220 protein-coding genes, 1 tRNA gene, 1 other RNA gene and 3 pseudogenes are annotated in these 219554 nt (G+C 42.6%); 125 read left to right on the top strand and 100 right to left on the bottom strand.

What is annotated here, in order from left to right; genetic code table 11:
* Positions 1–57: 57 nt before the first annotated feature.
* The 3 genes from PR808_RS11000 to PR808_RS10990 all read right to left on the bottom strand — a co-directional run bounded on the left by PR808_RS11000 (position 58) and on the right by PR808_RS10990 (position 3417).
* Entirely contained in the window at positions 58–1521 is a 1464-nt protein-coding gene (locus PR808_RS11000; RefSeq protein WP_272539295.1) for an MFS transporter, read from the bottom strand.
* Between the two features lie 165 nt (positions 1522–1686).
* The gene (locus PR808_RS10995) at positions 1687–2085 is read right to left on the bottom strand and encodes a hypothetical protein (protein WP_272539294.1); all 399 of its coding nucleotides are present in this window, start codon (positions 2083–2085) and stop codon (positions 1687–1689) included.
* A complete protein-coding gene (locus tag PR808_RS10990) occupies positions 2086–3417 on the bottom strand; it encodes an MFS transporter (RefSeq protein WP_272539293.1) in 1332 nt (443 codons plus the stop codon).
* Between the two features lie 100 nt (positions 3418–3517).
* On the opposite strand from PR808_RS10990, the gene PR808_RS10985 reads away from it, so the two are divergent.
* The gene (locus PR808_RS10985; protein WP_272539292.1) at positions 3518–4417 is read left to right on the top strand and encodes a LysR family transcriptional regulator; all 900 of its coding nucleotides are present in this window, start codon (positions 3518–3520) and stop codon (positions 4415–4417) included.
* Positions 4418–4467: 50 nt separating this feature from the next.
* Here the strand turns inward: PR808_RS10985 and PR808_RS10980 are convergent, their stop codons facing one another.
* From PR808_RS10980 to PR808_RS10945, 8 genes are all read right to left on the bottom strand, one after another.
* The gene (locus PR808_RS10980) at positions 4468–5763 is read right to left on the bottom strand and encodes an MFS transporter (protein ID WP_206083674.1); all 1296 of its coding nucleotides are present in this window, start codon (positions 5761–5763) and stop codon (positions 4468–4470) included.
* A 93-nt stretch (positions 5764–5856) separates the two neighbouring features.
* A complete protein-coding gene (locus tag PR808_RS10975; protein ID WP_206083673.1) occupies positions 5857–6318 on the bottom strand; it encodes a RidA family protein in 462 nt (153 codons plus the stop codon).
* Between the two features lie 9 nt (positions 6319–6327).
* Positions 6328–7488, bottom strand: coding sequence for a M20 family metallopeptidase (locus tag PR808_RS10970; RefSeq protein WP_206083672.1), 1161 nt, complete (start codon positions 7486–7488; stop codon positions 6328–6330).
* A gap of 15 nt (positions 7489–7503) precedes the next feature.
* Positions 7504–8571: an alanine racemase gene (locus tag PR808_RS10965; protein WP_206083671.1), complete on the bottom strand. Its 1068-nt coding sequence runs from the start codon at positions 8569–8571 to the stop codon at positions 7504–7506.
* Between the two features lie 11 nt (positions 8572–8582).
* On the bottom strand, positions 8583–9242 hold the full coding sequence (locus PR808_RS10960) for a helix-turn-helix transcriptional regulator (protein WP_206083670.1): 660 nt from the start codon (positions 9240–9242) through the stop codon (positions 8583–8585).
* 265 nt (positions 9243–9507) lie between these two features.
* On the bottom strand, positions 9508–10617 hold the full coding sequence (locus PR808_RS10955; protein ID WP_154633311.1) for an ABC transporter substrate-binding protein: 1110 nt from the start codon (positions 10615–10617) through the stop codon (positions 9508–9510).
* 84 nt (positions 10618–10701) lie between these two features.
* Positions 10702–12903 (bottom strand): TonB-dependent siderophore receptor, encoded by a 2202-nt coding sequence (locus PR808_RS10950; protein ID WP_272539291.1) that lies wholly within the window; start codon positions 12901–12903, stop codon positions 10702–10704.
* A gap of 233 nt (positions 12904–13136) precedes the next feature.
* The gene (locus PR808_RS10945) at positions 13137–13310 is read right to left on the bottom strand and encodes a hypothetical protein (protein WP_375083682.1); all 174 of its coding nucleotides are present in this window, start codon (positions 13308–13310) and stop codon (positions 13137–13139) included.
* A gap of 379 nt (positions 13311–13689) precedes the next feature.
* Between PR808_RS10945 and PR808_RS10940 the strand changes: the two genes are divergently transcribed.
* Positions 13690–15249: a S8 family serine peptidase gene (locus tag PR808_RS10940; RefSeq protein WP_272539290.1), complete on the top strand. Its 1560-nt coding sequence runs from the start codon at positions 13690–13692 to the stop codon at positions 15247–15249.
* 26 nt (positions 15250–15275) lie between these two features.
* Here PR808_RS10940 and PR808_RS10935 read toward each other — a convergent pair whose 3' ends face one another.
* The 6 genes from PR808_RS10935 to PR808_RS10910 form a co-directional block, all read right to left on the bottom strand.
* Positions 15276–15884: an ATP-binding cassette domain-containing protein gene (locus PR808_RS10935; RefSeq protein WP_206083806.1), complete on the bottom strand. Its 609-nt coding sequence runs from the start codon at positions 15882–15884 to the stop codon at positions 15276–15278.
* 14 nt (positions 15885–15898) lie between these two features.
* Positions 15899–16675, bottom strand: coding sequence for an ATP-binding cassette domain-containing protein (locus PR808_RS10930; protein WP_206083667.1), 777 nt, complete (start codon positions 16673–16675; stop codon positions 15899–15901).
* Complete coding sequence (locus PR808_RS10925; protein WP_206083666.1) at positions 16669–17481, bottom strand: ABC transporter permease; 813 nt, start codon at positions 17479–17481, stop codon at positions 16669–16671. The genes PR808_RS10930 and PR808_RS10925 overlap by 7 nt, the downstream gene beginning before the upstream one ends.
* A complete protein-coding gene (locus PR808_RS10920) occupies positions 17478–18461 on the bottom strand; it encodes an ABC transporter permease (RefSeq protein WP_442960060.1) in 984 nt (327 codons plus the stop codon). Before PR808_RS10920 ends, PR808_RS10925 begins: the two co-directional genes overlap by 4 nt.
* Positions 18446–20023: an ABC transporter substrate-binding protein gene (locus PR808_RS10915; protein ID WP_272539288.1), complete on the bottom strand. Its 1578-nt coding sequence runs from the start codon at positions 20021–20023 to the stop codon at positions 18446–18448. The genes PR808_RS10920 and PR808_RS10915 overlap by 16 nt, the downstream gene beginning before the upstream one ends.
* 254 nt (positions 20024–20277) lie before the next feature.
* On the bottom strand, positions 20278–21165 hold the full coding sequence (locus tag PR808_RS10910) for an AraC family transcriptional regulator (protein WP_272539287.1): 888 nt from the start codon (positions 21163–21165) through the stop codon (positions 20278–20280).
* A 694-nt stretch (positions 21166–21859) separates the two neighbouring features.
* On the opposite strand from PR808_RS10910, the gene PR808_RS10905 reads away from it, so the two are divergent.
* The 8 genes and pseudogenes from PR808_RS10905 to PR808_RS10870 all read left to right on the top strand — a co-directional run.
* Positions 21860–22696: an urease accessory protein UreD gene (locus PR808_RS10905; protein ID WP_206083662.1), complete on the top strand. Its 837-nt coding sequence runs from the start codon at positions 21860–21862 to the stop codon at positions 22694–22696.
* A gap of 22 nt (positions 22697–22718) precedes the next feature.
* Entirely contained in the window at positions 22719–23021 is a 303-nt protein-coding gene (locus PR808_RS10900) for an urease subunit gamma (protein WP_206083661.1), read from the top strand.
* 8 nt (positions 23022–23029) lie between these two features.
* Entirely contained in the window at positions 23030–23353 is a 324-nt protein-coding gene (locus tag PR808_RS10895; RefSeq protein ID WP_219244484.1) for an urease subunit beta, read from the top strand.
* Positions 23354–23355: 2 nt separating this feature from the next.
* A complete protein-coding gene (gene ureC / locus PR808_RS10890; protein WP_272539286.1) occupies positions 23356–25059 on the top strand; it encodes an urease subunit alpha in 1704 nt (567 codons plus the stop codon).
* Between the two features lie 21 nt (positions 25060–25080).
* A complete protein-coding gene (gene ureE, locus PR808_RS10885; protein ID WP_272539285.1) occupies positions 25081–25566 on the top strand; it encodes an urease accessory protein UreE in 486 nt (161 codons plus the stop codon).
* 21 nt (positions 25567–25587) lie between these two features.
* Positions 25588–26253, top strand: coding sequence for an urease accessory protein UreF (locus tag PR808_RS10880; RefSeq protein ID WP_206083657.1), 666 nt, complete (start codon positions 25588–25590; stop codon positions 26251–26253).
* Between the two features lie 11 nt (positions 26254–26264).
* Positions 26265–26882 (top strand): urease accessory protein UreG, encoded by a 618-nt coding sequence (gene ureG, locus PR808_RS10875; protein WP_125890373.1) that lies wholly within the window; start codon positions 26265–26267, stop codon positions 26880–26882.
* 164 nt (positions 26883–27046) lie between these two features.
* Positions 27047–27187, top strand: a pseudogene (locus PR808_RS10870) (IS3 family transposase); the annotation flags it as partial.
* A 43-nt stretch (positions 27188–27230) separates the two neighbouring features.
* Here PR808_RS10870 and PR808_RS10865 read toward each other — a convergent pair.
* Positions 27231–28595, bottom strand: a complete 1365-nt coding sequence (locus PR808_RS10865; RefSeq protein WP_272539284.1) for an MFS transporter — start codon at positions 28593–28595, stop codon at positions 27231–27233.
* 515 nt (positions 28596–29110) lie between these two features.
* Between PR808_RS10865 and PR808_RS10860 the strand changes: the two genes are divergently transcribed.
* Genes PR808_RS10860 through PR808_RS10850 form a run of 3 tightly spaced genes read left to right on the top strand, consistent with a single transcriptional unit; the run spans position 29111 to position 32536 of the window.
* Positions 29111–30766 (top strand): signal transduction protein, encoded by a 1656-nt coding sequence (locus PR808_RS10860; protein WP_206083655.1) that lies wholly within the window; start codon positions 29111–29113, stop codon positions 30764–30766.
* A 22-nt stretch (positions 30767–30788) separates the two neighbouring features.
* Positions 30789–31616 carry an SDR family oxidoreductase gene (locus tag PR808_RS10855; RefSeq protein ID WP_272539283.1) on the top strand — a complete coding sequence of 276 codons (828 nt, stop codon included), beginning with the start codon at positions 30789–30791 and terminating at the stop codon, positions 31614–31616.
* Positions 31610–32536, top strand: a complete 927-nt coding sequence (locus PR808_RS10850; RefSeq protein WP_272539282.1) for a dihydrodipicolinate synthase family protein — start codon at positions 31610–31612, stop codon at positions 32534–32536. Before PR808_RS10855 ends, PR808_RS10850 begins: the two co-directional genes overlap by 7 nt.
* 38 nt (positions 32537–32574) lie before the next feature.
* Here the strand turns inward: PR808_RS10850 and PR808_RS10845 are convergent, their stop codons facing one another.
* The 5 genes from PR808_RS10845 to PR808_RS10825 form a co-directional block, all read right to left on the bottom strand.
* Positions 32575–33582 carry a substrate-binding domain-containing protein gene (locus PR808_RS10845; protein WP_206083652.1) on the bottom strand — a complete coding sequence of 336 codons (1008 nt, stop codon included), beginning with the start codon at positions 33580–33582 and terminating at the stop codon, positions 32575–32577.
* A gap of 148 nt (positions 33583–33730) precedes the next feature.
* On the bottom strand, positions 33731–35407 hold the full coding sequence (locus PR808_RS10840) for a dipeptide ABC transporter ATP-binding protein (protein ID WP_272539281.1): 1677 nt from the start codon (positions 35405–35407) through the stop codon (positions 33731–33733).
* On the bottom strand, positions 35407–36210 hold the full coding sequence (locus tag PR808_RS10835; protein ID WP_241016817.1) for an ABC transporter permease: 804 nt from the start codon (positions 36208–36210) through the stop codon (positions 35407–35409). Before PR808_RS10835 ends, PR808_RS10840 begins: the two co-directional genes overlap by 1 nt.
* 59 nt (positions 36211–36269) lie before the next feature.
* Positions 36270–37223 (bottom strand): ABC transporter permease, encoded by a 954-nt coding sequence (locus PR808_RS10830; RefSeq protein ID WP_206083805.1) that lies wholly within the window; start codon positions 37221–37223, stop codon positions 36270–36272.
* Positions 37201–38823: an ABC transporter substrate-binding protein gene (locus PR808_RS10825; RefSeq protein WP_206083649.1), complete on the bottom strand. Its 1623-nt coding sequence runs from the start codon at positions 38821–38823 to the stop codon at positions 37201–37203. The genes PR808_RS10830 and PR808_RS10825 overlap by 23 nt, the downstream gene beginning before the upstream one ends.
* A gap of 509 nt (positions 38824–39332) precedes the next feature.
* Here PR808_RS10825 and purB point away from each other — a divergent pair.
* From purB to PR808_RS10790, 7 genes are all read left to right on the top strand, one after another.
* Entirely contained in the window at positions 39333–40697 is a 1365-nt protein-coding gene (gene purB, locus PR808_RS10820) for an adenylosuccinate lyase (RefSeq protein WP_272539280.1), read from the top strand.
* A gap of 13 nt (positions 40698–40710) precedes the next feature.
* Positions 40711–41250 carry a GNAT family N-acetyltransferase gene (locus tag PR808_RS10815; protein WP_272539279.1) on the top strand — a complete coding sequence of 180 codons (540 nt, stop codon included), beginning with the start codon at positions 40711–40713 and terminating at the stop codon, positions 41248–41250.
* The gene (locus PR808_RS10810; RefSeq protein WP_272539278.1) at positions 41247–42047 is read left to right on the top strand and encodes an amino acid ABC transporter substrate-binding protein; all 801 of its coding nucleotides are present in this window, start codon (positions 41247–41249) and stop codon (positions 42045–42047) included. Before PR808_RS10815 ends, PR808_RS10810 begins: the two co-directional genes overlap by 4 nt.
* A 62-nt stretch (positions 42048–42109) precedes the next feature.
* The gene (locus PR808_RS10805) at positions 42110–42781 is read left to right on the top strand and encodes an amino acid ABC transporter permease (protein ID WP_272539300.1); all 672 of its coding nucleotides are present in this window, start codon (positions 42110–42112) and stop codon (positions 42779–42781) included.
* Between the two features lie 9 nt (positions 42782–42790).
* Entirely contained in the window at positions 42791–43552 is a 762-nt protein-coding gene (locus tag PR808_RS10800) for an amino acid ABC transporter ATP-binding protein (RefSeq protein ID WP_206083644.1), read from the top strand.
* 45 nt (positions 43553–43597) lie between these two features.
* Positions 43598–44761 carry an amidohydrolase gene (locus PR808_RS10795; RefSeq protein ID WP_206083643.1) on the top strand — a complete coding sequence of 388 codons (1164 nt, stop codon included), beginning with the start codon at positions 43598–43600 and terminating at the stop codon, positions 44759–44761.
* Positions 44758–46092, top strand: coding sequence for an MmgE/PrpD family protein (locus PR808_RS10790; protein WP_272539277.1), 1335 nt, complete (start codon positions 44758–44760; stop codon positions 46090–46092). The genes PR808_RS10795 and PR808_RS10790 overlap by 4 nt, the downstream gene beginning before the upstream one ends.
* A gap of 50 nt (positions 46093–46142) precedes the next feature.
* Here the strand turns inward: PR808_RS10790 and hypE are convergent, their stop codons facing one another.
* The 12 genes from hypE to hypF all read right to left on the bottom strand — a co-directional run bounded on the left by hypE (position 46143) and on the right by hypF (position 58894).
* Positions 46143–47168 carry a hydrogenase expression/formation protein HypE gene (gene hypE, locus PR808_RS10785; protein WP_272539276.1) on the bottom strand — a complete coding sequence of 342 codons (1026 nt, stop codon included), beginning with the start codon at positions 47166–47168 and terminating at the stop codon, positions 46143–46145.
* Positions 47169–48281: a hydrogenase formation protein HypD gene (gene hypD, locus PR808_RS10780; protein WP_206083640.1), complete on the bottom strand. Its 1113-nt coding sequence runs from the start codon at positions 48279–48281 to the stop codon at positions 47169–47171. It abuts the gene before it with no gap.
* Complete coding sequence (gene hybG / locus PR808_RS10775; protein WP_206083804.1) at positions 48265–48561, bottom strand: hydrogenase maturation factor HybG; 297 nt, start codon at positions 48559–48561, stop codon at positions 48265–48267. Before hybG ends, hypD begins: the two co-directional genes overlap by 17 nt.
* A complete protein-coding gene (hypB, locus tag PR808_RS10770) occupies positions 48552–49631 on the bottom strand; it encodes a hydrogenase nickel incorporation protein HypB (protein WP_206083639.1) in 1080 nt (359 codons plus the stop codon). The genes hybG and hypB overlap by 10 nt, the downstream gene beginning before the upstream one ends.
* A gap of 89 nt (positions 49632–49720) precedes the next feature.
* Positions 49721–50062: a hydrogenase maturation nickel metallochaperone HypA gene (gene hypA, locus PR808_RS10765; protein WP_272539275.1), complete on the bottom strand. Its 342-nt coding sequence runs from the start codon at positions 50060–50062 to the stop codon at positions 49721–49723.
* Positions 50062–50547 carry a hydrogenase-2 assembly chaperone gene (gene hybE / locus PR808_RS10760; RefSeq protein WP_272539274.1) on the bottom strand — a complete coding sequence of 162 codons (486 nt, stop codon included), beginning with the start codon at positions 50545–50547 and terminating at the stop codon, positions 50062–50064. The genes hypA and hybE overlap by 1 nt, the downstream gene beginning before the upstream one ends.
* On the bottom strand, positions 50540–51034 hold the full coding sequence (locus PR808_RS10755) for a HyaD/HybD family hydrogenase maturation endopeptidase (RefSeq protein ID WP_206083636.1): 495 nt from the start codon (positions 51032–51034) through the stop codon (positions 50540–50542). Before PR808_RS10755 ends, hybE begins: the two co-directional genes overlap by 8 nt.
* Positions 51034–52737 (bottom strand): hydrogenase 2 large subunit, encoded by a 1704-nt coding sequence (gene hybC, locus PR808_RS10750; protein WP_206083635.1) that lies wholly within the window; start codon positions 52735–52737, stop codon positions 51034–51036. The genes PR808_RS10755 and hybC overlap by 1 nt, the downstream gene beginning before the upstream one ends.
* Entirely contained in the window at positions 52734–53921 is a 1188-nt protein-coding gene (hybB, locus tag PR808_RS10745; RefSeq protein ID WP_272539273.1) for a Ni/Fe-hydrogenase cytochrome b subunit, read from the bottom strand. The genes hybC and hybB overlap by 4 nt, the downstream gene beginning before the upstream one ends.
* Positions 53905–54891, bottom strand: a complete 987-nt coding sequence (hybA, locus tag PR808_RS10740; protein WP_206083633.1) for a hydrogenase 2 operon protein HybA — start codon at positions 54889–54891, stop codon at positions 53905–53907. Before hybA ends, hybB begins: the two co-directional genes overlap by 17 nt.
* Positions 54892–54893: 2 nt before the next feature.
* Positions 54894–56012 carry a hydrogenase 2 small subunit gene (hybO, locus tag PR808_RS10735; protein WP_206083631.1) on the bottom strand — a complete coding sequence of 373 codons (1119 nt, stop codon included), beginning with the start codon at positions 56010–56012 and terminating at the stop codon, positions 54894–54896.
* Positions 56013–56617: 605 nt separating this feature from the next.
* Entirely contained in the window at positions 56618–58894 is a 2277-nt protein-coding gene (gene hypF, locus PR808_RS10730) for a carbamoyltransferase HypF (protein ID WP_272539272.1), read from the bottom strand.
* A 460-nt stretch (positions 58895–59354) separates the two neighbouring features.
* On the opposite strand from hypF, the gene PR808_RS10725 reads away from it, so the two are divergent.
* From PR808_RS10725 to PR808_RS10655, 15 genes are all read left to right on the top strand, one after another.
* A complete protein-coding gene (locus tag PR808_RS10725; protein ID WP_206083627.1) occupies positions 59355–60284 on the top strand; it encodes an MBL fold metallo-hydrolase in 930 nt (309 codons plus the stop codon).
* Between the two features lie 266 nt (positions 60285–60550).
* A complete protein-coding gene (locus tag PR808_RS10720; protein WP_206083626.1) occupies positions 60551–60865 on the top strand; it encodes a non-heme iron oxygenase ferredoxin subunit in 315 nt (104 codons plus the stop codon).
* 2 nt (positions 60866–60867) lie between these two features.
* Positions 60868–61176 (top strand): recombinase-like helix-turn-helix domain-containing protein, encoded by a 309-nt coding sequence (locus PR808_RS10715; RefSeq protein ID WP_206083625.1) that lies wholly within the window; start codon positions 60868–60870, stop codon positions 61174–61176.
* Between the two features lie 54 nt (positions 61177–61230).
* On the top strand, positions 61231–62271 hold the full coding sequence (locus PR808_RS10710) for an aromatic ring-hydroxylating oxygenase subunit alpha (RefSeq protein ID WP_206083624.1): 1041 nt from the start codon (positions 61231–61233) through the stop codon (positions 62269–62271).
* On the top strand, positions 62264–63019 hold the full coding sequence (locus PR808_RS10705) for an SDR family oxidoreductase (RefSeq protein WP_206083623.1): 756 nt from the start codon (positions 62264–62266) through the stop codon (positions 63017–63019). The genes PR808_RS10710 and PR808_RS10705 overlap by 8 nt, the downstream gene beginning before the upstream one ends.
* Positions 63020–63051: 32 nt before the next feature.
* Entirely contained in the window at positions 63052–63828 is a 777-nt protein-coding gene (locus PR808_RS10700) for an IclR family transcriptional regulator (protein WP_206083622.1), read from the top strand.
* 107 nt (positions 63829–63935) lie between these two features.
* Positions 63936–64865 carry a VOC family protein gene (locus PR808_RS10695; protein WP_272539271.1) on the top strand — a complete coding sequence of 310 codons (930 nt, stop codon included), beginning with the start codon at positions 63936–63938 and terminating at the stop codon, positions 64863–64865.
* Position 64866: 1 nt separating this feature from the next.
* Complete coding sequence (locus PR808_RS10690) at positions 64867–66081, top strand: NAD(P)/FAD-dependent oxidoreductase (RefSeq protein WP_272539270.1); 1215 nt, start codon at positions 64867–64869, stop codon at positions 66079–66081.
* Positions 66082–66099: 18 nt separating this feature from the next.
* On the top strand, positions 66100–67380 hold the full coding sequence (locus PR808_RS10685) for an MFS transporter (protein ID WP_272539269.1): 1281 nt from the start codon (positions 66100–66102) through the stop codon (positions 67378–67380).
* A 26-nt stretch (positions 67381–67406) separates the two neighbouring features.
* Positions 67407–67919: a cupin domain-containing protein gene (locus PR808_RS10680; protein ID WP_206083618.1), complete on the top strand. Its 513-nt coding sequence runs from the start codon at positions 67407–67409 to the stop codon at positions 67917–67919.
* 15 nt (positions 67920–67934) lie between these two features.
* Positions 67935–68777, top strand: a complete 843-nt coding sequence (locus PR808_RS10675) for an alpha/beta fold hydrolase (protein WP_272539299.1) — start codon at positions 67935–67937, stop codon at positions 68775–68777.
* Entirely contained in the window at positions 68774–69568 is a 795-nt protein-coding gene (locus PR808_RS10670) for an SDR family oxidoreductase (protein WP_272539268.1), read from the top strand. Before PR808_RS10675 ends, PR808_RS10670 begins: the two co-directional genes overlap by 4 nt.
* An 11-nt stretch (positions 69569–69579) precedes the next feature.
* Positions 69580–70371, top strand: coding sequence for an aspartate dehydrogenase (locus PR808_RS10665; protein WP_272539267.1), 792 nt, complete (start codon positions 69580–69582; stop codon positions 70369–70371).
* Positions 70372–70382: 11 nt separating this feature from the next.
* Positions 70383–71852, top strand: coding sequence for an aldehyde dehydrogenase (locus PR808_RS10660; protein ID WP_206083612.1), 1470 nt, complete (start codon positions 70383–70385; stop codon positions 71850–71852).
* Between the two features lie 41 nt (positions 71853–71893).
* Complete coding sequence (locus PR808_RS10655) at positions 71894–73537, top strand: thiamine pyrophosphate-binding protein (protein WP_272539266.1); 1644 nt, start codon at positions 71894–71896, stop codon at positions 73535–73537.
* Between the two features lie 279 nt (positions 73538–73816).
* Here the strand turns inward: PR808_RS10655 and PR808_RS10650 are convergent, their stop codons facing one another.
* Genes PR808_RS10650 through PR808_RS10640 form a run of 3 tightly spaced genes read right to left on the bottom strand, consistent with a single transcriptional unit; the run spans position 73817 to position 75866 of the window.
* Entirely contained in the window at positions 73817–74833 is a 1017-nt protein-coding gene (locus PR808_RS10650; RefSeq protein WP_272539265.1) for a phage integrase, read from the bottom strand.
* Entirely contained in the window at positions 74823–75269 is a 447-nt protein-coding gene (locus PR808_RS10645) for a hypothetical protein (RefSeq protein ID WP_272539264.1), read from the bottom strand. Before PR808_RS10645 ends, PR808_RS10650 begins: the two co-directional genes overlap by 11 nt.
* A gap of 9 nt (positions 75270–75278) precedes the next feature.
* Positions 75279–75866: a phage repressor protein CI gene (locus PR808_RS10640; RefSeq protein ID WP_272539263.1), complete on the bottom strand. Its 588-nt coding sequence runs from the start codon at positions 75864–75866 to the stop codon at positions 75279–75281.
* Between the two features lie 140 nt (positions 75867–76006).
* Here PR808_RS10640 and PR808_RS10635 point away from each other — a divergent pair, with 140 nt between their 5' ends.
* The 10 genes from PR808_RS10635 to PR808_RS10590 all read left to right on the top strand — a co-directional run bounded on the left by PR808_RS10635 (position 76007) and on the right by PR808_RS10590 (position 80913).
* On the top strand, positions 76007–76231 hold the full coding sequence (locus PR808_RS10635; protein WP_109911726.1) for a helix-turn-helix transcriptional regulator: 225 nt from the start codon (positions 76007–76009) through the stop codon (positions 76229–76231).
* Between the two features lie 30 nt (positions 76232–76261).
* A complete protein-coding gene (locus PR808_RS10630; protein ID WP_272539262.1) occupies positions 76262–76771 on the top strand; it encodes a phage regulatory CII family protein in 510 nt (169 codons plus the stop codon).
* Between the two features lie 7 nt (positions 76772–76778).
* On the top strand, positions 76779–77039 hold the full coding sequence (locus tag PR808_RS10625) for a hypothetical protein (RefSeq protein WP_272539261.1): 261 nt from the start codon (positions 76779–76781) through the stop codon (positions 77037–77039).
* Between the two features lie 10 nt (positions 77040–77049).
* Positions 77050–77205: a hypothetical protein gene (locus PR808_RS10620; RefSeq protein WP_176489318.1), complete on the top strand. Its 156-nt coding sequence runs from the start codon at positions 77050–77052 to the stop codon at positions 77203–77205.
* 9 nt (positions 77206–77214) lie between these two features.
* The gene (locus tag PR808_RS10615) at positions 77215–77565 is read left to right on the top strand and encodes a DUF5347 family protein (protein ID WP_255254537.1); all 351 of its coding nucleotides are present in this window, start codon (positions 77215–77217) and stop codon (positions 77563–77565) included.
* A 71-nt stretch (positions 77566–77636) separates the two neighbouring features.
* The gene (locus PR808_RS10610; protein WP_272539260.1) at positions 77637–77879 is read left to right on the top strand and encodes a DUF2732 family protein; all 243 of its coding nucleotides are present in this window, start codon (positions 77637–77639) and stop codon (positions 77877–77879) included.
* Positions 77876–78085, top strand: coding sequence for a hypothetical protein (locus PR808_RS10605; protein ID WP_272539259.1), 210 nt, complete (start codon positions 77876–77878; stop codon positions 78083–78085). Before PR808_RS10610 ends, PR808_RS10605 begins: the two co-directional genes overlap by 4 nt.
* Complete coding sequence (locus tag PR808_RS10600; protein WP_272539258.1) at positions 78082–80241, top strand: replication endonuclease; 2160 nt, start codon at positions 78082–78084, stop codon at positions 80239–80241. The genes PR808_RS10605 and PR808_RS10600 overlap by 4 nt, the downstream gene beginning before the upstream one ends.
* Entirely contained in the window at positions 80201–80569 is a 369-nt protein-coding gene (locus tag PR808_RS10595) for a hypothetical protein (protein WP_272539257.1), read from the top strand. The genes PR808_RS10600 and PR808_RS10595 overlap by 41 nt, the downstream gene beginning before the upstream one ends.
* A 125-nt stretch (positions 80570–80694) precedes the next feature.
* A complete protein-coding gene (locus PR808_RS10590; RefSeq protein ID WP_215954173.1) occupies positions 80695–80913 on the top strand; it encodes a hypothetical protein in 219 nt (72 codons plus the stop codon).
* On the opposite strand, the gene PR808_RS10585 is transcribed toward PR808_RS10590, so the two are convergent.
* Genes PR808_RS10585 through PR808_RS10575 form a run of 3 tightly spaced genes read right to left on the bottom strand, consistent with a single transcriptional unit; the run spans position 80903 to position 84038 of the window.
* Positions 80903–81220, bottom strand: coding sequence for an ogr/Delta-like zinc finger family protein (locus PR808_RS10585; RefSeq protein ID WP_420794217.1), 318 nt, complete (start codon positions 81218–81220; stop codon positions 80903–80905). The two genes, PR808_RS10590 and PR808_RS10585, sit on opposite strands and share 11 nt — an antisense overlap.
* Entirely contained in the window at positions 81220–82251 is a 1032-nt protein-coding gene (locus PR808_RS10580; protein ID WP_215954174.1) for a phage portal protein, read from the bottom strand. Before PR808_RS10580 ends, PR808_RS10585 begins: the two co-directional genes overlap by 1 nt.
* Positions 82251–84038, bottom strand: a complete 1788-nt coding sequence (locus PR808_RS10575) for a terminase large subunit domain-containing protein (RefSeq protein WP_215954175.1) — start codon at positions 84036–84038, stop codon at positions 82251–82253. Before PR808_RS10575 ends, PR808_RS10580 begins: the two co-directional genes overlap by 1 nt.
* A gap of 161 nt (positions 84039–84199) precedes the next feature.
* Between PR808_RS10575 and PR808_RS10570 the strand changes: the two genes are divergently transcribed.
* The 24 genes from PR808_RS10570 (at position 84200) to PR808_RS10450 (ending at position 102100) form a co-directional block, all read left to right on the top strand.
* Positions 84200–84979 (top strand): GPO family capsid scaffolding protein, encoded by a 780-nt coding sequence (locus tag PR808_RS10570; protein WP_215954176.1) that lies wholly within the window; start codon positions 84200–84202, stop codon positions 84977–84979.
* 51 nt (positions 84980–85030) lie between these two features.
* A complete protein-coding gene (locus PR808_RS10565) occupies positions 85031–86059 on the top strand; it encodes a phage major capsid protein, P2 family (RefSeq protein WP_272539256.1) in 1029 nt (342 codons plus the stop codon).
* Between the two features lie 3 nt (positions 86060–86062).
* Positions 86063–86770, top strand: coding sequence for a phage terminase small subunit (gpM, locus tag PR808_RS10560; protein ID WP_272539255.1), 708 nt, complete (start codon positions 86063–86065; stop codon positions 86768–86770).
* 98 nt (positions 86771–86868) lie between these two features.
* Positions 86869–87279 (top strand): hypothetical protein, encoded by a 411-nt coding sequence (locus tag PR808_RS10555; RefSeq protein WP_272539254.1) that lies wholly within the window; start codon positions 86869–86871, stop codon positions 87277–87279.
* A complete protein-coding gene (locus PR808_RS10550) occupies positions 87258–87710 on the top strand; it encodes a head completion/stabilization protein (protein ID WP_272539253.1) in 453 nt (150 codons plus the stop codon). The genes PR808_RS10555 and PR808_RS10550 overlap by 22 nt, the downstream gene beginning before the upstream one ends.
* Positions 87707–88186, top strand: a complete 480-nt coding sequence (locus tag PR808_RS10545; protein WP_272539252.1) for a phage tail protein — start codon at positions 87707–87709, stop codon at positions 88184–88186. Before PR808_RS10550 ends, PR808_RS10545 begins: the two co-directional genes overlap by 4 nt.
* A complete protein-coding gene (locus tag PR808_RS10540) occupies positions 88176–88880 on the top strand; it encodes a hypothetical protein (RefSeq protein ID WP_272539251.1) in 705 nt (234 codons plus the stop codon). Before PR808_RS10545 ends, PR808_RS10540 begins: the two co-directional genes overlap by 11 nt.
* A gap of 12 nt (positions 88881–88892) precedes the next feature.
* Positions 88893–90011 carry a DUF2586 domain-containing protein gene (locus tag PR808_RS10535; protein WP_272539250.1) on the top strand — a complete coding sequence of 373 codons (1119 nt, stop codon included), beginning with the start codon at positions 88893–88895 and terminating at the stop codon, positions 90009–90011.
* The gene (locus PR808_RS10530) at positions 90011–90466 is read left to right on the top strand and encodes a phage protein (RefSeq protein ID WP_215954184.1); all 456 of its coding nucleotides are present in this window, start codon (positions 90011–90013) and stop codon (positions 90464–90466) included. The genes PR808_RS10535 and PR808_RS10530 overlap by 1 nt, the downstream gene beginning before the upstream one ends.
* A 12-nt stretch (positions 90467–90478) precedes the next feature.
* On the top strand, positions 90479–90772 hold the full coding sequence (locus tag PR808_RS10525) for a holin (RefSeq protein WP_272539249.1): 294 nt from the start codon (positions 90479–90481) through the stop codon (positions 90770–90772).
* Positions 90769–91179, top strand: coding sequence for a structural protein (locus PR808_RS10520; RefSeq protein WP_272539248.1), 411 nt, complete (start codon positions 90769–90771; stop codon positions 91177–91179). The genes PR808_RS10525 and PR808_RS10520 overlap by 4 nt, the downstream gene beginning before the upstream one ends.
* Entirely contained in the window at positions 91176–91553 is a 378-nt protein-coding gene (locus PR808_RS10515) for a hypothetical protein (RefSeq protein ID WP_272539247.1), read from the top strand. Before PR808_RS10520 ends, PR808_RS10515 begins: the two co-directional genes overlap by 4 nt.
* A 101-nt stretch (positions 91554–91654) precedes the next feature.
* Complete coding sequence (locus PR808_RS10505) at positions 91655–91918, top strand: putative phage tail assembly chaperone (RefSeq protein ID WP_215954188.1); 264 nt, start codon at positions 91655–91657, stop codon at positions 91916–91918.
* Positions 91919–91950: 32 nt separating this feature from the next.
* Positions 91951–92109, top strand: a complete 159-nt coding sequence (locus PR808_RS10500) for a DUF6890 family protein (protein WP_215954443.1) — start codon at positions 91951–91953, stop codon at positions 92107–92109.
* On the top strand, positions 92106–94205 hold the full coding sequence (locus tag PR808_RS10495; protein ID WP_272539245.1) for a phage tail tape measure protein: 2100 nt from the start codon (positions 92106–92108) through the stop codon (positions 94203–94205). The genes PR808_RS10500 and PR808_RS10495 overlap by 4 nt, the downstream gene beginning before the upstream one ends.
* Positions 94198–94533 (top strand): DUF2590 family protein, encoded by a 336-nt coding sequence (locus tag PR808_RS10490; RefSeq protein WP_215954190.1) that lies wholly within the window; start codon positions 94198–94200, stop codon positions 94531–94533. The genes PR808_RS10495 and PR808_RS10490 overlap by 8 nt, the downstream gene beginning before the upstream one ends.
* Positions 94523–95713, top strand: a complete 1191-nt coding sequence (locus tag PR808_RS10485) for a baseplate J/gp47 family protein (protein ID WP_272539244.1) — start codon at positions 94523–94525, stop codon at positions 95711–95713. The genes PR808_RS10490 and PR808_RS10485 overlap by 11 nt, the downstream gene beginning before the upstream one ends.
* A complete protein-coding gene (locus PR808_RS10480; RefSeq protein ID WP_272539243.1) occupies positions 95700–96317 on the top strand; it encodes a phage tail protein in 618 nt (205 codons plus the stop codon). The genes PR808_RS10485 and PR808_RS10480 overlap by 14 nt, the downstream gene beginning before the upstream one ends.
* An 11-nt stretch (positions 96318–96328) precedes the next feature.
* Positions 96329–98224 (top strand): phage tail-collar fiber domain-containing protein, encoded by a 1896-nt coding sequence (locus tag PR808_RS10475; RefSeq protein ID WP_272539242.1) that lies wholly within the window; start codon positions 96329–96331, stop codon positions 98222–98224.
* Complete coding sequence (locus PR808_RS10470; protein ID WP_442960059.1) at positions 98206–98859, top strand: tail fiber assembly protein; 654 nt, start codon at positions 98206–98208, stop codon at positions 98857–98859. Before PR808_RS10475 ends, PR808_RS10470 begins: the two co-directional genes overlap by 19 nt.
* Positions 98841–99617, top strand: coding sequence for a hypothetical protein (locus PR808_RS10465; protein WP_272539240.1), 777 nt, complete (start codon positions 98841–98843; stop codon positions 99615–99617). Before PR808_RS10470 ends, PR808_RS10465 begins: the two co-directional genes overlap by 19 nt.
* Positions 99562–100128, top strand: coding sequence for a baseplate complex protein (locus tag PR808_RS10460; protein ID WP_272539239.1), 567 nt, complete (start codon positions 99562–99564; stop codon positions 100126–100128). Before PR808_RS10465 ends, PR808_RS10460 begins: the two co-directional genes overlap by 56 nt.
* Positions 100129–100130: 2 nt before the next feature.
* Positions 100131–101783 carry a hypothetical protein gene (locus PR808_RS10455; protein WP_272539238.1) on the top strand — a complete coding sequence of 551 codons (1653 nt, stop codon included), beginning with the start codon at positions 100131–100133 and terminating at the stop codon, positions 101781–101783.
* A 50-nt stretch (positions 101784–101833) separates the two neighbouring features.
* Positions 101834–102100 (top strand): hypothetical protein, encoded by a 267-nt coding sequence (locus PR808_RS10450; protein ID WP_272539237.1) that lies wholly within the window; start codon positions 101834–101836, stop codon positions 102098–102100.
* A gap of 691 nt (positions 102101–102791) precedes the next feature.
* Here PR808_RS10450 and PR808_RS10445 read toward each other — a convergent pair.
* Positions 102792–102868: transfer RNA gene (locus tag PR808_RS10445), tRNA-Ile, on the bottom strand.
* A 359-nt stretch (positions 102869–103227) separates the two neighbouring features.
* Here PR808_RS10445 and PR808_RS10440 point away from each other — a divergent pair.
* Positions 103228–104301, top strand: a complete 1074-nt coding sequence (locus tag PR808_RS10440) for an NAD(P)H-dependent amine dehydrogenase family protein (protein WP_206083610.1) — start codon at positions 103228–103230, stop codon at positions 104299–104301.
* Between the two features lie 61 nt (positions 104302–104362).
* On the opposite strand, the gene PR808_RS10435 is transcribed toward PR808_RS10440, so the two are convergent.
* A complete protein-coding gene (locus PR808_RS10435; RefSeq protein ID WP_206083803.1) occupies positions 104363–104959 on the bottom strand; it encodes a GNAT family N-acetyltransferase in 597 nt (198 codons plus the stop codon).
* Positions 104960–105182: 223 nt separating this feature from the next.
* Between PR808_RS10435 and PR808_RS10430 the strand changes: the two genes are divergently transcribed.
* The 3 genes from PR808_RS10430 to PR808_RS10420 all read left to right on the top strand — a co-directional run bounded on the left by PR808_RS10430 (position 105183) and on the right by PR808_RS10420 (position 108833).
* Positions 105183–107204, top strand: a complete 2022-nt coding sequence (locus PR808_RS10430; RefSeq protein WP_206083609.1) for an NADPH-dependent 2,4-dienoyl-CoA reductase — start codon at positions 105183–105185, stop codon at positions 107202–107204.
* A 161-nt stretch (positions 107205–107365) separates the two neighbouring features.
* Positions 107366–108283 carry a GTP cyclohydrolase FolE2 gene (folE2, locus tag PR808_RS10425; RefSeq protein ID WP_206083608.1) on the top strand — a complete coding sequence of 306 codons (918 nt, stop codon included), beginning with the start codon at positions 107366–107368 and terminating at the stop codon, positions 108281–108283.
* Complete coding sequence (locus tag PR808_RS10420; protein ID WP_272539298.1) at positions 108273–108833, top strand: carbonate dehydratase; 561 nt, start codon at positions 108273–108275, stop codon at positions 108831–108833. Before folE2 ends, PR808_RS10420 begins: the two co-directional genes overlap by 11 nt.
* Positions 108834–108891: 58 nt before the next feature.
* Here the strand turns inward: PR808_RS10420 and sstT are convergent, their stop codons facing one another.
* The gene (gene sstT, locus PR808_RS10415; RefSeq protein ID WP_206083607.1) at positions 108892–110145 is read right to left on the bottom strand and encodes a serine/threonine transporter SstT; all 1254 of its coding nucleotides are present in this window, start codon (positions 110143–110145) and stop codon (positions 108892–108894) included.
* Positions 110146–110408: 263 nt separating this feature from the next.
* Positions 110409–111371, bottom strand: coding sequence for a TerC family protein (locus tag PR808_RS10410; RefSeq protein ID WP_206083590.1), 963 nt, complete (start codon positions 111369–111371; stop codon positions 110409–110411).
* A 615-nt stretch (positions 111372–111986) separates the two neighbouring features.
* Between PR808_RS10410 and PR808_RS10405 the strand changes: the two genes are divergently transcribed.
* The 5 genes from PR808_RS10405 to PR808_RS10385 all read left to right on the top strand — a co-directional run bounded on the left by PR808_RS10405 (position 111987) and on the right by PR808_RS10385 (position 114555).
* Positions 111987–112655: a DedA family protein gene (locus PR808_RS10405; RefSeq protein ID WP_206083589.1), complete on the top strand. Its 669-nt coding sequence runs from the start codon at positions 111987–111989 to the stop codon at positions 112653–112655.
* A gap of 240 nt (positions 112656–112895) precedes the next feature.
* Positions 112896–113201, top strand: coding sequence for a DUF883 family protein (locus PR808_RS10400; protein ID WP_206083588.1), 306 nt, complete (start codon positions 112896–112898; stop codon positions 113199–113201).
* A 6-nt stretch (positions 113202–113207) separates the two neighbouring features.
* Positions 113208–113615 (top strand): phage holin family protein, encoded by a 408-nt coding sequence (locus PR808_RS10395; protein ID WP_206083587.1) that lies wholly within the window; start codon positions 113208–113210, stop codon positions 113613–113615.
* Positions 113599–113901, top strand: coding sequence for a YqjK-like family protein (locus PR808_RS10390; protein ID WP_272539236.1), 303 nt, complete (start codon positions 113599–113601; stop codon positions 113899–113901). Before PR808_RS10395 ends, PR808_RS10390 begins: the two co-directional genes overlap by 17 nt.
* A 258-nt stretch (positions 113902–114159) precedes the next feature.
* The gene (locus tag PR808_RS10385) at positions 114160–114555 is read left to right on the top strand and encodes a DoxX family protein (protein WP_206083585.1); all 396 of its coding nucleotides are present in this window, start codon (positions 114160–114162) and stop codon (positions 114553–114555) included.
* A 326-nt stretch (positions 114556–114881) separates the two neighbouring features.
* Here the strand turns inward: PR808_RS10385 and PR808_RS10380 are convergent, their stop codons facing one another.
* On the bottom strand, positions 114882–115775 hold the full coding sequence (locus PR808_RS10380; protein WP_206083584.1) for a LysR family transcriptional regulator: 894 nt from the start codon (positions 115773–115775) through the stop codon (positions 114882–114884).
* Positions 115776–115896: 121 nt separating this feature from the next.
* Between PR808_RS10380 and PR808_RS10375 the strand changes: the two genes are divergently transcribed.
* The 10 genes and pseudogenes from PR808_RS10375 (at position 115897) to dagF (ending at position 125063) form a co-directional block, all read left to right on the top strand.
* The gene (locus PR808_RS10375) at positions 115897–116604 is read left to right on the top strand and encodes a pirin family protein (RefSeq protein ID WP_272539235.1); all 708 of its coding nucleotides are present in this window, start codon (positions 115897–115899) and stop codon (positions 116602–116604) included.
* A 197-nt stretch (positions 116605–116801) separates the two neighbouring features.
* Positions 116802–118751 (top strand): annotated as a pseudogene (locus tag PR808_RS10365) (BglG family transcription antiterminator); the annotation flags it as partial.
* Between the two features lie 483 nt (positions 118752–119234).
* Positions 119235–119573: a transcriptional antiterminator gene (locus tag PR808_RS10360; RefSeq protein WP_272539234.1), complete on the top strand. Its 339-nt coding sequence runs from the start codon at positions 119235–119237 to the stop codon at positions 119571–119573.
* Positions 119574–119604: 31 nt separating this feature from the next.
* A complete protein-coding gene (locus PR808_RS10355) occupies positions 119605–119970 on the top strand; it encodes an SFCGS family glycine-rich protein (protein WP_206083580.1) in 366 nt (121 codons plus the stop codon).
* Complete coding sequence (locus PR808_RS10350; protein ID WP_047756106.1) at positions 119970–120266, top strand: DUF4312 family protein; 297 nt, start codon at positions 119970–119972, stop codon at positions 120264–120266. Before PR808_RS10355 ends, PR808_RS10350 begins: the two co-directional genes overlap by 1 nt.
* 26 nt (positions 120267–120292) lie before the next feature.
* Positions 120293–121084, top strand: a complete 792-nt coding sequence (locus PR808_RS10345; protein ID WP_206083579.1) for a DUF4311 domain-containing protein — start codon at positions 120293–120295, stop codon at positions 121082–121084.
* A gap of 2 nt (positions 121085–121086) precedes the next feature.
* A complete protein-coding gene (locus tag PR808_RS10340) occupies positions 121087–121737 on the top strand; it encodes a DUF4310 family protein (RefSeq protein ID WP_206083578.1) in 651 nt (216 codons plus the stop codon).
* Between the two features lie 348 nt (positions 121738–122085).
* On the top strand, positions 122086–123225 hold the full coding sequence (locus PR808_RS10335; RefSeq protein ID WP_206083577.1) for an amidohydrolase/deacetylase family metallohydrolase: 1140 nt from the start codon (positions 122086–122088) through the stop codon (positions 123223–123225).
* Positions 123209–124321 carry a DgaE family pyridoxal phosphate-dependent ammonia lyase gene (locus PR808_RS10330; RefSeq protein WP_206083576.1) on the top strand — a complete coding sequence of 371 codons (1113 nt, stop codon included), beginning with the start codon at positions 123209–123211 and terminating at the stop codon, positions 124319–124321. Before PR808_RS10335 ends, PR808_RS10330 begins: the two co-directional genes overlap by 17 nt.
* A gap of 1 nt (position 124322) precedes the next feature.
* A complete protein-coding gene (gene dagF, locus PR808_RS10325) occupies positions 124323–125063 on the top strand; it encodes a 2-dehydro-3-deoxy-phosphogluconate aldolase (protein ID WP_272539233.1) in 741 nt (246 codons plus the stop codon).
* Positions 125064–125197: 134 nt separating this feature from the next.
* On the opposite strand, the gene PR808_RS10320 is transcribed toward dagF, so the two are convergent.
* The 3 genes from PR808_RS10320 to rsmI all read right to left on the bottom strand — a co-directional run bounded on the left by PR808_RS10320 (position 125198) and on the right by rsmI (position 128056).
* On the bottom strand, positions 125198–126274 hold the full coding sequence (locus PR808_RS10320; protein ID WP_272539232.1) for a 4Fe-4S binding protein: 1077 nt from the start codon (positions 126272–126274) through the stop codon (positions 125198–125200).
* A 442-nt stretch (positions 126275–126716) separates the two neighbouring features.
* Positions 126717–127090: RNase P RNA component class A (gene rnpB / locus PR808_RS10315), an RNA gene on the bottom strand.
* Between the two features lie 93 nt (positions 127091–127183).
* The gene (gene rsmI / locus PR808_RS10310) at positions 127184–128056 is read right to left on the bottom strand and encodes a 16S rRNA (cytidine(1402)-2'-O)-methyltransferase (protein ID WP_206083573.1); all 873 of its coding nucleotides are present in this window, start codon (positions 128054–128056) and stop codon (positions 127184–127186) included.
* A gap of 61 nt (positions 128057–128117) precedes the next feature.
* Here rsmI and PR808_RS10305 point away from each other — a divergent pair, with 61 nt between their 5' ends.
* The 4 genes from PR808_RS10305 to dolP all read left to right on the top strand — a co-directional run bounded on the left by PR808_RS10305 (position 128118) and on the right by dolP (position 131773).
* Positions 128118–129794 carry a penicillin-binding protein activator gene (locus PR808_RS10305; protein ID WP_206083572.1) on the top strand — a complete coding sequence of 559 codons (1677 nt, stop codon included), beginning with the start codon at positions 128118–128120 and terminating at the stop codon, positions 129792–129794.
* Positions 129795–130001: 207 nt separating this feature from the next.
* On the top strand, positions 130002–130376 hold the full coding sequence (locus PR808_RS10300; protein ID WP_206083571.1) for a YraN family protein: 375 nt from the start codon (positions 130002–130004) through the stop codon (positions 130374–130376).
* A gap of 221 nt (positions 130377–130597) precedes the next feature.
* The gene (gene diaA, locus PR808_RS10295) at positions 130598–131188 is read left to right on the top strand and encodes a DnaA initiator-associating protein DiaA (protein ID WP_004925390.1); all 591 of its coding nucleotides are present in this window, start codon (positions 130598–130600) and stop codon (positions 131186–131188) included.
* A gap of 9 nt (positions 131189–131197) precedes the next feature.
* Positions 131198–131773 carry a division/outer membrane stress-associated lipid-binding lipoprotein gene (gene dolP, locus PR808_RS10290; protein WP_272539231.1) on the top strand — a complete coding sequence of 192 codons (576 nt, stop codon included), beginning with the start codon at positions 131198–131200 and terminating at the stop codon, positions 131771–131773.
* Between the two features lie 63 nt (positions 131774–131836).
* Here the strand turns inward: dolP and mtgA are convergent, their stop codons facing one another.
* The 3 genes from mtgA to arcB form a co-directional block, all read right to left on the bottom strand.
* Positions 131837–132559, bottom strand: coding sequence for a monofunctional biosynthetic peptidoglycan transglycosylase (mtgA, locus tag PR808_RS10285; protein ID WP_206083569.1), 723 nt, complete (start codon positions 132557–132559; stop codon positions 131837–131839).
* 8 nt (positions 132560–132567) lie between these two features.
* Positions 132568–133218: an isoprenoid biosynthesis glyoxalase ElbB gene (gene elbB, locus PR808_RS10280; RefSeq protein WP_206083568.1), complete on the bottom strand. Its 651-nt coding sequence runs from the start codon at positions 133216–133218 to the stop codon at positions 132568–132570.
* 232 nt (positions 133219–133450) lie between these two features.
* A complete protein-coding gene (gene arcB / locus PR808_RS10275) occupies positions 133451–135799 on the bottom strand; it encodes an aerobic respiration two-component sensor histidine kinase ArcB (RefSeq protein ID WP_206083567.1) in 2349 nt (782 codons plus the stop codon).
* A gap of 301 nt (positions 135800–136100) precedes the next feature.
* On the opposite strand from arcB, the gene PR808_RS10270 reads away from it, so the two are divergent.
* Positions 136101–137507: an FAD-dependent oxidoreductase gene (locus tag PR808_RS10270; RefSeq protein WP_206083566.1), complete on the top strand. Its 1407-nt coding sequence runs from the start codon at positions 136101–136103 to the stop codon at positions 137505–137507.
* 60 nt (positions 137508–137567) lie between these two features.
* Here the strand turns inward: PR808_RS10270 and sspB are convergent, their stop codons facing one another.
* The 5 genes from sspB to zapE all read right to left on the bottom strand — a co-directional run bounded on the left by sspB (position 137568) and on the right by zapE (position 141501).
* Positions 137568–138047: a ClpXP protease specificity-enhancing factor gene (sspB, locus tag PR808_RS10265; protein WP_375084322.1), complete on the bottom strand. Its 480-nt coding sequence runs from the start codon at positions 138045–138047 to the stop codon at positions 137568–137570.
* A gap of 22 nt (positions 138048–138069) precedes the next feature.
* Positions 138070–138711, bottom strand: a complete 642-nt coding sequence (gene sspA / locus PR808_RS10260; RefSeq protein WP_206083565.1) for a stringent starvation protein SspA — start codon at positions 138709–138711, stop codon at positions 138070–138072.
* 522 nt (positions 138712–139233) lie between these two features.
* Positions 139234–139626, bottom strand: coding sequence for a 30S ribosomal protein S9 (gene rpsI, locus PR808_RS10255; protein WP_004258235.1), 393 nt, complete (start codon positions 139624–139626; stop codon positions 139234–139236).
* 14 nt (positions 139627–139640) lie between these two features.
* A complete protein-coding gene (gene rplM, locus PR808_RS10250) occupies positions 139641–140069 on the bottom strand; it encodes a 50S ribosomal protein L13 (RefSeq protein ID WP_006814213.1) in 429 nt (142 codons plus the stop codon).
* A gap of 307 nt (positions 140070–140376) precedes the next feature.
* A complete protein-coding gene (gene zapE, locus PR808_RS10245) occupies positions 140377–141501 on the bottom strand; it encodes a cell division protein ZapE (protein WP_206083564.1) in 1125 nt (374 codons plus the stop codon).
* A gap of 333 nt (positions 141502–141834) precedes the next feature.
* Between zapE and zapG the strand changes: the two genes are divergently transcribed.
* The 3 genes from zapG to degS all read left to right on the top strand — a co-directional run bounded on the left by zapG (position 141835) and on the right by degS (position 145188).
* Positions 141835–142239 carry a Z-ring associated protein ZapG gene (gene zapG / locus PR808_RS10240; RefSeq protein ID WP_206083563.1) on the top strand — a complete coding sequence of 135 codons (405 nt, stop codon included), beginning with the start codon at positions 141835–141837 and terminating at the stop codon, positions 142237–142239.
* Positions 142240–142613: 374 nt separating this feature from the next.
* Positions 142614–144008 carry a Do family serine endopeptidase gene (locus PR808_RS10235; protein ID WP_206083562.1) on the top strand — a complete coding sequence of 465 codons (1395 nt, stop codon included), beginning with the start codon at positions 142614–142616 and terminating at the stop codon, positions 144006–144008.
* Between the two features lie 115 nt (positions 144009–144123).
* Positions 144124–145188 (top strand): outer membrane-stress sensor serine endopeptidase DegS, encoded by a 1065-nt coding sequence (degS, locus tag PR808_RS10230; protein ID WP_206083561.1) that lies wholly within the window; start codon positions 144124–144126, stop codon positions 145186–145188.
* An 83-nt stretch (positions 145189–145271) separates the two neighbouring features.
* On the opposite strand, the gene murA is transcribed toward degS, so the two are convergent.
* The 7 genes from murA to mlaF all read right to left on the bottom strand — a co-directional run bounded on the left by murA (position 145272) and on the right by mlaF (position 150108).
* On the bottom strand, positions 145272–146534 hold the full coding sequence (gene murA / locus PR808_RS10225) for a UDP-N-acetylglucosamine 1-carboxyvinyltransferase (protein ID WP_206083560.1): 1263 nt from the start codon (positions 146532–146534) through the stop codon (positions 145272–145274).
* Between the two features lie 52 nt (positions 146535–146586).
* Positions 146587–146841 (bottom strand): BolA family protein, encoded by a 255-nt coding sequence (ibaG, locus tag PR808_RS10220; RefSeq protein ID WP_206083559.1) that lies wholly within the window; start codon positions 146839–146841, stop codon positions 146587–146589.
* Positions 146842–147056: 215 nt separating this feature from the next.
* Complete coding sequence (mlaB, locus tag PR808_RS10215) at positions 147057–147347, bottom strand: lipid asymmetry maintenance protein MlaB (protein ID WP_206083558.1); 291 nt, start codon at positions 147345–147347, stop codon at positions 147057–147059.
* Position 147348: 1 nt separating this feature from the next.
* Complete coding sequence (gene mlaC / locus PR808_RS10210) at positions 147349–147978, bottom strand: phospholipid-binding protein MlaC (RefSeq protein WP_272539230.1); 630 nt, start codon at positions 147976–147978, stop codon at positions 147349–147351.
* A 36-nt stretch (positions 147979–148014) separates the two neighbouring features.
* Positions 148015–148512, bottom strand: coding sequence for an outer membrane lipid asymmetry maintenance protein MlaD (mlaD, locus tag PR808_RS10205; RefSeq protein ID WP_206083556.1), 498 nt, complete (start codon positions 148510–148512; stop codon positions 148015–148017).
* Positions 148513–148515: 3 nt separating this feature from the next.
* On the bottom strand, positions 148516–149298 hold the full coding sequence (mlaE, locus tag PR808_RS10200; RefSeq protein ID WP_047756206.1) for a lipid asymmetry maintenance ABC transporter permease subunit MlaE: 783 nt from the start codon (positions 149296–149298) through the stop codon (positions 148516–148518).
* 6 nt (positions 149299–149304) lie between these two features.
* Positions 149305–150108 (bottom strand): phospholipid ABC transporter ATP-binding protein MlaF, encoded by an 804-nt coding sequence (gene mlaF / locus PR808_RS10195; protein ID WP_206083555.1) that lies wholly within the window; start codon positions 150106–150108, stop codon positions 149305–149307.
* Positions 150109–150576: 468 nt separating this feature from the next.
* On the opposite strand from mlaF, the gene kdsD reads away from it, so the two are divergent.
* The 11 genes from kdsD to rnk all read left to right on the top strand — a co-directional run bounded on the left by kdsD (position 150577) and on the right by rnk (position 158215).
* Positions 150577–151545, top strand: a complete 969-nt coding sequence (kdsD, locus tag PR808_RS10190; protein ID WP_206083554.1) for an arabinose-5-phosphate isomerase KdsD — start codon at positions 150577–150579, stop codon at positions 151543–151545.
* 14 nt (positions 151546–151559) lie between these two features.
* Positions 151560–152120 carry a 3-deoxy-manno-octulosonate-8-phosphatase KdsC gene (gene kdsC / locus PR808_RS10185; RefSeq protein WP_206083553.1) on the top strand — a complete coding sequence of 187 codons (561 nt, stop codon included), beginning with the start codon at positions 151560–151562 and terminating at the stop codon, positions 152118–152120.
* A gap of 16 nt (positions 152121–152136) precedes the next feature.
* Positions 152137–152730, top strand: a complete 594-nt coding sequence (gene lptC, locus PR808_RS10180) for an LPS export ABC transporter periplasmic protein LptC (RefSeq protein ID WP_206083552.1) — start codon at positions 152137–152139, stop codon at positions 152728–152730.
* Positions 152714–153277: a lipopolysaccharide ABC transporter substrate-binding protein LptA gene (gene lptA, locus PR808_RS10175; RefSeq protein ID WP_206083551.1), complete on the top strand. Its 564-nt coding sequence runs from the start codon at positions 152714–152716 to the stop codon at positions 153275–153277. Before lptC ends, lptA begins: the two co-directional genes overlap by 17 nt.
* Before the next feature lie 5 nt (positions 153278–153282).
* The gene (lptB, locus tag PR808_RS10170; protein WP_206083550.1) at positions 153283–154008 is read left to right on the top strand and encodes an LPS export ABC transporter ATP-binding protein; all 726 of its coding nucleotides are present in this window, start codon (positions 153283–153285) and stop codon (positions 154006–154008) included.
* 43 nt (positions 154009–154051) lie between these two features.
* Entirely contained in the window at positions 154052–155494 is a 1443-nt protein-coding gene (rpoN, locus tag PR808_RS10165) for an RNA polymerase factor sigma-54 (protein WP_206083549.1), read from the top strand.
* A gap of 22 nt (positions 155495–155516) precedes the next feature.
* Positions 155517–155804 carry a ribosome hibernation promoting factor gene (gene hpf, locus PR808_RS10160; RefSeq protein WP_206083548.1) on the top strand — a complete coding sequence of 96 codons (288 nt, stop codon included), beginning with the start codon at positions 155517–155519 and terminating at the stop codon, positions 155802–155804.
* Between the two features lie 93 nt (positions 155805–155897).
* Entirely contained in the window at positions 155898–156365 is a 468-nt protein-coding gene (gene ptsN / locus PR808_RS10155; RefSeq protein ID WP_206083547.1) for a PTS IIA-like nitrogen regulatory protein PtsN, read from the top strand.
* 119 nt (positions 156366–156484) lie between these two features.
* Positions 156485–157336, top strand: a complete 852-nt coding sequence (gene rapZ / locus PR808_RS10150) for an RNase adapter RapZ (RefSeq protein WP_206083546.1) — start codon at positions 156485–156487, stop codon at positions 157334–157336.
* Positions 157337–157341: 5 nt separating this feature from the next.
* Entirely contained in the window at positions 157342–157614 is a 273-nt protein-coding gene (gene npr / locus PR808_RS10145) for a PTS phosphocarrier protein NPr (protein WP_206083545.1), read from the top strand.
* A gap of 190 nt (positions 157615–157804) precedes the next feature.
* Positions 157805–158215 (top strand): nucleoside diphosphate kinase regulator, encoded by a 411-nt coding sequence (gene rnk / locus PR808_RS10140; RefSeq protein WP_225818527.1) that lies wholly within the window; start codon positions 157805–157807, stop codon positions 158213–158215.
* A gap of 127 nt (positions 158216–158342) precedes the next feature.
* Here the strand turns inward: rnk and PR808_RS10135 are convergent, their stop codons facing one another.
* Both PR808_RS10135 and pmbA read right to left on the bottom strand, forming a co-directional pair.
* Positions 158343–158810: a helix-turn-helix domain-containing protein gene (locus tag PR808_RS10135; RefSeq protein ID WP_272539229.1), complete on the bottom strand. Its 468-nt coding sequence runs from the start codon at positions 158808–158810 to the stop codon at positions 158343–158345.
* Between the two features lie 200 nt (positions 158811–159010).
* Positions 159011–160351: a metalloprotease PmbA gene (gene pmbA, locus PR808_RS10130; protein ID WP_206083542.1), complete on the bottom strand. Its 1341-nt coding sequence runs from the start codon at positions 160349–160351 to the stop codon at positions 159011–159013.
* Positions 160352–160530: 179 nt separating this feature from the next.
* On the opposite strand from pmbA, the gene yjgA reads away from it, so the two are divergent.
* From yjgA to PR808_RS10115, 3 genes are all read left to right on the top strand, one after another.
* Entirely contained in the window at positions 160531–161076 is a 546-nt protein-coding gene (yjgA, locus tag PR808_RS10125; RefSeq protein WP_206083541.1) for a ribosome biogenesis factor YjgA, read from the top strand.
* A 155-nt stretch (positions 161077–161231) separates the two neighbouring features.
* A complete protein-coding gene (locus tag PR808_RS10120; protein WP_206083540.1) occupies positions 161232–161462 on the top strand; it encodes a hypothetical protein in 231 nt (76 codons plus the stop codon).
* Complete coding sequence (locus tag PR808_RS10115) at positions 161462–161794, top strand: low molecular weight protein tyrosine phosphatase family protein (protein ID WP_206083539.1); 333 nt, start codon at positions 161462–161464, stop codon at positions 161792–161794. Before PR808_RS10120 ends, PR808_RS10115 begins: the two co-directional genes overlap by 1 nt.
* Here PR808_RS10115 and PR808_RS10110 read toward each other — a convergent pair.
* The 11 genes from PR808_RS10110 to PR808_RS10060 form a co-directional block, all read right to left on the bottom strand.
* Positions 161775–162362, bottom strand: coding sequence for an RBBP9/YdeN family alpha/beta hydrolase (locus PR808_RS10110; protein WP_272539228.1), 588 nt, complete (start codon positions 162360–162362; stop codon positions 161775–161777). The genes PR808_RS10115 and PR808_RS10110 overlap by 20 nt on opposite strands.
* A 59-nt stretch (positions 162363–162421) precedes the next feature.
* Positions 162422–162709: a barstar family protein gene (locus PR808_RS10105; protein WP_047757384.1), complete on the bottom strand. Its 288-nt coding sequence runs from the start codon at positions 162707–162709 to the stop codon at positions 162422–162424.
* A 13-nt stretch (positions 162710–162722) separates the two neighbouring features.
* On the bottom strand, positions 162723–163208 hold the full coding sequence (locus PR808_RS10100; RefSeq protein WP_206083537.1) for a ribonuclease domain-containing protein: 486 nt from the start codon (positions 163206–163208) through the stop codon (positions 162723–162725).
* A gap of 86 nt (positions 163209–163294) precedes the next feature.
* A complete protein-coding gene (gene tldD, locus PR808_RS10095) occupies positions 163295–164740 on the bottom strand; it encodes a metalloprotease TldD (RefSeq protein ID WP_206083536.1) in 1446 nt (481 codons plus the stop codon).
* Positions 164741–164745: 5 nt separating this feature from the next.
* Positions 164746–165600 carry a deaminated glutathione amidase gene (nit1, locus tag PR808_RS10090; protein WP_206083535.1) on the bottom strand — a complete coding sequence of 285 codons (855 nt, stop codon included), beginning with the start codon at positions 165598–165600 and terminating at the stop codon, positions 164746–164748.
* On the bottom strand, positions 165600–169382 hold the full coding sequence (yhdP, locus tag PR808_RS10085) for an AsmA2 domain-containing protein YhdP (protein ID WP_272539227.1): 3783 nt from the start codon (positions 169380–169382) through the stop codon (positions 165600–165602). Before yhdP ends, nit1 begins: the two co-directional genes overlap by 1 nt.
* 24 nt (positions 169383–169406) lie before the next feature.
* Entirely contained in the window at positions 169407–170876 is a 1470-nt protein-coding gene (rng, locus tag PR808_RS10080; RefSeq protein ID WP_206083533.1) for a ribonuclease G, read from the bottom strand.
* Positions 170873–171460, bottom strand: a complete 588-nt coding sequence (locus tag PR808_RS10075) for a Maf family protein (RefSeq protein WP_206083532.1) — start codon at positions 171458–171460, stop codon at positions 170873–170875. The genes rng and PR808_RS10075 overlap by 4 nt, the downstream gene beginning before the upstream one ends.
* A gap of 37 nt (positions 171461–171497) precedes the next feature.
* Positions 171498–171986 (bottom strand): rod shape-determining protein MreD, encoded by a 489-nt coding sequence (mreD, locus tag PR808_RS10070; RefSeq protein ID WP_206083531.1) that lies wholly within the window; start codon positions 171984–171986, stop codon positions 171498–171500.
* 45 nt (positions 171987–172031) lie between these two features.
* Positions 172032–172994 carry a rod shape-determining protein MreC gene (gene mreC / locus PR808_RS10065; RefSeq protein ID WP_206083530.1) on the bottom strand — a complete coding sequence of 321 codons (963 nt, stop codon included), beginning with the start codon at positions 172992–172994 and terminating at the stop codon, positions 172032–172034.
* 83 nt (positions 172995–173077) lie between these two features.
* Positions 173078–174121, bottom strand: coding sequence for a rod shape-determining protein (locus tag PR808_RS10060; protein WP_047756254.1), 1044 nt, complete (start codon positions 174119–174121; stop codon positions 173078–173080).
* Positions 174122–174728: 607 nt separating this feature from the next.
* On the opposite strand from PR808_RS10060, the gene acuI reads away from it, so the two are divergent.
* The 9 genes from acuI to fis all read left to right on the top strand — a co-directional run bounded on the left by acuI (position 174729) and on the right by fis (position 182707).
* Positions 174729–175712 (top strand): acrylyl-CoA reductase (NADPH), encoded by a 984-nt coding sequence (gene acuI, locus PR808_RS10055; protein WP_272539226.1) that lies wholly within the window; start codon positions 174729–174731, stop codon positions 175710–175712.
* A gap of 231 nt (positions 175713–175943) precedes the next feature.
* Positions 175944–176408 (top strand): type II 3-dehydroquinate dehydratase, encoded by a 465-nt coding sequence (gene aroQ / locus PR808_RS10050; protein WP_272539225.1) that lies wholly within the window; start codon positions 175944–175946, stop codon positions 176406–176408.
* Between the two features lie 18 nt (positions 176409–176426).
* Positions 176427–176897, top strand: coding sequence for an acetyl-CoA carboxylase biotin carboxyl carrier protein (gene accB, locus PR808_RS10045; protein ID WP_206083527.1), 471 nt, complete (start codon positions 176427–176429; stop codon positions 176895–176897).
* A gap of 12 nt (positions 176898–176909) precedes the next feature.
* Positions 176910–178256 carry an acetyl-CoA carboxylase biotin carboxylase subunit gene (accC, locus tag PR808_RS10040; protein ID WP_206083526.1) on the top strand — a complete coding sequence of 449 codons (1347 nt, stop codon included), beginning with the start codon at positions 176910–176912 and terminating at the stop codon, positions 178254–178256.
* A gap of 174 nt (positions 178257–178430) precedes the next feature.
* Complete coding sequence (locus PR808_RS10035; RefSeq protein WP_206083525.1) at positions 178431–178673, top strand: YhdT family protein; 243 nt, start codon at positions 178431–178433, stop codon at positions 178671–178673.
* Complete coding sequence (gene panF / locus PR808_RS10030; RefSeq protein ID WP_206083524.1) at positions 178663–180102, top strand: sodium/pantothenate symporter; 1440 nt, start codon at positions 178663–178665, stop codon at positions 180100–180102. Before PR808_RS10035 ends, panF begins: the two co-directional genes overlap by 11 nt.
* A gap of 116 nt (positions 180103–180218) precedes the next feature.
* Positions 180219–181103, top strand: coding sequence for a 50S ribosomal protein L11 methyltransferase (gene prmA, locus PR808_RS10025; protein ID WP_272539224.1), 885 nt, complete (start codon positions 180219–180221; stop codon positions 181101–181103).
* 316 nt (positions 181104–181419) lie between these two features.
* Complete coding sequence (gene dusB / locus PR808_RS10020; RefSeq protein ID WP_206083522.1) at positions 181420–182403, top strand: tRNA dihydrouridine synthase DusB; 984 nt, start codon at positions 181420–181422, stop codon at positions 182401–182403.
* 7 nt (positions 182404–182410) lie between these two features.
* A complete protein-coding gene (gene fis / locus PR808_RS10015) occupies positions 182411–182707 on the top strand; it encodes a DNA-binding transcriptional regulator Fis (RefSeq protein WP_004258438.1) in 297 nt (98 codons plus the stop codon).
* Positions 182708–183065: 358 nt separating this feature from the next.
* On the opposite strand, the gene PR808_RS10010 is transcribed toward fis, so the two are convergent.
* Positions 183066–184616, bottom strand: coding sequence for a methyl-accepting chemotaxis protein (locus PR808_RS10010; protein ID WP_272539223.1), 1551 nt, complete (start codon positions 184614–184616; stop codon positions 183066–183068).
* Between the two features lie 464 nt (positions 184617–185080).
* Here PR808_RS10010 and PR808_RS10005 point away from each other — a divergent pair, with 464 nt between their 5' ends.
* Complete coding sequence (locus PR808_RS10005; protein WP_272539222.1) at positions 185081–187246, top strand: TonB-dependent receptor; 2166 nt, start codon at positions 185081–185083, stop codon at positions 187244–187246.
* A 20-nt stretch (positions 187247–187266) separates the two neighbouring features.
* Positions 187267–188217 carry an energy transducer TonB gene (locus PR808_RS10000; protein WP_272539221.1) on the top strand — a complete coding sequence of 317 codons (951 nt, stop codon included), beginning with the start codon at positions 187267–187269 and terminating at the stop codon, positions 188215–188217.
* 76 nt (positions 188218–188293) lie between these two features.
* Here the strand turns inward: PR808_RS10000 and PR808_RS09995 are convergent, their stop codons facing one another.
* The 3 genes and pseudogenes from PR808_RS09995 to PR808_RS09985 all read right to left on the bottom strand — a co-directional run.
* The gene (locus PR808_RS09995; RefSeq protein ID WP_272539220.1) at positions 188294–189541 is read right to left on the bottom strand and encodes an aromatic amino acid transporter; all 1248 of its coding nucleotides are present in this window, start codon (positions 189539–189541) and stop codon (positions 188294–188296) included.
* Between the two features lie 67 nt (positions 189542–189608).
* Positions 189609–191012 carry a tryptophanase gene (locus tag PR808_RS09990; RefSeq protein ID WP_206083519.1) on the bottom strand — a complete coding sequence of 468 codons (1404 nt, stop codon included), beginning with the start codon at positions 191010–191012 and terminating at the stop codon, positions 189609–189611.
* A 535-nt stretch (positions 191013–191547) separates the two neighbouring features.
* A pseudogene (locus PR808_RS09985) lies at positions 191548–191733 on the bottom strand (GNA1162 family protein); the annotation flags it as partial.
* 259 nt (positions 191734–191992) lie between these two features.
* On the opposite strand from PR808_RS09985, the gene PR808_RS09980 reads away from it, so the two are divergent.
* A complete protein-coding gene (locus PR808_RS09980) occupies positions 191993–193288 on the top strand; it encodes an MFS transporter (RefSeq protein WP_272539219.1) in 1296 nt (431 codons plus the stop codon).
* A gap of 90 nt (positions 193289–193378) precedes the next feature.
* Here the strand turns inward: PR808_RS09980 and PR808_RS09975 are convergent, their stop codons facing one another.
* The 3 genes from PR808_RS09975 to PR808_RS09965 form a co-directional block, all read right to left on the bottom strand.
* Positions 193379–195688, bottom strand: a complete 2310-nt coding sequence (locus PR808_RS09975; protein ID WP_272539218.1) for a M66 family metalloprotease — start codon at positions 195686–195688, stop codon at positions 193379–193381.
* 323 nt (positions 195689–196011) lie between these two features.
* A complete protein-coding gene (locus tag PR808_RS09970; RefSeq protein WP_272539217.1) occupies positions 196012–197142 on the bottom strand; it encodes a hypothetical protein in 1131 nt (376 codons plus the stop codon).
* Positions 197139–198392 (bottom strand): hypothetical protein, encoded by a 1254-nt coding sequence (locus tag PR808_RS09965; protein ID WP_272539216.1) that lies wholly within the window; start codon positions 198390–198392, stop codon positions 197139–197141. The genes PR808_RS09970 and PR808_RS09965 overlap by 4 nt, the downstream gene beginning before the upstream one ends.
* 276 nt (positions 198393–198668) lie before the next feature.
* Between PR808_RS09965 and PR808_RS09960 the strand changes: the two genes are divergently transcribed.
* Positions 198669–199382, top strand: coding sequence for a UTRA domain-containing protein (locus PR808_RS09960; RefSeq protein WP_206083515.1), 714 nt, complete (start codon positions 198669–198671; stop codon positions 199380–199382).
* A gap of 93 nt (positions 199383–199475) precedes the next feature.
* Here PR808_RS09960 and PR808_RS09955 read toward each other — a convergent pair whose 3' ends face one another.
* The 12 genes from PR808_RS09955 to PR808_RS09900 all read right to left on the bottom strand — a co-directional run bounded on the left by PR808_RS09955 (position 199476) and on the right by PR808_RS09900 (position 214472).
* Positions 199476–201158 carry an electron transfer flavoprotein-ubiquinone oxidoreductase gene (locus PR808_RS09955; protein ID WP_272539215.1) on the bottom strand — a complete coding sequence of 561 codons (1683 nt, stop codon included), beginning with the start codon at positions 201156–201158 and terminating at the stop codon, positions 199476–199478.
* Between the two features lie 9 nt (positions 201159–201167).
* Positions 201168–202118 (bottom strand): electron transfer flavoprotein subunit alpha/FixB family protein, encoded by a 951-nt coding sequence (locus PR808_RS09950; protein WP_206083513.1) that lies wholly within the window; start codon positions 202116–202118, stop codon positions 201168–201170.
* Between the two features lie 15 nt (positions 202119–202133).
* A complete protein-coding gene (locus PR808_RS09945) occupies positions 202134–202889 on the bottom strand; it encodes an electron transfer flavoprotein subunit beta/FixA family protein (RefSeq protein WP_272539214.1) in 756 nt (251 codons plus the stop codon).
* A 152-nt stretch (positions 202890–203041) separates the two neighbouring features.
* Complete coding sequence (locus PR808_RS09940) at positions 203042–204481, bottom strand: purine-cytosine permease family protein (protein ID WP_272539213.1); 1440 nt, start codon at positions 204479–204481, stop codon at positions 203042–203044.
* Between the two features lie 283 nt (positions 204482–204764).
* Complete coding sequence (locus PR808_RS09935; protein WP_272539212.1) at positions 204765–205904, bottom strand: acyl-CoA dehydrogenase family protein; 1140 nt, start codon at positions 205902–205904, stop codon at positions 204765–204767.
* Positions 205901–207085 (bottom strand): CaiB/BaiF CoA transferase family protein, encoded by a 1185-nt coding sequence (locus PR808_RS09930; protein ID WP_272539211.1) that lies wholly within the window; start codon positions 207083–207085, stop codon positions 205901–205903. The genes PR808_RS09935 and PR808_RS09930 overlap by 4 nt, the downstream gene beginning before the upstream one ends.
* Before the next feature lie 51 nt (positions 207086–207136).
* The gene (gene hutU / locus PR808_RS09925) at positions 207137–208804 is read right to left on the bottom strand and encodes a urocanate hydratase (protein WP_272539210.1); all 1668 of its coding nucleotides are present in this window, start codon (positions 208802–208804) and stop codon (positions 207137–207139) included.
* 783 nt (positions 208805–209587) lie between these two features.
* Positions 209588–210289, bottom strand: a complete 702-nt coding sequence (livF, locus tag PR808_RS09920; RefSeq protein WP_206083507.1) for a high-affinity branched-chain amino acid ABC transporter ATP-binding protein LivF — start codon at positions 210287–210289, stop codon at positions 209588–209590.
* The gene (livG, locus tag PR808_RS09915) at positions 210289–211068 is read right to left on the bottom strand and encodes a high-affinity branched-chain amino acid ABC transporter ATP-binding protein LivG (protein WP_206083506.1); all 780 of its coding nucleotides are present in this window, start codon (positions 211066–211068) and stop codon (positions 210289–210291) included. The genes livF and livG overlap by 1 nt, the downstream gene beginning before the upstream one ends.
* The gene (locus PR808_RS09910) at positions 211065–212336 is read right to left on the bottom strand and encodes a high-affinity branched-chain amino acid ABC transporter permease LivM (RefSeq protein ID WP_206083505.1); all 1272 of its coding nucleotides are present in this window, start codon (positions 212334–212336) and stop codon (positions 211065–211067) included. The genes livG and PR808_RS09910 overlap by 4 nt, the downstream gene beginning before the upstream one ends.
* Positions 212333–213259 (bottom strand): high-affinity branched-chain amino acid ABC transporter permease LivH, encoded by a 927-nt coding sequence (gene livH / locus PR808_RS09905; protein ID WP_206083504.1) that lies wholly within the window; start codon positions 213257–213259, stop codon positions 212333–212335. Before livH ends, PR808_RS09910 begins: the two co-directional genes overlap by 4 nt.
* 103 nt (positions 213260–213362) lie before the next feature.
* A complete protein-coding gene (locus tag PR808_RS09900) occupies positions 213363–214472 on the bottom strand; it encodes a branched-chain amino acid ABC transporter substrate-binding protein (RefSeq protein ID WP_272539209.1) in 1110 nt (369 codons plus the stop codon).
* A 379-nt stretch (positions 214473–214851) separates the two neighbouring features.
* Between PR808_RS09900 and panM the strand changes: the two genes are divergently transcribed.
* Both panM and PR808_RS09890 read left to right on the top strand, forming a co-directional pair.
* On the top strand, positions 214852–215277 hold the full coding sequence (gene panM, locus PR808_RS09895) for an aspartate 1-decarboxylase autocleavage activator PanM (protein ID WP_272539208.1): 426 nt from the start codon (positions 214852–214854) through the stop codon (positions 215275–215277).
* Positions 215264–215653, top strand: a complete 390-nt coding sequence (locus PR808_RS09890) for a VOC family protein (protein ID WP_206083501.1) — start codon at positions 215264–215266, stop codon at positions 215651–215653. Before panM ends, PR808_RS09890 begins: the two co-directional genes overlap by 14 nt.
* A 102-nt stretch (positions 215654–215755) precedes the next feature.
* On the opposite strand, the gene rpoH is transcribed toward PR808_RS09890, so the two are convergent.
* The 4 genes from rpoH to ftsY form a co-directional block, all read right to left on the bottom strand.
* Positions 215756–216631, bottom strand: a complete 876-nt coding sequence (gene rpoH, locus PR808_RS09885; protein ID WP_206083500.1) for an RNA polymerase sigma factor RpoH — start codon at positions 216629–216631, stop codon at positions 215756–215758.
* A 275-nt stretch (positions 216632–216906) separates the two neighbouring features.
* Positions 216907–217884: a permease-like cell division protein FtsX gene (gene ftsX / locus PR808_RS09880; RefSeq protein WP_272539207.1), complete on the bottom strand. Its 978-nt coding sequence runs from the start codon at positions 217882–217884 to the stop codon at positions 216907–216909.
* Positions 217877–218542 carry a cell division ATP-binding protein FtsE gene (gene ftsE / locus PR808_RS09875; protein ID WP_206083498.1) on the bottom strand — a complete coding sequence of 222 codons (666 nt, stop codon included), beginning with the start codon at positions 218540–218542 and terminating at the stop codon, positions 217877–217879. Before ftsE ends, ftsX begins: the two co-directional genes overlap by 8 nt.
* A 6-nt stretch (positions 218543–218548) precedes the next feature.
* Positions 218549–219554 (bottom strand): signal recognition particle-docking protein FtsY (gene ftsY, locus PR808_RS09870; protein ID WP_272539206.1); only part of this gene is annotated, 1006 nt, incomplete at its 5' end.

The following is a 219554-nucleotide window of genomic DNA, read 5'->3' as shown; positions in this document are numbered from 1 at the left end:
CGGTTTGTCAGCAGTCTGAAACACCTGCCAAGGCAGGTGTTTTTTTTCAGTGCAATTTTATTTCATCACTTTATTTTTCATCATTAAGCATAACGTTGCCATAATCGCGATTGCACCACCAAACATTGCCACATTGAATCCTGAAACAAAAGCAGAACGCGTCAGTTGTTCAACCAGCAACGATGGCATCGAACCAGAAGAACTATGAATCAAACGTTCGATTTCTTGAGAAGACATCGCGCTATTTAACCTATCATCATGGAGTAATTGGTTCACCGCACGGTGAGTCATTAATGTGCCTAATAGCGCTATCCCTAATGTCATCCCTGTCTGTCTTAATGCATTCATTATCGCTGATGCAATGCCTGAATACGCTTTTTCAACACTCGCCATCACTAAAGCACCAATTGCAGGTGTCGACATCCCCATTCCAGCACCCAAAACGAATAATATCAATGCAATGGGCAGATAATCCGTTTCAGAATTTACCTGCGTAAATAACAATGATGCACTCGCGATTAAAATAAATCCAACAACCATTAAATTACGTACACTTAAAAAACGGGATAATTTGCCAAATGAAAATGAAAATATCGCCATCGCAATAAATTCTGGCGCCATACGGAGCCCCGCATCAAAAGCACCCCACCCCTGGCCTTTTTGTAAGAATAGCGCGATAAAAAACACATTGCTGTAGGTGGCAAAACCCAGAGCAAAAGAGGCCATATTATATTGAAAGAAAAAAGGGTTTGTTTTAAAAAGGAAAAAAGGGAGTAATGGTTTCTCCACCCGTTTCTCTACCCAAATAAAGGCTAAAGCCGCTACTGTAAAAATAGCTAATCCACTTTGCGTGAAATAATTTCCCCAGCCTTTATCCCCCGCTTCAATTAAAGCAAAAGTAACACTACCTAACGCCACAATACTCAATAGTTGCCCTAAAGGATCAAAAGCGGCTTTCTCGGGATCGGCACTTTCATTGATCCCAATCCACCCTAACAATAGGGTCAGTAAACCAATTGGAATGTTGATTAAAAAAATCGTCATCCAATTAAAGGTATCAACCAAAAACCCCCCTAATATTGGGCCAATAATTAATGAAAGCGCGCTAACTGCTGACCAAATTCCAATAATTTTAATCCGTTCAATATCGTTGCTAAAGGCTTGAGTGATAATTGAAAGCGCACCAGGGATCAATGCTGCAGCTGCTATCCCTTGGATAACTCGGCCAATAATTAGCATCTGAGAAGATACTGAAAATGCACAAATTGCAGAGCCTAAAGTAAAGATCACAATTCCTATTAACCACACTTTTTTGCGTCCATAGCGGTCACTGATAGGGCCAACAGAAAGGATCAATGCAGATAGACATAGCGCATATGCATCAATAATCCATTGTAACATCGACAGACTCGCCCCAAGATCTTCCCCAATTGTAGGGAGTGCCACATTCACGATGCTGATATCCAATGTTGCCATAAATGTGCCTAAACACACGGCAACGATCAAAAATAATCGTCTCATTTCATCTACCTCATCTTCGTTATGACTACATCATAGAATATGACCGACCGACGGTCAATTGGAATGAGAATGAATATCATTACTTATAAAATCAGCGAGTAAATTATTTTCTACTAAACATAAAAAACGGCCTAATCAGCCGTTGTTTATTAATAAAGGGAAAAACTAGCTATTTAAAACGGGGGTTTCATGCAGATATTCCCAATAACATTGGTTATCGACAACTCGAATACAGACTGTCGATGTCCTTAATGTTGTGAGCCCTTCATTTTCTTGTCGTTCCTGATATTGAATCCAACACCTTTCGCCAGCTTCAAATAACGGAATAACCTCAAATGGTACTGTCAGAAATGAGGGTTTTGCACCGACATTTTCGCTAAATAGCCCTGCCACCTCAGTTAAGCCAATTCGATGCCCACCGATGGTGACCATTTTAAAGTTTTCAGTAAAACTAGCTAATAATGGAGCAATACTTTTATCACTATTGCGCCCCGTGAAAACATCTTCAATTAACACATGTATATCGACAACGCTTTGCAGTGCCTTTTGCATTGAATCACGCATTTATTTTTCCTTACTGACTGAAATTAATGAAAATAGCCCAAGAATAGAAGCAATTAAAAAAGTATATTGGTAGTTAGATAGCTGATCCGAAGATGGCATTAGACTAAATATTGAAATTAAAACGACAGCACCTACGCTGAAAGCGACTTGGCGATTAATATTCCACAGCACACTTCCTTGCAATAAATCTTTATCTTTGAAATCCATCAGTGAACTGATTTGGGCTATATTTGCACTTAATCCGCCCCCCATACCCATCAATAAATACGCCATCACCAACAAACTTAATTGTGCTGAACTGGATACCCAATAAAGCAAAAATATTCCCAAGCTATGCAATACAATACCGAGAACAAATAAACATTTTTTCCCTATACGAAAATAAAGGCGCCCGCCAGAAACCATCGAAACAACAGCTCCTGCCGCATACAAAATCATAAATAATCCTGTTTGCCCTGCATTAAAGCCCAAATTAATTTGTAAGTTAAAAATATTGAGCAAATTTACCCCAGTAAAAATACCAGGCACTGCGTAATAAACAATAAAGGCATTACGCAAGTTACTATTTTTTAATAACTGAAAATTTAAAATAGGTTCGCGGCATTTTTTGGCATAGCTAAGGTAAAAAATAAATACCACAACTGAGGTAAAAAAACTGGTAAGAGCCAATGCAACACTGTGATAATCGTTATACAGCGAAAAAGACAATAACAAACAAAGTAAACTGATACTGACCATTATCAGGCCGAAAATATCTGGTTTTTCTCGTGATGCTTGCCCATCATTTTTTATCCAACCCCAAGCAAGCACTGCCGTTAATAAAGAAAATGGGATATTAGAATAAAAAATCCAATGCCAAGATAACGAATCAATAATTACGCCACCAATCGCTGGCGAAAAAGCAGGAGCAATAAGTGCCACTGTCATAATTAATGTCGATATACGTTGGCGATCGTTATTGGGAAATAACGCAAAAACGAGCGCTTGCCCTACAGGAATTAATAATCCACCAGCCATTCCCTGGACAAAACGCCAAAAAATCAAACTATAAATAGACTGGCTTGAACCACTTAGCCACACTGCAAGCGTGAAAAGTAACATTGAATAACACAGTAGTTTTTGATTACCAAACCGCCCCGCTAGCCACAAGCTGATCGGCATCACTAGCACTAGCCCTAAAATATACGCATTCGCAACCCATGCCACCTGTGATTGGCTAGCCGAAAATGATGATGCGATATCAGGCAATGCAATTGCTGACATAAAAATATTAATACAATCAATAAAGAAACCGAGTAAAAACACGGTCGCAATTTTATAACGATAAGACATACCCCCCCCTATAGCGGCAAAGAGTAAGGATTACTCCTTTCTTTGTCGATACAAGAGAAGTAAAATCATTGTTTAATAAAACAGAACAATAAATACCATTATGCAAAGGAATTTAAAAAAAATTATCAGTTTTCTTCAGGTCGTAGATTCAGGCTCTTTCACCAAGGCTGCGGATATTTTAGGGCTAAGTCGCTCAATGGTCAGTGTTGACATAAAGCAATTAGAAACTGAGTTAAATGTGAGTTTACTAACGCGAAATACCCGTAATATTGCCCTAACCGAGGTTGGGAAACATTTTTACGAAGACTTTAAACATATTCAAAGTCAAATTAATGAGGCCTTTGAAAAGAGCCAGAATTTAGGTACTAATATTTCAGGCTTATTACGCTTTTCATCAACAAGTGAATTTGGTCAACGCTTTATTCTTCCCTTGCTTCCTGAATTTTGCCGCCTTTATCCTAGGTTAAAATTACAATATTCCGTCAATTCATCTCTAGATGATTTAATTACAGAAAAACTTGATGTCTCTATTCGACTTGGTAATTTAAAAAGCTCATCACTCAAAATGAAAAAATTAGGTGACTACAATATTTATTTGGTTGCTAGCCCTGAATTTGTTCAAAAATACCAAATTAATCAGGTTTCTGACCTTGCACTCGTACCTTGGGTGAATCATTCGCTGTTAAATTGGCAAGATACCCAATATGTTATGCAAAATAACTGTGGAGAAAACTTCAGTATTCCCTCAATAACAAGTCAATATGAGTCCAACTCCGCTGCAGTTATCCACCAAATGGTATTAGCCTCTTTAGGCATCGCTATTTGCCCTGCTTGGCTGGTGAATGAGGATTTAAACGCTAAACGTTTAGTCCGCGTTCTTCCTGAATACCATTTATCCAAGCAAAACATTCAACTACTTTACCCGAGCACTTCTGTTTTACCCGCTAAGACACGGACTTTTATTGATTATTTGGTATCCAACATTCGAATTGAATCGTAAAAAAACCACCGATATTGGTGGTTTTTCAATTTATAACTACCCCTTAAAACTTAAGCATTCTGTAACTGCATCTCAGCTGGATCTTTAATAGGTTCATTCACAAAGAAGAAATAAACCAACGATGCTAAAAATGCCACTGTTGCACATACAACTAATGCCAGCGTAAATGAGTGTGTTTGGTCAACAATAATACCTGTGACAATCGGTGCAAATGAACCACCAATAAAGCCACCGAAATTCTGAATCCCACTAACAGAAGTAATTAGACGTGAAGGAACCGAAACTAAAATGAGTCCCCACGCAGATGTCCCAGCAAAGTGAATAGAAAACAGCGCCATACTAATGCATGCAACTGCTGAGAAAGTGCTGTCTGTATATGCTGCGGGTAATGTAAATATTGCTGCAGATAATAGCCCTAAACAAATCATCCATTTACGGCTTTTCATTTTATCTGCGCCACGTTTAACAACATAGTCTGCAACAACACCATTCACTAACATACCTAATGCACCAAATAAAAACGGTATAGCAGCAACCCAACCTGTTTTTTCTAGGCTTAAACCACGTGAACTCTCTAAATATGCAGGCAACCAAGTTAAATATAACCAAACCATGTAACCCACACCATTAAAACCGATAATCATTCCCCATAATGAGCGTTGTTTAAATAAAGATGCCCATTCTTTAAAAGAAACTTTATTGGATGATGAAGGCGGAGCACCATCATTTAAATAACTTAATTCTTCTTCAGTTAAATCTAATTGCTCACGGTTACGATAGAAAATGAACCATAGGATTGAAAGAATGATACCGCTGATACCAATAATAATAAACATGGTACGCCACCCAAACGCTAGCATTAACGCAATTAATAATGGTGGAGCTAATGCTTGTGCGAGTGTAGAGGACATATTAACAATCCCCATTGGTAAACCACGCTCACGAATATTATACCAGTCATTAACAACTTTAACGCCTGTTGGTAGATGAGGTGCTTCACCAATACCTAAGAAAACACGCGCAATGATTAAGTGAGTAAATGATGATAATAAGCCTGTAACAGTCTGAGCTAACGACCATAAAAATAAGCCAAAACCATAGATTTTTTTAACACCAAAACGTTCCATGACCATGCCTATTGGCAACTGGCATAATGCATAACCAAACGAGAAGACTGACAATAGCAGCCCCATTTGTGTTGCACTAAATCCTAATTCTTTACTTATTGTAGAGTTTGCAATAGAAAGAGATGCTCTATCTAAAAAGTTAATGATACCTGCTATCAGCAAGAATGTGAGCGCAATAAATTGCCAGCGCTTTAGTCTTTTACTCGCATGTAGTGACATAATTAAGTACCTTTAAGACGTAACAGGACCCTGCGGAATAATATTTACTCCGCAGATTTATTTTATTAATAATCTTTATTTTTTATCTATTATTTACGACTTTAATTTTAATATCAGTTCTATTTCCACTGGCGTATCAAAAGGTAATGTATTTGTACCTATTGCTGAACGCGCATGTTTTCCATTATCTCCAAGTATTTCAATTAAAAAATCTGAAGCCCCATTCATGACTTGAGGTTGGTTTTTAAAATCATTGGTACTCTGTACAAAACCTAATAATTTTATACACTCGTCAATTTTATCTAAATCACCTAAATAGGCTTTTAATGATGAAAATATGTTAATAATGCACTGTTTAGCTGCTTCCTGACCTTGTTCGACAGTTAATTCTTTTCCTAATGTTCCTGTATGAATTAATACACCGTCTTTTTGGCAATCATGCCCTGAGGTATATAATAAGTCCCCGTATTGCTTAATTGAGACATATGAAAACTTAGGAGCCCCTGGTGTGGCTAATGTAATTCCTTTTTCTTCTAGTTTCTTTTCAATATTCATTAATTATTCCTATTTATTTAGCAATATATTTGCCATGTCATAATAAATTTCTGCTGCAAGGTACAATTCGCTTATTTCAACAAACTCATCCTTAACATGTGCTTGAGCTAAGCCCCCAGGCCCCATAATTAGTGTTGGAATTTTGCTCGTCACAGAGAAAAAAGGTGCTTCACATGTTGCTTCAAATATCTGTGGCTGTACTGTTTTTTCTGCAAAACGACTGACTGTTTCTAAGGCTACCTGAGTGAGTTCATGGTCAACGGGAATATCTGATGCAGGAATAAACAAGTAATTATCTAAATGATATTCAACTTCTTCACCTTGGTTATATTCCGCAATTGCTTGGTGAATTTTTTGTTCAACCTTATGTTTATCTTCTCCTGGAACTAAACGCCTATCAATTTCAATATCACAATGTTGAGGTACAATATTTGGTGCTGTTCCCCCATTGATCGTGGTAATAATCATGGAAGCCTTACCTAACAATTGATGCTCTATTTCTTCAACAGAAGCACGATGTTGTTCTAATGCTGGTAGTATCTTTGCCATTTTAGAAATTGCACTATCTGGATACCGTGTTTTTGCTGCATGCCCCGCAGTTCCTTTTGTGCTCAGGTTATAACGACTGACTCCTTTATGCGCAATACAAACATCAAGTGAGGTTGGCTCGCCAATGATGGCGTAATCAGCACTAACTCCATCTTTAATATAGTGCAACATACCCAGATTAATTCTTTCTTCGTCAACATTAAAAACTAACGTTAAATCCCCTGAAAATACATCTTGGTTGCGCTTTAATAAAGTCGCAGCATACATCATAGCGGCAACCCCTGATTTCATATCAGCGGCACCACGACCGAATACTTTGCCATCTTTAATTACGGGTTCAAAAGGTTCAGTACTCCAACCACAGCCACAAGGAACCACATCAATATGTCCGTTAAATAAAAGATGTTTCCCTTTTCCTGTTCCCTTCAAATGGGCAATAACATTTGGCCTACCAGGAGCAACTTCTTGCATCTCAACATCAATATTTTCTTGCTTAAAATAATGATATATAAATTCAGCAACCTGCTGTTCTTCTCCTGGTGGATTTTCAGACTTATGCTTAATTAAGGCGCAAAGAAGCTCAAGCAACTCATTTTGTTGCTGACTATTTAATTTATACATTTTATTCTCCGATAATTAATATCGTGCGTCTGGTGTAATAATATGGTCTATTTCATTATTATTTAATGCGTATATTTTATTTGTTAAGTTTGGAATAACACAGCTATGGTTTGGAATAATATTTAATATATCTCCGATATTTAATTTTACTATCTCTGGATCATAACGAAGATAACCATGCTCTTCATTGAGTTTAACTAATTTAATATTTGGGTCTTCTACAATATACCCAAACCCAGCTTCTGCAGATTGATCTGAAGTTAATGTTTTCGTTCCTGCATCAACTGTTGCATAACCAGGAACAGGAATACTAACTATTGTTGTTCGGATGGTTAATGCACAATCTTTCGGTGTATAAATCCCCCCATAAATCGCATTCATATCACCGAAAATAAAATTACCCGCCCTCGATTCTGTAATCCCTTTTAATTCATCCGCATAAAAAGATGAGAGCGTTGAACCACCAGATGTACGTTGAATATCAATACCAATCGCTTCTAGCCTTTTTTGACATAATAACAGAAGCTCAGCCTCCGCTTTTGCGGCTTTGCGAATTTCAGGTTCTGTGCGATATTGGTAAATAGTACCCGCATAAGTAAACACACCTATTATTTTTAAATTGGATAGTTTTTGTATTTCTAATGCAAATGGCTCTAAATCTTCAAGTTGGATACCTTCACGATGTGCACCATAATCTACCGCAATATAAACTTCGACAATTTCATTTCCTTGAGTCGCCGCGGATGATAATTGCTTCGCACCTTTTACACTATCAACAATAGTCCTTAAATTAACGTACTTTGCTAACTCAACAAACTGTTGGCATTTTTCTTCTCCAACCATGGGGTAAGCTAAAAGAATATTTTCTATCCCACCTTTTGCCATGATGGTTGCTTCATGCAATGTGGCACAAGTTATCCCTTTAGCGCCACATTGTATTTCAAACTTAGCCAACTCTACTGATTTGTGTGTTTTGATATGTGGCCAATGTTCGATTCCCTGCTGTGTTAACTTGCCTGTCATGCCCCTGACATTTTTTTCAAGTTGCTGTAAATCCAACGCAACATAAGGCGTAATTGGCATAAAAACCTCTCTTATTCTTCATTATTGTCTTCCCCTTTTAATTCGCCCAAATAGGTATAAAGGGTATATTTGGAAATATTTAAAAACTCACAAATTTTCTCGCCTGCTTTTTTAATTAAAAAAGCACCTCTATCATCAAAGAATTTAATGGCATCCATTTTTTCTTTTTTCGTCATGTTGATAACAGGCACTTTTATGACTTGCATGCATTCCTGAATTAGATGATCCAAAATTTCATTTACGTCTGTCACAAACACTTCTTTGATTGGATCTTGCTCAACACTGTTTCTCTGGGTGATCCCCTGAATGGCTTTTTCCGCAGCAATAAACTCTGATATATCTTGGTTAATACAAAGAGCCCCAGACACTTTGCCATTTTCGTCACGTAAATAGATGGATGTTGAACGTAACATTTTCCCGTCTTTTGTTTGGGTGAAATAATTGTACTTATCACCATCCACATCTGTTCCACGTAACACTTCAAGCCCTAAATTACTACTTGGGTCGCCCACTTTTCGCTTAGTGACATGCCCATTGATAATCGCAACGATACTGCTTTCAAGACCTTTACTATGGTCATGCAATACCACCTCACAATTCTCACCAAACTGGCCTGCAATACCTTTCATCACAGCCAATAACATTTCAAAGTTGTCTTGGATTATTTTCATTTTCTACCAAACTTATTTTAAGCCTAACTAAATATTAGTTAGATCATTATGGAGACTCAATCGAGATTTGAGTAATTTGTGATCTATATCTTGATTTTAGCTAACAAAAATTCTGCTATTTTTTCTAACAGAAATAATAGCATTTTAAGAAAAATTACGGGAGGCTTGATACTACAAGGATTTTAAAGGAAAAATAACCTAGAGATAATAAAGTTCTGAATCTAACTTTTTGTTAGCTAACTGCGCCAACAAAAAGTTAGGATATTTATTTTAACGGCAATGTCACCCAAAACACGCCATCTGTGCGCAACTGGGTAAATTGTTGTTGGAAATCAGTTAAGTTTTGTTCAGGGTTTAATGTACTGAACCTTTCGGGGTGCATAAATTTTGCCATAGCTTCAATGGCAAATATGTTCATTGGGTTATTATAAAAATTGTGGTAAATCGCCATTACACGTTTTTCTTTTACCGACGTTAATGAAGATATCCCTTGTCTATCTAATAATACCGCCAGTTGCTTCTGTGCATCTGATTTGTTTGCACGGTATCCTAACCTGACAGCAATTGAACGGCGGTTAAAATTATGCCAATCAGCTCCAGTTAAAAAATAAAACTCAGGGTTTAATGTAATAATATTCTCAATCGAACTATCAGCCCCTTTTGCAGGGAAACTGTCTGCTACAAGGTTATTTCCCCCCGCTAAAGACGCTAAAACACCATAACCTGAACGCCCATATAATTGGCAACAGTTATCTGCAAATAAGCCTGCATTGGCTTCAATGAGTACAGAAGGAAATGGCTCTGTCAGTTGGGATTCTATCGCTGACAATTTTTCTTGGTATAGCGCCGCAAACTGTGCGGAACGTTCTTGTGTACCTAATAGCTCTCCCAATAACAAAATACTTTTTGGGGTGTTTTTGACAATATCCATTCGAAAATCGATAAATATCACCTGAATTCCTGCCGCCTCAAGCTGCGGTAGAATTTGGCTATCACGCATCGCACCGTAATTGGCTTTATGCATAATAATCACTTCAGGAGCAAGCTCAATCAGCTTTTCAACTTGCAGCCCCGCTTCACGGGTTTTCTTCAAGGTTGGAATTTTTTCTAATTCAGGCAGCACACTAAAATAGGCTTCTTTTAAATCAGGGGCATACTGCGTTAATGAATCACTCCATCCCGTAATACGAGAAATCCCCGATTTGCCCGCAGCGATATCTACTGGCAAAATATCACGACTATCCACTAAAAATAATTTTTCAACGGGAAGATTAACCGTCACTTTACGGTCTTGTAAGTCAGTGATCACTGTTGGCGTTTTTGCCTGCCCCCAGAAGCTCAGTAAGCACAATAACCCTGTGAGAAATAATTTCATGGGGTACCTTTTACTTTAAATTTAATTAATTCTGAATAAATAAAGCCACCATTAAGTGGCTTTGTCATCAACTAAAACGTCAGATTAGAACGTCACGCTGTAGTTAAGTGCAAAGGTTCTGCCACGACCTTTATAGTCATAAAGGTTAGCGGCACCGTATTTCGGACTATACAGCCCTTGTGCACGCTGCCCCCAAATCGTGGAGTAGTTTTTATCCAGTAAGTTTTCAACCGCAAAGCTCACTTTCCCCACTGGAAGCATATAACTACCTAATAAATCAACGGTATTATAGCCATCCAGTTTTTTACCTGCGGCATCCGTTAAGTTAAATGTTTGCTGGCTTTGTAAGCGCAATGACCAATCATTCGGTTCCCAACCCACGTAAGCGTTAACTTTAGACGGGCTTGCGAAGTCAACACTCCATTTTTCCCAGCTACCGTTCACTTTGGTTTCTGATTTTTGCAGGTTGAAGTTACTACCAATACTCCAGTCTGAGTCGTCAAAGAAGTAATCAACGGCACCTTCTACCCCATAGATACGGCGTTTATCGGTTTTCATATAGATGGTCATGTCATCTTTATTAATGCCGTAACTTCTATCAGATAAAGAATAATAGGTTGCAACTTGCGTGCGCAGGTTTTCACCGGTGTAACGCCAACCTAACTCAAAGGAATTCACTTTAACCCCTTTAACTTTGGTATCATTGATGTTAACGCTTTTATTTAGGTGATAGTGTCCATTGGCATCTGGGGTCTTCACATAATCACCGGTTCCGTAATATTTCGCAATATCAGGGATTTCAAAACCTTGGGAGAAATTAAACCACGTTTGTTGCTCTTCAGTTAGGTTAACCAGCAACCCTGCGTTAAACAGTAAATTGTTATAATCGGTTTTCCCACCAGGTACGGCATCTGCGGATTTACCATTGCCATTCGCAATAGCTTCTTGCTGTGCATAACCAACAAAATCATCCACTTTGTTTTCAGTATATTGGTAACGCACACCACCGCTTAAGGTAAACATAGGCGTGATGTCATAGCTGCTTTGTAAAAATGTCGCCATGTTTGTGGTGGTATAGCTTGGGTAGCGGCCAATTTGGAACGCTTTGGTGAGATCCATTCCCCCTGATTCTTTTGCACGCTCCAAATCAAAAAACATTTGGTTTGCACGAAATTGCTCGTGCTCCGCATCGACACCATAAGTTAGCGTCAATTCATCAAGGGGCTGACTATTAAATGTCAGCTTAGTGCCATAGAAATTGGTTTGTTGATCAGAGGAACTGATACTCGAAACCTCTTTTCCTGTTAACGTTGGGAACGGGTAAAATTTTTGTGATTCATCACGGTAGTAGACCTGAGCAACAAAATCTTGCCCAAACATATCTGCATTTGAATAATGTAAATTAAGCAAGTTACGCTCAGTGCCTGGTAAGCGGTCTGAACTTAATTTACCACTGTTATAGGCCTTACCATCCCCCTTCACTGCAGAAAAATCTTTGCCTAAATATAAGCCATGCTTACCATCAGACTCGCTTTTATAGTGCTGATAGGTCGCTTGAATCTGTTGTGTTTCATTTATTTTTACGGAGCCTGATGCCATCACATCGAGACGATCGGAAAACTGTAACCCTGTTTGGGTATTATCAATATTAATCGCGTCGCCTTTACCATCATACCAGCCACCATAGCGTTGATAGGCGACAGAAATACGACCATACGCATTTTCATTACCACCGCTCACTGCTGCCGCGACATTTTCATCATGATCTTTCCCGTTATTAAAACCTGTTTTCCCACCTAATTGCAGGGAAACTTGTTTTTCTTCTTGGCCTTTTTTTGTCACGATATTAATTAAACCACCGCTACTGCCGCCACCGTACATCGCAGTCGCACCAGAAATGACTTCAATATGATTGATATTAAAAGGATCAATCGAATCTAACTGGCGACTGTCACTACGTGAGGAGTTAAGGCGTACCCCGTCCACCATCACTATCATTGAGCGACCACGCATATTCATCCCGTAGTTTGTACGGCCTTGGCCGCTCACGCTCATTCCTGGAATTAACTGCGATAAAATATCCTTTAACTCTTTCCCACCCTCTGCTTGCTGCTCAATTTCGGCGTTATCAATGACCCAAGTGGTTTGTGCCATTTCTGAAACTGATTTGTAGCCACGAGTTGCAGAGACAGTAATTTTCTCTTCTTTGTTATCAGCGGCCAATACCGAGGGGGATATAAAAGGTAGCAAGCAAGGGGAGAGAATAAAAAGATGTTTTATTTTCATTGAGTTAAAACCTTTAAATATAATTATTGATACCATCGTTATCAGCGCCAGAACCAATAACGACACATGATTAAATCGCCGCTAACTATATTGCGGAAAAACTATTCGCAATAGTAACTGATAATCACGTTCAATATAAGAATTATTATCATTACAGTAATGAATTAAAAGGTTATTTGTGTTAGGTAACGTTTTCAGCGCATCCTTGAGCATATGAGTGCGCATTCCTTATTTCATTTCACACTGACCACGGCAATGTAATTTAGCTTTCCACGGTTTTGTCGAAAATGGCGGAACATACGTAAAAATTGCGGGCGATTTTCTTTTTTTAATGCATTACGAATAATTTTCATTGCCCCCAATAGACCTTCATCATAAATCAACCCTTTTGGGGATAATAAGGTCATCGGCCCTGTGCTGGACATCACAGCAGTGGATAATGTCAGGTAAATGAAATAGCGATTTCCCGTTGTGGGACTACATCGCACAATGCAGTGAGGTAATTTAATTTATAAGACATATATTCACCTTAGTATTAACAATGTTTATCATTTTTATTTGAAGATAAAAAATAAGTGGAAGAAAACCGTTTCCCTATGATATTTGTCAAAACTGAAAATAAATTCAGCCTTATTAAAAATATAAATATTAATTTATATTAAATTCAAGCCAATTATTAACATTGTCATAAATACCTTTTTTATTTTAAATAATCACTCGTATTTAAATGCATTTTTATTTTCAAAATAATTCATTCCATATACTAATTTAATTAAAAGAGAAACTATGAATATTAAAATTTTCAAATTCATTGATATTTATACCAATGGGATTTTTGTTGAATTCAATAATAAAGAAAATAAATTATTATCAATTCATTTGCTTTTAAATGATGAAATTATAGAAAAAACCGAAACCACAGGTGAAAGTCATTTATTTTCTATCGATAAATCAGGTCACTATCGTGTAGAGATTAGCCTGGAGGCTGAAAACACAGCAAACATCCAATCAAAGGAAATTTATTTTCATATCAGCGAAGGTGAAAGAAAAAACAAAATTAAAACCACCACTAAAGAAAAAACAATCAATCAAAAAATAGCTGGTGTTTCTAATTATTATTTAGATATAAAAGCAAAAAAGAAAAATTATGATAAAATAAAACAAGATTTAACTTTTTACTCAAAGCTCCCGACTTTAGAATTAAAAAGGTCATTAATTTATGACACATTAAATGAATATGATTATTTTACGTTCCATGGAGACGGTAAATTTGAAATCTTAGTTGAGCTAGCGGAACAAATAGAGAGTTTAGATTATGTCGAGTATTGTTCCGTCACTCCAGATACCACAGGGTATCTGGCCCCAGAACTGCCCGTAAACCCTGAGCAACTTGACGATATTAAAAGCGAAAGTGACGATTTTATTACCCCTGATTTTACGCCAAGACAAACTTACCTTGATGCGCCCAAAGGGATGAACATCCGCGATGCATGGGCAAAAAATATTAATGGTTCATCCGCAGTCGTACGTCACTTAGACTTTGGAGTCTACCGAAACCATGAGGATTTAATCGACTCAAATATCGTTGTGGTGAATAGCCGCCCAGAAAGTGAAGACTGTAATCATGGCACTGCATCAACAGGCTGTATCGTAGCAACGCTCAATAAATTTGGTGTTACAGGTATTGCCCATCACTGCCAATTTTACTTCTATGACACAGGTGACCTAGATTTAATCGTCAATCATGTGCAGCCTGGTGATATTGTCAGCCTAGATATACAGTTTAGTGTTGGAGGAAAACTGCTCCCTGCCACTGCAATACGTAGCTGGTGGGAACGTATGAAAATTATCGTGGATAAAGGTGCAACAGTTATCCTTGCGGCGGGCAATGGCGGATTGGATTTAAGTGAACCTGGCGTGATGCAGGATTTCGGTGATAGTGGCAGTATTTTAGTGGGTGCTTGTAACCACCAAAACGGAACACGGGCTTATTTCTCGAACTATAACCCAGAAGTTGCCTTTGTGAATTCTTGGGGAGACTGGAGTGTCACCACAACAGGTTATGGCTCATTACAAAAATTACCAGGGAACAACCGCAATTATTCAAATAATTATTCGGGTACATCCAGCGCTACACCATTATGCTCAGGTGCATTAGCGTTAATTCAAGATTACGCGAAAAAACAAGGGGCAATATTATCTCCGTGGCAAATGCGTACCGTTATTGCTGCATCAAATTATACTGAAGGTGTATCACACGGTATTGGTTGTCGACCCAATGTAGATTACTTGTTTGGTATCGTTGATAGCATCATCCGCAAGTCAGACTTACCCGAAAGCGCGTAGTTTGCATATATTCAAGCCGCCGTCTATCACGTGGCGGCATTTCCCCCTTCAAGGGTTAAGACAGATGTACAAACTTTTTCAAGTAACGCTTTGTTATGACTAAAAATAATCATTCCTAAGGGGCGTGCTTCTGAAAGCTGAATTAAAAACTGCCAAATCTCTTTTTGTAAGTGCGCATCTAACTGCGCAGTAATTTCATCCGCAATTAAAATTTGTGTTCGTGGGTCAAGAGCCCGTAACAATGCAATCCGCGCCAGCTCCCCTCCAGATAACTCAGTAGGCCGTCTCTCCAACCATTGTGGTTTGATAGAAAAGCGTTCAAGCCAGTCTGAGTCAGGTTGCCAAGCATCACGTAAACTCGCCCCTACCGTGCGATAGGGATTAAAACTTTTTTCAGGGTGCTGGGGAACAAGTTGAATGGGGCAATAACCTTGCTTAGAAAGTGGCTTTCCCGTGAATAGAATCGAACCATTAGAAGGTGCTTGCCACTGTGCTAAAACGCGACCAAGCGTTGTTTTACCAAAACCGCTGGGTGCAGAGATACCGAGGCGTTCATTCGGCGCAAGGGAAAAACTAAAGTCCCGCCAAAGGGCTTTCCCACCTTGATCAATATTCAGGTTTTTAACCGCTAAAATGGGTTCGATATCCTTCATTTCATTGCCATAAATTGATGTTCTGGTAGTGCATTCCACAAGGATTGCAGCCATTTTCCACCACCGCCTTGTTTTAAGGTTTGGCTACTTAACACATCCTCTAGCGCCCCATTACGCAGTAATGCAACACGGTCAGCAAAACGCACCGCCATGGATAAATCATGAGTAACCCATAAAATACCTCGCCCATCACGGCACAAGGATTTCATATTTTCAAGCAGTTGCAGCGCATGTTCATCATCCAACCAAGACGAAATCTCATCCGCGAGGATATATTGTGCACGGGATAATGTTGCACTGCTTGCCAGTACTCGCTTTGCCATTCCTCCAGATAACTGGCTTGGGTAGCTATTCACCAAATTTTCTTGCAAGTTATATTGCTGAAGATGGCGCGCCACATCGTGCATTTTAATGTGTTGGCCGCTGAGTACTGCAGCCCTTTCAAGCTGAGGACCAATTTGGATCAAGGGATTTAGAGCACTAACCCCTTGAGGTATATAACATAACGAGTTGCCGCGATGCTGTGCCTTGTTTTCTTCCGTCAATGCATTGCCATTCAGACTGATATTTCCTTGGCTGCGCATATTATCTGGCAATAAGCCTAGAACACTTTGTAATAAAAGGCTTTTTCCTTCTCCGCTTCCACCAATCAAAGCGACCATTTCCCCTGGCTGAATATCGAGTGAAATGTCTTGCAGTAATGGTGACCACTGTTTACGCCCTAACCAACGAAATTTTGCGACATCAATAGTCAGCTTATCTAAGCTCAACATGTTGCCCCCTTTAGCCATAGCTGCGCCGCGGCTTTTGCAAATTGGTCAAATAACAACACTAACCCCATCAAAGCGACACCGGGAAACACCACCAGCCACCACGCCCCTGTACTGAGATAACGTAGTGCATCTGACAATAAAATACCCAATGAAGGTTCATGTGGCGATAGCCCAAAGCCAAGGAAACTCAGTGCCGCACTGTGAAGTACCGCGTGTGGGAACATCAACAACGTACCGACCATCCACTGCGGTAAAATCATGGGTAAATAATGGTAACGCCAACGGTAAACGGCACTATTGCCAATACGCTGGGATAGCATGATGTAATCCGCCTGCTTCACTCGCAGTAACTCGGAACGCAAAATCAGGGTAAGCTTAGGCCAGTGAGTGAGCGCGACCGCCCAGATTACCCCCATTTTTCCGCCGCCCAAAGTAAAGCAAATTAGTACGAGTAACAAAAGATGTGGCAATGCTAATAGTGCATCAATGACGCCGCGTACCGCGTAATCCATCACTTTGCTCACGGAAGACAACCCGGCCATCACTAAAGCGATAAACCCACTGGATACAGCCGCAATCAAACCAATTTGTAAGCTAGTCGCGACGCCTTGGAATGTTCTTTCGAAGAGGTCTCGGCCTAAATTATCCGTACCAAATAAATGAGCCCAAGAAGGGGCAAGCCGCCTATCCAATAGGTTCATTTCAATGTCGGCAGATGACAACCACACGGCATAGCTCGCTAAAATAACCAATAACGTTAGTGAGATAATTAATTTAAATAGCGCTCGATTTGGGTTGTAGGTCATGCGTCTCTCATCACTCCCTTATTCACTTTTTTCAATAAGACATCGGCAACCGTATTACTGAAAAAAATCAGAGTGGCACACAACATCACAATCCCCATCAATAAGGGGATATCGCCTCGTAAACCCGCATCGATGGTCGCTTGCCCCAGCCCTGGGTACGCAAACACTTTCTCAGCAAGAAGCGCCCCACTGAGCAATTCGCCCACAGACGCGAACTGCAAACAAATGGCTGGGGTGATAGCATGTTTAAGTACATGAAAACCTATCATTGACCAACCTTTATCCCCTTGCGCTTGGGCGTAATGAATAAACTCGCTGTTCATTACTTCCATTACTTTTGCTCGGGTGTGTAAGGCAATATTCCCTACGCCCAACATCCCTAACGCAATCACAGGTAAAACAAGGTGATGAAGTTTTTGGGAAAATGTCGCCGTTTCTTCATCTAAACCAATCGGCCATGCACAGCAAATCGGCGCCCACTGCAATGACACCGCAAACAGCGAAAGCAGTAATAATCCGACCCAAAATACAGGAATAGATGCTAATAGGTAACTAAGGGTTGAAATCAGCTTATCTGGCCAGCGGTTGAGATAACGCCCTGCGACTAAGCCCAACACAAATCCAACGATACCCGAAAAAAGCCAAGCGCAAACAAGCAGTGCTAACGAGGGAACAAGGCGATCCGCTATCACTTGCACAACGGGGGTGTTGTACAACATGGAATAGCCCATATCCCCTTGTAACATTTGTGAAAACCAGCGCCAAAATTGCAGCCATAGCGGCTGGTCAAGCCCCCAGCGAGCCGCAATTAAGGCGTATTGCTCGGGGGGGACATGCAATAAATCATTACCGATATAGGCTTTTATTGGGTCGATAGGCGAATAGCTTAACAGGATAAAGATCCCTGCCGCTGTCACAGTCAACAAACAGATAAAACGCAATAAAAGCCCAAGAGTCGTTCGCATTACTGGCAAGTCCATGCCCATTCATCAACGTTATTTAACACTGACCAAGAGCCGTGAATTTCAGGCGCACTGGTGCCTAAATCCACACAATTATTCAGCAAATAAATATGTTGTAAGTTCATCAACCAAGCCCATGCGGCATCCCCTTTAATGCCCACGCCCGTTGTGCCATTCCAATCCACTTTTTGCCATAACGGGATAGCCGCATTTTGGTCTGGTTGGCGCAGTGCTTCTTCAATTAACTCATCAACCGCTACATTTTTATAATAACCTGGATTATAGAAACCAACGCCTGCGGCTTTACTACTGTAGTTATGGACAATTTCCATTGGGTCTAAGCTGCCCCAACCAAACAAGGTTGGGTTGGCGTGCATATTGCGCTCAACGGTTTCCCAACTTCCCGATTTTAAATCCATTTCGATGCCGATAGGTTTTAAGCTTGAGCGGATAGCCTGGGCTAAATCACGGCGTGTGGTATCACCGCTGGCATACCAGAGTGTCAGTTTTGCCACTTTGCCGTCTTTTTCACGCAGGCCATCTTTATTCAGCTTCCAGCCCGCCTCTTCTAAAATAGATTTGGCTTTTTCGGTGTCGCCATCTTTAAAGGCGGAATCAGGGCTATTCCACGGTAGCCCTGCCACACCTGTATAAGCGGGAACAGCAAAACCTTCGAGGACAGATGCGGCTAATAATTTACGGTCAAAAGCGTAATTAATCGCCTTACGCACCGCAACATCAGAGGTAATATCATTCCCCACAGGGTTACCCTGTGCATCTTTTCCACCTGCTGGTGGAATTGGGAAGGAAATACCACGGTTTTCCACACTATAGCGCTCCACTAACTTCATGTTTTTAACGTTATTAGCATTGGCAGCCACCGCTGCGGGAATACGGACAATTTCCAGCTGGTTACTTTGTGCCGCAGCAAAGGCCGCATCTTCATCAAGGAAGACGAAAACCATTTTATTGAAATCATTTTTTGGCCCAGCGTAGTACGGGTTTTGCTCAACAATTAATTGCTGCCCTGGCTGGAACGCCACTAAACGGTATGGTCCTGCGCCAATTGGGTTATGCGCATAGGTTTTTGCATCGTATTTATCAGCACAAACAATCCCAAGGGAGCCTAATACATTGATAAAAGTACTTTGTGGAGAAGATAAGGTGATTTTGACGGTTAATGGGTCAATTTCCTCAGCTTTTGCAAAGTTACCCATATCCACTTTGCCGCCGCTCGCAGCGGCATTATTGTAGGTAAATACTACATCTTTTGCAGTTAATGGCGAACCATCTGAAAATTTCAATCCTTTTTTTAGCGTTAATGTCCACTCTTTCCCATCGGCATTGTGTTGGTAGTTTTCCAGCATATAGCTGTGCCATGAAAGGTCGGCTTTTTGTTTGAGTAATGGGCTGTGTAACAGAAGGTAGCTGCCGTGGCTCCACCCGAGCATTGGGTCAAAACCTTCAGTCGGTTCTGCGCCAATCGCTAAACGTAATGTTTGTGAATGAGCTGGTTCTGCGGCCTGTGATGGCAGCGTCAGCCCCATTAAACACATAGCCGCAACGATATTTTTAATCATACATCCCTCGATAGTTTGGTTTTATTTTTATCACTAAATAAAAATAAAACATCATCAGGCAGTTAATGATATTGGTAACCATTAATTGCCGCTATTGGTGAGATATTCACTGTGCGTAGAGTAACAATGTTTAGTTATATTAAATTTTAAACCACGCTTTCTACGTTCTATATCAATAGAACTTCGAATTTAATGAATAATTCGTAAAAACTCAGCCCCTTTTTGATTTACCTTAATAAATCAAAAAGTAAAATTTACGCTTCCACGTCTTTATCAAATTCAATAGGCGTGGAGTTTAACGATAAATCAGTTATAAAAGACCGGTCATTAGACTGCCTTGATTGCAACCGAAATTGCGATGGCGTCATGGCGTATTTTTTCTTAAATACATCACAAAAATAGGCATTGCTACCAAACCCACATCGATGGCTAATTTGAAATACCGAATAATTTGAGAAGGTTAAATAATTTAATGCCATTCCCATTCGCACATCCAATAATAATTGGCGGAATGATACCCCTTCTCGATTAAGGTGCCTACGCAACGTCGATGGTGTGGTAAATAAGACCTTAGCCACATCCTCTAAGTGCCATTTTTTCTGCGGTTCTTGGGTAATTAAATGGGTAATGGCTTGGTTTTTCGGCTCATCATAATTAAAGCGGAAAATGTTGAGAATATCGACGCCCGCTTGGTATATCGCCAGTAAAATAAAGTACAGGCTTTGCTTCATTAACAACGCTTCTTGAGATTGGCTTTGTTGTTTTAATGGTAAACATTGCTTGAGCAAACTGAAATTATCACTGACCGTTTCAGGGGTTAATACCTGAAACGTGGGAACGTGGCTCGTTAGCGGCGCGCCTGACTTCATTAAGGTCTTTAATAATAAAAAGACCGATTCTAACTCTGAGTCCGCAATCGACAGTGTGTGCAGCTCAATCGATTGATTAGATGCGCACTCCATATTGCAGGAGACTTGGCTGTATTTTGGAATAATGAGCGTCAAATTAGACTGAACATCAATAGATTGACCATTAATCACCACATTCCCTTTCGCTCCTTGCAGCATGGCTATCATCGCGCTTTCAATATAAAACGCTTTTAACACCATTTGGCTTGATGAAAGAAAATATTTATATTCCATAATCTCAATAAACTTTGGTCAAAGTCAGAAATCATCTGCTAGAAAAAGCAGCTTGATGGGCAGACAGAAATACAGCCATTCAGATAAATAGCAAATAATTACGCTAGTTAATGGCTTCCGCTACCTTGCTAGAATGCGGCTCAGAATATAGTCCTGTTAAGTAAAAATCGCAATATAGAGATCCGCTCATTTTTTACTGTTATTTTATGCATTGTGCATTTTTCTAAATAAATTGCTATTTAATTGAAAGGCAATTTTCGATAGAAGGTGTAAAATCGCGCGTCAGATGAATACGAGCCTATAACGCATCATTATAGATAATTATTTTTCGTGTTCATTCACATCCTACCCTACTTGCATTGGCTTATACCACTTAGGGGCTGTTTATCTTTGCTGCTGATTTTTACAGCTAAAAAAGGTCAAAAAAAACAATTCAAAAAATAGATAAAAGTGTGTCAATCAAGCTGACTTATTATTTGAGTTAAGTATTGTGCATAAATACTGCCCTACGGGTTCGATTAAAGCACGTTTCACTCATTTGATGCGACGTTGAGAGACTCTTGCCTAAAATGGCTTTAATTCGAATAAAAATTGACCATCAAAGATAAACAGCCCCTAAAGCCCAAACCATTCGGTGAGGGGTATAACTAAACATGTTCGCGTATTGTTCATTACCTGATTTGCAGGAGAAAGTATGTCTGAGTTTTCAGGATCAGGTTGGTTAGCTGAGATTTTTTTACGCTATGAACTCAAACGGGGTACAACACGCCTGACCGATAAACAACATATCGGCCCTTTAATGGTGCAAAGGCCATTTTACCCCGAACCAAGGGTTGCCCACACCTATTTACTTCATCCCCCTGGTGGTGTGGTGGGTGGAGATAAACTCCTGATTAATATTGACGTGCAGCCGTATGCCCATTCACTGCTGACCACCCCAGGTGCGACCAAATTTTATCGCAGCGCAGGCGGTATTGCCCGACAAGTACAGAATTTAACGGTTGCCGCTGAGGGCTTTTTAGAGTGGCTACCGCAGGAAAATATTTTTTTCCCTGATGCACAGGTTAGGCTAGAAACCCATATACACGTCGCTGCATCATCAAAATTTATCGGCTGGGAAATTCAATGTTTAGGCCGCCCTGTTTTGGGGGAATGGTTTGAAAATGGCGATGTGCGTGGGCGCTTTAATTTTTACATTGATGACACCCTTACGCTGACTGAATCCCTGTTTATCGATGGCACACAAAAACAGTCTGCTGTCATGCGTGAGTTTCCCATGATGGGGTCGATGTACATTTACCCTGCCAGTGATGAATTAAAAGAAAAAATCCAACAACATTTAGGTGATTTTTTATCCCCAACGGATAGCCCCATTGAGTATGGGCTAACGGATGTGGATGGCATTTTAGTTTTACGATTATTAGGCACGCAAACTGAGCCGATGATGGCGTGTTTTGCCCATATTTGGCAAACCACGCGGCAGTATTGGCTAGGTTATTGCCCTGAACCTCCCCGTATTTGGGCAACATAAATTTTTCGTTTTAGGAGCAAAAATGGAACTCACCCCAAGAGAAAAAGATAAGTTATTGCTTTTTACCGCAGGCCTTGTCGCTGAAAGGCGCTTAGCCCGTGGGTTAAAACTGAATTACCCAGAAGCCGTTGCCCTAATAAGCTGCGCCATTATGGAAGGCGCACGTGACGGAAAAACGGTCGCCCAACTAATGAGCGAAGGCAGAACGGTGCTCAGTGCGGAGCAAGTCATGGAAGGCGTGCCTGAAATGATCAAAGACATTCAAGTGGAATGCACATTCCCTGACGGCACAAAACTTGTGTCCATTCACGACCCAATTGTATAGGCGGCAATATGATCCCCGGTGAAATTAAAGTGAATCAGGCTTTAGGCGACATCGAACTGAATGCGGGTCGTGAAACCAAAACCATTCAAGTGGCAAATCATGGTGATAGACCGATTCAAGTCGGCTCTCATTACCACTTTTATGAAGTGAATGATTTTTTGAAATTTGAACGAGACGGCACGCTCGGTTTTCGTTTAAACATCCCTGCGGGTATGGCGGTGCGTTTTGAACCAGGCCAAAGCCGCACGGTGGAATTGGTGGCATTTAGCGGTAAACGAGAAATTTACGGCTTCCATGGCAAAGTCATGGGTAAATTAGAGAGTGAGAAATAACCATGAAAACCATCTCACGGCAAGCGTATGCGGATATGTTTGGGCCAACCCAAGGCGACCGTGTACGCTTAGCAGATACAGAACTGTTTTTAGAAATTGAAAAAGACTTCACCACCTATGGGGAAGAAGTCAAATTTGGTGGCGGTAAAGTCATTCGTGATGGTATGGGGCAAAGCCAAGTCACTAGCGATAAATGTGTCGATGTGCTGATCACCAACGCCATTATTTTAGACCATTGGGGCATCGTTAAAGCCGATATCGGCATCAAAAATGGCCGTATTGCAGGTATTGGTAAAGCGGGTAACCCTGATGTACAGCCGAATGTGGATATCGTGGTTGGCCCTGGTACAGAAGTGGTCGCGGGTGAAGGCAAAATTGTCACCGCAGGCGGCGTCGATACCCACATTCACTTTATTTGCCCGCAGCAAGCCGAAGAAGGCTTAGTTTCTGGTGTCACCACCTTTATTGGTGGTGGAACAGGCCCTGTCGCAGGCACTAACGCCACAACGGTCACACCGGGCATTTGGAATATGTACCGCATGTTAGAGGCCGTAGATGAGCTGCCAATTAACGTGGGGCTATTTGGTAAAGGCTGCGTAAGTCAACCCGAAGCCATTCGTGAGCAAGTGACCGCAGGCGCAATTGGCCTGAAAATTCACGAAGACTGGGGCGCAACCCCGATGGCAATCCACAACTGCTTGAATGTCGCCGATGAAATGGACGTGCAAGTGGCAATTCACTCCGACACCTTAAACGAAGGCGGCTTCTACGAAGAAACAGTAAAAGCCATCGGTGGGCGCGTGATCCACGTGTTCCATACAGAAGGCGCAGGGGGCGGTCATGCCCCTGACGTGATCAAATCCGTTGGGGAGCCAAATATTTTGCCCGCCTCGACCAACCCAACCATGCCGTACACCATCAATACAGTGGACGAACATCTGGATATGTTGATGGTGTGCCATCACCTTGACCCGTCAATTCCTGAAGATGTGGCCTTTGCTGAGTCACGTATTCGCCGTGAAACCATTGCCGCCGAAGATATTTTGCATGATATGGGGGCGATTTCCGTGATGTCTTCGGACTCCCAAGCTATGGGGCGTGTTGGGGAAGTGATTATGCGCACGTGGCAATGTGCCCACAAAATGAAATTGCAACGCGGCACGATGGAAGGCGATACCCCAGACAGCGATAACAACCGTATTAAGCGCTACGTGGCGAAATACACCATCAACCCTGCGTTAGCCCATGGTATTGCTCATGAAGTCGGATCGATAGAGAAAGGCAAATTAGCCGATATCATCCTGTGGGACCCCGCATTTTTTGGCGTCAAACCTGCGCTTATCATGAAAGGTGGCCTTGTGGCGTATGCGCCAATGGGGGATATCAACGCCGCCATTCCAACGCCGCAACCTGTGCATTACCGCCCAATGTATGGCGCTCTCGGTAAAGCGAAGTACCAAACCTCGATGATTTTTATGTCAAAAGCGGGGATTGAGGCGAGCGTCCCCGAAAAGCTTGGCTTACAAAGCTTAATCGGCCGTGTTGAGGGTTGCCGCAATATCAGCAAGGCCTCCATGGTGCACAACAGCTATGTGCCGCATATTGAGCTAGACCCTCAAACCTATATTGTTAAAGCCGATGGCGTACCGCTGGTGTGTGAGCCAGCCACTGAGTTGCCAATGGCACAACGTTACTTTTTATTCTGACCCCTGATTAAGAGCCAGAAAATGAAAAAATTTATTAAAGTCGTTCCACCAGAACAACAGACAGACACTGAATTGTCCCTATGCTTAACCATGGATGAACGCACCAAAAGCCGCTTAAAAGTCACCTTAAGTGATGGGCAAGATGCGGGGTTATTTTTACCCCGTGGCACCATTTTAAAAGAAGGGGATATTTTAGCGACAGAAGACGATGAACAGGTCGCCATTATCGCAGCAAAAGAGCAAGTTTCCACCGTTTACAGCGATGACCCTCTGTTACTGGCACGGGTTTGCTACCACTTAGGTAACCGCCATGTTCCTCTGCAAATTGAAGCAGGCTGGTGCCGTTATTTTCACGACCATGTTTTAGACGATATGGCGCGTGGATTAGGTGCAACGGTCAGTGTGGGTCTGGAAAAATACCAACCAGAACCAGGGGCTTATGGCGGTTCATCGGGTGGTCATCATCACCATCATCATGACCACGATGATCACCATCACCACCACTAATCAGATTCAGGGAGTGTATCGATGCTAGCGGATTTGCGTTTATACCAATTAGTCAGCCCGTCCTTACCTGTGGGGTCATTTACCTATTCCCAAGGGTTAGAATGGGCGATAGAAAAAGGCTGGGTGACAACGCCAGATACCCTCGCCAATTGGCTAACGGCACAAATGACTCACGCAATCGCGACATTGGAACTCCCTGTTCTGCGGCAAATTCACGCCAATCTTTCACGCTCTGACTGGCAGCAGGTGACTTATTGGTGTGACTTTATTATTGCCAGCCGTGAAACCAAAGAGCTTCGCCAAGAAGAGCGCCAGCGAGGCATTGCCTTTGCCCGCTTGCTCCCCCAACTGGCGATTGAGCTTGATGCCACGGCATTAGCGTGCGTGAAAAAAACACAATTAATGGCCTTTGCCCTTGCCGCCACGCATTGGAACATTGACGTTGAAAAGCTGTGCACCGCCTACACGTGGGGCTGGCTGGAAAACACCGTGATGTCTGGCGTGAAATTAATTCCACTGGGTCAAAGCGCGGGGCAACATATTTTGTTTACCCTTGCCGAACGTATCCCTGAAATTGTGGCGCAATCTGCCACATGGACGGTTGATGATATCGGCAGTTTTACCCCTGCACAAATCATTGCCAGCAGTCGGCATGAAACCCAATACACTCGACTTTTTCGTTCATGAGAAAACACACAATGCAAGAATATAACCAACCCCTGCGAATTGGTGTCGGTGGCCCTGTTGGTTCAGGGAAAACCGCCCTATTAGAAGTTTTATGTAAAGCGATGCGCGATACTTACCAAATTGCCGTCGTGACCAATGATATCTATACCCAAGAAGATGCCAAGATCCTTACCCGTGCCGAAGCATTAGACGCCGACCGCATTATTGGTGTGGAAACAGGCGGCTGCCCTCATACCGCCATTCGTGAAGATGCGTCGATGAACTTAGCCGCGGTTGAAGAATTAGCCATGCGCCATAAAAATCTGGATATTGTATTTGTGGAAAGTGGCGGCGATAATCTGAGCGCCACATTCAGCCCAGAGCTGGCGGACTTAACCATTTATGTTATCGACGTCGCAGAAGGCGAAAAAATCCCACGTAAAGGCGGCCCAGGGATCACCCATTCCGACTTATTAGTGATCAATAAGATTGACCTCGCTCCCTATGTTGGCGCGTCATTGGAAGTGATGGAAGCCGATACCGCCAGAATGCGCCCAGTGAAACCGTATGTTTTCACGAATTTAAAGAAACAAGTCGGCTTAGAAACCATTATCGAGTTTATTATCGATAAAGGCATGTTAAGGCGTTAATCGCTTTCGCCACAGAGAATAGGCTTATCTAGCCTGATTTTCTGTGGTTTTTATCCATATTCACTTCATGCTATACCTGATTCAGTAAAACAGAATGGGTACTGGTGAGAGGTTTACCAAACACACCGTAAAGCCCTGTCGTTCAGGCTGGGGAGGATGTCAATGAAGCTCAGAAGCTAATAACCGGATATATGATCGCATATTACAACCGAGTCAGGCCTCATCAATAGAGTAATGGATTCACGCCCAATAAATCTGAACGACTATTTTGGAAAAACTCGAAAACAGTGGCCAAATTTTATTGACCACTGCACGTTTATTTTATGGGAGATCAACTTATTGCTGATATTAATTTTTAACTTTTTCTGTTAAATCATCACTATAGGTTTCTTTCGTAGCACAGACGCAAGCTATTGTCACTAAAGCCATGCACGCTAAAAATGCAGAGATAGGCCATGAATTCCCCCCCGACCATACCAGTAAAAGCGTTGCAATCATTGGAGTAAGTCCACCCACAACATTTGCGAGTTGGAAACCTAAAGACACACCGGTATACCTGACTTTTGTATCAAACAACTCAGAGAAAAATGCGGGTTGTACACTAAACATCATTCCTAATCCGACTGAATAACAGAATGAGGTGGCGAACATAAACATTTTAACGGAGCCGCTATCAATCATCCAAAATAAAGGAAAAGCAAAGATAAAAGTAATTGTGGCACCCGCTAAATAAACAGGCCGACGCCCGATTTTATCCGATAACCAACCAAAGAATGGGAAGGTAAAAATGCCACAAAAACTCGCTAGCAATAAACCGTTTAATGCTGTTTCACGAGTGAAATCTAACTCACGAGTCACATACGACATGAAAAATGCCACAGTTAGCCACCCTAACACAATTTCCCCCATGCGCATGCCCATGGCTAGAAATACAGATTTACGGTAATGCTTTAATACTGTTAATACTGGGTATTTTTGTTCTTTCGTTTGGGTTGTTTCTTGTTGGCGTTGGTTTTCTTTAAACACTGGGGTTTCTTCAATATTTGATCGGATATATAACCCAATAAATAATAACAAAATACTCACTAAGAAAGGCATTCTCCAACCCCAGGACATTAAATCATCCTCTGGCAACATGACAACTAAAGCAAAAACTCCCGTTGCAATAAACAGCCCTAATACATTCCCTAATTGAACAAAGGTACCAAAAAAACCTCGACGATGACGTGGCGCATATTCCGTAATTAGTGTTGTCGCACCTCCCCACTCACCTCCGATGGCAAAACCTTGGCAAAGACGTAGAAAGATTAAGAGTAACGGAGCCGCATTTCCTATCGATTCATAAGAAGGGATTAATCCAATGCAAAAAGTGGATATTCCCATAATCATCAACGAAATCACCAACGATTTTTTACGGCCTATTTTGTCTCCATAGTGACCAAAAACGATGGCACCAATAGGACGACTCACAAACGTGATAGACAACGTTAAAAACGAAACGATCAATGCCATTAACGGCGATAAATTTGGGAAAAATAGTGTTGGAAAAACTAATGCCGCTGCTGTGCCATAAATAAAAAAGTCATAAAACTCAATGGTTGTTCCTGCTAGTCCTGAGCCAAGAACGGTAACAAGCTTACGTTGCTGCTTTTTTTCTTGTTCACTTTCTTCATGTACCTGAGCTGTACTTGTCGTGGGTGTTAGTAGTGTCATTTTCAAATCCTCTACACGGTGATTATCGGTGTGCTTGCATTCGTTATATTATGTAAATATTTTGTTGTTTGCTAACTCGAGTTAGCTGATAATAGCAAAGGATATGATTGCTCAAAGTTATTATTTATAATTTTGTGATGACGATCTTTTAATCTCTTATATTGCTTTGATTTATAAATCAAAAATATTTTATTCATTAATATAACATTATATTTTCACTGATTTCATACAAAAAATTGAAGGTGAGCAAACTCAGCACAACAACTCAAACGAACACAACAGAAGAAAATTAAACAAATCATTAACATTCGAAAGATGTCAAAATAAAACCAAGCTCTTCGCAAAATAATAGATATAAAAATAAATACTTGAATTACAATGAATTAAAAAACCAACCATGATATTCATCACATATTTAGTTTAAACAAATTGTGTTACACAACCAATAATAATATTTTGCTAACTCGAATTAGCACACTTGGCACACTCAGCATTTATCATCAGGAGAGCTTCCTATGTTGACTTTTACTCCCCCTAACCGTCCAAAATTAATAACAACTCAACCCAATGAAGTATTATTGGTGACAAATGCTGACTTACGCGAACCTGCGAATGTGACCTGTTGGCCCACGCAGTCTCTGTATGAACAGCGCTTAGCCGATGCGCTAAACACCCTTGGCTACCAAGTCAAACGGGCGCACCCCGTGGATAAAGAAAGAGGACATGGGTTCATCAGTAACCAGCGAGAAGGAAGTGATATTTTTGCGCAAATAGCACCTGATGCCCCCGTTATTGTGTTATTAACGGCATGGCAATATTCACACCATATTGCCCCTTCATTAGTCCATCATCGCGGCCCAATTTTATTGTTAGCCAACTTTGATGGCACATGGCCAGGGCTAGTTGGTATGCTGTGTATGGCGGGTTGTTTAACAAGTTTAGGCTGCCATTATTCACGGTTGTGGTCTGAAACATTCACTGATGAATTCTTTATGAAAGGATTACAGACGTGGCTTGATGATGGTTTTCTCAATCATAAATTGGATTATTTATACCCGCTAAAAGCAACTGATGCCGTTATGGGAACCCCTGAGGGCAAAATTGGCCGTGAAATGGGCCAAGCCATGTTGCGTGATAAAGCTATTATTGGTTTATTTGATAGTTTTTGCATGGGGATGATTAATGGTGTTTTCCCACAAAAATCAATGATTGATATTGGAATGCCGATTGAATCCTTATCTCAATCCGCCTTGCTAGTAGAAATGCAAAAAGTACCACAATCCCTACGAGAAGCCTGCTTGGCATGGTATCAATCCCAAGGAATGACATTTAAATTTGGCACAAACCACAGCAACGAATTAACCCGTGATCAAGTATTAGAACAGTGTGCCATGATGATTGCGATGGCTCGGTTCACAAAAAGATTTGGTTTAAGCGCTGTTGGGGTGCAATACCAACAAGGCTTGAAGGATAGTTGTGCTGCCTCTGACTTTGCAGAAGGCGCTATCGGTAACTCTGCACGCTTCCCTATTCCCGATGAAAACGGTGAAATCATTGCTCCAAACTTGCCTATCACCTGTATTAATGAAGTGGATATGGGTAGCGCTATTCCGCAAGTCATTATGGCTAAGCTATTGCAATCATTAAATATTGCTAGTGAAACAACATTACATGACATTCGTTGGGGAAGCGAGTATGAAGGCACTTTCTATTGGGATTTTGAAATTTCAGGCGCAGTTCCATTTGCACACCTAAAAGGCGGTATTGCTGGGGCAACAGGTTATCGTCAGCCGCCAATGTTCTTCCCTTTTGGCGGTTCCACAATCGCAGGGCAAGGGAAAAAAGGCCGCTTTATCTGGGCTCGTGCCCACTATGAAGGGCTCCAAGTGGTTATGCATATTGGGACTGGTACCGCCGTTGAACTTCCAGATGCCGAATTTGAACGCCGCCGCTTAGCAACAAACTATGAATGGCCATTATTAAATGCTGTACTTGATGGTGTTTCCCGTGATTCATTAATGGCGGGGCATCAAAGTAACCACCTGTCGATTGCCTATGTTGATGAGGACGTTTTAGGTAACGTAGTCCAAGCCTTTGCAGCACAAGCGATGACGCAAAATATTCATGTGTTGATTGCTGGGGATGCCCGTAGATATTTTATCCATCAATAAATAAAAAAATAAGGAACATGTTATGACTGACCCTCTTTTCTCACTACAAGATAGAATAATTATTGTCACCGGTGGATTAGGGCAACTTGGCGTACAGTACGTCAAAGCCCTGCATGAGCGTGGGGCCAAGGTTGCTGTATTAGCAACCCACGTTACACAAGTGCGTCTGACTCAGGTATTAGGCTCATTGAAAGACTCTCCTCGCATCGCATGCTATGAAGTTAATATTACAGATAAATCAAGTATTAATGGCGTATTAGATCGCATTGAATCTTCATGGGGAACACCTGATGGTTTAGTGAATAATGCAGGTATCGATACCCAACCAAGCGCGCCACCTGAAGTATCAGGCCCATTTGAAGATTTTCCGGAAGAGGTTTTCCGTGAAGTGGTTGATGTAAATCTCGTCGGAACCTTTTTGATGACCCAGCAAGTCGGAAAACGCATGAGAAAGGCACAAAAAACTGGGTCCATCGTCAATATTGGTTCGATTTATGGTGTTGTGTCACCTGTTCAAGATATCTATAGCTATAAAAAGGAGGATACGGGTATTCCTTTTATTAAGCCTGTTGCCTATGCAGCCGCAAAATCAGGTATCTATAATTTTACCCGTTATTGTGCAACTTATTGGGGAAAAGAAGGTATTCGAGTGAATACATTAACGCTTTCTGGCGTTGCTCGGCAGGATCAAGATCCACGATTCCAAAAAAATTACACTGACCGCATTCCAATTGGTCGCATGGCTAATCCCGATGAATTTAATGGTGCTATTGTCTTTATGCTTTCTAACGCATCTTGCTATATGACTGGCGCAAACCTTGTTATTGATGGAGGCTGGACAGCATGGTAAATCAACAGCAAGACAAATGGGCTAAATTTCGCGGGATTATGTCTGCCATTGTGACCCCAATGCATGACAACGAAGATATAAATACGACAGCATTAGCCATGCTTGTGGAGCACCAAATCGCCCGTGGTGTTGAAGGGTTTTATTGCTGCGGGTCATCTGGTGAAGGTCCACTGTTACATTTAGATGAACGAAAACAAGTCCTTGAAACCATTATCACTAGTAGTAAGGGAAAAGTGCCTGTCATTAGCCACATTGGAGCCCCGAGAACTCAAGATGCCGTCGAATTAGCAAAACATGCGCAAAGTGTGGGGGCGAGTGCCGTTTCTTTAGTCCCTCCTTACTATTATAAATACAGTAATGAAGCGATCATTCGGTATTACCAACGTATTTTAGATGAAACATCGCTGCCAGTTATTTTGTATAACATTCCTCAGTTTACAGGGGTCGAGCTAGACCTTGAAATGGCAAAGACGTTATTTAGCAATGAACAAACATTGGGGGTGAAGCATACCTCTCACAACCTTTACGCCTTAGAACGTATGGTGGATAAGCACCCTGAAAAAGTTTTCTTTAATGGTTTTGATGAAATTTTTCTTTCCAGTTTGGCAGCAGGGACCACGGCAACAGTGGGGACAACCGTGAATATTCAGCCTGAACTTTTTCTCGCGGTTCGCCACTGTTTTGCTAAAGGGGATTTTTTCACTGCACAAAAACTGCAGCATCAAATCAACGATGTCGTTGAAACCATGGTCAATAACGGTATTTTTCAATCAACAAAATACTTGGCAGGACTAGAGCTCGACTATTTAGGCCCTGTAAGAGAACCGTTTATCCCTCTGAATGTACAACAAAAACAAGCACTCGATAGCTTGAATTCCCGTTTACAAGAATATATCCACGCAGCACGTGCCTTAATCTAGTGAATCAATGAGCCCTTATTCTCGGGGCTCAGTCTCCCTTAGATATCCCTAGCGACCGATAAAGGCCGATAAATTAACGTCATTGGCACTGTTATTTTCACATTGCTCTTATCACCTTGAAGCTTATTTTGCATTAGATGAAAGGCATGTTGTGCCCATGCATCTTCATTCTGCCCCATGGACCAAACCGCATTTGGTAAAAAACCGAGCATGTCGCTTTCATCAAAAGTACCTATCGGAATTTCCTGAGGAATAAACCCATAAACCTGACGGAGTGCGCTCAATGTCCCTTCTAAGATAGGCAATGACGAAGTAATGAAAGCGGAGGGGGGTTGCTTATTTTTCTTTAAGAATTCATGCATTAAATGTTGCCCATCTTCTTTACGATTATGGCGCGCAGTTAAAACCCAGCTCTGCCGCTCTGGCATTTCATTTAAATAACCTTGTAAACGGCTCTGAATTGACGGTTGTTGGGTATCACCCGCAATAAAAAATAAAGGCTCAACGTTGACGGCCTTTTTAATGGACTGAACTAATGTTTTACTACCGCTATAGTTGTCACTTAGCACCAAAGGAACGTCCATTTCGCCGAAGTCTCGGTCTAAAAATATAATAGGCCGCTTACGGGCTAATTTTCGATGATGTAGCTGAGTTTCTAAAGAAGAAGGGACAATAAATAACCCATCAACATTGCGTTCTAACAAGCTCCGAACGACTTCTTTTTCGTGTTTAGGGTCACTATAAGAACAAGCAATAATCAGCTGATATCCTGCTTTTTGACAACAGGTTTCAAGTTTTTCAGCTAAAGTTGAGAAAAATAAATTCGATAACCGAGGAACAACAAGAGCAAGCGTGTCAGTTTTGTTTAGTTTCAAACTGCGAGCCGCGTAATTAACCACCAGTCCATGGGTTTCAACATAAGACTGAATCCGTTCTTGGGTCGCTTTGCTAATACGGTATTGCTCCGCTTTTTGACTTAAAACTAACCGAACCGTCGTCACTGATAGGTTTAAATCGTTCGCAATTTGCTCAACAGTTTTTGCCATAAGTTCGCTATAATCATTTATAAATAAATTTAAGTATAAACTAATTCGAGTTAGCAATATAGACTAGGCATACAACTGTTAAACTGAGTGCACGAAAAAACACATAAATGACCACGCACGCTGACACCTTCCTTTTGAGCAAAACAAGTCAATATACTGACGATAACAGCAATTGAGTATAAGGGTGCTTTGGTTGCGTAAAAATCGCATCAACGCTGCCCATTTCCACAATTTTTCCTGACTTCAGTATCACAATGCGGTGGCTAATATGCTGTACCACCCCCAAGTCATGGGAGATAAACACCATCGCCAACCCCAGCTTTTGCTGTAACGAAGACAACAAGTCCAACACTTGAGCTTGCGTCGTCACATCAAGGGCCGAGACAGGCTCATCACAAACGAGGATATCGGGTTCACAGGCCAATGCTTGGGCAATTGAGATACGTTGCCTTTGCCCGCCAGACAATGAGGCGGGCCTACGTTTCAATAGCTGACTATCGAGCGAAACTAAAGATAACAGTTCATTTATTCGCTGTTGTTTCTGCACAGCGGTGAGTGTCGAATGCAGTTCAAGCGGCTGCAACAGCACTTGCTCCACCGTATGTTGCGGATCAAAAGAACTTAATGGGTCTTGCACAATCGTTTGAATTCGCGGACGAAGCGCTCTACGCTGACGCTCTTTTAGCGTACTCCACGGCTGGTTAAGTAACTCAATACGGCCATTACTCGGTGTTTGCAATGCTAAAATCAGTTTGCCTAATGTCGTTTTGCCTGAACCTGATTCGCCAACAATACCGAGTGTTTCCCCCCTTTTAAGGGTCAAGGAAATATTATCAACCGCCTGTAATTTTTGCCCATTTGGTAATCGAAAAGCACGAGAGACCTGATCAACGGATAACACCGTATCAGGTTCTGCACCTACTGATGATGAGGTCGCGGGTTCTGACCAATTTGCTAGAGGATCACGCCCTGTCAGCCAAGTTCCTCGTGAATGCCGGGTAGGCACAGATGACAATAATTTTATTGTGTAAGGGTCCTGGGGAGATTTAAGCACCTGGTGAACATCCCCACTTTCTCGCGGGCGCCCATGCTGCATCACTATCACTCGGTCGGCGATATCGGCGACGACCGATAAATCGTGAGTGATTAATAAAATGCCAATCCCTAACTGCGCTAATGATTTAAACTCTTCCAATATTTGCTTTTGAATAGTGGCATCCAACGCAGTCGTCGGTTCATCCGCAATTAATACCCGCGGTTGTCCCGCCAATGCAGATGCGATTAGCGCCCTTTGACGCAACCCACCCGATAATTCATGGGGGTACATTTGTGACCGATTAAGGGGGTCAGGTATTCCAACCATCTCGAGTAAGGCGTTAACTTTTTGGGGGATTTCGCTACGTGACGCTAATCGATGAGCCAGTAGTGGCTCTGCAATTTCTTGACCTATTTTGCGTAAGGGATCTAAAGACGTCAGAGCATCTTGTAACACAAAACCAATTTCTCGTCCGCGTATCTTTCGCCAATTAGATTGGCTTTGATGGCGTAAATCAATTTCGTGGCTTGCCCCTTGAGGGTCAGTGTGAAGCAGTGCTAAGCGTTTAGCAGAGACCTCTGCGTTATCCCCCGTAAGGCCGACTAACGTGCGAGCTGTTACGGATTTTCCTGAGCCCGATTCCCCAACTAATGCAATAATTTCACCCGCATGTAATGTAAAAGAGACCCCAGAAACTGCGTGAAAATTTTCATTTTGCGATAAAAAACGCACATGCAAGTCTTCAACCTGCAAAACCGCTCGGCCTTGTTCCGTGATGTTAGGATTCATTAAAATTCACCTCGCGCAATCAATCGCTGTATGCGTCTTCCCATCAATGTAATGGTGATCACTGATAATGCAATCACCGTTGCTGGCATTAAACTTATCCATGGCGCACTGTCTAAATAGTTTCGGCCATCCGCAAGTAAAGCCCCCCATTCTGCGGTTGGCGGAGTAACTCCCAACCCTAAGAAACTCAATGCCGAAGCGGCTAACACCGCATGACCAACACCAATGGTGGCTAATATGAGTAACGGGCGCAGTGTATTGGGAATAATATGTCGAAAAATAATACGGTTTGCTGGCATTCCGAGTGCAACAGCATGCTCAACATAACCAGAGGATTTCACCAGTAAGACTTGCGAACGGACTAGGCGCGCATAACCTGCAATTGCCGCAATCCCAACCGCCAGCAATGTATTTTCGGGCCCACGCCCTAATACCGCTATCACTAATAACGCCAGCAATAAATCTGGAAAAGCCAACATGATATCGAGTAAACGCACCAGTGGTGTACGGATAAACCTCGGGGTCAATACAGCCGCATTGCCTAGTAAGATGCCGCCTAAACATGCAATTAATGTGGCACCTAAACCAATACTGAGTGATAGCGAAGTACCATAAACCACCCGTGTATAAACATCTCGGCCTAATTGGTCTGTGCCAAACCAGTGTTCAGTACTCGGAGGTTGCAAAATAGCCGTTAAATCTACCTCATCCGGTGCATAATGAGTAAACCAAGCTGGGAAAAACATCGCGAGCAACAATATCGTCAACACCATACTTGGTAACAATAGGCCACGATATTTCATGACAAATTGGGAGAGCACCCGCGGCCGCGCCACATTGATTCCATATACATCACTACTCATCAGATAGCCTCCTGTTTACGTAAGCGAGGGTCGATTAACAAATAAAGGCCATCAATCAATAAATTAATCACAACAAATAAAAAAGCAGAAAACATCACGAGCCCAAGTACCAACGGCATATCCCGGTTTTCGATGGCGCCTAACATAATTTGACCAATGCCCGCTCGCCCAAAAACCGTCTCCGTTAATACAGAACCTCCCAGTACCGACGCTAGCAATGTGCCGGTTAAGGTTGATATAGCCAATGCCGCATGGCGCAAGACATGACGAGCCCGTAGCATAAGTTCACTGACTCCCCGCATCCTAACCGTCGTGGCAAAAGGCTGAGCTAATGCCTCTTCCATACCATCACGCAGTACCTGACTTAACACGGCAATTAACGGTAGACTCAACGTAATCACTGGTAATACCAGTGATATCACCCCTTGATTGCCAGTGACAGGAAACCACTGCAATGAAAAACTAAAAATACTGAGCAGTAAAATACCAATCCAATACACTGGGGTACTCAGTAAAATGAGTTCTAAACCAACAATCAGGTCTTTCGCTTGATGCCGACGTCCTGCGGTTAAAACGGCATTAATAATCGAAACCAATAACGCAAAACCTAATCCGCCCAATGCTAAAGGCAAGGTCTCTTTTAACCCATTACCAATCACTGAAATAACAGGTTGACGGTATAAATAACTCTGACCTAAATCCCCTATCAATGCATGCCCTGAATAACTTATGTATTGCTGCCACAAGGGCTTGTCTAAACCAAATTGATGAATAATCTCCGCTCTGACGGTTTCATCAACTACCCCTTCGCTACCCGTTATGACACTAACTGGGTCACCCGGTATAAATTTAACCACCGCAAAAGAGAGTGTTGCCGCGCCCCAAAGCACGGCAATAATCATCAATAAGCGATAGCTAACTAACCGGAACTTACGGTTTAATCCATGCATCATAGAAATTCGGCTTCGCATTAGTCGCCCAGTTAATACCCTGAACTTGTTTAGAGACACCAAGCTGATAAGCTGGGATATAAAGTGGTACAACATAAGCTTGGTCAATAATTTCACGTTGGATTTCATGATATAGACGCTCCCGCTCTGCATCATTCGTTCCTACCGCCTCAGATAATTGCTTATCCAATGTATTCACACGAGCGTGGTTGTTACCTTGTGGTGGCGTAAATGCAGAATGGAATGCGGTACGCAAAATATCGGGTTCAGGGCGAACAAAGAAGTTTGATGCAATATCATAATTACTCGTCGCCGTTCGCTCATTGAATACCCCCGCATCAACAGGGTCAAATTGCAGGTTAAAACCCGCTTTTTTGGCCTGCTGCTGAACCGCTTGGAACAAGGTGACGTCTGCGGCTTCTACGTTCGTGGGTACATAGGTAAAGCGCACAAGCAGCTGCTGGCCATCTTTCGTGCGATAGCCCTCTTTATCTCGCTGGCTCCAACCCGCTTCATCTAATAAGCGCCCTGCTTTTTCAGGGTCATAACCCCATAAATTACGTACGGATGGGTCGTAATACAGCGTTGCTGGCCCTAACACATTATCGGCGGCACGTAATGAACCAAAAAAGGCCGCATTCACCGCGACAGAAGGGTCAATCGCACTTTGGAATGCCTTACGTAATTTCACATCTGAAAATACACCCTTACCTGTATTCAAATACAATACGCGGTTAACACCAGGATTTTCATAAGTGATCACATTCAGCTTGGGGTTATTTTTAACTTGTTTAAAATTCACTGGAGGAACTGCATCAATGGCTTGAATCTGACCGCTGTTTAGTGCTCCCAAACGAACCGAGGCTTCTGGCAAATATTTAAATTCAATGTGATCTAAATACGCGGGGCCTTGATGAGTCGCATAACCAGGCCCCCAATTATAGTCAGCACGCTTGGTTAACTTGCTGCCACTTCCCTTCACAAATGAATCTAAGAGGAATGGCCCCGAGCCCACCAAAGTGAAACTGGTATTTGGGGTATTCTTCAAATATGTCGGCGATTGAATGCCAAGGTACGGTAAGCTTAAGCCTTGTAGTAAGGGTGCAAATGGTTCGTCATAGCGAATCACCACCGTATACTCATCGGGGGTAGTAATGGAAGTAATGGGACCTAATAATGATTTTGAATAATGGGAAATTGTTTTAGGGTCTAAAATACGCTCAAAATTGTACTTAACCGCCTCTGCATTAAACGGCGTGCCATCACTAAACGTGACATCTTTGCGTAAATGGAATACATATTCTTTATTGTTATCGTTGATTTCCCAGCTATCCGCTAGCCACGGTGTAAAGCGGTTGTCCTCTGCTTGGCCCACTAATGAATCTAGCACATTTCGTGACACCACAGCGGCAACTGAATACGCTGTCAATGATGGATCAATAATTGGAGTATCACTGCCTAAGCCCACGGTTAGCGTTCCACCACTGACGGGGGTTTCTGCTGCGGCAAAACTTAAAGGTGCTGCCAATAGACTCAGTGCAACGGTGGCCGTTGTTAAAATATTGGCATTGTTTTTTTCAAAATAGGTATGTCGTTTACTCATCCTTTATTCCTTTTCAAATGGTCGCCGCATAAATTGCGTTAGCTCTACTCTATGAATAGGAATTTAAAGAGAGAAAGAATAAAAAAAACTGAGTTATTTATTTTAATTATAAGGCAATTAAAAAACCGAACTAATTAATCACAATCAAAAACTCATTTAATACAATAAAATCATGTAAACTCAACTTATATCCATTAATTATAGTTAACTAAAAATAGTTATATATCATTTTCATCATTGATTAAATTTGTATTTTCTATTTTAAACGTCTATTTCCCCATAACCAGAAGAAATTATCAATCAACGATAAAACCAAAACAACAAATTGATAAGTAAACATTTTTATATTTTATAAAGATTCAACAACCCTCAATGAATTATATTACCTCAATTAACATTCACACTTTCAATATAACTTATATTTTTTAATTCTTATCGTTTTATAACCACGGTGATATTTTATGAAAAAATCATCTTGTTAAATAAATTTAGTTATAAGGCAGAACAAAATGGCCTCACATCTTATCGACTTTATATTAATTGGTAATAACTTTGGCACTGAAGAAATGCGTCATGTTTGGTCGGAACATAATCGATTAAAAAGCCAAGTAGCGGTTGAAGTGGCACTGGCGAAAGCCGAAGGCGAACTCGGTTTGATCCCTACAGAGGCGGCGCAATATATCGAACAACACGCAGATGCAGATAAACTAAATATTGAAGAAATTGCGAGCCAAGGCGCGCAAATGAAGCATTCCTTAATGCCAACATTGATCGCGCTGCAAAAACAATGTGGTGAGGCGGGTGAGTACATTCATTATGGTGCAACCACGCAAGATATTGTGGATACCGCCACCATGCTACAGCTAAAGGGCGCATTTAATATCATCGAACGTGATGCAAAAGCACTCGTTACCGCTCTAGCCAATAGCGCCAAACGCTACCAAAACACACCGATGGTTGGCAGAACCCATGGTATGCAAGCACTTCCAACAACCTTTGGTTTTAAAGTTGCCGTTTGGTTAGATGAATTTTTACGCCATCACCAACGCCTAAATGAAATTAAATCACGCGTATTAACCGGAAATATTAGCGGCGCTATTTGTACTTATGCCGCATTTGGCGAAACAGGCCCCGCTGTCGAAAAACGCACATTGGATATTTTAGGGCTAAGCACCCCGACTATCGGGTGGCAATCTGCGCGGGATAGGTTCAGTGAATTCGCCTCCGTTTGTGCCTTAATCAGCGGCACTTTAGGGAAAATCGGGAACGAACTATACAACCTAATGCGTACTGAAATTAATGAAATTGAAGAGCCATTCTCTGCGGGGAAAATTGGTTCTACTACCATGCCTCATAAGCGTAATCCAGCAGCATTGGAAGGCTTGGCGAGCTTGACGCATCCGCTATTAAAGAGCGTCTCTCTCATTTATGAATCCATGCATGTTGAACATGAAAGAGATGCCATGAGCTGGCGCGCTGAGTGGATAGCCTTACCTGAAATTTGTATCTACCTCTCCGCTCAGTTGAAAAATGCCCTTACGGTTATTGAAGGTGTCACCGTCAACGAAAAGCAAATGCGCCGTAACCTTGACCTACAAGGTGGCTTATTACTGTCGGAAAAAGTGATGTTCGAATTAGGCACCAAAATTGGTAAACAAACCGCACACCACATTGTGTATGAGTGCGCGATGCAAGCCTATGAAGAGCAACGTACATTTAAAGACGTATTACAGGCCAATGAGCAGCTAGCTGGATTCATTTCTGAGCAAGAACTCGATGCATGGTTAGACCCGATTAACTATTTGGGTTCAGCACCTCAAAAGGTTGACCAAGTGATTGCCCACGCGAAAACACTCGGTTTATTAGCGGATTAAGAACGAGGTCGTTATGTACCAATACCGTCAATTACTGGCTACCGATGCAACTGCGTTTTACCAATTACTTCATCATGCTTACGCAGAAATTAAGCATTTGGGTATTCGTTTTGATGCGGCGACCGCTGATTTAGCCGCGATGACTCAACACCTCAATAACCACGCCGTTTATGGGATGTTTGAAGACGGTATTTTAATTGCCTCCGTCACCTTGCGTTACCCATGGAGCAAGCAACCCGGCCCATTTGGTTTACCTCATATTGGCTGGTTTGCAACCGCACCAACACATCGAGGCCAACAACTGGGTAAAAAAATATTGACTTGGTTTGAAGATAACATTTTATCACAACAACTGCGTGCGCCAGCTTATTCACTGGGTACGGCACAAAGCCACCCGTGGTTAGTGGATTACTACCAATCTTTGGGCTTTCAGACTGTTGAAAAAAGGGACTTAGGCAAAGGCCACATCACTATTTTTATGCGAAAAATCATTGATCAACAACGTTATACACAATGGTTAGCAATTTCTAATCAACCGGAGAAAACACGATGAAAAAATATATTACGCTGATCGCAGGTCTCGTCACGGCAACGACTTTGCTGACCGCTTGTGATAACAAAACAGAAAAAACGTCTGAAACACAATCCAGCCAAGAACTGCGTATTGGTGCCACGGGGCTCAGCTTCCCCAGTGCCTATAAAAAGGATGGTAAGCTCACGGGTTTTGACGTTGAACTGGCAGAAACCATTGCGAAAGATCTCAATTATAACATTGTCTGGGTTACCTCTGACTTTAGCGGCTTAATGGGTCAACTTGAGGCGAAAAAGCTCGATACTGTCGCGAATGTAGTGTCAATTACACCTGCTCGCCAAGAAAAATACGACTTCACCGCACCTTATAGTTATTACGGCAGCCAGCTCGTGACCAATAAATCAAATGAAGACATTAACACTGTCGATGATTTAAAGGGGAAAACGATCGCTGGGGTTTTAGGTTCTAACCACCTTGTGAACTTGAAAAAAACCTTTGGTGACAATGGTGTCACGATCCGCACCTATGAAAGCCGTGACGCAGCTATGAATGATGCGATTAACAACCGCGTTCAAGCTTACGTCAACTCGCGCCCTATCTTATTAGCCGAAATCAAAGAGAACAACCTGCCATTAAAACTGGTCGGGGAGCCTTTAGTGATTGAAGCCGTCGGTTTCCCTTTCCAAAAAGATGAAAAAGGGAAAGAACTGAAGGCGGCATTTGATAAAGAGCTAGAGGTATTACGCCAAGATGGCCGTTTAAAAGCACTGTCAGAAAAATACTTTGGTGAAGATATCACCGCTAAAGCAGCCAACTAATTAGTCTAGGCGCTGACCGGCCTTTGGGAACTCAGGCCGGCCAATATTGTAAGGCATGAATGATGAATTTAGATTTCGACTATATTGTGCGGATCTTTCCGCAAATTTTAAGCTACCTACCTGTCACGCTATTTCTTGCTATTGTTTCAATGGTTTGTGCGATGACATTAGGGTTGGCGCTTGCACTACTGCGGATTACGGGTATCAAGGCGGTTGTTAAAATCGTCGATTTATACGTCTCCATATTTCGTGGAATTCCAACGCTGGTACAGCTGTTTATTATTTATTTCGGCTTACCTCAAGCCTTTCCCATTTTTAATGGGATGGATGCGTTTACAGCGGCAATTATTGGCTTTAGCCTGAAGAACTCAGCCTATATGGCCGAAATTTATCGTGCTGGATTGACCTCCGTCGACTTTGGGCAGATGGAAGCAGGCTTATCGATTGGTATGCAAAAGCGCCAAATTTACCGTCGCATTATTTTGCCTCAAGCAATGCTGAACACACTGCCTGCAACGGGTAATACCTTTATTTCATTGATTAAAGATACCTCTGTGGCCTTTGCGCTTGGTGTCACAGAACTGTTCGCAGAAGGCAAAATGATCGCCGCTGAATCATTACGTTACTTCGAAACATTCATTGTTGTTGGGCTCATTTACTGGCTCACCGTGCTTATCTATAGCCGTTTACAAACGGTGCTAGAAAAACGCTTAAGCCAATCATTACAACGGTAAGGAATGATGATGATCCGTGTATCGCAACTGAATAAAAGCTTCGGCACCAATACGGTTTTAAATAATATTTCCCTCGATATCCAAGAAGGGGAAGTGGTCGCCATTATCGGCCCTTCTGGCTCCGGGAAGTCCACCTTATTACGCTGCCTAAACCTGTTAGAACACCCTGAATCCGGCATTATACAAATCGGCGATGTCACCTTAGATACGCATAAACATAGCGTAAATGATGCCTATGCATTACGCCGTCAAACCGCCATGGTGTTTCAAAATTACAACCTGTTTAAAAATAAAACAGCACTTGAAAATGTGACGGAAGGATTAATCACCGTTAAAAAAATGGCGAAAAGCGAAGCCGATAAAATCGGTTTAGCGCTGTTGGATACTGTCGGCCTAGCTGAACATAGCCACAAATACCCAGTCACGTTATCGGGCGGGCAACAACAGCGAGTGAGTATCGCCCGAGCCCTTGCCGTCAACCCTTTAGCCATTTTATTTGATGAGCCAACCTCGGCTCTCGACCCAGAAAGAGTATTTGAGGTGCTTCAGGTGATTAAATCCCTTGCTCAGCAAAAAACCACCATGGTGATAGTGACCCATGAAATGGAATTTGCCAAAGAAGTGGCTGACCGCGTGATTTTTATGGCGGATGGACAGATTGTTGAACAAGGCCCCGCAGAGCAAGTTATTCGCTTCTCTGAAAACCCACAAACACGCCGTTTTTTACGTCAATTGACTAATATCGAGCCAATCGACGAATTCAATATATAACCAAAAAAATCCGTAGGCACCTGCGCCTCAATGGGGAGAAACTTAATGAACATTAGCAGCCATGAGCAAGCACTTGCAGATAAAATTCAAGCATTTCGCCACGAAATGCACCGTTTTCCTGAATTATCGAATCAAGAACACCAAACAACGCAGCGTATTCGCGATGCGTTAACGGAAGCTGGGATTACTATTTTACCCCTTCCGTTAGCAACTGGGTTAGTCGCAGAGATTAAAGGCCAACAAGACGGCCCCTTAATCGTGTTACGTTCCGATATTGATGCGCTACCTATTGAAGAGGAGTCTGGTGTTGATTTTGTCTCTGAAAACAAAGGGGTAATGCACGCTTGTGGTCATGATTTTCATGCTTCCGCCGCACTGGGTGCCGCGATTTTGCTGCAACAAAATAGCGCCAATTTAAAAGGTACCGTGCGAGTTCTCTTCCAAGCCGCAGAAGAAACTGGCCAAGGTGCACCAGATCTACTTGCTACTGGGGCATTAGATGGTGCTCTGGCGATATTTGGTATTCATAATGACCCTACTTTGCCAGTCGGTGTAATAGGCAGTAAAGAAGGCGCGCTTACCGCTGGGGTTGATCGCTTCGAAATTAAAATTGCCGCGAAAGGGGCTCATGCTGCGAAGCCACATGAAGGCAATGACCCACTAATTATCATTGCTCAGATTATCAATGCGACGCAATCCATTATCAGTAGAAATGTTTCTTCTGATCAAAACGCCGTGGTGTCGATTACACAAGTTCACAGTGGCAGTACATGGAATGTGATCCCTGATACCGCTTATTTAGAAGGCACGGTGCGTACCTTCAAACAAGCCACCCGAGAGCAAATTGAACAGCGATTACGCCAAATTATCGCTGGGATCGCCGCCACATTTAATGCACAAATCGAATTAATATGGCATCCTGGCCCACCTTCGGTGGTTAACACTGGGGAATGGGTCGATTTAGCCCTGATCCAAGCTGAAAAATCTGGTTTTGAGGCTATCAGAGTCGAAGCAAGCCCGATTGGTGAAGACTTTGCTTTCTACCAACAAAAAATACCAGGCGCATTTATGATGATTGGCTCAGGTGGCCCCTATGCTTTACATCATCCAAAATTCCGTGTCGATGATAAAGCCTTATACCCAACCGCACGTTACCTCGCTCAATTAGCGGAAACAGTACTCAATGAATATCATGGTAAGGCGCAATGATTAGCGAACTAACCACGAGTTTGGCGGAGAAAATCCTTGGGGCCTCTCCGCCTCCTTCAGCCCAGCTCGCCGCAAAAAACGGCATTAAGGATTACCTCGCCGTCACACTCTCCGTGACGGAAGGTCATATTAATGATGCGGGGTGGCAACAACTGAGCGCTCTTTGGCCTGAGCGCGATCCCCGCAGTGTCGCGCTATTACTCGGGTATGCAGGGCATGCTCTCGACTTTGACGATTTTCACGCTAATTTTCGCGGCCACCCATCAACGGTTATTTTACCCGCACTATTCGCTTTAACACCGCAGCAAAATGAGCTTGATAACATACGGTTCTTAAATGCTTACTGTGTTGGTGTCGAAGTTGCGGGTCGATTAGGGCTAGCCATCACGAATCAGCATTACCAACTTGGTTTTCACTCAACAGGAAGTTTAGGTGCCATCGCCGCCACCGCGGCGCTATGTTATTTATTTGCTGCCGATTTAGAAACCACTACCTGCGCACTCGGCCTTGCCGCGACACAATCAACCGCATTGCGTGCCCAATTTGGTTCTGCGGTAAAGCCACTTCATGCGGGGCTGGCTGCACAATCCGCGGTCATCTCATTTCAATTAGCGTCGAGCGGTTTTTCTTCCCGCCCACATGGTGTGATTGATGCTTTTTTAGAAGCAATGAGCCAGCGACAAGCCATGCCTGAACTGCTTATCAAAGATTGGGGAAACCCTTGGCGTATTGAGTCACCGGGGCTTGAATTTAAGCCTTATCCAACGTGTGCAGGTACGCACTCAGCTGTCGCAGTGACTCAGGTGTTACGTGAACGCTGGTTAAGTAGCGGAAAGCCATTAACCGCTCTTCTCGATAACCTTCAACGTATCGATATCGCTTTCCCATTGGGGGGAGATATTGCAGCCAATATCAGGGTGCCAGAAAATGGTATCGAAGCACGTTTTTGCCTTGAATACATTATTGCCGCCATGCTGATTAAAGGGGAGCTGAATTTATGTGATTTTACCGAGCCTGAGCTAGACCCACACATTATGGCGTTAGCTCAACGTGTTAACCGTAACCCTGATAGAAGTGTTCCCCCTGATGTGCTTGCCCCTGAAAAACGTTTTCATCAAGTCACACTGTTTCTTGCGGGTTCAACCCAGTTAAGCCACCGCTTAGACCGCCAGCAGTTTCTCAAATTACCCGTTGATTTAAGGCAAAAATGGCAAAACTGCCTGACAAATGCCACTTACCAAGAAATCGAAGCATGGCTAGAGCTCTGCCTTTTTAATACCCCGCAAAGTACGTCATCGATTAGAAATAAACTCATTGCAAGTTTGAATTAACTTTTTATATCAGGAATACGGCTTAGCATTCCTGATATTAAAGCAAATGATTAGCAAATGCGTGGTAAAGGCTCGCTGTGAGGTAAATCTAATAGCCTTGATGTCCCGAAGATCCCAACTAATTTGACTTGTTTTTGCTCTGTCACACAGCCAATGGTTGCGGCATTTTGGCCTAGAGGATGGCTGTGCAATGCGGCTAACACTGCGCTTTCCGCTTCAGGTTTTACCACAATCACTAGTTTACCTTCATTGGCAAAATTCAGTGGTTCAAGGCCGAGCAATTCACATACGCCCCTAACCGCTGAGGCAACGGGTAAGTCAGCCTCGTTAATCGCCATTCCGCAGCCGCTTGCCTGCGCAAACTCATGCAAAATCGCCGTCACACCGCCCCGAGTGGCATCCCGTAATGCACGTACGCCCTCAATATTACGCAGTGGCTCAATTAATGGCGTCAATACCGCGCAATCGCTACTGAGTTGCGCCTCTAAACCAAGCTGCTCGCGCAGGTTTAAGATGGTCGCACCGTGATCACCTAACGTACCACTGACGATCACTTTGTCACCTGCTTGAATTTGCTGAGCTCCCCACTGAATTTCGCTTGGGATAACCCCGATACCTGCTGTGTTGATAAACACTTTGTCCGCAGCACCACGCTGCACCACTTTGGTGTCCCCCGTGACAATCTGCACCCCAGCCGCTGCAGCCGTTGCTGCCATTGATTCGATGATGGTGGCGAGCTCGGCTAACGGAAAGCCTTCCTCTAAAATAAACCCGCAAGACAGATATTTAGGGACTGCACCACTAACGGCAACGTCATTCACCGTACCGCAAACCGCTAATTTACCGATATTTCCACCGGGGAAAAAAATCGGGTCAATCACATAACTGTCGGTGCTGAACGCAAGGCGATCCCCTAGTGTGGTAAGTTCCGCCAGCGAAAGTCGCGCTTGGTCTTCGCGCTCATTCAACGCTTGGTTAGCGAATGCTTTTAAAAATAGTTGTTCAATTAACTGTTGCATGGCCTGCCCACCGCTGCCGTGGGCCATCAATACCACATTGTTCGCATCATTGCTCATCTATGCCTCCCGACGATATTGATAATAAGCCGCACAAGCCCCTTCCGAAGACACCATTAAGGCACCAAAAGCGGTTTGTGGTGTACAGCGAGTGCCAAATAGTGGGCATTCATTGGGTTTACAGCGCCCCGTCAACACATCGCCACACCGTGCTTGCGGGTCATCCGCCACTTGGTGTGGTTGTACGTGAAAACGGCGTTCGGCGTCAAAGGATTGATAAGCGGCGCTAAGCTGCACACCTGAGCCTGCAATCTCCCCTAAACCGCGCCATTCGCTGGTTTCTTTTAACTCAAACACTTCATCTAATGCCTTGAGTGCTAACGTGTTGCCTTGGTCAGCGACAATACGCTTATATTGGTTTTCCACCTCACAACGTCCATCCGCTATCTGATTCACTAGCATAGATATAGACTGCAAAATATCCAACGGTTCGAACCCCGTTACCACCAGCGGTTTATGGAAGTCGTCAGTAATAAACTGGTAAGGGTGTGCCCCAATCACCATACTGACATGCCCTGGAGCTAAAAAGCCGTCGATGCGAACATCTGGCTGTTCTAATAGGCTTTTTAAGGTTGGGATGATGGTGATGTGCTGGCAAAATACCGTGAAATTGTTCAGTTGACGGCGTTTAGCTTGTTGCAAGGTAATCGCCGTGCTTGGCATCGTAGTTTCAAACCCCAAACCAAAGAAAACGATTTGTTTATCAGGATGTTGCTCTGCTATCCCGAGGGCATCCAAAGGAGAGTAGACAATCCGCACATCTGCCCCACGGCGTTTTGCATCAAGTAAAGAGCCATTTTTACCAGGGACACGCATCGCATCCCCATAGGTACAAAAAATCACATTTGGCTGCTCAGCAATTTCGATACAACCGTCGATTCGCCCCATTGGTAAGACACAAACGGGGCAACCTGGGCCATGAACAAATTCGATTTCTGGCGGTAAAAGTTGGTCGATACCAAATTTAAAAATCGCATGAGTGTGCCCGCCGCACACTTCCATTAACTGCAATGGGCGCTGCTTAGCCCGTGGAATGTCATTCACACGTTGGCGGATATTCGCCAATAATACTTTTGCTAAAGCAGGGTCACGAAATTCATCGACGTACTGCATCTGTAGCCCCTGCATTTAAACCACTAAAATCGCCAACCTCATGGTCAAGCTGGCTCATCGCCGCTAAGGCATCTAATGTCGACTGCGCTTCTTCTTCGTTGATGATACTCATGGCGAAGCCCACGTGAACCAGCACCCATTGGCCTAATAACTCACTGGTTTCCCCTTCACAAATCAGGCCAATGTTAACGTCTCGCTTCACGCCACAGACATCCACTTGTGCCAGTTGGTGAATATCTTCACCCACCGCCACGATTTTTCCTGGAATGCCTAAGCACATAGCTGAGTCTCCAGCCATGCGAGCCATGCATCCATACCGTCTCCTTGTGTCGCTGAGACTTTAATCACTTGGATGTTTGGATTGACTTGTTTGGCATTAGCAATGCAGGCGTCCACGTCAAAATGCAGGTACGGCAGTAAGTCGATTTTATTGAGCAACATAATGTCTGCCGCGGCAAACATATGCGGGTATTTTAAGGGTTTGTCTTCCCCTTCGGTCACGGACAAAACAGCCACTTTATGGCGCTCGCCTAAATCAAAGCTTGCAGGGCACACTAAGTTCCCCACATTTTCGATGAATAACAAGCTATTATCATCCAAACCTAAGCGTGAGACCGCATCGTGTATCATCTGTGCATCCAAGTGGCAGCCTTTACCTGTGTTCACTTGGATAGCAGGCACCCCCGTTTCGCGAATACGCTGGGCATCGTTGGTGGTTTGCTGGTCGCCTTCCACCACCGCACAGTTAATTTTATCGCGCAGACGTAGCAAGGTTTCCGTTAATAGCGTGGTTTTCCCAGAGCCTGGGCTGGAAACCAGGTTTAACGCTAAAATATTCTTTTCTGCAAACGCTTCACGGTTATGTTCTGCTAAGTGATTGTTTTTATCTAAAACGTCCATCTCAATTTGCAGCATACGCTTTTGGCTGATCCCCGGTGCGTGTGTGCCAGCTTCACCCTGCCCGTAATCCAAATCATGGTGTTCGCCCGCAGGTTTAAAGCTATTTTCCGCCATGGCGTAAACGTGCTTATGCTTATGCTTGTGTTTCTGTTTTTTGGTTTTACCCTCAACAAGCGCAGGATCATATTGGTGATAATGGTTATGCACATCGCCTTGGTGGTAATAATGGTGATGAATAATGACGGTTTGGCCTTGGTTTTCATGGTCATGATGGTCATGATCGTGCTGGTGATCGTGCCCATGATGATGGTCATGCGCATTTTCATGATCGTGATGATGATCATGGCCGTGATGGTGGTCATGGTCGTGATGATGGTCATGGTGATGATGACTGTGCTCATCACCCTCGATTCTGCGCTCTCCCGATGCGCATCCACATGTACTACACATAAGTTTCACTCCCAACCGCTAAATAGTTAAATTAGATTAATACATAATCAAAATCGCAAGGTTGATGCACCTCAAAGTCACTTTGAAAACTATTCGACCTCTAATTCTTTGATGCGCAAGCTATCGCCACTTTCCACTTTTAAATTCAAACTTTGGCATTGTGGGCAAACGGATTGGTGGATATCAATTTCCACCATTTCACTGCAATCCCAGCACCAAGCTTGTGCGGGACGATGCACCATATGCAATTGGCAACCTTGCGCGACAGTACCGCGACAAGCGATATCAAAACAAAAGCGAAATGCGCTTTCTTCAACACAGGAAAGCGCACCTATTTCTAACCAAACTGCCGTGACTTTTTTCACGGCGTTTTGCTTGACTTGCTGTTCAATTATTTCGAGTGTGCTTTGGCACAATGAAACTTCATGCATTATGCTTCCTTCAAGTGGCGTGCAAATAACGCGCGGCGTGCTGGCGATTGAGGTACATTTGGGTCACTTACTGGCAGCGACAGCAAAATACGGCGGCAATCATCCGCAAGGTGAATACCTTGCTCAGGACTCAAACTTTTATCTAATGGCGACATTAACGAACAGGCTAAATATTGTGTTAGTCCGTTAAGTTCCCCAACGGTATAGGTCATTTCCCCATACGGTAAAATCAAGCCAATTTTGTCGCCGACAGTACGCTGCTCCCAATACTGGTCAGGCCCAGGTAAAATGAGGGCGCTGAGCATCCACGGGGTGATAACCGCACCAACCCATTGATTTTCAAATAAAGCGAACTCACTGGCGTAGACGGGCATCGAGGGGTGGAGAAAAGACAAATCGTGCATCGATTGCTCCGCCACCCGTTGAAATGCGGCCTCAACGAGAGGCCGTGGGTTACTTTGATAACCGTTAATGTCATCAGGCATGTAAACTCTCTTCTTTTGCCGTAATTTCCAAACCTTCACTTCGCAGCACGTCTACCACTTTTTGCAATGCAGGCTCTAACGCAGCTTGCCCTGTTGCGGTTAAACCAATGTGTGGCTCTAAGGACTCAGGTACGACGCCCACTAAGGTCAAACGTTGTGGAAATTCATCCGTTAAATGCAGAGCAGATAACACATCAGATAATCCTAGCTGGTGAGGGGAGATTTTACGGGTAAACAACGCAGGCACCTCGCCATCACGTAACACTAATAACGAGCCAGGTTGCTGGCTCGATAACACCACATCTGCAATGATTAAGTGGTCACGGGAGGCCATTGGGCCGATCAATTCCATTCCCGCAGTACCGCCATCAAGCACTTCCACACATTCAGGCAAGTGATAACGTTCTTCCAATGCTTCAACAATGCGCACGCCAATCCCTTCGTCGCTCAGCAAAATATTGCCAACGCCTAAGACTAAAATTCGCATTACAGCACCTTAACCTTAGTGACTTCCCCACCCTCAGGATCCACAATGTGCACCGCACAAGACATACATGGGTCAAATGAGTGGATGGTTCTCACTACCTCAAGTGGTTTAGTTGGGTCAGCAACAGGCGTTCCTACCAACGCTTGCTCATAAGGACCTGGTTCGTCATTGAAATTACGTGGGCCAGAGTTCCATGTAGATGGCACAACAGCCTGATAGTTTTCAATTTTACCGTCTTTGATAACTACCCAGTGTGAAAGCAGTCCGCGAGGTACTTCCCCAAATCCAACCCCTTTAATCGTTGCGTTTTCTGGGAAATTTGGTTTTACAAAGGTAGTAAAGTCGCCTTTGCCAATGTTATCCACCAGTGCTTGCCACTGAATTGACAGTGTTTCATTCAGCACACAGCAACGCACGCTACGACCAATAATACGGCCTAGGGTGGAGTGCAGCTGATCGATACCAATGCTGTTACCCGTCAGTGTTTGATACAGGTTCACCACATCGTTAAAATGTTTTTCCGTTGGCTCGTGTTTTGCCGCCAGCTTGCACAGTAAGTCCGCTAATGGCCCCACTTCGACGGTTTTGTCATAGAAGGTCGGCGCTTTCACCCATGAATATTTACCGTCATCGTCCCAACCTGTGTAGTCAGGGTTTGTAGTGCCTTCCCACGGTGCTTGTGGCTCGTTTTCTTTGTACCACGCATGCTTGCTACTTTCTTTGATACCGTTGATCAAATACTCGTCCATGTGGCTGGTAATTGGGCGATAGGTACTGAAATCGCTATTTTCGAGGTAGCCACCCGGTAATAAGAAACTGCCATTTTTGCCGTCCATCGGCATTTCAGGCATACACATGTAATGCTTCGCCCCTTGGCCGACTTCTAACCATTCTGGGTAACCCGCTGCAATCACTGCTGCATCGATTTTATAGACTTGCTCGATAAAATCCCCTAAACGGTCGATAAAGGATTTCACATACATTAAACGCTCAAGGTTAAGAACACCCACGCCATCAAGGTTAATCGGGTTCGCGACACCGCCCACGGCGAGGTTTTGGATGTGTGGTGTTTTCCCCCCAAGCAATGCCACAATGCGGTTTGCATCCCGTTGGCATTCAAGGGCTTGCAAATAGTGCGCAACCGCAATCAAGTTCACTTCAGGCGACAATTTCATCGCTGGGTGACCCCAGTAACCATTCGCAAAAATCCCTAATTGCCCGCTCGCCACCAGTTTTTTGATTTTGTCTTGTACGCGAGTAAATTCTTCTGCGCTATTGAGTGGCCATGTGGAAACCCCTTTGAGGATTTCTGCTGCTTTATTTGGGTCTGCATTTAACGCGGAGGTGATATCTACCCAATCTAGCGCCGATAATTGATAAAAATGGACAATATGGTCTTGAATGGTATGCGCCGCTAAAATCATATTACGGATGTATTGCGCATTAACGGGCACATCAATATTCAAAGCGCTTTCAATGGTACGTACAGATACAATGCCGTGAACAGTGGTACAAACCCCACAAATACGCTGCATAATCATCCATGCATCACGAGGGTCTTTCCCTTTGACAATTTCTTCCATACCGCGCCACATGGTGCCTGAAGCCCAAGCCTTGGTGACCTTTCCATCTTCAATTTCACAATCAATGCGTAAGTGACCTTCGATACGAGTGACTGGATCTATTGTTATACGTTGGCTCATGCTTTACCTCGGGCCTCTGAATGGCTCATCGTTGTTTTTTTCAATGCTGGAATAACGGGTAGTAGGCGGATCAGCAAGATATACGCGCAGACCTCAATTGCCACAAAACCCATTGAAATTAAAAGTTCTTCTGATGTTGGGAAGTAGTCGTAACCGCCCCCAGGATTAAACGCGACAAGGGAATAGCTCATTCGCCACATTGCCGCCCCGATTAACATGCTTAATCCGCTGATATATAACCAACGCGAATCATTTCGTAGCGATGGCATGCGGAAAATAATTAATGGGATCACCATTAACACGGTTTCTATCCAGAACATCATGGCGTAGAAGTCGCCATTAAAGATGTGATGCAGTTTTTCGCGATAAATCAACTCGCCAAATCGACACACTAAGAACAACACTAAAAGCACTTGCAGAATTTGCGTTAGCCGCACAAACAGTGGCCGTTCATCTGTCCCCTGCCCTTTTAAGGCAGCTTGCAACAATGAGCCTTCGAAAATGACAATCGAGAAACCCATAATAAACGCGGTCAACAGCGAGAGCAGCGGCAACATTTCATAACTTTGCCAAATTGGATGTACTTTGTATCCCGCTGAAATCATTAATGATCCCATTGAGGATTGGTGCATCATTGGTAACAATGCCCCTAATGCGATGATAAAAAACATCGCTTTATTCAAGCGTTTTAATGAGACTTTCCAGCCAAAACGTTCACACAAGGCTGGGGCAAATTCTAACGCCATCACACCAATGTAAATCGTCATACACACGGCGGTTTCGAACAGCACCGAATTGGTATTGAAGAAGCCTGGAATATAAAAATACGGCAAATTCCAGTAACGCCCCACGTCGATAGTGATGGATAAACCACCTAGGGAGTAACCAAATAAACTGGCCAGTAATGCAGGGCGAACCAGTGGGTGATATTCCCCGCGGTTAAACACATACACCGCCCAAGCCAGTGCCCAACCACCACAGGCAAAACCTGTCCCTATCAGCAAGTCAAAGGCGATCCAAATCCCCCACGGGTAACCGCCGTTAAGATCAGAAACCGAACCTAAGCCGAAAACTAAACGTTTGATAATCAGAATGACGCAAAGCAACACCAATGGCCCAAAGACCATAATTGGCCAACTGACTAAACGCCCGCCTAGCGGCTTTTCTTTATGATGCGTCGTCATTTGAGTCATCTCCTTCGTGTTTGTCATTCTTGGTATTGCGATACACCAAGAAGCTCAGCCCTGCTAGCGCCGCTAACGGCAACACCATGCCTTTGTATAGCGTGTGTTGAACATATTCAGAGCGCGCACCTGTCGAAAGCTGCTCTAATTCAGGCAAGCCAAGATGTTGATATGGCACGCCAGAGAGCACAATGACCTGCGTTCCGCCGCCTTCAAGCTCGCCATACACATGGTTTTCATACTTCGGCACTTTGATGACATTTGGATCATTACTATGCAGGGTTTGACGTGGGAAGCCATATTCATCCCCCACTTTGAGTGTTAAGCGTTTTTTTGCTTCGGCGAGCAACTCTTCCCGCGTACCGAAAATCACCGCCCCAGTTGGGCACACTTCCACACAGCCAGGTAAACCGCCTTTATCTAAACGCTCAACGCCTTTTTGATTACATAGCTCGCACTTATGGATAGCACCAAACTTATCATCGTAAGCATATTTTGGAATGTTGAACGGACACGCCACCATGCAGTAACGGCACCCCGTACACACACTTGCATCGTAATGAACAATGCCCGTTTTCGGGTCTTTTTTCAGTGCTTGAACAGGGCAAACAGAGACGCAATTTGGGTCAACGCAATGCATACACTGCTTTTTAATGTAGGCGTAGCCGTCTTTTTCCTGATCTTTATTCACCCCCGTGCCGCTACTCCAGACCTGAATAATGTTGTTGGTGTATGGGGTAAGCTTGTCGTTGTTCGACCATGTTTGCTCCCCGACAGGATTACGCTCTGGGTGGTTGATATCTTGGCATTTTGTCACGCAGGCCTGGCACCCAACACACAAAGTTGAGTCGTACAGCATGCCAAGGGAGTTTGGAATTGGCGGTCGGTTTTCCGCTCCCGCCAAGCTTGGTGAGCTGCCCGCAAGGAGCGCTCCCCCTGCGGAGAGTTTAAGAAAATTTCGTCTATTCACGGTTATTCTCCCCGTGAGTCATGGTCTTGCTGGCGTTTTTGGCGACCTAATTCACGTACCGCCATCACACTCACCCCAGCGACTAACCCCACAACACCACCAATTAAGCCAACGGCGGTTGATGATATTTGCCCGCCTTCACGGTTATTTAAATCAGGTTTATCCGCCCGTGGCGTTGGATTTTCCACACTCGCAAGTTGGTGAATCGCTTTGTGGAAGCCGACGTTTTCTTCGTTACAGCCATAACAAGGGTGGCCAATCGCCACAGGCCATACACCGCCAACATCGCAGAACTGCAATGTTGAACAGTTGCCGTAAGTTTCAGGGCCCTTACAGCCTAAGTGATATAAACACCAACCTTCACGGTGACCATCATCGCCAAACTCTTTGGCAAAACGGCCTGCGTCAAAATGAGGGCGGCGCTCGCAGTGCTCGTGAATTAATCGACCATAAGCAAACATTGGACGGTTTTTGCTGTCCAGTGCTGGCGGGCGATTAAACGTAATTAAGTGTGCAACGGTCGCAAGGAAGTTATGTGGATTTGGCGGGCAACCTGGGATATTAATCACCGGCTTATCTTTGATAACTTGGTTTAGCCCAACAGCGCCCGTTGGGTTATCACCCGCCGCTGCAACACCGCCCCAAGAGGCACAAGAACCGATTGCAATCACGGCGGCGGCATGTTCAGCCACTTCACGGATATGCTCAACAATCGGTTTCCCTGCAACCATGCAGTAAATACCGTTGTCTTTCAGCGGGATAGAACCATCAACGACAAGAACATATTTTCCTTTGTATTTTTCTATCGCATTATGCTTATTCTGTTCAACTTGTTCACCAAAAGCGGCAGATAACACCTCATGGTATTCCAGTGAAATTGTATCCAGAATTAAGTTTTCGAGGGTTGGATGGGTAGAACACAGCAGGGACTCGGTACAACCCGTACACTCTTGTGCGCCAATCCAGATGACAGGCGGACGAGCTGGGTCGCTAATAGATTCAGCAATTTGGGCCGCTGCTTTCCCGCTTAGCCCCATCGTTGCTGCCAACGCTGTACATAACTTCATAAAATCACGGCGGTTAATACCGTGAGGAGAATTAATAGAGTTATCTCCTATCATTCTTTTTTCCTATTATTATGGGTGGCTTAGAACCTATTCATTAAACAAATTTCGTTGATTATCCTTGCGTTAGAGATGCCACAAAACCCGACGTGCTAAATACGCTTACGCCTTACGCTTGTATCATTGCAATTCAAATTGACAACAAAACTGAGCTTAATGAAATAAATTCTTATTTAAGTAACCTGGTGCATATATATAAAATAGGATCCTATTCCTACCGATTTTTAATCACTTGATCTTCATCAAGAGGAAATAAGAAATTTCATCTTTTTTATATATTTGTTAGAAAAATCGATTCAGTTACTGGGAGGTAAAAGTGATACCTGAAATAAAACTCCATCGTTTATTATTCAATAATGCGCTATATATCACATTAATTTAAATATAAATTTCATTAATTATCATTGATATATAGGAATTCATTATTTGTTTATCATTTAATTAAACGAAATTAGAGTATTATTAATAACCAATCCATTAATATAATTATTAATTATCTAAATAAGAATCAATATCAAAAAAAGAATATTTTAATTAAAAATTAAAATATACAAAAATCAGCCTAATATACACTCTAAAGGCCTTGCAATATTCCTCATTGGCTAACGCTTTAATTTTGCTGAGGCTATCGCCACTTGCCCTAATGCCAATCCACCATCCCCCATCGGGAACTGCCTTGCCGTTAATACCTCAAATTCATTTAAATTATTCATTAATAAATTTCGTAATAATTTATTGTGCATCACGCCCCCCGATAGCACGATTGTCTTAATGCCATATTGCTGGGCAGATATTTTCGCAAGCTGCGCAAACCCATTTGCTAATGCGACATGAAACGCATGGGCGCGTTGCGCTTTAGGCGCTTGATAAGCACACCATTCACGCCAAAACGTTGCTAAGTCAAGGCGTTGATTAATTAATGGCATCGTCACTGGGTGTGTCATAACCTCAGAGTTCATCGCCAGCGCTTCAAGCTGACACGCGGCCTCACCTTCCCAACTCGTTTGTACCGTACAAATACCCAGGGCAGCAGCAACAGCATCAAATAACCGCCCCGCGGAAGACGCCGTTGGGCAGTTGAGCCCGCGTTCGATAGCCTTTTCCAGTCCTTGCCAAGGGAACTCAAGAAGTTGAATTGCATCTGATTGCTGTTGCCAGTTGGGAACAAACTGTAACCAATGAGCCAATAAATTACGCCAAGGTTGCCTTGCCGCCATTTCGCCTCCAGGTAAAGCGACCGCGGGCAACCCACCTAAATATTGGCTGGATGTATAATCTACGAGTAAACATTCCCCACCCCAGAGACGTTGGTCATCACCAAAACCTAACCCATCAAGTGCTAAACCAATCACCTTATCTGTATTTCTTGGCAAACCGTGTTCCACCATAACGGCCGCAATATGGGCGTGATGGTGCTGAACTTGCACAAAGGGAATATCTAACTGTGCAGATAGTTGATTAGCAAAGCGATGGCTGACATAGTTTGGGTGCATATCCCCAACCAATGCAGTTGGTGTAAAACGGTAAATTGACTCAAACAAATCAATCGAACTTTGGTATTGCTCAAAAATATCTAAGTCGTCCAAATCCCCAAGGTGCTGGCTTAATACCGCGCTTTTATCGCGCAGTAAACAAAACGTATTTTTCAGGTCAGCCCCTAACCCTAATATAGAGGGGGAGTTTTCAAACCCTTCAGGTAAATCTACAGAATCAGGTACATACCCACGAGCACGGCGTAACATTTCAGCCTCGCCTTGGTGATAACGAACTAAAGAATCATCAGCACGTTGCACAATATCGCGGTTATGCGTCAGGTAAAAATCGGCAATATTAGCTAAATCCTTAAACGCATTTTGCTCTGTAAGAACAGGGGGCTTCCCAGATGCATTCCCTGACGTCATGATTAACGGTTTTTTTACTTCCGCCATTAATAAATGCTGTAAGGGATTTGAAGGCAGCATCACCCCTAACTCAGTCAAATGGGGGGCGACAAACTGGCTTAGACCGCTGTTTTTCCACTGCTTGATTAAAACGATCGGCGCTGCGGGGCTTTTTAGCAATGAGGCTAGCCCATCACTCACTCTCACCCCTTGGTTTTTTAACCAATCTAAAGACGGGATCATCACCGCAAATGGTTTTGTTGGGCGATGTTTACGCATGCGTAGCGCTTGCACTGCATGGTCATCCGTTGCGTCGCAAGCAAGATGAAAACCACCTAACCCCTTAATGGCAATAATTTTACCCATGAGTAAATATTGCGATGCCGATATTAGCGCCCCTTCCTTCTCCGCCACCGTCAGCCCGAAAGCATCACTGAGCTTAATTTCAGGTCCACATACAGCACACGCATTGGGCTGCGCATGAAAACGCCTATCCGCGGGGGATTGATATTCCACCAAACACTCAGGACATAACGGGAAATCAGCCATCGCGGTATTTGGGCGATCATAAGGCATATGGCGAATAATCGTAAAGCGCGGCCCGCAATGAGTACAATTGGCAAATGGATAATGAAAACGGCGATTAGTAGGGTCAAAAATCTCTTGCTGACAAGCATCACAAGTTGCCGCATCGGGGATCACTTGCGTATCCATCTTCCCTTCGCCACTACGGCGAATGGTAAATTCATCGGGAAAAACATCCCACTGAAAAGACTGTGATTGAATACTCTCTATATGCGCTAAAGGAGGGCAGTGTTGTTGTAATAATTGGCTAAATTTAGTGATATCTGCATTTGCGAGTAGGCGGATTAATACCCCTTCACCATCATTACAGACATCCCCATACAGCTGCTGCTGATGTGCCAACTGCCAAACATAGGGACGAAAACCCACCCCTTGTACTTTACCTTTAACCCGAAGCTGTATTCCGTTGCTCACTTGCACACCCTCTTATTTCAATAGAAGCTATTTTCCCGCTAACAGCCTCAAAAAACTTCACGTGAGATCAAAAAAAGGTGGGATACACATAAGAAAATATGGGGAATTACATCGCTAAATTCGTTGATTCATTATATTTCCAATAACTCTAATTAATAAAACTTAATAAACTCATTCCTATTAGTTTTTAAATCTAATTTAAATTGCATTATTAAATAAACTCTCTTTCTTAATTAAATAATAAAGTCAGTTTATATAACCGTAGAATTCCAATGTCATTTAACTCACTGTTATTAATAGGTTAAATAAAAAACCTTATAATTAATCCTAAAGAACGATAGTCACATCACCCAAACAAAAGTAAGCTCATTCATATGTTAACAATTTAGCAACATATAGATTTTAATTATAATTATTCAATACCAGTGTAAATTCATTAATAATAAAAAGAGGTACTATTTTGAAAATCAAACCACTGTTTATCTCTCTATCTCTCGCGGCGGCATTATTCGGTTCAAGTTCTTTAGCTAATGCCGATGAAATTATTACCCTTGGAACAAAAGGTGGGCCATCCATATTAAGTGAAGCTCGCTTACCGCAATCGACAGCATTTATTAAAGGGGATAAAACCTATCTTTTTGATGCAGGATACGGCGCAACTTTGCGCTTAGTTCAATCCAAAGCCCCGCTAAAAAATATCGACTCAATTTTTATTACTCACCTGCACAGTGACCACGTTGCCGATTACCCTGCGTTATTATTAAATGCATGGAACAGTGGGCTAAACCACCCTGTTACGGTGTATGGTCCAGTGGGTACAGAGAGCATGACCAAAGGTGTTTGGGACACCTTTAAGCGCGATATTGATTTACGTATTAAAGATGAAGGCAAACCTGATTTACGTAATATGGTCACCGCCAAAGATATTTCTGAAGGTGTTGTTGTTGATAAAGACGGTGTGAAAATCAGTGCGTTGTTTGTGCCCCATCCCCCTTTTAATTCCGATGAAGCCCTGGCCTATAAAATCCAATCAGAGGGGAAAACCGTCGTTATCACGGGTGATATGATTGATAATAAACAAATTACTGAATTTGCCAAAGATGCCGACCTTTTAGTCAGTGAAGTCGTGCTGGTTTCTGGCGTTGAAAACTTAGCAAACCGAATTGGCAATGGCTCGACCCTTGCAAAAGCGATTATTTCCCATCACACCACCGCAGAAGAGGTCGGTAGAATCGCGAAGGAAGCCAATGTAAAACATTTGGTGCTCACCCACCTTGTTCCCGCAGATGACCCATCGATTACTGATGAAGTTTGGATCAAGGAGGTTAGAAAGCAATACTCTGGTCCAGTCACCGTAAGTAAAGACTTACAACGGTTTGAATTAAAATAATGTAACCAAAATAGCCACAGGCTACCTTGTGGCTATGATTGGCTCTGATATTAACTCACACAATCGCTGATAAATCCCCTTCTGTTTCTTATATGAAACTAAACAACGCAATAAGCTCGACACACTCCACATTTCGAAACGAATATTTTACATATAGTCAACATTCGATTGACTATTAATCACCCCTACATTTAATCTGGTTTTAAATAATAAACAACGTTTCGTATATGAAACAAAATGTTACTGCGTATTAAGAGGAGAAAAAAATGAGCTGGATTGCTGTGTGCGATGTTTCACAAGTTCAAGAAGAATTTCCCTTTTCAGCCAAAGTTAATAACAACGAAATCGGTATTTTTTTGGTTGAAGACCAATATTACGCTTTAGAAGATGTATGTCCTCACGCTTATGCCCTACTCAGCCAAGGGTTTGTTGAAGATGGAAAAGTTGAGTGTCCCCTACATGAAGCCATCTTTGATATCAAAACAGGAAAATGTCTGCGAGAACCTGGTGGTCGAGATTTAAAAACCTATCAAACTCGCATTCATGAAAACCAAATCGAAATTAGCTTAATTGAGGAGTAAACATGGAACCGATTCAAAATATTAATCCTTACCTCCCCGCAAATAACCAAATTATTCCTGCACGAGAAGGTGGAAAAGGGAGTATTCAAGCACCTGGAAGTGCGCCAAATATTGTCTGGCAAACACGATCGCGACTTCCAGATGAATACGAAACAGCGTTGATCGCCGCATTAGAAAATTTATTTGCATCAGGAACGGAAACTCTCGAAGCCCTCGTTGAAGCTTTAAACCAACAACAATTATTTGACCGGCAAGGTCACGCATGGACATCCAGCAGTTTCCGCGAATTTTTGCTCGTTAATGGATATTAATACTTTGTAATTTATACAAAAATAAAAATAACCTTTGATAATCGGAAGCAAATTATGACAACGAATACACAACCTCAAAACTATCAAGCGTATTTAGATGTGGGGCTACGAGGACAGTGGTACCCCGTATTATCAAGCTGGGAAGTCAGCAGTAATCCCATCGGCATCACTCGCCTTGAAGAGCAAATTGTCTTATGGCGCGATGATAAAGGCCAAATTCATGCCTTAGAAGATAGATGCCCTCACCGCGGTGCACGTTTATCCATGGGCTGGAACCTTGGTGAGCGCATTGCCTGTTGGTACCACGGCGTTGAAGTAGGCGGAGATGGTATTGTCAAGGACGTTCCAGCGGTTAGCCAATGCCCTCTTGAAGGCCAAAAATGCTTAAAAACCTACCCGGTTCAGGAAGTTCACGGTGCGATTTTCCTCTATTTTGCTGTGATTGAAGGGGAAACGCCGCCAGCGCTTGAATTCCCTGAAGAATTAGCCGATAACGAAAACCACAGCCACTTCCTCTGCACTGCATCTTGGAAATGCAACTATCAGTATGCCCTTGAAAACGTGATGGATCCGATGCATGGCACCTATTTACACTCTTCGTCACACTCCATGGCTGAAGGGGATAAACAGTCTGAGATGATCCTTGAAGCCACTCAAACGGGTTTTATTTTTCGTAAGAATGATCAAATTGGTGTCAACTTCGACTGGGTGGAGTTTGCCAGCACAGGTGCAAACTGGCTTCGTTTATCCATCCCATATCAAAAACGTTTTGGACCAGGTGGGCACTTTTGGATCATCGGCATGGTCGTTCCAGAAGATAAAGATCACTGCCGCGTATTCTTCTGGCGAATTCGTAAAGTCAAAGACTGGCAACGCGATCTCTGGCGCTTTATGTACCGTAACCGCTTAGAGGGGCTGCATTGGGATGTGTTAGAGCAAGACCGCATTATTTTAGAAAACCTTGCACCAAATGCGCGTAACCATGAGTTTCTCTATCAACACGATGTCGGTTTATCCCGTCTTCGTCGCATCATGCAGCGTGAAGCCAAAAAACAGTTTGAACTGATTTACAGTAAGGAAACTGAAAATGCATAACCTATTGGCGGGAAAACGTATTGTGGTCACTGGCGCGGCAAGGGGGCTGGGTTTTAGCTTTGCCCAAGCCGTCGCAGAACAAGGCGCTAAGGTCATTCTGTGCGACATTCTTGAAGAACGTTTGCAAGAAAGTACCGAAACATTGCGCCGCCAAGGGTTTGATGCACAAAGTTACTGTATCGATCTTGCTGATCCCGCCTCTATTCGCCGAGCCTTTGAACACATCTCCCAACAAGGTGCCATTGATGGGTTGATCAACAATGCGGCTCTTGCGACTGGCGTGGGGGGTAAAGCCTTAGATGAATACGATCTTGAGCTTTGGGATCGCGTCATGACTGTAAATGTCAAAGGAACATGGCTGGTAACAAAAGCGGCGTTACCGCTATTAAAGCAAAGCCAACATGGAAAAATAGTCAATATTGCGTCTGATACTGCCCTTTGGGGGGCGCCAAGGCTAATGGCCTATGTCGCCAGTAAAGGGGCAATTATCAGTATGACTCGCTCAATGGCCCGTGAGTTAGGCCAACACCGCATTTGCGTTAATGCGATCGCGCCAGGGCTGACAAAAGTTGAAGCCACTGAATATGTCCCTGAAGAACGCCACCAGCTTTATGAAAATGGTCGCGCCTTACAAGGGGAGCAATTACCTGAAGATGTCACTGGTACTGCATTGTACTTGCTTTCTGATATGGCTAATTTTGTGACGGGGCAGCTCATCCCCGTCAACGGCGGCTTTGTATTTAACTAATTGACGACCGCGTGGGCGGCGAGGTTAAGGCATTGAATTCAACATGTAAGTACTTGATACCTGGTCTGGAAAAAGGATTGCAACTTCTTCTCTTGCTCGCACAGCAGCACCGCGAGCTCACGTTTGCCGAAATCCTACGCTTAGTCGATATGCCTAAAGCCACGGCTTATCGCGCGATACAAACCTTGGTACATTTGGATTTCCTTGTCCAACACCCGAGAACAGGGGCATTTTCACTTGGTCGCAAAGTGCTTAGCCTTGGTCTCGGTTATATCGCCTCTCTTGATTTAACCCAATTAGGCCAACCGATTATTGAACATTTGCGAGACCGAAGCCAGTGCAATAGCCATCTTGTGATCCGCGATGGCCGAGACATTATTTACATCGCTCGCGTCAGCGGTGCGGAATCAAAAATTAACCATGTCAGCGTCGGCACACGCTTATTAGCTCATCGAACATCTTTAGGGCGAATGCTATTAAGCGGGCTTTCTTCTACAGAATTTGATGCTCTTTACCCTGATGAAGAGCTACCTGATAACGCGGGCAGCAAACACGAATTCTGGAACATGATCCAAGCTGACAAACTGCGGGGTTATGTTATCGGTGAATCATTTTATCGCCGTGGCATCTCCTCCATTGTTTATCCTGTTTACAACCAAGACAACGGGGTCGAAGCGGCAATCAGTATCATGGTTCCCATGGACAGCATCCCTGTGCAGGAGCGCCAATATTTGCAAAATGAAGTGCGCAGTGCAGCACAAAAGCTAACTGAATTTATTGGCGGCATCATCCCAGCCAAAGTGATTTAGCGTTAGCGAAAAACTTACCCATTTTTCGGTTTATTGCCATAAGCCTCGGCTTTCCTTTGCCCAAAAAACGTATCAGGCAATAACACCAACCTACAGAGGATTAAGCTATGTCAGTGATTGGAATAGAAAAATTAGAATTTGGCGTTGAAGACCTTAAAGCCTGCCAAAAATTTTTACATGACTTTGGCTTACACGTTTCTAACAATAATCCAAACGTGTTTACCACTCTATCAGGCGCCGAGCTGGCATTATTCCCCCTTGATGATGCTTCCCTTCCTGCACCTTTTGAAACGGGATCAACCTTAAGGCGCATTACATGGGGCGTTGAGAACCTCACTAACCTAAATCAAATTATTGATAATATTCAGGAATGTGATGGATTTGAGCGAACATCTTCTGGCGCACAATGCCGCGATCCTAATGGCATGACTGTCGCTTTTTGCCTTTCACAACAAAAAGACGTCCAACTCGACGTCACAGGTATCAATCAATGGGGAGACATTCGCCGCATTGATGAACCTAGCCCAATTTATGAAAAAGCTACACCTATTAACGTGGGTCATGTTGTTTTCTTTGTTGATAACCTCCTTGAAACAGAAGCATTTTATTGCCAAAAGCTGGGTTTCCAAGTTTCGGATCGCTACATCGATCGCGCCGTTTTCCTACGCGCTCAAATTAATGGCTGCCACCATAATTTGTTCTTACTCAAGTTACCGCATCGCGGCAGTGGCTTGAACCACGTTGCCTTTACTGTTCGGGATATTCACGAGGTGATTGGTGGGGGCTTAGCTATGAACCGCCATCATTGGAGTACCTTTATTGGTCCAGGTCGCCACCCGATTTCGTCCGCTTATTTTTGGTACGTCAATAGCCCAACGGGCGGCGCATTCGAATACTACACCAACGACGACTACCTCACGGAAAAATGGCAGCCAAGGGAACTGGAACACTCACTGGTTTCATTTACCGAATGGGCGGTTGAAGGTGGCTTAGATTATGAAACACGCCGCCAAGTTAAACCCGCCAAGGAGTCATAAGATGAGCACTCTAATTCAAGGCGGTATTGTCATTATTGGCGGTGGCCAAGCTGGTGGCTGGGCTGCAAAAACGCTCAGAGAACAAGGCTATCAAGGCACTATTTCGGTGATTAGTGATGAAAACCACGATTTTTACGAACGTCCTCCACTGTCAAAAGCAGTTCTCACGCAAGAAGACGCTGTTTTATCGCGTTTATTTAGTGAAGATGATACCCGAGCATTGAACCTGCAGTGGTTTCGACCCATTCGAGCCGAGCGAATTGATGCGCAAGCTAAGTGTGTTTATCTCAATGATGGGCGGTTAGTTAGCTTTGATAAACTGCTTATTGCAACAGGTGGCCGTCCTCGTTATTTATCAAAAGCATGGCAACAACACCCTAACGTATTTGCCCTACGCTCATGGGATGATGCCCAAGCACTACGCTCCAGCCTCTTATCCGCAAAAAAAATTGCCATCATTGGCGGTGGATGGATTGGCTTAGAAGTCGCAGCTTCTGCACGGGAAATGGGTCTTGATGTGACGATTTTTGAACGCCAAAACCGTCTGTGTGAGCGCAGTGTTCCGCAAAGTGTCTCCGACGCATTAGCGCAGCGCCATCATGAGGCTGGCGTACAGGTCATTACAGATTGTGGCGATATTCAATTGGTTGATGACAACGACGCTTTACAAATCGGTTGTCAAAAACACCCAACTCAGTCCTTTGACCTTGCCGTTATGGGGATTGGTGTTGAGCTCAACCTTGAGCTCGCAAAAGATGCGGGGTTAACGGTCACTCATGGCATCGTGATCGACGCTCAAGGGCAAACCTCGCACCCTGACATCTATGCCGCGGGGGATGTTGCATGCCACCCAACACTTTCTTTATGTTTGCAATCTTGGGCTTATGCGCAAAACCAAGCCATCACCACAGCAAAAGCGATGCTTAACCCGCAATCCGTAGGGTTTAATGAACCCGCTTGGCTTTGGTCTGATCAATACCAAGACAACATACAAATTTTAGGAGTCCCGAGCACACAGACTCTGCAACACATCCAACGCCACAGCGAAAATTCAGAGGTTCACTTTGCATTAAATGAAGCTAACGAATTGGTTCAAATGGTGGCGTTTAATGATGCTCGCGCGATCAAACTGGGTAAACGTTGGTTGCAAAGCCAGCGTAAATTGGTTCCCTCAGAGCTTGCCGACCCCACATTTTCACTAATGTCACTTAAATAGTGCCAGCGAGGAAAAAACATGGCAAATCAAAGTATCACGATACCCGCCAATGAAAATGCACAAAGTACGCAGGATACACCAGAAAAAGTGAACTGGCTGATCCCAATCGGCCTATTTTCCTGCGTTTTACTGGCATTTTTCGACAAAATTAGCATCGCTGCACTGTTTTCAGACGAAAAGTTCCAACAAGCGCTGGGGATCGATTTTGATCCCACTCGTTTAGGCTTATTGATGAGCGCTTTCTTATTCGCGTATGGCATTTCATCCATGTTACTGAGTGGGATTGGTGACCGCTTTCACCCCACAAAAATGTTGTTATTTATGATCAGCAGTTGGTGCTTCTTAATGATCTTTATGGGATTTACCCACCATTATGGCACCATGGTTTTCCTACGCGTATTACTCGGCATAGCCGAAGGGCCATTGTTAGCCATCGCCTATGCCATTATCCGCCGCACCTTCCCGCCCAAAATGCAGGCTCGAGCCACGATGCTCTGGTTGCTGGGCACTCCGCTAGGTGCAGCACTAGGCTTCCCTATTTCGTTGTATCTATTAAATAATTTTGGCTGGCAAAGCACCTTCTTCGTCATGGCAGCCTTTACCGTGCCCGTGTGGTGGTTGGTGGTCTTCGGAATTCGCCACCCAAATTTGGTCAATCGGAGTGCTCAGTTAAAAACAGCATCAGGGGAAAAACGACCCGAAGAACAAATTGCAGAAATGAAAGCTCATAAAAAACGCCTATTTCAAAATAGCCATTTTTGGATTATCTGCATATTCAACATTGCGTTTTTAGTCTATCTCTGGGGCATGAATGGCTGGTTACCAAGCTACTTAATTAAAGGGAAATCCATTCACTTGGAACACGCAGGGATCCTCTCTTCCCTCCCATTCATTGCCATGCTGTTTGGTGAAGCAATTGGCGCGTGGCTTTCTGACCGCTACGACCGCAGAGCCTTAGTGTGTTTTATCTCGTTGTTGGGTGCCGTGCTTGGTTTGGCGGGCGTGCTGTTCCTCACTGAGACCTACAGCATCATTTTAATGATGGCATTCAGCATGTTTATGTGGGGAGCTGGTGCTCCTAACATTTTCGCATTACTCGCTAAAGCAACACAAAAACAAGTCAGTGCCCTTGCTGGTGGGATATTCAATGGCCTTGGAAACCTTGCTGGCGCTGCCGCACCGCTATTAATGGGTGTGTTGATTACCGTTACCCACACTATGGATAGTGGGCTGTTATTTATCGTCATTATTGGTTTAGTGGGTAGCTTGTTATTGCTCCCCTTACTGAAAAAATACTAAACACTGCCTTTTTAGGAGATAACGCCATGTCACAACCTCAAATCAAACCACAAGGGATCCCAATGGCACAGTGGATTGAATCCCGAGTAGCCCGCCTTGAAGGGCGCAAATACGATTGGAACGCATTGAAATTCCAAGCCGATTACGACCCGAAATATCGCCGCGCACAAATGCGTTATATCGGCACTGGCGCAACAGGAGTCGCAAGCGATGTAAATACTGTTCCTGCAGAAAACTTCACCTTTTCCACCATGGTCTTACCCGCTAAGTGTGAAGGGCCGCTGCACTTGCACCCTGACGTTGAAGAAGTTTTTTTCATGCTAAAAGGCACCATCACGCTGTTTATCAAAGACGGTGATGAAGAATATGAAACGGTATTAAAAGAACGTGATTTGATTTCTGTCCCTGCGGGAATTTACCGCGGCTTATTCAATCACGGGGAAGAGGAGGCCTTAATGTGTGTGATGATTGGGACACAAAAACCCGCTATCCCAACATACCCAGAAGACCACCCACTATCAAAAGTGAAACGCGGATAACAGGAGTAATCAGTGATGAATCTGCCAATTGAAAATTTACCCGAGTTACAGCTTGCCAACTTTGGTCAATATCGCCTTAATTGGCGGGAGGCAGGCCAAGGTGAGCCAGTGATCCTCCTCCATGGTATCAGTTCAGGATCGGCATCATGGATTTCTCAACTGACGGCGTCATCACTGACTCATCACTATCATCTCTATTGTTGGGATGCGCCTGGCTATATGAATAGCCTTGAATTGGCGACAAAAACACCTGTAGCGCTGGATTACGCCGATGCGTTAGAAGCCTTTCTTGATGGACTGGATTTACAGCAAGTGACCCTCGTTGGCCACTCGCTGGGGGCTTTAATGGCCTGTGCTTTTGCCTCTTTGCATCCTCAGCGCGTCAATGGCTTATTTCTCGCTAACCCCGCACAAGGTTATGGAACAAAAAGCCTTGAAGAACGCAACCGCGTGTATGACCAAAGGCACGATATTGTGTTTAGCTCAGGCATCGAGGCTTATGCACAAAACCGCGCGGCAGCCTTACTTTCACCCACTGCTTCACAAGAAAAAATCGAGTGGGTGCAGCAAAATATGAGAAAACTCAACCCACCAGGTTTTTTATCCGCCGCTTGGATGCTGGCTCATGACGATATCAGCCTGTATTTAAAGGCCTATACTGGTGCGCTCGAAATGCTAGTTGGAGAAGAGGACACCATCACTCCGCCTTCGCAAGTCAGCCGATTAGCGCAGCAGAAGCAGTGTCCGCTGTTTTATGTTCCACAAGCGGGTCATGCGAGCTACCTTGACCAACCCGCTGAATTTAACCAGCACCTAACTCACTTTCTATCGGCCGCTTTGCAAAGGAAAAACGCATGAATTTACAATTAGATAACCGAGTGGCTGTCGTGACTGGCGGAAGCTCTGGCATTGGCTTTGCGACCGTCAAATTATTACTCGACGAAGGGTGCAAAGTGGCCTTTTGTGGTCGAAATAAAGATAAATTACAGGCTGCAACAACAAAATTAATGGCCTTATACCCACAAGGAAATTTTACCGCTGTAATCTGCGATGTATTAGATAAAACCCAAACAGAGGCCTTTGCTGAACAAGTTCACCAGCAATATGGGCACGTTGATTTACTAATTAACAATGCAGGTCAAGGTTATGTCGCCAGCTTTTCAGATACCCCTGAAGAAGCTTGGCTACATGAAGCCCAACTGAAATTATTTGGGGTGATAAACCCAGTGAATGCATTCTTACCACTCTTAGAACAGTCCAATATCGCATCAATTACCTGCGTGAATTCATTGCTAGCATTGCAACCTGAGCCACACATGGTCGCAACCTCCGCTGCAAGAGCCGCATTATTAAACATGACACTGAATTTATCTAAGACATTGTTACCTAAAGGTATCCGTGTCAATTCCATCTTACTTGGCATGGTGGAATCAGACCAATGGCGACGCCGTTTCGAAAATCGCAGCGATACAGACCTCACATGGGAACAATGGATAGGCAACATCGCCAAAAACCGCGGCATTCCCATGCAGCGCTTGGGTAAACCTGAAGAACCTGCTCGTGCACTGGTTTTCTTAGCATCCCCGATGGCGTCGTTTACCTCAGGTGCCGCTTTGGATGTCTCTGGTGGCTTTGCCCATCAAATTTAAAGGATTGAAATATGAAAACGTTAATGCTAATTGGCTATGGCGCGATGGTAGAAGAGGTGATTACTCGCTTACCTCGTGGAATAACGCTGCGCTGGATTGTGGCACGCGCGCATCACCACGAAGCTATTCTTAAGCGCTTTCATGGGGAAGTCACCCCGATTGAGGATATCAACCAAGTTAATGAAAAACCCTCTCTTGTGTTGGAATGTGCTAGCCATCAAGCCGTTAAACAGTACGCCCCCCTCGTTTTACAAAAGGGCTGGCGACTAGCAATTATTTCAACGGGTGCACTCGCTGACACCACAACGGCACAACATTTAACCGCGTTAGCCAAACAACATCATGGGCAATTAATTCCGCTAACCGGAGCAATTGCAGGGCTTGATGGGCTGCGTGCAGCGAAAGAGGCCAATATTACGCAGGTAACTTATCAATCACGCAAAAGCCCAGCGAGTTGGCGTAATGGCCCCGCCGAACAATTTATCGACTTATCCCAAGTAACTGAAGCGACTGTATTTTTTACGGGTAGTGCTCGGGAGGCCGCACTTAACTTCCCAGCGAATGCCAATGTTGCTGCAACCGTTGCCCTTTACGGAATCGGTATGGATGACACACAAGTACAGTTAATTGTTGACCCAAACACGAGAAAAAATACCCATCGCATTGAAGTACAAGGTGATTTTGGGCAATTTTGCATCGAACTCAATGGCAACCCACTTCCCTCTAACCCTAAAACATCCATGTTGTCAGCACTGAGTGCGGTGGCGATTTGCCGCCATGTTGCTGAACAGGATGCCATTTGACGGAGTACATCATGAATAAAATGGATATTTTTGTCGGCGGAAAATGGCAATTGGGCCGTGGCAAAGAGATGCAATCGCGTTTTCCTGGCGACAACCATATTGTCGCAACCCTAAATAGCGCTAGCCTTGAAGATGTCGAGGATGCGGTTGTAGCCGCAGAAGCCGCATGGCGAGAGCCTTCATGGCGAAATATGCCCGCCCACCAGCGTGCGGCTATTTTATATAAAGTCAGCACCTTAATTGACGAACAGCGCGAAGAATTAACCCACTTACAAACATTAGATAACGGAAAACCCTGGGCTGAAGCCCGTGGCCTTGTGATAAGTGCAGCGGCTACCGCACGTTATTTTGCTGCGGTTTGTGAAGTGTTGGGTGGAGAGCTTCCCCCTCGCCGCCAGACGGATATCATGACAATAAGTACTTACCAACCTATTGGCGTTATTGCAGCGATCACGCCGTGGAACTCACCGATTGCCAGTGATATGCAAAAAATTGCCCCTGCAATTGCCGCAGGAAACGCCGTTATTTTGAAACCTGCGGAGGCAACGCCACTAATTTCGTTAAAACTCGCTGAAATCTTTGAGCAAGCGGGCTTACCTAGCGGCTTGTTAAGCGTACTGCCTGGAAAAGGCTCAATTATCGGGGATGCCCTCGTACGCCACCCTTTAGTACGAAAAATATCCTTCACAGGGGGCACCAATACAGGGCGACAACTGGCGCATATTGCGGCAGATAAACTGATCACCACCTCGTTAGAATTAGGCGGAAAATCCCCGACGATCGTGTTATCCGATGCCGACCTTGACCTTGCTGCTCACGGTGTTTGCTACGGCATTTTTAGTTCGATGGGGCAAGCGTGCATTGCAGGTTCACGTTTATTTGTCGCCCGTGATATCTACGATAAATTTATGGAAAAACTCACCGTATTAACCCAAAACCTAATTATCGGTGACCCTCGCCAAGAACGAGTACACATTGGCCCATTAATTTCCCCTGCTCACCGCGATAGCGTTCAGGCGTACGTTGATCTGGCCATTCAAGAAGGTGGAGAAATTCGTCTTGGCGGGAAAATCCCTTCAGACCCAGCCCTGCAATCGGGGAACTATTATTGCCCCACCATTATTGAAGGCTTAAATAACCAAACACGTGTTTGCCAAGAAGAAATCTTTGGCCCTGTTTTGGTTGTTATCCCCTTTGATAACGAAGATGAACTCATTCAAGAAGCCAATGACTCCGTGTATGGTCTCGCGGCAGGGATTTGGACGCGTGATTATACCCGCGCCTTTAAACTTGCTGATGCTCTTGAAACAGGCACCGTTTGGATCAACACCTACAAAGTTTTTTCTATTTCAACCCCATTTGGTGGCTTCAAGGAAAGTGGTCTTGGTCGCGAAAAAGGTATCGAAAGCCTCAAGGCCTATATGCAACAAAAAAGTCTGTTTCTGGCACTTAACCCACAACCAAACCGTTGGTGTGAATAACCAATCCGTTAAAGGATTATTCAAGCATTTAGGAGAATATAATGTCTGACATGATTACGGTTGGCGAAGCCGTCGCCAGAACATTAGAGCAATACCAAGTCACCACGGTTTACGGTGTCATTTCGATTCATAATTTACCCATTGCTGATGCAATTGGCCGCCGCGGGATCATCGACTTTACCCCAAGCCGTGGCGAAGCGGGCGCAGTGACAATGGCTGATGCCCATAGCCGTTTTCGCGGGTTAGGTGTGGCATTAACCAGTACAGGAGCGGGCGCAGGGAATGCCGTTGGTTCAATGATTGAAGCGATGAATGCGTGTTCACCGATGATCCATATTACGGGTCAGGTGGAAAAAGCCTATTTAGATATGGATGCAGGGTTTATCCATGAAACCCCAGATCAACTCAGCTTCCTGCGAGCAAGTTCCAAGCAAGCTTTTCGCGTACACAGTGCAGAGCAAGCGATCTCCGTCTTACACAAAGCTATCCAAGTCGCTCAAACTGTGCCTTGCGGCCCCGTATCTATTGAAATCCCAATCGATATTCAAAGTGCTCAAGTGCCTATTTCCGTATTAAGCCCCCCCGTTGTTCCCTCGGTATTACCTGCATGCAACGCATCTCACGTCGACACTATTTGGGAGAAACTTCAACAAGCCAAACAGCCATTATTGTGGATTGGCACAGGGGCATTACAAGCCACTGATGCCGTAAAACGTTTAGCAAATCAAGGTATTGCCGTGATTAGTAGTACCCACGGACGCGGGATTCTGCCCGATGACCACCCTTTTAGCTTACGCGCCTTTCATAATGCAGATTCCATCGATGCCTTAATGCGCAACTGTGATTTGTCCTTAGTAGTTGGTTCCCGTTTGCGCAGCAATGAAACCAAAACATGGTCATTGCCCTTACCGCGCCCGCTGATCCAACTTGATATTGATCCTCAAGCTGCCAATCGAAATTATATTGCTGATATCAATATTACTGGCGATGCTAAAGCCTTACTGGAAGCACTGGCAGACAAAATGGAGCTCGCCAAGCGCCCTGTATCTGATTCTTGGAAAAAACAGGTACAAGACGCCGTTCAGCAAGCTGAGCAACAACTACGTGAACAATGCGGTGCTTATAGTGGCCTCAGTGATGCTGTCGAACAAATTCTACCAAAAGACGGTATTTTTGTGCGCGATATTACGGTCTCAGGGAGCTTATGGGGCAGTCGGTTATTAAAAGCCACTGAGCCAATGCACAATATTCACTCCCTTGCTGGCGCAATTGGCTTGGGTCTCGCAATGTCGATTGGCAGCGCAAAAGCCAACCCAGATACCTCGGTTATTGGCCTTGTCGGTGATGGCGGTTTGATGTTAGGGATTGGCGAACTGGCCACCATGGCACAAGAACAACTTCCTATCGTATTGATTATTATGAATGATAATGGATATGGCGTGATGCGAGGCATTCAGGAAAAATATTTCTCAGGTAGGCAATATTACAATGAATTACTGACGCCTTCATTCAATCAATTAGCTCAATCTATGGGTATTACTGCATTTACCATCGACAAAGCCACTGATTTTAAACCCACCCTCCAGCAAGCTATTGATTTAAAAAAACCTGTCGTGGTCGAGGTTCTCATGGATAAAATCGGCAAAATGAATTTCTCAGGCCCACCACAGAAAAAGTTGTTTTAATTGATTTAGACCCAACCAGAGCAGCTAAAGGCTGCTCTTTTTGTTTGTATGCCAACCCATCAGATACAAAAAAGCCACTTGCTAAGAAGTGGCTTAATGCGCTGATTTAACAGCTAAAATTTGGTGGCCCCTACTGGACTTGAACCAGTGACCAATCGATTATGAGTCCTTTAAATCATCTATCAAAAACAATGATTTACTTTATTTTCAATTAGTTAATTAACGAATAAAATCGAATAAATACGATGATTGGGTTTCTGTGCTGCCATTTTGCTGCCATTATTTTATTTTTTGCAGCGGGTTAAACTCTATAGCTTCTGAAAGGTGATTAGGTGAAAAGTGCGAATACCGCATTGTCATTTTTATATCGGTGTGTCCTAGTATTCTTTGTAAAACTAATATATTTCCACCGGACATCATAAAGTGAGAAGCGAAGGTGTGACGTAAAACATGGGAAGATTGCCTTTCTGGTAGTTCAATTTCTGTTCGACCAAGAGCCGAACGGAATGCAGAATAACAGGATTTAAATAACCGAGCATTTCCCTTACCTCTGGGTAATTCGTTTGCTAATTCATCACTAATTGGAATAGAACGATTCCGCTTACCTTTTGTCTTCGTATATGTAATTGTATTATTTCGAATCTGTGCTGCTGTCAGACTTTCAGCTTCTGACCATCTAGCACCTGTTGCAAGACAAATTTTAACGACGTGAATTAAATCCTTGGATGTGCTTTTCTCACATTCTGAAAGTAATAACCTGATTTCATCATCATTAAGAAAAGCCATTTCTTGTTCATCGGTTTTATATGAACGAACTTTTGCCAGCGGGTGTTCTTTTGTCCATTCATCCAATCGAATCAATTCATTGAACATTGCCCTAAAGTAAGCCAGTTCTAAATTAACAGTGCGTGGAGTGACAGTTTTTAATCTATCTGTTCGTGTAATTTCACCACTCAAACGCTTTTCACGATATAAGGAAAAAATCTTGGCATTAAATTCAGTGGCGAAAGGATCTCCCATAGCTTCGCAGGCAAACATCATTAAAGATTTACGCTTTTCACCATCACCAAGCGTCACTCCATGGGCGCGAAACCAAGTTTCAACTAATTCGGTAAGCTTGCGTTTATCTTGTTTTTCGCCAAGCCAAGGCTTATCTTGTGATTCATCAAGAATATGACGTTCAAATGCAATGGCCTCCCCTTTGGTTGTGAAAATCTTACGGACTCTTTTTCCGTCACGACCATTAGGAAAACATTGGACTAACCACCGTCCATCAGGCTGTTTTTTAACGGTCATATCTTTTGCCGCAGTCCTCTACTAGCTTATAGTATGATTTAGCTAGCCTTTCTTTTGACTCCATCATCAGTTCTTTTCCTGCATCATCTTTTGATTGCATATAAATATCCAATGATTTAACAAAATTATTAGCTTCCAATATTGAAGTCATACCTAAATAAATTGGGTTATCGCTAGAAACTGTTTTATATTGGTTATACTTTTTAGCAACTTTCGATATTTTTTTGGGATAAACGTGTTTATACCAAGCTGAAAACTCATTATGAGTTACCGTTGTATTTTTTAAAGTCTCACCGTCATTAACAGCCATTTCCATTCCTTCGGCCATTATACTTCCAGCATCATCAAAGATATCGGTAGCAATACTACAATCCTCACTCATTGAGAATGCAGTTGATGAAATAGCGAATACACCTAAGAATAAAATAGTTTTCATTTTATATCCCTACAAGTTCTCAATGACAGTAGTAACTCGACCAATAATAGAAATATCCTTTAAATCACAATCAAAAGCCATGCCGACACCCGATACCCGAACTCTCTGCATTGGCATTCTAGTGAGTTCTCTAATGCTTATTTTATCATCAATGCGAACTAACCATTTACCGTCGTATACCTCGCCAAATTTGCGGTCAACAATAAAATAATTCTGTCCATCTTGAACCATAATTGGTTCGCTAGGAAAAGGTGCACCTTGTTTGAATAAAACTTTATCAAACATAGCTATACCAGCATCGAATTCCTCACCATCAATAATTTTGTATTTTTTAAAACGAAGTATATCTAGCTCTTCATCATCAAATTTTTTACCTTGCCCTGTAGCAAGCCATTCAAGACTTACGCCAGTTTCAGCAACGCACCTTACTACTAAGTCCGCCGGAAAATTATCTCTTTTATATCTCCCCGCAAGACTGCTAGAAGCCATTTCAAAATGCTGAGCCAACATTAGTTTGGAGCCAAACCCATAAGCTTCAATAATACGGTCGAGAACTGGCGCGCTCTCGCCAAACATTTCTAAATGAAATTTTCCCATAGTCATACCGTCCATATTCGCAAAAAGCTACAATAAACTTGACTTGTAGTTAAATACGAAATAGACTCGCCTCATGTTGTAGTTTTATACGAATAGAATCGAATAAAAACGGATAAAACCTAAATAGGAGATTTTGCACTATGCGCCCTAATATTACAATCACCATTACTGAGCCTTACCTCACTATAGAAGCCTACTGTGAAAGGTTTGGCATGGCTAAAAGTACAGTTACTGACATGATTAAAGATGGTCGCTTACCTGTACGCAAAAAACATAAAGATATGAAAAATGGTCGTGTTTTTATAAATATGGCAAAGCTAACCGTTGAAGCATTATCAGACTGTGATATTTCGCTTAATGCGTAATTAATTATTCGCTTTAGGAGAATAAAAGCCATGTTTGATTATCAAGCTTCCAAACAATCACACTTTGACAATGCATGCCGTACTTTTGCGATTACGCACAAAGGTGACCTTGTTCAGATAGCGGAAGCAATCGGCATGAATGCGCAAATGTTGCGTAACAAGTTAAACCCTGAACAGCCGCACCAATTTACATGGGGCGATTTAGTTAAAGTTACTGATGCAACAGAAGACGCAACTTTAATTGATGGTTTATTAGAGCAGCTTCAATGCCAGCCGTCTGTACCTTTGAATAATGCGACTGAGGGTAATTTTCCAGCGTATATTTTAAATGCAACGGCAGAGGTCGGAAAGTTAGCAAGCCAAGCGGTTTTAGGTGGTCATATTAATAATGCCCGTTCCGCTGAAATTAAACAGAGCGTAAATAATGCGATCCGTTGTTTAGCATTAGTTGGTGTGACAATTTCAGCCCGTTTACATTCATCCCCTGCGTTTGTATCAGCGATTGATACCGTTGTGGGATTCAGTCAAGCAATGGTGTGAGGTAATTATGTGCAATAAAAAAAGTGATTTAGAAAAGTTAGCTGAAATGACAGGAAAAAACATTGTAATAACACCATCACAAGAAAAGCTTAAGGGTGATGTTTTTAAAAGAGTATCAGAAAAAGCAACATTGAAAAAAGAACTTTTAAATCAAATTTTTTATTCAATGAATATATGTTCATTAGATATTGGTGCAGTTTATGAAGTACTTAATGATGTTCGTAACGAGTTTGATTACGGACTAGGTAATGATGAAATTCCATTCTGAGGAATAAGAAATGACTCAAGCACATAAACAGCAGTACAAATATAAAGTCACTGGTGACTCATTTAAACGTTTAGAAGAAATCAGCTCAAACAAAAAAGATGGTTCATTGAAATATATTGTTCCCGTTATTTTGTTTGCAACTGTTTATTTAATTTCTAGAATATAGGTAATTACTATGAGACAGAACCCAGCAATACTTGAACAGCGTTACATGCCAATGTCTATAGGTCAGCGTGTACACGGTATCAATAAAGTATGTGAAGTTAAATCTAAAACCTCGGGATTAGAGAACAAAGAATTAAAGTCATTTATAAAAGAAATGCGTGACCGCTTTAATGAAGACCATAAAAATAATAAAAAACTTTTAGCTGTTATATTTTTCATGGCTGAAATTGATAAGTCTAGACATGGTTGTCAATTTGAAGATTTCACTTCAAAAGAAATATTTAATATTGTTAAAGCCATTAATTATATTAAAGGCTCAAGCGCCTTATTACCTAAAAATTTAACCTTACCACTCAACTAAATAATACCCAATTAAGTAAGTGACGTTATCGCGTCAGGGATTTTTACATTCTAAATTTAGGAATTAAATAAATGAATATACCAGAACCAACATTTACACCTGTAGTTGATATGGGGAACGGTGAAGATGTCACAATGATTGCTGTTATTCAAGCTAACCGTGAAGATGAAAAAAATGCACGCTCAATTATTTTTGCTTCTCGTTTACGTCGTCTTTCATTGCAGGTTATTCGCGACAAGCTCGACTATGGACAGATAGCGCAGTTATTGGAGAGTGAAGCTAATCACATCGAAAATCAGGCGGTGGCGCAATGAAATTATTTTGCCTTGCTGGTTTACATAAATGGACTTTATATAAAAAAAATCTTCATCAGTTTCAATCATTGAATGGATTACAACCATATATCGATTTTCATTATGGCTGTAACCGTTGTGGAAAAACAAAGGTTGAGTCACGTAATGAAGGCTATTGGGCAACATTCAAAGCCGAACATTTAAACCATGATTTAGGTGACAAATGACGGAACATAATAGCGACGTATATATTTCAATACGTCGCAACCAAGAAGCAAATAAGCCAGGGTTGCCGAAATCAGCGACTCTGGCTGAACGCATTATGTGGGATGCAAATAAAGATGATGCTGAGTGGCGTCATGAAATTATTTCGCATGTTCCCGATTTCCTATCAATTTACTTTGCCACTAAATACGCACGCCTTTTTAATCAAAAAGGTCGTCGTCGTGCCAATGAATTTTTACGCAAAACAGCTAAGAATGTATTGCCACGATTCGAACGTGTCATGAAACAGTATGAATTTAAACATCATGTTTCAGGTGACAGGCCATTCCCTTTTATTGAACAACTCGAAAATATCGCGCAGTTAGATAGAACGGTTATCAAAACCTTGGCAAATGAAATTGCCAGTTTTATGAGCGATAACTATGAGGCTGCAACAAAGCAATACGCCAACAGCGACCCAAAAGATGAATGTGAAGCCCGTCAGCGTCTTGATAAAACTTACGCTTTCCTTGCTAAATTAACATTGCAGTCGGGCACTCAGCCGCCATATTGGCAACAATTTAACAAAGGTAGGATTAGGCCAAGTGAAGATAAACTTTGCGCGGCATTGCTTCGCATGTTTGATGTTGTTTGGTGGTATCGTCGTTTAAAACGTTTATGTGACCTGAAACGTGAGCACCTTGCTATCGCGATTGGTCAAGTTCAAAAGTCCGCATCCCCTTATGTTTCAAAAACAACCTTGCATCGTTGGGTAGAACAAAAGCGTTCCAACTGGCAATTTCTTAAAGACTTTGAATTGCAAGACGAAGACGGCAACCGAACCGAACTTACAAAAATGGTTTTAGGTAGTGTGGCAAACCCTGCCGTTCGTCGTTGTGAGTTAATGGCACGCATGCGCGGGTTTGAAGACCTCGCAAATGAAATGGGCTGTGATGGTGAGTTCTACACAATGACCGCTCCATCAAAATACCATTCCGCTTATCAAGCAGGTGGTTTTGTTGATAATTGGAACGGATGTGATCCAAGAGCAACCCAAAAATATCTGTGTAAAACGTGGGCGAAAATACGTGCGGCTTATAGCCGTGCGGGTATCCGTGTTTTTGGTTTTCGTGTTACTGAGCCACACCATGATGGTACGCCACACTGGCATATGTTGTTGTTTGTTATGCCTGAGCAGAAAAAACAATTACGTTCTATTTTTAGCCACTATGCACGTTTAGAAGATAGAGACGAACTTACCACACCTAAAGCATTAAGAGCCCGTTTCCACGTTGAACCTATCGACGAAAGAAAAGGTAGTGCAACTGGCTATATCGCTAAATACATTTCAAAAAATATCGACGGTTACGCGATGGACGATGAAGTCGATAAGGAATCAGGCCAGAAGTGCAAAGACATGGCGCGTGCAGTTTCCGCTTGGGCTTCTCATTGGAAGATTCGCCAATTTCAACAAATAGGCGGTGCGCCTGTGTCTGTATGGCGTGAATTACGCCGTATGGGTGATGATACAGAAGCATCAACAGGTTTGGATGTTGAGTTTGCCGAAGTCCATAAGGCCGCAGACACAAGCAATTGGAGCGAATACACCAAATTGCAAGGTGGTGCCTTTGTACGTCGTGCCGACCTTATCGCCCGTCTATGGTATGAGCGTGAAGAAAAGACCAACGCCTATGGTGAGCCTGTCGATTGTATCAAGGGTGTTTATTGTACTTTGGTAGGTAATGACTCCCCATTAATTACCCGTATTAAGAGCTGGCAGATTGTGCCGAAGTTAGCCGAAGCGACAGCGGAGGCTGGTTTTGATGGCGCGATTAGCGCCCCTTGGAGTTCTGTCAATAACTGTACGCAGGCACGGAGGACGATTAAAGACAAAGAAACGGTTATTCCCGATATTGTGAGAAAAGCCAAAGAAATTGGCATCACATTAGACCCCGAAAAAGACCCTTTCATGATCCATTCGATAGCAAAAGGGGCAATTTATACAGAGAACGGTCAAAGCGTGAGGTTTCATGCGAATGGCCATATTCAAAAAATCATCACTAAAGCAGATAAAAAACAAAAATTACTGGCTCGGTGTGAGTCGGCTATATCTCGAATTCAACAAAGGATAAAAGAAAATGGCAAAAACAGCAGCAGAGCGCAAAGCGGAACAGCGTAAAAGACAAAAAGACAGTGGCGAAACTAAATTTGAGTTGATTGTTGATAACCAAGAACTAGAAATGTTACGCCAAAATTGTGTATTACGGCGACCAGGGCGAGAGCCTTACGATATGAATGAATACATTCAATTACTGATTATTAAAGACAACCAAGAGCTGACAGAAAAATATAAACAGCTTTCTAATGAGTGTTGCGGTAAATGTGGAGAGAGTTTGCCTGTTGCTGAGTGTTGTTTGTCGGGAGCAGCAGACTGTTGGAACACCAAAGGTTGGCATGAATTATCATTAAGTAAAATTGGCGTGACATGTCACGAAATTAAAAGTTAGACATACATTTAATGTAACTCTTTAATAAAAAAGATTTTTTTATTTTTTTGACTTATACAGTGTTCCCCTGTGGTTTAATTTATGTATACTGTATAAATATCCAGTATACAAATGGGAATTTGAATATGAGCGATTTGTTACAAGAATCAATGACGTTTGAACGTATTAGTGTTATTGCTAAATTAGGGAGTTTAGAGGGGTGTAATCACAATGAGCGCCAGGTTGTATTAGGGCTGATTACTGAACTTGCAGATAATGCAATAGAAGCGATATCAAAGAAAGATGATAAAAAAATCAGGCTGCTCAATAGCAGCCACCACGATTCAAAAGCAATTACACAGTAGATGAATTTAAAAGACCAAGCGCCAATTGGCGCTGATGGGGATTGAAATTTTCAATCATAGTTTGAATGTGTTCATCACTTTTCGCACTCGGGCTTATGGTATGACTAAAAGTGATATTTAAAACGTAAGTGTGACCGCATTCAACATCATTACAGGCGCAGTAAACGTCTGAAATTTCACGATGTTTGCGATTCGATTTGCGAATTGTCGCGCGGTGTCCACAGACAGGACAGAATATTTTTAACACTTGCATGTTCCGACGCTCCGATTGTTGATAACGTCTTAATTTTACCCTATTTTTAGGCATTATTCATTTTCCTTGGCGATATTTTGACGAAAATTTAATTTTAATAATGCGTTATTGCCGATTTCTCTATTTATCGCATTCATAAATAGATTTTGCACGGGGATAACTTCATCTTGTCGGTACGCTTCCCTTGCTTTTAAGGGGTCACCTAAGCCGCCAGAGCCTAAACCAGGAATGATACCAGCAAGGCCAGCAGGGAAACGGTGAGCATTCAGAATGTCTTGCGCACTAATACTTTTCACATTACTAAATTCATCGTTTGCAGAAATGTCCCCCACAGGAATAAACTTGATGCCGTCAGGGTCGCCATTCGGCACACTCACAAACATAGTTTCAAAATTACCAATCCCCTTGCTTTGGCTGAGTTTTTGGATAATTTGTTCTTCTACTTCGTCGGTCATATTCGGGTCATTACAGTAAATCATCCCGCCCGTATGTGCCCCATTGTGGTAATAACGGCGACGGAATATGGTAGCTTCACTGTTCAATAATGCTGCGTGAATGCCCCCGATATAATCGGGTAGGCCATAGACTTGCTGTTGCGGGTCATACATTTTGATATAAATGATTTCATCAGGGCTATAAACTAACGGTTCCCCCTCTTGTAAAATGACAAAATCCCCATCTTTCCGCCTGCGTAAATAAAGTGAGGGTAAAACTTCCAATTCGATGGTTTCCCCCCAACCGTTACGCACTTTTAAAATAGCCACATCGCCAAATAAAAAGTAATTAAAGACAGCCGCTTTTAATTGCTCATGGGTTAGGCCACCGCCAATATAATCACTGGTGACCATATTATGACGGGCGTAAAGAACGCCGCCATGTTGCCCATTTAAATTCACCAATTGTGCCAGGGCTTCACGGTCTATTGGGGGTGTCCAATGGTCAAAATCATTGTCATACCAGATATTTTTATAATCGGTATGCGTCGTTAGAATAGGTGTTGGCTTGCCTAGTGTGATGCTAAAGCCTTTAGAGGGGGCTTTAGTCGGTTGCACCATTTGTTTGCGTGAATTCCGTTTCTTTTTCATTATGCGGCCTTTGGTAATATATATTTGGATTTGCGCTTTTTATCCGTATTAAGCGGCTCTTTAATCACAGCATGAGATGTCGCCCAGAAAACATCGGCGTGGCCTGTTTCTTGTGTTCTGTCAGCAACAAATGTCATTGCGCCCCCTTTTCCCGTGGTTGTGTGGCGAATGCATAAAAATGACGCGGGGATTTCTTTCTGATCCATATCCCATTCAATGCGTTCCTCGTCGATAATATCTATCATTTTCATCACAAGCTGCGTTTTCATTTGCAGACTATAAAGAATGGGTTGTGTGATACGTGGTGCAAAATCCTGCACCATCTCATATACGGATTGACCTATCCCTGTAGTATCAATGCCAATGTGTGTAAAGCGATATTTTTTGGTTAAGTCTTCAATCAATTTGGCTTGATGTCGCCAGCTAAAGCCCTGCCAGTAAAATGTCGCTAAAACCCTAAACACTTCGGGTACCATCATAGGCGGGGCAACAATAACAAACGTTGATGTGTCACCAGAACGCGCTGGGTCATAACCGCCCCATACTTCACGGTTACCAAATGGTCGCGGGTCGTTGGGTTTATGGTCTTCCCATAAATTCACATCAACGCCACATTTTTCTAGCTGGTCATATTTAAAGACGGATGCGCCACTGTCGATAAATACGCACATATACAACATGTTGAATGTATCAAGGTTGTAGCGTTGTCGTAGCTTATCAATAGACGCTAAGTTAAAGCCGCCCTTAATAGCATCTTCAAGGGTAATAACGTAGCGCCATTGTCCATCGGGGCAATCACGCCCCCCGTCACGCATTTCTTTTTCGCTGGGAAACTCAATTTTTTTACGCTTGGGGTCATTGCCGCGCCATTCGTCACCAATCCAAAATTTATAGCCTGCATGCGTTTTAGAGCTAGGTGTTGATAAATAGGTAGTGCGCCATTTGTCGTGTGTCGCCATAGCTGACGCCACGTCATTTAAGCGTTTAAAATCAGGTACCCACAAATATTCATCGCAATACAAGTGACCGCTGTAAGATTGGGCGGTGTTTTTATTCGTAGAAAGAAAGCGTAATTCTGCCCCATTACTTAATTTGATAGGGTTACCCGTTAATGTCACTCCGAAAAATTTTTCGGCAATATTGACAATATAAGACCGAAAAACTTCGGCTTGTGGGCGTGATGCTGATAGAAAAATCTGCGGGTCACCCGTTAAACAGGCATTTTCAAAAGCTTCAAAAGCAAAGTACCATGTTGCCCCGATTTGACGGCTTTTTAAAATATTACGAATGGATTTTGTAATATTAATGCGTAAATGTTTTTGGTAGCCGAACAGCATTTCATCGGCGAATCGTTGGAAATCTTCTGGGGTGAGGCTGGAAATGTCATTTTTGCGATAGCGTTTCTTTTTCTTCGGCTCACCAGTGTCGTCAGAGACATAATCGCCCCGACCTTGCATGTCCGATATTTGTGATTTTAACGCCGCCATTTTTTCAGCGTGCTTATTCGCTTGCGCCATTAATTTAACGTGGCTAGCAATTAATCGGTCTAATTCATCTAATTCAAGCTCCGTTTTTTTATTTCGCTCGCTCAATAAAGCAATGCGGCGGTTAATTGCTTCAATCACACTTTCATGACTGAGCATATCAGCCCAATTCCATTTTTCTGCCCAATAGTAAACAATCCGACGATTAGGCAGGCTTAATTCCTCCGCGATTTCCGCTGGAGTGTAGCGTCGCAAATATAACGATTTTGCGACCTGTATTTTTGCATCCGTGTATTTAGCCATAGTAGATGCATTGTGCCCCGACCTTTGAGCGCTGGCATTAAGCAGCTTTCGGCAAAGGATTTATAACCGAATCGAACTTGTCGCCAGTGAAAAAAATGTGGGCAATACTGAGCACCTAACGAAATGGAAGCAATAAACCCAAGGACGGGAGCAACATGTAAATGTCGCAATTGAGAACAACATGGTTATGTATCGCGACTGAGGGCGAAACAGCAGACGGGAGAGAAATCCTTCGTGATGAACTTCTGGATATAGCAGAAACCTACGACCCAGAACTGTATACAGCTTTGATTTGGGAAGGACATAGAACACAGGGACAGAAACGCGGCGATCCTCTTGGTGAAGTTTTAGCGCTTCGCGCTGAATATGACGACGCAAAAGTATTACATTTATATGCAATTTTACGCCCTTACATTCGCTTACTTGAAGCTAATAGCCAAAATAGATTGCTTTTTACTTCCATTGAAATGCAGTTGAATTGGCGAGGTACGGGCAAAACTTACATGGATGGCCTAGCGGTAACGGATGAGCCAGCTAGTGTGGGAACAACGCGGCTACAATTTAGCCGTCAGGACAATCAAAGGACAGAAGATATGAGTAAATGGCGTAAAAAATTTGGGATTGAAGAACCGCAACCAGCCCCTCAACCTACCAGTATCGCTGATGACGAGACCTTAGCGGAAATGGCGAAAGAGCTAGATGCCGCATTACGCGAAATTGAATCATTAAAACAACAGCTTGCCGAAACGAAAGTAGAAGTGAGTGACGCGCAAGACGATATTGACAAAGTCAAAGAGGTTGTTGATACGGAAGATTTTGCAAAATTACGTGATAACTTGCCTAACATTGTGAAAAACTTTAGCAAATTAGATAAGGCTGTTACAACAAAGCCAAATCTGAACCCTAACGGAAACAAAAACGCACGTTTTAATTTCCTGTAATAGAAAATAAAACAAAAGTTAGGTTTCATTAGGAAAAAAGGAAAGGAATCCATGCAATTAAATCCAAGAGCTAGACAGTTTTTAAAATCATATGAAGCTGGGCTAGCAGAAGCTTATGGAGTCGATGATACTTCAAAATATTTTGCTCTGACTGATCCAAAAGAAACGTCATTGCGTGATGCGCTGATGGATCAATCTACATTCTTAAACATGATTACGTGTGCTGATGTTGACCAACTTCAAGGCCAAGTCGTATCTGTTGGGAATCCAGGTATTTTTACGGGGCGTAAGCAAGGTGGGCGTTTTATTCGTCAAACTGCGAACGATGGTAATGAATACAAATTAGTTGAAACTGATTCAGGCGCTGCACTTGATTGGGCTCTTTTATCTGTTTGGGCGAACTCAGGTTCTGAAAATGAGTTTTTCCAACGTATGCAAGCATTTACTAATGAGACGTTTGCATTAGATATGATCCGAATCGGTTGGAATGGTACGCATGTAGCAAAATCAACCGATTTTGAAGCCAATCCGAACGGTGAAGACGTTAATATCGGTTGGCATCAAATCGCTAAAAATTGGGACGGTGGTAAGCAGGTTATTACTGACCCTGTCAAACTGGATGATAAAGGGGATTATCGGTCATTAGATGCAATGGCATCAGACCTGATTAATACCTGTATCCCAGTGCAATATCGTAGTGACCCACGATTGGTTGTATTAGTTGGGCCTGATTTGGTTGCAGCTGAACAGTACCGACTTTATCAAGCGGCTGATAAGCCAACCGAAAAAATCGCGGCTCAAATGCTGGGAACCACAATTGCGGGTCGTCCTGCGATTATTCCACCATTTATGCCAGGTAAACGTATGGTCGTGACATATCTGTCAAACCTGCATATTTACACCCAACGCAATACTCGCCAGCGTAAAGCAGAGTTTGTCGAAGACCGTAAGCAGTATGAAAACAAATACCTGCGTAATGAGGGATATGCGTTGGAATATCCAGAGTTATATGCCGCATATGATGAAAGTGCGGTCACTATTGGTGAAATTACCGAACCTGCTGAAAAGGTAGGTGAATAAGCCATGCTGTCACCTGCTCAACGTCATCGAGCTAGTGTTGAACTACGCCAAAAGCTAGAGCAACAACAGGCCGTCACTATCGCTGATGGTGCCAGTATGCACTTGCAAGCGAGAGCGATTGAGCGGGATGTCAAAAGATTGCGTGAGCAACCGACAACAGCTGACCGTGTGGAAATGAAAAAGCGGGAGTTATTACCCGCTTATCTTCCCACAGCTGAACGCTACTTGTCCGAAGGGGAAGTTTACCGAAACCCAATTTTTGCTTATTGCGTCATTTGGCTATTTGATATTGGGGATTTCGACAGGGGGTTGGATTGGGCAGATATTGCCATTGAGCAAGGACAGCTCACCCCAGACAATTTCCGCAGTAATTTTCCAGCCTTTGTCGCTGACACGATATTAGCCTGGGCAACATTGGAAAATGAAGCGGGACACTGTATTGAGCCTTATTTTTCAAGAACGTTTAAAAATGTCACTGAAACGTGGAAAGTTCATGAAAAAATCAGGGCGAAATACTACAAATTTGCTGCATTGAATTTGCTAAGAAGCAATATCAATGAAGATGCGAAAGCCAGCGCCATTGACTGTGTTGATACATTGGAGCAGGCCGCATCATACATGGAAAAAGCACGACAGCTTAATCCTAAAGTGGGTGTTGATACGCACTTAAAACGGATCGCAATGCGTATTCGCGCGTTAACAGCCGAATAAAAACGACTACCGCAAGCCAATCGGGCGTGGTGGAGATGATGCAATTTATTGCTTTTAGTCTTGGAAGCCAGTCAGCCCGATTTTTTAAAGGATAAAAAATGAAAACATGGATGATAGGCGTATTTTTTGCGCTGGTATTTTCAATGAGTTTAATTGTCGGTAATAAATTTGATATTGAAATATTAACGGATATTGGTGTTTCAATGGCGTGGGTATCTATTATTTTTTATTACATTATTTCCGCGTCGATTTCATTAGCTCTATTTTGCTTTTCATTTGGTGATGCAAAGCAAAAGGGAATTTGTAGAGAGTTTATTTTAATATTTAATGAAACTAACTCAAAGCCAAGGGCACTTTTCTATTTAATAAATAACGTTTTCGCAATTGTGTTCTTGTTTTTATCGGGGTTTATTACAACAGGTGTTAGCCTCGCAGTAATGTGTGTTGCATCGCGATATTTAACTAAAGTTGCTGCAAGGAAAATCCTATGCTCAATGGCAACGATTTAAATTATCAATCCGTTGAAATAACTAATGATAGTTTCTGGCCTGATATTAATTTAGCGGATTTTCAAAAACAGCGGAAAATACCGATTGATTTAGACAGTGAGTTATTAACCGATGCACTATTAGCCAGTATTGCTGAAATTAATTTATCGCTAGAGTCGTTAAAAAGTCGATATATTTCGAAAGGCTATAGTACCGCAAATGATGTGCCAGGGGCAAAGGCCAACGGACAAAACGCATTATGTGCGCAATATAAAAAAGCGCTCTATGCAAGAGCAAAAGCGGACTTAATTGGTGAATTTAATTCAGTATCAAGCCGCGCACCAAATCCAAAGCAAGAAAACCCAGAAACTAAAAATAGTTTACTTGCGGAAGCCGCATTTGTTATTCGAAATATGAAAGGCTTAAAACGTGTCACGGTGGCAATGATATGAGCAAATTACAGAGTCTAACCAAATTTTTAAAAGCGAATTTACCTGAGCGAGTTTGCCAGGTCGAATTCACTAGCGAAACGGACGAAATTCAATTTATCCGTGCGCATCGGGATTTAGGCTTAGACCAATATCAAATGATGATACGTCAATGTGATGCGCTGATATCTTGGGGGCGATTTCCTTATCGTCAAATTCACCCTGATTATATTCCCCTGCTTATTGATGCATGGGCGAGTGAACAAGATAACGAGCTAGGTAATAGCAATATTGAACAAGAACCCCCATCAATGACAGTTGATGTTGATGATGAAACCGCTGTTATTGTTGTTTCTATTTCTTTTGCTGAGCCCGTTGTCATGAAAGAAGACCCAAACGGCATCGTTCCGTTTGATGGTAAACGTTGGTCACTGGCAAATACCGAATTTGGTTATGCCGAACACGCTGAAATTTATAGCGATGTGAAAAATGATAATTAACGGTCAGCTCAATAAAAGCCAGTTTGCGGAAATGCAAAAAGCCTTAAAAGGCTTGGAGTTACCCCCAAAAAAACGACAACGGTTTTTATGGCGCATGGCGAAACATGGTGTGATTGCCGCCGCCAAGCGAAATGTTAAAAATCAACAATCGCCAGACGGAAAAAGCTGGCAGGCGAGAAAAAGCCCTTGGCGTAAAAAAATGCTGCGTAACATGCCTAAGTTACTGCATATCAAAGAAATGCCGCAAGTTGAAGCTGTTCGCATTTATTTACAAGGCGGCAAGTACCGTAATGGGGCTAAAAATGTGCCCGCAGGCGTTGTCGGATATGTCCAACAACATGGGATGAATCTCACTATCAGTCGAAAGCAAGTGCAAAGTCAGCAAAATAGTGACCCTAATCGATTAGCGACCCGAAAACAAGCAAAGAAACTGCGCGATTTGGGGTACCAAGTCAAAACAGGAAAACGGCTTAAAAAGCCAACCGTAAAACAGATAACGGAAACCATGTCTTTTAATCAAGCGGGTTTACTTATCAAAAAGTTAAGAGGGAAAACAGCGAAAACAAGCTGGACAATTGACGTTCCCGCCCGTGTTTTCCTCGGCATGAGTGACAGTGATTTTAAAAAGGCACTCGCAAGGCAGTTACAAGGGATTGGATTTGGCGCTGATGTTAAAGCGCAGGATATTAAATAAAAGGACTTAACTATGTGGCCTAATGTACAAGTTAATCAAGTCAATCAGTTACAAGGCGAAACAAAAGAAATTGAGCGTGTTTTGCTGTTTGTGGGCAAAGGGAAAAGCCATGTTGGTGAAACCTTACCCATTAATACCCAAACTGATTTAGATACGTTATTGGGGGCAGAAAATAGCCCTTTAAAGTCGAATATCAAGGCAGCAATGGCGAATGCTGGGCAGAACTGGTTTGGCTATGTTCACGTCTTGCCAGAGAGCGCAGCCGAAACCGCTTTTGTTGATGCGGTAATGAAAGCGCAATCTGTTGCCAGTGTTGAGGGCTACGTCTATATCGGTGACACCACCAAAGCCACCATTAAGGCCGCGCAAACACTCCGTGCCAATTTAATGGCGAAGTTTGGGCGTTGGACATGGGCAATTCTTTCTGTCGCAGGCCTAAAGGATAAGGAAACGTGGCAATTAGCCTTAACGCGCCTTGGTGAGCTTCAAAAAGGCGAAGCGGTTGAATCTATTCAATTGGTGCCTACGTTTTGGGGAAATGAAGCGGGCGTATTGGCAGGACGTTTATGTAGCCGTGCGGTTACCATTGCGGATAGTCCAGCTCGTGTACAAACAGGCGCTTTACTTGATTTAGGCAGCGTTGATAAGCCAAAAGATGGTAGCGGTGTGGAAATTGATTTAGCCACCTTGCAAGCGTTGGAAAAACTGCGATTTAGTGTACCTATGTGGTACCCCGACTATGACGGCATGTACTGGTCAGATGGTCGCACATTAGACGTTGAGGGCGGCGATTTTCAGGCTATTGAAAACCTGCGCATCGTTGATAAAGTTGCGCGCCGTGTCCGTTTGCAAGCAGTTGCTAAAATCGGTAACCGTAGCTTAAACAGTACGCCAAATAGCATCGAAACCCATAAATCCTATTTTGCTAGCACTATGCGTGAAATGTCACGTAGCGCAGAAATCAACGGTGTCACGTTCCCTGGTGAATGTAAGCCGCCGCAAGATGGTGACGTCGTAATTGTGTGGAAAACCAAAAATACCGTTGAAATTTACATCACCGTAAGAACGTATGAATGCCCGAAAGGAATTACGGTCAGTATCTTACTGGATGCTAGCTTGGAGAGCGCATAATGAGCCAACGTTTATCAGGTCAATCCTTTGACTTCAATATCGACGGTGACTTAATTCACGTCGAAAAAGTGAGCCTATCCATTACCGATAACACCGCAGCCGCGCAAACGCGCGGTATGCCAGACGGTTTTGTCGCGGGTGATGTAAGCGCAGAGGGTGAAATCGAAATTAGCACAAAATATTTTGAGATTATCGTCGCAAAAGCACGCGCGGCAGGCTCTTGGCGCGGCATTAAACCAATGGATTTCTTGTGGTACGCCAAGGCAGGCAATGAAGAAATGAAAGTCGAATCATTCGGTAATAAATTGATTCTGAGCGACATTTTAGATGTTGACCCGAAAGGCGGTGCAGTGACAACCCACAAAATTAAATACCTAGTTACCAGCCCTGATTTTGTGCGTATTAAAGGCATTCCGTATTTAGAGTCGGAATTAACTCAAACCCTTATCGGATAGGTAATTTTGTTCATGGAAGAACACGAAAAAACATTTATTACAATGGTTGTTATAGGGGCGCTAATTAGCATCGGTCAAATGTTAACAGGGGCAGAGCCTATCACCATCAAGTTATTTGTTAGTCGGGTAATTTTAGGGGCGGCAACATCCGTCGCTGCCGCTGCTCTTTTAATTTGGATCCCTGACCTTTCACCGCTTGCCCTTGTGGGATGTGCATCCGCACTAGGGATTGCAGGGTATCAAGCTGTTGAGATGTGGATTAAAAAACGTGGAAATGCACTGTTAAAAGGGAAATTTAAGCAATGAGCAAATTACCACCAAGAGGTATTCGTAACAATAACCCTGGCAATATTCGCCACGGTGATAAATGGCGGGGCTTACACCTTGAGCAAACGGATAAATCATTTTGTCGATTTATCGCACCTGAATGGGGGTATCGGGCGTTATTTATTTTAATGCGCACTTATGAGCGAAAATACAAAATTTGCTCCATTCGTGAAATCATTAATCGTTATGCGCCGCCAGTGGAAAATAACACCGAGGGCTATATCCAGCGTGTTGCAAAAGAGCTAAACGTTAGTCCTGATGATTGCTTATCAGTCATGCAAAAAGACGTTTTATTTGCTTTGGCTGATGCCATTACCCGTGTCGAAAATGCGGGGCAGCAACCTTGGGGCATTGTCGAATTCGAAAAAGGATATGCATTGATATGACAAAACAACTCGCGCTAATAATTGCTTTATTGGCCTGTGCCTTTGGCGCGGGTTGGAAAGTCAACAGCCTCTATCACGATAGCATTGAGCTAACCGCACATAAAACAGCGGTTAAAATCAAAGGGGATATTGAAAAAATATCCAGTGAGTCAGGTCAAAAACTGGAAGAACAATTGGAGGGGATTGCCAATGCTGCCCCCAGAGAAATACGCACTGAAATTATTAAGCCTGTGTTTACTAACGTTTGTGTTAGTGATGAGTTTGTCAGCCTGTACAACCAAACCGCCGACAATATCGAGCGTGAACTATCAGGAAAACCTGTTAAAAAAATGCTCGACGGACATTCCGAGACTCGCGGGAACAACAGGCCGTGATATCTCAGAGCCATTAGAAAGAATGGCTATTTTATATGGTCAATGTGCCGCACGGCACAACCAATTAACGGACGAAATCAGAAAGAGAAAGGAACCATCTCATGACTAAAAAAATTATTACGTTAACTATCAATGAAAAAGACGTTAGCTTTGAGCCCAATATCACGGCGTACAACGGCATGATTAACGAAATGTCGATGGACAACAAAGTCGCACCGCTCACCACCTATTTAAAACGTATTGTTACCGATGAAAGCAAAGCGGATTTGGACGAATTACTCAGCTTCCCAGGCGCCGCCGCACAGCTTGCCGAAGCAGTAAACAAAGAATACGCGCCAAAGTTGGAAATTAGCGTAAAAAACTAAAAAGCCGTGTTCGTGCAATTGAGCGTAATGAGTTGGAGCAATTCATTGCGCTCAGAAAACACTATTTACCGCATGAGCCCGACACGGAAGAAAATATCGCAGCTGCAATCTGGTTAGATAACCGTCATTGGACAAACTCGCAAATTGCAGTCGCAAACGGAATTGCGTTGGCATTTAAAGGTGACTCATGAGCGAGTTAGATTTTACTCTCAGTCTTATCGACAATATCACAAAACCCATTCGGCAAGTACAGTCGGCTGTCTCTAACTTTGCTAGGGACAGCCAAGTCGCCTTTGGCAAAATTGCGATTGGCGGTGCGGGTCTTGCGGGGGCATTTTGGTCTATCAAAAGCATTCTTGACCCTGCCATTGAAATGAATGACGCCATGATGACCGCATCATTGCAGGGCATTGATGATGGAATAATGTCAACCGTGTCTAAAGATGCCCTGAAATTCGCATCCCAATACGGGAAATCATCCATTGATTTTGTGAATTCAACCACGGCAATCAGCAAGGCCATTAACAATGTCACGCAGCAAGATTTGCCACAATTAACCCGCATTACCAACACTACCGCCGCCGCATTAAAAGCGACATCAACCGAAGCCACCGAATACATGGGGCAAATGTTTAACCAGTTTGAAAGCCAAGCGAATGCCGTTGGGCATGTTAAATTTGCCGAAGATTTGGCAGGTAAGGCCGTGTATATGTCAAAAGCCTTTGGCGTATCTATGGCTGAAGTGACGGGCTTAATGGAGGGCGCAAAAAATGCGGGGACGCAATTTGGCGTCGGCATTGATGAACAGCTCGCGGTGTTGGGTGAATTACAAAGAACGCTGGGCGGTGAGTCGTCAGGGGCATATGAAGCCTTTCTCAAAACCGCCACTGATAGTGGTAAAAAGCTCGGTCTGTCATTCGTCAATGCGTCAGGCCAGATGTTATCCATGCCTGAAATGCTGGATAAATTACAGGCTAAATATGGCGCAAGCATTGAGGGCAACTTAAAAGCCCAAAAGGAAATTGAAGCCGCCTTTGGTGACTCTGCCGTCGTTGTCAAACAGCTTTATGGCAATGTTGATATTTTGCGCAAAAACATTGGTTTCTTGGGCGCAAGTGATGGAATGAAGCGCACCACGGAGCAAGCCGCAAAATTAGCCAATCCGTGGGAACGGCTTATGTCCATTTGGCAATCTATCCGCATTGCCATTGGTATGACGCTATTACCTGTTATTACGCCATTAATCGACAAATTAGCAGAGGGTGGTCAAACCCTTGTACGTTGGTTTACGTTATTTCCTAACATTGCACGCTGGGTCGGCTATATCACGATGGGAACGCTTGGTTTTGCTGCCGCAGGTGCTGCCGCTAATATCGTGATGGGTATTTCCAAATTTATCATTGCTGGGTTAAGTATCATCATGGGGGTATTTAGTGGAGCGCTGAAAATTGGCACTGCTGCTATTTGGTTATATAGCGTTGCAGTAAAGGCGTGGAGTGCATCACTGAAATATCTGCGTGGGGTATTATTGGCCGTATCGCTACAATCAAAAATTGCGGGCGTAAGCTTTTCATTTATGAGCTGGCCTATTTTGCTAATTATTGGCGCTATCGCACTTTTAGCTTATGGCATCTATAAACTTATTCAACATTGGGATGATGTTAAAGCCGCAGTGATGAATACAACAGCGTTTAAAGTAGTGGCTATCGCAGTACGTGCCGTCGGTCTTGTTGCTATGCAAGCTTGGGAATGGATGTCACAAAAATGGCAAGAGTTTACCGCCTACTTTGCTGATACGTGGGCATTCAAGGCAATCATGATTGTGATTAACACCTTGAAATCTGCGTTTATTCAAACATGGCAAGCCATTACAGATGGATGGGACGCGGTTTGCAATTTTTTTAGTGACTCACCTATTGATAAAACATTTGAAGCAATGGGAAATAGTATTAAAGCCATTTTTTCAAAGGTTTGGCAATCAATAACGGATTCATTTCGTAGTGTCTATAACACTATTGTGGAAACGCTAAATTATTTGCCTGGTGTCAATATTGAAACCAAAACCACAGGAACCGTCGACGGCTCACCCGCTCCAGCAGGTGCGGCGGGTTTATTGGTCGGCGGGCAACTTAGTGGCGTAGAAAAAGGTGGCATTAGTCGGCAAATCAGCAATAACCGAACTCAATCGATTGATAACAGCAAGCATTTTGATAACGTAACATTCAATGTGACAAACGGAATGTCACCAACGGATTTAGCGGAATGGACTGCGCTGGAAAATGGATAATTTACTCTACATTGATTTATTAATTACAAATCGAAACTTTACATTGAACTCGGGTAATGAACCCGAGTTATGTAATAACCGCCAATCAATCACCCAAGATGTGGCGCACCGCATTATTGAAAGTGGCCTTGCCACCCAATTGGTTGCAGAGCGCAGCCCAACATTGCGTGCGGACATCCGCACACAAATGGAAATCTTGGTTGAAAGTGATGAACGATTAGTGCCAGGCACAGTTGTGATTGATGAAGAAAGCACCAAGCGCCTTTGGGTGACAGCTGACACCTATGATTTTGGTCGTATCAATTTAGGGGTGAATTATGAACAGTAAAAACATTCCTGAAATTGATTATGAACAGGTCTTGCGTGATAGCGGAATGCCCGTCTCAGAGGATGAAATCAGCGATAAATTCGCAGAGATTGTCCATGACGAGGGTTTTGTTACTAACACATCGGATATGTCCCCGTTTTGGCGGTTGATTAACACCATCGTAACAAAGCCTGTTCGCTGGCTCACAGAAGCGTTAATCAATATCACTTTGAAGAATATGTATTTAGCCACCGCATCAGGGCAGTGGCTAGATTTATTCGCTTGGGGTGTCAATTTAACGCGCAAGCCTGCCACCGAAGCTAAGGGCGTCATTCGCTTTTATCGTGTGATAGGTGCAGGAACGGTTACCATTCCAGCAGGAACTATTGTACAAACAGAGCGTATCAACGGGATTATTTACAGCGTGAAAACCGTTGAAACCCAAGCGTTAAATACCGATAGCGCATTAGTGCCGGTTATCGCTGAAAATGCGGGAGGGGCTTACAACCTTGCGCCAGGTTATTTCCGTATTTTACCTGTAGCGATTGCAGGGATTGAGCGCGTTCAAAACGAAGATAACTGGTTATTGGTACCAGGTGCGAATGCCGAAAGTGACAATGATTTGCGTGACCGCTGCCGCAATCAATACAACTTAGTCGGTCAATATCACACTGACGCCGTATATCGCGGCATGATTGCAAATGTTATCGGATTAAGCATTGACCGTATTTTCTTTTTGCATGATGCCCCTCGCGGGGCGGGAACCGCTAACGCCTATTTATTATTAGACAGCGGCGTCGCAAGTCAGCCCTTTATCGACAAAGTGAATGACTATATTAATGCGCAAGGCCACCACGGACACGGTGATGATATGCAGTGCTTTTTCATGCCAGAAACACAGCACACATTAAAGGTCACATTATTTGTACAAAGCGTGGAAAACCTCACCGCTGAAGAACTGCAAAAACTTAAACAAGATACGGGCGATTTGGTGCGTTGTGCATTTCGTGAGAACACAAATTATGACGTTAAAAAAACATGGCCATATTCGCGGTTTTCATTCTCAAATTTAGGCCGTGAGTTACATAAACAGTTTTCTGTCTTGGATTCTATTGTGTTTAGCATTCCCGACATTGTCAGTGATTTAAGCGTGCCACGCCTAAAATCGCTCACGATAGAGGTGAAAAATGCCCGAGTTTAAAGAACGATTAAAACGGTTGCAGCTGCCGTCATGGATGAACCAAGGTGAACCCGCCACACTATTGCGAGCCGCAAAGCGGTTTTGGGACATCATTTACGGTTGGCTCACATGGCCTTTGGCGCAGTTAGACCCCGACACCTGCACTGAACCATTATTAAACTTGTTGGCGTATCAACGGGATATCCAGCGTTTTAATAATGAACCCTTGGATTTATACCGTAAGCGCGTTAAATACGCGTTTATTAATGCCAAGGAATCAGGCAGCGTCGCGGGATTTATTGATATCTTTAAACGCCTTGGCGTTGGCTATGTCGAAATTAATGAGCGACAACCTGATATTGATTGGGATGTCATTATTTTACGCGTCAGTGACGGTCAAATTGCGAACAACCCAGATTTGTTGCTACAAATTATCCGTCAGTACGGGCGAACTTGTCGCCGCTATCGCTTTGAAGTCATGGCAGTGCATGAGTTAGGAATGCGAGTGGGATTTGTTGAAGCGGAATATATTTGCTATTACGCCACACTGCCAAATCAACCACTGTTTATTCGAATTGGACAAATTTCAGCGTCGAGTGAAACATACGGCGCGTCATTAATGTAAAGGACTACATTATGTCATCATCAGTTATCACAATTGCTTTCGAAAATTGGAAAGCCCAAGAAGCGGCAAGCGGTAAGGCTGTATTATTGGATGAATTTGTATTCGCCAATGTGCCGAATTTAGACCCGACACAACCGATTGACCGCAATGAAAAATTACCCCCTGCAAATCAAATTGTTCACCGTCAGGCCGTCAATAAAGCAGGTTTAGCCAGCGAAAATGCTGTGGCTTATAGTGTCACGATGGGTGCAGACGTTGGTAACTTTGATTTCAACTGGATAGGCTTATTAAATAAAGCATCTGGTACCATTGCGATGATTACGCATGCGCCAACCCAAAGGAAATTAAAAAATCAAAATGGACAGCAAGGGAATGTGCTAACTCGTTCATTCTTACTTGAGTTCAATGGCGCGGCTACGGAAACCCAAATCAAAACCACGGCAGAAACATGGCAGATTGATTTTACTGCCCGTTTGTCAGGTATTGATGAAATGCAGCGCCTGATTAACGTTGATAGCTATGGAGAAGCCGCCTTTTTTGGTGATGGTTTCGAAGTTACCCGCAGTGGCGAACAGTTTACCGTAAAAAAAGGCTTAGGCTATGTGGGCGGATTGCGTGGTGAGTTAGCGCAAAATCAGATTTTAAATGGCCTGCGCAATACCAAAATCTATGCAGATTTTAGCTACCAAGGCAATATTGTAAGTCAGTGGAATACAGCAATAAAAATTACCGCTGCCGCTGCCCTCAATAATTACATTGATACGGCTGGATTCACTCACCAAGTATTTGCCATTGCAAGTATTGATGCATCGGGGAACATTAAGGATTTGCGCCCGATTGGGGGATTATCTGACCAAAGTATTGATTCACTGAGAAAGCAAATTAAAAGTGACTTAAACGGAAAGGTGGATAAAGCCAATATCACCCATCAAAAAGGGAATAGCACTGAACTGGTTGCCAGTCAGCAGCTAGTGACGACGGAAGTTAACAAGCTCGCGTCTAAAGACGAGTTAAAAAATACAACCGCTCAAACTATTTTTGCTAGAGCTGAAGCTATTCCACAAAATGCTGATTTAAATGATTACATTAAGCCAGGTTTATACTTTCAGGCAGCAAGTAATCCAGGTACAAATGCCCAAAATTACCCAGCAATGACGGCAGGGGCGCTTGAGGTTGTGCCTACGGGAAACACCAGTGTTAAGCAGGTGTTTACTGATTGGTATAATAATAAAACATATACCAGACGCTACAACGGTGGGAATAAAACATGGGTGGATAAGTGGGATGAAGATTACACAAAGCTAAATCCCCCAACCGCTGCCGAATTGGGCGTATATAGTATCCAGCAATCTGATGATAAATTTCAACCTAAAGGCAATTATCAACCCGCAGGGAGTTATCAGCCGAAAGGTGATTATGTCGATAAGACGGCAACTTATGAACAAGTAGTTAAAGGCCCATTGACCGCAAATAGTGCTATGTACATAACCAGTGATGGTGTAGGCAGTGATTTACTGTCACTTGTTACATGGGGCGGCAGGTTTGGACTAAGAAAGCGTGTGAATGGTAACTACGGTGGCACTGTTGAAGTACCTATGACTGGGGGAACAATAGCATTAATTGAGCAGTCATTGGGTTTTGGGCAAACATGGAAGAATTTAGTAGGCAGTCGAAGTGTGGGGGTAACCTATACAAATGCTAGCGCAAAGCCCATTCTTGTCGCTGTAACGGGACAAGCTATTAATGATAGTACTGACAATATTACGGTAGATGGCGTTATTGTTGCCAAAATTGGTGGAATGAAAAATTATAATATCTATCGGGGTATTTCCTTTATCGTGCCTCCAGGAAGTAAATATGTTGTCGGTAAAGATATAGAAGTCACTGCATGGAGCGAATTATCATGAATTATTATAAAAATAAAAAATCAAATGCCGTCTATGCCTATGACGATGAACAACTGGCAATGGTTGCCAGAGTTAACGAACTGGAATTACTTGTTCAAGAAAAAGAACCTGAATATTTAGTGGCACTGGAAAAACTTAATTTATCTGAATTTGAGCTAAAAAAAGCCAATGAAGATTTAAATAGCGCTATCAATTTGGGGGATAATAAAAAAATTCAATTAGTTGCTGATATTGTTGAAGTCAAAGGCGAGCAGTATGTGATTGCTCAAACAGAATTCGATAATATTGAATCTGAATATCAACCCTTGAAATTGGAATACAGCGAAACGTTGCCCGTTGTTTTTGAAATCCGCGAAAATATCAATGTAATGAAAAAAATGACGGCAAATGAAGTGAATGCATATATCAACCCGCCAGTATCAAAAGAGCAATTGATACAAGAAGCTGAACAACGAAAACAGTCATTATTAACGGAAGCGGCGGAAGTTATTGCACCGTTACAATATGCGGTTGACCTCAACATGGCAACCGAGGAAGAGAAAGTTAGCTTAACAGCATGGAAAAAATACAGTGTCTTACTCAATCGTGTTGATACATCTACCGCTCCGGATATCGAATGGCCAGTGAAACCATAGTTCATCCAAAGTGGCGTAAATCACTTATGAAAATGTCCCCGACTATGTCGGGGCTAACTTGTTCAATAGTACCTGCTCACCCATTTGTTTATGGTCTTGGGCAAAAAACGGATGCAGGTTGCTATTTAAGCCCAACCAATGCCATTAACCATATTGCAAAAAAACTGGTAGGTGCGGGTGAAACTGACATTGTTGTCATGATGGTATGCGCTAAATCACAGGTCGAATTTATGTCATTGCTGCAAGTGTTTTCGTCTGTGTTTCCACTGCCAGTTTTTTCACAAGTGGAACGCATGGCAAAAACAGCGGCTAATTTGCAAGTCACTAAAATGCAATTGCCAGGTAAACAGCTTGGCGGCTTGCCGAACCCGCAGACACTATCAACATCAACAAGTCGGGCAACAATTAATGCCCAACTGATTGAACAGGCCAAAAACAGTGCGGGCAGTGCAAGCGGTATCGATACCATGAAATCAGCGATGTCAGGATTTAAATCAGCGAGAGAGACTGCGCTTAAAGAAATTGGTAATAAACTGACTGATTTACTGGGAAAATCGGTGGTTATTTGGAGTTTTACGGGTAAAGGCACAGGTGATTATTTAGCGGAACGGTTACAAAAGGATATCCCTGAACCAGACGCCATTTTTACATTAGCTACATTGTTCGCAGGAAGCGAACTTGCACCACTAAAGGGAATGCTTCATGATCCAATCAAACCAATCAACAACACAGAATCCGACAATCACGCTCGCCCTTGATGGTGAAGCTATTCCGCTGAAAAACATCAAAATTAATTCGTCTATTCAATTTCAAGACAAAGACCAATCAGGTCAAACGTCCAGCACATCCGTAGCCGAGCAAGGCATTAAGCCCCAAGAGTTGCGTGTTACAGGTGTGGTTAATTTTATTGATGAAAAAATACTCACGCGCCTGTTTACGTTAGCAAGAGCCACCGAAAACGGTAAGCTAAAACGTTATCGGGTGGCAAATCACACCGCTAAAGCGATTAATTTTCGCATTGGTACCTTTACAAACAATATTGATGCCAGCGAAATCGACGGGCAAATGGCGTGGCAAGTCACATTCACATTAAGAGAGCATTTATCTGTCTCTGAGAAAAAAGACGCCAGAGCCGCCGCACAAGTCAAAGCGAAAAAACAGACGGGCAACCCAAAGGCACCGACAGCTGCGTCAAAAGAAGAAAAAGATGAATTAACATGGTTTGAAAGTACAGTTTTGAAACCAATTGATGATTTTGGGAATAAATAATCATGAAACCAATTAGCCGCTGCTATTTATCCAATGATGAAATCCACATTGTGGATGCTAAAATCATGCTTGAACTATCAGCATGTGGTCGTGGGTTTCTGACGGTTGAGACCGAAAATGATTACACGGGTAAATTAGTTCGCTTTGATACGGGTTACACGGATTCATTATATCGGTATTTCACAGGGTACGTTGAGCGGTCACAACCTGCCGATAATGGCTTTCAAAAATTATTTGTTCGTGAGCTGGTTGGCCTGTTTGATAAAATGTGGCCATGTTCATTCCAGCACCCAACATTAAAAACCATCACCGACTATCTACAAGAAAATAGCGGCATAACCTTTATTTTGCCTGATACAAACTATATCAATACACCTATTCCCCATTTCACACACAACGGGACGGGATATCAGCTATTAACCAATTTAGGCGAAGTTTTTAGTATCAACGATTATGTTTGGTACCAGATGCCCGATGGTAAAGTCTTTGTCGGTAGTTGGGCAGATTCGATGTTTAAAGCCGATAATCACGAAATACCCGCCGAATTTTCAAAGAATCAATCCGCTGGAAATAGCGCCACTTACCCATTAATCCCCGCCTTACGCGCAGGAACCGTGGTAAATAATCAGCGTGTTAATAAAATTCAGCTTGAAAATGAAGATATTACGCTCTATTGGACTGCAGCAAATCCGCTAACTGGGCAAGCCGAAAACAAGAGCCCAATGCAAAAGCAAATTGATAAAGCCTATCCTGAATTATCCGCAGGTTTGCATTTGCCCAAATTTGCGCGAATTGAATCACCTAGCGAGTTAGTGAGTGCTGGTGATATTTCTGATCCATTCAGACCAAAATATGCCGTTGATGTGCAATTGTTAGATAGTAATGGTAACGAATCAGCCGCACCAACTTATAAAGCAGTACCATTACCACTACCAATGGCAGGCGGTGAAAGTGGTATGTTTCAGTTTCCCCCCGAGGGAACCGTAGTCGAAATTGCTTTTGAGGGGGGTAGGCCAGATAAGCCATTTATTCGCCAAACTCTTAGCCAGGGAAACACGCTGCCCGATATCCAACCAGGGGAGCAATTGCAGCAACAGCGCAAAGAAGTTTTTCAGCGTGTAACGCAAGAGGGTAGCTGGAACCGTGAAACAGACCAGGCTATTAGTGAATCGTCAATGCTACGCATTATCAAAGCAGACAAAGAACAGCGTGAACTGGTTGCAAGGGAAGCCGCAATACAGGCCAATGACACATTAACCGTTTTAGGTACCCGAAAATTATTGGCAGGCGCAATACAGCAATTATCCGAGGGTGACTACTCAATTGCGACATCATCAAATTATGTCGCCAGTATTGAAAAAGACATGACAATTGAGGTTGGGCAAAAGCTCATTGAAAAGGTTGGGCAGATAAAACAAAGCATTGCAGGCGCACAGCAACAAATTATAGCGCCTGTTGTTTGGATAGGTAGCAAGCAAATCAACGTCGCACAATTGATGATAGACACATTAGAGGTTGTCAAAGAATTAGCAGAGCTGACAGCCGCACACACCCACAGCAATACAGGCGCACCATTAAACGCAGCGGCTATCAAAGGTACTGGCACAAAGTCAGACGACTTGAATAAAAAGTATTCACCTGTTATTGGTAAGTAAAACTAGAATTAGATAGAATCACTGCAACAAAGGATTATTGAGAGGTTCTTATGGGATTTACGAATTTGAAAGAATTAGTACCGCATCTAAGCTTAAACAAAGATGATGACAATAGATTGTTTGAAACTCAACGAGTTGAAATTATTGAAGTTACAGAAAGTGATATAAAAATAAGATGGAACTTCATTATAGAGAATGGAATGGATATACATTTCCAATATAACATTATTAAAACAAGTCATATCCGCGATGTATTAGAACACATAAAGTACAAAATTAAAAAAACACTTACAGAAGAAAATCGTATTCAGATGTAGTTGATAAGTAAAAGTATCGTCCATCATTGCCCACATCACGTGGGCTTTTTTATACCCGCAACAAAACAGCCTACAATCCACGCTGCGCTCATCAATAATTACCTAACAGAACCTAATCATTAAATTGGATCGCGTTACCTGCATAGCGCAGGCGAAGCATAGACCCCACGAAAGAAAAGATTTCACCACGTAAAACGCACTACACCGCACCCGCCTGCACAATTTGGATCTAAAAATTATTTCAGTTTTAAAATTCTACAAAACATATCGCCAAGCCGCGCCAATACTAGGGAGTTGCAGAAAATCTCAAACTGAAATGTGTGAAAAGAATTTCAATAGATTTCAGTTTTTAGATCACGTGATGGATCGCGCAAAAACCACAACACAATGAAATATATAAATATTTTCTATTTTACGTGAGTTTTATTGGATCGCGATATTAGCCGCATAATTTCAAAAAGCCAGTAAACATGCGGCTTTAGAAGAAATGAAAAACTGAAATGAACTGGAAAATTATTTGGGGGAATTAGCGTGACATACTTAGAAAAAATAAATCACGCTGTGACATGTCACGAAAAAAACAACCGCTGCCAAAAAAAATGCTGCTGCCATTTTGCTGCCACTGACTATTAAAAACAAAAAAGCCACTTCGTTAAAAGTGGCTTAATGCGCTGATTTAACAGCTAAAATTTGGTGGCCCCTACTGGACTTGAACCAGTGACCAATCGATTATGAGTCGACTGCTCTAACCAACTGAGCTAAGGGGCCAAAGTGGGATGGATTATACGTGCAGTTTTATCGTAGGTCTAGTATTTCAAAACCGTATGGCGAAATTGTGTGCAAAACCGTTATCACACTTATATTTCAACGTAATAGCATTCCCCAAACATATCAATCGCACCATGATATTCCTTTTTTTTTGCGCCACTACCAATTTTTATTAAACTGGCTTTTATATATTTTATTTATATTTAGCACTGTTTTATATCAAATTCACTCTATAAATGGCCATATAAAGGCAATCAATTTTATTAAACATCCTTTATTCAATTAATTGATATAGAACAATAATTTTATACCTTAGATCTCTCAATATGATTCATAGATAATTCGCATATAGGACAAAAATGATGAAAAAAGTACGTGCAGTTCAATATGGTTGCGGAAAAATGGGCAAATTTTTAATCCGTTACTTGCAAGAGCATGGCGCTGAAGTTGTCGCGGCTTTTGATATCAACGATGCGGTCATTGGCAAAGATATCGGCGAAATTGCAGGTACTAAGCCGACAGGTGTAAAAGTTCAGCCTCTCCATGAAGCAGATGAGACCCTTGAAACCTTAAAACCTGATGTCGGAATTATTGCAACCCTCAGTACCATGGCTGACTTAGAAGACGCATTCTCATTGTTCGCTCGTCACGGCGTTAACGCAATCTCTACGGGTGAAGAAGCGCTTTATCCTTGGAATTCATCCCCAGAGATCACTCAAAAACTTGATGCATTAGCTAAAGCAAATAATTGTACTTTAGCGGGAAGTGGCTATCCAGATATGTATTGGGGTGTGTTGATTGATACACTGGCAGGATCAATGCACAAACTGGTGAAAATAAAAGGTTCTAGCTGTTATAACGTAGAAGATTACGGGATAGCATTAGCAGTCGGCCACGGTGCAGGGCTCACCGTCGATGAATTTAACCAACAAATTGGTAATTACAATGACTTGCCTTATGACGTCATTTCCCAAAAAATTGAGAGTGGAGAATATGCACCACCTTACATGTGGACACAAAATGGCTGGCTATGCAGTCGCCTTGGTTTAACCATCATCAGCCAAACACAGCGCTGCGTTCCACAAATCGCACAAGCCGATATTTATTCTGACACACTGAAAATGACGGTGAAAAAAGGTGATGTCCTTGGATTATCCGCAGTTGTCATCACACAAACGGCCGAAGGTGTGACCCTCGAAACTGAATGTATTGGTAAAATTTTAACTGCTGATGAGTGTGACAAAAATAGCTGGCAATTAATCGGTGAACCAGATACTGCCATCGAGGTGAATAACCCAGCAACGGTTGAGCTAACCTGTGCGAATTTGGTTAACCGTATCCCAGCGCTGATTAATAGTCCCGCGGGCTATACCACCACGGAAAAAATGCCAAATAATGTCTATATGACTAAACCGATGCATGAATACCTATAGTTAAACGGTAAAGCCCACTTCGACATGTACGAATGAAGTGGGCTTTTTACTCACAAGCGACTTAGCGCGGTTTTACCATCTGCCATTCTAAATGGTGTTTAATGGCAGGCCATTCAGATGCAATGATGCTGTAAACACAGCTATCACGCAGTTCACCCGTTTTGGTTCTCATATGACTACGCAAAATACCATCCAGTTTTGCGCCTAGACGCTCAATGGCTTTACGGCTCTGATGATTTAAAAAATGAGTGCGAAACTCCACCGCAACGCACCCTAACTCTTCAAAGGCATGCTTTAACAATAAGTATTTAGCCTCTGTATTAATTGCAGTGCGCTGAACCTCAACACCGTACCACGTTGCTCCCAGTTCAACCCGTTGCACGGCATTATCCACTTTATTATACGACGTGATGCCAACAGGTTTCCCCGTGCGTTTGTCGATAACCACAAATGGCAAACACTCTTTTTGTGCAAAACGTACAAGACGGCTTTCAACATCTTGAGGGAAATTATCAGGATCGGGAACTAAGGCATACCATAAATTATGCAGCCCATCACGACGGATAATCGCCGCAAGTTCTGCATCATATTGATGAGATAAAGGCTCAAGGCGAACACATTCACCTTCTAAAGTAATAGCTTGGCAAATCTCTTTCATCATGGTTTCCCTATGTGGCTTTTTTGCGATGTGTTTCTACTTTTTTAATCTTTTTATATGACATAAAAATAAAAGGACGTCACTTAACTGTGTTGACTTAGCAATTTAACCTAAAACATATGATAAAAATCACAAAATTTTAACATCTTTACCAATTTACGAGATCATTACGCTACAGTTAACTCATCTGACCTGTTAAATAAATCCCGAATGGGAGCATCATATGAGCAATTTTCCACACCTTTTTACCCCCCTTGATTTGGGGCATACGGTTCTTAAAAATCGGATATTAATGGGCTCTATGCATACTGGGCTCGAAGAACATCCAGAGGGTAGCGAGCGCCTTGCCCATTTTTATCGTTTACGTGCTGAAAATGGTGTCAGTCTGATTATTACAGGAGGCATCGCACCTAACCCTGCAGGTGCGCTAACCGCCCATGGTGCTGTATTGAATAACTCAGCTCAGCTGCCATTTCATCGCACAATTACCGATGCAGTACACCAAGCGGATGGCAAAATCGCCCTACAAATATTACATGCAGGTCGATATGGATTACACCCATTATTAGTGGCTCCAAGTGCTATTCAAGCCGAAATTATTCCATTTGCACCTAGAGCGCTTTCAGAGGATGAGGTTCAAAATACCATTGATGATTTCGTGAATACCGCAAAATTAGCCCAACAAGCAGGCTATGATGGTGTCGAAGTGATGGGCTCTGAAGGGTATTTAATTAATCAATTCATTGCAAAACGCACAAATCATAGAACTGATGAATGGGGTGGCAGCTACGTAAATCGCATTCGTTTTCCTATTGAAATTGTACGGCGCATTCGTGAAGCTGTTGGGGCTAACTTTATTATTATATATCGACTTTCGATGTTAGATTTAGTGGAGGACGGTTCAACGTGGGAAGAAATAGAATACCTTGCTAACGAAATTGAAAAAGCAGGTGCATGTATGATCAATACGGGTATTGGTTGGCATGAAGCCCGCGTCCCAACCATCGCAACACAAGTCCCTCGCCACGCATTCAGTTGGGTCACCCAAAAATTAATGGGCAAAGTGAATATTCCATTGATTACCACAAACCGTATCAATGACCCATTTGTTGCCGAACAAATTCTAGCTAATGGGCAAGCAAATATGGTGTCAATGGCTCGTCCATTCCTTGCAGATGAAGCTTTTGTCCGTAAAGCCGCCGAAAACCGTGCTGACGAAATCAATACCTGCATCGGCTGCAATCAAGCTTGCCTTGATTTGATTTTTAGTGGAAAGCTTGCCAGTTGCCTAGTTAACCCCCAAGCTGTCAGGGAAATGGATTATCCCAATGAAAAAGCGGCTAAAAGTAAGTCTGTTGCAATTGTTGGTGCAGGCCCTGCAGGGCTTTCATGTGCCATTTATGCGGCCAAACGCGGTCATAAAGTGACTTTATTTGAAAAATCGAACCAGATTGGCGGGCAATTTAATTTAGCCAAACAAATTCCTGGCAAAGAAGAGTTCCATGAAACCATCCGCTATTTTTGCCGCCAATTACAGCTGCTAAATGTAGATGTTCGCCTTGAGCAATACGCTGATGCACAAAGCCTCTCAGGGTTTGACGAAGTCATTATTGCCACTGGCGTCACTCCACGTAAAATTCAGCTAGAAGGCGTTGAGCATCACAAAGTGGTTTCCTATATTGACGTTATCACCCACCAAAAAACGGTTGGTAAAAATGTGGCCATTATTGGTGCTGGGGGAATTGGTTTTGACGTAGCAGAACTCTTAACGCAAGAAGGTAAAAGTAGCAGCCTAGATACTTCACTGTTTAATCAAGAGTGGAACATTGACCCAACTATTCATTCAACAGGGGGAATTTACCCGAAGAATAAAAATACCGTAGGGTCGCCTCGCCAGCTCTATTTATTGCAACGAAAAAATAGCAAGGTAGGGGCAGGACTAGGAAAAACAACGGGTTGGGTTCACCGATTGTCACTGATGAAGCGCGGTGTAAAAATGCTCAATGGCGTGGAATACATGCGTGTTGACGATGAGGGTTTGCATATTCGTTATCAAGATAAAACGCAGTGTTTGCCTGTCGATAACGTGGTGTTATGTGCAGGGCAAGAGCCTTATCGCCCATTAAAAATTCAGCTCGCTGAACATGGAATTGATGCCCATGTCATTGGTGGAGCAGATGTGGCCGCAGAGCTGGATGCGCGTAGGGCTATCGAACAAGGCATGAAAATCGCTTATCAGCTTTAACTCTCCCTCCCCCTTTTCCCTCTTGGTTGAATGTATTGAGCAAGAGGGAAAATTTAATACCTATCTCAAAGACCCAGTGCTATTTATATGTTTACCTCACTTTAACGCCACTAATTGTTATGTTATAACATATCTTTTGCATTCTAAATTACTGAGGCTCTATGTCATTGACTACCGAAACACTCACCACCCCACTCGCAGATGCACAACTACAAAGTGATACTCACAGCCAAATAGGGCTTGATTGGGTGGGTATGACAGGGATTGCCTTACCCATCGAGTTAGCAGGTCGCCCTGTTAATGCAAATGTCGATATTGGGATTAATTTCCAAGGGCAAAAAGGCATTCATATGTCTCGTCTTTACCAATCCCTAGATGCACTTACCCAAAGTGAATTAACTTGTGATTTGCTAAGGCAAACGTTAGAACAGGCGTTGTCTTCTCATATTCAAACATCCTCTAAAGCTTATCTTCGTATTTATGGTGATATATTGCTATCTCGCCGCTCTTTAGTCTCTAATCAGTTTGGTTGGAAGTCTTATCCTATTGAAATAGATGTTAATTTTAAAAATTCATTCCCTATTATGTTAAAGGTTGGCGTGCCTTATTCTTCTACCTGCCCCAGTTCAACCGCGCTTTGTGCCCAAGTGATGCAACAGCAATTTGCACTGGATTTTGATAACCAAGCGCCCCTATTACCGCAAGCTCAAGTCCTTGATTGGCTGGTTAAGCAAGGCTTGCCTGCAACACCTCATAGCCAAAGAAGCTGGGCGTGGGTTACTGTAACCTTAAATGCCGAGGGGAAAGAACTGCCCGTTATTGAATTGATAAACCGCATCGAAAACATCCTTCTCACACCTGTTCAAACCGTGGTGAAACGCAGTGATGAGCAAGCATTTGCCATCACTAATGGGCAAAACTTAATGTTCTGTGAAGATGCGGCAAGAAGGTTAATCAATGCGTTTAGTCACCAATGCCAATTTGACGAAGTTACCGTTGAAATAGACCACCAAGAAAGTTTGCATGCACACAATGCAGCTGCACGCACAAGCTGGAAACGAGGTGACCATGCTGCGTAAAAACCCATCAGGCCATGTGCCTATTGTTTCTGAAAAGGCTTACATTGACCCAACAGCGATTATTTGTGGCAAAGTCATTATTGAAGATTACGTGTATGTGGGGCCTTATGCGGTGATCCGCGCAGATGAACTGAATGAAGACGGAGATATGTCACCCATAGTGATAGGCTCTCACTCAAATATTCAAGATGGCGTAGTGATCCACTCCAAGAGTGGTGCTGGCGTACATATCGGGTCACACACGTCTATCGCTCATCGTGCCATTGTCCATGGGCCTTGCGAGATTGCACAGCGAGTTTTTATCGGCTTCAATAGCGTTTTATTTAATTGTGTGATTGGCGAAAACTGTGTAATCCGCTACAACGCGGTGGTTGATGGCCTAACACTTCCCCCTGCTCGCTATATTCCCTCTTGTGTACATGTTAACGGGCACAGTGATTTATCGGGTTTCAAACAAGTTGATCGCGCTTCATTGCAATTTTCGGAGGAAGTCGCGGCAACCAATGTTCAGTTAGTTGAAGGCTATCGCCGCTTACGTAATGAATTTTAATTCAAAAACAAAAAAGGCAGAATATCTATTCTGCCTTCTCATTTATCACATAAAACTATTAGTCGTTATGGGAGAACTGAGCTTCTGAATTTGCGAGTTTTTCATCTTCTGCCAAACAAACTGCTGCCGTAAATAAAACATCAGTGGAAGAGTTCACTGCAGTTTCCGCTGAATCTTGCAGTACACCAATCATCACACCAACAGCAACGACTTGCATCGCAACATCATTTGGAATACCAAACATATTACACGCTAATGGGATTAATAATAATGAACCACCCGCGACACCTGATGCACCACAAGCACACACTGCAGCCACGACACTTAACAATAATGCAGTCGGTATATCCACTGGAATACCTTTGGTGTAAACCGCAGCTAACGTCAGAACAGTAATCGTTACCGCAGCCCCTGCCATATTAATGGCTGCGCCTAATGGAATAGAAACAGAATAAGTGTCTTCATGGAGATTCATGCGACGGCACATTGCCATGTTCACAGGAATATTCGCTGCTGAGCTACGAGTAAAGAATGCGGTAACACCACTTTCACGTAAACACGCGAACACTAATGGATAGGGATTACGCTTTAATTTCCAATATACAATCAACGGGTTGACAACTAAAGCGACAATAATCATACAGCCTAATAAAACAGCTAATACATGAAAATAGCCTTTTAACGCTTCAAAACCCGTTGTCGCAATTGTTGATGACACTAAACCAAAAATACCTAATGGTGCCAATCTAATAATGACTCGAACTAATTGAGTCACACCATTAGAGAAATCAAGTAACAGTGTTTTTGTCGTATCCGTCGCATGTCGAAATGCAATACCTAAACCGATAGCCCACGCTAAGATACCGATATAGTTACCATTAATCAGCGCATCAACGGGGTTAGTAAATACATTGTTTAATAGGCCACTTAAAACTTCAGCAATGTTTCCTGGTGGATTCATTTCTGTTTCACTGCCCGCCAAGGCAAGTGTTGATGGGAATATAAATGAGGCAATTACCGCCACTAATGCAGCGAAGAATGTCCCTAAAATATACAGAACCAAAATCGGTTTAATACTGGTTTTTTGCCCTTGACGATGGTTAGCAATGGAAGACATTACCAATACCCACACCAAGACTGGTGCAACCGCTTTTAACGCGCTCACGAATAAATGACCTAACAGCCCTACGTTTTTTGCTGCCGATGGCCATAACCATGCCAATAAAATACCTGCAACTAAGCCAACCAATATTTGCTTGACCAAGCTACCGTGAGTGATCACTCGCCATAACCCTGTTTTATTTGTATCCATAGTAGACCTATATTATTTATCTTTATTAGGAATTAAATGTGTTTGCAGAGCCAGTATAAGGAATAAATACCTTGTGAAAAGGCTATTATTCAAAATATACACAATGATTGATTTTACTTAACAAATATTTTACATAACTGTGATCGCAATAGAGTTTTGTTTCTTATAGTAGAATGGCATAAAGAAGAATGGTTGAATCTTTTCAGAGGGTTAAAACAAAAATCCCCTACCTCATCGGTAAGGGATTTAAATTTTGAAGGGAATTATTTGCTTTTTGCTTCGTTACGTTTGTTAACAATTGTATTAATGATTAATGTTACCACCAATATTGCGGCAATCGTTCCCAACGAAATCGGCGTTGGAATATGGTAGATGTCAATAAGCAGCATTTTTATACCAATAAAGCTTAAAATTACCGCTAAGCCATATTTTAACATTGAGAACTTCTCTGCGACCCCTGACAGCAAGAAATACATCGCACGTAACCCTAAAATAGCAAACAAGTTAGACGTTAAAACAATAAACGGGTCAGTGGTCACTGCGAAAATAGCAGGAATACTATCCACTGCAAATATGACGTCGCTGATTTCAACTAAGATCAACACTAAAATCAGTGGCGTTGCAAACAACACGCCATTACGTTTAATAAAGAATTTTTCGCCATGCAGCTCATCCGTCATCCGAAGATGTGAACGCACCCACTTCACTAACGGTTTATCATTAATTGGCGAGTCATCTTCTTTGGCAAAAGCCATTTTAAGCCCCGTAAACAGTAAAAATAGGCCGAAGATATATAAAATCCAACTAAACTGTGTAACCAACCAGCTACCAGCAAAAATCATGATAGTTCTTAATACGATAGCGCCCAAAACACCATAAACTAAGACTCGGCGCTGTAAACTGGCTGGAATGGCGAAATAGCTAAATAACATCAACCAAACAAAAACGTTATCCACTGCCAAGGCTTTTTCTAACAAGTAACCCGTTAAAAATGCCATCGTTTGGCTATCAGCAAATTCACGGCTTACATTATCATTGAGATACCACCAAAAACCTGCCGCAAAAATTAGCGAAAGCGTGACCCACACAATACTCCAAGCTGCAGCTTGCTTCATCGACATGGCTTGGCCTTTGTGTTTACCCTGCCAAAACAAATCGATAAGTAACATAAGTAAAATAATAACTGCAAAACTACCCCATAAAACAGGGTTACCGACTGAGTGCATTTTCCTATCCCTTAAAAAACAAAAAACGGCTGATATCCAGAAGACATCAGCCGCTTAAAATTCTTTAACCTCAAGGAGTTATCTATTGGTTGTAAATTATGAGCAAACCTCGCCTTCTGGCAAGGTCTCACTTACAACACAATTAACCCAAGGACAGGCACTGTGGTGCTCGGCTACCGGGTGTAATGTGTACACCGTAATGACGATAAACCGACAAGAAGAAGTTACTCCCCTTTGCTATGCGCAAAATATACGGTAAATAATCTTAAAATGCAATAATTAGCTATCTTAGATTTAACGATGTTTTTTTGTGTTAAAAAACAAATTAACTTCAAATTTTTGCATTTTATAGCGAGAAACCTCTACTAACGTGCGTTTCTAGCCAGTTTCCCTTGTTACAATTGGTATGATTAATTGTAAAAATACGGCTCAACTTAAATGAATTCTAAAAATATGCTTAAAATTTGCTGTTTAGTTATTTTCTGTTTTGTTAAAGTGGGCGTGCTTTACACTAACAGCCTGAGGAAACAACGCTTTCACTCAGGTATTCACTTAATCCATTTCTCCCTGCCCAACAACAAGTTTGTTGCTGTTATTGCCGTTTAGGAAACATTAATGGAATTAGTTAAAGAACTTTTTTTTGCCCTTTGGCACCAAGATTATGTCACGCTCTCTAACCCATCATTGATGTGGGCTATCTACCTTATGCTGTTTGCTATCCTGTTTCTTGAAAATGGGGTTTTACCCGCAGCCTTTTTGCCTGGTGATAGCTTATTGATTTTAGTGGGTGTTCTGATTGCGAAAGGCACCTTGAGCTACCCTCTAACCATCGTGATTTTAACAGCAGGCGCAAGCTTAGGTTGCTGGGTAGGTTATATACAAGGTCGCTGGCTAGGAAATACAAAGATAGTCAAAGGCTGGCTCGCACATCTCCCTGAACATTATCACCAACGGGCTCATGGCTTATTCCACCGCCATGGTCTTGCTGCTCTGTTAATAGGTCGTTTTCTCGCCTTCGTAAGAACATTACTGCCGACCATTGCAGGTTTAGCAGGCTTGAAAAATGCTCGCTTCCAAGTGTTTAACTGGTTGAGTGGCTTATTGTGGGTGCTTATTTTAACCGCTATAGGTTATGGTTTTGGTAAAAGCCCGATTTTCCAGCAATATGAACATCGTATTATGAATGTATTGATGTTAATCCCTGTTTGTCTGTTAGTTATCGGTTTAGTCGGCAGTATTGCTGTCGTTGTAAAGAAAAAACTGTCAGGCAAAAAAGCAAACTAATTCAATTTGCGGGGGCGTTTTGCTTCCCCGCATTTTCACTTTTACTCATTTTTACTTTTCTGCTTATTCTCTGTAAAAAACTTCATTAATCTACTGATTAAACAGCTATTTTTTAGAATACTCTATTTGTCATTTTTTGTTTATTACACATAACAATTCCGAATATTTGATTGCACTTAGTGTAAAAATCGCTATTGTTAATACTACGAATGCGCTTTTTCTATTGATAGGAGGTTGTATATGTCATCGAATCATTCATCAGACGAACTACGTGCGGAGCTCCGTGCTTTAGCCGATTCTCTGGAAGCGATGCTTAGTGATACCGGCGAAAAATCGAAAGAAGAGATCGAAAGCTTAAAATCAAAAGCACAAGAAGCACTGTGCTCATCTCGCGCAAAACTCGGTCAAACCACTGAAAGGATCACCGAGCAAACCAAAGAAATTGCGGGGCGCGCAGATAACTACGTAAAAGAAAACCCATGGACAGGCGTCGGTATTGGCGCAGCAGTGGGTGTTGTTCTTGGCGTGTTACTCGCTAAACGTTAATTGCTTATGGAACCAAACCAGCAACGCCAGGGCCCCGGTAAAGGGGTCCTTGAAACTTTACGGCGCATTGCCAATATTTCAGTGGGTATGGTGCAAACGCGTCTAGAGTTAATCGCCGTTGAGCTAGAAGAAGAAAAGCTCAACCTTATCCAACTTCTTTTATTGGTTGGTTTAACGCTACTCTTCACCGCATTTGGTTTGATGTGCTTACTCGGCTTAATTTTTTGGTCTGTTGACCCAATTTACCGTTACCAAGCACTGGCGATGACAACAGGTGCATTAATCCTGCTTGCCATTATTTTTGCCATTTGGGCGTTAAAAAAGGCAAAACAATCAACCTTACTAGGTGCAACACGGGAGCAACTCGCTCAAGATGCCAACGCGTTAGCGAGAAAGGATGATGAACAAAAATAAGCAGCAATTACTGGTAGCCAAAAAGCAGCGCTTAATTAGAAGAATTGAGCGCCAACGCCAAGAGTTGGCTGAAACGTCCTCTGACTGGCTACACACTACCGCACCTTATGACCGTGCTTGGCAAACGATCATGACCTTTCGCCCTTTAGTCATTGCCGCCACAGGCTTGCTCTCTGTCTACTCCCTTCGCAAACCACAAAAAATTCTATTATTAGGTCGAAAAGCCATCACTATTTGGGGCCTAGTTCGTTCAATTCAAAGCGCAATTCAAACCAGCAAAAAATAACCGCCCCTCCATCTGAGAATAATTCATTATTATTCAATAGGATAAATAACATATCTTTCTAGTTTTTATTTCTCCAATAAGTTCATTCAATTTTTTTGTCTATCTTTGTTAATAACCTTAGCTTTTTATTGAATGAGCAAATAGCTACTATAAGCCCATCAAATGATTTCTAGCCAATTTGTGCTAAAAATAACTTTATAAAGCGACATATATCGCAATTAACTCACATTTAATGACTTATTAGTCTGGAGAATCTCGATGAAAAATTTAGAAAGTGGTGCGATATTATTGGCCCGTATCATGATGCCAATCCTGTTTATTGTCGCTGGATATGGAAAATTGGGTGATGCTTATGCAGGCACACAACAATATATGCAAGCCATGGGTGTTCCTAGCTTCTTATTACCTTTAACAATTTTATTAGAATTAGGCGGCGGATTAGCGGTTCTGTTTGGTTTCTTAACTCGTACCGTTGCTTTGTTCACTGCAGGTTTCACTGTATTAACCGCATTGCTGTTCCACATCGACTTTAGTGTGGCACCAAACAGCTTGATGTTTATGAAGAACTTTACTATCGCGGGCGGTTTCTTACTGTTAGCGGTTACAGGCCCAGGTAAATTTAGTATCGATCATTTACTCGGCAAAAAATGGTAATACGCGTTTCATATCACCCTTATTGATTTCTGATTTGTCTTCATTTGTTTGTCCAACTTACACCTCCCTCGGGAGGTGTTTTTTTATTCAAAATAATTGTTTTGAAGTTAATAGAAACTAAATCATCGTTATCAGTAAATGAAAATTAATCTGAGCAGCTTTATTTATTCTTGTTGAATCACCACTAATATCACGCGGCTCGTAAACTCTAAATAGTTTGGAGTTGTAGGTAGGCGGCAAATGGAGTCATCCCGTGAGCATACATAAGTATGTGACTCGGGTGACTCAATGAAGCCAACACCCCTACGACTCAAAATATGACGAGTTTACACCCTAAATAATTTAGGGATCTCACGCAAACACCACGACTTCGCCTCCCCCATACTATCCCTCCGCCACGCCATAATAATTGTCGTCTCATGGCTAAACTCCGCCCCGACAACTTTCAAGCGCCCTTCGCGAATATCTTGCTCCACCAACGGATACGGCATTGTCGCTACACCAAGTCCAGCTAATAATGCATTACGCTTATCTTCGATACTAGAAACCGTCAAACGCTGCTGTTTATCCAACAATTGTACGGTGATCACAGGACGTTCACGAGCCGTATCAGCAACGGCAATCCCACGGTATTTCACTCTCGTTACATCAGAAAGTGGCTCTGGCTCTTGATGGATGGGATGATCTGGACTCGCTACATAAATATGGTTAATGGTATATAACGGCTTCGAGTTAATTTCTGACGATGAACGAAAGTGCATATCGGGCGCAATCACAATATCTGCCTTACCACTTTCAAGACGCTCCCATGCGCCTGCCAGCACTTCCGTAATCAATGATAATTGCGTTTCTGACTTTTCAGCCAAACGCTCCACTAATGGGAACAACGACTGTGCTGGCACCAATGCCTCACAAACAATTGTTAAATGGGTCTCCCAACCTTTAGCAAGTGCTTCAGCATCTGATGTCAGCTTATCCGCCGCTTCGAGTAAAATACGGCCTCTATCCAGCAGCATTCTGCCGACATTGGTAAATTTAGTTCTATGTCCTGAACGGTCAAACAAAATTACATCGAGCTCTTCTTCTAACTTTTGCATGGTATAGCTTAGCGCGGATGGCACTCGACCTAACTCCTCTGCTGCCGCTGCAAAACTGCCACGTCGGTCGATTGCATCCATCACCCTTAATGATTCAAGCGTTAATGCTCTCTCTTTACTCATGATGTATCTCTTTCAGGAAATTTGAACAAGGGAAACAGATTAACTGGCTAACAATTCAACGTCCAGCTATTTATTATAACAATAGATTATTAACTTATTATTTGGATGAGGGTTAACCATTATGATGACATTAAGACCCGTTAACCATTGCGGAAAAGCAGACTATGGTTGGCTACAAGCTCGCTATGCTTTTTCTTTCGGCCACTATTTTGACCCAGACTTTATGGGATTCAAAACATTAAGAGTACTGAACCAAGAGGTTATAGCGCCGCAAAACTCATTACAGCCAAGAATGTATCCCCATGTCGATATATTAAACATCGTGCTAAAAGGGCATGCGCAATACCGTGATAGCTTAGGGAATACCATTGATGCAAACGAAGGTGATTGCGTACGATTTTCACCCCGCCCAGACCTGAGTTACAGCGAGCAGAATATCTGCCCACAGACGCCATTAACACGCCTACAACTTTGGTTAAATGCATGTCCACAGCAAGAGTCATTACCGTTGCAGAAAGTGACGATTTCTGAAAATGAAAATTGCCTTGTGGCATCGCCAGATGGCGAAAAAAACAGTATTCAGTTACGTCAACAAATTTGGATAAACCAAATTCACTTAGCGCCGAAGTCATCATCCATGATATCTATAAAAGGCCAAAATGCCTTTTTGCAATCAATACATGGTGGCGCCACTTTACGCAATAAACACGGTGAGACTTTAACCATGAATTGTAATGATGGGGTCTTTTTACAAAATGAAGACGAGTTTGAAATTACTGCTGATAAAGATTTTCGCGGTTTATTGATTGACCTAGGTGAACAAAACTAAGTTTACTGGCAACTTCCTGTCACCATTAATCCAGAATCCCTCATATTTAGTCGAGTATGAGGGAAAATTTGCGAACCGTTTCGCAAATTTAATCATTTACATATCCTATATATTGACAAGCCTGTGATAGAGTCCAGCCATTAGCGAGTGAGAAATTTAACTATTTTTTACTCAATGGCTTTTTTCGTTTTGATTTTAAAGGTGTTTTCGTGGCGCTATTCACTCAACAACGGCACAATCAAATTTTTGCCCAAATTCTCAATGAGGTTGTTCCTCAAGATGAACTTGCCAAGCGTTTTTCCGTTTCAACGCGGACAATCCGTTCTGATATCAATGAAATCAATGAATTGATTGAAGAATATCACGCACATATCGTGTATGAACGGGGGCGTGGTTACCGTTTAAAAGTTGAAGATGAAACCCTATTTGCCACCTTTACACAACGTAGCGAAGAAGACAGCGTTATCCCTCGCACCAGCAAAGAACGTATTGATGCGTTATTATTGAAATTATTAATGTTGTCCCTTCCCGTCAAGCTTGATGACATTGCGGAAGAGTGGTTCGTCAGTCGCGGTACACTGCAACAAGATATGGGTGCAGTCAGGGAGCAGCTACAAAAATACCAAATTGCGCTGGAAAGTATTCCACATCAAGGTATTCGCCTCAATGGCAGCGAATGGGCGATTCGTGCTTGCATGACAGAAACCTTATGGCGCCGTTATTCGGAGCAAATCACGCCTGATTTAACCACATTCCGCCCAGATAGCTTGGATAATTTGGATTTAACCTATATTGATAAAGTGCTTCATAACAGTATGAATCGCTTTGATATTCGTATTAGCAATGAGGGGCATCTCTACCTCGTTTTTAACTGCGCCGTGACCATTTTACGCATCACTCGGGGCCATGAACTCACCACTCCCGTCAAAAATGATGAAGCGGAAGAAGTGATCCGCAAAGCCAGTGATGAAATATCAAAAGGGCTAATTTACTTTCTGGGGAATGACCTCTCTAATGCGGAACTCAGCTATTTACATGACCAAATTATTGCCCAGCGCATTAGCCACCAAGACTCATCCACACAAAAAAGTGGCAGCCACAATGAGCTTTCAGAATATATCTTGAATTATATTAACGAGTTATATAACTATGATTTACGAAACGATGAAAAGCTTAAAAAAGATCTCAACACGCATCTTGCCGCGCTGATCACGCGCCTGCAGTACCATATTTCCACACCAAATCCGCTTTTATCTGATATTAAACAGTATTATCCGTTCGCCTATGATGTCACGCTCAGTGCGTTAACCAGTGCGAGTAAGCAATTACTTCCTCACCCCATCAGTGAAGACGAACTAGGCTACCTTGCAGTTCATATTGGTGTGAGCCTTGAGCGTAACTATGGTGCTGGCTCGATACGCCAAACCGAGGTGCTCGTTGTTACGGATGCGGGGAACTCAACGTTCCGTGTGGTTGAGTCAAAAATTATGCGCGAATTTCCACAATTGAAATTTAGCCGCGGGCTAACCTTGCAAGAATATGAATCGCTGAGTGAAGTGAGTGAAGATTTTGTGATCACGACAGTGAGAATTTCTGAAAAAAATAAACCTGTTATCAAAATCGCGCCCTTTCCAACGCCTTACCAATTAGAGCAAGTTGGGCGACTCGCGATGGTGGATCAAACGCGTCCTTACATTATCGAGCGTTTTTTTGACGAACGATTTTTTATGGTGATTAACGAAAAAATCAGCCAAGAAGCGTTATTTCAAACAGTTTGCCATAAATTACAGCAAGAAGGTTACGTCACACCTGAATTTTACCCATCTTTGCAAGAGCGTGAGTCCATCGTTTCCACCCTTTTAGGTGAAGGTATCGCCCTGCCCCATTCATTAGGTTTATTGGCAAACAAGACCGTTGTTGCAACGGTTGTCGCACCCAAAGGCATTGAATGGAATCAAGAAACCAAAGAAAATGCCTATGTTATTTTCCTACTCGCCATCAGTAAGGCAGATTATGAAGAAGCGATGGCGATTTACGATTTATTCGTCACCTTTGTGAAAGAAAAAACCACACGCCGCCTTATTAGTGTAAAAAACTTCAATGAATTCCAAGTGATCGCCAAGGACAGCTTGGCAAGGGTGCTGTAGCCCTCGTGCAACTTCCACTTCCAGGTGGAAAAGTGGGAGTTGCCGTCTTTTACGTGATCCTAACCACAACTCTACGAAATCTTTTTCTCGTCATACTTGCAGGTTTTACCCCATAAACGGCTAAGTGGAAACAATAACCACCAAAAGTAACCGACTCTAATTTTCTATTTCCACTTATCCTTCCAATTGTATGCTCCATTTCCAGTTATACCACAAAAAACATATCCATTTGATTTTATTAAAATTAATTATATCCCCTCATCAGTCTAGTCGCTTACTGATGATTGATACATGTCAATTTTTCCATTTAACTTCCAAATAGTCTAAATAATGAACTAATTTTACTTAGTTTGATTTCCAAATTATTTCCACTTCTAAGTGGAAATTCACTGCCTGCAAAAAGTGCCAATAAGCGTCTAATGTATAAGACATGAAGGAACAGAGTAGTCTAACTAGCAATATTACTTTGGATTTTAAATAGTTATGAGTGAATCAGTTGTCGTTTTTCAAATGTTAGAGCACGATCTTGATATTGATGAGGTCACACAAAAACTGCTGGCAGTGATTACTGACTGGCTCAAGCAAGAGGACTGCTACACCACCGATGTACAACAACAAATGTTGGAGTCTCATCTACGTGCCATGGTAGCGAGAGCGAAAACTGGCGAAGCATTACCTGAGGTTGATATCAGTCTATTCGATGAGATATCTCAACATTCGATTTCATTAGCTCAGCGAGTTGTCGATACGCTCCCTGGCTTAGCACCAGAAGAGACATATTTGCTTTCTGTTCACTTTGAAGTCGTTCGTTCAAATGATTAATTTTTAAGTTGTAGGATTGGAGAATATTTATATGAAACAGATCGTTATTGTGATCGGAGACCGTTTAGGTAAAGGGCAAAAAGTTGCCGCAGGCGTTGAAGCAGCTGGCGGAAAAGCGATTGTTGTCCCAGGTGTGGCAGCAGATATGAAACTCGGTGATGTCATGAACGCAGAGCAAGCCGACCTTGGGATTTCATTTTGTGGCAGTGGCGGCGCAGGCGCTATCACCGCTCAAACCAAATATGGCTATAAAGCTCGTTATGGGATGCGCTCTATTGAAGAGGGAGAAACCGCCATTGCAGAGGGTTGCAATGTATTAGGTTTCGGTTTTATGGACAAGGAAGAGTTAGGCGAGCGCTTAGTTAAAGCATTTAATAAAAAATACGGCAACGCTTAATGAAAAAATCGATCGAAACGACAGTACGGGTGACAGGGCAAGGCGACACCAAGCAAAAAGCCATTGCGGACGCCTTAAATTCGATTCAAAAAACCGTACTGAAAAACAGCACAGACATCATCCTGCGGATAGAACCAAAGGATGTTGAGGTTGTTAGTGCTCACTCGCACTCGCGGACAGAAAAATTTCTTTTCATCTTTTTGCCACGCAAACGTGAACATTTCCGTGTTGTACTCGACGTTTCGCTGGATGTCACCTTACTTTCTGTCAACGAAATACCATTTACAGAACAATAATAGCAATCAGGTCTGGAGTTAATTCCATGAGTGAAACTGCATCTTTTTTAGAAATATTGGGCATGTCCCTCATTATCGGTGGGCTCTGCGGCTTCGGTTTAGGCGCAGGCGCGGCACGTATGTTCCACGCACCGACCGTGCAAGGGATGGGGGCATTTCGTACATTGGGCGAACTTAACGCATGTGAAGGCGACCCTGCATCTCACTTCTCTTTCGGCTTAGGGTTCTTCTTTAACGCATGGGCATCGTCCGTTGCTGCGGGTGCATTCACGCAAGACGTTGACCACCGTATCATCCCAAACTGGGGGGCTGCGGCACTTTTAACTAAAAACCGTAATGTAGCAGAAACCCTACATAACCCGAAAAAAATGGCCATTGCCTGTGCCATCATCGGGGCATTTGTGGTGGCCTTCTTAAATACCACCGCATCCGCTGTTCCTGCAGCACTGCAAACCACGGCAATTAACGTTCTCGTTCCTGCAGCAAACCTGCTGGTGAATACGGTGATGCCAGTGATTTTCTGGTTAGCAGCGATGGATGCAGGCCGCCGTTCTGGTTTCTGGGCAACGCTGTTCGGTGGTTGTGCTCAGCTAATCATGGGTAATGCTATCCCTGGTTTAGTATTAGGTATCTTGATAGGTAAAGGCGTTGATGATAACGGCTGGAACCGCATCACACGCACAATGATGATAACAGTCGTTCTATTGTTCGTTCTGAGTGGCTTCTTCCGTGAGTTTGACCTGAAAATGATCACCTCTTTCAACCTAGACAAACCACTGTGGCTTGAATACGTCCACGGACTGCTGAGCGGGAAATAATCATGACAACTGAAATTAATAAAGACGATTTTTGGTACGCCGAGTGGTCATTCCCCATCTTTGTTGGGCTGCTATCAGCAGGGATCTTCGCAGGTACCCATATGTACGTGGTTTACGGGTTCGGCGCATTTAACGAAGTGGCTTTTGTCGCCATGTTACGCGCAGGGCTCGACACTGGGGTTTACGGTGCAGTAGCGGCATTCGGTGCGAGTTTCTTATTCGCTCGAATTATCGAAGGTTCACTGGTAGGGATTTTGGATATCGGTGGCGCATTGCAAACAGGGATTGGCCTTGGTGTCCCCGCTCTGTTCCTCGCGGCTGGCTGGGATATTTTAGTCACTAACTTTTGGATTTCGTTACTGACAGGCTTATTCCTTGGCGTATTAATCGGTTTACTGATTGTTTTTGCACGTAAATTCACTATTGCTCAAGCCAACTCAACCTTTGGCGCTGACGTCATGATGGGTGCAGGTAATACTTCAGGCCGATTCTTAGGCCCACTGATTATCTTAGCGGCAATGGCGGCATCCATTCCAATCGGGATCGGTTCACTGATTGGCGCTCTAATTTTCTATGTATGGCAAAAACCCGTTGCTGGCGGGGCAATTTTAGGCGCGATGTTATTCGGTTATTTCTTCCCTATCGTTGCTTAATACGCATTATCCCAGGGCATATGCCCTGGGTCACTAGGCAGCAAAAACACTGCGGTTTGCATCATTTAGAACACACTTTTAAGCATGATCTAAATAATTCAAATTGCAGCTAGGCAGCAAATGACGATAACCCTAGGCGCATATATCTGCATGTGGTTAGGGCCTTGAAAAACTGCGATTCGTATCATTTAGAATAAACATTTAAGCATACTCTAAATAATTCAAATTGCAGCTAGGTGGCAAACGACGATATCCCTAGGAGCATACAAAAGTATGTGACTAGGGTAGCGGAAGAGCAGCCAACAACGCTGCGGTTTGAAGTATGACGAGTATGAAGAAGGTAACTACATGTACACACTCATCATCAAACACGGTAAACGTATCGACGGCACCATTATCGATATACTGATTAAAGACGGAAAAATCGAGGCAGCAGGCCCAGAGTTAGCCTGCAACCAACAAGCTGACAAAGTGATTGACTTGAAAGGGAAAACGTATGTCAGCGCGGGATGGATTGATTCTCATGCACACTGTTTTGCCGAATCACCAATCTACTTTGATGACCCCGATTTAGCAGGCGCTGCGGGCGGCGTTACCTCACTGGTTGATGCGGGGAGTGTGGGCGCTGACGATATTGATAAATTTTATCAATTAACCAAAAAGTCCAAAACCAACGTCTTTTCCTTGTTGAATATTTCACGAATTGGCATCATTGCACAAAATGAATTGTCCGATATGAATAATATCAACGAAGTGTGTTTTCAAGAGGCTATCGAACGCCACCAAGGCTTTGTCGTGGGAATGAAAGCCCGTATGAGTAAAAGCGTTGTGGGTGAAAATGGCATCGCACCACTGATTCAAGCCAAAGAGATGCAGAAAAAACACCATCTCCCATTGATGGTGCATATCGGTAATAACCCACCAGATATTGATGAAGTCGCTGATTTGCTCACGCGTGGCGATATCATCACACACTGCTTTAATGGTAAACCCAATAAAATTTTAGGTGACGATGGCTATCTTAAACCCTCAATTGCTCGAGCTCTGGCACGTGGTGTGATTTTAGATGTCGGCCATGGCGGTGAAAGTTTTAGCTTTAAAGTCGCTGAACAAGCCATGCGTATTGGTACATACCCTGACATTATCAGCTCCGATATTTATCATCGCAACCGTGTAAATGGCCCTGTTTACAGCCTTGCATTTGTGATGACTAAATTCCTGTGCATGGGCTTTAGCGCAGAGCAAATTTTACGTTGTGTTACAGAAAAAGCCGCTAATTTCTTATCGCTGCCTGCGAAAGGGTATTTAAGACCTGGTTTCGATGCAGACATTACGTTGTTTGATCTGAAAGAAGAACAAACTGAACTCACTGACGCAGAAGGCGAACATCGCGTAGGTACGCACCGCTTTGTTCCTATTGCCGCTATCGTTGGTGGTAAACATATTATTCATGCACAAGGCGAATCCGAATATGCAATCGATTTATGAGAAATATCAGTTAAAACACGTTATCAACGCGTCTGGCCGCATGACCATTCTAGGCGTATCGACACCAACGCCTGAAGTTGTTGAACGTGTCGCTTACGGACTTAATAATTACTTTGAAATTAAAGATTTAGTCAATAAAACAGGTGAATACATCGCCAATTTATTGAATGTCGAAGCTGCTGTTGTGGTCTCTTGCGCCTCAGCAGGTATTGCCCAAGCCGTTGCGGGTGTGATTGTGCAAGACGATGATGACTTATTATTGAACCTGCATTCATCGGAAAAAGTTGTTCCGCGTGAAATTATTTTACCGAAAGGCCATAACGTCAACTTTGGTGCGCCAGTTGACACAATGGTGTCTTTAGGCGGCGGAAAAGTCATTGAAGCGGGCTTTGCAAACGAATGCAGTGCAGCCCAATTAGCCGCAAAAATCACCCCAAATACGGCAGCAATTTTGTATATCAAATCCCATCATACCGTGCAAAAAAGTATGTTAACCGTCGAGCAAGCGGCTAAAGTGGCACATGACCACCAGCTGCCATTGATTGTTGATGCTGCAGCAGAAGAAGAGTTAACCGCTTATTACCAAGCGGGTGGCGATATTGTGATTTACAGTGGTGCAAAGGCCATTGAAGGGCCGACCAGTGGCTTAGTCGTTGGTAAAAAACAGTATATTGAGTGGGTAAAACGCCAAAACCAAGGTATTGGCCGTGCCATGAAAGTGGGTAAGGAAGGCATTTTGGGCTTAACCCTTGCCATCGAACAGTACTTAACTGCACAAAAAGAAACTGGCGCAGAAATGGTCACGCGAATGGCGAAGTTTATCAGTGATCTAAATGCCATAAAGGGCATTTCAGCCCAAGTCGTCTGGGACGCCGCAGGGCGCGACATCGCCCGTACCGAAATCAGCTTCGATGAAAAAGTGATTGGTAAAACAACCTACCAAATTATGGCTGACTTAAAACAAGGCGATACCGCGATTTACTTCCGTGAATATAAAGCCAACGAAGGGAAAGTCGAGGCGGATATCCGCAGCGTCAGTACTGATCAACTTGATGTTATTTCAAAGAATATTCGCTTGTTAGTAGAAGGAATTTAAGATGAAATTGTCACCGAATTTTTACCGTGACCGCGTTTGTTTAAATGTATTGGCTGGCAGCCACCAAAATGCCAAAGATATCTATGCCGCCGCAGAAACCTTTGTTGTCGTCGGTGTATTATCTAAAAACTACCCTGATTTAGACAGTGCTATCGCTGATATGCGCATTTATGCCAAAGAAACGGACAATGCATTATCTGTGGGTCTCGGTGCAGGTGACCCGAATCAATCCACAATGGTCTCCTTGATTTCAAAAGAAATTCAGCCACAGCACGTCAACCAAGTGTTTACAGGAGCGCCAATCAGCCGTGCGTTATTAGGCCAAAATGAGACATTTGTGAATGCGCTGATTTCCCCAACGGGCACTACTGGCATGGTGAAAATTTCCACGGGCCCATTAAGCTCCCAAGCCCCTGACGGTATCGTCCCTATCGAAACCGCAATTATGATGCTAAAAGACATGGGGGCTGACTCTGTTAAATTCTTTAATATGAAAGGGTTAACCTATATTGAAGAATATAAAGCTATCGCCCAAGCCTGTGCCAAATTTGATTTTTCTTTAGAGCCGACGGGCGGCATTGACCTAGACAATTTTGCCGAAATTTTGCAAATCGCCCTCGATGCAGGCGTGAAGAAAATCATTCCTCATATTTATAGTTCAATTATTGATAAAGATACGGGCAATACACGCCCAGAAGATGTGCGTCAGTTATTGCAGATGGTTAAGCAAGCGGTTAATTGATGCGTTAAAAGCAGTAAAAAGAAGTCAGAAAATAAATATAAGCGAACGTTACAAACTGAGTCATTGTGACAAAGTGACCAAAACAACAAATGCCCCACTCATCTTGTCTGTGTGGGGCTTTTTTTCATTCTCTATCAATGACCTATGCTTCGCGCATTCGGTATAATATGAAACCAATAATTATCTGGCACAGGGCTATCCCATACCCCGAAGAAAGCAGCAATACCAATCATGATAAATAAAATTGCCAAGGTCAAAGCCATCATGACAATCCCTGATAATGGAAATTGACGTTTTTGCGTGGGTATTTGCAGTGAAAAATCCAGCGTTGACGCAACTGGGCAGGATTCCACACAAGTCATACACCCCGTGCACTCCGCCGTTCTTACCTGAATGAGTTTATCCACTGGAATACGTGATGGGCAATTTTTTGCACATTTTCCACAATCAATACAACTTTCCACATTTCGGCGAATTTTAACGGGAGAAAGTAGTGAGAATAGCCCCAACAGCGCGCCATAAGGGCAGAGATAACGGCACCAAGCATTGCGAATAAACACACTCAGCACCACCAAAACTACCACACTAATCAATGCAAAATCGCTAATATGGCGAAAGAAATCCAACATTTTCACATCAATAATGATCCCATAAGGCGACATCATAAAGTATTGGATCATCTGTGCAGACATGGAAAATGCAATATAGAGAAAAAAACCTAATAACACGTATTTTAAGCTTCTTAGGGGAATATCTAGCCATTTAGGTAAACTGATTTGTTTTTGATAACCAAACAGTTTTTGCCCTATTTTACCCGTAAATTCCGATACAGTCCCTATCGGGCACATCCATGAACAAAATGCTTTTTTGAGTAGTAAGCTAATCATTATAAAAGAAACAAGCAGAAACATTGAAGCCGCATGAATTGGCGGGAAACTCCACGTTTCCAAGGTATATTTTAAATTCATGAGCCCCGCAATCGGCAGCCACCCTTCAATCCCCCCAGGGCGAGGAAGGTGAACTGTCGCCCCTCCGGTTTCGTAGTAACGTACCCAGTAATAGAAAGTAATACCGATATAAAGGTTTATCGCCAGCAGTATAATTTGGACGACTTTTCGCCATGTTGAGGCATTTCGCCAGTCATTCCAAGGAAGCTTACCGCCCACCGTACCAGGGCGACGTTGGTACCTTACACGTGGTTTTTCTATCATGTCCACATATCTCTTTAACATGCATTATAAATACCACTATTGTATTTACATATTCACAAAGCGTATTGATTTACATCAGAGGGTTGTGACGTTGATGATTTGATGTAGCAAATGGTGAAGACAAACCAGAAAAGAAAGAAGAAAAGTGTTTTTATATTAAATCAAAAGATTATGATTTTTTCTAAATAGTTCGTGTTGTACTGAGGCGGCAAAATGAAGACAACGCGGGGAGCATACAAAAGTATGTGACCCGTGTGGCTGAATGCAGCCAACAAAGGTACAACGCGAAATATGACGAAAAAATAACAAAATCAGATTTTTTCTAAATAATTCGAGTTGTGCCAAGGCGGCAAAATGAGGAAATCCCTAGGAGCATACACCAGTATGTGACTAGGGTTGACGAATGACGCCAACACAGGCACAGCTTGAAGTATGACGAAAAAATGGGAGTTGGCCGATAAGCCGGGTTCTGTCGTGGACAACCATTCATCTAGGCCAGCACTTGCGCACTGGCTCCAGCAACCTACCCGAGTTCAATGCGGGCCGCACCATATGAACCCCTATTTGGTCTTGCTCCGGGTGGAGTTTACCGTGCCACGAACTGTTGCCAGTCGCGCGGTGCGCTCTTACCGCACCCTTTCACCCTTACCTGATCCTGTAAACAGGCCATCGGCGGTTTGCTCTCTGTTGCACTAGTCGTAGGCTTGCGCCTCCCAGACGTTATCTGGCACCCTGCCCTATGGAGCCCGGACTTTCCTCCCCTCTACCCGTCTCCCGAAGGGACTACGATAAAGCAGCGGTTGTCTGGCCAACTCCGCGGCGAATTATAGGCACTTTGCTACGGCTTGTACAGACTTTCGAACAGGCAATTGACGACTTAAGCCCTTGATAGCGCTATTTGCTTAAAAGTTATTCATCACCTTGATTATCTAACATCAATTTATACAGCATATTTTTCTTTAAACCGTAAATTTCGGCAGTAATCGCTGCTGCTTTTTTCGGGGGGAGCTCTTTTTGCAATAAATTGAGAGTGCGGATAACATCAGGTGAAATTGCTGAGTCATCTTCAGGTTTCTTATAACCCTCTACAACCAACACCATCTCACCTCGATGGCGGTTTTCATCTTCTTGCACCCAAGCTAACAACTCCCCCACAGGACGCCCCTCAATAGACTCCCACGTTTTTGTCAGTTCACGGGCTAACACAACATGGCGATCTGGTCCCCAGACTTCCACCATATCTGCTAAACTGTCTAGTAAGCGATGGGTTGATTCATAAAAAATTAGCGTTCGTGTTTCTTGTTCGAGTGATTGTAAAACGTCCTTCCGGCCTTTTGTTTTCGCAGGTAAAAAACCCTCATAACAAAAACGGTCTGATGGTAAGCCCGCAGCTGATAGTGCAGTAATCGCCGCACAAGCACCAGGTAAAGGTACCACTCGAATACCCGCTTCACGACAGCGATTGACCAAATGATAACCTGGATCATTAATTAAAGGTGTACCTGCATCTGAGACTAATGCGATACTATCACCTTGATGAAGTTTGCTAATTAATTGATCTGCCTTTTGCTGTTCATTATGATCATGCAGAGCAAACAGTCGTGCATTTATCGCAAAATTTTGTAATAAAATGCCTGAATGCCGAGTGTCCTCTGCCGCAATAAGGTCAACATGTTTAAGAACATCCAGCGCGCGTTGCGTGATGTCGCCCATATTCCCAATCGGTGTTGGGACGATATACAGCGTGGATGCCATAACCACAGCTTGATTAGGTTGGTTCATTGTTTCATCCGAATAGCCGGTTTAAAATTAAGCAATTGAAAAATACACCATTGGATACAGTATGCGTCCTTCAATTTTTTTGCATTTGAAAAAAGGGTTAATCTGCACAGCAATGCTGTCCACATTTGCACTCTCTGGGTGCCAAATTGTCTCAGATTATTTTCCTTCCACCCAAAAAACACCTGAGCAAAGCACGTCCGATGCCAGCGGCTACCAAGCTATCATTGATGCGGCTCAAGGCAAACCCTCTCTGGAAGCACTTCGTGCCTACATTAGCCAAGAACCATTATTAAAGACAGCTGCCGAGCGCCAAGTTAACATCGATGGATTATGGAAGATGTTAACACAGTTGACACCAGATCAGATTCACGGAATTGGCGCAGAGGAAAATATTCTCCAAGGCTGGGTTGATCTGCTCGATATTTATCAAAATAACCAAGATGACCCTGATGCCCTCCGCGCGGGTTTTAACGACTGGAAAATGCGCTACTCCAACAACCCTGGTGCTGCGCTAGCCCCAACTCAGCTAATTCAAGCAATGTTACCGCGCGTCGGTAATAGCCCCAAAATTGCATTATTTCTCCCAATGAGCGGCCAAGGCAAAGTATTTGGTCAGGCCATCATGCAAGGGTTTATGGATGCACAAAAAGGCATTCCTCAAGGTTCAGCAACGCCAGCAAGAACAGCCCCGCAGCCGAGTAGCGGCAACGATGTGCTAGACCAAATTTATGCAGAAGTTGCGAATACCGCAGGCGACGTCCCCACAGATACAGACATCGTCTCCTCTAGCCTACAAATTGATGCTACACCTGTGAATACACAAACAATCAAAGTGTTTGATACCACAGGCAAGCAAATGCCCCAATTACTGGAACAAGCGAAAAACGAAGGTTTCAACCTCGTTGTTGGCCCGCTATTGAAAAATGATGTTCAAACTATCGCACAAATGGGTGCACCTGTTAGCGTATTAGCCTTGAATGAGTTGGATGCTAACCAATTACAGCCACGTCCAAATCTTTGCTACTTTTCGCTTTCTCCTGAGGATGAAGCGCAAAATGCTGCTGCGTATATGCGAGCACAAGGCAAGCAAATGCCTTTGGTTTTAGTACCTGCTAATGCATTTGGAGATAGAATCGCCAAAGCCTTCGCTCAAGGGTGGCAATCAAAAGGTGGCGGTACGGTATTAATGCAAACCTTCGGTTCAGTGCCTTCTTTAAAAGAATCCATTAACCGTGGTGCAGGAATTCGAATGACGGGAACGCTGGTTAACACAGGTAACCCGCTAGGCGAAACAAGTGATGCAATTGACTCTGTTTATATCGTTGCAACTCGTGATGAACTCACACTGATTAAACCGATGATTGAAATGGCGATCAGTTCTCGCTCTCGCCCTGCACTTTATACTAGTTCTCGTAGCAACCAAGCAGGTTCAGGTGCAGACTACCGTTTTGAAATGGACGGCGTAAAATTTAGCGAAATCCCACTGCTTGCGGGAGCAAATAATAACCTACGCAAACAGGCGCAACAAAAACTGAATAATGACTATTCGTTATTCCGCCTGTATGCAATGGGTATTGATGCATGGTCATTAGCGAATAGCTATGACAAACTGCAACAAGCAGGACAAGTGAGAATCAATGGTGCATCAGGAACACTAAGTACACAAGCTAACTGCGTGGTATTCCGAGAACTGCCATGGTTACAGTTTAAACAAGGGCAAGTTGTCCCTGCGCAATAAAAAAAGATGAGCCATCAGGATGATGGCTCAAACTGCTGACAAACCGATTAGGTTTGACTGCAGGTTGGATAGGTTTTGAAAATAAATTAGGAAAATCAATTTATTGATTTTCGGCTGATAACACAAAGTAGGAAAAACCACGCTTTTATCCTGCTTTGTCAACAACCTCAGCCATCAGGATGATGGCTTTTTTCAGACAAGGACGTCATGAAAGCAATTCAAAAACCCTTAAGATGGTTAACAGGCCGATATTACGAAAATCAAGCTCTCGCATTTTTGAAAAAACAGGGACTAACCTTTATTGAACGCAATGCGAGAAATCGAGGAGGGGAAATTGACCTCATCATGCGTGATAAAACAGGTTGGATATTTATTGAGGTTCGATTTCGCAAAAATTGTGATTACGGTGATGCGCTTTTATCAGTAAACTGGCATAAACGTAGAAAGTTATTAGCCGCAGCCAAAATTTGGCTTGCACAGCGACAAGAGAGTTTCGAAACCAGTGCCTGTCGATTTGATATTTGTGCTATTACAGGTAATCAATTCGAATGGATACAAAATGCCTTTAATGATGAAGGCTAATATTCGTCAATAAGCTATTATATTCTTTATCATTAGCGATTTCGGTCAACACAGCGACAGCGCAAACATGACGGGTTTACCCTAAATAATTCGTGTTGTCGTAAGGCGACAAGTGAGCTAATCCCTATGAGCATACAAAAGTATGTGATTAGGGTTAGCGATTGCAGTCAACACAGCGACAGCGCGAAGAATGACGTGTAAATTTTTACAGGAAAAAACCAGTGCTAGATAGAATAAAAGTTTGTTTTACCGAAAGTATTCAAACTCAAATTGCAGCCGCTGAGGCGCTGCCCGATGCGATTTCTAGAGCCGCTATGATGATGGTTCAGTCTTTGCTTAATGGCAACAAAATTTTATGTTGTGGCAATGGCGCATCTGCTGCTACTGCACAACGTTTTGCTGCGAGTATGATCCACCGATTTGAAACTGAGCGCCCTAGTCTTCCTGCTCTTGCACTGAATACCGATAATGCGGTACTTACCGCAATTTCAGGTAGCAAGCAACCTACTGAAATTTATGCGAAACAAGTGAGAGCATTAGGCCAGCATGGTGATGTTTTAATGGCAATTTCCACCCATGGTAATAGTAGCGATATTATTAAAGCTGTTGAAGCCGCTGTTACACGGGATATGACCATTGTCGCTCTTACTGGCTACGATGGAGGAGAGCTTGCTGGCCTGCTTGGCCCACAAGATGTTGAAATTCGTATTCCTTCTCAGCGCAGTGTTCGAATTCAAGAAGTTCATCTTCTTACTGTAAATTGTCTATGTGATCTTATAGATAATACCCTTTTCCCTCATCAGGATGATTAAGGAGACAAAATGCGATTAATACCCATTTTTGCCATAGTAATCAGTACGATTCTTTTACAAGGCTGTATTGGTGCTGCAGTTGTTGGCTCTGCCGCTGTTGCCACGAAAAGTGCTTCTGACCCACGGACCGTTGGCCAGCAAGTTGATGATGGCACATTAGAAGCTCGAGTGAGCGGGCAGCTCAATAAAGATAAAGAAATTACGGGTAAGGCACGAATTATTGCCACTGCATATAAAGGTAATGTGCTATTAACTGGGCAAAGTCCTGACATGTCATGGGCTGAACGCGCCAAACAAATCGCCTCGAATGTTGATGGCACCGTATCCGTTTATAATGAAGTGCGTAACGGTGAACCTGTCGATTTAGGTACTGCTTCCAAAGATACTTGGTTAACCACTAAAGTTAAATCAAAAATCTTAGCGAGTGACAGCGTTAAATCGGGTAGTGTAAAAGTGATTACTGAGAATGGTGAGATTTTTTTACTTGGCGTATTAACAAGGCAAGAGGGTGATGCTGCAGCTAAAATCGCCAGTGAAACTGATGGTGTTCGTCGAGTGACGACGGCTTTCACTTATCTCAATTAATCATAAACAATAATATATCCGAATAAGAATAAGAGCCATTAGTGAAAAACTATGGCTTTTTTCTTATTCAGACAAAATATCATTTACTTTCAGAAAATTCTTACCGCCCAAAAGGTGCATTTGGTTCAATATCCACGCCTGCCGTCTCAACACATAAGAAGATGGTGATTTCGCACTATATCGGTGTGGATTAGGAAGAACCGCTGCTAAAAGTGCAGCCTCACTCATAGAAAGCTGACTAGCAGGCTTATTAAAGAATTTATTTGAGGCTTCTTCAACACCAAAAACCCCATCACCAAACTCAGCAATATTAAGATAAATGGTCAGTATTCTCTGCTTAGACCACATAAGCTCCATTATTGGTGTCATCACTGTTTCTAGGCCTTTTCTAACCCAGCTTCTACCATCCCATAACCATAAGTTTTTAACGGTCTGCTGGGATATTGTTGAGGCACCTCTAATTGATTGTTTATTGTTCACATTATGTTTATAAGCACGTTCTATTGCATCAAGATCAAAACCCCAATGATGTGGAAAATTTTGATCTTCAGATGCGATAACCGCTAAATAAATATACGGAGAGATCTGTTTTTCACTGACCCAAGTAGAGCTAGATACATAAGAAAAATTTAAGTTTAACCATGCGCTAATTTGGCGTTCAAACATAACCGCTGAGAATGGCACGGGCACATATTTAAAGACAATGACAGTACAAAACCACACCAGAAGTAATGAAATTGTGATCTTCTTTAACCCGCGCCATAATCGAGAAACAATAGTTAGCATTCAAATAATCACGCCATTTCCAATACTTTCTTAACGAGTTTATTAATCCCTGTATTTGCTTCAGAAATTGATTGTGCCAGCATATAAGCAGGGGTTGTTATAACTCGGTTAACTTCATCAACAACAATGTCATCTACTGAACATTTGATGTGTTCTCCTCCCATATTTTCTATTTGAGCAATCGTTTTGCTGTCATCACCAATAGTTAATTTCACTGATGTATTTAACATTTTCGGAAGCATAACAGGTGCAATACACATCAGCCCTAGAGGCTTTTTTTGTTGGTGCATTTGGCGAACTAAACTTAATAGTTCTTTATTAATCTCACAGTCACTTCCTTTAACTGCAAAATCACATAAATTTTTTGCCGCACCAAACCCACCAGGAATAATGAGCGCATCCAGCTTAGAGGCATCCGCAGAGGACAAAGGGGATATTTTACCACGTGTAATACGGGCCGATTCCTCTAGTTGATTACGTTTTTCTGTTTTTTCTTTTCCATTTATATGATTTATAACAGTCGGTTGTAATTCATCAGGTGCAAAAAAATGAACTTCAGCATTATTTTGACTCAATGCTAACATTGTTAATACTGACTCATGAACCTCACTTCCATCAAATACACCACAGCCACTTAAAATAACCGCAATTGATTTCATATCTTGCTCCATTTGTAGTAAATTATCTCTCAAGCGATAAGGCAGGCAAACATCAATCTTCATCACAGATTTTAATGAATCTTGTAACAGATTCGCTAAATTTTGGTATCTTGATGTTATTGCTTACCGCGATTAACCTAATTTAACGATTTGCCTAGAATGAAAACCACATGCAAATCAACGATTTCCCTGGTGTTGGCGCAGTATTCGCGCACCCCAACTTCGGTTGGGGTTATTTTTTTGTGCGCACATCAACCCAGTTTCTTAAAGTTTCTATATCGTCTTTCCAATCCTGTTTTAATTCATCAACCCATTCTTGTACATTATCCCACCAAGCTGGTAAATCAGGAGATTGGATTTGCTGAGCTATTTTCTGTAAATTCCTTAAGCCCACAGAACCCGCTGCACCTTTAATCTTATGAGCCTCTTCCACGATACCCTTTTGATCTTTTGCAACCATATTAGAATCGAGAATTGCTAAGTAGCCTGGAAGCATTTTTTCAAATACGTCTAGCCCATCATAAATTAATTTAGGGCCAACCAATTCAATATATTGCTCCAACATTTCACAATCTAACCTTGATTCATCAACCGTTGATTTAGGGATATCGCTTTGAACCTCGTCTTCAGAGTGAGCGGCTTGCTCGCCCCAAAACTGCTCAATAACTTGAGTCAGCGCTGGAACAGATAATGGTTTGCTTAAAACGCCATCCATACCTGCATCAAAGTACTCTTTTTTATCTTTAAGCACATTTGCGGTCAGTGCGATGAGTGGAGGTAAATCCTCCTTGTCATATTGCTGTTTCAGTTGCCTTGAAATATCCAACCCTGTCATATCTGGTAGCTGAATATCTAATAAGACTAAATCGTACTCACCAGGTGCGAACATGGATAACGCATCTTTGCCTGTCATTGCGACATCAACTGTATTTCCTAAATTTTCTAATACAGAGCACGCCACAACAACGTTTAGCTCAATATCTTCCACTAATAAAATATGCAAAGCAGGTAATGGGTAATCATCATCATTTTCTTCAAATTCCACAACTTCATCGTCAACAACAGGCGCAGAAATAGATAACGTAAATGTAGAACCTTCGCCTATTTGACTTTCAACTTGGATGTCTCCCCCCATATTTTGTGCTAGCCGGCGAGATACAGAAAGTCCAATCCCCGTTCCCGTTGCAGGCTTACCACCCGCAGAATCTGTTACTTGGTAGTACATTGCAAAAATTTTATCTAGCTCATCTTTGGGGATACCAATTCCGCTGTCTTGTACCCTAAAAAACAACTTATTTTCAGACTCTTGCCAGATGCTGAGTTTGACTTCCCCTTGTTGTGTAAATTTGACTGCATTACCAATTAAGTTCCATAATATTTGGCGCAAGCGCGTCCCGTCAGTTAGTACTTTTTTCGGCAATGCGGGGGCGACATCCATGACAAATTTAAGCCCTTTTGGCTGAACTAATAAGCCACTTAAATTTTCGAGATCATTCACAAACTCAGATAATGTGATTGGCTGGTTATCCAACTGAACTTTACGGCGCTCGATCTTATCCATCTCAATGACATCGTTGAAAATATTTCCTAATGTCACTGCACTGACATGAATCGTTTTTAAATAGCTAGATTGTTCCGAAGTTAACTCAGTGTCTAACAATATTCGGCTCAAACCAACAATGCCGTTAAGGGGAGTACGAAGCTCGTGGCTGATTGTTGAGATAAATGTGGTCTTCTCCCTACTCGCGCTCTCTAATGCCTCTTGGTAACGTTTACGCTCTGTTATATCGCGACCAAAACCCATGAGGCCATGACGTTTGCCAACTCGGTCATAAAATGGCACTTTTCGTAGCTCAAAACAGGCTTTTCTACCGTCTGGGTAAACCAACCATTGCTCATAGGTTAGAGAAACATTATGGCGAAAAACTTTTTCATCGGTTTCCATCACTTTAGAAGCGATTTCCACATCATAAATATCTAGAGGGGTTAGCCCAACTAAGTGTTTTTCACTTTTCCCAGTCAGAAGTTCCATTGCCCTATTACAACCCGAAAATTCGTTATTTTCATTACGGTAATAAACTAAGTCAGGGGAGGCATCAAGGAATGAGCGTAACAATACCGATTGCTGCTCAAGTTCAATTTGAGTTTGCTCACGGTATTTCATTTCTTGCTTAAGTTGTTCAAGTAATTCTAAATGTGCACGTTCCGCTTTTTCACGCTCAAGTATTTCGAGGTTGAGCTGCTCTATATTTCCTTGTAATTGCGTGTTTAATTCAGCGTCACGCTTGCGCATTACCTCAAGCTTATCCACCATACGCGATAATCGTTGGCGTGACTCTTCCAGTTGTTCCACCACAACAGACAGGAAGTAAACCGCAAGTGGAGTGATAATAAGCCCAAAGAAAATAGACCCGACCATATCTAAACTATCTACATGCCCGCGCAAGAAGATAGCGACCGCCATTTGCATTATCATGGCGAGTACAACAAGTGCGGATGCGAGTAATAGTGAAAATCGCACCAATCCAAGTTTCATCATCAAATCGACATAGTATTGCGCAAGGCCGCGAAGTACTTTCATAACCACCCCTTAGTAAAATTCTCTTTGAATCATATATCAAACAGGGCAGATTCGGATGTTTATTAATACAAAATGTCGATCCTGCTCATTCAATAGCCATTTTTTATCATTAATGATAAATAACAATCAGGTATTTTCTTTGTTTTAGCTTGAGTAAAAATGTATCTCGGGTTACTTTTCATCATAATCGTTTGAAAAATAGATCAATCGTGCGACTTATACTGACTTTTGTCGTGCTAAGCTTTAGGTTTTAAAGCGCACTGTATGATGTAAAATCAGACTAAGTTCAGTAAGGACTACCATGAACGCCAAAATTATCGGTCTCCCGCGAAATGAACCGCAAAAAAAAGCAGTCAATATTCGAAAAATAGATTTCGTCGAAATTTATGAGCCTGATGATGTCAACAATACGCAGCAACAGGCAAGTCGTTGTCTCTCCTGCGGTAGTCCGTTCTGTGAATGGAAATGTCCTTTGCATAATGCCATCCCTAAATGGCTAAAATTAGCAGAGGAGGGTCGTATTATTGAAGCCGCTGAATTATCTCATCATACCAATAGCTTACCTGAAATCTGTGGCCGCATTTGTCCACAGGATAAACTGTGTGAAATGGCCTGTGTATTGAACGATACCTTTGGTGCTGTCACCATTGGACACATAGAACGTTATATCAATGACACAGCATTCTCTCTAGGTTGGCGGCCTGATCTTTCCCATGTCACGCCAGTGAATTTCCGTGTTGCTATTGTTGGTGCAGGCCCTGCTGGCCTTGCGTGTGCAGATGTTTTAGCGCGTAATGGTGTACAAGTGACTGTATTTGATAGACACCCCGAAATTGGTGGTTTATTAACCTTTGGGATACCCGCATTTAAATTAGAAAAACAGGTCATGATACAACGACGCGACATTTTCACTAAAATGGGAATTCAATTTCAACTTAACATCGATATCGGCAAGGATATACATCTCAATACGCTTGAGACGGATTATGACGCGATTTTCCTCGGAACAGGTACATACAGTGCAATTAAAGGTGAACTGCTCAGGAATGACGCTCAGGGCTGTTATGATGCCTTACCTTATTTAATTGCTAACACACGTCATTTGATGCAACTCCCACCTTTACCTCTTGAACCTTATATCGATTTACAGGGAAAAAATGTGGTTGTGCTCGGCGGAGGTGATACTGCAATTGACTGTGTGCGAACAGCGATTCGCCAAGGTGCTTCACAGGTGGCCTGTATATATCGGCGTGACAAACAAAGTATGCCTGCTTCACTAAAAGAGATAAATTATGCAATTGAAGAAGGGGCTGAATTTTATTTTCATTTACAAGCCACTGAGATTCTTTTGAATGAGGCTCAAAAAGTCCGCGGAATTTCTGTCGTCCGCACCCAAAATGGTGAACTCAAAGAGGGACGAAACGCCGTAGAGCCTATCAAAAATTCAGATTTTACAATTGAAGCGGATGCCGTCATTGTTGCTTTCGGTTTTCGCCCGCACAAACAACCTTGGGTTGAAGATAGCCTTGTACAATTTGACTCGCAGGGGCATATTTGTGTAAATCGCAATAGCCCGTTTCCTTTCAAAACTTCCCATGAAAAAATATTTGCTGGCGGGGATGCCGTTCGAGGTTCAGACCTGGTTGTCAATGCAATTGCCGATGGACGCAGTGCCGCCGAGGGTATTTTACTTTTTTTAGGGGTATAGAAGAACATAGAAAAACAGAGGAAAATCCCTCTGTTTTTCTACCAACATGAAGTGAATTTGCTACTTAACCACTCTTAACGCAGGTCTGCCTTTTGGTGGTCTTGGTGGCTCATCATCCGAAGGTTCTTCAGCGCTATGCTCAACTAATGAGCTATCTTGAACTAATGAAATCCCTTCTTCTGGCGAATCATCTACGTCTTCAAAATCAGAAGATATTTGTGCATCATAGGCTGCTTCAGGTTCAAACATCATCCCTGCACCATTCTCACGCGCATACACAGCCATAATTGCGGCCATTGGGACATACACTTGACGAGGAACTCCACCAAAACGTGCATTAAAACGCACTTCGTCATTGGTAATTTCAAAGTTACCCACAGCACGTGGTGCAACATTCAATACAATTTGCCCATCCCGAGCAAATTCCATTGGAACGTTAACAGTAGGAACAGTGACATCAACCACCAAATGCGGGGTCATATCGTTATCGAGTAGCCACTCATAGTGGGCACGTAACAGATAAGGGCGACGTGGTGACATTGCTGTCATTTCCATCATACTTTTAGCCTCTTGCTGACAGACGCATTTCGCGTTCTAATTCCGTCAAAGATGCTAAGAATGCATCACGCTCAAATACACGTTGCATGTACATCTGTAAATGTTTGCTATTAGCAGGTTTCAATTCAATACCCAGTACAGGTAAACGCCATAACAGCGGCGCTAAGTAGCAATCAACCAAGCTAAATTCATCACTCATAAAGAATGGCATTTCAGCAAAAACAGGCGAAACGGCAATTAACTCTTCCGTTAGTTGACGACGGGCGCTATCCGCTTCCTGAGCACTGCCTTTTTCTACTTTGTGCATCAGAGAATACCAGTCTTTTTCAATGCGATGCATTAATTGACGGCTAGTTCCACGCGCGACAGGGTAAACAGGCATTAATGGAGGATGAGGAAAACGCTCATCAAGATATTCCATGATAATCAGCGGATCATATAAAGTCAGCTCACGATCAACGAGTGTCGGAACGCTTTGGTACGGGTTGAGATCAATGAGATCTTGAGGCGGATGACCAGGTTCAACATGTTCAATTTCGACGCTAACCCCTTTTTCTGCCAGGACGATACGTACCTGATGGCTAAAAATGTCAGTTGGGCCTGAGAACAATGTCATTACCGAACGTTTGTTAGGAGCGACAGCCATTAAAACCTCCAAATTACAAAAATGGACGAAATGTAATTAATTTTTAATTACCCGTTACCCATTTTAAAATCCCCTGTGTCCTACTTTCATTTATCCATACTGAAAGTCAACACAACCCTCCCGCACAGAAAGGCGAGAAATGATGAAATAAAAAAACAGGGGCATATTCTAACAGATTTTGTACAGCTTAGGGGGGAGTGATAGGAAAAATCATAGGTTTATTTCATTGAAGAAGAACAATTACACAAAAAACAAAATAAAAAACAAAACTAACCAAAATTAAAAAACAATAAACCTTAAAGTTAACTCCATGGTTATCTAAATAATATGATAAAAAAAACAATTTTTATTACCAAAGAGTGATTATTTTAAATTTTAGACTAATTCGTTGTCTTTTTCTGCTAATTATATTTAATTCTTTTTTAAATTATCTTTAAACGTCAGTTTATTAATTTTTAGGCAATAAAAAACCCGCCATAAAGACGGGTTTTTTCATCAATTTTATGCCCACAGGGCAATAAATTAACGTTTGGAGAACTGTGGACGACGACGAGCTTTACGCAGACCCACTTTCTTACGTTCAACAGAACGCGCATCACGGGTAACGAAACCAGCTTTACGCAGATCAGAACGAAGAGTCTCATCATAAGCCATCAGTGCACGAGTAATACCGTGACGGATTGCGCCTGCTTGACCTGAAATACCACCACCTTTAACAGTGATGTACAGATCCAGTTTTTCCAACATTTCAACCAATTCTAACGGCTGACGAACGACCATGCGCGCAGTTTCGCGACCAAAGTACTGTTCCAGCGTACGCTGATTGATTGTGATGTTACCGCTACCCGGCTTAATAAAGACACGAGCAGATGAGCTTTTGCGGCGACCAGTGCCGTAGTATTGATTTTCAGCCATTGCTATAATCCCGATTAAATGTCAAGAACTTGCGGTTGTTGAGCCGCGTGGTTGTGCTCATTACCTGCGTAAACTTTCAGTTTACGGTACATTGCACGACCCAGAGGTCCTTTTGGCAACATGCCTTTAACCGCGATTTCAAGCACACGCTCAGGACTGCGAGCAATCATTTCTTCGAAAGTTGCTTGCTTGATTCCACCTACATGGCCAGTGTGGCGATAGTAGATTTTGTCTTCGCGTTTTTTGCCGGTAACAGCAATTTTTTCTGCATTCAGAACGATGATGTAATCACCAGTATCCACGTGCGGAGTGTATTCCGCTTTATGCTTACCGCGCAGACGGCTAGCAATTTCTGTTGCAAGACGGCCTAAAGTTTTGCCATCTGCATCAACAACGTACCAGTCGCGTTTTACGGTCTCTGGTTTAGCTGTAAAAGTTTTCATTAAAACTTACCCAATATTGAAGTTACACGTTGGTGAACACTCATGTTCATAAGCTTTCTGAGGTTCACACGACTCTTTGTCCAGTAAACCTACCCCTTCGAGCAGCCTAACTGGCATTATGCGTTATTTTTTGGGAAATAAAAAATAGCGCTGTAACGTGGGGTCGCAAGATTATAGAGAAGTCAGAAACAAAAATCGACCCCAAATGCATTTTTTTTACGTTTGTGTGAATATCAAACGCCATCTGTACTTAATTTGAACGTTTTAGCTTATTTTTGCGCTGAAACTCGCATGCAAGCAAAAAAACTTAAGCCAAATGTGGAATTTTTAAGTATTCTTCGCTTTGCATTTCTTGTAAGCGAGATAAACAGCGTTGGTATTCAAAGGCCAAAAGTTGCCCTTGATATAATGATTCCATCGGGACTTCTGCATTAATCACCAATTTCACTTTACGCTCATAAAACTCATCCACCAGCGCAAGAAAACGCCGTGCAGGATTTTCATCTCTCGACCCCATCGAAGGGACATCGTACAATAAAACCGTGTGGTAACAGTTTGATAAGTAAATATAGTCATTTTGACTACGCGGCTCTTCACATAGCACTTTAAACTCTACGGCTAAAACGCCTTCCGCTGAGCGAAGCACTTGCATTTTCCGGTGATTGACCTCTAAAACTGGGTTTAATTTACCTTCCTTACCCGCCAATTTGACAAAAATCTCATCCAAGTGCTGGCGATTTTGTGCATTTATCGGAGATAAAAAGAGGTGAGCTTGCGTCAAAGTCCGTAAGCGGTAGTCAATCCCTGCATCAACATTCATTACATCACAATATTTTTTGATTTGTTCGATAGCAGGTAAAAACCGTGCCCTCTGTAAGCCATTGCGATATAAATTGTCAGGAATGATATTTGACGTGGCAACCAGCGTGATCCCGCGGGCAAACAAACCTTCTAGCAGTGTTCCCAGTATCATCGCGTCAGTAATATCAGAGACAAAAAACTCATCAAAACACAGCACATCAGTTTGCTTTTTAAATTCATCCGCAATGATATCTAGCGGGTTCTCCTGCCCTTGTAAAGCCATCAAATCTTCCTGCACTTTCTTCATAAAACGATGGAAATGCAACCGAAGTTTACGATCACCAGGTAAGCTTTCATAAAACATGTCCATAAGCCATGTTTTACCGCGACCTACCCCGCCCCACATATATAAGCCTTGAACAGGCTCTATTGATTTATTGGCCGCGTTTTTCCCTAATAATCGGCTAAAAAAACCGTTATTCTTTCTATTTGGCACAGCTAAAACAACTTGAGTCAGTTGCTGATAAATTTTATCTAAACGTTCTACGGCAAGCTTTTGCACGTCATCTGGCTGATAATTGCCATCCGCTAGCGCTTGTTGATAACGCATTGTAGGGGTCATCGGTGACATTAACTGAATAATCCTTAAAAAATTTTCGGTTTTTTTACCGTTATTTGATATACACTGCCTTTATTATAACCAGATTCAGTTACCATTTAACTTTCGGTTAACGAATCACCATAGAGTAAGGAAATTCACCTTAAGATTCTACTCTTAAAAAAGCGGTTAATTGTTTTACAATTACTCGATTCAAGCGCTGTGGGTTTTATCATCACTTAACGGTCAAATTACAATATGTTGAGATGCTTTACTTGACGTCTACATGCAACTTGAATTATTTAAGGTATAGTAACGGTAACGACGCTTAATTTCTGCGAACATTGAAGTAATGAAGGAGTCAGCATGACCTGGGAGTATGCATTAATCGGATTGATTGTTGGTTTTATCATCGGTGCATTAGTTGTCCGCTATGGTAATCCAAAACTTCGCCAACAAAAAACAGCGCAAGCTGAGCTAGACAAAAAAAGTACTGAACTGGAAGAGTACCGTAAAGAATTAGTCAGCCACTTTGCTCGTAGCGCAGAATTATTGGATAAAATGGCGCGTGATTACCGTCAGCTTTACCAACATATGGCACAAAGTTCATCTGAATTAATGCCAGATATGCCAGCACAAGATAACCCGTTTAACTATCGTTTAACGGAATCTGAAGCCGATAACGATCAAGCGCCAGTAAAAATGCCACCAAGAGATTATTCGGATAGCGCATCAGGCTTATTTCGACCTATCGAAGAGAAAGAAAAATAGTTTCTAATTGTATATCACCAGTAAGTCTCACTTGCTGGTGATTTCTTGTTGTATTAACTAAAACCCCCCATTCAACTCGCATCATCTGCTGTGAAATAATCATTTAATAATCTTGAACAATATTTACATCTAAATTTAATTAGACAATTTATTTAACTACCGTATAGAAGTTAAAGTCTTACTTAAATTACATGTAAATAGATGTAAAAGAGTGGTTAATTGCTATCCGTAAGTGGAACTTTTGCGCATAATCTGTGGTCATAGTCATCAGTAAAATTGAATCTTATACCAACCAAATAGAAACGCATTGTGCTTGCCTAATAAAAGGCTCCACAGTGAATTGAACCTTTATTCTTGAGAGAATTAACTGAATTATGAAAAGAAAAAACTTTTTTCTTACCGCTGTAGCAATGAGTTTAGGCTTATCACTGGCCACTATCCCAACGATAAGTAGCGCGGCGCTACCTGCAACATTACCAGCAACAGCGCAAAGCCAAAACATGCCAAGCCTTGCACCTATGCTTGAAAAAGTTCTGCCTGCGGTGGTGAATATTCATGTGTCAGGAACACGTGTGCAAAATCAACAAATTCCAGAAGAGCTGAAATTCTTCTTTGGCCCAAATGCACCTTCGCAACAACAAAGCGTGCGTCCTTTTGAAGGCCTCGGTTCGGGCGTGATTATCGATGCGCAACAAGGCTATATTTTAACTAACAACCATGTCATTGATGGTGCAGATAAAATTCAAATTCAACTCAATGACGGCCGTGAAATCGCTGTAAAGCTGATTGGTAAAGATCCACAAACAGATATTGCATTGCTTAAAATCTCTAACGATAAAGATATCAAAAACTTAACTGCAGTTAATATCGCAGACTCTGATAAGTTACGAGTTGGTGATTTTGCTGTCGCGGTTGGTAACCCATTCGGGTTGGGGCAAACGGCAACGTCAGGTATTATCTCAGCATTAGGCCGTAGTGGCTTAAATCTTGAAGGCTTAGAGAACTTTATTCAAACCGATGCCTCTATCAACCGGGGTAACTCTGGTGGTGCTTTAGTCAACTTAAATGGTGAGCTGATTGGTATCAATACCGCTATTTTAGCGCCAGGTGGTGGTAATATCGGCATTGGTTTTGCTATTCCAAGTAATATGGCAAAAAATCTCAGTGAGCAGCTGATTAAACATGGTGAAGTTAAGCGCGGTATCCTCGGTATTAAAGGGACTGAGATGAATTCTGATATCGCAAAAGCCTTTAATATTGATGCTCAACGTGGTGCATTCGTCAGTGAAGTTCTACCGAAATCCTCTGCTGCGAAAGCGGGTATTAAGTCTGGGGACGTATTAGTCTCTGTTGATGGCAAACGCATCAATAGCTTCGCAGAATTAAGAGCCAAAATCGGCACTAGCCAAATCGGTAAAGAAATTACTATCGGCCTGATCCGCTCGGGTAAACCGATGGACGTGAAAGTCGTCCTTGAAAATGATGAAGGTTCAGCAACAAGAGCTGAAAAATTAACTGAGTCATTATTAGGTGCAACTATTTCTAATGCAACCATTAGCAATACACGTGGTGTTCAAGTCGATAGCGTCGCGCCTAAGTCTCCAGCTGCCGCAATTGGTTTAGTCAAAGGGGACTTAATCTTTGGCGTCAATGACCAACGAGTTGAAACTATTGATCAATTCCGTAAAATTATCGATGGCAAACCACCCGTGTTGGCAATGAAAGTATTACGTGACGGCGAAACCTTATATTTATTAATGCGTAATTAATTGATAAAAATCGGTCTTAAAGTCAATAAAACAGGCTCAGTATCACTCTACTGTGCCTGTTTTTTTATGTTATGCTCAGTACATGTTTAAGAAATAACTGAATCTCCAATATTTTATGGTAAAGAAGCTTACTATTTCTGTCATGCTAGGCCTATTAGCTGCATTGATTATCATCATTGCGGTACCTTCATTGCGTCCGCAAGGTTTAGCTGATTTACTGTATGGCAAAACGGATAGTGAGCCTGTTAGTTATAACAAAGCTGTACGCCGTGCAGCCCCTGCCGTGGTTTATGTCTACAGTAGCTCCAAAGGTAGCTTCTCCCAGTCTGGTCGTGAACTTAAATCGTTAGGCTCTGGTGTCATTATGAGCCCGAATGGCTATATCATTACTAACAAGCATGTTGTTGATAACCCAGACCAAATTTTAGTCGCACTGCAAGATGGCGCAATTTTTGATGCGTTACTGGTAGGCTCTGATACGCTCACCGATCTTGCGGTATTAAAAATTGATGCCGATAACCTCCCAGTGATCCCAATTAATACTCAACGTGTCACCCATGTGGGGGATGTCGTCTTAGCCATTGGCAATCCGTACAATATTGGTCAAACTGTGACTCAAGGTATTATCAGTGCGACAGGTCGTGTTGGCTTAAGCTCCACTCGTCGGCAAAATTTCTTACAAACAGATGCTTCGATTAACTCAGGTAACTCAGGTGGAGCACTGATTAATACCGAAGGTGAGTTAGTGGGAATTAACACTCTGTCCTTTACCGCGGGGCAAGGCATTACCTCTGAAGGCCTCAGTTTTGCTATCCCAACCGCGCTTGCAACAAAAATTATGGATAAGCTGATCCGTGATGGCCGCGTGATCCGTGGTTATATTGGTATTACTGCACGTGAACTACCGCAAATAAGGTCAAACAACAATAATATCAATCAGATACAAGGACTGCGTATTTTCCAAGTTGCCCCAAATGGCCCAGCCGCTAAGTCGGGTATTATGCAAGGGGATATTATTTTATCTGTTGATGGAAAACCTGCAGTTTCTGCCGCTGAAACGATGGACTTAGTTGCAGAAATTCGCCCTGGCAGTAAAGTGTCGGTGCAAATATTACGCGATGGTGAAATGAAAACGATCGATGTGATTATAGAAGAAAATCCTGAAGGGCAAGCAGGATGATGCTACCAAATGAATTTTAATATAAAAATGCCGTTCAATTCAGTTTGAACGGCATTTTTGTTTCAATTCAATAAACGAGAAAACTAGTCGTCTGAATGAACACGCTGAATATCTGCCCCTAAGCCACGCAGTTTATCTTCAATATGTTCATAACCGCGGTCAATGTGGTAAATACGGTCAACCGTTGTAGTGCCTTCCGCAATACAGCCAGCAATCACTAGACTTGCAGATGCGCGTAAATCTGTTGCCATCACTTGTGCACTAGTTAATTTCTCAACTCCATGACATAGCACTGTATTACTTTCAATTTCTGCATGAGCCCCCATACGGATAAGCTCAGGGATGTGCATAAATCGGTTTTCGAAAATCGTTTCAGTGATAAGCCCTGCACCTTCAGCCACTAGGTTAAGTAAGCTAAATTGTGCTTGCATGTCCGTTGGGAACCCTGGGTGTGGTGCAGTACGAATAGTGACCGCTTTAGGGCGCTTACCTTCCATATCTAGGCTAATCCAGTCATCACCTATTTCAATCGTTGCACCCGCTTCACGCAGTTTTGCTAATACCGCATCTAGGGTGTCTGGACGTGCATTGCGGCAAATGACTTTACCACGAGAAACAGCAGCTGCAATTAAGAATGTGCCTGTTTCAATACGGTCTGGCAGAACTTGGTATGTCCCACCGCCTAAACGTTCCACCCCTTCAATCACAATACGGTCAGTTCCTGCACCTGTAATTTTTGCACCAAGAGTGTTTAAGAAGTTGGCAGTATCTTCAATTTCAGGCTCACGCGCAGCATTTTCAATGACGGTAGTGCCTTCAGCTAATGTGGCAGCGGTCATAATTGAAACAGTTGCTCCAACACTGACTTTATCCATCACGATGCATGCCCCTTTCAGGCGGCCATCGACGGTAGCTTTCACATAACCATCTTCCAAAACAATATTTGCACCTAACTGTTCTAAACCAGAAATATGTAGATCAACAGGACGAGCACCAATAGCACAACCACCTGGCAGAGAAACTTCACCATGACCAAAACGTGCCACTAAAGGTGCCAGCGCCCAGATAGAAGCACGCATAGTTTTCACGAGGTCATAAGGCGCGCAGTAAGTGCTTACTGTGCTCGCATCAACAAATACAGAACCATTGCGTTTCACTTTCGTACCAAGCTGGTTCAATAATTTGATGGTGGTGTCGATATCCCTCAAATGAGGAACATTCTGTATTTCTACTGGCTCTTCAGCCAATAGAGCAGCGAACAGGATTGGCAGCGCAGCGTTTTTCGCGCCAGAAATAGTAACCTCACCCGATAAACGGGTTGGTCCTTTAACTAAAAACTTATCCATTCAAGTATTCTCGTATGTCGAATTGTACAGGCTGTTCGCTTAGGCTTTGAAATCAAAGGCCACTAAGTTTACGATCGCGCTCCCATTGCGCAGGGGTGTACGCTTTAATTGATAGAGCATGGATGCGGTTATCCGCAATATATTCCATCAATGGCGCATAAATTGCTTGCTGTTGCTTAACACGGCTCATACCGTCAAACATGTCACCGACAGCGATAACCTGAAAGTGGCTACCATCACCCGTAACAATAGCCTCATCCAGAGACAACTTTTCCATCAATACTTGTTTTATTTCGTTGGTTTCCATAGTGACTCTATTATGATTATTTGTGGTTTTTAATTTTACTCTGGCTAATTCTAGTTGAATGTGCCCAATTAGTCACAACTCGAATTAAAAGAGCATAAACGCCTATCCTAAAGGATTACGCCTAACACTTAAACCAAAGAAAACGCCTCTTACGCACAAATGCACGTAGAGGCGCTTATTTTTACATAACTTGACTAAATTTAAGACTCATCGCCTTAATCTAGAATGATGCTTTTCACCCCATATAACTCAATAAGTGTATTCAAGTTATCACTGGCCCCAATAATATTCAGAGGCTGTTTTTTGGCTTGAAACTCACCTTTTAAGCGAACTAACATAGCCAGCCCCGTTGAATCTACATGGGTTAAGCCAGAAACATCTATTTTCTCAATATGTTCCAGCAGTGGGGACTTTTTGTCCCAAAACGACATCAATGAGTCACGGTCTAATGACCCCGTCAGATACAACGTTGATTGCGTTTTCTCCCATGCCAATACCTGGCTCATATTAGTTTTTCTCTTCTAACGTAATTGGGGCTTTTGCACTGATTTCTAACTGTTTTGTTAAGCCATCAATACCTTGCTTACGTAAAATATCCCCCCACTCATTTTGCTTGGTGGTGATCATGCTTACGCCTTCAGCAATCATGTCATATGCCTGCCAGTAACCTGTTTTACTGTTTTTACGCCATTGGAAGTCTAAGCGTACTGGTGGGCGGCCATTGGTATCAATTATCGTTACGCGAATGGCAACAATGTTTTTATCACCAATGGGTTGTTCTGGTGCAATTTGGTAAGTTTGACCATGGTACATCGCCAATGCTTGGCCATAAACCTGCTCAAGGTAATCTTCAAATGCCGCAAAGTAGGCATCACGTTGTGCGGGTGTTGCGCCTTTATAGTAAGTACCTAAAACGAGTGCACCTGCATATTTAATTTGCACATAAGGCAGTAATTCTTCACGGACAATCGTTCTTAGATATTCAGGATCTTGTTTGATTTTCGGCTGTTCAGATTTCAACCGAGTAAAAGTTTTTGCTGCCGCCTCATCCATTAATTTATACGGATTAGTTTGGTCTACTGCCATCGCAAATGGTGCAATAGCCAACATGGCAACCATCATTAAACGTTTAAACATAATTCATTCCTTTAACTATTTTGAGGGAGCTTCACATTACTTAGATGCAGGCTCTGCACCTTGGCTATCGCCACTCTTATACAAGAACTGCCCGATTAAATCTTCTAACACCATAGCGGGTTTAGTATCCTCAAGGCGTCCGCCATCTTTCAAAATCGCAATCCCTAACTCCTCATCATCAGGGCCAATATTCATGGCAATATACTGTTCACCCAGTAAACCTGATGTACGAATGGATAAAGAACTTGAATCTGGAATATTGTCATATTCACTTAATAAGTCGATTTTCACTTCAGGTACATAGTTCTTTTTATCGAGAGTGATACTGGCAACACGGCCGACAACCACACCACCGACTTTGATCGGAGAACCTTCTTTCAAGCCACCAATATTTTCAAAAGACGCTGAAATTTGATAGGTAGATTGGCTACCAATTGATTTCAAATCGGCGACTTTTAAACACAAAAAGATAATTGCGGCAATCGCCAACAACATAAAACAGCCAACCCATATTTCACTTTTTTTACTTTGCATGACTTAGTTCCCAAACATCAGTGCGGTAAGTACGAAATCCAGTCCTAAAACAGACAATGACGCGTGAACAACGGTTCTCGTTGTTGCTTGGCTGATCCCTTCCGAGGTTGGAATTGCATCATAGCCATTAAACAGTGCGATCCACGTCACCGTAAAAGCAAACACTAAACTTTTGATAACACAGTTAACCAGATCTAATCGCCAGTCGATAGAAGATTGCATTGATGCCCAGAAAAAGCCTTCATCAATCCCCTTCCAATCCACACCGACTAATGCGCCACCTAAAATCCCGACAGCCACAAAAATCAGTGATAACAAAGGCATACTAATAAAACCCGCCCAAAAGCGTGGCGCAATAACCCGTCTTAATGGGTCAACTGCCATCATTTCTAAGCTCGAAATCTGTTCCGTAGCTTTCATTAAGCCAATTTCGGCGGTCAACGCCGAACCTGCACGCCCTGCAAATAACAAGGCCGTCACAACAGGGCCAAGCTCTCTTAATAAAGAAAGCGCCACCATCATGCCAAGGCTAGCTTCTGCACTGAATGTGGTGAGGACAAGATAACCTTGTAGCCCCAGTACCATGCCAATAAATAAGCCCGATACGGCCACAATCAATAAAGACTGTACGCCCACAGCATACAGTTGCTTCATCAGAAGTGGCCACTGCTTGCCAAATTCAGGTTTCCCCAATAAGGCACGAAACAGCATATATCCAGCTCGACCAAAGGCAGAAAAAATATCAATCCACCGACGTCCGAAGGCTGCTATCGCCTTTATTATCATCTTATTTTACCCTAATAAATCGGCCAGATAATCATTGGCAGGAAAACGGAACGGCACGGGACCATCAGCGATACCATCAAGAAATTGGCGCACTCTAGGGTCTTGATTATCACGCAGCTCTTCACCCGTTCCCTGAGCAATAACATGCTGCTGGGCAACAATATACGCATTATCTGCAATGCTCAATACCTCTGGCACATCGTGAGAAACGACCACACACGTTACGCCAAGCGCTTGATTCAGTTCATCAATTAATTTAACTAAGACCCCCATAGTAATTGGGTCTTGCCCCACAAAGGGTTCATCAAACATGATCAAATCAGGGTCAAGGGCAATGGCACGTGCGAGTGCAGCACGGCGAGCCATCCCACCAGAAAGCTCTGATGGCATCAATTTTGCGGCGCCGCGTAACCCAACCGCCTCTAATTTCATCATCACTGTCGTGTGAATTAAAGACTCTGGCAAGTTTGTGTGTTCTCGCAGCGGAAATGCCACGTTATTGAACACATCCATATCGGTGAACAGCGCTCCTGATTGGAATAGCATGCTCATTTTTTTACGTGATTGATATAACTTGGAACGTGATAGCGACGGAATATTGTCACCATCAAACCAAATTTCCCCCTCACTTGGCCGTAATTGCCCACCAATCAAGCGCAGCAATGTGGTTTTACCAATCCCAGATGGCCCCATTATTGCCGTAATTTTACCACGAGGGACAGTCAGGTTAATATTTTCAAATATTTTCCGATTGCCTCGAGTAAAGGACATGTTCCGTACTTCAATTAAGTTGTCTGTCTGTGATTGCATTATTAAATAACTCGTTATACATCATGCCTGAGTATGCATTTATCCGTTCAGATATTACCGAAAGATAAACTGAAAATCGTCAAATATCACAACAAAGTGGAATTTATAGTATCATAGCGTCAAAAAGGTAACTGTTAATATTGTAGCTGTTTTTTATCTCTAAAAAGCGGCTAACTCCCTATGGAATTTACCTATAGTTAGGTAACTCTTTCATTAATAAAAGCAGATAGCTCTTAGAGTGTTGCAATTTACTAGCATGAGAATACGTGAATTAGCGAATACATTTTTGGTTTAGGGTGCTAATGACAGCGTATTTCATCTACCTTAAACATAAACAAAATAGCGATTAGGTGCAAAACTATCATTAAGAATAGCTTAACAGACAAAATACTTACTGATACTAAGTATTCGTTATACAATTTGATTTCGCTAATCCGATTAACTTAAAAGCTACGCATGGAACTAGAAATGTCAAACTTCGATTTTCAGAAAGTAGGTAAAGAAGTTCTCCATATCGAACACGACGGCTTAAAAAACCTCGAACAATATATTAATCATGATTTTGACTGTGCTTGCCAGCTGATTTTCGGCTGCAAAGGCAAAGTTGTCGTTATGGGTATGGGAAAGTCGGGGCACATTGGCAGGAAGATTGCCGCAACATTAGCTAGTACTGGGACACCTTCGTTTTTTGTTCATCCTGGTGAGGCTAGCCATGGCGATCTTGGCATGATCACTAGTAAAGATGTGGTGTTAGCCATTTCAAATTCAGGGGAATCAGGGGAAATTTTAGCGTTACTACCTGTTTTAAAACGTATTAAGGTTCCCTTAATCTGTATGACTAACAACCCTGATAGTAATATGGGGAAATATGCAGATGTGCACCTGTGTATTAAAGTACCACAGGAAGCCTGCCCATTAGGGCTCGCGCCAACGACCAGTACAACCGCAACCTTAGTCATGGGTGATGCCTTAGCTATCGCATTATTGACTGCCCGTGGGTTTACAGCGGATGATTTCGCACTTTCTCACCCAGGCGGCGCACTCGGGCGCAAACTTTTACTCTTAGTTCGTGATTTAATGAATACGGGTGAAGATATCCCCCATATCCCTAAAAGCGCGTCTTTGCGGGAAGCTTTAGTCGAGATAACCCGTAAAAAACTGGGTATGACGGTTATCTGTGATGATGATATGAATATTGAGGGCATTTTTACAGATGGTGACTTGCGCCGTATCTTTGATATGGGAATTGACCTAAATAACGCGAAAATTGCAGATCTCATGACACCAGGTGGCATTCGGGTTTCGCCCAATATGCTCGCGGTTGAAGCGCTTAATTTAATGCAATCAAAACACGTGACCTCATTATTAGTCGCACAAGACAACAAATTAGTCGGTGTTTTACACATGCACGATCTGCTCCAAGCAGGTGTTGTATAATATAAGGAAATACCATGAGTTCTCAAAACGTGGATACTTGCTACGGCCCTGTGGCAACATCCGTTATCGAAAAAGCCGCTAAAATTAAGCTGCTAATTTGTGATGTTGACGGTGTGATGTCCGATGGCTTGGTATATATGGGCAATAGTGGTGAAGAGCTCAAAGCTTTTAATGTACGTGATGGCTATGGCATTCGTTGTCTATTAACGTCCAATATTGACGTCGCCATTATTACAGGCAGAAAAGCGAAACTCCTTGAAGATAGAGCAAAAACTTTAGGCATTACACATCTTTACCAAGGCCAAAGCGATAAGCTTTTGGCGTATCGCGAACTGTTGGATACACTACAGCTAGCAGAAGACGAAGTAGCTTATATTGGCGACGACCTTATCGATTGGCCAGTAATGGCTCGAGTTGGGCTATCTGTTGCTGTTGCGGATGCACATCCACTGCTATTACCAAAAGCGAACTACATAACACGCATCGCTGGTGGAAAGGGTGCAGTACGTGAACTTTGTGACCTGATCCTTCTTTCCCAAGGTAAATTGGAAGAAGCAAAAGGCTTATCGATATAACGAATAGATTGAATTCATGAGCAATGCGAAGAAGTGGTTAATCATTATTTTATCCTTAGTTGTGCTGGGGCTTATCGGCTGGAATTTAGCGGGTAATGACACATCAGACTCACAGGAAAAAGTAATCAATGATGGGCAACCTAATTATCAAACTGATGATTCAGTAACTTACGTCTATAACCCAACAGGAAATCTAGCGTATAAACTCGTTTCGGATAAAATTGATAATTATACCGAAGGAAAAATCACGTGGTTTTCGAAACCCGTTTTAACCACTTATAATGAAGCGGGCGTGCCAACATGGACAGTCACTGCCTTTAAAGCAAGGTTAACAAACGATCGAGTGCTTTATCTGTACAGTGATGTTCAAGTCGATAGCTTAACGAAAGAGTCGCAAATTCAACGAATTACAACTGAAAGTGCAGTTGTCAATTTGACAACACAAGACGTTTCATCTGACGATAAAGTGACCATTATTGGACATGGCCTTAATTCTACTGGTCTAAAAATGAAGGGAAATCTTCGTACTAGAACCGCAGAATTAATCGAAGATGTGAAAACTCATTATGTGTTACAACCAGAAGAGCATCAAAATGAATCAAGTAACTAAGAAGCGTTTTATTCAAGGAGCGGTTGCCAGTGCAATTTTGGCTCTTAGCCTCCCAGCGATGGCATTAAAAAGTGACACCCAGCAACCGATGACAATTAACTCGGTTAAGCAATCCCTTGATCTAGAAAAGAACGTCACCACATTTACCGATGACGTCATCATTAAACAAGGTTCAATTGATATTCGAGCCAACAAAGTGGTTGTAACACGTCCAAGCAGCGACTCCGATAAAATCGTCATCGAAGCATTTGGTAACCCTGTGACCTTTTATCAGCTACAAGATGACGGCAAGCCAATTAAAGGCCATGCAAACAAAGCGCGTTATGAAGTTGATAAACAGCTCGTCACGTTAACGGGCGGTGCGTATTTAGAGCAGCTAGACAGTAATATTAAAGGCGACAAAATCACCTATGTTGTGCCAACACAGCAAATGGAAGCCTTTAGTGATAAAGGCAAGCGCGTGACTACTGTGATTTTGCCAGCGCAATTGCAAGAAAAAGGCCCAGCAGCAAACAATTCATCAGCAACTACGGGTAAGAGTAAATAATCGTTATGGCGACACTAACCGCAGAGAATCTGGCTAAATCCTATAAAAAACGCAAGGTTGTTGAAGATGTCAGCCTTGAAGTTAAATCAGGCGAAATTGTTGGCCTGTTAGGGCCAAATGGTGCCGGTAAAACCACCACCTTTTATATGGTTGTGGGCATTGTTCAGCGGGATGCGGGCAAAATTTTAATTGATGGTGAAGATATCAGCTTACTGCCACTGCATGAACGTGCGCGCCGCGGTATTGGCTATCTTCCTCAAGAAGCCTCTATTTTCCGTCGCCTTAGCGTTTATGATAACCTGATGGCGGTATTGGAAATCCGCGAAGATTTAACCTCTTCCCAACGTAAAGAACGTGCTGAAGAGTTAATGGAAGAATTTAGCATCACACATCTTCGCGACAGCATGGGGCAATCCCTTTCTGGTGGGGAACGCCGCCGAGTTGAGATTGCAAGGGCCCTCGCCGCTAATCCAAAATTCATCTTATTGGATGAACCCTTTGCGGGTGTCGACCCAATTTCTGTCTTGGATATTAAAAAAATTATCCAACATTTACGTGACTATGGCCTCGGTGTTTTGATTACCGACCATAACGTCCGTGAAACGTTAGATGTGTGTGAAAGAGCCTATATTGTCAGCCAAGGTCACCTGATTGCCCATGGTACACCAACCATGATATTGGAAAATGAACAAGTGAAACGTGTATACTTAGGTGAAGGTTTCCGGTTATAAACCGTATGTCGTATTCTATTGTTAGGGAGAAGAAAACAGTTTCATGAAGCAAAGTTTGCAGCTCAGAGTCAGTCAACAACTTGCGATGACCCCTCAATTACAACAGGCAATCCGTCTGCTGCAACTTTCTACACTTGAGCTTCAACAAGAAATCCAACTTGCGTTGGAAACTAACCCGCTTCTTGAGCAAGAAGAGTTAGGTTCTGAAACTGACTCGATTGATTCCCTTGCCACCACAGACAGCAGTGAGCTCGATACCAAAGACGCCTTAGAAAACAATGACATGCCTGAAGAACTTCCTCTTGATGCGGATTGGGACGAAATCTACACAGCAGGAACACCTTCAGGTACCAGCAACGATTACAGCTTCGATGAACTCCCTGTTTACCAAGGTGAAACCACTCAGACACTGCAAGATTACCTGATATGGCAATCGGATCTCACGCCGTTTACGGATACTGACCGTGCGATTGCCACCGCAATTATTGACTCCATAGATGACTCTGGCTATCTCACAACAACAATCTCTGATATACATGAAGGGATTGATAATCCAGAAATTAGTTTAGAAGAAGTGATTGCGGTACTTAAACGCATCCAGCACTTTGACCCACTTGGTGTCGCGGCACAAGATTTAAAAGAGTGTTTATTAATTCAGCTTTCGCTCTACCCAAAAGAAACGGAAGGTCTACAAGAAGCAAAGTTAATCATTACCAACCATATTGATTTACTGGCTAACCGTGATTTTAGGCAGCTTGGTAAATTAACGCGTTTAAAGGAAGATGCTTTAAAAACGGCTATCGACTTAATTCTCGCATTAAATCCAAAGCCAGGGCAGTCTATCAATACAGGTGAATCGGAATATGTTATTCCTGATGTTTTAGTGAAAAAGATAGCTGGGCACTGGCAAGTTGAGTTAAATACAGATAGCATTCCTAAACTCAGTATTAACAATCATTATGCTTCGATGGCAAATAGTTCAGCTAGCGATGATGATACACAATATATTCGCAGCCACCTGCAAGATGCAAAATGGTTGATTAAAAGCTTAGAAAGCCGCCATGAAACCCTGTTAAAAGTGGCGACCTGTATTGTCGAACAGCAACAAGAATTCTTTGAGCTGGGAGAGGAACACATGAAACCCATGATACTGGCGGATATTGCCTATCAAGTGGACATGCATGAATCCACCATCTCGCGAGTGACAACTCAAAAGTTTCTCCACAGCCCACGAGGCATTTTTGAGTTGAAGTATTTTTTCTCCAGCCATGTAAGCACGGATACAGGTGGCGAAGCCTCCTCTACCGCGATTCGGGCCTTGGTGAAAAAACTGGTTGCTGCGGAAAACCCCGCAAAACCATTGAGTGACAGTAAATTGACGAGTATGCTGGCAGAGCAAGGTATTCAAGTGGCTCGTCGTACTGTTGCTAAGTATCGTGAATCGTTATCTATTCCGCCCTCAAACCAGCGTAAACAACTGGTTTAATTGATAAAATAAGGAAGGTTGTATGGAATTTCAGATTACTGGACACAATATTGAAGTTACTCCAGCACTGCGTGAAACTGTTGAGAAAAAACTCAGTAAATTAGAGCAACTGTTTGACCGTATTAACAGTATCCAAGTCGTCCTGAAAGTTGAAAAAGTTCAGCAAATTGCTGAAGCAACCGTGCAAGTCAATGGAGCGGAGCTCCATGCATCAGCGGAAGAAAATGACATGTATGCCGCTATCGATTTACTGGTAGACAAACTGTCGCGCCAATTAACCAAACATAAAGAAAAACTGAGACAACATTAATACATTGAGGTGGCTGATTCGTTAGCCAACGAATGTTTCAAACCAGATGGTGGCATACATCATCTGGTTTTGTAGTCCTAAGTGAACAATAAAATGAATAGTGATATAGAAATCCAGTTAAACGATGTTTTATCATCAGCCTGTACACGTAATAATATTGTGTGCACCAGTAAAAAAAGAGCCCTAGAAATTATTAGTGAGCTGGCTGCCGTTGAATTGGAATTACCTGAAAATACGGTATTTGAAGCGTTATTAACCAGAGAAAAAGTCGGTACCACGGGTATTGGTGGCGGGATTGCAATCCCTCATGGCAAGTTAGATGAAAGCGAAAGTTCCCATGCTGTTGGTGTATTTTTGCATTTAGAAGAACCTATTGCCTTTGATGCGATTGATAATCAGCCTGTTGACCTGCTTTTTGCACTACTTGTGCCATCTGATCAATGCAAAACGCACTTACACACGCTCTCACTTATCGCCAAAAAGCTGGCCGATAAAACATTCTGTAAGCGTCTGCGTAGCGCACAAAGTGATGATGAACTATATAGTATTATTACTGAGTAAGTGATAATTTATGTGTCTTGCTATAGATTAATGATATTGCTATGGTTTTTATCATTAAAAACATGCAAAACACAGTTTATTAAGAAATACATCATTAGGAAACGAAAGGGAGTAAGCTCATGGTGCTGATGATTGTCAGCGGCCGTTCCGGTTCGGGGAAATCCGTTGCCTTACGTGCGCTGGAAGATATGGGTTTCTATTGCGTGGATAACCTGCCAGTCGTATTACTGCCAGAGTTAGCCAATTCACTGGCTGATCGTAACATCTCAGCAGCAGTGAGTATCGACGTGCGTAATATGCCCGACAATCCAGAAGTGTTTGAAGAAGCGATTGATAAATTACCCGCTAGCTTCTCTCCACAACTATTGTTTCTGGATGCCGATCGCAACACCCTGATCCGCCGCTACAGCGATACTCGCAGGTTGCACCCACTTTCAAGTAAAAACCTGTCTCTTGAAAGCGCAATTGACGAAGAAAATGAGCTCCTAGAGCCACTTCGTTCACGGGCAGATTTAGTTATCGATACCTCTGAGATGTCTGTGCATGAACTTGCAGAAATGCTAAGAACGCGTTTAATGGGCAAACGTGAGCGTGAGCTGACAATGGTGTTTGAATCTTTCGGCTTCAAACATGGTATCCCTATTGATGCGGACTATGTTTTTGATGTGCGCTTTTTACCAAACCCACACTGGGACCCGAAACTGCGCCCAATGACAGGCCTTGATCGCCCTGTTGCTGCATTCTTGGATAGGCACACTGAAGTTCACAACTTTATCTACCAAACCCGTAGCTATTTAGAGTTATGGCTACCGATGCTAGAAACGAACAACCGTAGCTACTTAACCGTTGCGATTGGCTGTACGGGGGGGAAACACCGTTCTGTCTATGTTGCAGAACAGCTTGCTGACTATTTCCGCTCCCGTGGTAAAAACGTGCAATCGCGCCACAGGACTCTCGAAAAACGCAAGTAGCTGAAATGACTGTAAAAGCCACCATAACGCTAAAAAACCGCCTTGGAATGCATGCAAGACCAGCTATGTTACTTTATGATTTAGTTCAACAATTTAACTCTAAGGTTATTTTGCGGAATAATAGCCAAATTGAGGCAGAGGCGGATAGCGTTATCGCAATGTTGATGTTAGACTCGGAACAAGGCAGTAAAATTGATATTGAAGTGAGTGGTGCAGATGAAAATCAGGCATTATCCGCAATTGTTAACCTATTCGAGAGTGGGTTTGATGAAGAGTAAGCCTATTTCTACCTAACAATAAAAATATCAATATGCGTATTTTTACAAAGGCAGGCTTGGAGATCGTGATCCTGATCTCTTCCCTTTAAAGCGCATAGCGCCTAATATTTTAAACAAATTTATTAATAGCAACACCCCCTACCTTCTGGGTGGGGGGTGTTTGCTTTGTACGTCTCTATTGGAGTGTGGTATGACAAAGCCAACAATTATTATCAATGATTTAGATGCTGAACGCTTAGATGCACTAATGGAACAGCCAGCTTACGCAGGCACCCCTGTTGCTGAAGCGCTCAATGATGAACTTGACCGTGCGGATATTCTTAGCCCACAAGAAATTCCTGCTGACGTGGTCACAATGAACAGTACGGTTCGCTTTTTAGACCTCATTAGTAATGAAGAGCGCACACGTACATTAGTTTACCCTGCCTCGCTAAAAGACAGTGCAGAACAGTTATCTGTTATGGCGCCTATCGGTGCTGCACTATTAGGTATGCACGTTGGCGACGAAATTAGCTGGGAGCTGCCTAACGGTGTGCAAACACGCGTTCGTGTTCTTGAAATCGTGTATCAGCCAGAAGCGGCTGGTGAATTTCACCGTTAATTTCGACTTGCTGAATTAAGGATGGCTTAGCGAAAAAAGTTTTCTTGAAAAACTCAGGCAAGTCTTCTGGCATATTCAGGCACTCATTGAGTGCCTTTTTTGTGCCTAGTTATCTTGATAGATGATGCTACGGTTTTTTCGTTATACGCAGTAGCCTTTTGTGTTGCCACTGGCGAAAAAATTTATCCAATAAAAAGAGCCTAATCACCTTTATCGCTAATAACCCACCCCAAATAGACATCACCCAAATTGGCCAATCACGCTGCGGAGTATAAAAAGAGTTAACGGTATACAATACGGCACACACAATAATCGCAATGATGATGTTCTTCAGTAATTTTATTTCATCATTAACCCGCTTTTTCGCCTCTTCTATACGGCTGTCCAATGCATAACTTTCGAGTAAAGGCTCAGAGGTTAGCTCTGATACACTCACATTAAAAACGGATGCGAGTGCACTTAGAGTTTCTAAACTTGGCACTTCATTATTTTCAATGCGTTGGATCGTTCTTGTACTTAGGGATGACAATTGAGCAAGTTGCTCTTGCGACCAAGCCCTTGCCAATCTGAGCTGCTTGACTTTGTTTTCCATCATAACCTACCTTAGACTTAGCAATCTTCGTGTATGGCTATACTGTCAACTCAATAGAATTTTGACCACGACGCCTTAGCGACAGAAAGACGACAATAACATGACAGTTTATAAATCAATAAATTAGATAATATTATCACCAAGTAAAAGCGCCTAATAAAAAGTATTAGGCGCTTAAAGTTGCTCGTTAGATGAGGAAAGCCTTACTCCCCTGCAATACTCATTTCTGGGATCAACACAGAGCCGCACTGAATATTACTGCGAGTTTCGATATCATCAGCAATAGTGACCATATTGGCCCACATATCTTTTAGATTACCTGCAATAGTAATTTCACTCACTGGGTATTGGATTTCGCCGTTTTCAACCCAAAAGCCTGATGCACCACGAGAGTAATCCCCTGTAATGCCGCTCACACCTTGCCCCATTAACTCAGTAACGACTAAACCTGTTCCCATTTGTTTGAGCAATGCATCAAAAGAAAGCCCTTGCCCAGCGATACGCCAGTTATGAATTCCCCCCGCATGGCCTGTACTCTGTAAGCCCAGCTTTCGAGCTGAATAACTGGTCATTAGCCACGTTTGTAGAACGCCATCTTCCACGATATTACGCTCAGTTGTGCGTACACCTTCGCTATCGAAAGGTGAGGAGGCTAAACCGCCAATTAAATGTGGCTGCTCATTAATGGTTAACCAGCTTGGTAAAATTTGTTTGCCAAGGCTGTCTAATAAAAAGGACGATTTACGGTAAATGCTGCTGCCGCTGATCGCCCCAACAAGGTGACCAAACAACCCTGTCGCCACTTCTGACGCAAAAATGACAGGGGCTTTCATCGTTGGCAGTTTTCTTGGGGATAGACGCGCTAACGTGCGGCGAGCGCATTCTTGCCCCACCCACTCAGGGGATTTCAATGCATCCACACTGCGACCAATGGTGTAAGCGTAGTCACGCTCCATATCACCATTATGCTCTGCAATAACGCAGCTCGACATAGAATAACGACTTGAACAATAGCTTTGCAGCATGCCGTGGGAGTTCCCAAACACGCGCACACCGTAGTGGCCGTTAAAGCTACCGCCCTCGGTATTCACAATGCGCGAGTCCGCATTGAGCGCTGACATTTCAGCGATAGACGCTAAGCGGATGGCTTCTTCAGGAGAGAGCGCTGTCGCTTGGAATAATTTAAGATCAGGTGCTTCAAACGCCAGCAATGATTTTTCTGCTGGGCCCGCACAAGGGTCTTCAGAGGTATAATTCGCAATATCGATAGCGGCTTGAACGGTACGCTCGATGGCTTCAGGGCTTAAATCTGTTGAAGATGCGCTACCTTTACGCTGTTGGTGATAAACGGTGATCCCAAGGGCACCATCACTGTTAAATTCAACATTTTCAACTTCGCCTTGACGGGTACTAACGCTTATCCCTGTGCTTTTATTCACTGCCACTTCCGCGGCATCACAACGTGACTTTGCAAATTCTAATGCGTGCGCAACTGCATCTTCGAGTTTTTTACGTTGTTCTGTGACTTGTTCGGTTACACTCATGCATTCAATCCAATAATGTGGGGAAAATGTTTTTCTGCCCTAACATGCAAATGCTAGGTAGTCATAAAGGGGTTTTCCCAGTTACAATAGATAATAGTCAAATGTTAACACTCACAACGCAGTAAATCATATTAATTACGTGTAATTTCACGACTGTGTTTGGAAAAAGGAAAATCGATATGGCCAAACAGCCTGATGACTGGCTGGATGACATCCCAGCGCCGCAAGACGAAGAAGACGAGGAGATCATTTGGGTCAGCAAAAGCGAAATTAAACGCGATGCTGAGATCCTCAAAAAACTGGGGGCTGAACTCGTTGATTTAAGTAAAAGCGAGCTTGAACGTATTCCATTGGACACTCAACTACTTGAGGCCATTGAGCTCGCTCAAAAAATTAAACGTGAAGGTCGCCGTCGACAATTACAGCTTATCGGTAAGTTATTACGTTCACGTGAAGTGGAACCGATTACCGAAGCCCTTGATAAACTGAAAAACCGCCATAACCAGCAAGTCGTTATTCTGCATAAATTGGAAGATTTACGCACCCGTTTGCTGGAAGGGGGTGATGATGTGATTGAAGAAGTGGTGACGCTGTTCCCAACAACGGACAGGCAACAACTGCGCGCCCTTGTGCGTAATGCGAAAAAAGAACGTGAAGGCAACAAACCGCCAAAAGCGTATCGTCAAATATTCCAATATTTGAAAGACCAATCTGAAATCGCCTAATCGTTTTCCCCTACGCCTATTTTGGGCTAGGGGAAAATCCTAAAAAGCATCCCTTCCATTGATAGCCCGCGTAAAGCGGCGTACTATTCGCCTGTTAGTCATACTCTGACCCGTATTATCGCGGCTGCTGAACCCCGATAAATAATGAGGAAGATATGGATAATACTCGAAATAGAGCATGGCGCAGAGCCCAAGCTCGTACCAATAAATCACGTGATCAACTGAACGCTCGCCTCGTCGACTGTTATGCGCCAGAAAAAAACTGGAAACAGATGTATGGGCGCAGTGAAAAAATGATCCGCGCAGCCCAACTTGGCATGGCCTACCCGCAAGTAAGCAGCGCCAAGCTTGTGCGTAATAGCCTTGATGAGATACAAGAAGATTAATGAATATTTTATTCATTTGCAGTAAAAATCAATGGCGTAGCCCAACCGCTGAACAGATCTGGCGCAATCATGCAAGCTGGGTCACCCGTTCAGCGGGAACCAGCCGCCACGCCAAACGCCCCGTTAATGCCGATTTAATCCGTTGGGCTGATGTCATTTTTGTGATGGAACAAAAACACAAAAACCGCCTTAAAGCTGATTTTTCGCGCCTACTTGAACACAAGCCCCTCCATGTTCTGGATATTCCTGATGATTATCAGTATATGGCTCCTGAACTGATAGCCTTACTGGAAGATGCAGTCCCTCACATCCTTAACCAAACTGCTGTTTAATTGCCTCAAGCAAGGTGGGAAACGTCGTGTAGCCTTCTCTATCCAGAAAATGCCCTGCATTCTCTTCTAAGATAACCTGTGTTTTTAATGCCTCCGCCAGCACTTTTGATGAGGATGGTGAGACAATTTCATCATTGGTCGATATGATTGAAATTCGCTTATCAGCCAGATCAGTTAATGTTGCATAGCCGAGTGGGCTCAAAGTGTGACTACGCAGCTCAGGTAGCGTCTGTTGCTCTTCATCAAAACCAGACACTAAGACATACCCCTTAACCGCTTGATTCTTATTTTGTAAAAAACGCAATGCGGTAACACAACCAAGGCTATGGCCAATCAACACAGACTCTTTATCAATGTCAAAAGGAAGCTGTTGCAAGCGCTGCTGCCATTTTACTGGATCAGGGGATAAAGAATCTGGCATGTCTGGCACATCAACTTGCGCGCCAAGCGCTTCAAGCTGGCTTTTTAACCATGGGAACCAATTTTTTTCGGGGGATGCTGTATAGCCATGGATAATAACGAATTTTTGATTTATTAATGGCCGTAACATCGAAGTGAAGTTGCTCATCTTAGAATTCCTATCAACTCAGTCATCTTGCTTAGACTTTACCATGAGTGATTGGAAAATTAGTTAGCACTTTTTGTTATATCTAAAGCAAAAACAAATTCGTCTTCCCACATGTCTTGTGCATCATTCATCACATCAATAATATCGGAAAATTCGATGCGTTGTTCTGCACTCATGTGGCTAAAAATAATTGTCACGGGAAGCTCAATGCCTGCAGAAACCATGTCCCACAAAGCATCGAGGTTATGACCAAACCAATCTGGAAGCGAAAATTGCTGAGCAAATTGCTGATAAAAATCATTCAGTGTGTTTATCTGGCGAAAATCAAAGCTCACCTGTTTGCTCATCGCGATGCTTCCTTTAATTAACTTGTTTAAAGCTCTTATAATGGTCGTGGGTAACAAAAATCATCCCATCTGAAGAGTATAGCAAACGATCGGCCCCGCGGTGCCCACAACGGTAGTTGATATCCGCTTCAAACCATTGGCGATTATCTGCGATAGGCAATGATTTTTCGCGATTCGAAAAACGATCCCCCCCAATTGCCCGCCCAGGTAAGACATCGCAAAGATTGCCTTTTTTGGCATCCCAACCCGCTTGTCTCGCCTCTTTTTTCGTTAAATAAAATGCAGGAAGTTTTTGATATTTCTGCATATAACTAACGACATTCTGTTGATCAGTCAGTTGGTCAATAGTTTTAGGAAGGGCATTTTCTCGGGCGATTGTTTGTTCTGGAATCGCTGGTTTGTCTGCTTGTGGTTTATCTTGAACATCACCGCCACGAAAGTATAGGCTCAGTACAATCAAAACGGCCATCAACACCAGTGATATAACTCTTTTATTCATTTATTACCTTCATAATGACAATAACGGCAACCCATACTGGCGCAAAGGCTGCCGTTTAACCCGCTATAACGTGGGATATCGCGAAATTATGCAGTACCACCCACCGTCATTTTGTCTAATTTCAGGGTTGGCTGACCGACGCCCACTGGCACACTTTGGCCTTCTTTACCACAAACGCCGACACCTTTGTCTAGTGCGAGGTCATTACCTACCATGGAAATTTGCTGCATCGCCTCAACACCAGAGCCAATCAGTGTAGCCCCTTTCACTGGCGATGTGATTTTCCCATTTTCAATTAAGTAGGCTTCAGAGGTTGAAAACACAAATTTACCCGAGGTGATGTCAACCTGACCGCCGCCAAAATTCGGTGCGTAAATGCCTTTGTCGACGCTAGCAATGATTTCTTCTGGCGTTGAAGAACCTGCCAGCATGTAAGTGTTCGTCATGCGCGGCATTGGCAGATGCGCATAAGATTCACGACGTGCATTACCTGTTGGGGAAACGCCCATCAGGCGTGCATTCAGTTTATCTTGAATATAGTTACGTAAAATACCATTTTCTATTAGGACGTTATATTGCCCTGGTACCCCTTCATCATCGATAGCAAGAGAACCACGACGACCCGCAATCGTGCCATCATCCACCACAGTACACAGTGGCGAAGCCACTTGCTCCCCCATTTGCCCAGAAAATACGGATGTCCCACGACGGTTAAAGTCACCTTCAAGGCCATGGCCAACCGCTTCGTGTAACAGTACACCTGGCCAACCCGCTCCCAGTACCACAGGCATCATTCCAGCAGGTGCTGCAACGGCAGATAAATTCACCAACGCCATACGTACCGCTTCACGGGCATATTGCTCTGCCACAATTTGGCCTTGATGTAATTCTAAGAAATATTCATAACCATAACGGCCACCACCGCCACTGGCACCACGTTCACGCTTGCCGTCATGTTCGACTAATACACTGACCGAAAGGCGCACTAATGGGCGAATATCTGCCGCCAATGTACCATCAGTTGCAGCAACCAGTACTTGCTCGTAAACACCTGTTAAACTCGCATTCACTTCGATAACACGCGGGTCTTCAGCACGGGCGACTTGGTCAACACGGTGCAATAAATCAATTTTTTGTTCACGCGACAGGCTCTGTAATGGATCAACTACGGAGTACAGTTTTTTGTATTCAACATTGCTTAAAACGCGTGATTTACCAGAGCCTTGTTCGTTCACAATGCTTCGTGCTGCGGTAGCGCTTTGCATCAGCGCTTGCAGTGAAATTTGGTCTGCATAAGCAAACCCTGTTTTTTCCCCGCTTACCGCTCTTACACCAACACCTTGGTCAATATTGTAAGAGCCATCTTTAATGATCCTATCTTCAAGTACCCAAGACTCATGGAAACTTGATTGAAAAAACAGATCCGCATAATCCAGATGGCGCTCAGATAATACCCCTAAAATGTCATACAGATTTTCTTGCCCAAGGCGGTTGGCGGCCAGCAAATGTTCGCTGACAGAAGCTAAACTCATATTCGTTACTCTTTGGTTGCGTCTTTTTTAATCAGAGAGGTCAGTTGCGGTCTGAAGCGGTTATGTTTAACGACTCGAATTTGCTCACGCATGACACTCAAACTGTCTGTTTTAATATTCAATACCGTCGATGCCACTGCATCCACGTTCTTTTTCATCACTTTACCCCAACCATCAACGGCAAGGCTATGACCCCACGTGCGGCGGGTTCCATGCACACCCACTTGAGCAGGTGCCAAAATATAACATTGGTTTTCAATCGCACGAGCGCGCAATAATGGCTCCCAGTGTGCTTGACCGGTATAACGGGTAAATGCGGCTGGAACAGAAATAATCTCCGCACCTTGTTCGCGCAGCGCTTGGAACAAGCCTGGGAAACGTAAGTCATAACAAATCGTCATCCCTAACCGACCCACAGGGGTATCCACCACCGTAATATGTTCTCCGCGTTGATAAATCACAGACTCATTATAGTTCCCTTGCTCATCTTCAATATTCACATCAAACATATGAATTTTATCGTAGCGAGCTTTGATATTGCCTTCGGAATCAAATAATAAGCTGCTGCTTGTAATACGTTCGGGATCTTCACGGCTGACCATCGGCATAGACCCAACGAGGATCCACACATTATACCGTTTCGCCATGCTGCTGATAGCGTCTTGCAGCGGGCCTTTTCCTTGGACCTCAGCTTGTTTACGGTAAGTCGCGGCATCCGCAAAGAGCAATGCATTTTCAGGTGTCAAAACTAACTGAACAGTCTCTGGCAACTGTTTGATTTGTTGCTCGATTTGCGCCAAATTGTGCTTAGTATTATTTCCGCTACATAACTGCAAAAGTGCAACGTTACCATTTTTCATTACTCTTGAGTCTCCTTTAGTTGACGTAATACTTCATCAATTTTTGGCTCGTCCAAGCTACCTGTTACACGATAACGGATAACAGAAACTTTGCTCCATAATGGACCGAGCACTTTCGTCGCCGCGAATACCGCAGCGCCTGCAAATGGGTTGACCACAAATGCGGTTGCTACCCCTACTGTAGCAGAAATTTCAGGAGTAATGACCGCTTCTAAGTTAATTTGACGTTTAACAAGGTCAACCTCACCATTTAAAGCAATATCCGCGACCAAGCCATCCACAACTGTGTTTTTTGATGTCATTACGCCATTGTGAAGGGTTGCATCCCCTTTAATCGAGTCAAAATCGAAATCGTTGTTAAACGTATCGCGAAAATCGAACTGTAACTTCCGTAATAAGGCGTCGAAGCTGACTAAGCGCAGGATCTGCCCTGCACGCCCACCGCCCATCTTCGCTATCGCCCCTTTACCCAGTTTTGCCGAGAGCTTACCGTTTAATGAGGCAATGTCTGGTGACCACGGCAAATTACCCCAGTCTAAATTAAATTCAATCGTATAAGGGGACTCAATAATTGGCACTAACATACCGAAATAAGCCGCCGTTTCATCGAAAGCTTCTCCCGTTAAGGAGCCCGCCACTTCGGTTTTATTGCCATCACCGCTGTGCCAAATAGCATCCAATTTTAGCTGCATTGCACTATTGTTTAGCACACCACCAGTGAGTTGCAACGCATTGCCTTGCGGAATGATATTCGCGCTAAACTCACCCAGTTTTTGCCCCGCTAGCCAGCACTCTTTACAAGCCACATTCAGTTGGGGCCAGTGGCTAAAATCAAAGCGCTCGGAACCCGTTGTACTTTCCGCGATTGAACTTGGGTTGTAATACAGGTAATCAATCTCGACTTTCCAAGGCTGTTTGGCATAAATTTGCAGCGAACCTTTTAGATTTTCACTATCTACGCTAACAACTTGGTCATCCCGTTGTAAATCATACGAAAAGTTTAAATCTTTCCAATACTGTCCACCAAGGTAAATAGAAGCCAGTTTGACCTCCAGTACTTCAGGAAGGCGAATATTAACGCCACCTTGACGGCTGTTTGATGAAACTAACAACCCAGCGAGTTTGTCCCAGTCCATGGCCTTAACAGGGGGAAGAGAGACAACAATCGCCGTATTTTTCGGTAATTCAGGTGCTTGGTTTTGCCATGGGGCAATGTGAGCTTTGACTAGCCTTAACGGCTTATCATTCAAGTTCCACACTGTATTAAAGCCAAGACGTTTGCCGATATCACCACCAATGGTCAATTGCTCAGTATCGCCTTTTGCTTGAACATTAATTTGCCCTAATTCTGCTAGTAACTGGCTATTTAGCGCAGGTAATTGGCTTTGTAGCTGCTTCAAGCCAGCAGTGACATCAATTTGCAAATTCACTTTTTCTTTTGCTGAGTCAGGTAAATTTATCGTGACATGACCTTTCCAATCACTGGTACCAGACACTTTCTGTTTAATTTCTTCAGGGAGCATCGCCAATTTATTCAGCGCCCAATTCCCCGCGATGTTCACATCAACCTGATAATCTTTCGAGCCCATCAACGTTGTAAAATCAACAGAAATAGGTTGCCCAAACCACTGTCCCTGTAGCTTATCACCAATCAAGTCGCCATTCTTAAAGCTAAAACTGCCTGTTAGTGACGAAATAGTGCTATCAATCGGCTGAATGAATAAATCATTTTTATTAAGGTTAACCTTCCCTTTTGCGACAACATCTTTCCCCGCAGTTAATGGGATAGACAAACTGAGCTGTCCATTCACGATGCCACCAATTTGTAACTCTTCCAAGGTATCACCTATGGAATGTTTCATCGGTGTGTGCACAAAATATTGCTGAATTTGCTTTCCTGTGCCACTAATATCCGCATCGATATACAGCATTTCGTCGGTGTAATCACGGATAATCGCATCAAGGTTGGTTGCGGTTGCATCTGCCAGTTTGACCGTTGGCGCATGCATATACAAACCTGCACGGCGAAAATCTAAATCCATGTCCAAGTTGAGTAACGCTGGCCATTCGCTGTCATACTCGAAAGTGGCATCTCTCAGCGGCACATACACTTGGAATTGACCGTCATTATGGTCATATGGGAAATTGGCAGGGTCGCCTTTATACACCAATGTGGCGTTGTCGACCTTACCTGCAATAATCGCTTTTGTCAGGTAGTCAGCAACATCTTGCCCCATTAATTTTTGAGGGAAATAGCGCCATGCATCTCCTGCATCATCTAGTCGAATGCCCGATAGAATGGCTAAATCGGCATAATTGCCTTTTTTAGCTTTGGCATAACGAAATTCGCCGTTTGCCCACAGCGATGTGGCTTGTACATCTAAGGCAGGGCTCCAAAGCTTAAATTCACTGTCGTTATCTACCCAATACAGCTGCCCCTTTGCAGTGGAAATCGTAAAAGGCGCTTTAAATTCATCACGGTAATCGACTTCGCTGTCTTGCAGGTTGAAAGAGAGCCCACCACTTTGCATTCCCCCTATCAATACACCAGAGAAATGATCCACAGAAGGAAGCGCCTTCCATTTTTTCCAGCTAACATCCTGCCAATCTAAGCTAACTTGCAAAGATTCAGGCCTATTTTGCGTCGCATCCAGCGCAAATTCGCTCACGATCCCTGTTGGTTGTCGGTGTTGCCAATCTTGCACCATGTCTGGTGTGAGAAATGAAAACGTTGGTAGGACTTCACTTAGACGCTCAAGCTCAATATTCTTTGCTCGAACACGCCAATGGTCGTTATCTTGATATTTTTTCGATGCAGGTAAATACAGCACCGACACACTACCTTGCGGCCAAATGAATTCATTGGTTTTTAATGTATCAAGCTCAGGAATATTAAATAACCAACCATCTCCCTGCCTTTTCATTCGTAGCAGTAAATCATTCACTTGCAAATTCTGAGCTAACTCTCCCGTCCCCCAGTTAGCTTCCCCTTGACGCAGTTGAATCAAGCCACTTTCAATACGGTTATCTTTTAAACTGATCCAAGAAGATAGGCTAAAGTTCGCATCACGTAATGATGTGTTATCTCGTAACCAGCGACTTAACCAAGGCTGCATATCAATATTGTCGGCTTGAAGATAAAAAATGCCATCACTCAATGCACCATTTTTATCTGATACATCCAGTTTAACTTGCAGATACCCATGCTGTTTATTAATGGTTTCAAGGCTGACAAAGCCTTGAGCGCGGTGACGTTCATTTTCATTCAGCCAAGAAAGTTCTGGCAAAATTAACGTGGTCTTTTGCTCTGAAGGCGTTAAGAAGGTCAATTGACTGTCTTTTAACGTAAAATGGTCAAATTGACGTAAAAATAGCTCTTCAACGCCATCTAATGACCCACCTTCGGGGGAGCCTTCAAAAGAAAAGGGAATTTTGTAATCGACATTGAGTTGGTAGAATGTCAGGTCGCGAAAGCGCCAACGCAGGGAAAAAAGCGAGTTCCAAATATCCAGTTCGAGGTGGATTTGCTTGGCACTTACATCCGTTGTTTCATTTTGCAACGTGGTATCAGATAACGTAAGAATAGGGCCAAAATAACGCCATGCCCCTTCAATCTTACCTATTTTTACCGAAACATCGGCCTTTTTTTCGATATAAGCAATAAGATCGGGGCGATAACTATCAATATTCGGTAAAAGGAAACGCAGCCCTGTCAGCACCAGCGCGCACAGCAATAAAATAACCGCAGTGGTCACCAGTACTACACGTGGCAGTCGTTTCACTTATTTCTCCTTTAAGCAAACAGGCTACATCATCACAACATCAAAGCGTTCTTGGCTGTATAACGGCTCAGTCTGAACTTTCACTTGCTTCCCAACGAAGATTTCTACTTCAGCTAGTGCGTGTGATTCATCCCCTTTGAGCACATCCACCACAGCTTGTGATGCATAGACTAAGAAGCGATCAGCATCGATCGTGCGGTGAACTCTCACAATTTCACGTAAGATTTCATAACATACCGTTTCCACTGATTTCACCGTACCACGGCCTTGGCAAGTTGGGCAATCATCACACAATACGTGTTCAAGGCTTTCTCTTGTCCGCTTACGGGTCATTTCCACTAAGCCAAGTTGCGAGAAACCGTTGATCGTCGTTTTAACTTTATCTTTGCTTAACGCTTGTTCCAGCGATGCTAATACACGACGGCGGTGCTCAGCATCAGTCATATCAATAAAGTCGATGATGATAATCCCGCCTAAATTGCGTAAGCGTAACTGACGTGCAATCGCTTGAGTCGCTTCAATATTGGTATTGAAAATGGTTTCTTCTAGATTACGATGGCCAACAAATGCCCCCGTATTGATGTCGATGGTGGTCATGGCTTCAGTTTGATCGATGATCAGGTAACCACCTGATTTCAACTCAACTTTTCTGTCCATCGCCCGTTGAATTTCATTTTCAACATCAAATAAATCGAAAATCGGCTGGTTACCTTGGTATAACTCCAGCTTTGCCGTCATTTCTGGCACATACTCTTCGATAAATTCTTGTAATTGAGTATAGGTCAAACGGGAGTCAACGCGAATTCTATCGAGATGAGCGCCTGCAAAATCACGGATAATACGAAAAGCGAGCGCTAATTCACCGTAAATCTTTGTTCGGGTAACATTGCGTTTTTTCCGCTCAATAACTTTTGCCCAAAGACGTTTTAAGAAAGCGGCATCTTGTTTGACTTCATCTTCCCCCACACCTTCCGCTGCAGTACGAATAATAAAGCCACCATTTTCATCACAATATTGGGCAACACATTGCTTTAAGCGTTCTCTTTCTTCTTCACTTTCAATGCGTTGAGAAACCCCCACATGAGAAGCTCCTGGCATGAAAACTAAATATCGTGAAGGCAGAGTAATGTCTGTCGTCAGCCTCGCCCCTTTGGTTCCTAACGGGTCTTTTACCACTTGTACAATCAGGTCTTGGCCCTGTTTAACCAGTTCGGCAATATCCCTGACGTGAAAGTTTTTTTGCTCATCACCCGCAATGCATTCGGTGTGCGGCATGATATCGGATGCATGCAAAAAGGCGGCTTTCTCCAGACCAATATCAACAAAGGCCGCCTGCATTCCGGGTAAAACGCGGCTCACGCGGCCTTTGTAAATATTCCCTACAAGTCCTCTTTTTGCTTCTCGCTCAACATGTATTTCTTGTAAAATCCCACCATCAATATAAGCTACGCGCGTTTCAGATGGTGTAATGTTCACTAGTAGTTCCGCTGTCATGACTTCCCCTTACCATCACCTAACGCTAAAAATCGTTGAATTAATTCATTTGTTTCGACCAAAGGTAAACCCACTACACCGTGGTAACTGCCATTAATTTTACGAATAAAACGACCACCAAGGCCTTGGATTGCATAGGCCCCTGCTTTATCCATAGGCTCACCTGACTGTATATAATCCTGTATTTCAAGTAAAGATAACCCGCTGAATGTCACATCTGTCACAATCAACTCGTGTAATGTCTGTTGGCGATCGGAAATTGCTATCGCTGTCATCACTTGGTGAGTTTTACCCGATAACGCGCTGAGCATCTCTTGAGCGTGCTGGTCATCCCTTGGTTTTTCAAGGATTTTCCCATCCAGAACCACAATCGTATCCGCCCCTAAGACAGGCTTATCTTCTGGTGCAATGGCAACACCTGCTAAGGATTTATCACACGCTAGTCGCTGTACATAACCTTCTGGCGTCTCACCCGGTTGCCACTGTTCCTCTACCTCTGGACGTAAAATTTCAAAAGAATAGTCAAGATATTGCACCAATTCGCGTCGGCGGGGTGAACCTGATGCCAAATAGATTAAATTCATAAAAAATATTTTCCGTCAGATACGACAGTTAAAGCCCTTAACACACTGAAAACTGTCGACGAATTTTTCGTAAAAGCAAAAACAGCCATGGCCACAGGATACCATTGACGAGACTATTCCAGAATACTTGCGGATGGAATAATACCTGAGATGATAAAAACTCAGCCCAAAATACCGCCAGATCTTGGATAATGGTCAACAACATAATGACGAGCGCTTGCTGCCATAGCGCCATATTGCGTAATAATTGATGTTTATAGGCGACGAGATAACAAATAATACTGAAGGAAAGCGCGTGAACGCCCAGAGCAGAGCCTTGAATGGAGTCAACAATAATACCTAAAATAAAGCTGGTGCCAACGCTCACGCGGTGTGGCAACGCCATCACCCAATACGCTAAAATCAACAGCAACCATGATGGCCGATAAAAATTAAGCTGTTCTGGCCATGGCATGACTTGCAAAATCAGAGCAATAATAAAGGACAGCCAGATAATAGCACGTCCATTACCACGGTATTCATCCATTTAATTCATTCCTCCTACCCATAACCATAATAATATTTCCTTTACCTATGGTTGCGGTGCCATTGATGGTGGCAATGGTGGCCCTTGAATTTCACTTGGATTCGGTAAAACTTGCGGGAGCACTTTCATTAAGCGTTCATTTGCTGCACGGTACACTTCTGATGGCTGTAACGGCGTTTTCGGGTCACTATCATTACCCCATAAAAGCAGAAGATAACGTAAACGTTGTAGCTCAGCACTTGGTCTGGCGCTAATGATAGTATATGCACGTTGTGTATCATGTTTCACCGCAGAGACTACCCCAACGGGGTAACCTTCAGGGAAACGCCCACCTAGGCCAGAGGTAACGAGCACATCCCCAACTCGGATATCGGTGTTTTCAGGTAATGGCTCAAGCTGTAAATCATCCGCACACCCTGAACCCGCGGCAATGACACGCACATCATTGCGCAGAACCTGTACTGGAAGAGCATGTGTGGTATCGCAGATTAATAATACGCGGCTATTAAAGTTACTCACTCCCACCACTTGGCCGACAACGCCTTTATCACTAATAACGGGCTGACCTTCATAAACGCCTTCATTACTGCCTTTATCAATCACCACTTGATCACGATAAGGCGTGTTCGCACCTGAAATAACTTGCGTCACCATCATGTGTTCATCTTGGCGTAATGGCGAACCGAGAAGCTCCCTTAAGCGCGCATTTTCCTGCTTAAGTTGTTCCAGTAATAGGTTATCGGCTTTTTTCAGTAGCAGCTCTTGGCGCAATGCTTTGTTTTCAAATTGCAGCTGTTCCCGTGAAGAGAAACTTTCTGAGATATTGTCTAGGAACTGACGTGGGCCATTAGCTAAAAAATAGAATGGGCTGACCGCCGTGTCTAAGTAGTTACGGACTTTATTGAAGGGCTCGAATCGATGGTCAATCACCACCAGCACAAGTGCAATAATTACCGCAAAAAAAATGCGTAACTGTAGGGATGGACCTCGCCTAAAAATGGGCTTCATGTGTGGCTAAGTTTCGCTAATGTCAGAGGATCAAAAATAGTCAAAGCAGCTAGGCACCAACCTAACTGCTTATAGTTGGCCATTTAGTCTTCGCTAAACAGGTCACCACCGTGCATATCAATCATTTCTAACGCTTTACCACCACCACGGGCGACACAGGTTAGAGGATCTTCTGCAACGATAACTGGAATACCAGTCTCTTCCATTAATAAGCGATCTAAATTACGAAGAAGTGCACCACCGCCCGTTAAGACCATTCCGCGCTCTGAAATATCAGACGCTAATTCAGGTGGACACTGTTCCAGTGCAAGCATAACCGCGCTAACAATCCCCGTTAACGGCTCTTGTAATGCTTCTAAGATTTCATTTGAATTCATTTTGAAACCACGTGGAACCCCTTCAGCAAGGTTACGACCACGGACTTCAATTTCAAACACTTCATCAGTTGGGAATGCAGAGCCAATACCGTGTTTAATACGCTCAGCCGTTGCTTCACCAATCAGTGAACCATAATTACGACGAACATAGTTAATAATGGATTCATCAAAACGGTCACCACCGATACGAACAGAGGATGAATACACCACACCATTTAATGAGATAACAGCGACTTCCGTAGTACCACCACCGATATCAACCACCATTGAACCTGTTGCTTCAGATACAGGAAGACCCGCACCGATAGCCGCAGCCATAGGCTCTTCAATTAAGAAGACTTCACGCGCACCAGCACTTAAGGCGGATTCGCGAATGGCTTTACGTTCAACTTGAGTTGCACCGACAGGTACACAGACCAACACGCGAGGGCTTGGACGCAAAAAGCTGTTGCTATGAACTTGTTTAATGAAGTGTTGTAACATTTTTTCAGTCAAGAAAAAGTCAGCAATAACGCCGTCTTTCATTGGTCTGATTGCAGAAATATTACCTGGTGTACGTCCCAGCATCTGTTTGGCTTCACCACCGACTGCGGCCACACTTTTCGGCGAACCTGCACGGTCTTGACGGATAGCGACTACAGAGGGTTCATTTAATTTTACGCCCTGTCCTTTGACATAAATGAGGGTATTGGCCGTACCCAAGTCAATAGACAAGTCATTAGAAAACATGCCACGAAATTTTTTAAACATAACGAAAGAGTTATCCTGCAAGCTGGGGACGAATATAAACCCGTCTACTCTACCAACCACTTGAAGCGGCCTCAAGACGTTAATGAGCTGCTTCTATAAATATGGTCAATTCATCTATTTTTCACGTACCGTACTGTACATGCTTCTTATCGAAACGAAGCAGATAAAAACCTCAAAAATAGATATTAATTTCACTTTTCCCATCACTAGATAGAATTACGTAAAAATAACCCCTACTCTTTGGCTGTTATATACTCCATTGTTTGTATTCCCAGTGTGACAAGTAATTGTGACTACAAGTTCAAATAATATTTATATCTTTTTATTATTGCTACGCACTGGTTATTTTCACTACAAATCAGATGAATTTCACGAGTGTTCGCTCTATTATCTACCAAAAATGAGGCAAATTTGTATTAGTACGCAAAATGAATTCGTCGTGATGCGTTATTTTGCATGATAAAAGCCTATTTATGCCAGAAAAAAATAAAATTTTACAAAATAATTACATTACTAATAGCTTAAGAACCGTTATTACGTCAATGAAATACCTTTAAATTTTCGGCATTTTAAATGACATATTTAATCATTTCACTAGGAGTGAACGATGAAAGCTCTCGTCCTAAACAAATCCGATGAAAAAATCACCGCTAATATCCAATCTCTGACAACAGAAATGCTACCTGCCGGGGACATTATAGTCGATATTCACTGGTCCACACTAAATTATAAAGATGCGCTCGCCATTAATGGGAAAGCGGGTGTAGTAAGACAATACCCGATGGTGCCTGGTATCGATTTTTCTGGCGTCATTCACCACAGTGAAGACCCTCGTTTTCAAGTTGGGCAGCATGTTTTATTGACAGGTTGGGGGGTCGGTGAAACCCATTGGGGGGGCTTAGCCTCACAAGCCCGTGTTCCTGCAAATTATTTAACCCCCCTTCCTGAGCAACTCTCTTTAAAACAGGCGATGATTATTGGCACTGCGGGTTTTACCGCTATGCTGTGTGTCCAGGCTCTAGAAGATGCAGGCATTACGCCAGATAAAGGCGAAATCGTTGTCAGTGGGGCAAGTGGTGGTGTCGGCAGCACCGCGGTTCAACTGTTATCTTTATTAGGCTATGACGTGGTCGCCATTTCTGGACGTGAAGAAAATAACGCTTATTTGCAGACGCTAGGCGCAAAACGCGTTTTACCGCGCAGTGATTTTACACATCCCGCAAAACCACTCGATAAACAGCTTTGGGCAGGGGCTATCGATACCGTTGGTGGTGAATTGCTGGCTAACTTGCTGGCACAAACCCATTATAATGGTGCCATTGCAGCTTGTGGCTTGGCTGGTGGTTTTAACTTACCGACCAGTGTGATGCCTTTCATTTTACGTAATGTGCGCCTACAAGGAGTCGATTCAGTCTATTTTCCTGCGGCAAAACGCGCGAAAGTCTGGGAACGCCTTGCACGATTGCTGCCAGCTGCTTTCTATGAGCAAGTATGCTCTGAAATCAAATTGGAAGAAGCTGCAGAATATGCAAAAAAACTCTTAAAAAATGAAGTGACTGGACGTACTCTAGTCAATCTTTGCGAAAAATAACCGAATACGTGCGGCTCTCTGGCAAAAATACGGATTACCGCACATTTCACAAAATAAATTCGGGTAATTTCTCTGATAAGACCAGTATTTTGCTGCTATATGCCACGAAATAATTATAATAGCGTCCTTTGTCGGTAGAAATTCCATTTATTTTTATGATAAAAGATGACAAACGCTCAACATCGCGTTATGTTGTCGGACTATTGATATATCGTCGGAGTTAGCAGCATAATGGCAGAAGATATTCACATTTTACTCTTGAACGGGCCAAACCTAAACCTGCTAGGTACACGGGAGCCAGATAAATATGGTAACCAGACTCTTGCTGATATCGTCGCAAAATTGGACGTTGAAGCAGGCCAGTTAGGTGTAAAATTGAGTCATTTTCAATCAAATGCAGAGCATGAACTGATCGATAGAATTCATGCAGCACGCCATGATGTTGATTTTATTCTCATCAATCCGGCTGCATTCACACATACTAGCGTAGCTCTACGTGATGCGTTATTGGCGGTGTGTCTCCCGTTTATCGAGATCCACTTGTCTAATGTGCATGCGAGAGAACCATTTCGCCAACATTCTTATTTCTCCGACCAAGCTGTCGGTGTAATTTGTGGTCTAGGTGCTGATGGCTACCGTTTTGCTTTACAGGCAGCGGTTAACCGCGTGCGCCTAATTAATTCAATCCAAATATAAGAGTACGGAATCATATCCATGGATATTCGTAAAATTAAAAAGTTGATCGAGCTGGTCGAAGAGTCTGGCATTTCTGAACTGGAAATTTCTGAAGGTGAAGAGTCAGTACGTATCAGCCGTGTCGCTCCTGCTTCTCAAGTTATGGCTGCACCTCAACAATTTTACTCAGCACCTGTTGCACAACAACCTGCGCTGGCAAATGCTGTTGCACCATCTGAAGCAATGGCAACACCAGCTGCTCCTGCAACCGTTGCAGGGCATCAAGTTCGCTCACCAATGGTAGGAACGTTCTACCGTGCGCCAAGCCCAGAAGCGAAAGCATTCGTTGAAATTGGCCAAACTGTGAGTGTTGGTGACCCACTTTGCATCGTTGAAGCGATGAAAATGATGAACCAAATCGAAGCAGACAAAGCAGGCGTTGTTAAAGCCATTCTGTTGCAAAACGGTGATGCAGTAGAATTTGACGAGCCATTAGTTGTCATCGAATAACGAGGCGTCTCCATGCTGGAAAAAATTGTCATCGCAAACCGCGGGGAAATCGCACTACGTATTTTGCGTGCCTGTAAAGAATTAGGCATCAAAGCTGTAGCGGTTCACTCCACGGCTGATAGCGATCTAAAACACGTGTTGCTGGCTGATGAAACTATCTGTATTGGCCCAGCAGCCTCTGCAAAAAGCTACTTAAATATCCCTGCGATTATCTCCGCAGCAGAAATTTCAGGCGCACAAGCGATTCACCCAGGATATGGTTTCTTGGCTGAAAACGCTGATTTCGCAGAACAAGTTGAAAACTCGGGCTTTATTTTTATCGGTCCCAAAGCTGAAACCATCCGCCTAATGGGTGACAAGGTTTCTGCGATTAACGCGATGAAAAAAGCAGGAGTTCCGTGCGTGCCAGGTTCTGATGGCCCACTAGGTAATGACACCGAAAAAAATAAAACCATCGCAAAACGCATCGGTTTCCCTGTGATCATCAAAGCATCTGGTGGTGGTGGTGGTCGTGGTATGCGTGTGGTTCGCAACGAAAAAGATTTGGAATCTTCCATCAATCTGACGCGTGCTGAAGCGAAAGCCGCTTTCAATAATGATATGGTTTACATGGAGAAATACCTTGAAAACCCACGTCACATTGAAATTCAAGTTATGGCTGATGGCCAAGGCAATGCGGTTTATTTAGCAGAACGTGACTGTTCAATGCAACGTCGCCACCAAAAAGTGGTTGAAGAAGCACCTGCACCAGGGATCACCCCTGAAATTCGCCGTAGCATCGGTGAACGCTGTGCAAATGCCTGTATTGAAATCGGTTACCGTGGTGCAGGTACCTTTGAATTCCTGTTCGAAAACGGTGAATTCTACTTTATCGAAATGAATACCCGTATTCAGGTTGAGCACCCAGTGACTGAAATGATCACGGGCGTTGACTTAATCAAAGAGCAATTACGTATTGCTTCGGGTTTACCATTATCAGTGAAACAGGAAGATATTGTGGTTCACGGTCATGCGGTTGAGTGTCGTATCAACGCAGAAGATCCGAAAACCTTTATTCCTAGCCCAGGTAAAATCACACGCTTCCACTCTCCAGGTGGCTTCGGTGTACGCTGGGAATCTCATATCTACGCAGGCTATACAGTGCCTCCGTACTATGACTCAATGATTGGTAAACTGATCACCTATGGTGAAACCCGTGAAATTGCTATTTCTCGTATGAAAAATGCATTGAATGAGTTAATCGTTGATGGCATCAAAACCAACATCGAACTGCACCAAATGATCATGAACGATGAAAACTTCCAAAAAGGTGGAACTAACATCCACTATTTAGAGAAAAAACTGGGCATTTCTGAGTAATTTTGAAATTGTCTGTTTGACTCATCGTCAATTAATGCCGCAAAGCCCTGCTTCGCGGCATTTTTTTGCATTAAATACCTTTTCTCGCACTTTTATTCTGCCTTTTCTTACACTCTACCTGCGGATTATCGTACAATCCCTGATTATTTTTCTGTGAGTGAGGAGGAATAACGGATGGATAAACGTTTTCTTCAATCCAATAAGGAAGCGCGTTGGTCTCTTTATTTGACCATCGCATACATGATAGGCTGGATAATTAGTGCCTATCTACCCGACAATACGCGTGGTATCACTGGTCTACCGTTATGGTTTGAGTGGTCATGCATTATTGTCCCCGTCATTTTTATTTTGCTCTGCATTATGATGGTCAAAATCATTTTTAAAGATATTCCTCTGGAGGAGAAGGATGCAGATTGAAGTTCTTCTACCTTTAATTGGTTATCTAGCACTAGTTTTCCTGTTATCCGTCTACGCCTATAGAAAACGGACGAAAGGGGAATTCCTCAATGAGTACTTTTTAGGTAACCGTTCCATGGGCGGCTTTGTCCTAGCCATGACCATTACAGCAACCTATATTAGCGCAAGCTCATTTATTGGTGGGCCTGGTGCAGCGTATAAATATGGCCTGGGCTGGGTGCTCCTTGCTATGATCCAACTCCCTGCTATTTGGTTATCTCTCGGAGTATTAGGGAAAAAATTCGCTATCTTGGCGCGTCGCTATAATGCAGTGACTCTAAACGATATGCTGTACGCTCGCTACCAAAGTCGATTTTTAGTCTGGTTCGCTAGTGTTAGCCTGTTGATTGCCTTCTTTGGGGCAATGACTGTACAGTTTATTGGCGGGGCAAGACTACTCGAAACCGCCGCAGGTATTCCCTACACATATGGGTTAATTATCTTCGGTGTCTCCATCGCGCTATATACCGCGATTGGCGGGTTTCGGGCGAGTGTATTAAACGATGCCTTACAAGGGCTCGTCATGCTGCTTGGCACGGTGATTTTACTTGTTGCCATCATTTATCATGCAGGGGGCCTCCCTGCTGCAATTGAAAAAATACAGTCTATTGATCCGAAATTAGTCTCCCCAGCAGGGGGCGATGATATTCTAAGTGGGCCGTTCTTAGCATCATTCTGGATTTTGGTTTGCTTTGGTGTTATTGGCTTACCGCACACTGCGGTACGCTGTATTTCATACAAAGACAGTAAAGCCGTTCACCGTGGTATTATTTTGGGCACTATCGTGATGGCGGTATTGATGTTTGGAATGCACTTTGCTGGCGCATTAGGTAGAGCAATCATACCTGACCTCACTATCCCTGACCAAGTCATTCCAACCTTGATGGTACAAGTACTACCGCCTTTTGCCGCAGGGATTTTCTTAGCAGCGCCTATGGCGGCAATTATGTCCACCATTAATGCCCAATTACTGCAATCTTCAGCAACTATCGTCAAAGATATTTACCTGAACGCAGCACCAGAACAAATAAGAAATGAGAAGAAGCTCGCACGGATCTCCAGCTTTTCTACTCTGATCTTGGGCGCATTACTCCTCATTGCTGCGTGGAACCCACCACAAATGATCATTTGGCTAAACCTGTTAGCCTTCGGTGGGTTAGAAGCCGTTTTCTTATGGCCACTGGTACTCGGACTGTATTGGGAGAAAGCCAACGGAACGGGCGCGGTTAGTGGCATGGTTGTCGGAGGAGTAAGCTATGCAATCTTAGCAAGCTTCAAAATCGAAATCATGGATTTCCACGCCATCGTACCATCACTGATTTTTAGCCTAATTGCGTTTCTTGTCGGTAATCTTTTTGGCAAAAATCCAGTACAATTGACGACAAATTAATTTAGAGACCTGTTTTTGACATTGTCTCGTCATATGACATTCATGCTCTAAATCGTGTGGGCTATCTGCACCAATTACGCGATAGCCCAAAACATAGTGAGCATTTAAGGAATACTATGCCTTGGATCCAAATCAAAATTAACTCCACAGCCCAACATGCGGAAGCACTGGGTGATGAACTTATTGAAACAGGCGCAGTCTCTGTAACATTTCAAGACAGCCACGATACCCCTGTTTTCGAACCGCTACCTGGGGAAACCCGTCTGTGGGGTGATACTGATGTAATTGGCTTATTTGATGCAGAAACGGAGATGAAATTCGTTGTTGCTCAATTAGAAAATAGCCCTCTACTGGGCACTGGTTTTGCCCACAAAATCGAACAGTTAGAAGACAAAGACTGGGAAAGAGAGTGGATGGATAACTTTCACCCAATGCGCTTTGGTGAGCGCTTGTGGATCTGCCCGAGCTGGCGAGATGTCCCTGATCCAACTGCGGTAAACGTGATGCTTGATCCTGGCTTAGCATTTGGAACAGGAACTCACCCAACCACATCCCTGTGTTTACAGTGGCTTGATTGCCTTGATTTAGAAGGTAAAACGGTGATTGACTTTGGTTGCGGATCTGGGATTTTAGCGATCGCTGCACTCAAGCTCGGTGCCGCTCATGCCATCGGGATCGATATTGATCCTCAAGCGATTACGGCAAGCCGTGATAACGCTGAACGTAATGGCGTTTCAGAGCGTTTATCTCTCTACTTACCGAAAGACCAACCCCAAGAGCTCCAAGCTGATGTCGTCGTCGCTAACATCCTTGCTGGCCCATTACGTGAATTAGCACCAATGATAAGCGTGCTACCGCGTGCAGGTGGGTTACTAGGACTTTCGGGTGTTCTCGCAACACAGGCAGAAAGTGTCGCAGATGCTTACCGCGCAACCTTTGAAATCGACCCTATTGCCGAGAAAGAAGAATGGTGCCGCATCACAGGTGTCAAGCATTTTTAATAGAAAAATTATAAAAATCAGAGAATAATTTCTTTGAAAATAAGCGCAGAATAGATTATCTTATAGCTCAAATATTGCTCAGTTGCTGGCGATAATCTGTTCTGCACGAGATTTGAACAGCATAACAGTTATTTTAATAAATGGTTACGTAGTTATCTTAACTATTTGTTAAATATAACTAATTTTAAAATTGCAAAAATGCAAGATAAAAAAATTAGTGATAAATAACCGTTTGCTCAAAGTTTGTCCTTTCATATCTCGTAAAAAATGCGTAATATACGCGCCCTTGCAGTCACAGTATGGCCCCCATTTAGATATGCGAATCGGACAATATCAGTTGAGAAACTGTCTTATTGCTGCCCCCATGGCAGGCATTACAGATAAACCGTTTAGGTCGCTCTGTTATGACATGGGTGCAGGGATGACAGTATCGGAGATGCTTTCTTCTAACCCTCAAGTTTGGAAGACAGACAAATCTAGACTCAGAATGGTTCATCGTGATGAACTTGGGGTTCGTTCTGTTCAAATAGCTGGCAATGATCCCGATGAAATGGCTGCCGCGGCTCAAATTAATGTTGAGAGTGGCGCTCAAATCATCGATATCAACATGGGCTGTCCAGCTAAAAAAGTGAATCGTAAGTTTGCAGGTTCAGCACTGTTACGTTATCCAGACATCGTTAAATCGATTCTCGAAGGCGTTGTTAAAGCAGTGGATGTTCCCGTTACGCTTAAGATCCGCACAGGCTGGTCACCTGAAGAGCGAAACTGCATAGAGATTGCCAAATTGGCCGAAGATTGCGGCATTCAAGCACTCACTATTCACGGCAGAACTAGAGCCTGTCTGTTTAATGGGGAGGCTGAATATGACAACATTCGGGCAGTTAAGCAGACTGTTACCATTCCGGTTATTGCCAATGGCGACATTACTGACCCGCATAAAGCCAGAGCAGTTCTAGACTACACAGGGGCGGATGCCTTGATGGTAGGCAGAGCCGCTCAGGGAAGACCCTGGATCTTTCGGGAAATCCAGCATTATCTGGACACAGGTGAGCTCTTGCCACCAATGCCTATGGCAGAGGTACAACGCATTATGCTCGCGCACGTACAGGAATTGCACGACTTTTATGGTCAAGGCAAAGGAGCCCGTATCGCGCGCAAACATGTTTCTTGGTACTTAAAAGAACATGCACCTGATGACCAGTTTCGGCGCTCATTCAACGCCATTGAGGATGCCAGCGAACAGCTGGAGGTGTTGGAAGCATTTTTTGAAAATTTTTGCGTAAATAAAGATAAGAGCTGACAGAACTATGTTCGAACAACGCGTAAATTCTGACGTACTAACCGTTGCTACTGTAAATTCACAAGATCAAGTAACTCAAAAACCGTTACGTGACTCAGTTAAGCAAGCACTGAAGAACTATTTTGCTCAATTAAATAATCAAGATGTTAACGATTTATATGAGCTGGTATTGGCTGAGGTAGAACAGCCTTTGTTGGACATGGTTATGCAATATACCCGTGGAAACCAGACCCGTGCAGCCCTGATGATGGGTATCAACCGCGGAACTCTGCGTAAGAAACTGAAAAAATACGGCATGAACTAATCCTAGTCGGTTAATGCAGTGTTTTTAAAGGCATTTCCTGTTTTTCAGGGAATGCTTTTTTGTTCCCCCTCCCCCCCAAAATTCTGCTCACAATCTCTTGGCACTTATCGCGGTAATCAACAATATCGCCCCATGACAAGCGATTCCCAAAAATAAGCACAAGGTGATGCGTTAAGTCTGATTAACAAGTCAGTGATGGCTTATATTCTTATAGCCCCCTTAGTGGTTTACAATTAGAAACTGACCTTGAAGCGTTCCTGAGTCAAATTGACCAGAATACCTACGCAAAGGAATAAGATAATCTAACAAATACAGTTAGTTATCCTATCCCCCTATTTCAGCTTAATCAACTAACGGGTTACACACTCGTTAGTTGAAACTTTCTAACCCCCTGCTGTAACTCCTGAGTTTGCTCAGCTAATGAACTGGCCGCCGTTGCCACTTGCTCAACTAAAGAAGCATTTTGCTGTGTAACGCTGTCCATCTGTGTAATCGCCACACCAACTTGAGCAATACCTTTACTTTGCTCTTCAGAAGCCACCGTTATCTGCTTCATAATCGCAGTCACTTCATTGATACCTTGCAGAATGTTTTCCATGGTTTTACCCATTTCATTAACTAGTCCTGTCCCTTTTTCAACACAGGCCCCTGAATCCGCAATCAAACGTTCGATTTCCATTGCCGCATCCGCGCTGTGACTCGCTAGCTTACGGACTTCAGCCGCGACGACCATAAAACCACGGCCGTGTACACCCGCCCTTGCCGCTTCAATGGAGGCATTTAGCGCTAATATATTGGTTTGAAAACTAATATCGTTAATCATATTGATGATATCTGCGATTTTTTGTGAGCTTTGGGATATCTCATTCATTGTCACAACAACTGAATCAACGATCGTATTTCCTTTGTTTGCTACGACAAACGCTTCACTTGCTAATTGGTTCGCTTGAAGAGTGTTTTCCATATTCAACTGCACAGCCGCAGTAATTTGTTCCATACTCGCCGCCGTTTCTTCTAACGCTGCCGCTTGTTCTTCCGTTCTCGATGAAAGGTCGCTGTTACCATTGGAAATTTCACTCGCCCCGAGATAAATATTTTCACTGCCCTGCCGTATAATACTAACTGATCCGCGCAAGCTTGTTTGCATCTCTTCAAGCAACGGAAATAGTTTACCAACGCAATTGTTTCCGAAAGGCTTAATTGAATGACTTAAATCCCCTTTCGCTATTTGCGAAAAATATTGTCTTAGCAAATCCAATGGCTTTTGCATCATAGCTGCAAGGTAGCGATCGGTGAAAATTAGAGTTAATACCCCGAGTACCGTCGCAACAATCATTACGACACGCGTAATATCCATTTGATTATCAACTTGGTCACGTGTTGCACTGATCATCTCTTCTGCTGATTGATTAAACTTTTGGATTGATGCGCCAAATGTTCTGCTCAATGCTGGGGTCACATTATGCGCGTGGGTTAAATATTCCTGTGAATTATCTCCCATGCCTAGAACTAACTGTGGCTTAACACCCGCATCAAGTAGTGCTTGCCAGCTATTAATCACTTGCTCAGAAATCTCAGTATCCATCGGCCCTGGCGAAATCGCTTTCATCTGCTCAAGATAGCTTGCCATATTCTCCATCGCATCTTTAACAGGTGCATAATCGATAGCTTTTCCCTCATTTTTACTTTCCATCACACGCGTTAACCGTGTGACAAAACGAAAATATTGGTCATTTCCTTGACTGAGTACTGTCATCTGTTTCACCAATTGCCTATCGATATCATTACCATCAGCAATCCGAGACAAAGACCAACCGCTATAGAGACTGGTTCCCCCCAAGATCAAGCATAGAAGCCCTAATAAAATGAGCATAACAGCACGAATTGAGTAGTTTCGAAGTTTCTGCATACAATTTCTCTTTTGGTGGGATAAAATGACGATATTTAACTTTATCGGCGATAAAGAGAAAAAAATTAGCCACTTAAACGGCTTAGTTAATAGACAAAAAACAATAAAATAAGTAAAAACGCTTATAATTCAAAAGGGTTATTATTTAGTTTTAAGATAATTAATTTTACATACGGTATAAATTAATTTTATAAATTTGATAAAGATCGCTAAATACAGTTTCTTAACCCTAAGCTTATGCACCAGCTTTTATCTTTGCCCAATACTGTTCTTATACTCAATTCCCGCTACATAATCGATTTCATCATTAATCATGTCGATATCAATTCACAATTTATTCTCACTTAAATCAAATAATTATCTATCTCATAAATTGACTTAAATATATTGATCTTGAAATTACTTTTAATATAATAATATTGATTATCATTTGTATTATCATTACAAAAGGCAAGCCTACTCCAATGAAAACTATCTCCCCCGTTGGAAACAATAGGGTTAAACTTAAGCCAAATATTATTTGTTTTACTATTTTATCTATTCTTTCTTTTACAACTTATGCAGCCAACACAGAACTCAAATCGTCACAACCCCAAGGTGATGATGATACGATTGAGCTACAAGATAGCTACGCTCGGCCAGATTATGTTGAAATTGAACGTTTGCGAGATACCAAGCAAATTATTGTTATTACAAAAGAAGATATTCAGGGAAAAGGGAACCGCACCATCTCTGATGTGCTTAAATCCGTTCCTGGTATTAGCGTAGATACCTCTGGGCAAGGAAATATTGACCTGCGTGGACAAGGCGCAGAAACCTCACAGCGTAATCTGCAAGTGTTACTTGATGGCGCCCCGATTACGACCCTTGCGAATCATCCTTATACTACTAACTACGATATCATCGCTGTTGAACAGCTTGAGCGGATTGAAATTATTCCGGGAGGTGGAAGCGTTATTTATGGTTCAGGCACTGCGGGTGGCGTTATTAACATTACCTCTAACTTAAGAAGTATGGCCGATCCTAAAACCAGCGTTTTATCTGAATGGAACTCAGAAGGATACCGCTTAAATGCCAACTTAGGTGCTCGGGTTAATGATAAATTCTCCTTGTTGGGGACAGCCAGTAAACTCAACCGTGACCTCTACTATAAAGATACTTACCGTAACTCAGAATATTACTCCTTAGGTGGGAGATGGGATCTCACGCCAGATCAAAGTCTTATGTTACGTGGAAGCCATCTCACGGAAAGCTCACAGTACGTTAAAACGCTGACTTCACGTAATATCAAAAAATACGGTAAAGACTACGTTCCACCAGATAAAACCGTCACTGTAGGTATTGATGAAAATGGTCAGTTGATTAAAAAAACCATTAGTGGTTATTTAATTGGCGACCGCGAGGTCGATAGCTATAACCTTAGCTATCAAAATGCATTTACCGATAAGCTAAATTTTGCCACTGATGTTTTCTATACCGATGGTTTTTATACCAATAATGCCAATTGGGAACAAAAAGTTGATCAAAAAAGCCACGGCACAAAAATAAAATTAGATATTGGTTATCTTGATAATAGCAATTTACTTCTTGGTGTTGATTATTCGCAACAAAAAGCCTCAATTCATTATATTGGTAGCTATAAAAAAGATAAGAAAGGCCGCTATTATGGAGTTCCTCATAATTTCGATTACGATAAAACAACAAAAGCCATTTATGCACTTAACAGTTTGAAATCAGAGCAGTTTGTATTTACGCAAGGTTTAAGACGTGAATTGTCTGAATGGTCATTTGATAAAAGTGGTACGGTAAATGGCTCGGGTACCTCAGACCGTTGGAATACCGCGGCGGAGCTCTCCCTTGCTTATCTTTATCGTGATACTGGCCGAGTGTATGGGCGATACGAACGAGGTTACACCCTTCCTGACGGCCTGCAAATCAGCGATCAATCCGTTGTTAATGGTGAAAAAATCTATACCCCGACTAAGGCCGAAGATGAAAAATATGACTTATTTGAGCTTGGCCTTAGAGATAAATTGGCGTTCAGCACAGTCAATGTAACGCTCTGGACATCAAATACCAATAATCAACTAAATCGTATTTATCTTACCAGTGTTAATGACGCGAAAACGATGAACTTACTAAAAACTCGCCGCTGGGGAGCCGATGTCGACTTCCAACAAACTCTCGGCGATTTCACCTTCCAAGAGTCTTATTCATGGCTCAGAGGACGCTCAGATTACAATAATCATGGACGCCAATTTTTGGAGGAAAATGGTAAAAACACCATCGACTACACCAAAAGTGGTTTAACCAAAGTGCCAGAGCATTCCGTTAAACTAAAAATTAAATACGACTTTACCGAGGATTTATCAGGGGATATTCAATACACCTATTACGGTTCGTACAATAATTTTCTCTCTGATGCCAATAAAGAAGAAGATGGCGTAGTGAAATCTCGTGAGCTTATCGACCTCAGTGTTCGTTATGCACCTATTGAACATATTGAATTATATGGTGGTGTTACTAACTTGATGAACAAAACTTACTACGATTACGTCACCTCAGGCTATGGTTCATTAATTCCGGGAAATGAGCGTTCATTCTTTGCGGGTATAAAAGCGACCTATTGATTTAAACAGGAAACGTTTCGGTGACTATACATCCCTCTTTTCGTTATAAACTCGCCTTAACGGTGTCACTCGTCATTCATATCACAGCTATTGTGTTTATCGCCCTACAAACTGGTAGGGCGCTCCCCATAGTGGAAGGTGTAGAAACAATAACGTTATCCCTTGGTGGACCAATGAGCTCTCAAGGGAGCTCAAGTCTAGCAAGTCACCAAGGAGAGCCTCTGAGACAAACAATAGCCTCAGAGCAAATCTCAAAATCAGAGCCTATTTCTCAACAAAAGCCGGCAAATAAAGCTCAAAACCCGCCAAAACGCGACCCTATTTCTGCGAATATACCCATTGATGATACCGTTGAGTCCCCATTACTTACTCAAAAAACAAAAGTGATGAAAAAACCTAAACCCGTTCAACCCGCACACAAGTCAGAGCAGAACACACCACATCAATTAGTTGCTGATAATCCACCTAAAAAGACGGAGAACCAACTGATTACAAAAGATCCGCATCAAATAACACCATCAAGCTCACAAGACAAAGCGCAGGCGATGACATCCAATGCTCCCGAAAAAAATGGTTCCACCGCAACCCCATTGGCGTCAGAAAACAGCCCAAGTGGCCAAGGGATAAATGCCTTATCCGGTAATAGCCAATTTGCAGCAAATGGGGATGGCAGCTATACCGCACTGGGTTCGAGCGGGATCTCCTACACAATTTTACAGGATGCAAACCCTAAATATCCCAAAGAAGCTCGCTCCTTGGGTTATACAAAAGTGGTTAAAGTGCAAATTCGATTATTAGTAGGGTTAGATGGCCAAGTTGAGTCCGTTGAAATATTAAATAGTAAAATCCCTGATTTAGGTTTTAAAGAAGAAGCCGTGAAGGCAATTAAAAAAATGGCATTTAAACCCATTATTTACCAAGGACAAAACATTAAAATGTACTTTAAAAAGACAGTGGTTTTTCAGTATTAACCGGGTAATTTAACAGAAAAAAGGTACAGCAAACCCCGCTGTACCTTTACAGTTAGCTTAAAACAAGATTGAAAAATTAACGGTATATCGGTAAAAAATTAAACTGAGCGAGTAATTGGCAGATAATACCCAAAATACCAAAAGCAATAACGGCATAGATTAACCCTTTACCGCCCCATACTTTAAATTTTGAATCCGGGAAACGTTCTCTGACTTTCAATGCCATAATAGCAGGGCAGATTATCGCCCAAATACATGCTGCCATACCAGCATATGCTATTGCGATTAAAAAACCATTTGGGAATAACATGCAAAGAATTAAAGGGGGTAAAAAGCAAAGTAATGCTGATTTCATTCGCCCTGATGGGTTATCTTTAAAGCTCAAAGATGCAAGTATGTAATCAAATAACCCAATAGCAACACCTAAGAATGAACAAAATACAGCGCTAATAGAAAACCAAAGTAAAAATGTCGCAATGTGTTTACTATTCAGAACGGAATAAAGTGATTCAATAAATGCGTCTAAATTACCGCCTTTATTTATTATTGTTAAAAACTCAGCTCTTGGTAGATTACCCATTGTCCCCATAATCCAAAGAAAATAAAGAACGAGTGCTAATACACAACCAATCACACAGCTCTTAACCACTTTTCTCTCATTTTCATGATATAGCTTGTACAAACTGCACACATTACCATGGTAACCAAATGAAGTAATTGCATAGGGAATAATAATAAATACAAAAGGTAATAATGCGGTTTGCCCACCTTCAACAGGTGATGTTAATAATAAGTCCGTTTTGACAATCAAAAATAATCCAGAGAATGCGAGGATAAACAAAATAATTTTTATAAATAAAAATAATGATGTTAAACGACTCGCACCAACACCACTCCACCAAATACTCGCACCTAGTATTAATGTGAAGGCAATAAAAATAACTCTTAAATTAATATCATAACCATAAATAGCCGCTGCTTCTTTAATAACAGATCCCGCTGCAGATATATAGGCATAAATTAATATATAAAGGACAAATATTAATGCCATGTTAGCAATATAACAGGCCCATCTTGGTAAAAGTTCTTTTGATATAAAAAAGTAATTCGTCCCGGCACCATATTTAGAAATACATTCTAAAATATAAATCCCTGAATGAAACATAAAAAAGCAAACAACTAACAAGATAACTACAGAGTTAATAAACCAAGCTCCAGCCATAATAGTTGGCAAGCTAAACATTCCCGCCCCTATCATGGCACCGCCTAGCACAAAACCCCCTACCATTATGGAGGGTTCTTTCTTGGCTGCCGAATTATTCATGGTGTTTACCTTAAGAATAAGGATGAGGTTCCCGCATTGCACGGGAACCATAAGATATACCTATTTTTTATTTAATAGGTTTTAATCTTGCTGTGAAGTGTCTTAATACTGGTGGCTCATATTCAAAATCCAACCCTTTTAAGGTGGCAAATTTATCTTTTAAGCCAATCAGAGCATCTGCAATGTAATCCATGTGGTCATTAGTATAAACACGTCTTGCGATAGTTAACCGCATGAATTCCATGTCTGCATGTTTTTGTTTCCCAGTTTCGGGGTCACGTCCTAATAAAAACGAGCCAATCTCAACAGCACGAACACCTGACTCTAAATATAGCGCGTTAATAACAGCTTGCGCTGGGAATTGATCACCTGGAATATGTGGGACCAGTTTTTTACAGTCCACAAATACAGCATGTCCACCTGTAGGGTATTGAATTGAAATTCCCCCTTCACGTAAACGGTCACCTAAATATTTTACTTGGCCAATACGATAATGTAGGTATTCTTCACCAGCGCCTTCCTCAAGGCCTTGCACCATCGCTGCCATATCACGGCCAGCTAAACCGCCGTAAGTTACAAAACCTTCCATCGGAACACAGCGCTGTCTTGCTAGCGTAAAGATATTTTCATCATTTTTAATACAAACTAATCCACCAATATTTAATAACGGATCTTTTTTCGCTGACATCGTTAATGCATCAGCATATTTGTACATATCAAGGATGATTTCTTTAATCGTTGCATTTTTATATTTCGGATCACGCTCTTTAATAAAATACGCATTTTCACAGAAACGTGCGGAGTCCATAACAACAAAAATATTATGTTGTTTTGCGATTTCATACACTTCTTTCAAGTTAGCCATAGATACTGGCTGGCCACCTGCACTATTACAGGTGATAGTAGAAACAATCGCAACAACGTTTTCTGCACCATACTGCGCAATATTATCTTTCAATTTTTGAATATCAAAGTTACCTTTCCAATCATCATAGGTATCTGAGTCATAGGCTTTTTCTGTAACGATATTGATTGCTTTACAATGGTTTAACTCAACGTGGGCTGCTGTCGTATCAAAGTGGAAGTTAGAAATAAATACGGGCTTTTTCGCTCCGCCTTGTTCCTGTTTGACTTTCAGCAATACAGGGAACAACATATTTTCAGCACCACGGCCTTGGTGAGCGGGAATGACATAATCGTAATCAAACATCTCTTTAACTTTATCTTTTAAATCATAATAGTTACGAGACCCTGCATATGCTTCATCACCCGTAATCATCGCTGCCCACTGGTGATCACTCATGGCATTGGTACCAGAGTCAGTTAAGAGATCGATATACACAGCACTGCTTGGTAATAAAAATGGGTTGTATCCCGCTTCTTTTAATGCAGCTTCACGCTCTTCTCTTGATGGGATACGGATATTTTCTACCATTTTAATACGAAATGGTTCTACGATTCTTTTAGCCATGATAATACCTTTAATTTTTCATTAAATAATAAATATAAGAATTCGAACTTATAAAAAATAAGCTAACGAAGTTTTTAAAATAGGAAAATTTGAAAGGTTAATTATTTGGAAAAAAGAAGGCTAGGGAGATATCAATATTGAACCATTTCTTCATATAGAAGAAATACCTTGATATTAGTGACTCGTTTAACAAGAACATACTATGACTCCTATCAACAAGGAATTAGTACAACCATCTGCATTATATATATAACAGTTACATTCTTAAATTAACCCCTATTGTCATATTATTATACTTATATCACATTATTTAGGCTAAATAGCATAAACCCTTTGAGCTCAGTCACAATGTTTATTTTATGCAATTTAGGTGTTAAAAATAATTTAATTAATTAACTTATTTCACAAGGAGCTGATAATAAGTATGTTAGTTGAATAATTATAAAGAATAATTTAGCTTAATATAAAAATATCTTAATTAAAATTAAATGGATAGAATCTTACAATAAGGCTTTATCCATTACTTAACTAATCGTTACTGAGCATCTTTGCCATACTTTGTTGACTTTGGACCGTATAAAATCCCATTAGGGCTACCTGCAGATAATAACCGAGCACTTGTTATACCCGCTATTGCATAGCTTTTATCTGTCATCGTATCTGCTATCTGATTCATAACAGCAGAAACTAGCGCACCTAAAATACCATTTGAAGAGGAGTTATAAACAAATGTAACCCATAGTTTCTTAGTGCGGGTTAAATAAAATACTCAACAAAACTTATTTTTAATGAGAATAACCCTCTGTATCCCATGAAATTTTCTGCACAAAATATCCACATCCTGCATTATTTTAACTTTTTATTAACATTAATGATTGTGCTTTCTCTCAGAAACAGTAAGTGTAGGGAGGGCACGTTGTGACCATAAAAATAAGCCTGCTACTAAAAATTATTAAACCCTCATAATAAGAGAGTTAATTATGACGATGCAAACAATCGCTGTGAAATCATTTACTTCCACAAAAACAACATCAAAGGTTTTGCTGATTTGCTGGATGAGTATTTTGTTTGAAGGATACGATGTCGGCGTAATGGGGGCGGTACTACCTACCCTTGCCGAATACAAGCAATGGAGTTTATCGCCTCTTGAGCTAGGAGCTCTAAGTAGTTATGCATTAATAGGTATGTTTTTTGGTGCCTTTATTATTGGCACACTAAGCGAATTATATGGTCGGCGGCGCATGTTATTAGCCTGCGTAACGTTATTTTCAGTCACCATGTTAGGCGCTGCATTGGCACCCACACCATGGGTTTTTGGGATCATGCGTTTTATTGGTGGAATTGGTTTAGGGGGTGTAATTCCTGTTGCCGCCGCTTTAACCATTGAATATTCCCCCAGTGAAAAACGCTCATTTAATTATGGCATTATGTATTCTGGTTATTCATTGGGGATTTTAAGCGCAGCTCTAGTCGCGATATGGTTGCTTGAACAATTCGGCTGGCGAAGCGTGATTGCTTTTGGTGCATTACCATTATTACTTATTTGGCCAATGGCACGCATTCTTCCTGAATCACTCGAATATTTAACCCATAAAGGCTTACACAGTGAAGCCAAGGCATTAGCTAAAAAACTTGATATTAATTACCAATCGACATCTGAGCATGTGCAAGATAACCCCCAAAGTATTAAAGAAATTGTTTCCGTTGTTTTTGCTTGGCGCTACTTACGAGCTACAGCTTGTTTTTGGATAGCCTTATTCTGCGGTATGTTATTAGTCTATGGATTAAATACTTGGCTACCTTCTATTATGCGTAAAGAAGGATATAACTTAGGTTCCAGCTTAACATTTTTAATTGTATTTAGCTTAGCCTCTGCGCTGGGGGGGTTATTCTTAGGAAAAATTGCAGACAGATATGGTGTTCGAAATTCTGTGGCCTTCTTCTTTTTGCTTGGTGCTATTGGTGTGGGAAGCTTGATATTCAAGCAAAATATTTATATGAACTATATGCTCGTCGCCTTTGCTGGGGTCGGCAGTATTTCAGCTGCATTGATCTTAACAGGCTATATTGCCAATTATTACCCATCCAATGCGCGCGCATCTGCAACGGGTTGGGCACTTAGCTTCTCACGAATTGGTGCTATGACAGGGCCAATGTTTGGTGCATATATTGCGAGCCTTGGAATTGCCACAAGTTGGAATTTCATTGCATTTGCTATTGTCGCCATTATTGCTGCGATTGCTGTTATCTTATTACCAGCCAAACAGATCGTATAATATGATAAAAAGGATAGAATATATTCTATCCTTTTAAAGATTTCATCAATTTTAATTCTAATCTAAATAATGGCATTAGCTTTAAAATAATTAATGCTCATTAATTGTGTATGCTAAATTATCACTCCCAAGATTTATTGACTTCTCCGCGACAACACCCCCCCGAACAATGATACGAGCTAATTTTGGAGATAAATCTCGACTCACATTAATGTGAAACTGATTCATTTCATCATCTCTAACTCTAATATTCTTCAGCTTATGGAAACTCAATAAACCATCAGTATATTCAACCTCAAGGTAACAATTATTATTATCCATAACCTTATCTGATTCATATATCATTCCATATGCTGAATTTAACGGAGGGTATATATAACTTGGTAATTCATTACGTGGATCGTAAAACCCAATAATAGTAATTACTTTCCTACCTTGTTCTAAAGGAACCAAGTCAACATAAGGTTCGTCTTCAATAACCCAAATAACGCCATTTGAGACATAGTATAATTCAATATTTTTTTCAGCTGATAAAATAGTTCCATTCATATGTAAATAAACACCATAACTAGAGCTCGAGTTGATTTTTATAACATTGCCATTATTGTCATCATTCGCATCTGGAAAATAAACATTTCCAGCCCAATTCCCGTCATAAATATCAATATAAATATATTTATTTTCTTCAAAGTAATCATTTATATAATCAGCTGTAATATCTACAGAATTTTTAATAGTGACCCACTTAAAATCATATTTTTTTACCTTATTCTCATACTCTACCATTTTATTTTCTTGATTATTCCAAATGCTAAATCCTGTTTTAGAATTTGGATCAAATATCGCTTTGCTCTCCAAATCATTTTGAATATAAAATAATGAATATGGTGTATGTAAAGTAAAAACATTGTGCTTCTCATACATTGGACTGCCTCCCGCCATAGCATCTCTACCAAGAGAGTGGCCTTCAAAAGGGGGTGCACACGGCCCAATTCCTTCATCTTCTAGATATGTAGGTTTGTTGGTGATATCTTGTTTAAAATTAGGCAGAAAAAAATTATTATCGCAGTCCCATCCCCATGTAGAGTTTCGATGAGTTGGGATCTGAGCAACTGAGCCATCAAAATCCCCAGGGTAATGCCCTAAACCAAAGTTATGCCCAACTTCATGACTAAATTCATTTCCTATCGTGTCATCTAGCGTCACCATGCCACTTCCACCCGATCCTCCATGAACTTGTATGCCATTCTCATACATCCCTATACTTGTATGTACTGTAAATTGTGATGTATTTCCCCTTGGACCAAGCTCTCTACCTGTTACATTGATACCATAATTTGCATAGTTAATTCCTGAAGCAATCAGTGACTTGGCAATTTGTTCCCTCATAATTCCATCGTGCCAGCCACCATTCCCTGGTGCATGGCCAGTAAGTAAGCGTCCATCAGACAGCATCACCTCATCTAAATCGATAGGATCATATGTATTGACGATTAAACGAGATACTGGAATTTGTTGAAAATATTGACGATGATATTCAGGGTTTTCTTGAAATTCAAATTTCTCTCTATGGGGAGTTAACATACCAATTGCAATCGTATTTAAGAACAACTGATTAGGTGCTCTTACTATAGGCTTATCAATAAAGCCAAATTTATTATCTCGGATAAATTTAAGCTTTATTCCTGGTTGAATAACATCTTGAGGAACAACGACAGACCAAGTATTTCCTATATATTGAATTTCTGATAAAAACTTTCCATCACTATTGCTGTCAGTTGACTCGTACCATGTCCCTCTTTCATTAACAAGTAATAAGGAATCCCCTTGTTCAAGATTTTTCTTTGTAGAATTAAAGAGAATTGAAATCCCCCATGTTGATGTACATTGGAATAACACTTTTTTACCCGCATAATCCAAATTATAAAATAACTCAAAGGATGGAGAGTATCCGCCATCATAAGTTACTACATTTATTGTGTTATATTCGTCAATAAACTTATTAAAATACAATGGGTCTTTAGCATTTTTTAATTGTTCACTATTATCTAAGGTAAAATCAAAATAGGATGGCTGTGAAAAATCAGCCTCTATTTCAGCATATACGTTCGAACAGGTCTTGGTTAGGTGCTCAGGAGATAACATTTCCTGATTAAATAAAATATCAGAATTTTCATTATAAATAGCAATTCGAATAGGAGATTCGCTTAATAAATCGTCATGAGGCTTAAACATAAACATTGTTTTTCTATTTGATATTAACGTTGGTTGAATATCATTACTCACATGATTTTTTGCGGGTATAATACTATTTTGCACATAATAGACCGTACCTTTAAGATCACCATAAGTATCACTATCATATTTAGAATTATTAAAATAGGTTATGTTTTTTTTCATTTAAAATCTGCCTTTTCTTGTTGGACGGATTGTTTACTTTAAATAGCCATTAATTGTCATATAATTTAAAGAGGAAACAATATTAAAGAATTAAATAAAAATAATATAAATTCAAATTAATAAATTACTTCCAATTCAAATCCCCATCAACTTGAAAAGTAAGATAATTAAAATCAATCATTAATTTTAAATAAAAAATAAACTAGACGCCTTAATTCGTTAAATATTATTTAACAGACTTAACTCATTATGGAAATACTAAAATATTGTATAACTATACTATTAAATAGAGGTGTGATAACACACCTCATAGATTAGCTATATTAAAAAGCAGATTGGTAAGAAACCTGAGCACCTCTAGTGAGAGTTCCCTCATTCGAGTAAGTACTTTCTACTTCAATAAAAGACTGGTTTTCCCCATTAAATATTTTTTTGTATAGTGAGAGATCTGGACGATAGCGAGTTTTCTTTGTAGCAATATCCATCATCAAATATTGTTGCGAGCCATTACCTGAAATCGAAACAATTAATCCTTGGTTACCAACATTTAAACTATGTAAATTGTTATAGCCACTCTCTGCGATTAATTCGAAGTTTCCATTGGGGTGAAATTGCATTAACGAAAACAATCGGCGAGACGGTTCTTGAGCAATAACAAAAATATCACCATTCAGGTTTTGTGCTGCTTCATTAATACGCACGGGTAGCCATTTACTACTAACCACTTGTTTAGTCGGAATATCCATAACTACTTCCAACGATCCCATTTGATGACCATAGCTATACCACATAACGACTTTGTCCCTGTATGTGGCAAAAGCAAATTCAGAGCGACTCTCTATTTCCTCAGGGTACAGTGACTTAGCGAGCTCCCGAACATCCATAAAATGTTCCCATGTCATACCTTTATCTTGGCTAACAAAAATTTTTTCATTATTTGCCACAACATAAGCAGGATAATTTTTAGATTGATAAATTTTACCTGTTATCAACCCTGCAAATTGAACGCCAGATTTATCTTCCCATGGCATAATGTTACTGGCTGATAGTGTTGTTAAATCGATAGTTTGGTAGCCATCTCTAAGAAACAATAAGCATTGTTTTCTCTCACATATCGCATTATAAAAGCTTTTATCACCACGAGTGATAAAACGGATACCTTGATTATCTGCAAATAATACTTGGTAGTCATATTCTCTTTCATATGCGTATGGATTATATGATGAGTAGTAATAATTTGAACTCTGGCTTTTTTGCGTCACAATTAATATGCCATTTTCAGCGGGGAAAGTCGTCGCCCAATCATAATTGGTAATTGCAGAACGGTTTTCTTGATGATGTTCTATTTGCCAAGCAATACTACCGTCTCGCACAAAAATTAAAACGGTCGATAACAAACTTAATGCAAAAACTGCAGTTAATAAGATAAAACGCTTACTGAGAAAGGGGTTCATGAACGCACCTCCGTCACATAATCTGTTTGACCATGTTGGCGACGTAAATGTTTCAAAATATATTGTGATTGATAATAGGCCTTACCTCGTCGAGAGAATTGGTAATATATTGCAACGCCCAAACCAATTGAAAAGCTTATCCCCAATAAAATGGTTGTCGTAACGCTAATATACATTCCTCCTGTATCTAAGATATTAACCCAATCCCAATAGTCCCAATAATTGCCTTTCTCTATTGTTTCAGAAGTTGTTAGCCCGACAGCAATAAGAACAAAGAAAATTAAAAGAAAGCAGGTAAACCCCCATAATCCGAAATAAAAACCACGTTCTTGAGGTGCCCCTCTGCCAATTAAGCTATAGGCAAGTCCATCTTGATGGTTATAGATACCAAATATTGCCTGTTCATTTGAGTGATCTTGGATATTTTTATGGAAAACTTCGAGCTCATCACCTTGCGCAATAAATAAGTTGTGGTTATTAAACAAAGGCTCATTGGCTGAAACTAAAACCTCCATATGGCTTTTATTAATTTGTAAGCTGATAAGGTTTAGCGCTTGCTCTGTATCCCCTGCCTTAATGGTCAAACTTCGATTATCTGTAATATTCACCTTACCGCGAGTAACCGATAATGAGGTTTTATCAATGCTAATATCTTTAGCCTTACGTAAATTACTGGCCTTAGATTTAGGGTTTTTAATACCGTCAATTTCAATCAATGGGCTTTGTTCGTTAATTTTGAATCGCCCCTCGATAATAAGGTCTAATACTTTTAAAATTTGTTTTCGTTTAGGACTAATAATGCGCTTCGTTTGTGCAAGGGCTAGGCCAAATAAAACGATGCCACAAAAAGCGGCACAACCTAAAATTGCCACCAGCGCTATCATTAAAAAGCTATCTTCCGCAGCCATAAAGCAATAATACACCACAGGGATCAAGGCCATTAATACCAGCGAAATGATATATTGTTTGCCCAGAGAGCGCGTAAAACTCACATTTCTATCGGGCTCTAATCGACCATGTTTTTCATGATAGACCCATTCTAACCAATAGCTGCCATCGTTCAGTTCTTCTGCACAAATAACCAAAGAATCGCCTTCTTGTAGGCGTTCCAAAAAAATCTTACTATTTTTAAAGTCATCTTGATTAAAGAAAAAAACTTTCCCTGACGCTATCAGCCTTGCCATACCAATTGGACTGACATTTTGATAATCACACTGAGTAAGATTGACATGGAAATATTGAACTCGCATGAATAATGCCTATTTCGCTAAGTAAATTTAACATTATGATAATAAATAAAGGCATATTGCCCTAGTGAAACTTATCTTATAATAAAATAATTCAGATAATGACGAGTGCCCTTAAGCACCTATTTTTCGAGGTTTTATATTTCGAAATACGCGCTATCTACTAGTAAAGCCAATAATTACTGATAAACTTGCAATCACAAAAAAGTCTATACATATAATATGGCAATAAAATCGATTTACTCGGCCTTCCTCTAACGACAATTTTGAATAAAAGCGATGACATCACAACCTGCTTATAAGCAAATTCAGTCTTACATTTTACGCAGTATTGATTTGGGTATTTTTAAACCCGAAACACAAATTCCCACAGAGCTTGAGCTATGTGCGCAGTTTAATGTCAGCCGTATGACAGTAAACAAAGCCATTTCTGAATTAAGCCAAAAAGGGATTTTAAACCGAATTGCAGGTAAAGGTACTTTTGTTGCGACACAAAAGCATGAGCTTCCAGTGACAAAAGCATTTGATATCTTTGATGAAATATCCCTAAGCGGCAAGAAGTATAGTGGGCATCAACTGCAATTAAAAGTCATCCCTGCATCTGCAGAAATTGCGCTACAACTCGGAATTAGTGAAGGAAGTGAGGTCGGTTATTGTAAAGTACTACATTTTGAAAATGATATCCCTCTCATGTTGGAAGAACGCTACGTTAACCACGCAATCGTTCCTGAATTTGTTAAGCAAAAATATGGGGATACAGAAACACCAAGTGGCTATTTACAACGCCATTTTCCTGTAAGTGAAATGGAACACACCATAGAAGCGGCATTAGCCACAAAATCCATCGCTCAATCATTATCGATTAAAGAAAATTCACCTTGCCTGCAACTTAGGCGTCGAACTTGGACTGGAAATACACTGATTAGCTACGTCAATATGGTCACAGCAGGTTCTCGTTACAAATTAAAATTGCATTCGCGTATTGAGAATTAATGCAAAGATAAAAAAATGGGGCAAAATTGCCCCAAAGCGACTGATAAATATAAAAAAGACATCAAGCACATCTGCATCACAACAAATTTGTTTTCACATCCCCTGATATATTGGCCCTTCCCCACCTTGCGGTGCAGTCCAAGTAATATTTTGCTGCGGGTCTTTAATATCGCAAGCCTTACAATGCAGGCAATTTTGCGCATTAATCTGTAACTTCTCTTGGTGTTGCTCGCCAATAATTTCATAGACCCCAGCAGGACAATAACGCGTTTCTGGCGCGGCATATTTCTCTAAATTGACTCGAATCGGTACATTTGTATCTACCAGTTTAAGATGGCAAGGCTGATCTTCTTCATGGTTAGTATTCGATAAAAATACAGAAGAGGGTCGGTCAAAGGTCAGTTTTCCATCAGGCTTAGGGTAAGTGATTGGCTTGAAGTTTTTAGCTTCTTTCAATCTTTCGTGATCCGCCTGTTTAATCTTTAATGTCCATGGGCTACGGCCTTTTAACAATAATTGCTCTACACCAAATAACATTGAGCCCATCACTAATCCATTTTTCATATAAGGTTTGAAGTTACGAGTCTGGTAAAGCTCTTGATATAACCAGCTCTGCTCAAATCTTTGGCGATATTCAAGAGTAAATTGAGTAAAATCAATCGACTGATTTTTAAAGCACGCTAAAAAAGCGTCTGCAGCCAATGATCCACTTTTTACTGCACAATGTGTTCCTTTAATTCTGGCCCCATTGAGAAATCCAGCATCATCACCGATTAATGCGCCCCCAGGAAAACTCAATTCAGGGAGTGCGGATAATCCCCCAGCAACCATCGTTCGCGCACCGTAACTGAGCCTTTCCCCACCAGATAAAAAAGTGCTAAAGGCGGGGTGTGTTTTTAAGCGTTGAAACTCTTCATATGGAGATAAATACGGGTTTTCATAATTCAGACCAACAACTAACCCTATCGCAACTAAATTCTCACCGTAGTGGTAGGCAAACCCACCGCCGTAAGTGTGGTTATCTAACGGCCAACCAACAGAGTGAATAACTAACCCTGCTTGATGCTGATCTTTCGGGATCTGCCAGATTTCTTTAATCCCTAAACCATAGCTTTGTTTGCTGCTATTTGAATCCAAATTAAAATGATTTATCAACTGCTTACCTAATTGACCACGACACCCTTCGGCAAAAAATGTCATTTTAGCCAGCAAGTTCATTCCAGGTTGGTACATCGCCGTTGGGTTACCCGATTTATCTAACCCCATATCACCCGTTGTCACACCAATGACTTGGCCTGCATCATCAAAAAGTACCTGTGTTGCAGCAAAACCAGAAAAAACGTCAACACCCAAAGCCTCGGCTTCAACAGCTAAAGCCGCACTCACTTGCCCTAGACTACCAATTAAGTTTCCTTTATTTTTTAAACAATTAGGCAATAGTGGTAACGGTAATTGGCTTGAGCTATTTTCTTTTAGCCATAAAAAGCTGTCCTGACTGACGGAGGTTAGCGGCGTCGAAATTTTATCTTGCCAATCAGGTAATAATTCATTTAATGCACGAGGATCTATCACTGCACCTGACAGAATATGGGCACCTATTTCTGCACCTTTATCAATCAAACATACTGACAGTTCAGTGCCTTGCTCAGCAGCAACCTGCTTTAAACGGATCGCCGCTGATAATCCCGCAGGCCCCCCACCGACAATCAGGACATCAAATTCCATCGATTCCCGCTCAGGAGCCTCGCTTACATTTTCTCTATTGTCGATAGCCATATGCACCTCTTACGCAAGCGCTTTATCAAGTTCAGGTAAGATTTCAAACAGATCACCAACAATACCGTAATCTGCTACTTGGAAGATTGGCGCTTCTGGATCGCTATTTATGGCAACGATCACTTTGCTCTCTTTCATCCCTGCAATATGTTGAATTGCACCAGAAATCCCAACGGCAATGTATAACTCTGGTGCGACAATTTTTCCTGTCTGCCCCACCTGATAATCATTAGGTACATACCCCGCATCTACCGCTGCACGGGATGCGCCGACAGCAGCACCCAATTTATCTGCGATGGTTTCTAATAACGCAAAGTTTTCACCCGAACTTAACCCCCTCCCTCCCGAAATCACGACTTTCGCTGAGCTCAATTCTGCGCGACTAACTTGTGTGAGTGACTGGCTTTTCAATTGAGCTCGTTGAATAAGTTTATTTGGGGTGATGTGTTCAATTTCTGCGCTATGTTGTGCTTCACATACGCCGCTAAATGCCGAACTGCGTACAGTGATCACCACCTGCTGCCCATTATTCTGTACTGTTGCCAACGCATTCCCTGCATAAATAGGTCGAATAAAATTTTGGTCATCAATAACTTGTGTGATGTCAGAAATTTGTGCGATACCTAATTTTGCGGCAACACGTGGGGCGATATTTTTACCAAAGGTTGTCGCAGGAAACAGTAAATGGCTATAATTTTGTGCAACAGAAACAATCGCACTGGTCATAGGTTCCGCCAGTTGGTCTTTCAAAGCATCTGATTGAATCGTTAATACTTTATTCACCCCCTTTAAGCCCGCTGCTTGTTCCACCACGTTTTCAGTGTTGTCGCCCACAACAAGTAAATGCAATTGTCCACCCACAGATAGAATATCCAGTGCAGCCGTAATACTATGAAAAGTTGATGATTTTATTGTCTGGTTATCATGCTCAACAATAACTAAAACTGATGATTGGCTCATTGTCATTCCCCTTGGTTAAATCACTTCTTTTGCTTGTAAGGTGCTCACTAATGCCGCTGCATCATTGAGTAAAGTACATTGCCCTGCCCGTTTTTTCGGCTCAGACACCTTGATAGTTTTGGTTTGCCCCAAAGGAGAGAAGTTCATATTCGAAATATCGATGATATCTAACGGCTTTTTCTTTGCTTTCATGATGTTCGGCAAAGTTGCATAACGGGGTTCGTTGAGACGTAAATCGGTTGTCACAACCGCAGGGAGCGCCATCTCCAGTGTTTCCAGACCACCATCAATCTCACGAGTGACTTGCAATGCGTTGCCTTCAACAACAATTTGTGATGCAAATGTCGCTTGCCCACAGTCTAATAATGCTGACAACATTTGCCCTGTTTGGTTACAGTCATCATCAATCGCTTGTTTGCCTAATAAAATTAAATCGGGTTGCTCATTTGCCACCACTTGCTGTAATAGACGCGCAATATCGAGTGATTCTAAAACTAACTCCGTTGGGCGTTGAATTAAAATGGCACGGTCTGCCCCAATCGCCATCGCACTACGCAAAGTTTCTTGATAGCTAATATCCCCAATAGAAACGGCAACAACTTCAGTCGCTTTGCCTGCTTCTTTTAAGCGTACAGCCTCCTCAACCGCAATTTCATCAAAGGGGTTCATCGCCATTTTGACGTTAGTGAGCTCAACCCCCGAGCCATCGGCTTTTACGCGTACTTTAACGTTATGGTCAATCACTCGCTTCACTGCGACTAAAATTTTCATAGCAACTCCTATCCCAATTCTATTAACGATTGGCTTTTATAAAGGTGGTTTGAATCGTTTTTAGGTTGAAAGAAGCCCTAGCAGTGAAAATTTCACTGCTATTGGCTAGTTCAATGTGTTCTTTTATTAATTAAATCAAATGATGTATTTGGTTACTGAGTGATTGGTAATATCAGCCTATCTGCCACTGACATTGGCCATATTTTAATCGCGATATAATAAATAATACTGGTCGCAACTAAGCCCACAATCCATGAAACATCGACGCCACCAAGGTGTTCAACTAATGGGCCAGTATAGAAACCTGTTGAAATAAAGGGTAATTGGATCAATACGCCAATGATGTAAGTGAAGATACCCACTTTATTCCAGCGGCCATAGCGACCATTTGGGTTTGCCAGTTCAGGGACATCGTAACGACCTTTGGTCACCCAATAGTAATCAACAAGATTGATTGCGCTCCATGGTGTAAAGAAGGCGAGTAAAAACAGTAAGAAAGCGGAGAATAATTTTAAGAACGAGTGTTGGCCTGCTAATCCTAATAAGGTTGAAAAGCTCACCATTAATATAATAAAGAACAATCGCTGCCCTCTCGTAATGGTGTTTTTCCCTCTAAACCCACAAACAATTGCCGCCATCGACATAAAGCTACCGTATGCATTTAACGCCGTGATGGTCACTTTCCCAAAGAAAATTGTGATATATAACAGTGCAGCAATGAGGCCTGTACTTCCCAATCCCACAATGTAGGAAACTTCGTTGCCTGCAAATTTATTCCCCGCTAAGGCCGCTGCAAACACCCCTAAAATCATTGACGCTTGAGTACCAATGACCGTCCCTGAACCCACCGCCAGAAAGGCTTTAATAGTTGGTGTTTTAGTTGGTAAATAACGCGAGTAGTCAGCAACATAAGGGCCAAAAGCAATTTGCCAAGATGCCGAAAGTGACATCGCTAGCAAGAAATGTGTCCAATCAAAATGGCGATTTTCCATTAATATGGATACATCATTCATGTAAAACAGACGGAAGAATAGATAAAAGAATGCAATGACACCAACAACGCTCGCGACCTTACCTAAAATATGAATGATACGATAACCACAGATAGTGATCCCGATAATCACCGCACCAAAAATTAAGATCCCAACCCAATCCGTCACATGAAGCAGCTGCCCAACCGCTTGGCCTGCTAATACCGTTCCACTGGCAGAGAACCCAACATACATCATACAAACCAATAAGATAGGAATAACCGCACCATAAACACCAAATTGTACACGGCTTGAAATCATTTGAGGTAGTCCCAGTTTAGGCCCTTGCACCGCATGCAATGCCATCACAGCTCCACCTAATAATTGACCAATAAATAATCCAATTAATGACCAAAATACATCGCCCCCAAGCACAACAGCGAGCGCCCCTGTAACGATAGCGGTAATTTGTAAGTTAGCACCAAACCAAAGTGTAAACTGGCTAGATAAGGTGCCATGGCGTTCAGATTCAGGAATGTAATCGATGGAACGCGCTTCAATAAGCGGGACATTGTCCTGCCGACCTTTTTGCCCTGTTGCGATGTCGTTTGAAACTGTCATGGTAACTCCTCTTTAAGCAGGCTGGCTTAAAGAATGAACCAATTAACTGTAATGAATTCGTAAAAACTGTGATGGTGAGTACAGTGATTACACATTACATTGGGTGATGTTTTATCTGTTATCCACCCATAATCAATAATTGAAATACATTCTTAAACCTGATTGTTGTTGTGTTTTTAATTCCATGATCCTGTTGTCAGGTAGTGCTTCCTATGTTGCTTGACTCGCGAGTAGCCGCCTGTCCCGTCTACCCGCTTCTGGTAAAAATAATGATTTCAATAAATTACACTGCATCCAATACAGCACGCGAAATAATAATTTTTTGAACTTCGGATGTGCCTTCAAAGATACGCAAAATACGTGCATCACGAACATACCGCTCAAGGGGTAAATCACGAATATACCCATATCCCCCATGAAGTTGCAGCGCAGCATCAGTGACAAACCCCGCACACTCCGCCGCAAACAGTTTTGCTGTCGCCGATTGCAAACTAAAACGCTCACCTGAATCACGCAGCTCTGCAGCACGCCAAGTCAACATACGAGCGGCTTCAAGCTGTGTATGCATATCCGCAAGACGCCATTGTGTTCCTTGGTAAGCTGCTAGTGGTTTTTTGCCAATTTGGCGCTCTTTCACCCAGCCCAGCGTGCTTTCCATAGCCGCACGGGCAATGCCCAGTGACGTTGCCGCGACTTCAACACGGCCTTTGTCTAAGACTTCCATTGCAGTATGGAAGCCTTTATTTTCTTCACCGAGTAAGGCAGATTCAGGTAGCCAGCAATTCAGTGCTAGCTCGTAAATTGTACTGCCGCGTAACCCCATGGTTTTTTCTGGCTGAGAAAATGCCACCCCTTCAGTGCCTTTTGGGATCATAAATGCACTAATGCCGCGAGCCCCTGCCTCAACATCTGTTTTGGCATATAACACAATAAAATCCGCTTCTTTGGCGTTAGTAATATAGTGCTTATTCCCGCGAATACGCCAGCCACCATTTTCACGCGTTGCAATAGTACGCATATCTGCAGGGTTCGAACCCGCAGCGGGTTCAGTTAAACCAAAAGCGCCCAGTAACTCACCTGAAGCGGCTTTCGGTAACCAATACGCTTTTTGTTCTTCGGTTCCACCGATCAAAATAGAGTCAGTGGCTAAAAAATGAGCGGTTAAAGAGGATGATGTAGAGGCACAAGCTGCCGCGACCGCTTCAACAATCATACTCATCGCAATACTACCAAGGCCGAAACCGCCATATTGCTCAGGCAGGTTAATTCCCCATGCCCCCATTTCACCTAATGCCGTTAAACTTTCTGCACAAAATGTTTCCGTTTCATCGTAACGCTGTGCGTTGGGCTGCAAAATCTCGCGGCACACTTTTTCAATTGCATCCACAATGGCTTGTTCTGTTTCATTAATTTCAAAACTCATTGCACGGCCTCCCTATTTTTGCTTGTTGTTTTTGCCGATTTATACAGTGCATTTGCTTCCCCCAAGATAGGGGCTCTTCGTGTTGAATGAGGCTTTTTACCATTAAAAAAAACGGGCTGAGAAATCAATGGAGTACCACCATCATTTAGGTGTGTGAGAACCTGCCGAACTTGAGCATGCTCGCTTTGTGTCGCTTGCTGTAGATTATGAATAGGCGAGGCGGGAACCCCTGCATTTAGCAGTAAATCACACACTTCATCTACCGTTTTTTGCGCAGTCCACCCCTCAATTTCCCCCCTTAACTCCCCATGATGGCGTGTACGGCTTGGGTCATCTTGAAAGCGTGAGTCTTGGCATAAATGCATTTTTCCCATACATTCACAAAAACGTTGGAACAGTTTTTCACTCGCAATGGCTATCACCACTAAACCATCTTTGGCATGGTAAGTATCAAATGGTGTGGATACAGGGTGACGATTACCCACTAAACTCGGTGCTTTATCATGTGCAAATAGGTTAGAAAGTCCCGTTAGTTGCATGCTGAGCAAAACATCCACCATCGCAACATCGATATATTGCGCCGCTTCGTTATGGCGCTCTCTGGCAAATAACGCACTGCTAATCGCCCAAGATGCAAACATCCCCGCGCACACATCACCAATAGATTCACCACTGCGCGTTGGGCCAGTTTCAGGAAAACCTGTCACGCTCATCAGCCCTGACATGGCTTGTGCCACAATGTCGTAAGCAGGGTAACTTGCTAATGGGCTATTTTGCCCAAAACCGGAAATGCTTGCGTAAATCAGTGCTGGGTTGTGCTGCTTTAAACTGTCAAAATCAATACCAAGGCGTTTAGTCACACCAGGGCGGAAGTTTTCAACCACCACATCACTTTCTTTAACCAGCTGAAATAAAATGGCGCGATCTTCCTCTGCTTTGAGATCCAGCTCGATGCTGCGCTTCCCTCTATTGATCAAGCCGTAATAAACACTTTCACCTTCAATAAAAGGCCCTAAGTGGCGGCTGTCATCCCCATGATCTGGCACTTCAATTTTGATCACTTCTGCACCGAGATCAGCCATCATTCCCGTGCAATAAGGCCCTGCTAAAACACGGCTTAAATCAATCACTTTGATCCCAGCCAGTGGCCCTTGTCTTTTCTGAGTTGACGCAGCATTCATACTGAATTCCTTATTTTCCAGAAAGTTGCCGACCTAAGCCGGCAAACGACATCACTTCACCATTGGCAAATTCAAACCTTGCTCTTTCGCACAATTAATGGCGATGTCATACCCTGCATCCGCATGGCGCATCACGCCTGTCGCAGGGTCATTGTGCAGAACGCGCGCTAAGCGTTTATCCGCAGCATCAGTGCCATCACAGACAATCACAACACCCGAGTGTTGAGAGAAGCCCATGCCAACGCCGCCACCGTGGTGCAAGCTCACCCATGTCGCTCCACCCGCGGTATTTAGTAGCGCATTCAGTAATGGCCAGTCGGAAACTGCATCAGAGCCGTCTTTCATCGATTCCGTTTCGCGATGAGGGCTAGCAACCGAGCCTGAATCTAAGTGATCACGGCCAATCACGATAGGGCCTTTTAGTTCGCCACTTTTCACCATCTCATTGAAAGCACGTCCTAATCTTTCACGGTCTTTTAAGCCAACCCAACAAATACGCGCAGGTAGGCCTTGGAAAGCAATTCGCTCACGCGCCATGTCTAGCCAGTTATGTAGATGCTTATCGTCAGGCAGTAATTCTTTGACCTTTTGGTCTGTTTTGTAGATATCTTCAGGATCGCCAGACAAGGCCACCCAACGGAATGGGCCGATGCCTTCACAAAATAGAGGGCGGATATAAGCAGGAACAAAGCCTGGGAAATCAAAGGCATTTGCCACTCCTTCATCTTTTGCCATTTGGCGAATGTTATTACCGTAATCAAACGCTGCTGATCCACGTTTTTGCATGGTTAACATCGCATCCACTTGCACGGCCATGCTTTTTTTCGCAGCGCTGGTCACTTCGGCTGGTGCAGTCTCTTGTTTTTCACGCCATTGGCTTAATGTCCAACCTTGCGGTAAATAGCCGTGTACAGGGTCGTGAGCACTGGTTTGGTCTGTGACTGAGTCAGGTGTAATATTGCGTTTCACTAATTCGCTATACACATCCGCAGCATTGCCTAATAGGCCAACAGAAACAGGCTTGCCAGAAACTTTGGCTTCTTCAATGTATTGCAGCGCTTCATCAAGGGAAGTCGCTTTTTTATCGACATAGCGTGTTCTTAAACGGAAATCGATACGGCTTTCATCACATTCGACAGCAATCATGCTAAACCCAGCCATCGTGGCCGCTAATGGCTGTGCACCGCCCATCCCACCTAATCCACCAGTTAGGATCCAACGCCCTGCTGTCTTACCGTTAAAATGTTGTTTTGCTAGTGAAACAAAGGTTTCATAAGTACCTTGGACGATCCCTTGGGAACCTATGTAAATCCACGATCCTGCCGTCATTTGGCCGTACATCATCAAGCCTTTGCGGTCTAACTCATTGAAGTGATCCCAATTTGCCCAGTGTGGCACGATATTGGAGTTAGCAATCAGAACGCGAGGCGCATCAGCGTGGGTTGGGAATACACCAACAGGTTTACCTGACTGGACTAACAGCGTTTGGTCGTCATCCAGTGTTTTTAGCACCTCTAAAATTTTGTCGTAACACTCCCAATCACGGGCTGCACGACCAATGCCACCATACACCACAAGACTTTGCGGGTGTTCAGCCACTTCAGGGTCGAGGTTGTTTTGAAGCATGCGGTAAACGGCTTCAGTCAACCAACTTTTGCAGATTTTTTCGCTGCCACGGGGTGCGCGGATCACACGTGTTGAGTCAGTACGGTTTAACATGGTTGTATCCCCTATCATCCATTTTTTAATTAACGCTAAATTAACAACTTTTGGTGATAATAATCTGTGAGGTACTTTGTTAGTGACTGTACACTTTTATTTTAAGTCAATTAATCAATTGAAAATCAATTGATTAATGATTCACCAACTTGCTCAAAGCTATTTATTCACTGAAGCTATTTCTCTTGCGTTTAAATATATATACATTTACTTCACAAAGTATATACATTTAATTTTGAAATTTTATACGAAGAGTGGAGGTCTGAAGGAAAGGGGAGTTATACAACAATAAGTAGCTCTCTGTTTCTATAGGAAAAGTTGTATATACATTTAATTTTATGTATAGAAACAAGCAAATAATGGATTTGCGAGTCGCTTCACAGAACCTTGTAACAATGTATAGAGACCAAATTTACACCGCCGCCCAAAATGCAGTACATAAAAAACAAAAACGGGCTACCTGCATCAACAAGCAACCCGTGTAATCAAAAAAAGTGAATGATGACTTAATTTTCTAACTTACTGCCATTTTCTAAATCATTCGCGTTGTGGCTAGGCGGCAAGTGAAGCTAAGCCCTATGAACACACACAAGTATGTGACTAGGGTTAGCGAATGAAGCCAACACCGCCACAGCACGAAGGGAGACGAAAATTTAATTTTCTAAATCATTCGCGTTGTGGCTAGGCGGCAAGTGAAGCTAAGCCCTAGGAACATACACAAGTATGTGACTAGGGTTAGTGAACGAAGCCAACACCGCCACAGCGCGAAGGATGACGAAAATTTTAGCCACCGAGATAAGCGCTGCGCACTGCCTCATTAGCCAATAACGCTTTCCCGCTATCTTCTAGCACTATGTGCCCATTTTCCAATACATACCCACGATCAGCGAGTTTTAGGGCTTGATTCGCATTTTGCTCCACGAGGAAAATTGTCATTCCCTCTTCCCGCAGCTGCTGGATAGTGTCAAATATCTGCATAATGATGATTGGCGCTAGTCCCAATGAAGGCTCATCCAGTAGCAATAATTCAGGTTGGCTCATCAATGCTCGTCCGATTGCCAACATCTGCTGCTCCCCACCAGACATCGTCCCTGAACGCTGAGTACGACGCTCATATAACCTAGGAAACAGCTTATACACTCGCTCAATGCGTTCTAGATATTGTTGGCGCGTGGCAAAAAAGCCGCCCATCGCAAGGTTTTCTTCCACTGTCATACGGGAAAAAACTCGTCGCCCTTCTGGCACAAGTGCAATATCTTCACGCATTATTTTTGAGGTCGGTAACTGAGTAATATCCACATCACGATACAATACTTGCCCTTCAGAGGCCCTTGGATCACCGCAAAGCGTGCTTAAAAGCGTGGTTTTACCCGCCCCATTTGCCCCAATCAGGGTGACAATCTCACCCTTTTGGATATTTAAGCTAATCTCATGTAATGCTTGAATTTTTCCATAATGAGCAGAAACTTTTTTAAATTCTAACATCAGTAAGCTTCCCCCAAATAGGCTTTAATAACATCAGGATGCTGGCGTATTTCACTCGGTGTGCCATTCGCCAATGGTGTGCCCTGATTGACGACGTAAATGCGATCTGAAATTCCCATGACCAGCTTCATATCATGTTCAATTAATAAAATTGAAACATTATGATGAGTCCGTAATTCGGCAATTAAATCATCCAAGTCATTGGTTTCTTTTGGGTTAAGCCCTGCTGCGGGTTCATCTAACATTAAAATTTCAGGGCGTGTCACCATACAGCGTGCAATTTCTAACCGACGTTGCTGGCCATAAGCTAAGTTACCCGCTTGCCGATTGGCAAATGGTAGTAAATCCACACGTTCTAACCACTTAACTGCATTGTCTAAAGCCTCAGACTCTGCGCGGCGAAACGCTGGCGTTTTCAAAAGCCCTGAAAAAATACCACTTTTTAAATGCTGATGCTGCGCGACCAACAGGTTTTCGATGACTGTCATTTCCTTAAATAACCGCACATGTTGGAATGTGCGGATCACACCAAGACGCGCAATAGCTTGCCCTGTTAGACCTTCGAGATGCTTTTCTCGATACAAAATCGTTCCACTAGTTGGCTTATAAAACCCCGTTAAACAATTGAAAATGGTTGTTTTCCCTGCACCATTTGGCCCAATCAGAGAAACAATTTCCCCTTGATTAAGGGTAAGCTCAACATTATTCACAGCAAGTAGACCACCGAAGCGCATGGTTAACCCGCTGACTTGTAATAAAGGCGTGGTTAATTGGCTCATACCCCCTCCCCTTCAGGTATTTTTTTCACCTGAACTTGACGGCGTTTCATCGGCAATAAGCCTTGCGGTCGCCAAATCATCATTAACACCATCAATGCACCCAGCAGTAACATGCTGTATTGGTTGAGGTCACGCATCATTTCCCTTGATACAACTAAGATAATCGCCGCTAAAATAACAGAGGTTTGTGAGCCCATTCCCCCCAGTACCACGATGGCTAAAACAAACGCGGACTCAACAAATGTAAATGATTCAGGGCTAATAAACCCTTGCCTTGCGGCAAATAACGTTCCCGCAAACCCCGCAAATGCGGCACTGATAGTGAATGCAGTGAGTTTGATACGCGTCGGGCTTAAGCCAAGTGAACGACATGCAATTTCATCTTCACGCAGAGCTTCCCAAGCGCGGCCTAATGGCATCCGCAGTAATCGATTGATCACAAATAGGGTTAAAACCACCAGCAATAAAGCGACAAAATAAAGGAAAATGATCCGATCGCCTGGATTGTAATCTAACCCAAAAAAGTTATGGAAAGTATCCCAGCCATCTTTTGCTGTTCGGCTAAATTCGAGGCCAAAAAACGTCGGTTTTGGCAATTGGCTGATCCCATTCGGACCTCCCGTAATCTCCGTATTATTCAGTAATAAAATACGGACAATTTCCCCAAAACCCAACGTTACGATGGCGAGGTAATCTCCCCTTAACCTTAGAACTGGAAAGCCCAGTAAAAAACCAGCCAATGCGGCTGTTAGCCCTGCTATTGGTAAGCTTTCCCAGAAACCAAAGCCATAATAATGGTTTAACAAACCAAAGGTATAAGCGCCAATCGCATAAAAGCCAGCATAACCTAAAACCAATAAGCCCGATAAGCCCACAACCACGTTTAACCCCAACCCTAACATCACATAAATAAGGGTTAAGGTGGCGATATCAACGCTTCCACGTGAAACAATAAATGGCCAAATGATAGCTGCGATAATGATAACAACAGCAAGAATTTTTTGCTTAGTCGTCGAGCCGTCAAAATCAGGGATCGACCACGCTTTTTTAGGTACACCTTGCCAAACCTTGCTTAAGGTTGGGCGAACCAATTGATAAACAAAAATGATCGCAATCCCAGCGATGATCCAGTTCCAACGAACAGAATCCCCCACGGTTACCACCAATTTCGTACCATCCAGCGCAAGCTGTAAGCCCATCATAAATAAGGCTAAAACAAAGAAGGTTGCCGATGCCACAATGGCATTAATCCAATTTTCTTTTCTCATACCTTTTCGACCTCCGGACGTCCCAGAATGCCGGTCGGCATGATTAACAGAACACCAATTAATAAACCAAATGACACAACATCCTTGTATTCAGTACTTAAATAAGCAGAAGTCATCGCCTCTGCAACTCCGAGGATCAAGCCACCTAACATAGCACCTGGAATACTGCCGATCCCACCTAATACTGCAGCAGTAAAAGCTTTCATTCCTGCCATAAAGCCAATGTAAGGATTGATCACACCATAAAATTGCCCCAATAAAACCCCTGCTACAGCAGCCATTGCAGCACCGATCACAAAGGTTAGTGAGATAACACGGTCAGTATTGATCCCCAATAAACTGGCCATTTTGAGATCTTCAGCACAAGCACGGCAAGCACGCCCCATTTTCGAATAGCGAATAAAAAGGGTTAATGCCAACATGGCAAGGAGCGTAACCACCCAAATAGTGAGCTGCATTTTTGTCACGGTTGCTTCAAAACCATCGCTTTCCCCTAATACCCACTGGCCTGTAATTAAGCTAGGTAATGCAAGATCGCGGGAGCCTTGAGACAAGCTGACATAGTTTTGCAAGAAGATTGACATTCCGATCGCTGAGATTAATGCGATCAGGCGTTTAGAATGGCGCACTGGCCGATAAGCAACTCGCTCGATGCTCCAACCATACGCACTGGAAACGATGATCGCCGCAATAAAGGCGGCTGCTACGAGGATCCAACCAACATCAATCCCTAGCATCATCAAGCCTGCAATCACGATAAAAGAGACGTAGCTCCCAATCATATACACTTCACCGTGGGCGAAGTTAATCATCCCAATGATGCCATACACCATCGTATAACCAATAGCGATCAACGCATAGGTGCTGCCAAGGGTTAATCCATTAAGAAATTGCTGAATAAAATAAAGAATTTGATCTGACATAAGACTTTCCTTTCGAACTGCTTGTCCTGAATAGAGAACAGAAGCCGGAAGCGAGTCAACTCACTTCCGGTTATTGTTCACTACGTTGGAACACTACTGGGTACTATTTTATAGGAGTGGAAGTCCCATCTTTGTGCCATTCAAACACACCAAATTCGAACCCTTTCAGGTCACCATTTGGTTGCCAGCTCAGTGTACCCATCACGGTATCTACTGGATTTGCTTTCAGATCTTTGACTAAGTCTTCAGGTTCAATGCTCCCTGTACGTTCCATTGCAGTGGTTAAACCTTGGATTGCCGCATAAGTTGTCCACACAAATGGCCCCGTTGGGTCTTCTTTTTTCGCTTTGATGGCATCAACAATTGGTTGGTTAGTTGCGACTTGGTCATAACGTTTTGGCAATGTCACTAACATCCCTTCAGATGCATCACCTGCAATGTTAGACAGCGAAGAGTTACCCACACCTTCAGGCCCCATAAAGCGAATATTCAGGCCTGCCTGTTTTGCTTGGCGTAAAATTTGCCCCATTTCTGGGTAGTAACCACCAAAGTAAACAAAGTCCACGTTCTCTTTTTTCAGCTTCGCGACTAAGGCAGAAAAATCTTTGTCTCCAGCCGTGACACCTTCAAACATCACTTCTTTCGTCCCTGCTTTATTGAGGCTTTCACGAACAGAACGCGCTAAACCTTCACCATATTGTTGTTTATCATGAACAACAGCGATACGTGACGGCTTAATTTCTTCAAGAATATATTTCGCTGCCGTAGGGCCTTGGTCAGAGTCCAAACCCGTTGTACGCAGCACCATTTGGTAACCACGTGTCGTTAAATCCGCATTGGTTGCCGCAGGCGTGATCATGATAATGCCTTCATCTTCATAGATATCCGATGCAGGTTGTGTGGAAGAGGAGCACAAATGACCAATAACATGGCGAATTCCGTCATTGATAACTTTGTTTGCAACCGCAACCGCTTGTTTCGGATCACATGCATCATCGTATTCAACGGCAACTAATGTGTTGCCATTGATCCCACCCTTTGCATTAATATCTGCAATCGCTTGGCGAGCACCTGTAAACTCCATATCACCATATTGTGCGACAGGGCCAGACATCGCGCCCACAACTGCTATTTTAATTTCCTTCGCCCATCCTGCTGAGCTGAACGCCATTGCGATGCAGCCCGCTAATAATGCTTTATTTATATTCTTCATTTTATCGTCCCCGTCTTCATGGTTCTGAGTGTTTGTGTTTGATTTATAATCGTTTATTATGGTTGACAGGTACAATGCCTGATATTTCAAAATACAGCGAATAAGGCTATATATTTCATGGTATTAAACAAGATAATTATGCTAAATAGCAAATGGATATGGTAGGTTATTACATTAGATGCAGAATAAAAAACTGATGTGTTTAAGTAGGTTTTTTGTAAATACTAGTGTTATATTCTAGTTAAATTTAAATTAATCCGAGTGAAACTCGGAAAATGCAGTCTGACAAAATTTTTCTCTCTAAAATCAAAAAATCGGTTACAGATCACTCTGGCAGGACGAGTAGCTGCAACCCTTGCAGGGAAACAGATAAAACATCATGAGACTCACTATTATCCCTTTGGTCAATCCTACTGAGCAGCAGTACCAAGACTTGGATAAAATCTGGCCAGACCAGAAGATTGATAAATGTGTACAACCGTTCGGTGAAATGCACTTAATTTATGCAGCCCGCTTTAATGATAGATTACTTGCCGCAGCAAAAGTCACCATCGACCAAAAACAAGGCATTATTGATGATTTTTGCGTGCGAGAAGTCACTCGTAGGCGCGGTGTTGGCCTTTATTTATTACAAGAAATACACCGAGCACACCCAGAAGTCATGGTATGGCAATTTAAGTTTAATCAGTTAGATGAAAAACAAGTTCAAGTCATGCATGCATTTTTAACCACTTGTGGATTTCACGCCACTTCACAGACTGGTGTATGGAAACTCATCGTAGGCCATTTAAATGAAATTAAATAAAATTCACCATATTGCGATTATTGCTTCCCACTATGAAGTCAGTAAAGATTTTTACTGCCGCATTTTAGGGCTGAATTTACTTAGTGAACATTATCGCCCTCACAATGACTCATGGAAGGCCGATTTAGCATTTGGTGAGCTCTATCAAATTGAATTATTTGGCTTTTCAAACCCACCAGCAAGGCCTAGTTACCCTGAAGCCGCAGGGCTTCGCCATTTGGCTTTTAGCGTTGATAAGTTAGATGAGTGGATTGCCTATTTAACAAAACAAGGCATTACATGTGAAGCGGTGAGGACCGATCCCTATACACAAAAACGATTTACGTTTTTTGCTGACCCTGATGGCCTGCCATTAGAGTTGTATAGTGATGAATAAATATGAAGTCTGCTGCAGTTAGCTGTATAATTTATTGATATGAGCATCTGCATTTATTCCCTCTTAGAGGCAATAAATGCAGATAACTTTAGGTGAAATGAACTACATTTCGTCGTCGTTTTCTTCCATCGCTAAACGCAATTTTTTCATTGCGTTTTTTTCCAACTGACGAACACGTTCCGCAGAAACACCGTATTTATCGGCTAATTCCTGTAATGTGGTTTTGTTGTCGTCATCTAACCAACGAGCACGAATGATATCTTGGCTGCGCTCATCTAATGAGTCTAGCGCATCCGCTAAACGATCAGTTGCATGGCTTTCCCAGTTATCATCTTCAATTGAGCCAGCAAAGTCAGATGATTTATCCTGTAAAAATAATACAGGCGCAACAGGGCCTCCGAAATCAGCACTGTCGTCGTCATCTGACATATCAAATGCCATGTCTTGCGCCGCCATGCGTGATTCCATTTCGCGGACATCTTTGGTACTCACACCAAGCTCTTGGGCGACCATATCGACTTCGTCTTGATTAAACCAACCAAGACGCTTCTTATTTTTTCTTAAGTTAAAAAATAATTTACGCTGCGATTTTGTAGTGGCAACTTTAACAATTCGCCAATTACGCAAAACATATTCATGAATTTCCGCTTTGATCCAATGCACGGCAAAGGAAACGAGGCGCACTCCCACTTCAGGGTTAAAACGGCGCACGGCTTTCATCAGGCCGATATTACCCTCCTGAATTAAGTCCGCTTGCGGTAAACCATAACCTGCATAACTACGAGCAACGTGAATAACAAAGCGCAAATGCGATAAGATCAGTTGCTTTGCAGCATCCAGATCGCCGTTATAATGCAGCCGTTCAGCAAGTTCCTTTTCTTCCTCAGCGGTCAGCATTGGGTAAGCATTAGCAGCTCGAACATAGGCTTCAATACTTCCTTGCGGAACAAGCGTTAATGATTGCATGTCTTTGGTCATTCAGATCCTCTATAAATATTAGGAATGAAATTTATTCGATGTTGATAACCATCATATAGGTTAACAATGAAAAAACGATATGCTGTAAACAAGTAGATAGTCTACCAGTTTCACCGCATTAAATAAATTATATACAAGAATTGTTAACGGTGGGTCAATATAGGACAAAACAATTCAGACTAAGTTCATTCTTAAAGTCAATATCTAATATAATCAAGGGCTAGGGTAATATAACCACCAATAGCCCTTACTGAAAATGACAAGAAAACAAACGGTTACTCAGGTGTAAAATGACGTAAATGTTGTAATGTGGCTAACCATGCCGCAATCCACCCCACCATCGCTGACAATAAAAGGATTAATAGGGATTCTTCCCAAAGTAACCCCTCAATATGAAATTGTGTGCCAAACACACTCGCGACTTGTGCCACACCACTACCTAGTTGCCAAACCAATAAGAAGGTCATGATCAGCGAAATAATCGCCCCCACACCACCGAGCACAATGCCGCCGTTTAAGAATGGCCGCATAATAAAACCATCTGTCGCACCAATTAATTTCATTACATTAATGGTGTCTCGCCTTGCGAAGATATTGAGACGAACACTATTACCTATCACTAAGAACAAAGACACAATCATGAGAAGACCAATGACTGAAGCTATTTTGCCCACCAGGCTCGTCAAGGCAGCAAGCCGCGCAAACCAGCTATCGTCCATACGTACTTCTTCGATACCATCAACTTGGCCGACTCTATCCCTTAATGTCGTTAAGACATCCGACCCTTCAAAATCAATTTTGGGTGTGATGATAGCCACAGCTGGTAATGGGTTTTCTTCTAGCATATCTAATGCGGTACTAAAGCCTGACCAACTGCGAAACTCGCTCATGGCTTGATCCCGTGATAAATAATTCACATGATCAACGCCTTCAAGTGATTGCAGCTGCGTCACGACATTTTGCCCACCTTGTTCATCAAGGGATTTATCCAGATAAACCGTAAGTTGTGGCGTCGGATACCACTGTGCCGCAGCTTGAGATACGTTTTTCCAAACCACATAACATAAACTTGGCAAAGTTAATGAAATCGCAATCACCATGATGGTCAAAAAGGTTGCCAAAGGCTGTCTGAGCATATCTGCCAGTGCATTCAACCAAGAATAACGCCATTGTTCGCGCCATCCCCCTTTGAGTGCCTTGCTTTTTGATTGCATTGCACGTTCAGGCTTGGCTCTTCGAGCATTTTTAGCCATGTTGACCTCCAAGCATCCGACCTTCACTTAATGTCAGAACACGGTAGTTACGGCGCTCAATCAACGCAACATCATGGGTTGCCATCAAAACCGTCACTCCCACACGGTTAAACTCTTCAAACAACCGCATAATCCCTTCCGATAATTCACCATCAAGGTTACCCGTTGGCTCATCTGCCAAGAGCATTGTCGGCTTATTAACCACTGCGCGAGCAATGCCCACACGCTGTTGCTCACCACCAGATAATTGAATTGGAAAGTTTTTTGCTTTGTCTAATAAGCCCACTTTATCCAATGCCGCAGAAACACGTCGACGAATATCTTCCGTGCTTGCACCAGAGATAATTAGTGGCATCGCAACGTTGTCATACACTGTACGGTCAAATAGCAGGTGATGATCTTGAAAAATCATTCCAATCTGCCGACGCAGAAAAGGGATCTCCCGATTTTTCAATCGACTAATATCATGACCATTAAACAGAATATGACCCGCACTTGGGCGCTCTATGCCGCAAATGAGTTTGAGTAACGTACTTTTACCTGCGCCTGAGTGGCCTGTTAGAAATGCCATCTCCCCGGGTTGTAGATGAAAATCAACCCCTTGGAGAGCTTGGCGGCCACCGCGATAAGCTTTACTAACGTGTTCAAAGCGAATCATCGAAAATTATTCCTCTCGGGCAAATAGGGCCTCGATAAAGTCATCGGCTTTAAATGGACGTAAATCTTCAATCCCTTCACCGATACCAATATAACGAATTGGAATACCAAATTGATCGGCAATCGAGAAAATTACGCCACCTTTTGCTGTACCATCGAGCTTAGTCAATGTTATACCTGTCAGACCTACCGCTTCGTCAAAAAGTTTCGCCTGACTCACCGCATTTTGTCCTGTGCTCGCATCCAGCGTTAACATAATTTCATGCGGTGCGCTTTCATCCAGTTTTTTCATTACTCGGACGATTTTCTTTAATTCTTCCATCAGATGTGATTTATTTTGTAAGCGGCCCGCGGTATCCGCAATCAACACATCTACACCTTTGGCTTGGGCAGACTGAATAGCATCAAAAATAACAGACGCTGGATCTGCACCTGTGTGTTGCGCAACAACAGCGATTTTATTGCGTTCACCCCAAACTTGTAATTGCTCTACCGCAGCAGCACGGAATGTATCCCCCGCAGCCAACATCACGCTTTTGCCTTCAGATTGATATTGGCGAGCCAATTTACCAATCGTAGTGGTTTTACCGACACCATTAACCCCAACCATAAGAATAACATAGGGTTTTTTATCTTCGATCACGAGCGGTTTATCGACTTTCGCTAAAATATCAGACATTTCCTCACGCAATTTACCATACAGCGCTTCGGCATCTTTGAGATCTTTACGGCTTGCATGAGCCGTGAGGTTGTCGATAATTTTACGTGTTGTCTCAACGCCAACATCCGCAATTAGCAACTGTTCTTCTAATTCGTCAAATAAATCATCGTCAATTTTCTTACCCGTAAATAAGCTAAGAAAACCTGACCCCAGATTTTGACGAGTTTTTAATAACCCTTTCTTCAGCCTAGCAAAGAAACCCTCTTTTTTCGGTTTTTCTTGCTCTTTTGATAAACTATTTTTTTCCTCTTCCAAACGAAGACGTTCAGCTTCTGCTTCTTCTTCAGCTAAA

The organism is Providencia sp. PROV197 (genome assembly GCF_028479625.1).
Classification (GTDB): domain Bacteria; phylum Pseudomonadota; class Gammaproteobacteria; order Enterobacterales; family Enterobacteriaceae; genus Providencia; species Providencia vermicola.
This window is presented reverse-complemented; position numbering and strand designations above follow the sequence as displayed.

Excerpts from the sequence above, each read along its gene's own strand:
- PR808_RS11000 (WP_272539295.1), bottom strand. The coding sequence starts at position 1,521 with ATGAGACGATTATTTTTGATCGTTGCCGTGTGTTTAGGCACATTTATG.
- PR808_RS10995 (WP_272539294.1), bottom strand. The coding sequence starts at position 2,085 with ATGCGTGATTCAATGCAAAAGGCACTGCAAAGCGTTGTCGATATACAT.
- PR808_RS10990 (WP_272539293.1), bottom strand. The coding sequence starts at position 3,417 with ATGTCTTATCGTTATAAAATTGCGACCGTGTTTTTACTCGGTTTCTTT.
- PR808_RS10985 (WP_272539292.1), top strand. The coding sequence starts at position 3,518 with ATGCAAAGGAATTTAAAAAAAATTATCAGTTTTCTTCAGGTCGTAGAT.
- PR808_RS10980 (WP_206083674.1), bottom strand. The coding sequence starts at position 5,763 with ATGTCACTACATGCGAGTAAAAGACTAAAGCGCTGGCAATTTATTGCG.
- PR808_RS10975 (WP_206083673.1), bottom strand. The coding sequence starts at position 6,318 with ATGAATATTGAAAAGAAACTAGAAGAAAAAGGAATTACATTAGCCACA.
- PR808_RS10970 (WP_206083672.1), bottom strand. The coding sequence starts at position 7,488 with ATGTATAAATTAAATAGTCAGCAACAAAATGAGTTGCTTGAGCTTCTT.
- PR808_RS10965 (WP_206083671.1), bottom strand. The coding sequence starts at position 8,571 with ATGCCAATTACGCCTTATGTTGCGTTGGATTTACAGCAACTTGAAAAA.
- PR808_RS10960 (WP_206083670.1), bottom strand. The coding sequence starts at position 9,242 with ATGAAAATAATCCAAGACAACTTTGAAATGTTATTGGCTGTGATGAAA.
- PR808_RS10955 (WP_154633311.1), bottom strand. The coding sequence starts at position 10,617 with ATGAAATTATTTCTCACAGGGTTATTGTGCTTACTGAGCTTCTGGGGG.
- PR808_RS10950 (WP_272539291.1), bottom strand. The coding sequence starts at position 12,903 with ATGAAAATAAAACATCTTTTTATTCTCTCCCCTTGCTTGCTACCTTTT.
- PR808_RS10945 (WP_375083682.1), bottom strand. The coding sequence starts at position 13,310 with ATGACCTTATTATCCCCAAAAGGGTTGATTTATGATGAAGGTCTATTG.
- PR808_RS10940 (WP_272539290.1), top strand. The coding sequence starts at position 13,690 with ATGAATATTAAAATTTTCAAATTCATTGATATTTATACCAATGGGATT.
- PR808_RS10930 (WP_206083667.1), bottom strand. The coding sequence starts at position 16,675 with ATGTTGAGCTTAGATAAGCTGACTATTGATGTCGCAAAATTTCGTTGG.
- PR808_RS10925 (WP_206083666.1), bottom strand. The coding sequence starts at position 17,481 with ATGACCTACAACCCAAATCGAGCGCTATTTAAATTAATTATCTCACTA.
- PR808_RS10920 (WP_442960060.1), bottom strand. The coding sequence starts at position 18,461 with ATGGACTTGCCAGTAATGCGAACGACTCTTGGGCTTTTATTGCGTTTT.
- PR808_RS10915 (WP_272539288.1), bottom strand. The coding sequence starts at position 20,023 with ATGATTAAAAATATCGTTGCGGCTATGTGTTTAATGGGGCTGACGCTG.
- PR808_RS10910 (WP_272539287.1), bottom strand. The coding sequence starts at position 21,165 with ATGGAATATAAATATTTTCTTTCATCAAGCCAAATGGTGTTAAAAGCG.
- PR808_RS10905 (WP_206083662.1), top strand. The coding sequence starts at position 21,860 with ATGTCTGAGTTTTCAGGATCAGGTTGGTTAGCTGAGATTTTTTTACGC.
- PR808_RS10900 (WP_206083661.1), top strand. The coding sequence starts at position 22,719 with ATGGAACTCACCCCAAGAGAAAAAGATAAGTTATTGCTTTTTACCGCA.
- PR808_RS10895 (WP_219244484.1), top strand. The coding sequence starts at position 23,030 with ATGATCCCCGGTGAAATTAAAGTGAATCAGGCTTTAGGCGACATCGAA.
- ureC (WP_272539286.1), top strand. The coding sequence starts at position 23,356 with ATGAAAACCATCTCACGGCAAGCGTATGCGGATATGTTTGGGCCAACC.
- ureE (WP_272539285.1), top strand. The coding sequence starts at position 25,081 with ATGAAAAAATTTATTAAAGTCGTTCCACCAGAACAACAGACAGACACT.
- PR808_RS10880 (WP_206083657.1), top strand. The coding sequence starts at position 25,588 with ATGCTAGCGGATTTGCGTTTATACCAATTAGTCAGCCCGTCCTTACCT.
- ureG (WP_125890373.1), top strand. The coding sequence starts at position 26,265 with ATGCAAGAATATAACCAACCCCTGCGAATTGGTGTCGGTGGCCCTGTT.
- PR808_RS10865 (WP_272539284.1), bottom strand. The coding sequence starts at position 28,595 with ATGACACTACTAACACCCACGACAAGTACAGCTCAGGTACATGAAGAA.
- PR808_RS10860 (WP_206083655.1), top strand. The coding sequence starts at position 29,111 with ATGTTGACTTTTACTCCCCCTAACCGTCCAAAATTAATAACAACTCAA.
- PR808_RS10855 (WP_272539283.1), top strand. The coding sequence starts at position 30,789 with ATGACTGACCCTCTTTTCTCACTACAAGATAGAATAATTATTGTCACC.
- PR808_RS10850 (WP_272539282.1), top strand. The coding sequence starts at position 31,610 with ATGGTAAATCAACAGCAAGACAAATGGGCTAAATTTCGCGGGATTATG.
- PR808_RS10845 (WP_206083652.1), bottom strand. The coding sequence starts at position 33,582 with ATGGCAAAAACTGTTGAGCAAATTGCGAACGATTTAAACCTATCAGTG.
- PR808_RS10840 (WP_272539281.1), bottom strand. The coding sequence starts at position 35,407 with ATGAATCCTAACATCACGGAACAAGGCCGAGCGGTTTTGCAGGTTGAA.
- PR808_RS10835 (WP_241016817.1), bottom strand. The coding sequence starts at position 36,210 with ATGAAATATCGTGGCCTATTGTTACCAAGTATGGTGTTGACGATATTG.
- PR808_RS10830 (WP_206083805.1), bottom strand. The coding sequence starts at position 37,223 with ATGATGCATGGATTAAACCGTAAGTTCCGGTTAGTTAGCTATCGCTTA.
- PR808_RS10825 (WP_206083649.1), bottom strand. The coding sequence starts at position 38,823 with ATGAGTAAACGACATACCTATTTTGAAAAAAACAATGCCAATATTTTA.
- purB (WP_272539280.1), top strand. The coding sequence starts at position 39,333 with ATGGCCTCACATCTTATCGACTTTATATTAATTGGTAATAACTTTGGC.
- PR808_RS10815 (WP_272539279.1), top strand. The coding sequence starts at position 40,711 with ATGTACCAATACCGTCAATTACTGGCTACCGATGCAACTGCGTTTTAC.
- PR808_RS10810 (WP_272539278.1), top strand. The coding sequence starts at position 41,247 with ATGAAAAAATATATTACGCTGATCGCAGGTCTCGTCACGGCAACGACT.
- PR808_RS10805 (WP_272539300.1), top strand. The coding sequence starts at position 42,110 with ATGAATTTAGATTTCGACTATATTGTGCGGATCTTTCCGCAAATTTTA.
- PR808_RS10800 (WP_206083644.1), top strand. The coding sequence starts at position 42,791 with ATGATCCGTGTATCGCAACTGAATAAAAGCTTCGGCACCAATACGGTT.
- PR808_RS10795 (WP_206083643.1), top strand. The coding sequence starts at position 43,598 with ATGAACATTAGCAGCCATGAGCAAGCACTTGCAGATAAAATTCAAGCA.
- PR808_RS10790 (WP_272539277.1), top strand. The coding sequence starts at position 44,758 with ATGATTAGCGAACTAACCACGAGTTTGGCGGAGAAAATCCTTGGGGCC.
- hypE (WP_272539276.1), bottom strand. The coding sequence starts at position 47,168 with ATGAGCAATGATGCGAACAATGTGGTATTGATGGCCCACGGCAGCGGT.
- hypD (WP_206083640.1), bottom strand. The coding sequence starts at position 48,281 with ATGCAGTACGTCGATGAATTTCGTGACCCTGCTTTAGCAAAAGTATTA.
- hybG (WP_206083804.1), bottom strand. The coding sequence starts at position 48,561 with ATGTGCTTAGGCATTCCAGGAAAAATCGTGGCGGTGGGTGAAGATATT.
- hypB (WP_206083639.1), bottom strand. The coding sequence starts at position 49,631 with ATGTGTAGTACATGTGGATGCGCATCGGGAGAGCGCAGAATCGAGGGT.
- hypA (WP_272539275.1), bottom strand. The coding sequence starts at position 50,062 with ATGCATGAAGTTTCATTGTGCCAAAGCACACTCGAAATAATTGAACAG.
- hybE (WP_272539274.1), bottom strand. The coding sequence starts at position 50,547 with ATGCCTGATGACATTAACGGTTATCAAAGTAACCCACGGCCTCTCGTT.
- PR808_RS10755 (WP_206083636.1), bottom strand. The coding sequence starts at position 51,034 with ATGCGAATTTTAGTCTTAGGCGTTGGCAATATTTTGCTGAGCGACGAA.
- hybC (WP_206083635.1), bottom strand. The coding sequence starts at position 52,737 with ATGAGCCAACGTATAACAATAGATCCAGTCACTCGTATCGAAGGTCAC.
- hybB (WP_272539273.1), bottom strand. The coding sequence starts at position 53,921 with ATGACGACGCATCATAAAGAAAAGCCGCTAGGCGGGCGTTTAGTCAGT.
- hybO (WP_206083631.1), bottom strand. The coding sequence starts at position 56,012 with ATGATAGGAGATAACTCTATTAATTCTCCTCACGGTATTAACCGCCGT.
- PR808_RS10720 (WP_206083626.1), top strand. The coding sequence starts at position 60,551 with ATGAGCTGGATTGCTGTGTGCGATGTTTCACAAGTTCAAGAAGAATTT.
- PR808_RS10715 (WP_206083625.1), top strand. The coding sequence starts at position 60,868 with ATGGAACCGATTCAAAATATTAATCCTTACCTCCCCGCAAATAACCAA.
- PR808_RS10710 (WP_206083624.1), top strand. The coding sequence starts at position 61,231 with ATGACAACGAATACACAACCTCAAAACTATCAAGCGTATTTAGATGTG.
- PR808_RS10705 (WP_206083623.1), top strand. The coding sequence starts at position 62,264 with ATGCATAACCTATTGGCGGGAAAACGTATTGTGGTCACTGGCGCGGCA.
- PR808_RS10695 (WP_272539271.1), top strand. The coding sequence starts at position 63,936 with ATGTCAGTGATTGGAATAGAAAAATTAGAATTTGGCGTTGAAGACCTT.
- PR808_RS10690 (WP_272539270.1), top strand. The coding sequence starts at position 64,867 with ATGAGCACTCTAATTCAAGGCGGTATTGTCATTATTGGCGGTGGCCAA.
- PR808_RS10685 (WP_272539269.1), top strand. The coding sequence starts at position 66,100 with ATGGCAAATCAAAGTATCACGATACCCGCCAATGAAAATGCACAAAGT.
- PR808_RS10680 (WP_206083618.1), top strand. The coding sequence starts at position 67,407 with ATGTCACAACCTCAAATCAAACCACAAGGGATCCCAATGGCACAGTGG.
- PR808_RS10675 (WP_272539299.1), top strand. The coding sequence starts at position 67,935 with ATGAATCTGCCAATTGAAAATTTACCCGAGTTACAGCTTGCCAACTTT.
- PR808_RS10670 (WP_272539268.1), top strand. The coding sequence starts at position 68,774 with ATGAATTTACAATTAGATAACCGAGTGGCTGTCGTGACTGGCGGAAGC.
- PR808_RS10665 (WP_272539267.1), top strand. The coding sequence starts at position 69,580 with ATGAAAACGTTAATGCTAATTGGCTATGGCGCGATGGTAGAAGAGGTG.
- PR808_RS10660 (WP_206083612.1), top strand. The coding sequence starts at position 70,383 with ATGAATAAAATGGATATTTTTGTCGGCGGAAAATGGCAATTGGGCCGT.
- PR808_RS10655 (WP_272539266.1), top strand. The coding sequence starts at position 71,894 with ATGTCTGACATGATTACGGTTGGCGAAGCCGTCGCCAGAACATTAGAG.
- PR808_RS10650 (WP_272539265.1), bottom strand. The coding sequence starts at position 74,833 with ATGACCGTTAAAAAACAGCCTGATGGACGGTGGTTAGTCCAATGTTTT.
- PR808_RS10645 (WP_272539264.1), bottom strand. The coding sequence starts at position 75,269 with ATGAAAACTATTTTATTCTTAGGTGTATTCGCTATTTCATCAACTGCA.
- PR808_RS10640 (WP_272539263.1), bottom strand. The coding sequence starts at position 75,866 with ATGGGAAAATTTCATTTAGAAATGTTTGGCGAGAGCGCGCCAGTTCTC.
- PR808_RS10635 (WP_109911726.1), top strand. The coding sequence starts at position 76,007 with ATGCGCCCTAATATTACAATCACCATTACTGAGCCTTACCTCACTATA.
- PR808_RS10630 (WP_272539262.1), top strand. The coding sequence starts at position 76,262 with ATGTTTGATTATCAAGCTTCCAAACAATCACACTTTGACAATGCATGC.
- PR808_RS10625 (WP_272539261.1), top strand. The coding sequence starts at position 76,779 with ATGTGCAATAAAAAAAGTGATTTAGAAAAGTTAGCTGAAATGACAGGA.
- PR808_RS10620 (WP_176489318.1), top strand. The coding sequence starts at position 77,050 with ATGACTCAAGCACATAAACAGCAGTACAAATATAAAGTCACTGGTGAC.
- PR808_RS10615 (WP_255254537.1), top strand. The coding sequence starts at position 77,215 with ATGAGACAGAACCCAGCAATACTTGAACAGCGTTACATGCCAATGTCT.
- PR808_RS10610 (WP_272539260.1), top strand. The coding sequence starts at position 77,637 with ATGAATATACCAGAACCAACATTTACACCTGTAGTTGATATGGGGAAC.
- PR808_RS10605 (WP_272539259.1), top strand. The coding sequence starts at position 77,876 with ATGAAATTATTTTGCCTTGCTGGTTTACATAAATGGACTTTATATAAA.
- PR808_RS10600 (WP_272539258.1), top strand. The coding sequence starts at position 78,082 with ATGACGGAACATAATAGCGACGTATATATTTCAATACGTCGCAACCAA.
- PR808_RS10595 (WP_272539257.1), top strand. The coding sequence starts at position 80,201 with ATGGCAAAAACAGCAGCAGAGCGCAAAGCGGAACAGCGTAAAAGACAA.
- PR808_RS10590 (WP_215954173.1), top strand. The coding sequence starts at position 80,695 with ATGAGCGATTTGTTACAAGAATCAATGACGTTTGAACGTATTAGTGTT.
- PR808_RS10585 (WP_420794217.1), bottom strand. The coding sequence starts at position 81,220 with ATGCCTAAAAATAGGGTAAAATTAAGACGTTATCAACAATCGGAGCGT.
- PR808_RS10580 (WP_215954174.1), bottom strand. The coding sequence starts at position 82,251 with ATGAAAAAGAAACGGAATTCACGCAAACAAATGGTGCAACCGACTAAA.
- PR808_RS10575 (WP_215954175.1), bottom strand. The coding sequence starts at position 84,038 with ATGGCTAAATACACGGATGCAAAAATACAGGTCGCAAAATCGTTATAT.
- PR808_RS10570 (WP_215954176.1), top strand. The coding sequence starts at position 84,200 with ATGTCGCAATTGAGAACAACATGGTTATGTATCGCGACTGAGGGCGAA.
- PR808_RS10565 (WP_272539256.1), top strand. The coding sequence starts at position 85,031 with ATGCAATTAAATCCAAGAGCTAGACAGTTTTTAAAATCATATGAAGCT.
- gpM (WP_272539255.1), top strand. The coding sequence starts at position 86,063 with ATGCTGTCACCTGCTCAACGTCATCGAGCTAGTGTTGAACTACGCCAA.
- PR808_RS10555 (WP_272539254.1), top strand. The coding sequence starts at position 86,869 with ATGAAAACATGGATGATAGGCGTATTTTTTGCGCTGGTATTTTCAATG.
- PR808_RS10550 (WP_272539253.1), top strand. The coding sequence starts at position 87,258 with ATGCTCAATGGCAACGATTTAAATTATCAATCCGTTGAAATAACTAAT.
- PR808_RS10545 (WP_272539252.1), top strand. The coding sequence starts at position 87,707 with ATGAGCAAATTACAGAGTCTAACCAAATTTTTAAAAGCGAATTTACCT.
- PR808_RS10540 (WP_272539251.1), top strand. The coding sequence starts at position 88,176 with ATGATAATTAACGGTCAGCTCAATAAAAGCCAGTTTGCGGAAATGCAA.
- PR808_RS10535 (WP_272539250.1), top strand. The coding sequence starts at position 88,893 with ATGTGGCCTAATGTACAAGTTAATCAAGTCAATCAGTTACAAGGCGAA.
- PR808_RS10530 (WP_215954184.1), top strand. The coding sequence starts at position 90,011 with ATGAGCCAACGTTTATCAGGTCAATCCTTTGACTTCAATATCGACGGT.
- PR808_RS10525 (WP_272539249.1), top strand. The coding sequence starts at position 90,479 with ATGGAAGAACACGAAAAAACATTTATTACAATGGTTGTTATAGGGGCG.
- PR808_RS10520 (WP_272539248.1), top strand. The coding sequence starts at position 90,769 with ATGAGCAAATTACCACCAAGAGGTATTCGTAACAATAACCCTGGCAAT.
- PR808_RS10515 (WP_272539247.1), top strand. The coding sequence starts at position 91,176 with ATGACAAAACAACTCGCGCTAATAATTGCTTTATTGGCCTGTGCCTTT.
- PR808_RS10505 (WP_215954188.1), top strand. The coding sequence starts at position 91,655 with ATGACTAAAAAAATTATTACGTTAACTATCAATGAAAAAGACGTTAGC.
- PR808_RS10495 (WP_272539245.1), top strand. The coding sequence starts at position 92,106 with ATGAGCGAGTTAGATTTTACTCTCAGTCTTATCGACAATATCACAAAA.
- PR808_RS10490 (WP_215954190.1), top strand. The coding sequence starts at position 94,198 with ATGGATAATTTACTCTACATTGATTTATTAATTACAAATCGAAACTTT.
- PR808_RS10485 (WP_272539244.1), top strand. The coding sequence starts at position 94,523 with ATGAACAGTAAAAACATTCCTGAAATTGATTATGAACAGGTCTTGCGT.
- PR808_RS10480 (WP_272539243.1), top strand. The coding sequence starts at position 95,700 with ATGCCCGAGTTTAAAGAACGATTAAAACGGTTGCAGCTGCCGTCATGG.
- PR808_RS10475 (WP_272539242.1), top strand. The coding sequence starts at position 96,329 with ATGTCATCATCAGTTATCACAATTGCTTTCGAAAATTGGAAAGCCCAA.
- PR808_RS10470 (WP_442960059.1), top strand. The coding sequence starts at position 98,206 with ATGGAGCGAATTATCATGAATTATTATAAAAATAAAAAATCAAATGCC.
- PR808_RS10465 (WP_272539240.1), top strand. The coding sequence starts at position 98,841 with ATGGCCAGTGAAACCATAGTTCATCCAAAGTGGCGTAAATCACTTATG.
- PR808_RS10460 (WP_272539239.1), top strand. The coding sequence starts at position 99,562 with ATGATCCAATCAAACCAATCAACAACACAGAATCCGACAATCACGCTC.
- PR808_RS10455 (WP_272539238.1), top strand. The coding sequence starts at position 100,131 with ATGAAACCAATTAGCCGCTGCTATTTATCCAATGATGAAATCCACATT.
- PR808_RS10450 (WP_272539237.1), top strand. The coding sequence starts at position 101,834 with ATGGGATTTACGAATTTGAAAGAATTAGTACCGCATCTAAGCTTAAAC.
- PR808_RS10440 (WP_206083610.1), top strand. The coding sequence starts at position 103,228 with ATGATGAAAAAAGTACGTGCAGTTCAATATGGTTGCGGAAAAATGGGC.
- PR808_RS10435 (WP_206083803.1), bottom strand. The coding sequence starts at position 104,959 with ATGAAAGAGATTTGCCAAGCTATTACTTTAGAAGGTGAATGTGTTCGC.
- PR808_RS10430 (WP_206083609.1), top strand. The coding sequence starts at position 105,183 with ATGAGCAATTTTCCACACCTTTTTACCCCCCTTGATTTGGGGCATACG.
- folE2 (WP_206083608.1), top strand. The coding sequence starts at position 107,366 with ATGTCATTGACTACCGAAACACTCACCACCCCACTCGCAGATGCACAA.
- PR808_RS10420 (WP_272539298.1), top strand. The coding sequence starts at position 108,273 with ATGCTGCGTAAAAACCCATCAGGCCATGTGCCTATTGTTTCTGAAAAG.
- sstT (WP_206083607.1), bottom strand. The coding sequence starts at position 110,145 with ATGGATACAAATAAAACAGGGTTATGGCGAGTGATCACTCACGGTAGC.
- PR808_RS10410 (WP_206083590.1), bottom strand. The coding sequence starts at position 111,371 with ATGCACTCAGTCGGTAACCCTGTTTTATGGGGTAGTTTTGCAGTTATT.
- PR808_RS10405 (WP_206083589.1), top strand. The coding sequence starts at position 111,987 with ATGGAATTAGTTAAAGAACTTTTTTTTGCCCTTTGGCACCAAGATTAT.
- PR808_RS10400 (WP_206083588.1), top strand. The coding sequence starts at position 112,896 with ATGTCATCGAATCATTCATCAGACGAACTACGTGCGGAGCTCCGTGCT.
- PR808_RS10395 (WP_206083587.1), top strand. The coding sequence starts at position 113,208 with ATGGAACCAAACCAGCAACGCCAGGGCCCCGGTAAAGGGGTCCTTGAA.
- PR808_RS10390 (WP_272539236.1), top strand. The coding sequence starts at position 113,599 with ATGATGAACAAAAATAAGCAGCAATTACTGGTAGCCAAAAAGCAGCGC.
- PR808_RS10385 (WP_206083585.1), top strand. The coding sequence starts at position 114,160 with ATGAAAAATTTAGAAAGTGGTGCGATATTATTGGCCCGTATCATGATG.
- PR808_RS10380 (WP_206083584.1), bottom strand. The coding sequence starts at position 115,775 with ATGAGTAAAGAGAGAGCATTAACGCTTGAATCATTAAGGGTGATGGAT.
- PR808_RS10375 (WP_272539235.1), top strand. The coding sequence starts at position 115,897 with ATGATGACATTAAGACCCGTTAACCATTGCGGAAAAGCAGACTATGGT.
- PR808_RS10360 (WP_272539234.1), top strand. The coding sequence starts at position 119,235 with ATGAGTGAATCAGTTGTCGTTTTTCAAATGTTAGAGCACGATCTTGAT.
- PR808_RS10355 (WP_206083580.1), top strand. The coding sequence starts at position 119,605 with ATGAAACAGATCGTTATTGTGATCGGAGACCGTTTAGGTAAAGGGCAA.
- PR808_RS10350 (WP_047756106.1), top strand. The coding sequence starts at position 119,970 with ATGAAAAAATCGATCGAAACGACAGTACGGGTGACAGGGCAAGGCGAC.
- PR808_RS10345 (WP_206083579.1), top strand. The coding sequence starts at position 120,293 with ATGAGTGAAACTGCATCTTTTTTAGAAATATTGGGCATGTCCCTCATT.
- PR808_RS10340 (WP_206083578.1), top strand. The coding sequence starts at position 121,087 with ATGACAACTGAAATTAATAAAGACGATTTTTGGTACGCCGAGTGGTCA.
- PR808_RS10335 (WP_206083577.1), top strand. The coding sequence starts at position 122,086 with ATGTACACACTCATCATCAAACACGGTAAACGTATCGACGGCACCATT.
- PR808_RS10330 (WP_206083576.1), top strand. The coding sequence starts at position 123,209 with ATGCAATCGATTTATGAGAAATATCAGTTAAAACACGTTATCAACGCG.
- dagF (WP_272539233.1), top strand. The coding sequence starts at position 124,323 with ATGAAATTGTCACCGAATTTTTACCGTGACCGCGTTTGTTTAAATGTA.
- PR808_RS10320 (WP_272539232.1), bottom strand. The coding sequence starts at position 126,274 with ATGATAGAAAAACCACGTGTAAGGTACCAACGTCGCCCTGGTACGGTG.
- rsmI (WP_206083573.1), bottom strand. The coding sequence starts at position 128,056 with ATGAACCAACCTAATCAAGCTGTGGTTATGGCATCCACGCTGTATATC.
- PR808_RS10305 (WP_206083572.1), top strand. The coding sequence starts at position 128,118 with ATGCGTCCTTCAATTTTTTTGCATTTGAAAAAAGGGTTAATCTGCACA.
- PR808_RS10300 (WP_206083571.1), top strand. The coding sequence starts at position 130,002 with ATGAAAGCAATTCAAAAACCCTTAAGATGGTTAACAGGCCGATATTAC.
- dolP (WP_272539231.1), top strand. The coding sequence starts at position 131,198 with ATGCGATTAATACCCATTTTTGCCATAGTAATCAGTACGATTCTTTTA.
- mtgA (WP_206083569.1), bottom strand. The coding sequence starts at position 132,559 with ATGCTAACTATTGTTTCTCGATTATGGCGCGGGTTAAAGAAGATCACA.
- elbB (WP_206083568.1), bottom strand. The coding sequence starts at position 133,218 with ATGAAATCAATTGCGGTTATTTTAAGTGGCTGTGGTGTATTTGATGGA.
- arcB (WP_206083567.1), bottom strand. The coding sequence starts at position 135,799 with ATGAAAGTACTTCGCGGCCTTGCGCAATACTATGTCGATTTGATGATG.
- PR808_RS10270 (WP_206083566.1), top strand. The coding sequence starts at position 136,101 with ATGAACGCCAAAATTATCGGTCTCCCGCGAAATGAACCGCAAAAAAAA.
- sspB (WP_375084322.1), bottom strand. The coding sequence starts at position 138,047 with ATGTCACCACGTCGCCCTTATCTGTTACGTGCCCACTATGAGTGGCTA.
- sspA (WP_206083565.1), bottom strand. The coding sequence starts at position 138,711 with ATGGCTGTCGCTCCTAACAAACGTTCGGTAATGACATTGTTCTCAGGC.
- rpsI (WP_004258235.1), bottom strand. The coding sequence starts at position 139,626 with ATGGCTGAAAATCAATACTACGGCACTGGTCGCCGCAAAAGCTCATCT.
- rplM (WP_006814213.1), bottom strand. The coding sequence starts at position 140,069 with ATGAAAACTTTTACAGCTAAACCAGAGACCGTAAAACGCGACTGGTAC.
- zapE (WP_206083564.1), bottom strand. The coding sequence starts at position 141,501 with ATGTCACCGATGACCCCTACAATGCGTTATCAACAAGCGCTAGCGGAT.
- zapG (WP_206083563.1), top strand. The coding sequence starts at position 141,835 with ATGACCTGGGAGTATGCATTAATCGGATTGATTGTTGGTTTTATCATC.
- PR808_RS10235 (WP_206083562.1), top strand. The coding sequence starts at position 142,614 with ATGAAAAGAAAAAACTTTTTTCTTACCGCTGTAGCAATGAGTTTAGGC.
- degS (WP_206083561.1), top strand. The coding sequence starts at position 144,124 with ATGGTAAAGAAGCTTACTATTTCTGTCATGCTAGGCCTATTAGCTGCA.
- murA (WP_206083560.1), bottom strand. The coding sequence starts at position 146,534 with ATGGATAAGTTTTTAGTTAAAGGACCAACCCGTTTATCGGGTGAGGTT.
- ibaG (WP_206083559.1), bottom strand. The coding sequence starts at position 146,841 with ATGGAAACCAACGAAATAAAACAAGTATTGATGGAAAAGTTGTCTCTG.
- mlaB (WP_206083558.1), bottom strand. The coding sequence starts at position 147,347 with ATGAGCCAGGTATTGGCATGGGAGAAAACGCAATCAACGTTGTATCTG.
- mlaC (WP_272539230.1), bottom strand. The coding sequence starts at position 147,978 with ATGTTTAAACGTTTAATGATGGTTGCCATGTTGGCTATTGCACCATTT.
- mlaD (WP_206083556.1), bottom strand. The coding sequence starts at position 148,512 with ATGCAAAGTAAAAAAAGTGAAATATGGGTTGGCTGTTTTATGTTGTTG.
- mlaE (WP_047756206.1), bottom strand. The coding sequence starts at position 149,298 with ATGATAATAAAGGCGATAGCAGCCTTCGGACGTCGGTGGATTGATATT.
- mlaF (WP_206083555.1), bottom strand. The coding sequence starts at position 150,108 with ATGCAATCACAGACAGACAACTTAATTGAAGTACGGAACATGTCCTTT.
- kdsD (WP_206083554.1), top strand. The coding sequence starts at position 150,577 with ATGTCAAACTTCGATTTTCAGAAAGTAGGTAAAGAAGTTCTCCATATC.
- kdsC (WP_206083553.1), top strand. The coding sequence starts at position 151,560 with ATGAGTTCTCAAAACGTGGATACTTGCTACGGCCCTGTGGCAACATCC.
- lptC (WP_206083552.1), top strand. The coding sequence starts at position 152,137 with ATGAGCAATGCGAAGAAGTGGTTAATCATTATTTTATCCTTAGTTGTG.
- lptA (WP_206083551.1), top strand. The coding sequence starts at position 152,714 with ATGAATCAAGTAACTAAGAAGCGTTTTATTCAAGGAGCGGTTGCCAGT.
- lptB (WP_206083550.1), top strand. The coding sequence starts at position 153,283 with ATGGCGACACTAACCGCAGAGAATCTGGCTAAATCCTATAAAAAACGC.
- rpoN (WP_206083549.1), top strand. The coding sequence starts at position 154,052 with ATGAAGCAAAGTTTGCAGCTCAGAGTCAGTCAACAACTTGCGATGACC.
- hpf (WP_206083548.1), top strand. The coding sequence starts at position 155,517 with ATGGAATTTCAGATTACTGGACACAATATTGAAGTTACTCCAGCACTG.
- ptsN (WP_206083547.1), top strand. The coding sequence starts at position 155,898 with ATGAATAGTGATATAGAAATCCAGTTAAACGATGTTTTATCATCAGCC.
- rapZ (WP_206083546.1), top strand. The coding sequence starts at position 156,485 with ATGGTGCTGATGATTGTCAGCGGCCGTTCCGGTTCGGGGAAATCCGTT.
- npr (WP_206083545.1), top strand. The coding sequence starts at position 157,342 with ATGACTGTAAAAGCCACCATAACGCTAAAAAACCGCCTTGGAATGCAT.
- rnk (WP_225818527.1), top strand. The coding sequence starts at position 157,805 with ATGACAAAGCCAACAATTATTATCAATGATTTAGATGCTGAACGCTTA.
- PR808_RS10135 (WP_272539229.1), bottom strand. The coding sequence starts at position 158,810 with ATGATGGAAAACAAAGTCAAGCAGCTCAGATTGGCAAGGGCTTGGTCG.
- pmbA (WP_206083542.1), bottom strand. The coding sequence starts at position 160,351 with ATGAGTGTAACCGAACAAGTCACAGAACAACGTAAAAAACTCGAAGAT.
- yjgA (WP_206083541.1), top strand. The coding sequence starts at position 160,531 with ATGGCCAAACAGCCTGATGACTGGCTGGATGACATCCCAGCGCCGCAA.
- PR808_RS10120 (WP_206083540.1), top strand. The coding sequence starts at position 161,232 with ATGGATAATACTCGAAATAGAGCATGGCGCAGAGCCCAAGCTCGTACC.
- PR808_RS10115 (WP_206083539.1), top strand. The coding sequence starts at position 161,462 with ATGAATATTTTATTCATTTGCAGTAAAAATCAATGGCGTAGCCCAACC.
- PR808_RS10110 (WP_272539228.1), bottom strand. The coding sequence starts at position 162,362 with ATGAGCAACTTCACTTCGATGTTACGGCCATTAATAAATCAAAAATTC.
- PR808_RS10105 (WP_047757384.1), bottom strand. The coding sequence starts at position 162,709 with ATGAGCAAACAGGTGAGCTTTGATTTTCGCCAGATAAACACACTGAAT.
- PR808_RS10100 (WP_206083537.1), bottom strand. The coding sequence starts at position 163,208 with ATGAATAAAAGAGTTATATCACTGGTGTTGATGGCCGTTTTGATTGTA.
- tldD (WP_206083536.1), bottom strand. The coding sequence starts at position 164,740 with ATGAGTTTAGCTTCTGTCAGCGAACATTTGCTGGCCGCCAACCGCCTT.
- nit1 (WP_206083535.1), bottom strand. The coding sequence starts at position 165,600 with ATGAAAAATGGTAACGTTGCACTTTTGCAGTTATGTAGCGGAAATAAT.
- rng (WP_206083533.1), bottom strand. The coding sequence starts at position 170,876 with ATGACAGCGGAACTACTAGTGAACATTACACCATCTGAAACGCGCGTA.
- PR808_RS10075 (WP_206083532.1), bottom strand. The coding sequence starts at position 171,460 with ATGAATTTAATCTATTTGGCATCAGGTTCACCCCGCCGACGCGAATTG.
- mreD (WP_206083531.1), bottom strand. The coding sequence starts at position 171,986 with ATGGATGAATACCGTGGTAATGGACGTGCTATTATCTGGCTGTCCTTT.
- mreC (WP_206083530.1), bottom strand. The coding sequence starts at position 172,994 with ATGAAGCCCATTTTTAGGCGAGGTCCATCCCTACAGTTACGCATTTTT.
- PR808_RS10060 (WP_047756254.1), bottom strand. The coding sequence starts at position 174,121 with ATGTTTAAAAAATTTCGTGGCATGTTTTCTAATGACTTGTCTATTGAC.
- acuI (WP_272539226.1), top strand. The coding sequence starts at position 174,729 with ATGAAAGCTCTCGTCCTAAACAAATCCGATGAAAAAATCACCGCTAAT.
- aroQ (WP_272539225.1), top strand. The coding sequence starts at position 175,944 with ATGGCAGAAGATATTCACATTTTACTCTTGAACGGGCCAAACCTAAAC.
- accB (WP_206083527.1), top strand. The coding sequence starts at position 176,427 with ATGGATATTCGTAAAATTAAAAAGTTGATCGAGCTGGTCGAAGAGTCT.
- accC (WP_206083526.1), top strand. The coding sequence starts at position 176,910 with ATGCTGGAAAAAATTGTCATCGCAAACCGCGGGGAAATCGCACTACGT.
- PR808_RS10035 (WP_206083525.1), top strand. The coding sequence starts at position 178,431 with ATGGATAAACGTTTTCTTCAATCCAATAAGGAAGCGCGTTGGTCTCTT.
- panF (WP_206083524.1), top strand. The coding sequence starts at position 178,663 with ATGCAGATTGAAGTTCTTCTACCTTTAATTGGTTATCTAGCACTAGTT.
- prmA (WP_272539224.1), top strand. The coding sequence starts at position 180,219 with ATGCCTTGGATCCAAATCAAAATTAACTCCACAGCCCAACATGCGGAA.
- dusB (WP_206083522.1), top strand. The coding sequence starts at position 181,420 with ATGCGAATCGGACAATATCAGTTGAGAAACTGTCTTATTGCTGCCCCC.
- fis (WP_004258438.1), top strand. The coding sequence starts at position 182,411 with ATGTTCGAACAACGCGTAAATTCTGACGTACTAACCGTTGCTACTGTA.
- PR808_RS10010 (WP_272539223.1), bottom strand. The coding sequence starts at position 184,616 with ATGCAGAAACTTCGAAACTACTCAATTCGTGCTGTTATGCTCATTTTA.
- PR808_RS10005 (WP_272539222.1), top strand. The coding sequence starts at position 185,081 with ATGAAAACTATCTCCCCCGTTGGAAACAATAGGGTTAAACTTAAGCCA.
- PR808_RS09995 (WP_272539220.1), bottom strand. The coding sequence starts at position 189,541 with ATGAATAATTCGGCAGCCAAGAAAGAACCCTCCATAATGGTAGGGGGT.
- PR808_RS09990 (WP_206083519.1), bottom strand. The coding sequence starts at position 191,012 with ATGGCTAAAAGAATCGTAGAACCATTTCGTATTAAAATGGTAGAAAAT.
- PR808_RS09980 (WP_272539219.1), top strand. The coding sequence starts at position 191,993 with ATGACGATGCAAACAATCGCTGTGAAATCATTTACTTCCACAAAAACA.
- PR808_RS09975 (WP_272539218.1), bottom strand. The coding sequence starts at position 195,688 with ATGAAAAAAAACATAACCTATTTTAATAATTCTAAATATGATAGTGAT.
- PR808_RS09970 (WP_272539217.1), bottom strand. The coding sequence starts at position 197,142 with ATGAACCCCTTTCTCAGTAAGCGTTTTATCTTATTAACTGCAGTTTTT.
- PR808_RS09965 (WP_272539216.1), bottom strand. The coding sequence starts at position 198,392 with ATGCGAGTTCAATATTTCCATGTCAATCTTACTCAGTGTGATTATCAA.
- PR808_RS09960 (WP_206083515.1), top strand. The coding sequence starts at position 198,669 with ATGACATCACAACCTGCTTATAAGCAAATTCAGTCTTACATTTTACGC.
- PR808_RS09955 (WP_272539215.1), bottom strand. The coding sequence starts at position 201,158 with ATGGCTATCGACAATAGAGAAAATGTAAGCGAGGCTCCTGAGCGGGAA.
- PR808_RS09950 (WP_206083513.1), bottom strand. The coding sequence starts at position 202,118 with ATGAGCCAATCATCAGTTTTAGTTATTGTTGAGCATGATAACCAGACA.
- PR808_RS09945 (WP_272539214.1), bottom strand. The coding sequence starts at position 202,889 with ATGAAAATTTTAGTCGCAGTGAAGCGAGTGATTGACCATAACGTTAAA.
- PR808_RS09940 (WP_272539213.1), bottom strand. The coding sequence starts at position 204,481 with ATGACAGTTTCAAACGACATCGCAACAGGGCAAAAAGGTCGGCAGGAC.
- PR808_RS09935 (WP_272539212.1), bottom strand. The coding sequence starts at position 205,904 with ATGAGTTTTGAAATTAATGAAACAGAACAAGCCATTGTGGATGCAATT.
- PR808_RS09930 (WP_272539211.1), bottom strand. The coding sequence starts at position 207,085 with ATGAATGCTGCGTCAACTCAGAAAAGACAAGGGCCACTGGCTGGGATC.
- hutU (WP_272539210.1), bottom strand. The coding sequence starts at position 208,804 with ATGTTAAACCGTACTGACTCAACACGTGTGATCCGCGCACCCCGTGGC.
- livF (WP_206083507.1), bottom strand. The coding sequence starts at position 210,289 with ATGTTAGAATTTAAAAAAGTTTCTGCTCATTATGGAAAAATTCAAGCA.
- livG (WP_206083506.1), bottom strand. The coding sequence starts at position 211,068 with ATGAGCCAATTAACCACGCCTTTATTACAAGTCAGCGGGTTAACCATG.
- PR808_RS09910 (WP_206083505.1), bottom strand. The coding sequence starts at position 212,336 with ATGAGAAAAGAAAATTGGATTAATGCCATTGTGGCATCGGCAACCTTC.
- livH (WP_206083504.1), bottom strand. The coding sequence starts at position 213,259 with ATGTCAGATCAAATTCTTTATTTTATTCAGCAATTTCTTAATGGATTA.
- PR808_RS09900 (WP_272539209.1), bottom strand. The coding sequence starts at position 214,472 with ATGAAGAATATAAATAAAGCATTATTAGCGGGCTGCATCGCAATGGCG.
- panM (WP_272539208.1), top strand. The coding sequence starts at position 214,852 with ATGAGACTCACTATTATCCCTTTGGTCAATCCTACTGAGCAGCAGTAC.
- PR808_RS09890 (WP_206083501.1), top strand. The coding sequence starts at position 215,264 with ATGAAATTAAATAAAATTCACCATATTGCGATTATTGCTTCCCACTAT.
- rpoH (WP_206083500.1), bottom strand. The coding sequence starts at position 216,631 with ATGACCAAAGACATGCAATCATTAACGCTTGTTCCGCAAGGAAGTATT.
- ftsX (WP_272539207.1), bottom strand. The coding sequence starts at position 217,884 with ATGGCTAAAAATGCTCGAAGAGCCAAGCCTGAACGTGCAATGCAATCA.
- ftsE (WP_206083498.1), bottom strand. The coding sequence starts at position 218,542 with ATGATTCGCTTTGAACACGTTAGTAAAGCTTATCGCGGTGGCCGCCAA.